194 protein-coding genes, 2 tRNA genes, 2 other RNA genes and 2 pseudogenes (1 of these 200 cut by a window edge) are annotated in these 230,686 nt (G+C 59.5%); 119 read left to right on the forward strand and 81 right to left on the reverse strand.

Translation table 11 applies throughout. From position 1 onward, the window contains the following. Window positions 1–56: 56 nt before the first annotated feature. The 5 genes from BW686_RS01935 to BW686_RS01955 form a co-directional block, all read right to left on the reverse strand. Window positions 57–1,763 carry a LeoA/HP0731 family dynamin-like GTPase gene (locus BW686_RS01935; protein ID WP_084913977.1) on the reverse strand — a complete coding sequence of 569 codons (1,707 nt, stop codon included), beginning with the start codon at window positions 1,761–1,763 and terminating at the stop codon, window positions 57–59. A gap of 11 nt (window positions 1,764–1,774) precedes the next feature. After that, window positions 1,775–3,964 carry a hypothetical protein gene (locus BW686_RS01940; protein WP_084913978.1) on the reverse strand — a complete coding sequence of 730 codons (2,190 nt, stop codon included), beginning with the start codon at window positions 3,962–3,964 and terminating at the stop codon, window positions 1,775–1,777. Window positions 3,965–4,600: 636 nt separating this feature from the next. Continuing rightward, window positions 4,601–5,050: a DUF1493 family protein gene (locus BW686_RS01945; RefSeq protein ID WP_179149143.1), complete on the reverse strand. Its 450-nt coding sequence runs from the start codon at window positions 5,048–5,050 to the stop codon at window positions 4,601–4,603. Next, window positions 5,028–5,459 carry an STM2901 family protein gene (locus BW686_RS01950; RefSeq protein ID WP_084913980.1) on the reverse strand — a complete coding sequence of 144 codons (432 nt, stop codon included), beginning with the start codon at window positions 5,457–5,459 and terminating at the stop codon, window positions 5,028–5,030. The genes BW686_RS01945 and BW686_RS01950 overlap by 23 nt, the downstream gene beginning before the upstream one ends. Before the next feature lie 11 nt (window positions 5,460–5,470). Then, window positions 5,471–5,974 carry an Hcp family type VI secretion system effector gene (locus BW686_RS01955; protein WP_084913981.1) on the reverse strand — a complete coding sequence of 168 codons (504 nt, stop codon included), beginning with the start codon at window positions 5,972–5,974 and terminating at the stop codon, window positions 5,471–5,473. 476 nt (window positions 5,975–6,450) lie between these two features. Between BW686_RS01955 and BW686_RS01960 the strand changes: the two genes are divergently transcribed. Then, entirely contained in the window at window positions 6,451–7,518 is a 1,068-nt protein-coding gene (locus BW686_RS01960) for a PIN domain-containing protein (protein ID WP_084913982.1), read from the forward strand. Here the strand turns inward: BW686_RS01960 and BW686_RS01965 are convergent. After that, window positions 7,519–8,586 (reverse strand): annotated as a pseudogene (locus BW686_RS01965) (site-specific integrase); the annotation flags it as partial. 155 nt (window positions 8,587–8,741) lie between these two features. Here BW686_RS01965 and BW686_RS01970 point away from each other — a divergent pair. Continuing rightward, the gene (locus BW686_RS01970) at window positions 8,742–8,954 is read left to right on the forward strand and encodes a hypothetical protein (RefSeq protein WP_084913984.1); all 213 of its coding nucleotides are present in this window, start codon (window positions 8,742–8,744) and stop codon (window positions 8,952–8,954) included. Between the two features lie 395 nt (window positions 8,955–9,349). Beyond that, complete coding sequence (locus tag BW686_RS01975; RefSeq protein ID WP_060409817.1) at window positions 9,350–9,562, forward strand: hypothetical protein; 213 nt, start codon at window positions 9,350–9,352, stop codon at window positions 9,560–9,562. A gap of 71 nt (window positions 9,563–9,633) precedes the next feature. On the opposite strand, the gene BW686_RS01980 is transcribed toward BW686_RS01975, so the two are convergent. After that, complete coding sequence (locus BW686_RS01980; RefSeq protein WP_084913985.1) at window positions 9,634–9,891, reverse strand: hypothetical protein; 258 nt, start codon at window positions 9,889–9,891, stop codon at window positions 9,634–9,636. Between the two features lie 8 nt (window positions 9,892–9,899). On the opposite strand from BW686_RS01980, the pseudogene BW686_RS01985 reads away from it, so the two are divergent. Next, window positions 9,900–10,253, forward strand: a pseudogene (locus tag BW686_RS01985) (SGNH/GDSL hydrolase family protein); the annotation flags it as partial. A 14-nt stretch (window positions 10,254–10,267) separates the two neighbouring features. On the opposite strand, the gene BW686_RS26745 reads toward BW686_RS01985, so the two are convergent. From BW686_RS26745 to smpB, 5 genes are all read right to left on the reverse strand, one after another. Beyond that, window positions 10,268–10,612: a hypothetical protein gene (locus tag BW686_RS26745; RefSeq protein ID WP_179149144.1), complete on the reverse strand. Its 345-nt coding sequence runs from the start codon at window positions 10,610–10,612 to the stop codon at window positions 10,268–10,270. A gap of 196 nt (window positions 10,613–10,808) precedes the next feature. Continuing rightward, complete coding sequence (locus BW686_RS01995) at window positions 10,809–11,555, reverse strand: hypothetical protein (RefSeq protein WP_084913986.1); 747 nt, start codon at window positions 11,553–11,555, stop codon at window positions 10,809–10,811. Between the two features lie 114 nt (window positions 11,556–11,669). Next, window positions 11,670–12,061, reverse strand: a transfer-messenger RNA (tmRNA) gene (ssrA, locus tag BW686_RS02000). A 110-nt stretch (window positions 12,062–12,171) separates the two neighbouring features. After that, complete coding sequence (locus BW686_RS02005; RefSeq protein ID WP_084913987.1) at window positions 12,172–12,456, reverse strand: hypothetical protein; 285 nt, start codon at window positions 12,454–12,456, stop codon at window positions 12,172–12,174. A 291-nt stretch (window positions 12,457–12,747) separates the two neighbouring features. Then, window positions 12,748–13,230 (reverse strand): SsrA-binding protein SmpB, encoded by a 483-nt coding sequence (gene smpB, locus BW686_RS02010; protein WP_007249043.1) that lies wholly within the window; start codon window positions 13,228–13,230, stop codon window positions 12,748–12,750. Window positions 13,231–13,343: 113 nt separating this feature from the next. Here smpB and BW686_RS02015 point away from each other — a divergent pair, with 113 nt between their 5' ends. The 3 genes from BW686_RS02015 to BW686_RS02025 are packed head-to-tail and all read left to right on the forward strand — an operon-like array spanning window position 13,344 to window position 15,496. Beyond that, the gene (locus BW686_RS02015) at window positions 13,344–14,747 is read left to right on the forward strand and encodes a sodium-dependent transporter (protein ID WP_084913988.1); all 1,404 of its coding nucleotides are present in this window, start codon (window positions 13,344–13,346) and stop codon (window positions 14,745–14,747) included. 7 nt (window positions 14,748–14,754) lie between these two features. Next, entirely contained in the window at window positions 14,755–15,189 is a 435-nt protein-coding gene (locus tag BW686_RS02020) for a type II toxin-antitoxin system RatA family toxin (RefSeq protein WP_084913989.1), read from the forward strand. Next, window positions 15,182–15,496, forward strand: a complete 315-nt coding sequence (locus tag BW686_RS02025; protein ID WP_084913990.1) for an RnfH family protein — start codon at window positions 15,182–15,184, stop codon at window positions 15,494–15,496. The genes BW686_RS02020 and BW686_RS02025 overlap by 8 nt, the downstream gene beginning before the upstream one ends. A 64-nt stretch (window positions 15,497–15,560) precedes the next feature. On the opposite strand, the gene BW686_RS02030 is transcribed toward BW686_RS02025, so the two are convergent. Next, window positions 15,561–16,082, reverse strand: coding sequence for an outer membrane protein assembly factor BamE (locus tag BW686_RS02030; RefSeq protein WP_084913991.1), 522 nt, complete (start codon window positions 16,080–16,082; stop codon window positions 15,561–15,563). 98 nt (window positions 16,083–16,180) lie between these two features. Between BW686_RS02030 and fur the strand changes: the two genes are divergently transcribed. Continuing rightward, window positions 16,181–16,588, forward strand: a complete 408-nt coding sequence (gene fur, locus BW686_RS02035) for a ferric iron uptake transcriptional regulator (RefSeq protein WP_007249039.1) — start codon at window positions 16,181–16,183, stop codon at window positions 16,586–16,588. A 48-nt stretch (window positions 16,589–16,636) separates the two neighbouring features. Here the strand turns inward: fur and recN are convergent, their stop codons facing one another. Beyond that, a complete protein-coding gene (gene recN, locus BW686_RS02040; RefSeq protein ID WP_084913992.1) occupies window positions 16,637–18,310 on the reverse strand; it encodes a DNA repair protein RecN in 1,674 nt (557 codons plus the stop codon). A 269-nt stretch (window positions 18,311–18,579) separates the two neighbouring features. Here recN and grpE point away from each other — a divergent pair, with 269 nt between their 5' ends. The 7 genes from grpE (at window position 18,580) to greA (ending at window position 28,646) form a co-directional block, all read left to right on the forward strand. Next, complete coding sequence (gene grpE / locus BW686_RS02045) at window positions 18,580–19,143, forward strand: nucleotide exchange factor GrpE (protein WP_084913993.1); 564 nt, start codon at window positions 18,580–18,582, stop codon at window positions 19,141–19,143. A 111-nt stretch (window positions 19,144–19,254) separates the two neighbouring features. Then, a complete protein-coding gene (gene dnaK / locus BW686_RS02050; protein ID WP_084913994.1) occupies window positions 19,255–21,171 on the forward strand; it encodes a molecular chaperone DnaK in 1,917 nt (638 codons plus the stop codon). A gap of 326 nt (window positions 21,172–21,497) precedes the next feature. Next, window positions 21,498–22,637, forward strand: a complete 1,140-nt coding sequence (gene dnaJ / locus BW686_RS02055) for a molecular chaperone DnaJ (protein WP_084913995.1) — start codon at window positions 21,498–21,500, stop codon at window positions 22,635–22,637. 21 nt (window positions 22,638–22,658) lie between these two features. Then, window positions 22,659–23,462 carry a 4-hydroxy-tetrahydrodipicolinate reductase gene (dapB, locus tag BW686_RS02060; RefSeq protein ID WP_084913996.1) on the forward strand — a complete coding sequence of 268 codons (804 nt, stop codon included), beginning with the start codon at window positions 22,659–22,661 and terminating at the stop codon, window positions 23,460–23,462. 216 nt (window positions 23,463–23,678) lie between these two features. Then, the gene (gene carA, locus BW686_RS02065; protein WP_084913997.1) at window positions 23,679–24,815 is read left to right on the forward strand and encodes a glutamine-hydrolyzing carbamoyl-phosphate synthase small subunit; all 1,137 of its coding nucleotides are present in this window, start codon (window positions 23,679–23,681) and stop codon (window positions 24,813–24,815) included. A gap of 136 nt (window positions 24,816–24,951) precedes the next feature. Beyond that, entirely contained in the window at window positions 24,952–28,173 is a 3,222-nt protein-coding gene (carB, locus tag BW686_RS02070) for a carbamoyl-phosphate synthase large subunit (RefSeq protein ID WP_084913998.1), read from the forward strand. Beyond that, window positions 28,170–28,646 carry a transcription elongation factor GreA gene (gene greA / locus BW686_RS02075; protein WP_084913999.1) on the forward strand — a complete coding sequence of 159 codons (477 nt, stop codon included), beginning with the start codon at window positions 28,170–28,172 and terminating at the stop codon, window positions 28,644–28,646. The genes carB and greA overlap by 4 nt, the downstream gene beginning before the upstream one ends. An 80-nt stretch (window positions 28,647–28,726) precedes the next feature. Here the strand turns inward: greA and BW686_RS02080 are convergent, their stop codons facing one another. Beyond that, window positions 28,727–29,038, reverse strand: a complete 312-nt coding sequence (locus tag BW686_RS02080) for a YhbY family RNA-binding protein (RefSeq protein WP_002555133.1) — start codon at window positions 29,036–29,038, stop codon at window positions 28,727–28,729. A gap of 104 nt (window positions 29,039–29,142) precedes the next feature. On the opposite strand from BW686_RS02080, the gene rlmE reads away from it, so the two are divergent. The 16 genes from rlmE to BW686_RS02160 all read left to right on the forward strand — a co-directional run bounded on the left by rlmE (window position 29,143) and on the right by BW686_RS02160 (window position 45,166). Further along, window positions 29,143–29,793, forward strand: a complete 651-nt coding sequence (gene rlmE / locus BW686_RS02085; RefSeq protein WP_005888982.1) for a 23S rRNA (uridine(2552)-2'-O)-methyltransferase RlmE — start codon at window positions 29,143–29,145, stop codon at window positions 29,791–29,793. A gap of 193 nt (window positions 29,794–29,986) precedes the next feature. Continuing rightward, window positions 29,987–31,891, forward strand: a complete 1,905-nt coding sequence (gene ftsH / locus BW686_RS02090) for an ATP-dependent zinc metalloprotease FtsH (RefSeq protein WP_007249029.1) — start codon at window positions 29,987–29,989, stop codon at window positions 31,889–31,891. Window positions 31,892–31,899: 8 nt separating this feature from the next. Beyond that, window positions 31,900–32,751, forward strand: coding sequence for a dihydropteroate synthase (gene folP, locus BW686_RS02095; RefSeq protein WP_084914000.1), 852 nt, complete (start codon window positions 31,900–31,902; stop codon window positions 32,749–32,751). Window positions 32,752–32,767: 16 nt separating this feature from the next. Next, a complete protein-coding gene (glmM, locus tag BW686_RS02100; protein ID WP_084914001.1) occupies window positions 32,768–34,111 on the forward strand; it encodes a phosphoglucosamine mutase in 1,344 nt (447 codons plus the stop codon). 66 nt (window positions 34,112–34,177) lie between these two features. Beyond that, window positions 34,178–34,933 carry a triose-phosphate isomerase gene (tpiA, locus tag BW686_RS02105; RefSeq protein ID WP_084914002.1) on the forward strand — a complete coding sequence of 252 codons (756 nt, stop codon included), beginning with the start codon at window positions 34,178–34,180 and terminating at the stop codon, window positions 34,931–34,933. A 4-nt stretch (window positions 34,934–34,937) separates the two neighbouring features. Continuing rightward, on the forward strand, window positions 34,938–35,318 hold the full coding sequence (gene secG, locus BW686_RS02110; protein WP_084914003.1) for a preprotein translocase subunit SecG: 381 nt from the start codon (window positions 34,938–34,940) through the stop codon (window positions 35,316–35,318). Window positions 35,319–35,364: 46 nt separating this feature from the next. Further along, window positions 35,365–35,450, forward strand: a tRNA-Leu gene (locus BW686_RS02115). Between the two features lie 95 nt (window positions 35,451–35,545). Then, a tRNA-Met gene (locus BW686_RS02120) sits at window positions 35,546–35,622 on the forward strand. Between the two features lie 130 nt (window positions 35,623–35,752). Next, window positions 35,753–36,211: a ribosome maturation factor RimP gene (gene rimP, locus BW686_RS02125; protein WP_055010967.1), complete on the forward strand. Its 459-nt coding sequence runs from the start codon at window positions 35,753–35,755 to the stop codon at window positions 36,209–36,211. A 59-nt stretch (window positions 36,212–36,270) separates the two neighbouring features. Further along, window positions 36,271–37,752, forward strand: coding sequence for a transcription termination factor NusA (gene nusA, locus BW686_RS02130; RefSeq protein WP_084914004.1), 1,482 nt, complete (start codon window positions 36,271–36,273; stop codon window positions 37,750–37,752). A gap of 27 nt (window positions 37,753–37,779) precedes the next feature. After that, a complete protein-coding gene (gene infB, locus BW686_RS02135; protein ID WP_084914005.1) occupies window positions 37,780–40,317 on the forward strand; it encodes a translation initiation factor IF-2 in 2,538 nt (845 codons plus the stop codon). 159 nt (window positions 40,318–40,476) lie between these two features. Beyond that, entirely contained in the window at window positions 40,477–40,893 is a 417-nt protein-coding gene (gene rbfA / locus BW686_RS02140; protein ID WP_084914006.1) for a 30S ribosome-binding factor RbfA, read from the forward strand. A 3-nt stretch (window positions 40,894–40,896) separates the two neighbouring features. Continuing rightward, window positions 40,897–41,814, forward strand: a complete 918-nt coding sequence (gene truB, locus BW686_RS02145) for a tRNA pseudouridine(55) synthase TruB (protein WP_084914007.1) — start codon at window positions 40,897–40,899, stop codon at window positions 41,812–41,814. Between the two features lie 158 nt (window positions 41,815–41,972). Beyond that, entirely contained in the window at window positions 41,973–42,242 is a 270-nt protein-coding gene (gene rpsO, locus BW686_RS02150) for a 30S ribosomal protein S15 (protein ID WP_002555121.1), read from the forward strand. Between the two features lie 175 nt (window positions 42,243–42,417). After that, the gene (gene pnp, locus BW686_RS02155; protein WP_084914008.1) at window positions 42,418–44,523 is read left to right on the forward strand and encodes a polyribonucleotide nucleotidyltransferase; all 2,106 of its coding nucleotides are present in this window, start codon (window positions 42,418–42,420) and stop codon (window positions 44,521–44,523) included. A gap of 289 nt (window positions 44,524–44,812) precedes the next feature. Continuing rightward, on the forward strand, window positions 44,813–45,166 hold the full coding sequence (locus BW686_RS02160; protein WP_002555119.1) for a BON domain-containing protein: 354 nt from the start codon (window positions 44,813–44,815) through the stop codon (window positions 45,164–45,166). 147 nt (window positions 45,167–45,313) lie between these two features. On the opposite strand, the gene BW686_RS02165 is transcribed toward BW686_RS02160, so the two are convergent. The 3 genes from BW686_RS02165 to BW686_RS02175 form a co-directional block, all read right to left on the reverse strand. After that, window positions 45,314–45,622: a DUF2845 domain-containing protein gene (locus BW686_RS02165; protein ID WP_084914009.1), complete on the reverse strand. Its 309-nt coding sequence runs from the start codon at window positions 45,620–45,622 to the stop codon at window positions 45,314–45,316. A gap of 26 nt (window positions 45,623–45,648) precedes the next feature. Beyond that, a complete protein-coding gene (locus BW686_RS02170) occupies window positions 45,649–48,606 on the reverse strand; it encodes a DUF748 domain-containing protein (RefSeq protein ID WP_179149145.1) in 2,958 nt (985 codons plus the stop codon). Between the two features lie 136 nt (window positions 48,607–48,742). Beyond that, the gene (locus BW686_RS02175; RefSeq protein ID WP_084914011.1) at window positions 48,743–49,759 is read right to left on the reverse strand and encodes a class I SAM-dependent rRNA methyltransferase; all 1,017 of its coding nucleotides are present in this window, start codon (window positions 49,757–49,759) and stop codon (window positions 48,743–48,745) included. 159 nt (window positions 49,760–49,918) lie between these two features. On the opposite strand from BW686_RS02175, the gene BW686_RS02180 reads away from it, so the two are divergent. Further along, window positions 49,919–51,502, forward strand: coding sequence for an alkaline phosphatase D family protein (locus BW686_RS02180; RefSeq protein ID WP_084914012.1), 1,584 nt, complete (start codon window positions 49,919–49,921; stop codon window positions 51,500–51,502). Window positions 51,503–51,607: 105 nt separating this feature from the next. Then, window positions 51,608–52,558 (forward strand): AEC family transporter, encoded by a 951-nt coding sequence (locus BW686_RS02185; RefSeq protein ID WP_084914013.1) that lies wholly within the window; start codon window positions 51,608–51,610, stop codon window positions 52,556–52,558. Here the strand turns inward: BW686_RS02185 and BW686_RS02190 are convergent. The 6 genes from BW686_RS02190 to gatC all read right to left on the reverse strand — a co-directional run bounded on the left by BW686_RS02190 (window position 52,545) and on the right by gatC (window position 57,899). Continuing rightward, window positions 52,545–52,928: a carboxymuconolactone decarboxylase family protein gene (locus BW686_RS02190; RefSeq protein WP_084914014.1), complete on the reverse strand. Its 384-nt coding sequence runs from the start codon at window positions 52,926–52,928 to the stop codon at window positions 52,545–52,547. The genes BW686_RS02185 and BW686_RS02190 overlap by 14 nt on opposite strands. 31 nt (window positions 52,929–52,959) lie before the next feature. Beyond that, entirely contained in the window at window positions 52,960–53,991 is a 1,032-nt protein-coding gene (locus BW686_RS02195) for a calcium/sodium antiporter (RefSeq protein WP_084914015.1), read from the reverse strand. Window positions 53,992–54,054: 63 nt separating this feature from the next. Next, window positions 54,055–54,423 carry a septal ring lytic transglycosylase RlpA family protein gene (locus BW686_RS02200; RefSeq protein ID WP_084914016.1) on the reverse strand — a complete coding sequence of 123 codons (369 nt, stop codon included), beginning with the start codon at window positions 54,421–54,423 and terminating at the stop codon, window positions 54,055–54,057. 266 nt (window positions 54,424–54,689) lie between these two features. Then, window positions 54,690–56,135 (reverse strand): Asp-tRNA(Asn)/Glu-tRNA(Gln) amidotransferase subunit GatB, encoded by a 1,446-nt coding sequence (gene gatB, locus BW686_RS02205; protein WP_084914302.1) that lies wholly within the window; start codon window positions 56,133–56,135, stop codon window positions 54,690–54,692. A gap of 10 nt (window positions 56,136–56,145) precedes the next feature. Then, complete coding sequence (gatA, locus tag BW686_RS02210) at window positions 56,146–57,597, reverse strand: Asp-tRNA(Asn)/Glu-tRNA(Gln) amidotransferase subunit GatA (protein ID WP_084914017.1); 1,452 nt, start codon at window positions 57,595–57,597, stop codon at window positions 56,146–56,148. A 14-nt stretch (window positions 57,598–57,611) separates the two neighbouring features. Then, window positions 57,612–57,899: an Asp-tRNA(Asn)/Glu-tRNA(Gln) amidotransferase subunit GatC gene (gene gatC, locus BW686_RS02215; protein WP_032699716.1), complete on the reverse strand. Its 288-nt coding sequence runs from the start codon at window positions 57,897–57,899 to the stop codon at window positions 57,612–57,614. Between the two features lie 205 nt (window positions 57,900–58,104). On the opposite strand from gatC, the gene mreB reads away from it, so the two are divergent. The 8 genes from mreB to tldD all read left to right on the forward strand — a co-directional run bounded on the left by mreB (window position 58,105) and on the right by tldD (window position 69,388). Next, window positions 58,105–59,142, forward strand: coding sequence for a rod shape-determining protein MreB (mreB, locus tag BW686_RS02220; protein ID WP_002555108.1), 1,038 nt, complete (start codon window positions 58,105–58,107; stop codon window positions 59,140–59,142). Window positions 59,143–59,325: 183 nt separating this feature from the next. Beyond that, on the forward strand, window positions 59,326–60,441 hold the full coding sequence (mreC, locus tag BW686_RS02225) for a rod shape-determining protein MreC (protein ID WP_084914018.1): 1,116 nt from the start codon (window positions 59,326–59,328) through the stop codon (window positions 60,439–60,441). Continuing rightward, window positions 60,434–60,925 carry a rod shape-determining protein MreD gene (mreD, locus tag BW686_RS02230; RefSeq protein WP_003364106.1) on the forward strand — a complete coding sequence of 164 codons (492 nt, stop codon included), beginning with the start codon at window positions 60,434–60,436 and terminating at the stop codon, window positions 60,923–60,925. The genes mreC and mreD overlap by 8 nt, the downstream gene beginning before the upstream one ends. A gap of 70 nt (window positions 60,926–60,995) precedes the next feature. After that, the gene (locus tag BW686_RS02235; protein ID WP_084914019.1) at window positions 60,996–61,598 is read left to right on the forward strand and encodes a Maf family protein; all 603 of its coding nucleotides are present in this window, start codon (window positions 60,996–60,998) and stop codon (window positions 61,596–61,598) included. Next, window positions 61,595–63,052: a ribonuclease G gene (gene rng, locus BW686_RS02240; RefSeq protein ID WP_084914020.1), complete on the forward strand. Its 1,458-nt coding sequence runs from the start codon at window positions 61,595–61,597 to the stop codon at window positions 63,050–63,052. Before BW686_RS02235 ends, rng begins: the two co-directional genes overlap by 4 nt. 181 nt (window positions 63,053–63,233) lie before the next feature. Continuing rightward, entirely contained in the window at window positions 63,234–67,049 is a 3,816-nt protein-coding gene (locus BW686_RS02245) for a YhdP family protein (protein WP_084914021.1), read from the forward strand. Window positions 67,050–67,097: 48 nt separating this feature from the next. Continuing rightward, entirely contained in the window at window positions 67,098–67,943 is an 846-nt protein-coding gene (locus tag BW686_RS02250; protein ID WP_084914022.1) for a carbon-nitrogen hydrolase family protein, read from the forward strand. Between the two features lie 2 nt (window positions 67,944–67,945). Further along, a complete protein-coding gene (gene tldD, locus BW686_RS02255) occupies window positions 67,946–69,388 on the forward strand; it encodes a metalloprotease TldD (RefSeq protein ID WP_084914023.1) in 1,443 nt (480 codons plus the stop codon). A gap of 48 nt (window positions 69,389–69,436) precedes the next feature. Here the strand turns inward: tldD and yjgA are convergent, their stop codons facing one another. After that, entirely contained in the window at window positions 69,437–69,958 is a 522-nt protein-coding gene (gene yjgA / locus BW686_RS02260; RefSeq protein WP_003377535.1) for a ribosome biogenesis factor YjgA, read from the reverse strand. Window positions 69,959–70,065: 107 nt separating this feature from the next. Between yjgA and pmbA the strand changes: the two genes are divergently transcribed. The 4 genes from pmbA to BW686_RS27030 all read left to right on the forward strand — a co-directional run bounded on the left by pmbA (window position 70,066) and on the right by BW686_RS27030 (window position 72,907). Further along, window positions 70,066–71,412, forward strand: coding sequence for a metalloprotease PmbA (pmbA, locus tag BW686_RS02265; protein ID WP_084914306.1), 1,347 nt, complete (start codon window positions 70,066–70,068; stop codon window positions 71,410–71,412). A 283-nt stretch (window positions 71,413–71,695) separates the two neighbouring features. Next, the gene (locus BW686_RS02270; protein ID WP_084914024.1) at window positions 71,696–72,157 is read left to right on the forward strand and encodes a tetratricopeptide repeat protein; all 462 of its coding nucleotides are present in this window, start codon (window positions 71,696–71,698) and stop codon (window positions 72,155–72,157) included. Window position 72,158: 1 nt separating this feature from the next. After that, a complete protein-coding gene (locus BW686_RS02275) occupies window positions 72,159–72,770 on the forward strand; it encodes a superoxide dismutase (RefSeq protein ID WP_084914025.1) in 612 nt (203 codons plus the stop codon). Between the two features lie 11 nt (window positions 72,771–72,781). Beyond that, window positions 72,782–72,907: a hypothetical protein gene (locus BW686_RS27030; RefSeq protein ID WP_256898031.1), complete on the forward strand. Its 126-nt coding sequence runs from the start codon at window positions 72,782–72,784 to the stop codon at window positions 72,905–72,907. Window positions 72,908–72,949: 42 nt separating this feature from the next. On the opposite strand, the gene BW686_RS02280 is transcribed toward BW686_RS27030, so the two are convergent. The 10 genes from BW686_RS02280 to BW686_RS02325 form a co-directional block, all read right to left on the reverse strand. Beyond that, on the reverse strand, window positions 72,950–73,222 hold the full coding sequence (locus tag BW686_RS02280; RefSeq protein ID WP_084914026.1) for an HPr family phosphocarrier protein: 273 nt from the start codon (window positions 73,220–73,222) through the stop codon (window positions 72,950–72,952). A gap of 16 nt (window positions 73,223–73,238) precedes the next feature. Continuing rightward, window positions 73,239–74,096, reverse strand: coding sequence for an RNase adapter RapZ (gene rapZ / locus BW686_RS02285; protein WP_084914027.1), 858 nt, complete (start codon window positions 74,094–74,096; stop codon window positions 73,239–73,241). Between the two features lie 2 nt (window positions 74,097–74,098). Further along, complete coding sequence (ptsN, locus tag BW686_RS02290; protein WP_084914028.1) at window positions 74,099–74,566, reverse strand: PTS IIA-like nitrogen regulatory protein PtsN; 468 nt, start codon at window positions 74,564–74,566, stop codon at window positions 74,099–74,101. Between the two features lie 11 nt (window positions 74,567–74,577). After that, window positions 74,578–74,886 (reverse strand): ribosome hibernation-promoting factor, HPF/YfiA family, encoded by a 309-nt coding sequence (hpf, locus tag BW686_RS02295; RefSeq protein ID WP_084914029.1) that lies wholly within the window; start codon window positions 74,884–74,886, stop codon window positions 74,578–74,580. Window positions 74,887–74,960: 74 nt separating this feature from the next. Further along, a complete protein-coding gene (locus BW686_RS02300; RefSeq protein WP_084914030.1) occupies window positions 74,961–76,454 on the reverse strand; it encodes an RNA polymerase factor sigma-54 in 1,494 nt (497 codons plus the stop codon). Between the two features lie 182 nt (window positions 76,455–76,636). Next, the gene (gene lptB / locus BW686_RS02305) at window positions 76,637–77,362 is read right to left on the reverse strand and encodes an LPS export ABC transporter ATP-binding protein (protein WP_084914031.1); all 726 of its coding nucleotides are present in this window, start codon (window positions 77,360–77,362) and stop codon (window positions 76,637–76,639) included. Further along, complete coding sequence (gene lptA, locus BW686_RS02310; protein ID WP_084914032.1) at window positions 77,363–77,911, reverse strand: lipopolysaccharide transport periplasmic protein LptA; 549 nt, start codon at window positions 77,909–77,911, stop codon at window positions 77,363–77,365. After that, a complete protein-coding gene (lptC, locus tag BW686_RS02315) occupies window positions 77,898–78,470 on the reverse strand; it encodes an LPS export ABC transporter periplasmic protein LptC (protein ID WP_084914033.1) in 573 nt (190 codons plus the stop codon). Before lptC ends, lptA begins: the two co-directional genes overlap by 14 nt. An 8-nt stretch (window positions 78,471–78,478) precedes the next feature. Continuing rightward, window positions 78,479–79,003, reverse strand: coding sequence for a KdsC family phosphatase (locus BW686_RS02320; RefSeq protein ID WP_179149158.1), 525 nt, complete (start codon window positions 79,001–79,003; stop codon window positions 78,479–78,481). A 14-nt stretch (window positions 79,004–79,017) separates the two neighbouring features. After that, window positions 79,018–79,992: a KpsF/GutQ family sugar-phosphate isomerase gene (locus tag BW686_RS02325; RefSeq protein ID WP_084914035.1), complete on the reverse strand. Its 975-nt coding sequence runs from the start codon at window positions 79,990–79,992 to the stop codon at window positions 79,018–79,020. A 304-nt stretch (window positions 79,993–80,296) separates the two neighbouring features. On the opposite strand from BW686_RS02325, the gene BW686_RS02330 reads away from it, so the two are divergent. The 10 genes from BW686_RS02330 (at window position 80,297) to hisC (ending at window position 88,288) form a co-directional block, all read left to right on the forward strand. Next, window positions 80,297–81,106, forward strand: coding sequence for an ATP-binding cassette domain-containing protein (locus BW686_RS02330; protein ID WP_084914036.1), 810 nt, complete (start codon window positions 80,297–80,299; stop codon window positions 81,104–81,106). Continuing rightward, window positions 81,106–81,903, forward strand: a complete 798-nt coding sequence (gene mlaE, locus BW686_RS02335; protein ID WP_084914037.1) for a lipid asymmetry maintenance ABC transporter permease subunit MlaE — start codon at window positions 81,106–81,108, stop codon at window positions 81,901–81,903. Before BW686_RS02330 ends, mlaE begins: the two co-directional genes overlap by 1 nt. Continuing rightward, window positions 81,903–82,370 (forward strand): outer membrane lipid asymmetry maintenance protein MlaD, encoded by a 468-nt coding sequence (gene mlaD / locus BW686_RS02340; protein WP_084914038.1) that lies wholly within the window; start codon window positions 81,903–81,905, stop codon window positions 82,368–82,370. The genes mlaE and mlaD overlap by 1 nt, the downstream gene beginning before the upstream one ends. Before the next feature lie 10 nt (window positions 82,371–82,380). Then, window positions 82,381–83,031: an MlaC/ttg2D family ABC transporter substrate-binding protein gene (locus tag BW686_RS02345; protein WP_084914039.1), complete on the forward strand. Its 651-nt coding sequence runs from the start codon at window positions 82,381–82,383 to the stop codon at window positions 83,029–83,031. Further along, a complete protein-coding gene (locus tag BW686_RS02350) occupies window positions 83,028–83,333 on the forward strand; it encodes an STAS domain-containing protein (RefSeq protein WP_084914040.1) in 306 nt (101 codons plus the stop codon). Before BW686_RS02345 ends, BW686_RS02350 begins: the two co-directional genes overlap by 4 nt. Window positions 83,334–83,447: 114 nt before the next feature. Further along, window positions 83,448–83,687, forward strand: coding sequence for a BolA family protein (locus BW686_RS02355; RefSeq protein WP_005889065.1), 240 nt, complete (start codon window positions 83,448–83,450; stop codon window positions 83,685–83,687). A gap of 23 nt (window positions 83,688–83,710) precedes the next feature. Continuing rightward, window positions 83,711–84,976, forward strand: a complete 1,266-nt coding sequence (murA, locus tag BW686_RS02360) for a UDP-N-acetylglucosamine 1-carboxyvinyltransferase (protein ID WP_057403084.1) — start codon at window positions 83,711–83,713, stop codon at window positions 84,974–84,976. 154 nt (window positions 84,977–85,130) lie between these two features. Further along, window positions 85,131–85,766, forward strand: coding sequence for an ATP phosphoribosyltransferase (gene hisG, locus BW686_RS02370; RefSeq protein ID WP_084914042.1), 636 nt, complete (start codon window positions 85,131–85,133; stop codon window positions 85,764–85,766). A 123-nt stretch (window positions 85,767–85,889) separates the two neighbouring features. Next, window positions 85,890–87,236 (forward strand): histidinol dehydrogenase, encoded by a 1,347-nt coding sequence (hisD, locus tag BW686_RS02375; protein ID WP_084914043.1) that lies wholly within the window; start codon window positions 85,890–85,892, stop codon window positions 87,234–87,236. Next, window positions 87,236–88,288 carry a histidinol-phosphate transaminase gene (hisC, locus tag BW686_RS02380; RefSeq protein WP_084914044.1) on the forward strand — a complete coding sequence of 351 codons (1,053 nt, stop codon included), beginning with the start codon at window positions 87,236–87,238 and terminating at the stop codon, window positions 88,286–88,288. The genes hisD and hisC overlap by 1 nt, the downstream gene beginning before the upstream one ends. A gap of 198 nt (window positions 88,289–88,486) precedes the next feature. Here hisC and algW read toward each other — a convergent pair whose 3' ends face one another. Continuing rightward, complete coding sequence (algW, locus tag BW686_RS02385) at window positions 88,487–89,647, reverse strand: Do family serine endopeptidase AlgW (protein ID WP_084914045.1); 1,161 nt, start codon at window positions 89,645–89,647, stop codon at window positions 88,487–88,489. A 111-nt stretch (window positions 89,648–89,758) separates the two neighbouring features. Here algW and BW686_RS02390 point away from each other — a divergent pair, with 111 nt between their 5' ends. The 3 genes from BW686_RS02390 to cysN all read left to right on the forward strand — a co-directional run bounded on the left by BW686_RS02390 (window position 89,759) and on the right by cysN (window position 93,492). Then, the gene (locus BW686_RS02390) at window positions 89,759–90,517 is read left to right on the forward strand and encodes a Nif3-like dinuclear metal center hexameric protein (protein ID WP_084914046.1); all 759 of its coding nucleotides are present in this window, start codon (window positions 89,759–89,761) and stop codon (window positions 90,515–90,517) included. 146 nt (window positions 90,518–90,663) lie between these two features. After that, window positions 90,664–91,581 carry a sulfate adenylyltransferase subunit CysD gene (gene cysD / locus BW686_RS02395; protein ID WP_005889074.1) on the forward strand — a complete coding sequence of 306 codons (918 nt, stop codon included), beginning with the start codon at window positions 90,664–90,666 and terminating at the stop codon, window positions 91,579–91,581. A 12-nt stretch (window positions 91,582–91,593) separates the two neighbouring features. Continuing rightward, a complete protein-coding gene (gene cysN, locus BW686_RS02400) occupies window positions 91,594–93,492 on the forward strand; it encodes a sulfate adenylyltransferase subunit CysN (RefSeq protein WP_084914047.1) in 1,899 nt (632 codons plus the stop codon). 204 nt (window positions 93,493–93,696) lie between these two features. On the opposite strand, the gene BW686_RS02405 is transcribed toward cysN, so the two are convergent. Beyond that, the gene (locus BW686_RS02405; RefSeq protein WP_005890140.1) at window positions 93,697–94,140 is read right to left on the reverse strand and encodes a YhcB family protein; all 444 of its coding nucleotides are present in this window, start codon (window positions 94,138–94,140) and stop codon (window positions 93,697–93,699) included. Window positions 94,141–94,285: 145 nt separating this feature from the next. Here BW686_RS02405 and BW686_RS02410 point away from each other — a divergent pair, with 145 nt between their 5' ends. The 3 genes from BW686_RS02410 to zapE all read left to right on the forward strand — a co-directional run bounded on the left by BW686_RS02410 (window position 94,286) and on the right by zapE (window position 97,460). Then, complete coding sequence (locus tag BW686_RS02410) at window positions 94,286–94,915, forward strand: alpha/beta hydrolase (protein WP_084914048.1); 630 nt, start codon at window positions 94,286–94,288, stop codon at window positions 94,913–94,915. Between the two features lie 39 nt (window positions 94,916–94,954). Beyond that, window positions 94,955–96,304, forward strand: a complete 1,350-nt coding sequence (locus BW686_RS02415; RefSeq protein WP_084914049.1) for a tryptophan--tRNA ligase — start codon at window positions 94,955–94,957, stop codon at window positions 96,302–96,304. 61 nt (window positions 96,305–96,365) lie between these two features. Beyond that, window positions 96,366–97,460 (forward strand): cell division protein ZapE, encoded by a 1,095-nt coding sequence (gene zapE / locus BW686_RS02420; RefSeq protein ID WP_084914050.1) that lies wholly within the window; start codon window positions 96,366–96,368, stop codon window positions 97,458–97,460. Between the two features lie 40 nt (window positions 97,461–97,500). On the opposite strand, the gene BW686_RS02425 is transcribed toward zapE, so the two are convergent. Next, complete coding sequence (locus BW686_RS02425; protein WP_179149159.1) at window positions 97,501–98,400, reverse strand: GlxA family transcriptional regulator; 900 nt, start codon at window positions 98,398–98,400, stop codon at window positions 97,501–97,503. 493 nt (window positions 98,401–98,893) lie between these two features. Here BW686_RS02425 and rplM point away from each other — a divergent pair, with 493 nt between their 5' ends. From rplM to BW686_RS02445, 4 genes are all read left to right on the forward strand, one after another. Further along, on the forward strand, window positions 98,894–99,322 hold the full coding sequence (gene rplM, locus BW686_RS02430) for a 50S ribosomal protein L13 (RefSeq protein WP_002555065.1): 429 nt from the start codon (window positions 98,894–98,896) through the stop codon (window positions 99,320–99,322). A gap of 14 nt (window positions 99,323–99,336) precedes the next feature. Beyond that, window positions 99,337–99,729, forward strand: a complete 393-nt coding sequence (gene rpsI / locus BW686_RS02435; RefSeq protein WP_002555064.1) for a 30S ribosomal protein S9 — start codon at window positions 99,337–99,339, stop codon at window positions 99,727–99,729. A gap of 322 nt (window positions 99,730–100,051) precedes the next feature. After that, window positions 100,052–100,669, forward strand: coding sequence for a glutathione S-transferase N-terminal domain-containing protein (locus BW686_RS02440; RefSeq protein WP_084914052.1), 618 nt, complete (start codon window positions 100,052–100,054; stop codon window positions 100,667–100,669). A 17-nt stretch (window positions 100,670–100,686) separates the two neighbouring features. Continuing rightward, entirely contained in the window at window positions 100,687–101,097 is a 411-nt protein-coding gene (locus BW686_RS02445) for a ClpXP protease specificity-enhancing factor (protein ID WP_084914053.1), read from the forward strand. Window positions 101,098–101,143: 46 nt separating this feature from the next. Here BW686_RS02445 and BW686_RS02450 read toward each other — a convergent pair whose 3' ends face one another. From BW686_RS02450 to BW686_RS02465, 4 genes are all read right to left on the reverse strand, one after another. Then, window positions 101,144–101,722, reverse strand: coding sequence for a BON domain-containing protein (locus BW686_RS02450; protein ID WP_084914054.1), 579 nt, complete (start codon window positions 101,720–101,722; stop codon window positions 101,144–101,146). Continuing rightward, a complete protein-coding gene (locus BW686_RS02455; RefSeq protein ID WP_003418801.1) occupies window positions 101,719–102,312 on the reverse strand; it encodes a phosphoheptose isomerase in 594 nt (197 codons plus the stop codon). The genes BW686_RS02450 and BW686_RS02455 overlap by 4 nt, the downstream gene beginning before the upstream one ends. A 168-nt stretch (window positions 102,313–102,480) precedes the next feature. Continuing rightward, entirely contained in the window at window positions 102,481–102,855 is a 375-nt protein-coding gene (locus tag BW686_RS02460) for a YraN family protein (protein ID WP_179149146.1), read from the reverse strand. Further along, on the reverse strand, window positions 102,852–104,666 hold the full coding sequence (locus BW686_RS02465) for a penicillin-binding protein activator (RefSeq protein ID WP_084914056.1): 1,815 nt from the start codon (window positions 104,664–104,666) through the stop codon (window positions 102,852–102,854). Before BW686_RS02465 ends, BW686_RS02460 begins: the two co-directional genes overlap by 4 nt. Window positions 104,667–104,947: 281 nt before the next feature. Between BW686_RS02465 and rsmI the strand changes: the two genes are divergently transcribed. The 18 genes from rsmI (at window position 104,948) to lpxC (ending at window position 124,370) form a co-directional block, all read left to right on the forward strand. Then, complete coding sequence (gene rsmI, locus BW686_RS02470; protein ID WP_086934791.1) at window positions 104,948–105,817, forward strand: 16S rRNA (cytidine(1402)-2'-O)-methyltransferase; 870 nt, start codon at window positions 104,948–104,950, stop codon at window positions 105,815–105,817. 86 nt (window positions 105,818–105,903) lie between these two features. Beyond that, window positions 105,904–106,261, forward strand: an RNA gene (gene rnpB / locus BW686_RS02475) — RNase P RNA component class A. A 306-nt stretch (window positions 106,262–106,567) separates the two neighbouring features. Beyond that, complete coding sequence (gene mraZ, locus BW686_RS02480) at window positions 106,568–107,023, forward strand: division/cell wall cluster transcriptional repressor MraZ (RefSeq protein ID WP_007248958.1); 456 nt, start codon at window positions 106,568–106,570, stop codon at window positions 107,021–107,023. 2 nt (window positions 107,024–107,025) lie between these two features. Next, window positions 107,026–107,967 carry a 16S rRNA (cytosine(1402)-N(4))-methyltransferase RsmH gene (gene rsmH / locus BW686_RS02485; protein ID WP_084914058.1) on the forward strand — a complete coding sequence of 314 codons (942 nt, stop codon included), beginning with the start codon at window positions 107,026–107,028 and terminating at the stop codon, window positions 107,965–107,967. Further along, the gene (gene ftsL / locus BW686_RS02490) at window positions 107,964–108,257 is read left to right on the forward strand and encodes a cell division protein FtsL (RefSeq protein WP_003340690.1); all 294 of its coding nucleotides are present in this window, start codon (window positions 107,964–107,966) and stop codon (window positions 108,255–108,257) included. The genes rsmH and ftsL overlap by 4 nt, the downstream gene beginning before the upstream one ends. Beyond that, on the forward strand, window positions 108,257–109,984 hold the full coding sequence (locus tag BW686_RS02495; protein WP_373270978.1) for a peptidoglycan D,D-transpeptidase FtsI family protein: 1,728 nt from the start codon (window positions 108,257–108,259) through the stop codon (window positions 109,982–109,984). Before ftsL ends, BW686_RS02495 begins: the two co-directional genes overlap by 1 nt. Then, a complete protein-coding gene (locus BW686_RS02500) occupies window positions 109,984–111,447 on the forward strand; it encodes a UDP-N-acetylmuramoyl-L-alanyl-D-glutamate--2,6-diaminopimelate ligase (protein ID WP_084914060.1) in 1,464 nt (487 codons plus the stop codon). The genes BW686_RS02495 and BW686_RS02500 overlap by 1 nt, the downstream gene beginning before the upstream one ends. After that, window positions 111,440–112,810: a UDP-N-acetylmuramoyl-tripeptide--D-alanyl-D-alanine ligase gene (locus BW686_RS02505; RefSeq protein WP_084914061.1), complete on the forward strand. Its 1,371-nt coding sequence runs from the start codon at window positions 111,440–111,442 to the stop codon at window positions 112,808–112,810. Before BW686_RS02500 ends, BW686_RS02505 begins: the two co-directional genes overlap by 8 nt. Continuing rightward, the gene (gene mraY / locus BW686_RS02510; RefSeq protein ID WP_003313553.1) at window positions 112,810–113,892 is read left to right on the forward strand and encodes a phospho-N-acetylmuramoyl-pentapeptide-transferase; all 1,083 of its coding nucleotides are present in this window, start codon (window positions 112,810–112,812) and stop codon (window positions 113,890–113,892) included. The genes BW686_RS02505 and mraY overlap by 1 nt, the downstream gene beginning before the upstream one ends. Window positions 113,893–113,897: 5 nt before the next feature. Continuing rightward, complete coding sequence (gene murD, locus BW686_RS02515) at window positions 113,898–115,244, forward strand: UDP-N-acetylmuramoyl-L-alanine--D-glutamate ligase (RefSeq protein WP_084914062.1); 1,347 nt, start codon at window positions 113,898–113,900, stop codon at window positions 115,242–115,244. Further along, a complete protein-coding gene (gene ftsW / locus BW686_RS02520; protein ID WP_084914063.1) occupies window positions 115,241–116,455 on the forward strand; it encodes a putative lipid II flippase FtsW in 1,215 nt (404 codons plus the stop codon). Before murD ends, ftsW begins: the two co-directional genes overlap by 4 nt. After that, window positions 116,445–117,515, forward strand: a complete 1,071-nt coding sequence (gene murG, locus BW686_RS02525; RefSeq protein WP_084914064.1) for an undecaprenyldiphospho-muramoylpentapeptide beta-N-acetylglucosaminyltransferase — start codon at window positions 116,445–116,447, stop codon at window positions 117,513–117,515. The genes ftsW and murG overlap by 11 nt, the downstream gene beginning before the upstream one ends. Window positions 117,516–117,528: 13 nt before the next feature. Further along, window positions 117,529–118,968 carry a UDP-N-acetylmuramate--L-alanine ligase gene (gene murC, locus BW686_RS02530; RefSeq protein ID WP_179149160.1) on the forward strand — a complete coding sequence of 480 codons (1,440 nt, stop codon included), beginning with the start codon at window positions 117,529–117,531 and terminating at the stop codon, window positions 118,966–118,968. Continuing rightward, window positions 118,965–119,924 (forward strand): D-alanine--D-alanine ligase, encoded by a 960-nt coding sequence (locus BW686_RS02535; protein WP_084914066.1) that lies wholly within the window; start codon window positions 118,965–118,967, stop codon window positions 119,922–119,924. The genes murC and BW686_RS02535 overlap by 4 nt, the downstream gene beginning before the upstream one ends. A gap of 3 nt (window positions 119,925–119,927) precedes the next feature. Further along, window positions 119,928–120,797: a cell division protein FtsQ/DivIB gene (locus BW686_RS02540; protein ID WP_084914067.1), complete on the forward strand. Its 870-nt coding sequence runs from the start codon at window positions 119,928–119,930 to the stop codon at window positions 120,795–120,797. A gap of 14 nt (window positions 120,798–120,811) precedes the next feature. Then, window positions 120,812–122,068, forward strand: a complete 1,257-nt coding sequence (gene ftsA / locus BW686_RS02545; RefSeq protein WP_003364017.1) for a cell division protein FtsA — start codon at window positions 120,812–120,814, stop codon at window positions 122,066–122,068. A 90-nt stretch (window positions 122,069–122,158) separates the two neighbouring features. Beyond that, window positions 122,159–123,346 (forward strand): cell division protein FtsZ, encoded by a 1,188-nt coding sequence (gene ftsZ / locus BW686_RS02550; RefSeq protein WP_084914068.1) that lies wholly within the window; start codon window positions 122,159–122,161, stop codon window positions 123,344–123,346. 112 nt (window positions 123,347–123,458) lie between these two features. Next, the gene (gene lpxC, locus BW686_RS02555) at window positions 123,459–124,370 is read left to right on the forward strand and encodes a UDP-3-O-acyl-N-acetylglucosamine deacetylase (RefSeq protein WP_002555040.1); all 912 of its coding nucleotides are present in this window, start codon (window positions 123,459–123,461) and stop codon (window positions 124,368–124,370) included. A 114-nt stretch (window positions 124,371–124,484) separates the two neighbouring features. Here the strand turns inward: lpxC and BW686_RS02560 are convergent, their stop codons facing one another. After that, a complete protein-coding gene (locus BW686_RS02560) occupies window positions 124,485–124,940 on the reverse strand; it encodes a DUF721 domain-containing protein (protein WP_179149147.1) in 456 nt (151 codons plus the stop codon). A gap of 305 nt (window positions 124,941–125,245) precedes the next feature. On the opposite strand from BW686_RS02560, the gene secA reads away from it, so the two are divergent. From secA to BW686_RS02580, 4 genes are all read left to right on the forward strand, one after another. Further along, window positions 125,246–127,987 carry a preprotein translocase subunit SecA gene (gene secA / locus BW686_RS02565; protein WP_084914070.1) on the forward strand — a complete coding sequence of 914 codons (2,742 nt, stop codon included), beginning with the start codon at window positions 125,246–125,248 and terminating at the stop codon, window positions 127,985–127,987. Between the two features lie 113 nt (window positions 127,988–128,100). Then, on the forward strand, window positions 128,101–129,318 hold the full coding sequence (gene argJ / locus BW686_RS02570; RefSeq protein ID WP_084914071.1) for a bifunctional glutamate N-acetyltransferase/amino-acid acetyltransferase ArgJ: 1,218 nt from the start codon (window positions 128,101–128,103) through the stop codon (window positions 129,316–129,318). 70 nt (window positions 129,319–129,388) lie between these two features. Then, entirely contained in the window at window positions 129,389–130,015 is a 627-nt protein-coding gene (locus BW686_RS02575) for a glutathione S-transferase family protein (RefSeq protein ID WP_084914072.1), read from the forward strand. A gap of 2 nt (window positions 130,016–130,017) precedes the next feature. Beyond that, window positions 130,018–130,968, forward strand: a complete 951-nt coding sequence (locus BW686_RS02580) for a Nudix family hydrolase (RefSeq protein WP_084914073.1) — start codon at window positions 130,018–130,020, stop codon at window positions 130,966–130,968. Window positions 130,969–131,232: 264 nt separating this feature from the next. Here BW686_RS02580 and otnI read toward each other — a convergent pair whose 3' ends face one another. The 7 genes from otnI to alaC all read right to left on the reverse strand — a co-directional run bounded on the left by otnI (window position 131,233) and on the right by alaC (window position 138,554). Next, a complete protein-coding gene (otnI, locus tag BW686_RS02585; protein WP_084914074.1) occupies window positions 131,233–132,024 on the reverse strand; it encodes a 2-oxo-tetronate isomerase in 792 nt (263 codons plus the stop codon). A gap of 22 nt (window positions 132,025–132,046) precedes the next feature. Continuing rightward, on the reverse strand, window positions 132,047–133,504 hold the full coding sequence (locus tag BW686_RS02590; protein ID WP_084914075.1) for a GntT/GntP/DsdX family permease: 1,458 nt from the start codon (window positions 133,502–133,504) through the stop codon (window positions 132,047–132,049). Between the two features lie 144 nt (window positions 133,505–133,648). Further along, on the reverse strand, window positions 133,649–134,287 hold the full coding sequence (otnC, locus tag BW686_RS02595; protein ID WP_084914076.1) for a 3-oxo-tetronate 4-phosphate decarboxylase: 639 nt from the start codon (window positions 134,285–134,287) through the stop codon (window positions 133,649–133,651). Next, a complete protein-coding gene (gene otnK, locus BW686_RS02600; protein WP_084914077.1) occupies window positions 134,287–135,576 on the reverse strand; it encodes a 3-oxo-tetronate kinase in 1,290 nt (429 codons plus the stop codon). Before otnK ends, otnC begins: the two co-directional genes overlap by 1 nt. Window positions 135,577–135,586: 10 nt before the next feature. Beyond that, window positions 135,587–136,492: an L-threonate dehydrogenase gene (gene ltnD, locus BW686_RS02605; RefSeq protein WP_084914078.1), complete on the reverse strand. Its 906-nt coding sequence runs from the start codon at window positions 136,490–136,492 to the stop codon at window positions 135,587–135,589. Between the two features lie 225 nt (window positions 136,493–136,717). Then, complete coding sequence (locus tag BW686_RS02610; RefSeq protein WP_084914079.1) at window positions 136,718–137,173, reverse strand: YkgJ family cysteine cluster protein; 456 nt, start codon at window positions 137,171–137,173, stop codon at window positions 136,718–136,720. A gap of 172 nt (window positions 137,174–137,345) precedes the next feature. Further along, window positions 137,346–138,554 carry an alanine transaminase gene (gene alaC / locus BW686_RS02615; RefSeq protein ID WP_084914080.1) on the reverse strand — a complete coding sequence of 403 codons (1,209 nt, stop codon included), beginning with the start codon at window positions 138,552–138,554 and terminating at the stop codon, window positions 137,346–137,348. 339 nt (window positions 138,555–138,893) lie between these two features. Here alaC and ilvD point away from each other — a divergent pair, with 339 nt between their 5' ends. Beyond that, the gene (gene ilvD, locus BW686_RS02620; RefSeq protein ID WP_084914081.1) at window positions 138,894–140,741 is read left to right on the forward strand and encodes a dihydroxy-acid dehydratase; all 1,848 of its coding nucleotides are present in this window, start codon (window positions 138,894–138,896) and stop codon (window positions 140,739–140,741) included. Window positions 140,742–140,828: 87 nt separating this feature from the next. On the opposite strand, the gene BW686_RS02625 is transcribed toward ilvD, so the two are convergent. The 8 genes from BW686_RS02625 to BW686_RS02665 form a co-directional block, all read right to left on the reverse strand. Next, window positions 140,829–141,152, reverse strand: coding sequence for a DUF3392 domain-containing protein (locus tag BW686_RS02625; RefSeq protein WP_084914082.1), 324 nt, complete (start codon window positions 141,150–141,152; stop codon window positions 140,829–140,831). Between the two features lie 9 nt (window positions 141,153–141,161). After that, the gene (hemW, locus tag BW686_RS02630; protein WP_084914083.1) at window positions 141,162–142,376 is read right to left on the reverse strand and encodes a radical SAM family heme chaperone HemW; all 1,215 of its coding nucleotides are present in this window, start codon (window positions 142,374–142,376) and stop codon (window positions 141,162–141,164) included. After that, window positions 142,373–142,969 carry an RdgB/HAM1 family non-canonical purine NTP pyrophosphatase gene (rdgB, locus tag BW686_RS02635; RefSeq protein WP_032632841.1) on the reverse strand — a complete coding sequence of 199 codons (597 nt, stop codon included), beginning with the start codon at window positions 142,967–142,969 and terminating at the stop codon, window positions 142,373–142,375. Before rdgB ends, hemW begins: the two co-directional genes overlap by 4 nt. Before the next feature lie 30 nt (window positions 142,970–142,999). Next, window positions 143,000–143,620, reverse strand: coding sequence for a methionine biosynthesis protein MetW (metW, locus tag BW686_RS02640; protein WP_084914084.1), 621 nt, complete (start codon window positions 143,618–143,620; stop codon window positions 143,000–143,002). Between the two features lie 7 nt (window positions 143,621–143,627). Continuing rightward, window positions 143,628–144,767, reverse strand: a complete 1,140-nt coding sequence (gene metX, locus BW686_RS02645; RefSeq protein WP_084914085.1) for a homoserine O-succinyltransferase MetX — start codon at window positions 144,765–144,767, stop codon at window positions 143,628–143,630. 658 nt (window positions 144,768–145,425) lie between these two features. Then, a complete protein-coding gene (locus tag BW686_RS02655; protein ID WP_084914086.1) occupies window positions 145,426–146,016 on the reverse strand; it encodes a YggT family protein in 591 nt (196 codons plus the stop codon). Between the two features lie 25 nt (window positions 146,017–146,041). Further along, window positions 146,042–146,860 (reverse strand): pyrroline-5-carboxylate reductase, encoded by an 819-nt coding sequence (gene proC / locus BW686_RS02660; RefSeq protein WP_084914087.1) that lies wholly within the window; start codon window positions 146,858–146,860, stop codon window positions 146,042–146,044. Window positions 146,861–146,882: 22 nt separating this feature from the next. Then, a complete protein-coding gene (locus BW686_RS02665; protein ID WP_084914088.1) occupies window positions 146,883–147,569 on the reverse strand; it encodes a YggS family pyridoxal phosphate-dependent enzyme in 687 nt (228 codons plus the stop codon). A gap of 55 nt (window positions 147,570–147,624) precedes the next feature. Here BW686_RS02665 and BW686_RS02670 point away from each other — a divergent pair, with 55 nt between their 5' ends. Next, window positions 147,625–148,659, forward strand: coding sequence for a type IV pilus twitching motility protein PilT (locus BW686_RS02670; protein WP_084914089.1), 1,035 nt, complete (start codon window positions 147,625–147,627; stop codon window positions 148,657–148,659). A gap of 90 nt (window positions 148,660–148,749) precedes the next feature. Here BW686_RS02670 and BW686_RS02675 read toward each other — a convergent pair whose 3' ends face one another. Next, window positions 148,750–149,421 carry a C40 family peptidase gene (locus tag BW686_RS02675; protein ID WP_084914090.1) on the reverse strand — a complete coding sequence of 224 codons (672 nt, stop codon included), beginning with the start codon at window positions 149,419–149,421 and terminating at the stop codon, window positions 148,750–148,752. A 250-nt stretch (window positions 149,422–149,671) separates the two neighbouring features. Here BW686_RS02675 and BW686_RS02680 point away from each other — a divergent pair, with 250 nt between their 5' ends. Next, window positions 149,672–150,076, forward strand: coding sequence for an NINE protein (locus tag BW686_RS02680; protein ID WP_084914091.1), 405 nt, complete (start codon window positions 149,672–149,674; stop codon window positions 150,074–150,076). 81 nt (window positions 150,077–150,157) lie between these two features. Here the strand turns inward: BW686_RS02680 and BW686_RS02685 are convergent, their stop codons facing one another. From BW686_RS02685 to gshB, 7 genes are all read right to left on the reverse strand, one after another. After that, complete coding sequence (locus tag BW686_RS02685; RefSeq protein WP_084914092.1) at window positions 150,158–151,429, reverse strand: dihydroorotase; 1,272 nt, start codon at window positions 151,427–151,429, stop codon at window positions 150,158–150,160. Continuing rightward, window positions 151,426–152,430 carry an aspartate carbamoyltransferase catalytic subunit gene (locus BW686_RS02690; protein WP_084914093.1) on the reverse strand — a complete coding sequence of 335 codons (1,005 nt, stop codon included), beginning with the start codon at window positions 152,428–152,430 and terminating at the stop codon, window positions 151,426–151,428. The genes BW686_RS02685 and BW686_RS02690 overlap by 4 nt, the downstream gene beginning before the upstream one ends. Window positions 152,431–152,443: 13 nt before the next feature. Beyond that, complete coding sequence (pyrR, locus tag BW686_RS02695) at window positions 152,444–152,956, reverse strand: bifunctional pyr operon transcriptional regulator/uracil phosphoribosyltransferase PyrR (RefSeq protein ID WP_084914094.1); 513 nt, start codon at window positions 152,954–152,956, stop codon at window positions 152,444–152,446. Window positions 152,957–153,211: 255 nt separating this feature from the next. Continuing rightward, the gene (ruvX, locus tag BW686_RS02700; protein WP_084914095.1) at window positions 153,212–153,652 is read right to left on the reverse strand and encodes a Holliday junction resolvase RuvX; all 441 of its coding nucleotides are present in this window, start codon (window positions 153,650–153,652) and stop codon (window positions 153,212–153,214) included. Continuing rightward, window positions 153,652–154,224 carry a YqgE/AlgH family protein gene (locus tag BW686_RS02705; protein WP_084914096.1) on the reverse strand — a complete coding sequence of 191 codons (573 nt, stop codon included), beginning with the start codon at window positions 154,222–154,224 and terminating at the stop codon, window positions 153,652–153,654. Before BW686_RS02705 ends, ruvX begins: the two co-directional genes overlap by 1 nt. A 75-nt stretch (window positions 154,225–154,299) precedes the next feature. Continuing rightward, window positions 154,300–155,202 (reverse strand): energy transducer TonB, encoded by a 903-nt coding sequence (locus BW686_RS02710; RefSeq protein ID WP_084914097.1) that lies wholly within the window; start codon window positions 155,200–155,202, stop codon window positions 154,300–154,302. Window positions 155,203–155,398: 196 nt separating this feature from the next. After that, window positions 155,399–156,358, reverse strand: a complete 960-nt coding sequence (gene gshB, locus BW686_RS02715) for a glutathione synthase (protein WP_084914098.1) — start codon at window positions 156,356–156,358, stop codon at window positions 155,399–155,401. Window positions 156,359–156,603: 245 nt separating this feature from the next. Here gshB and pilG point away from each other — a divergent pair, with 245 nt between their 5' ends. The 6 genes from pilG to BW686_RS02745 all read left to right on the forward strand — a co-directional run bounded on the left by pilG (window position 156,604) and on the right by BW686_RS02745 (window position 166,595). Further along, window positions 156,604–157,014 (forward strand): twitching motility response regulator PilG, encoded by a 411-nt coding sequence (gene pilG, locus BW686_RS02720; RefSeq protein ID WP_084914309.1) that lies wholly within the window; start codon window positions 156,604–156,606, stop codon window positions 157,012–157,014. Window positions 157,015–157,060: 46 nt separating this feature from the next. Beyond that, a complete protein-coding gene (pilH, locus tag BW686_RS02725) occupies window positions 157,061–157,426 on the forward strand; it encodes a twitching motility response regulator PilH (protein ID WP_005888349.1) in 366 nt (121 codons plus the stop codon). A 14-nt stretch (window positions 157,427–157,440) separates the two neighbouring features. Then, window positions 157,441–157,980, forward strand: coding sequence for a chemotaxis protein CheW (locus tag BW686_RS02730; protein WP_084914099.1), 540 nt, complete (start codon window positions 157,441–157,443; stop codon window positions 157,978–157,980). A 98-nt stretch (window positions 157,981–158,078) separates the two neighbouring features. Then, window positions 158,079–160,121: a methyl-accepting chemotaxis protein gene (locus BW686_RS02735; RefSeq protein WP_084914100.1), complete on the forward strand. Its 2,043-nt coding sequence runs from the start codon at window positions 158,079–158,081 to the stop codon at window positions 160,119–160,121. Between the two features lie 47 nt (window positions 160,122–160,168). Then, the gene (locus BW686_RS02740; protein WP_084914101.1) at window positions 160,169–166,129 is read left to right on the forward strand and encodes an Hpt domain-containing protein; all 5,961 of its coding nucleotides are present in this window, start codon (window positions 160,169–160,171) and stop codon (window positions 166,127–166,129) included. Further along, complete coding sequence (locus BW686_RS02745) at window positions 166,122–166,595, forward strand: chemotaxis protein CheW (RefSeq protein WP_084914102.1); 474 nt, start codon at window positions 166,122–166,124, stop codon at window positions 166,593–166,595. Before BW686_RS02740 ends, BW686_RS02745 begins: the two co-directional genes overlap by 8 nt. A gap of 265 nt (window positions 166,596–166,860) precedes the next feature. On the opposite strand, the gene selO is transcribed toward BW686_RS02745, so the two are convergent. Together selO and BW686_RS02760 are read right to left on the reverse strand one after the other, a co-directional pair. Continuing rightward, on the reverse strand, window positions 166,861–168,324 hold the full coding sequence (gene selO / locus BW686_RS02755; RefSeq protein ID WP_084914103.1) for a protein adenylyltransferase SelO: 1,464 nt from the start codon (window positions 168,322–168,324) through the stop codon (window positions 166,861–166,863). A gap of 137 nt (window positions 168,325–168,461) precedes the next feature. Then, the gene (locus BW686_RS02760) at window positions 168,462–169,127 is read right to left on the reverse strand and encodes a GntR family transcriptional regulator (RefSeq protein WP_084914104.1); all 666 of its coding nucleotides are present in this window, start codon (window positions 169,125–169,127) and stop codon (window positions 168,462–168,464) included. A gap of 253 nt (window positions 169,128–169,380) precedes the next feature. Here BW686_RS02760 and BW686_RS02765 point away from each other — a divergent pair, with 253 nt between their 5' ends. Genes BW686_RS02765 through BW686_RS02785 form a run of 5 tightly spaced genes read left to right on the forward strand, consistent with a single transcriptional unit; the run spans window position 169,381 to window position 175,541 of the window. Continuing rightward, window positions 169,381–170,613 (forward strand): NRAMP family divalent metal transporter, encoded by a 1,233-nt coding sequence (locus BW686_RS02765; protein ID WP_084914105.1) that lies wholly within the window; start codon window positions 169,381–169,383, stop codon window positions 170,611–170,613. A gap of 16 nt (window positions 170,614–170,629) precedes the next feature. Further along, a complete protein-coding gene (locus BW686_RS02770; protein ID WP_084914311.1) occupies window positions 170,630–171,394 on the forward strand; it encodes a LamB/YcsF family protein in 765 nt (254 codons plus the stop codon). Window positions 171,395–171,396: 2 nt separating this feature from the next. Beyond that, window positions 171,397–172,191: a putative hydro-lyase gene (locus BW686_RS02775; RefSeq protein ID WP_084914106.1), complete on the forward strand. Its 795-nt coding sequence runs from the start codon at window positions 171,397–171,399 to the stop codon at window positions 172,189–172,191. 9 nt (window positions 172,192–172,200) lie between these two features. Next, window positions 172,201–173,805 (forward strand): 5-oxoprolinase/urea amidolyase family protein, encoded by a 1,605-nt coding sequence (locus tag BW686_RS02780; protein ID WP_084914107.1) that lies wholly within the window; start codon window positions 172,201–172,203, stop codon window positions 173,803–173,805. Beyond that, window positions 173,802–175,541, forward strand: coding sequence for an acetyl/propionyl/methylcrotonyl-CoA carboxylase subunit alpha (locus BW686_RS02785; RefSeq protein ID WP_084914108.1), 1,740 nt, complete (start codon window positions 173,802–173,804; stop codon window positions 175,539–175,541). The genes BW686_RS02780 and BW686_RS02785 overlap by 4 nt, the downstream gene beginning before the upstream one ends. A gap of 62 nt (window positions 175,542–175,603) precedes the next feature. Here the strand turns inward: BW686_RS02785 and mscK are convergent, their stop codons facing one another. Further along, the gene (gene mscK / locus BW686_RS02790; RefSeq protein WP_179149163.1) at window positions 175,604–178,993 is read right to left on the reverse strand and encodes a mechanosensitive channel MscK; all 3,390 of its coding nucleotides are present in this window, start codon (window positions 178,991–178,993) and stop codon (window positions 175,604–175,606) included. A 38-nt stretch (window positions 178,994–179,031) separates the two neighbouring features. Then, window positions 179,032–180,774: a potassium/proton antiporter gene (locus tag BW686_RS02795; protein WP_084914110.1), complete on the reverse strand. Its 1,743-nt coding sequence runs from the start codon at window positions 180,772–180,774 to the stop codon at window positions 179,032–179,034. A gap of 255 nt (window positions 180,775–181,029) precedes the next feature. On the opposite strand from BW686_RS02795, the gene BW686_RS02800 reads away from it, so the two are divergent. Further along, the gene (locus tag BW686_RS02800; RefSeq protein WP_373270979.1) at window positions 181,030–184,158 is read left to right on the forward strand and encodes a dermonecrotic toxin domain-containing protein; all 3,129 of its coding nucleotides are present in this window, start codon (window positions 181,030–181,032) and stop codon (window positions 184,156–184,158) included. Window positions 184,159–184,163: 5 nt separating this feature from the next. Here the strand turns inward: BW686_RS02800 and BW686_RS02805 are convergent, their stop codons facing one another. Together BW686_RS02805 and putA are read right to left on the reverse strand one after the other, a co-directional pair. Continuing rightward, window positions 184,164–185,966 (reverse strand): acyl-CoA dehydrogenase, encoded by a 1,803-nt coding sequence (locus BW686_RS02805; protein ID WP_084914112.1) that lies wholly within the window; start codon window positions 185,964–185,966, stop codon window positions 184,164–184,166. A gap of 359 nt (window positions 185,967–186,325) precedes the next feature. Then, window positions 186,326–190,279, reverse strand: a complete 3,954-nt coding sequence (gene putA, locus BW686_RS02810) for a trifunctional transcriptional regulator/proline dehydrogenase/L-glutamate gamma-semialdehyde dehydrogenase (protein ID WP_084914113.1) — start codon at window positions 190,277–190,279, stop codon at window positions 186,326–186,328. Window positions 190,280–190,707: 428 nt separating this feature from the next. Here putA and putP point away from each other — a divergent pair, with 428 nt between their 5' ends. Further along, on the forward strand, window positions 190,708–192,195 hold the full coding sequence (putP, locus tag BW686_RS02815; protein WP_084914114.1) for a sodium/proline symporter PutP: 1,488 nt from the start codon (window positions 190,708–190,710) through the stop codon (window positions 192,193–192,195). A gap of 81 nt (window positions 192,196–192,276) precedes the next feature. Here the strand turns inward: putP and BW686_RS02820 are convergent, their stop codons facing one another. After that, complete coding sequence (locus tag BW686_RS02820) at window positions 192,277–192,948, reverse strand: polysaccharide lyase family 7 protein (RefSeq protein ID WP_084914115.1); 672 nt, start codon at window positions 192,946–192,948, stop codon at window positions 192,277–192,279. 321 nt (window positions 192,949–193,269) lie between these two features. Between BW686_RS02820 and BW686_RS02825 the strand changes: the two genes are divergently transcribed. Then, a complete protein-coding gene (locus BW686_RS02825; RefSeq protein ID WP_179149148.1) occupies window positions 193,270–195,408 on the forward strand; it encodes an EAL domain-containing protein in 2,139 nt (712 codons plus the stop codon). 32 nt (window positions 195,409–195,440) lie between these two features. Further along, entirely contained in the window at window positions 195,441–195,965 is a 525-nt protein-coding gene (locus BW686_RS02830; RefSeq protein WP_084914117.1) for a M48 metallopeptidase family protein, read from the forward strand. Here the strand turns inward: BW686_RS02830 and BW686_RS02835 are convergent. Both BW686_RS02835 and BW686_RS02840 read right to left on the reverse strand, forming a co-directional pair. Continuing rightward, a complete protein-coding gene (locus BW686_RS02835; protein ID WP_084914118.1) occupies window positions 195,956–196,252 on the reverse strand; it encodes a winged helix-turn-helix domain-containing protein in 297 nt (98 codons plus the stop codon). The genes BW686_RS02830 and BW686_RS02835 overlap by 10 nt on opposite strands. Before the next feature lie 25 nt (window positions 196,253–196,277). Continuing rightward, on the reverse strand, window positions 196,278–196,736 hold the full coding sequence (locus tag BW686_RS02840) for a GNAT family N-acetyltransferase (RefSeq protein ID WP_084914119.1): 459 nt from the start codon (window positions 196,734–196,736) through the stop codon (window positions 196,278–196,280). A 224-nt stretch (window positions 196,737–196,960) separates the two neighbouring features. Between BW686_RS02840 and BW686_RS02845 the strand changes: the two genes are divergently transcribed. Beyond that, on the forward strand, window positions 196,961–197,716 hold the full coding sequence (locus BW686_RS02845; protein ID WP_084914120.1) for a substrate-binding periplasmic protein: 756 nt from the start codon (window positions 196,961–196,963) through the stop codon (window positions 197,714–197,716). On the opposite strand, the gene yccS is transcribed toward BW686_RS02845, so the two are convergent. The 5 genes from yccS to aceE form a co-directional block, all read right to left on the reverse strand. After that, window positions 197,679–199,877: a YccS family putative transporter gene (gene yccS, locus BW686_RS02850; RefSeq protein WP_084914121.1), complete on the reverse strand. Its 2,199-nt coding sequence runs from the start codon at window positions 199,875–199,877 to the stop codon at window positions 197,679–197,681. The genes BW686_RS02845 and yccS overlap by 38 nt on opposite strands. Window positions 199,878–200,012: 135 nt before the next feature. Continuing rightward, window positions 200,013–201,191 (reverse strand): NAD(P)/FAD-dependent oxidoreductase, encoded by a 1,179-nt coding sequence (locus BW686_RS02855; RefSeq protein WP_084914122.1) that lies wholly within the window; start codon window positions 201,189–201,191, stop codon window positions 200,013–200,015. 289 nt (window positions 201,192–201,480) lie between these two features. Next, the gene (dbpA, locus tag BW686_RS02860; RefSeq protein WP_084914123.1) at window positions 201,481–202,860 is read right to left on the reverse strand and encodes an ATP-dependent RNA helicase DbpA; all 1,380 of its coding nucleotides are present in this window, start codon (window positions 202,858–202,860) and stop codon (window positions 201,481–201,483) included. A 646-nt stretch (window positions 202,861–203,506) separates the two neighbouring features. After that, the gene (aceF, locus tag BW686_RS02865) at window positions 203,507–205,147 is read right to left on the reverse strand and encodes a dihydrolipoyllysine-residue acetyltransferase (RefSeq protein WP_084914124.1); all 1,641 of its coding nucleotides are present in this window, start codon (window positions 205,145–205,147) and stop codon (window positions 203,507–203,509) included. 142 nt (window positions 205,148–205,289) lie between these two features. Further along, window positions 205,290–207,935, reverse strand: coding sequence for a pyruvate dehydrogenase (acetyl-transferring), homodimeric type (gene aceE, locus BW686_RS02870; RefSeq protein ID WP_084914125.1), 2,646 nt, complete (start codon window positions 207,933–207,935; stop codon window positions 205,290–205,292). 384 nt (window positions 207,936–208,319) lie between these two features. Here aceE and glnE point away from each other — a divergent pair, with 384 nt between their 5' ends. The 8 genes from glnE (at window position 208,320) to BW686_RS02910 (ending at window position 218,389) form a co-directional block, all read left to right on the forward strand. Then, complete coding sequence (gene glnE, locus BW686_RS02875) at window positions 208,320–211,277, forward strand: bifunctional [glutamate--ammonia ligase]-adenylyl-L-tyrosine phosphorylase/[glutamate--ammonia-ligase] adenylyltransferase (RefSeq protein WP_084914126.1); 2,958 nt, start codon at window positions 208,320–208,322, stop codon at window positions 211,275–211,277. Between the two features lie 128 nt (window positions 211,278–211,405). Beyond that, window positions 211,406–212,440, forward strand: coding sequence for a lipopolysaccharide heptosyltransferase II (waaF, locus tag BW686_RS02880; protein ID WP_084914127.1), 1,035 nt, complete (start codon window positions 211,406–211,408; stop codon window positions 212,438–212,440). 2 nt (window positions 212,441–212,442) lie between these two features. Then, window positions 212,443–213,507 (forward strand): lipopolysaccharide heptosyltransferase I, encoded by a 1,065-nt coding sequence (gene waaC, locus BW686_RS02885; RefSeq protein WP_084914128.1) that lies wholly within the window; start codon window positions 212,443–212,445, stop codon window positions 213,505–213,507. Beyond that, window positions 213,507–214,628 (forward strand): glycosyltransferase family 4 protein, encoded by a 1,122-nt coding sequence (locus BW686_RS02890; RefSeq protein ID WP_084914129.1) that lies wholly within the window; start codon window positions 213,507–213,509, stop codon window positions 214,626–214,628. The genes waaC and BW686_RS02890 overlap by 1 nt, the downstream gene beginning before the upstream one ends. Continuing rightward, entirely contained in the window at window positions 214,628–215,434 is an 807-nt protein-coding gene (gene rfaP / locus BW686_RS02895) for a lipopolysaccharide core heptose(I) kinase RfaP (RefSeq protein WP_084914130.1), read from the forward strand. The genes BW686_RS02890 and rfaP overlap by 1 nt, the downstream gene beginning before the upstream one ends. Beyond that, window positions 215,434–216,168 carry a lipopolysaccharide kinase InaA family protein gene (locus BW686_RS02900; protein WP_084914131.1) on the forward strand — a complete coding sequence of 245 codons (735 nt, stop codon included), beginning with the start codon at window positions 215,434–215,436 and terminating at the stop codon, window positions 216,166–216,168. Before rfaP ends, BW686_RS02900 begins: the two co-directional genes overlap by 1 nt. Further along, the gene (locus tag BW686_RS02905) at window positions 216,165–216,944 is read left to right on the forward strand and encodes a lipopolysaccharide kinase InaA family protein (RefSeq protein WP_084914132.1); all 780 of its coding nucleotides are present in this window, start codon (window positions 216,165–216,167) and stop codon (window positions 216,942–216,944) included. The genes BW686_RS02900 and BW686_RS02905 overlap by 4 nt, the downstream gene beginning before the upstream one ends. Next, window positions 216,944–218,389, forward strand: a complete 1,446-nt coding sequence (locus BW686_RS02910; RefSeq protein WP_084914133.1) for a lipopolysaccharide kinase InaA family protein — start codon at window positions 216,944–216,946, stop codon at window positions 218,387–218,389. Before BW686_RS02905 ends, BW686_RS02910 begins: the two co-directional genes overlap by 1 nt. Before the next feature lie 27 nt (window positions 218,390–218,416). Here the strand turns inward: BW686_RS02910 and BW686_RS02915 are convergent, their stop codons facing one another. Beyond that, the gene (locus BW686_RS02915) at window positions 218,417–224,545 is read right to left on the reverse strand and encodes a membrane-targeted effector domain-containing toxin (RefSeq protein ID WP_084914134.1); all 6,129 of its coding nucleotides are present in this window, start codon (window positions 224,543–224,545) and stop codon (window positions 218,417–218,419) included. 303 nt (window positions 224,546–224,848) lie between these two features. On the opposite strand from BW686_RS02915, the gene BW686_RS02920 reads away from it, so the two are divergent. The 5 genes in view from BW686_RS02920 to BW686_RS02940 are tightly spaced (at most 30 nt apart) and all read left to right on the forward strand, a layout consistent with a single transcriptional unit that may run on beyond the window. Further along, window positions 224,849–226,606, forward strand: coding sequence for a carbamoyltransferase family protein (locus tag BW686_RS02920; RefSeq protein WP_084914135.1), 1,758 nt, complete (start codon window positions 224,849–224,851; stop codon window positions 226,604–226,606). Beyond that, window positions 226,590–227,720: a glycosyltransferase gene (locus BW686_RS02925; RefSeq protein WP_084914136.1), complete on the forward strand. Its 1,131-nt coding sequence runs from the start codon at window positions 226,590–226,592 to the stop codon at window positions 227,718–227,720. The genes BW686_RS02920 and BW686_RS02925 overlap by 17 nt, the downstream gene beginning before the upstream one ends. Further along, a complete protein-coding gene (locus BW686_RS02930; protein WP_084914137.1) occupies window positions 227,720–228,616 on the forward strand; it encodes an antimicrobial resistance protein Mig-14 in 897 nt (298 codons plus the stop codon). The genes BW686_RS02925 and BW686_RS02930 overlap by 1 nt, the downstream gene beginning before the upstream one ends. After that, a complete protein-coding gene (locus BW686_RS02935; protein ID WP_179149164.1) occupies window positions 228,613–230,022 on the forward strand; it encodes a PIG-L family deacetylase in 1,410 nt (469 codons plus the stop codon). The genes BW686_RS02930 and BW686_RS02935 overlap by 4 nt, the downstream gene beginning before the upstream one ends. 30 nt (window positions 230,023–230,052) lie before the next feature. After that, window positions 230,053–230,686: the 5' portion of a glycosyltransferase family protein gene (locus BW686_RS02940; RefSeq protein ID WP_084914138.1), read on the forward strand. Its footprint extends 323 nt past the window's final position; 634 of the gene's 957 nt are visible here — the first part of the coding sequence; the start codon lies at window positions 230,053–230,055; its stop codon lies beyond the right edge, outside the window.

Raw genomic sequence — 230,686 nt, forward strand, 5'->3', positions numbered from 1 at the left:
CAAACTTGCGACGCGCATGGGCCCAGCACCCTAAACGCTCAACTCCAGCTTGGGCTCTATCCTTCGATCCGTGTGAACTCGGCTTCGATCAGCTCTCCGCTTTCGCGCCATTCACGGAATTGCTCACGCAGTTTATTTTGGGTATCGATGGCCACCTGAACGTCAGCGGCATTTGCGCCGAGCAAGGCAAAGTCCGGGAAGAAGTTTTTTTCGAATGAGGCATCCTGAATCATTGCCAGCAGTTCTTCACGTTGAGTGTTGAAGTTGTCGACCATCTCGGTGATGGCCTTTCTGAACTGTTCTTCACGTTTCTTACGTTCGTAGCTATCCCAGGCTTCAAGCGCCAGGCCAGCCACCGACAAGATCCCGTTGAGGTTCTTCGCCAGATTGACCGCCCCCCAAGGCTTGAACTTGAGAGCCTTGCCCAAATCTACTCCGAGAGTTTTTGCCACGCTGACGATGCCGTCACGAGCCGCCAGGATACTGCCGTTGTTGATCAAGTTGCCCTTGATGACGTAGTTAACGCCCTGCTTGCCCAGGTTGATCACGTTCGTGTTGAAGTGATCGATTTCGGAGTCGAAGCTCAGACGCATACGGCTCAACTCTTGGCTGACCCCGTTGAGTTGACGATCGAATTCATTCTGCAAACGAGTGGTCACCATCACGCCATCGCGGCCTATTTCGCGCTCGAAAAACTCCTTGAAGGTCTCTTGGGTCAAGCCTTCTGCGCGCATGATCAGCCCGGAAAAATAGCGGGTCACAAACTCGCGCAAGCCGATGCGCACCTCTCCAATCTGTCCTTTGGCACCATCGAGCTGTCGGGTGAGCGTGCGGCTCACGCCGGTCAGGCGCTCTACTTCGTCGCCCAGGCGTTGGTCGTTTTCCACCGCCACGGGTAGTTCCTTGTGTAGTACATTGAGGATCACGCTCTTGCGTGCCTGCTCCACAATTGCAGCTGGCCCTCCACTGGATTGAATTTTTCCGGCAGTGGCTTGCTGTAAGGTGCCAATGTGCGACAGCGTCTTGAACTGGCCCAGACGTTCGAGCCAGTAATCCGTACCCATGTCGAACGGATTCGCTGCTACCGCAACGATACTCAGTGCAGCTACCTCCGCATCATTGGCACCGATGGATTCGCGCAGACGGTTTTCAACGTTGTGGCGCTTGACCTGCAGATGCTGCGCGTAGCTGGACTCATCCTCCACGTCTGCCACTTCATCGAAGCGGCTCAACACGAAGACCGTACGCGGCAGCAGGTCAAGCGTTCGGAAAAGCCAGTTCAAGTCGTCTTTGTGGCTGTCCTTGATCGGGTTGGTGGAGTTCATCACATAGAGCACCAAGTGCGCTTCGCTCACGTATTTGCGCGTGATGTCCTTGTACTTTTCCACCGCATCGATATCGGCGTTGTATTGTTCCTTGAAGCCGAACAGACCAGGGGTGTCGATCAACACAAAGTTGTCATCCACTTCGTAGACTTTTACTTCGTTCGACGACTCCTGCTGACTGATATTCATGCTGGATTTGTCGAGACGTTCCATCCACGCAGCAGCGATGGACGTCTTCCCCTCAGAGAAGCCACCAATCAACGCAATCTTAAGTTTTTCATCGGCCAGGTTTTGGCTGGCATGCTCGAGTTTGCTCAACAGCGTTGGGTCTATGTTGACCCCTAGCGCCAATCCCTGCTCAAGAAACACTTGCAGTTTCCCCAGCAGCGCCAAGGCCTTGTTGTTCTGGTTCAGGAAGAGTTCCAAGGTCGAATTCATTGTGCAGTTCCTTATGCTTTGAGATCGTTGGCGATTTTTTTCAAGCCTAGATGGGCGGCGTCGAGTTTCTGATTGATGTGTTTGGCTTGCAGGGCGGGCTGCTGCAGGACGGAACAGATCTGTTCTATTTTCTCTTTGAGTGGCGGCAGCGCGTCTGCGAGGGTTTCGCGGAAGCTGTCGCGAATCGCCTCACAGGCGCTGTCCAGATTGGTATCGGTGGCCTTGCGCTGCTGACCTTTCTTGTAGTCGTCGTCAAAAAAGCTCCACAAGGCTTTTGCGAGGCTGATGAGTAACGTCACTGCGCCAAGCGTCATCAGCACCCAACCCACAGGGTTCCAGATCAGGGCAGCTCCACCTGCCAAAGTGGCCAGCAACCCTACCGCGTTGATACCGTTATCGATATTCACGTTCAGGCTGAAGTCTCCCGCCAGACGTGCCTTACCGATCTGCGAATAGCCGGCCAGCAAGTCCTTTGCGTGCGATTCAAAACGCTCAACGATTTCACTGACATTCTTCTCAAACAGATCGAGTTGCTTATCCAAGGCTCCAGGTAATTTGTCTTGAAGTGCGGACTGCTCGCTCTCGAATACGCTTTCTAGTACCGTTTTGAAGTCATCATTACTGATGTTGTCATCAATTCGGTCGTAGACGCGGTTTCGCACGATGTCTTCAAATTCTCCGATGGCTTGTTCGCCCGCATTGCTCAGCCGGCTATTGAGGGACTTGAACGCAATCCGCAATTGGTGGCTAGCGTTCTCGGCTTCTTCATTCAGTTTTTTTGTCAGCGGCGCAAACTGCGTTGTCTGGATGGTTTTTACTTCTGAGCAAACGTCCGTTATCGCGAGTTGAACCTTGTTCATGTTCGAACGGCGTATTTTGGCTTTTACATCAGTAACCAGGTCTTGGGTGAGGTGCTTGTAGAACGGCTTGACCCCTGATTTTTCCAGCAGCACATCTGGTGTCATTGCATCCAGGAATTTTTTGCGACTGCTGGCAGTGGTGGAGCGAGGCACTAGGCAGTCGGCTGCGGCATAAAACGCAGGTAGCGCGCAAAGTGTCATGCTGCGTTGGTAATGATCTCCCAGTTGTCTGCGCATGATCTGGTCTAGGTCATTTAGACTGGCCTGCTCGTCAGAGCTGATCAGGGTCGGTTTTTTTAACGCCATCGGGTTGGTGATGCGCTTGTTGTAGAGCGCCCATACTTCCGTCTGCGCACCTAGTTGCGCCTGGATTTTCTCAAGCGTACCGGGGCGTCCCGCATCGCCGGTCTGTGGTGGCGCCGCTTTAGACGTTACATAGAACACAGCATGGGCACGCTTGAGCGCCTTATTGATCTGTTCACTGACTTTGGTTTCATTGCCTTCGATGCCTGGCACATCGAGCAACTGGAAGTGTTGCCCCTGCGATTCGAATACGTATGCCTGGGTCTCTCTAGTGAAGTCAGCACGGCCATCACCGATGATGCTGCCATCTTCAAATGCCGCCAGTTGCTGCAAACTGTCCAGTGCCGTTGAATGGCGTTGACGGGTTTGGCTCAGTTGGGATTCTAGGGTCTCGCCCTGCTGACGCAGCTTTGTCAGTTCGGTCTCCCGCTGCAAAGGCAAAACGCTGCTCCCGGCCTGTAACTGCGCCAGAGCGATCTCTCCGGGTAGTTTACGTACCAGATTGAGTATGCGCTGGATGAGACCAGCACTACGTTTCTGCTCTTCGATACTCAGACGTAGAGTCTCTTCCTGAAGTTGCTGCTCGACCTTGCGCTGTTCATGCCGGGTATCGGCTGCGACTGTTTCGTTCTTTGTCTCAGCCAACCGGTGCCCCAGCGTCTCGATTTCAGATTCCAGTGCCTGCAACGCTTCCTCACTCAGGCCTGACTGTTGCTGAAGAGCTATAAAACGCTGGCGTTGTTCGCGCTTGGTGGTTTCCTTTAGCAAGATGCGTAGCGTTTCGATCAGCGTCGATTTGCCAGCATTTGTTTCGCCATAGAACGCAACGGTGAAGGTCTTGTGTTCAGCATTGTCCTTCAGCTCTTTGATTGCCTTGGTCAGCGCCTGTTCGATAATCTGCAGTTTGCTTTGCGCCTCTGCCTGAGCCGACGCCAGGGCGGGATCGTCTACCTCTCGAGCTAAGGCTTTGAGCAAATTACTGACGTGATCGACAAGTTTGAGATAGAGGCCCTCAGAGATATCTTCAGCTGCAGTCATGGTGTCTTCCTGTCTGACTAAAATGTGTTCAACTGATCGCCGAGATCTGTTGATGACTGAAATTCAAGGTGGTGCAGGTGATTCAAGCTGTGCGTGCAAGCCCCCACGAAAACTTGATCTTGATAGGGCGTATACGCAGCTGTGCATGGGATATAGAGCACTCCAACCGTCCTTGCTGGCTCAAGTGGGGGGCCTGCAAGTGCGACATAGTGCTGGCCTCTGGCTATCGGCATTGCGAGCCCAGACTTTAGAGCGCGCGGATGCAGGCAGGCCCCTACAAAAGGCTGGCTGATCGCGCGGGATACAGTCTTAAGAGGCTGAGCTGACCATCACCAAGCCGGCCAGCGGTACGGTCACCGCGATTTGATATCGTCGCACGGACAAGTATCCGTAAACGTTCACTCTGCCTGCCAGCTTCTCGGGCCAACTGGAAAGTGCAGCGCGGACTATTGACCTTAGTTAAACTGCAATCACTTCGCGCATGGGTCCATACTTGAATAATGGTGTGGTGCAGACTCGACGGTAAGGTTGCTCAGTTTGGGATTCCTGATTTTTAAATTTTTACGCGGAGCATGAGTTGATCCCTCAAATAAAATAACTCACTCGAATATCCGCCCAGCCATCCCTAAGTATAAATTACCGTGTTCTTATACTAAACCCTTCAACAGGAATTTCTTCGCTTCTATTGTAAATTGGCAACAAGCTAAAGTCGATGTTTTCAAGGGTTTCGCAGTTCCATACCTTCATTTGGGCTGCTTCATACAGCATGCCTAAAGTCATTGCCGTCTTTGCACGCCGATCTTTAGATCTGAAAAGTACGAAGATGTCAGTTCCTTCTGGCTTGAAATAACGATAGCGGTCGTAGTCGCCAGGATCAACGCCAAAGTGTTCGAAAAAATCTTCCATGAAGTCACTGGCATCGTCACCGTCAAGCCCTAGATCCCAACTGACTCTAGTGGCGAGGCTGAGAGTTTCAAATGCTTTTTTGCTGAATCCAACATAAAAGTAGATTCTCTCTATGAGGTAGTTAAGTATGTCATGGTTCAGATCGTTTCTATCCATCTTAAAAAACCTGATCTTGTTCATCCACGATGGAGTTGTAGGTGTTCACCGTTACGTATCCTATCTTGCCTAGCTCGTATGCAGTATAGGACCATCCAATAACGGGTGTTGCCCGTGCGATGAAGCCACCAATGCTTCGTGTCCATCGGAGGTGTGGCGGAAACCATCCTGTAAGAGAGGGTGCTCTGAAGCTTCCAGGAAACTTGCGGTTGTTTAAAGTGCGCCGCATGACTATAGACATGATGGAGGTATTGTTAATCGCTCCGCCAGGCTTTGTTCTAGTGGGTATTATGTTGGCACCCAAGACGATGGCTAGTGCGGCGCCTACATCGTCCAGTCCAAATTCATCCATTGCCACCTCTGTGGCAATAACAAATAGTAGTTCATTTGCAGTTAGTCCGCAGTCACCGTCATAGCAATATATTCTAGCCACTTAAACTATCCTTATGCGTAAGTGCTATTTCGTATTTGATCCCAGCCACCGGAGATCTGCCCAATTATCAAACCGGTGCTTCGGCTTTGCTGTGAGTACTGCATGCTGACCTTGGCATAGTTGAATCTAACTACCTCCTCGGGAAAGTTTGAGGGTGATCGCTCGAATAGATTGCCGGAAAAGACACCGCTTATGATGACTTCGTCGAACACATATTCTAAATATTTTTGCTTATCACTGCCTGCACGGCGTACGCATAGCTTCATTTGCTTGATATGTCTGCCTGCGCAGCATGCTTCGAGGATTTTTGGAGTCGCACTGTCAGCGAGTTTTACAATACTGAAGTCGCTTAAATAGACCCTGGATACGGTGGCCCCGCCTGCAGAGCTTGCAGTCCTTGACACTGATTGAGAAGCTGATAGGCAAAACGTATTAATCTCAATCCAGTTTTTGCAGTGTGAGTCCGTAGACTCTCCGCTAATGCCATCAATCCAAAGATATGCATCAATACTCATTCCTGCTCCTTGGAATATCTCTTAATGTAATTCATTGACGTCGTACGATAGCACAACTCATACATTTGAGACTCGTCGTTAGGCACCTTTCGCCAGTGCGGGTTGACGTCACGTAGGTGCTCACCTGAACTCGCAAAGCCAGGCACCTTAAGGTGCGCGAGCTATGCTCCTTACGAAAAGTAGCTGCGCATCGGTGATGCTGCATTGAAGGAAGGCTTGTGTGTGAGTCCACTGAATCCCACCCACAAAAAAAGACGCCCTAGGGCGTCTTCATTTGCAATTTGGTGGAGCCGGGGGGATTTGAACCCGCATCCAGCCCTTTGGCAGCAAGGCCTTCAGGCTCAAGGCTGGCATAAAGCTGTCATTCATAGCATATTGTCACATGCGCCTCGAACTCGTCGTGTTAAGTGGATGAAGTTTAGGGCCGTTGATGGGTAATCCCCATACAACCAATCTGACCAGAGTGATGGAACGCCATGGGACTAGCTACCAGGAATGTTTTTATTGATACGGAATGGTACGTAAGGTCAGGCTTGGATTTCTCCAGCAAAACCATAAAAAGCTTTGTCGATATTTGTTCGGCAGGCCAAATATCACACATCACAACCAGTATCGTCGCCAAGGAAGTAGAGGGAAAAATAGTTGATCATGTCAAAGACACGGTTGACGGGATTACAAAGCTTCAGCGAAAGGTTCGTTCTGTTTCCGGAGTGGAAGGGCTTCCGTTAGCCGGATATTTAGTAAAAATTGACGAGGCGGAACTTCGCGATAAAGCCGTAGGCCTGTTTCGTAATTTTTTACTGCGCAGCGAAGCTACTTTACTGGGGCTGGATAAGGTTAATTCGAATGCGGTATTTAATGATTACTTTAATCAGCAGCCACCGTTTGGCGCAGGCAAGAAGAAAAGTGAATTTCCTGATGCTTTTAATATGGCCTGTCTGTCTAGCTTTGTAGGAGCTGATGCAGGGTTGTACGTGATTTCTCAAGATCAGGACCTGATAAGCTACTGCGAAAAAAATTCACGATACATTTTGGTTAGCAGTCTTGAGAAGTTTCTTGATATATACTACGAACACATGGATACCGTCAGTGTTGCGATAAAGGCCCATGCACTGATAGAGGCTCCCAGTATAAAGCAGTTAGTGAAAGGTTCGTTGGAGGCCGAAGGTGCGTTTAATGGTGCAGCTTGGGAAGACTCTGAGGTGCAAGACTTTGTTGTGACAAAAGTAGAGCTTTCCGAGCCTTCTGTAGTTTCTCTATTTGAAGATAGCTGTACTCTTACTTTTGAAGCTAATGTAGAGTATTCAGTTAGCGTCTCTGGTCCTGATTACTCTAACGGTTTGTATGATAGAGAGGATGATGTAATACACACCTTTGGTAACACTGTTCGACAAGATTATGGTGAGGCCTCTTTTGAAGTCGAGGTGGACGCTTATTATATGGCATTGGAATCTGGCATAGTCTTTCACAATATTGAAGTAACTTTAGGTGTTCATGGTCCCTTAGAGGTTTATGTGGAAGAGACCGCTACGGACTACGATTGACTAAGGCAACTCACTCGCTGAGGGTTCAGTAATGCGGCCTGGGCTAAACATACTTTCCGCTTTGTTTCCTGCATCCGTATTGGCTGCAGGCATCCACCTACCATAAACCCTAGCGATCATGGTCCAGTCACTGTGTCCCATTTGCTTTGCCACCCACATAGGGTGCTCCCCTGCCGTCAACATCATTGATGCGTAGGTATGCCGGGTCTGATAAGGACGGCGGTACCTAACGCCGGCCTTTTTCATCGCAGGCACCCACATTGTCTTCCGGATCGGCCCGTCGCCGGTCCAACGTTCAAGCGTGCGGGGGTTCTGGAACACTTCAGCATCAGCCAGGAAAGTGTGTGCCTTCTGCGCTTTTAACGCCTCCATCGCTGGCCTCAGAAGTTTTACGGATCTGCGTCCAGCTGCAGTCTTCGTCACCTCGGCCTGACCCTTTGCTGCTTGCGTCATGGCCCGGCTCACCATCACCTCCTCGCGCAGCCAGTCCATATCCCCCCAATCCAGTGCAACCAGTTCGCTGGTGCGCAAGCCTGTCCATAGTGCGAATTGCATCATGTTTCGTGCCTGTCCGTTGAGCGCCGCCAGCACAGCCTGCTGCTCCTCTGGGCTGAACGGATCTACGTCATCGTCCTTGGCCGGTGCTTCCTTCCGGGAATACGTCCATCCAGCCAACGGGTTCATCTCGATCAGCTCTTCCTCTGCTGCATCAGTCAGGGCCGATCTGAGACAGCTCTGGATGTTGCTCAGCGTCTTGTTGCTGACTTCCAAGGTGCTCAGCCAGTCCCGCACGTCTTTCCGTTTTAGCTCGACCACCATGTGCTCGCCCAGAGCCGGCGCCAGGCGCAACTCCACGATCTTGCGGTAGCCGTCAAACGTACTACTTGATACGTGCCGCTTCTTACCGTCCAGCCAGCGAGTCAGGAAACCTGCCACTGTTTCCCGGTTCGCCTCGGGCGCAAACTTCGCGGCCCTGGGCGAACCGGGAAACGTTACCGAATAATCGAACCCACCAATCGATATCGCATGCTCGATCGCCGCCTTGTGCTGCTCGGCCTGCTGCCTGCCACGATTGTTGGCTTTCGCAAAATCAGGTTGTGGTTATGCATCCAACGTATTTAACGACGCTTGGGTGCAATTCGATTTCATAAGCGTCCGCCGTTGCTATTCACTGCTATGTTCAAAGCAGCCAGCAGGAGCTGGGGCAGCACCAAGGAGAGGTCATGGAATGCACCACAACAGCGGATGAGGTTTACGGCCCGCGCAATGCCAAGCTCGGCAAGCGAGCGGTGGACGGTAATATCTGGTCGGGCACAACGATGATTTTCAGAATCATCGATGACCGGGTCTACTCAATGCACGAGCAGTACCTGGGCAGGCTCAAGTACGGCATGGCGATGACTGACAGGGGAGAGCTGATTTTCATGGTGCGGTAGGGCTGGGGCTATTGTTAGGCCAGCCGAGCGGCATGCCGTCATCGCGCATCAAGTGAGGGGGAAGGTCTTCACGCAGACACATGGGCATGGTTCCTGGCACGCCACATGAGTGGCATCCGCTGGGCATGCCTCGACATATGGAATGCAGCACAGGAAAGCCGCTTCTGCAGCGATCTTTCGTTACGTCGTACTCCGAGCAAGGAATTCTTTCGGGCATGACTTCGTCCTTGCCGCACACGCGGCTAATCTAAGGTAAATGAAAAGATTGGTCTAGAACGCAGGTTTCCAACCATTGGTCAGACCGAACCGGTCGTTTCGCTGCTTAGGTTGTCTATCCTCTTAGATGGGAAATAGACCCGTGTTTTCTGGTCAGGCCATCTAAAGGGATATTTAAAGTGCCAAATGATGAATTTCGCTTCAGGGCTCATGAGCTCTTGGTGGAGCTGGACGCATCAATCGCTAAAATGATGATGATGGTTGCTGCGAAGGAAATTGAAGGCGCTTTTTGGGCAGAGGCAACTAACCGCCATTATCAAGCGTTTTTAGCGTGGCATGACTTCATCGCGGCTTCCGACGACGCTACAGAATCTATACCCGCTATTCATTGAGCCTTCCCGCGGAGCCTCGAAGCAGCTAAGTGCGTTCAGCTGCGTAATTTCTGACCATTCCCATATCTCGCTCACGGCGTAATGCACCTGAACTCGACGACCCAGACCCACGGGTTTGAGTTCCAAGATTCAGCACCGTTGATAGATGACCAGAGCCCGCCAAAAACAGAGGTGCCTATCTTCTGTGCTTCCTCTTGATTTGCACCAAAGAGCCAGAACTGGCGAACTTCGCAGCCTTCCCGCTGGACCTGGGCGAGGCTGATTTCCTGCAGTCGTTCAACCCGAATGGCGGTGATCTCCAGCAGGATGCGGCTGACCCAGCGCGGCATGTGAATGGATGCAGCCCACGGCCAACGTGGTACAGAGCAACCTGGCAGCCGGCGACGTTATCGAAATGGTGTCGGCGGTGGAAATCATGGGTTCGTCGCGCGGCATTTTGGCTTGGGAGGCTGAGTTGACCATCACCAAGACGGTCAACGGTGCATCGTCCACGTTCTACTATCGGTCGATGGACAAGTACCAAGAGCCGTTCACCATGCCGGCCAGCTTTTCCGGGGCGCTGGAAACGCAGCGCGGCACGATTGACCTGAGTGAAACCGTGATCACATCACGCATGGGCCTGTACCTGGCAGCAGGCGTTCCGCAGGACTCGACGGTCAAGGCCGCGCAGTTCGGGATACGAAAGGTGTAAGCCCGCTTAGAGCGCTAAACCTTTTCACCCCATCTTTCCGGGCTGATTCCAGCACCTCTCATAACCTCGCGATGCTGCCCGATGACGTACTTCTGTGAGTTGATTGTCGCCCAGGAATCGCAAGCGTCGCGCAGCAGATCAGATATCCGGCTGTCCGCGTCTCTCAGCTTTACCCTGAGCTTGTCACGCTCGAGCGCCGCATCGTTGTGCATGTCTATGAGCTTCGTGACGTGCTTGCGATATCGGTCGACCTCGTCGCGCAGCAGTCTGTTTTCTTCCGCCACCAAGTGAGCGTGCTGTTTAAGCATCTGTTCCTCGGTGGGGCAAAACGGCCAGTCTTCGGCGTAGTCGATGTTCATGGTGGATGACTCTCGATAGCTGTATGTGCATACAGTATTTGAGTCTTTCAGCTTTGGGGAGTGGTATTCGTCGGCAGGACGCCGGAGATTGGTGAGTTCTGGAATTGGCGACTGAGCACCCAAAAAGGGCTTACTGAGTAGATTGTCCGTAAGCCCTGACTTCTAAATTGGTGCCCGTGAGCTGATATTATCGATGTTAGCCTTGAAGAAAGGGAAGCAATGCTAAAGCTGTAGGCCCTGAGACGAGTATCAGGCTCTGGGAGAACGTCACGAGCTCATTGGCTTTCCCTATTGCGTCTACCATTCGCTTGACCACGCTCATCCCTTTTTCGGAGGATTTCCCGATTAAGTCGCTGTGCCTGTGAATAGACGCGATTGCCTCATCGACAGTACCTTCTAGATCTGCGGTGCCGCCGGTCATGTAGTCCAAAAGAGACTTTCTGATAGCCTCAAGGTGCTTAACAAAAAGCTTTTTAACGTCAGAATTTAAGTCGGATTTGAGGCATTCACTCAGCAAAGTACTGAGCTTCTCGACGAGTTCAGCAATTTTTGCAGCGTTTTCCGGCTGCGCTGCGGGAAATTCTAACCTCAATGCCAAGTCGCCAAATTTGAGGGCGGACATAGTTTCAACGTTTAGTAGCGATTTGTACTGCTGCCACGGAGTGTCCAAGGAGCAGGTAGAGAGAAGCTTGTCGATATTTTTAAATGGAGACAGGTAAGGACTCTTGTCGCCTTTAACATACGTCTCAATTGCATTCCTTGCAGTCACGGAAAGCTCCATCAGCATCCCTAAGCCCTGTACCAAAAGTCGAGGCTCGTTGGGCTTGCATCCTAGTACCGTGGCCCAAGCGTATAGGGAGGAGATGTTCCCAGACAAATCTGCAGCTTTAGTCATGTACCCCAGAAGCTTGCCCACCGGGTTGTTAGTGTTTTCCGTTGTCATTTATCACCTTCTCCGTGCTGTCATTAAGTGGGCATTACCAAGCCAAAACGGCCCCTAAAGGCACAAAAAAGGCACTTGCGATAAACGCTAAGTGCCTGATTTGTATAGCTTGTTTGGTGGAGCCGGGGGGATTTGAACCCCCGTCCGCCAGTACTCCGCTGTCGGTACTACATGCTTAGCCGTGTCTATTAAGTTAACCCTCAGCGACCCGACGGGCAGGGTGCTTTGGGCGAGTTGCGTAAGTTTTAGTCGCTTCGTCCGCAACGTACTAGGCGACGATCCTGTTCTATATGACAATCATTTCGGGTTTACAGGCATCCCCTGATGATTGCTGGAGCCGAAGCTACCAGAAGGAAGGCTAGCACCGCTTACGCGGCGAGAGCGTATTCCCCGTAGGTTTCGTCATTGGCAACTATAGAAAGTTGCAACAGTGGATTTACGAGTTCTGTTACCAACTCGGCATGCACCTAAAGTTTCATCACCGGCGTCGAATCCAAATCGGCCCCGAGATTGCTTTCGCAATCGCTGGGACGGAGTGTACGCCGATTGGCGTGCCACGTCGACCCGTTTGCTGCAATCGGTCAGGCCAGCCTGGTAGCGGGCCTGACCGAGGGGGTTACTTGGTGCCTTCGCTGCCCGAGCCAGTGTTCTTCAGCGAGGTGATCACTTTGGTCGTGATCTGAACGCATTTTTCCTCGTCGTTGGCAGCTTGAGCTTCCTTAGCGCTTTTCTCGGTCTTTTCAAGCATGGTCTTGTTTTCCGGGCTCAGGTTGGTGCCGGAAGACGCTTGAGCATTTTCGATGGTCTTGATGTTTGCAGCACACAAATCATCGGCGGCAAAAACCGGTGAAGCCAACAGGGCGGCGCTGAGGAACAATCCAGTGAGGGCGGTACGCTTCATGTGTCTCTCCTTATAACCTGTGGACTCGGTATGGCCGGTCGTTGACGCCGTCGCCCGAGGGTTTTGAAAGCCCGTTGAGTGTTGGGCCTAAAGGATTGACTGTGCTGTAACGCAGGCGTTCTATTTTATTTTCAGGCAGGTGCGAAAAAGCCACATCAGACGGTTGAGGCACCAGAGTGGGGCGATCTTCGCGCTGAGGTTGCGATTAGGCGGGGGCGATAAAAGAGAAGAATGGAGTGAAGTTGTGGTGCGCCAGATGCCCGACTCCAGGCATTTGGCGCTGGCAAGGGGCTAGTCGTCCTTGCCTTTGGAGCGCACGGCACGCTGCAGCTCACGGTCCGAGTCACGTTCGCGCTCTGTGTGGCGCTTGTCGTATTCCTTTTTACCTTTACCCAAAGCAATTTCGCACTTGATCAGGTGCTGCTTCCAGTAGAGGGAAAGGGCGACGCAGGCGTAGCCTTTTTGCTGAACCGATGAGGTGAGCTTTTCAAGCTCGCGCTGGTTCAGCAGCAATTTGCGGGTGCGTGTCGGGTCAGCGATGACGTGCGTGCTGGCAGTCTTGAGCGGTGTGATGTGGCAGCCCATCAACCAGGCCTCACCGTCCTTGAGCAGCACGTAACTGTCGACCAGCTGTACCTTGGTGGCACGCAGGCTTTTTACTTCCCAGCCAGACAGGACCAGACCGGCCTCGAACTTGTGTTCGATGAAGTAATCGTGACGCGCTTTCTTGTTCTGCGCGATGGTCCCTGTAGGGTGTTTCTTGAGCTTAGCCATAGGGGGCGCATTATAGGGAGTTGCATCAATGTCGGCTACGGGAAAGCGTGTGCTTGAGCACAAAGGTTGAATCCCGGACAATGCGCGATCTTTTTTGGCTGGGCGTTTCAATAATGTCGACGGACAAGGTTTCGGTCCACGGTAGCTGGGCAAGCCGCTGGGTGTTCATCCTGGCCGCCACTGGCTCCGCCGTGGGGCTGGGCAGTATCTGGAAATTCCCGTACATGGTCGGTGCCTATGGCGGCGGCGCCTTTGTGCTGGTGTTTCTGGCGTGCATCGCGCTGATCGGCATTCCGGTCATGATCGCCGAGACGCTGATCGGGCGTCGTTCGCGGCTCAGTCCTGCCAACGCGCTCAAGACGCTGGCGGTGGAGGCGGGGCATTCGGCGCGCTGGTCCTGGGGCGCCTTTGCCGGAATGATCACTGCGCTGCTGATCCTCTCCTTTTATAGTGTGGTGGGCGGCTGGTCGCTGGATTACATCATTGACATGGGGCGCGGCGATTTTCAGGGTGTGTCGCCGGATCAGGTGGGGGCGTATTTCGGCGCAGTGATTGCCGACCCTTGGCGTCTGATTCTGTGGCACACCGTCTTCATGCTGCTTTCTGCTGTGGTGATCGGCAAAGGCGTCGAGGCGGGCCTGGAAAAAAGCCTGCGCATCATGATGCCGATGCTGTTCCTGCTGATGCTGGCGCTGTTGGGCTATAGCCTGACCACCGGGCACTTCATGGAAGGCGTGCATTTCATGTTCGACTTCAACCCGGACAAGGTGCTGGATGGTTTGCTGCCGGCAATGGGGCATGCGTTCTTTTCCTTGAGCGTCGGTGTCGGCTCGATCATGGTCTACGGCGCGTACATGACCAAAGGCGCCTCGATCAGCACCACCGTGGTTGGCATTGCGTTGCTCGACACGTTTGTTTCGTTGCTGGCCGGGCTGGCGCTGTTTCCGATTGTGTTTGCCGCAGGTCTGAACCCGAGTGAAGGCCCCGGCCTGATGTTCGTCACCTTGCCTTACGCGTTCGGCAACGTCGCGTTTGGTCAGCTGATGGGCGTCGTGTTCTTCGTACTGGTGGCCGTCGCGGCCTGGAGTTCGGCGATTTCACTGCTTGAGCCGATGGTGGCTTATCTGGTCGAACGCACGCGTGTTCGCCGGGGCTGGGTCACGTTCTGGCTGGCATTTACCTGCTGGTTTGTCGGCCTCGGCACGGTGTTTTCTTTCAATATCTGGCAAAAAGCGAAGTTTTTCGTGAACGATGGGGGTGTATTCCACCTCTACCAATGGGGCGCATCGACTGGCCTGGACTTCTTTGGAGTCATTGATTTCTTCACTTCGCGGATCATGCTGCCGCTGGGTGGTTTGTGTTTCGTGGTATTCGCTGGCTGGGTGATGAACCGTGAGGCGGTGCGCGACGAATTGTCGATTCGCAGCCCATTGCTCTTCAACCTGACCTTCTTTTTGATGCGCTACGTGGCGCCGCTCGGCATTCTTGTGGTGTTTGCCGCTCAGCTCTGGAAATGACGCTCACATGACTACGCACATACAACGCTCTGCCTTACTGCCTTACCCGGCCAGGTTTCTTTACGACCTGGTCAACGACGTGGCTCGTTATCCCGAGTTTTTGCCGTGGTGTTCGTCGGCCACCGTGCTTGAATCCAGCGAAGCGCAGATGCGCGCGAGCCTGGAAATCGCTAAAAGCGGCCTGAGTCAGAAATTCATGACGCGCAATACGCTCATTCCTGGCGAGTCGATCGTGATGGATCTGGTCGAAGGGCCGTTCGAACAGTTTCACGGGGTCTGGACGTTCAAGCCGCTGGGTGAGAAGGCCTGCAAGATCAGCCTCGACCTGTCTTTTGATTACGCCGGGACCATCGTTCGCGCAACGCTGGGGCCGCTGTTCAATCAGGCGGCCAATACGCTGGTGGACGCGTTCTGTCAGCGAGCGAAAGAGCTGCATGGCTGAGGCATCGATTCAGATTGAAGTGGTGTATGCCACGGTGCAGCGGCAAGTGCTGATGACGGTTGATGTTCCGGCTGGCTCGTCAGTGCGTCAGGCGTTGGCGGTGTGTGGCATGGATCGGGAGTTTCCCGAGCTGGACTTGGCTCATTGCGCGGTAGGTATTTTCGGCAAAGTGGTCGCCAATCCTGCTGAGCGCTTGCTGGAAGCGGGGGAGCGGATCGAGATTTATCGTCCCCTGTTGGCCGACCCGATGGAGATCAGGCGCCTGCGTGCTGCCAAAGCGCGTGAAAAAAGAGGGTTGCCTGGCTGAACATTCGCTGAAGAAACCCACAAAAAAGCCCGGCATGCCGGGCTTTTTGCTGAGCGCCTGAAGACTAACGAGAGTTAGTGTCCAGCGGTTCCTGAGTCGGGACCGGTACGGTCTCGACGCTGTCCACATCCTTCTGGATGGTGTCCAGCAGCGAGCCTGGTTTGGCTGGCTCTTCTGGTTTTTGCTCAGGCTGAGTCTCTGCCTGCGTGGCGGTATCGCTGCCTTTGCCGAGGATGGCCTCATCGCGGCTGACGCCGGGCATGAAGTCACCGGACAGACTGACAAGCTGGTCGCTGTCGTTGAATACCAGACTGACACGCTCCTGCTGGCGTTCACCGCCACCTGGCTGCAGGCTGTAAAGGTAATCCCACCGGTTGGAGTGGAAAGTGTCGGTCAACAGGGGGTTGCCCATGATAAACCGTACTTGCCGCCGGGTCATTCCGGGGCGCAACTGGTCTATCATGTCCTGCGTGACGACATTACCCTGCTGGATGTCGATTTTGTAAACCCCGGGGAATGAACAACCGGCGAGTGCGAGCAGTCCCACGAAGGTGAAACTGGTTAGCAAGAGCTTGGTGTTTTGCATCGGTGGGCGACTTCCACTATCTTGGCTGGGACAACGTAAACCCCGATCATACCTGCATTAAGAGAAGCTGCGAAGCAGCGTCTGCGAGAAAGCTGACCATGGTTGAAAATAGCGAACTACGTAAAGCAGGACTCAAGGTAACATTGCCGAGGGTTAAAATACTCCAAATGCTCGATTCTGCCGAGCAGCGCCACATGAGCGCCGAGGATGTCTACAAGGCCCTCATGGAGGCAAGCGAGGACGTCGGCCTGGCCACGGTTTACCGTGTCCTGACCCAGTTTGAGGCAGCGGGATTGGTGGTTCGCCACAATTTCGACGGTGGTCATGCTGTGTTCGAGCTGGCTGATGGCGGCCACCATGACCACATGGTCAATGTGGAATCCGGCGAAGTGATCGAGTTCTTCGACGAAGAAATCGAGAAGCTTCAAAAGGCTATTGTCGAAAGACACGGCTTTGATCTGGTGGATCACAATCTGGTGCTCTACGTCCGTAACAAAAGGGCGTAACACCTGGCGACAAAGGCGACCTCGGGTCGCCTTTGTGCTTTCTGTTGCTCAGCTTTTAGCCGTGACGACCATTTTTTTGGCGTGAGCCAGAGATTCCTTGGTCAGGTCAATGCCGCCCAGCATCCGTGCCACTTCTTCTATACGTTCGGTCTTGGTGAGTTTCGACACGGCAGTGCGCGTGGCGTCGTTGTCTCTGACCTTGTGTACGAACAAATGCTGATGGCCCTGCGCAGCCACCTGTGGCAAGTGGGTAACCGTCATCACTTGCCCGCGCTCGCCCAGGCGGCGCAAGAGTTGGCCCACGATTTCGGCGGTGGGGCCGCCGATACCGACGTCAACCTCGTCAAACACCAGCGTTGGCACGCGCGAGGTCTGCGCAGTAATCACCTGGATGGCGAGGCTGATCCGTGACAACTCACCCCCCGAGGCGACTTTTGCCAATGCCTTGAGCGGTTGTCCCGGGTTGGCGCTGACCAGCAGTTCGACCTGCTCCAGGCCGTGTGGAAGCGGTTCTGACTGGGCGTTGGGCTTGAGGTCGATCTGGAAGCGACCGCCCGGCATGCCCAGGCGATGAATTTCCTGCTCCACCGCGTTCGCCAGTTTCGTCGACGAAGTGTGGCGCAGATCGCTCAGCTCGCGGGCTTTTTCCTGATAGTGACGGGCGAAGGCCTGGACTTCGTGCTCCAGGCGCTCGATGGATTCGTCGTTGGCGTTCAGCGTTTCTATTTCATCCAGCAGCTTCTGTTGCAGCGTCGCGACTTCGCCGGGCTGGATGCGATGTTTGCGCGCCAGTGTATAGATAGCATCGAGGCGCTCTTCAAGCTGTTGCAGTCGGGCCGGATCGGCGTCGAAGTGATCCAGAAAGCGATTCAGTTCGCCCACGGCTTCTTCTACCTGAATCTGGGCGCTGGACAGCAAGCCTGTTGCCTCGCTCAATGCTGTCGGCGAATGGTCCACGCTGCCGAGTCTGTGCAGGCTCGCGGTCAGGGCATTCAGTACATTTCCGGAATCGCTTTCACTGCATTGCTCGACGACCTGTCGGCAGATGCTCAGCAGGCTTTCGGCGTTGGTCAGGTCTTTGTGTTCCTGCTCAAGCTGTTCAAGCTCGTTCTCGCCGAGGCTCAGGCTTTCCAGCTCTTCAAGCTGATAGCTAAGCAACTGATGGCGCGCGCGCTGCTCGTCGCCGGAGTTTGAAAGACGCTCCAGTTCTTGCCGCGTCTGGCGCCAGCGCTGGGCCGCAAGGTGGACCTGGCGGGCGAGGTCGGTTGCGCCGGCGTACTCGTCCAGCAGGCGACGGTGGGTGTCGGTCTTGAGCAGCGACTGATGCTCATGCTGGCTGTGAATGTCGATCAGCAATTCGCCCAGCGCTTTCAGGTCGCCCTGCGGGCAGGGCGACCCGTTGATATAAGAGCGCGAACGACCTTCGGCGGTAATCACGCGGCGCAGGATGCAGGGGCCGTCGTTGTCCAGGTCACGCTCTTTCAGCCAGGCCTCGGCCTCGGGAATATCGCCCAGGTCGAACGTGGCAAGGATGTCGGCCTTGTCGGCACCTGGCCTGACCACGCCGCTGTCGGCCCGGTCGCCCAGTGTCAGCCCCAGAGCGTCGAGCATGATCGACTTGCCAGCGCCGGTTTCGCCGGTGATGACGCTCATGCCCCGATCCAGTTCAAGATCAAGGTGTTCGACGATGGCGTAGTTGTGTACGGAAAGATGCACCAGCATTGAGCGGCTCCCGGGCTGTTTGTCTGGTTATTTATACAGTGTTTTATTTGCTGCTGACAATGCTCTTGCTTAGCTCGATTTGATCGGTTTCAACAGGTTTTTAGTCCCTGTTGCTCGCCGGGGCCATTTTCTGCGCGGCCGGAAGGCGGATTTTTTGTCAGGGAATACGTATCTCGATCACTTGGCACCCTTGAAGCCGAAAAATCCGGTCCCATATAGAGGGCAGAAGCGCGAATCGGGATCGCGGACGTTTTTAGAGGAGAACATTTATGGCTGACGAACAGAATCTGGATGCGCAGGCTCAGGATCAGGCTGCCGAGGCAGGCGCGGGTGAAGATCTGACAACTCGCGTGCAAGTGCTCGAAGAGCAACTTGTTGCCGCGCAGGATCAATCCCTCCGGGTGGCTGCGGATCTGCAGAACGTCCGCCGCCGTGCCGAACAGGATGTTGAAAAGGCGCATAAGTTTGCGCTGGAAAAATTTGCCGGTGATCTGTTGCCGATCATCGACAGCCTGGAGCGAGGCCTTGATCTGTCCAGCCCGGACGATGAAAGCATTCGCCCTATGCGCGAAGGCATCGAACTGACCTTGAAGATGTTTCAGGACACTCTCAAGCGCTATCAGTTGGAAGCCATTGATCCGCACGGTCAGCCATTCAGTGCCGAACAGCACCAGGCAATGGCCATGCAGGAAAGTGCCGATGTAGAGCCCAATACGGTGCTCAAAGTGTTTCAGAAGGGTTATCAGCTTAACGGTCGTCTGCTGCGCCCGGCCATGGTCGTGGTCAGCAAGGCACCGTCGCCTGCAACGCCGTCAATCAACGAGCAGGCTTGAAATCAGCTGTAAGGCCCCCATTTAAAGGTCAAGCGTTTAAGAGCTACCGCACGGTGTCAATGCACTTGCGGCAATCACATTCAAAATTTTGCAAGTTTCGGGAGAGTCAAGATGGGCAGAATTATCGGTATCGACCTGGGGACTACCAACTCCTGCGTCTCCATTCTGGAAAACGGTAACGTCAAGGTTATCGAGAACGCCGAAGGTACTCGCACCACGCCTTCGATCGTTGCTTATGCCAACGACGGTGAAATTCTGGTCGGTCAGTCCGCCAAGCGTCAGGCTGTGACCAATCCGCACAACACACTGTATGCGGTAAAGCGTCTGATCGGTCGTAAGTTCGACGAAGAAGTCGTTCAGAAAGACATCCAGATGGTCCCTTACAAGATCGTCAAGGCTGACAACAACGACGCCTGGGTTGAAGTGAATGGCCAGAAAATGGCGCCTCCTCAGATTTCGGCTGAAATTCTGAAAAAGATGAAAAAGACTGCCGAAGATTACCTCGGTGAAGCGGTTACCGAAGCGGTCATCACCGTTCCGGCCTACTTCAACGACAGTCAGCGTCAGGCAACCAAGGATGCTGGCCGTATTGCTGGTCTGGACGTCAAGCGCATCATCAACGAGCCTACCGCAGCCGCTCTGGCGTACGGTATGGACAAGGCCAAGGGCGATCACACTGTAATCGTTTATGACCTGGGTGGCGGTACGTTCGACGTGTCGGTTATCGAGATTGCCGAAGTGGATGGCGAGCATCAGTTCGAAGTACTGGCAACCAACGGTGATACGTTCCTTGGTGGTGAAGACTTCGATATTCGTCTGATCGATTACTTCGTTGACGAATTCAAGAAAGAAAGCGGCATGAGCCTCAAGGGCGACCCGCTGGCGATGCAGCGCCTGAAAGAAGCTGCTGAAAAAGCCAAGATCGAGCTGTCTTCCAGCACCCAGACCGAAGTGAATCTGCCGTACATCACCGCAGATGCTACCGGTCCTAAGCACTTGGTTGTGAAGATCTCGCGCTCCAAGCTGGAATCGCTGGTTGAAGACCTGGTTCGCCGCACCATCGCACCTTGCGAAATGGCACTTAAAGATGCCGGCATCGACAAGAGCAAGATCAACGACGTGATTCTGGTCGGTGGTCAGACCCGTATGCCGCTGGTTCAGAAGCTGGTGACCGATTTCTTCGGTAAAGAAGCGCGCAAAGACGTCAACCCGGACGAAGCTGTTGCAATGGGTGCTGCCATCCAGGGCGCGGTGCTGGCCGGTGATGTGAAAGACGTTCTGCTGCTGGACGTCAGCCCGCTGACCCTGGGTATTGAAACCATGGGTGGCGTGATGACTGCGCTAATCGAGAAAAACACCACGATTCCTACCAAGAAATCTCAGGTGTTCTCGACTGCCGACGACAACCAAAACGCCGTGACCATTCACGTGCTGCAGGGTGAGCGTAAGCAAGCGTCGCAGAACAAGTCGCTGGGCAAGTTCGATCTGGCCGAGATTCCACCTGCTCCACGTGGCGTGCCGCAGATCGAAGTGACCTTCGACATCGACGCAAACGGCATTCTGCACGTTGGCGCGAAAGACAAGGCGACCGGCAAGCAGCAGTCCATCGTGATCAAGGCCAACTCCGGTCTGTCCGAGGAAGAGATTCAGCAGATGGTTCGTGATGCAGAAGCCAACTCTGAAGAAGATCGCAAGTTCGAAGAGCTGGCCTCTGCCCGTAACCAGGGTGATGCGCTGGTCCACTCGACTCGCAAGATGATCGCTGACGCAGGTGACAAGGTCACTGCTGAAGAGAAGACGGCTGTTGAGGCGGCTCTGGTTGCTCTGGAAGCGGCCATCAAAGGCGATGACAAGGCAGCCATCGAAGCCAAGGTCGAAGAGCTGTCGAAGGTTTCCGCGCCAATCGCTCAGAAGATGTACGCCGAGCAGGCCGAGAATCCGGAAGCGGCTGCCAAGCCTGCTGAAGAAACTGCCAAGGCTGACGATGTTGTCGACGCCGAGTTTGAAGAAGTGAAAGACCACAAGTAAGCGCAGGCTCACTTGAACGCCGGTTGACCTCTTTCGAGCGGTGGCTGGTAGGATGTCGCCGCGCGGGAGCTTGCTCCCGCGTTGGCGTGTCTGGAATACCCAAAATTCAGACGTGCGGAATTGCTCCGCACGTCATGTGGCAAGGTCGCAGCGCTCCTGCGCTGCGGCTCATTCTGCCGCTTTACCGGTCAGTTATATCTGGCTTTTGAATGAAGACCAGGATCGTTGAATTGACGTGAGTTGGGTCCGGGGCCTGAGTTGGGCTCAACGAGTTTGGTAAAGCCCAGGAGGGTTTTGCCGAACGTCCTCAAGAGTACGGAAGAACTATGGCAAAGCGTGATTATTACGAAGTGTTGGGCGTTGAGCGAGGCTCCAGCGAGGCAGACCTGAAAAAGGCCTACCGTCGTCTGGCGATGAAGCATCACCCTGACCGTAACCCTGATGACAAAGCGTCTGAAGAGCTGTTCAAAGAAGCCAACGAGGCCTATGAAGTTCTTTCCGATGCCAGCAAGCGCGCTGCCTACGACCAGTATGGTCATGCCGGTGTAGACCCGAGCATGGGTGGCGGCGGTTTCGGTGGTGGTGCCGGTGGTGCCAACTTCTCCGATATCTTCGGTGACGTGTTCAGTGACTTCTTCGGCGGCGGCCGTGCGGGTGGCGGCGGTGGTCGCGGCGGTGCCCAGCGTGGCAGCGATCTGCGCTACACGCTCGAGCTGAACCTCGAGGAAGCGGTTCGCGGCACGACCGTGAATATCCGTGTCCCGACACTGGTCAATTGCAAGCCCTGCGACGGCAGCGGTGCCAAGAAAGGCTCGTCTCCCGTGACGTGTCCTACCTGTGGCGGCATCGGTCAGGTGCGTATGCAGCAGGGGTTCTTCTCTGTGCAGCAAACCTGCCCGCGTTGCCATGGCCAGGGCAAGATCATTTCCGACCCGTGCGACTCGTGTCATGGCGAAGGTCGTGTCGAAGAGTACAAGACGCTTTCCGTCAAAGTGCCACCTGGGGTTGATACCGGTGACCGCATTCGCCTGTCCGGCGAGGGCGAGGCGGGTGTGCAGGGTGGTCCGACCGGCGACCTGTATGTCGTGATCAATGTGCGCGAACACGCGATCTTCCAGCGTGACGGCAAGCATCTTTTCTGCGAAGTGCCGATCAGCTTTACCGACGCTGCGCTGGGTGGCGAGCTTGAAGTGCCGACGCTTGATGGTCGCGTCAAGCTCAAGATTCCTGAGGGCACTCAGACCGGCAAGCAGTTCCGCTTGCGTGGCAAGGGCGTGGCTCCGGTGCGTGGCGGTGGTGCAGGTGACTTGATGTGCCGCGTGGCGGTCGAGACGCCGGTCAACCTGAGCAAGCGTCAGCGTGAATTGCTTGAAGAGTTCCGCACATCGCTCGAAAACGACGAATCCCACTCTCCCAAAGCCAGTGGCTGGTTTGAGGGTGTAAAGCGTTTCTTCGGCGATCTGTAACGCTATCAACAGGAGCAAAGCATGCGACGTATTGCTGTAGTAGGTGCCGCAGGGCGCATGGGCAAGACTTTGATCGAGGCGGTTCAGCAGGCGCCAGGCGCCGGGCTGACCGCTGCTGTGGATCGCCCCGACAGCACGCTGGTAGGGGCTGATGCCGGCGAGCTGGCAGCGTTGGGCCGTATCGGTGTGCCGCTGTCGGGTGATCTGGCAAAAGTGGCAGATGAGTTTGACGTGCTGATCGACTTCACGCACCCATCGGTGACGCTGAAGAATCTGGCGTTCTGTCGCAAGGCAGGCAAGGCCATGATCATCGGCACCACTGGTTTCAGCGCTGAAGAGAAGCAGCGTCTGGTGGAGGCGGGCAAAGACATTCCAATTGTGTTCGCTGCCAATTTCAGCGTCGGTGTGAACCTTTGCCTTAAACTGCTCGACACGGCGGCGCGGGTCCTGGGGGATGAAGTCGATATCGAAATCACCGAGGCGCACCATCGGCACAAGGTCGATGCACCATCTGGCACAGCGCTGCGCATGGGTGAAGTGGTGGCCAATGCGCTGGGTCGTGACCTGGAAAAGGTCGCTGTTTATGGTCGCGAAGGTCAGACCAGCGCGCGTGATCGTCAGACCATCGGGTTTGCGACGATTCGTGCCGGTGATGTGGTCGGTGACCATACCGTGCTGTTCGCAGCGGACGGTGAGCGGGTCGAGATCACCCACAAGGCATCCAGCCGAATGACCTTCGCCAAAGGCGCGGTCAGGGCTGCAATGTGGCTGGACGGCAAGGCTCCCGGGCTTTACGACATGCAGGACGTATTGGGTCTGCATTGATTTCATGCAGGGCCGATCAAGGCCCTGTCGCATTTTCCCGCTTTTCAGGCTCATTGGTGGTAGACCAAAATGGGCCTTTTCTGTAAGCTACAGCTTTAGTGTGTCCACTAAAAGCGCGCAGATGATTCCATAAGAAAGCGGGGTGACGTTACTACGTCATTCCGCTTTTTTGCAGCCTGCGATCGCCCTTTCAGGCTTTATTTACGGGAGGTCTTCTTGACTAAGCCAGCCATACTCGCCCTTGCTGATGGCAGCATTTTTCGCGGCGAAGCCATTGGAGCCGACGGTCAGACCGTTGGTGAGGTGGTGTTCAACACCGCAATGACAGGCTATCAGGAAATTCTTACCGATCCTTCCTACGCCCAGCAGATCGTTACCCTGACTTACCCGCATATCGGCAACACCGGTACCACACCTGAAGACGCCGAGTCGGATCGTGTCTGGTCCGCAGGCCTGGTCATCCGTGACCTGCCGCTGGTAGCCAGCAACTGGCGTAACAAGCTGTCCCTCGGTGATTACCTGAAAGCCAACAATGTCGTTGCCATCGCCGGCATCGATACGCGTCGCCTGACCCGCATCCTGCGTGAGAAAGGCGCCCAGAACGGCTGCATCATGGCGGGCGACAATATCTCGGAAGAGGCTGCCATCGCCGCCGCTCGCGGCTTTCCGGGTCTCAAGGGCATGGACCTGGCGAAGGAAGTCAGCACCAAAGACACGTACGAGTGGCGTCACAGTGTTTGGAATCTGCAGACCGACAGCCATCCTGAAATCGCTGCCTCCGAGCTGCCATATCACGTTGTCGCCTACGACTACGGCGTCAAGGTCAACATCCTGCGCATGCTGGTCGAGCGCGGCTGCCGGGTGACTGTCGTGCCTGCGCAAACGCCTGCCAGCGAAGTGCTTGCCTATAAGCCGGACGGTGTTTTCCTGTCCAACGGCCCTGGCGACCCCGAGCCGTGCGACTACGCCATCAAGGCGATCAGGGAAGTGCTGGAAACCGACGTGCCGGTATTCGGCATCTGCCTCGGCCATCAGCTCCTGGCGCTGGCTGCGGGTGCCAAGACCGTGAAAATGGGCCATGGTCACCACGGCGCAAACCACCCGGTTCAGGACCTGGACACCGGTGTCGTCATGATCACCAGCCAGAACCACGGTTTTGCGGTTGACGAAGCCACCTTGCCGGGCAATGTGCGCGCCATCCACAAGTCGCTGTTCGACGGCACCCTTCAGGGTATCGAGCTGACCGACAAGAGCGCGTTCAGCTTCCAGGGCCACCCTGAGGCGAGCCCTGGCCCGAATGACGTCGCGCCACTGTTTGATCGCTTTATCGAAGCCATGGCCAAGCGACGCTGACCGGTTGCCTTGAGACTGTAATACGCAGGTGCCCAGGGCGGCCCCGGACCCGGTGTCCGGTTGCTGCCGCCCAGGCCACCTCAGACAAATGTTCAAGACGGCTTGCCGACTGACCTGCGGATTTGAGTGACAACCCATGCCAAAACGTACAGATATTAAAAGCATCCTGATTCTCGGCGCCGGCCCCATCGTGATCGGCCAGGCCTGTGAATTCGACTACTCTGGCGCCCAGGCCTGCAAGGCCCTGCGCGAAGAGGGCTACCGCGTCATCCTGGTGAACTCCAACCCGGCCACCATCATGACCGACCCGGCCATGGCCGACGCCACCTACATCGAGCCGATCAAGTGGCAGACCGTTGCCAAGATCATCGAGAAAGAGCGTCCGGACGCACTGCTGCCGACGATGGGTGGCCAGACCGCTCTGAACTGCGCGCTGGACCTGGAGCGCGAAGGCGTTCTGGAGAAGTTCGGCGTCGAGATGATCGGTGCCAATGCCGACACCATCGACAAGGCTGAAGACCGCTCGCGTTTCGACAAGGCCATGAAATCCATCGGCCTGGCGTGCCCGCGCTCCGGCATCGCGCACAGCATGGAAGAGGCCAACGCTGTTCTCGAAAAGCTTGGTTTCCCGTGCATCATTCGCCCGTCGTTCACCATGGGTGGCACGGGTGGCGGTATTGCTTACAACCGTGAAGAGTTCGAAGAAATCTGTGCCCGGGGTCTGGACCTGTCGCCGACCAAGGAACTGCTGATCGACGAATCGCTGATCGGCTGGAAAGAATATGAAATGGAAGTTGTCCGCGACAAAAAGGACAACTGCATCATCGTTTGCTCCATCGAAAACTTCGATCCGATGGGTGTGCATACCGGTGACTCCATCACCGTTGCTCCGGCACAGACCCTGACCGACAAGGAATACCAGATTCTGCGTAACGCCTCGCTGGCGGTACTGCGCGAAATCGGTGTTGAAACCGGCGGCTCCAACGTCCAGTTCGGCATCTGCCCGGACACCGGCCGTATGGTCGTGATCGAGATGAACCCTCGCGTGTCGCGCTCTTCGGCGCTGGCTTCCAAGGCGACCGGCTTTCCGATTGCCCGCGTTGCCGCCAAGCTGGCCGTGGGTTACACCCTTGACGAGCTGTCCAACGAGATCACGGGCGGCAAGACTCCAGCGTCTTTCGAACCGTCGATTGACTACGTCGTCACCAAGCTGCCGCGCTTCGCGTTCGAGAAGTTCGCCAAAGCTGATGCACGCCTGACCACACAGATGAAGTCGGTTGGCGAAGTCATGGCCATCGGTCGTACGTTCCAGGAATCCTTGCAGAAAGCTCTGCGCGGCCTGGAAGTCGGCGTTTGCGGCCTTGATCCGAAGCTGGACCTGAGCCATCCGGAAAGCATGAGCACACTGAAGCGCGAACTGACCGTGCCGGGTGCCGAGCGTATCTGGTACGTCGCCGATGCCTTCCGGGCGGGCATGTCGGTTGAAGACATCTTCGCCATGAACATGATCGACCCGTGGTTCCTGGTTCAGATCGAAGACCTGGTCAAGGACGAGGAAAAGGTCAAGACGCTGGGCCTGTCGGCCATCGATCGCGACCTGATGTTCCGCCTCAAGCGCAAGGGTTTCTCCGATGCGCGTCTGGCCAAGCTGCTGGGCGTTACCGAGAAAAACCTGCGTACGCACCGTCACAAGCTGGACGTGTTCCCGGTCTACAAGCGCGTCGACACGTGCGCAGCCGAGTTCGCCACCGATACCGCGTACCTGTACTCGACGTACGAAGAAGAGTGTGAAGCCAACCCTTCGACGCGCGACAAGATCATGATCCTGGGCGGTGGCCCTAACCGTATCGGTCAAGGTATCGAGTTCGACTACTGCTGCGTACATGCCGCATTGGCGCTGCGTGAAGATGGGTACGAGACCATTATGGTCAACTGCAACCCGGAAACCGTCTCCACCGACTACGACACCTCCGACCGCCTGTACTTCGAGCCTGTGACGCTGGAAGACGTGCTGGAAATCGTCCGCGTCGAGAAGCCGAAAGGCGTGATCGTCCAGTACGGTGGCCAGACGCCGCTGAAACTGGCCCGCGCCCTGGAAGCCGCTGGCGTGCCGATTATCGGCACCAGCCCGGATGCCATCGACCGTGCAGAAGACCGCGAGCGGTTCCAGCACATGGTCGAGCGCCTCAACCTGCGCCAGCCGCCAAACGCGACCGTGCGCAGCGAAGACGAAGCCATTCGTGCCGCTGCGAAAATCGGCTACCCGCTGGTGGTGCGCCCGTCCTACGTACTGGGCGGCCGTGCGATGGAAATCGTCTACCAGGAAGACGAACTCAAGCGTTACCTGCGTGAAGCGGTTCAGGTCTCCAATGACAGCCCTGTGTTGCTTGATCACTTCCTGAACTGTGCCATCGAGATGGACGTCGATGCGGTCTGCGACGGTACTGATGTGGTCATCGGCGCAATCATGCAGCACATCGAGCAGGCCGGTGTTCACTCTGGTGACTCCGCCTGTTCGCTGCCGCCGTATTCGCTGCCTGCGCACATCCAGGACGAGATGCGTGAGCAGGTCAAGAAGATGGCTCTGGAGCTGGGCGTTGTCGGTCTGATGAACGTACAGCTGGCACTTCAGGGTGAAGACATCTATGTCATCGAAGTGAACCCGCGTGCATCGCGTACCGTGCCGTTCGTTTCCAAGTGCATCGGTGTTTCCCTGGCCATGATCGCTGCACGCGTGATGGCAGGTAAAACCCTGAAAGAGCTGAATTTCACCAAGGAAATCATTCCTAACTTCTACAGTGTGAAAGAGGCGGTGTTCCCATTCGCCAAATTCCCTGGCGTTGACCCGATCCTCGGCCCGGAAATGAAGTCGACCGGTGAAGTGATGGGCGTGGGCGACACCTTCGGTGAAGCCTTTGCCAAAGCCCAGATGGGCGCCAGCGAAGTGCTGCCGACTGGCGGGACTGCGTTTATCAGTGTGCGCGATGACGACAAGCCGCTGGTTGAAGCGGTCGCCCGTGACCTGATCAACCTTGGTTTCGAAATCGTCGCAACGGCGGGAACTGCCAAGCTGATCGAGGCGGCGGGCCTGAAAGTGCGTCGCGTCAACAAGGTCACCGAAGGTCGTCCGCACGTGGTCGACATGATCAAGAATGACGAAGTCACGCTGATTATCAACACCACCGAAGGTCGTCAGTCGATCGCCGATTCCTACTCCATCCGTCGCAACGCCTTGCAGCACAAGATCTACTGCACCACTACCATTGCAGCAGGTGAAGCGATCTGTGAAGCGCTCAAGTTCGGTCCCGAGAAGACCGTGCGTCGCTTGCAGGATCTCCATGCAGGACTGAAAGCATGATCAAATACCCGATGACAGTCGAGGGCGCTCGCGCCCTGGAAGAAGAGCTGACACACCTGACCAAGGTGGTTCGCCCCAAGCTGAGCCAGGACATCGGCACGGCACGCGAATTGGGCGATCTCAAGGAAAACGCTGAATACCATGCCGCTCGCGAGCAGCAAGGTATGGTTGAAGCGCGAATCCGGGATATTGAAGGCCGTATGCAAAATGCCGTGGTCATCGATGTCAAAACCATCCCGCATACCGGAAAGGTGATTTTCGGCACGACGGTCGAGATTGCCAACGTCGAAAACGACGAGCGCGTGACCTACAAAATCGTGGGTGAGGACGAGGCGGATATCAAGAAGGGCAAGATTTCAGTGGGCTCGCCCATTGCTCGCGCCTTGATTGCCAAGGAGGAAGGTGACGTGGTGGTCGTGAAAACGCCAAGTGGCGTGATCGAGTACGAAATCATCGAAGTGCGTCACGACTGATGCCTTGCGCCCGCTTTGGCGGGCGCAATCAGCGGTAAAAAAGAGTCAGGGCACGCTTTTCGCGGCCCTGACTTCTGTTTTTATCCGTGTGCGCGGTGGACGTTGGACAGTTGCTTGTTTACCTTTGGGTTCTTGCGGTAGATCAACGCCATTTTGCCGATGACCTGCACCAGATCGGCTGAGCCGGCCTTGCACAATTCGGCGACGGCTCCCAGACGGCTTTCGCGGTCAAGGATGTTGAGTTTGATCTTGATCAGCTCGTGATCGCTCAATGCGCGCTCAAGTTCTGCAAGTACACCTTCAGTCAAACCATTGTCTGCCACGATCAATACCGGTTTCAGATGGTGGCCAATGGATTTGTATTGTTTCTTCTGCTCTGGAGTGAGCGGCATAATCTGACCTCTGCGTCTGATCTTTTAAAAAGCGGCGGCCAGTTTACCCGAGCGAGTCCGGGACCGCCCAGTTAATCACGACTCGTTTATTTTTGAGGTGCCCTGTGGCCCGTTCCAAGACAAGCCATAACTGGCTCAAAGAACACTTCGACGACAAATACGTCAAAATGGCGCAAAAGGACGGTTACCGTTCGCGTGCCAGCTACAAGCTTCTCGAGATTCAGGAAAAGGACAAGATCATTCGTCCGGGCATGACCGTCATCGACCTTGGCGCCGCACCGGGAGGCTGGTCGCAAGTGACCAGTCGTCTGATTGGCGGGCAAGGGCGTCTGATTGCTTCCGACATTCTCGAGATGGACAGCATCCCGGACGTGACCTTCATTCAGGGTGACTTCACCGAAGATGCCATTCTGGAACAGATTCTCGAGGCGGTCGGTAATACGCAGGTAGACCTTGTGATTTCCGATATGGCCCCCAATATGAGTGGATTGAGCGCTGTAGATATGCCGCGCGCAATGTTTCTCTGTGAATTGGCGCTCGATCTCGCGGGCCGGGTGCTACGTCCCGGTGGCGATTTTCTGATCAAGGTCTTCCAGGGTGAAGGCTTCGATGTCTACCACAAGGATATTCGCAAGCTGTTCGACAAGGTGCAGATGCGCAAGCCTTCGTCGTCGCGTGACAGGTCGCGCGAGCAGTATTTGCTCGCTCGGGGCTTCCGCGGAATCGATGGCGCAGCCAGCATCGAGCGTTTTTGACAAGGAGCGATAGCTTTTTTCAAATGGCGTTATCGATGCAGCATGACTGAACATCGCGTTGTCAAAGTTTCACAAAGGGTTACAGACGGTGTCTGCCGTATCTGCAGGTTCTGTAGTAAGTTAGGCCGGTGAATATCATGCGAGGCACGCTTGCTGCGTGGAGCTTGCTTCAGAGGGTAGCTAATTGAACGATATGGCAAAGAATTTGATCCTGTGGTTGATCATCGCGGCTGTCCTCGTGACGGTGATGAACAACTTCTCCAGCCCGAACGAGCCGCAGAACCTCAACTATTCCGAGTTCATCCAGCAGGTCAAGGATGGCAAGGTCGAGAAGGTTTCTGTCGACGGCTACGTCATCACGGGCAAGCGCAGCGATGGTGATACCTTCAAGACCATCCGCCCGAACATCCCGGATAACGGTCTGATCGGCGATCTGGTCAGCAATAACGTCGTGATCGAAGGCAAGCAGCCTGAGCAGCAAAGTATCTGGACCCAGTTGCTGGTGGCCAGCTTCCCGATACTGGTGATCATCGCGGTGTTCATGTTCTTCATGCGCCAGATGCAGGGCGGGGCGGGCGGCAAAGGCGGCCCGATGAGCTTCGGCAAGAGCAAGGCGCGTCTGTTATCCGAAGATCAGGTCAAAACGACGCTGGCTGACGTTGCAGGTTGTGACGAAGCCAAGGAAGAGGTCGGCGAACTGGTCGAGTTTCTTCGTGATCCGGGCAAATTTCAGCGCTTGGGCGGCCGGATTCCGCGCGGTGTGCTGATGGTCGGTCCTCCGGGTACCGGTAAAACGCTGATCGCCAAGGCCATTGCCGGCGAAGCGAAGGTACCGTTCTTCACCATCTCCGGTTCCGACTTTGTCGAAATGTTCGTGGGTGTGGGTGCAAGCCGTGTTCGTGACATGTTCGAACAGGCCAAAAAGCATGCCCCTTGCATTATCTTTATCGACGAGATCGATGCGGTCGGTCGTCACCGTGGTGCCGGTATGGGCGGCGGTCACGACGAGCGCGAGCAGACGCTCAACCAGTTGCTGGTCGAGATGGATGGCTTCGAGATGAATGACGGCATCATCGTCATTGCAGCAACCAACCGTCCTGACGTACTGGACCCTGCATTGTTGCGTCCAGGCCGCTTTGACCGTCAGGTTGTCGTCGGTTTGCCGGATATCCGTGGTCGTGAGCAGATTCTCAAGGTTCACATGCGCAAAGTGCCGATGGGCGAAGACGTCAATCCGGGCGTTATTGCTCGCGGTACTCCAGGCTTCTCCGGTGCCGATCTGGCCAACCTGGTCAACGAAGCGTCCCTGTTCGCAGCGCGCTCCGGCAAGCGCGTCGTAGAGATGAAGGAATTCGAACTGGCCAAGGACAAGATCATGATGGGCGCCGAGCGCAAATCGATGGTCATGTCCGACAAGGAGAAGCGCAACACGGCTTACCACGAAGCGGGCCACGCCATTGTGGGTCGTCTGGTGCCTGAGCATGATCCTGTTTACAAGGTATCGATCATTCCGCGCGGCCGTGCCTTGGGCGTGACCATGTTCCTGCCGGAAGAAGATCGTTACAGCCTGTCCAAGCGTGCGCTGATCAGTCAGATTTGCTCGCTGTACGGCGGTCGTATCGCTGAAGAGATGACCCTGGGTTTCGATGGCGTTACGACGGGTGCGTCCAACGACATCATGCGTGCCAGCCAGATCGCCCGTAACATGGTGACCAAGTGGGGCTTGTCTGAAAAGCTCGGTCCGTTGATGTATTCCGAAGATGAAGATGCAGGCTACCTGGGTCGCGGCGGCAGCCAGAACTCCAGCGTATCCGGCGACACTGCCAAGCTTATCGATTCGGAAGTACGCAGCATCATTGATCACTGCTACGGCACTGCCAAGCAACTGTTGACGGATAATCGCGACAAGCTGGAAGCGATGGCCGATGCCTTGATGAAGTACGAAACCATTGATGCCGATCAGATCGACGACATCATGACCGGTCGCCCGCCGCGTGAGCCGCGTGACTGGGGTGGTGGTTCAGGTACCAATGGTACTCCGATCACACCGGACCCTCGTCCGGAAACGCCAATCGGCGGTCCTGCTGCCGAGCATTAAGGTCTGACATGACATCTGCGCTGTACCCGACCCGGTTGCCTTGCGGCAACCGGGTTCTTGATTTGGCCCGCACGCACGTGATGGGCATCCTGAATGCAACCCCAGACTCGTTCTCCGACGGCGGCCGTTACAGTCAGCTGGATGCCGCGTTGCGTCATGCCGAGGCAATGATGCTGGCGGGTGCCACGCTGATCGATGTCGGGGGCGAGTCTACGCGTCCGGGCGCTCGACCTGTGTCTCCAGCAGAGGAGGTAGAGCGCGTGGCGCCTGTGGTCGAGATCATTGCACGTGAGCTCGACGTGATCATCTCGGTGGATACATCTACGCCTGAGGTGATGCAGGAGGCGGCGCGTTTGGGAGCAGGCCTCATCAATGATGTGCGTTCCTTGCGGCGTCCTGGCGCGCTTGAGGCGGCGGCAGGCACCGGTTTGCCGGTCTGTCTCATGCACATGTTGGGTGAGCCGGGAACCATGCAGGATGATCCGCACTATCAGGACCTTGTGGGTGAGGTCAGTGCTTTCTTGCTTGAGCGCATGAATCAGTGCGTTGCTGCTGGAATCCATCGGCATCAGATCATTCTTGATCCGGGTTTTGGCTTTGCCAAGACGCTGCAGCACAACCTCAGCCTGTTCAGGCATATGGAGTCGCTGCATGCGCTGGGTCAACCTCTGTTGGTCGGCGTTTCGCGCAAGAGTATGATTGGCGCGGTATTAGGGCGTCCGGTAGATCAGCGTTTGTCCGGAGGGCTGGCCCTCGCTGCTTTGGCGATAACCAAAGGAGCAAAAATTCTACGTGTGCATGATGTCGCCGAAACGGCTGACGTGGTGCGCATGATCGCAGCTGTCGAAGCAGCTGAATAACAACAGTGGGGCATCCATGGCTACCAGAAAATATTTCGGAACCGACGGCATTCGTGGTCGCGTAGGGCAGTTTCCGATCACGCCTGAATTCATGCTGAAGCTGGGTTGGGCGGCAGGCATGGCGTTTCGCAAGATGGGCGCGTGCCGGATCCTCGTCGGCAAAGACACCCGTATCTCCGGTTACATGTTTGAATCCGCCCTTGAGGCCGGACTTTCTGCGGCGGGTGCCGACGTACTGTTGCTGGGGCCGATGCCGACGCCTGCCATTGCCTACCTGACGCGCACCTTCCATGCGGAAGCGGGCATCGTCATCAGTGCTTCGCACAATCCGCACTACGACAACGGCATCAAGTTCTTCTCCGGTCAGGGCACCAAGCTGCCTGACGAGATCGAAATGATGATCGAGGAACTGCTCGATGCGCCAATGACCGTGGCCGAGTCCGAAAACCTCGGCAAGGTCTCGCGGATCAACGATGCCGCCGGGCGTTACATCGAGTTCTGCAAGAGCAGCGTGCCGACCAGTACCGATTTCGCCGGTCTCAAAGTGGTCATCGATTGCGCACACGGCGCCACCTACAAGGTAGCGCCCAATGTATTTCGTGAGCTGGGTGCCCAGGTTGTGGTGCTGTCTGCGCAGCCTGACGGGCTCAACATCAACAAGGATTGCGGCTCTACGCACATGGAGGCCTTGCAGGCCGCTGTGGTCGCGGAGCACGCCGACATGGGGATCGGTTTCGACGGTGACGGCGACCGCGTGCTGATGGTTGACCACACCGGCACCGTCGTTGACGGTGACGAACTGCTCTACATCATCGCACGGGACCTGCACGAGCGTGGCCGTTTGCAGGGCGGTGTCGTTGGCACCCTGATGAGCAACCTCGGCCTTGAGCTGGCCCTGGCAGAACAGAATATTCCGTTCGTGCGCGCAAATGTCGGCGACCGCTATGTGATTGCCGAGCTCCTTGAGCGCAATTGGCAGATCGGTGGTGAAAACTCGGGGCACATTGTGTGTTTTCAGCACGCCACCACCGGTGATGCGATTATCGCCTCGCTGCAGGTGATACTCGCGCTGCGTCGCAGTGGTATCAGCCTTGCGGAGGCGCGCCTGAAATTGCGCAAATGCCCGCAGATCCTGATCAATGTGCGTTTCGAAGGCTCAAGTGTCGATCCGGTTTCCCATCCGTCGGTGCAGGAAGCCTGTGCGCGTGTGACCGAGCAGATGGCAGGCCGTGGCCGGGTGTTGCTGCGCAAGTCGGGCACCGAGCCGCTCGTGCGCGTAATGGTCGAAGGTGAGGACGAAGCGCAGGTCAAGGCCTACGCCGAAGAGCTCGCAAAACTGGTTGCTGAAGTTTGCGCCTGATTTCGGCTTGCCAGTGTCGGAAGTGTTGGGTAACATCTGCGCCCACTTTGACCCACGAGGTGTAGCATGCGTCGCCCAATGGTAGCTGGTAACTGGAAAATGCACGGTACCCGCGCCAGCGTCGCTGAGCTGATCGAGGGGCTGGGCAAGCAGGTGTTGCCAGGCAGCGTCGATATCGCCGTGATGCCTGCGAGCTTGTTCACTTTTCAAGTGATCGAGGGGCTTAAGTCCACCTCTATCACCGTAGGCGCCCAGGATGCAGCGATACAGGCTGAGCAGGGCGCATTGACGGGTGAAATCGCATCGAGCCAGCTGGCTGATGCCGGTTGCAAGCTGGTGCTTGTCGGGCACTCCGAGCGTCGTCAGTTGATTGGCGAGCAGGACAATGTGCTCAACAAGAAGTTTGCGGCTATCCAGGCAAGCGGCCTGACACCTGTGCTGTGCATAGGTGAAACGCTGGAAGAGCGCAAGGCAGGGCAGACACTTGAAGTGGTCGGGCGTCAGCTTGACAGCGTGATTGCCGAGTTTGGCGTCAATGCACTGATCAATGCGGTCATTGCCTACGAGCCAGTCTGGGCCATTGGTACCGGATTGACCGCTTCGCCTCAAGAGGCGCAGGAAGTACATGCTGCCATTCGTGCGCAGCTGGCAAAAGAGAATGCCGAAGTCGCACAAGGTGTGCGGCTTCTCTATGGCGGCAGCGTGAAGGCGGCCAATGCGGTCGAGCTTTTCAGTATGCCGGATATCGATGGGGGGCTCATTGGTGGAGCGTCCCTGAATGCAGATGAGTTCGGTGCGATCTGTCGCGCCGCGGGAAACTGAAAAAATGCTGGAAACAGTCGTAATTGTTTTTCACCTGTTGGGCGCTCTTGGCGTTGTTGCTCTCGTATTGCTGCAGCAGGGTAAAGGTGCGGACGCAGGTGCGTCTTTTGGAGCCGGTGCATCAAATACTGTCTTCGGAGGGCAAGGAACCTCTACCTTTCTCAGTAAGTTTACTGCTATACTTGCGGCATGTTTTTTCATAACCAGCTTGGGGTTAGGTTACTTTGCTAAAGAGAAAGCTCAACAGCTGACTCAAGCAGGTTTGCCAGACCCGGCAGTACTGGAAGTGAAGCAAAAGCCGGCAGCAGATGATGTTCCGGTTCTCGAAGGGCAAAAGCCAGCCGTTGTTCCAGCTGACGTACCTCAAGCCCCAGAGAAGAAGTAAAAAAGAATTCGGCGGTGTTTTTGCGAGATCGCCAGATAGTTGTAATGCCGAGGTGGTGGAATTGGTAGACACGCAACCTTGAGGTGGTTGTGCCCAATGGGTGTAGGGGTTCGAGTCCCCTTCTCGGTACCAATTAACAGGGAAGCCCGCATTAGCGGGCTTTCTTGTAGGTGGATGTTGGATTGACCCAGCAATGGATCGGTCGTATACTTCCGCCCCAGCTTTGTCGCGGGGTGGAGCAGTTTGGTAGCTCGTCGGGCTCATAACCCGAAGGTCGTTGGTTCAAATCCAGCCCCCGCAACCAGTTTTAGCGGAGCCCCTTTTAAGGGGCTTTTTGTTAGCTGGACAGTACATGACGTCGATGTTCAGCGGCGTTTTCAGGGATGGGCTTTTGCCCATTTTTTTATTTTTAAAGCATGCACGAGGGGGTTCAGGTGTCGAGCAAGCTAGAACAGTTGCAGGACTTGTTGGCCCCGGTGGTCGTGGCCCTTGGCTATCAATGCTGGGGGATCGATTTCAGTTCCCAGGGCAAGCATTCGGTGCTGCGCATTTATATCGACAAGGAAGGTGGTGTTCTGGTGGACGACTGCGCAATCGTCAGTCGCCAGGTCAGCGGTGTGTTGGACGTAGAAGATCCAATCAGCACCGAATACACCCTGGAAGTGTCTTCTCCTGGCATGGAGCGCCCGCTGTTCACTATTGAGCAGTTTGCTTCGTACGCCGGGGAACAAGTGAAAATAAAGCTGCGCTCGCCTTTCGAAGGTCGACGCAACTTTCAAGGCCTTCTCCGCGGGGTGGAGGAGCAGGATGTCGTGGTGCAGGTTGAAGACCATGAATTCCTGTTGCCGATCGACATGATCGACAAGGCCAACATTATTCCCACGTTTGACTGAGACGTGCCGGTTATTGCGGATCCCGCGGATCCAATGGCTTGCGAAAGGCGAGGCGTACGATGAGCAAAGAAGTACTGCTGGTTGTTGAGTCGGTGTCCAATGAAAAGGGCGTTCCGGCTGGTGTGATTTTTGAAGCGCTTGAGCTGGCTCTGGCCACTGCTACCAAGAAACGTTTTGAAGACGAAGTTGAGCTCCGTGTAGAGATCAACCGCCAAACAGGTAACTATGAGACTTTCCGTCGCTGGACAGTTGTCGAGGACGAAGACCTGGACGATCCGGCTTATGAGCTGGCCGTTGATCAGGCCCAGGCTAAAAGGCCGGGCGCCGTTGCGGGTGAGCTGATCGAAGAAAAGATCGATTCCATCGAATTCGGTCGTATTGCTGCACAGACTGCGAAGCAGGTCATTGTGCAGAAAGTTCGCGAAGCCGAGCGTGCGCAGGTGGTCGATGCCTACCGCGAACGTTTGGGTGAAATCATTTCAGGTACTGTTAAAAAGGTAACGCGTGACAATGTCATCGTTGACCTGGGTAACAATGCCGAAGCATTGCTGGCGCGTGAAGACATCATTTCCCGGGAAACTTTCCGGGTCGGTGTTCGCGTCCGTGCTCTGCTCAAGGAAATTCGCACCGAAAACCGTGGCCCTCAGCTGATTCTGTCGCGTACTGCGCCAGAGATGCTGATCGAGCTTTTCCGCATTGAAGTGCCGGAAATTGCCGAAGGTCTCATCGAGGTGATGGCTGCCTCCCGTGACCCGGGTTCGCGTGCAAAAATCGCTGTTCGCTCCAAGGACAAACGAATCGACCCGCAAGGCGCCTGTATCGGCATGCGCGGCTCTCGAGTTCAGGCTGTTTCCGGCGAGCTGGGTGGCGAACGTGTGGATATCGTGCTCTGGGACGATAACCCGGCGCAGTTCGTGATCAATGCAATGTCTCCTGCAGAAGTAGCGGCAATCATCGTAGATGAAGATGCGCATGCAATGGACATCGCAGTGGGAGCGGACAACCTGGCCCAGGCTATTGGTCGTGGCGGTCAGAACGTGCGTCTGGCAAGCCAGTTGACCGGCTGGACCCTGAACGTAATGACCGAATCGGACATCCAGGCCAAGCAGCAAGCTGAAACCGGTGACATCCTGCGCAATTTCATCGAAGAACTCGAAGTCGATGAAGAACTGGCTCAGGTGCTGGTTGATGAAGGCTTCACCAGCCTGGAAGAGATTGCCTACGTACCGTTGGAAGAAATGCTCAACATCGACGGCTTTGACGAAGACATCGTCAACGAGCTTCGCGCTCGTGCCAAGGATCGTTTGTTGACTAAAGCCATCGCTACAGAGGAAAAGCTGGCAGACGCCCATCCGGCCGAAGACCTGCTCTCGCTTGAGGGTATGGACAAGGATTTGGCGATGGAACTGGCGGTGCGCGGCGTAATTACCCGCGAAGACCTGGCCGAGCAGTCTATAGACGATCTGCTCGACATCGACGGCATTGACGATGATCGTGCCGGCAAGTTGATCATGGCCGCCCGAGCCCATTGGTTCGAGTAAGTAGGCGCGGCCTGAGGAGAGAAGTGCATGACGCAAGTCACGGTGAAAGAACTGGCCAAAGTGGTCGACACACCGGTAGAGCGCCTGTTACAGCAGATGCGTGAGGCAGGTCTGCCACACACCGCCGCCGAGCAAGTTGTGACCGATAACGAAAAACAGGCCTTGTTGACGCACCTGAAAAGTGGTCACAAGGCCAAGGTGGAAGAGCCTCGCAAGATTACCTTGCAGCGCAAGACCACCAGCACCCTGCGCGTTGCTGGCAGCAAGAGCATCAGCGTTGAAGTGCGCAAGAAGAAAGTCTTTGTGCAGCGTAGCCCGGAAGAGATCGAAGCCGAGCGCAAGCGCGAGATGGACGAACGCCGTGCGGTAGAAAATGCCGCTCGTCAAAAGGCTGAAGAAGAAGCCAAGCGCCGCGCTGAAGAAGATGCGCGGAGCCAGCCTGCCGGCACCCAGACTACCGAACAGGCTGCTTCGGCACCTGCTCAGCCTGTTGCTGCGGCCGAGCCTGTTCGCGAAGCACCTTCGGCTGCCGCTCCGGCACCCGCCAATGCTGCGCCTTCAGCCGATGCTCGCAAGCGTGACGAACAGCGTCGCCCTGACAAGCCGCGTGCTGACGACCGCAATGCCCGTGGTGGCGACGGCGAGCGTAAAAACGCTCCGCATCGCGCCTCGGTAAAAGAGAAGGCTCCGGCCCCTCGCGTTGCGCCGCGTACTACTGACGAAGAAAGCGATAGCTTCCGTCGTGGTGGTCGTGGAAAAGGCAAGCTGAAGAAGCGTAACGCTCACGGTTTCCAGAGCCCTACCGGCCCTGTGATCCGCGACGTTGCCATTGGCGAGACCATCACTGTCGGCGAATTGTCGGCACAGATGTCGGTCAAGGCTGCTGAAGTCATCAAGTTCATGTTCAAGATGGGCACCCCTGTGACCATCAACCAGGTACTGGATCAGGAAACTGCCCAGTTGATCGCCGAAGAGCTGGGCCACAAGGTCACGCTGGTCAGCGACAACGCCCTGGAAGATTCCCTGGCCGAATCGCTGAAGTTCGAAGGTGAGTCGTTCTCCCGTGCGCCGGTTGTGACCGTAATGGGCCACGTTGACCACGGTAAGACCTCGCTGCTCGACTACATCCGTCGTGCCAAGGTAGCAGCTGGCGAAGCCGGCGGCATCACCCAGCATATCGGTGCCTACCACGTTGAAACCGAACGCGGCATGGTCACCTTCCTCGACACCCCGGGTCACGCCGCGTTTACCGCGATGCGTGCCCGTGGTGCCAAGGCGACCGATATCGTGATCCTGGTGGTTGCTGCCGACGACGGCGTGATGCCTCAGACCATCGAAGCCGTTCAGCACGCTGTTGCTGCTGGCGTGCCGCTGGTCGTAGCCGTGAACAAGATCGACAAGCCGGGTGCTGACCTCGATCGCATTCGCAGCGAGTTGTCAGTCCATGGCGTGACTTCCGAAGAGTGGGGCGGTGATACGCCTTTCGTTTCGGTCTCCGCGAAAATGGGTACTGGCGTCGACGAGCTGCTGGAAGCTGTTCTGCTTCAAGCCGAAGTTCTGGAACTCAAGGCAACGCCTTCGGCTCCTGGCCGCGGTGTTGTTGTCGAGTCCCGCCTGGACAAGGGCCGTGGTCCGGTTGCGACAGTTCTGGTTCAGGACGGTACGCTGCGTCAGGGCGACATGGTTCTGGTCGGTTCGAACTTCGGTCGCATCCGCGCCATGCTTGACGAAAACGGCAAGCCGGTCAAAGAAGCAGGTCCTTCGATTCCGGTCGAAATCCTGGGTCTGGACGGTACTCCGGATGCTGGCGACGAAATGTCCGTGCTGGCTGACGAGAAGAAAGCCCGTGAAGTTGCCCTGTTCCGTCAAGGCAAGTTCCGCGAAGTCAAACTGGCTCGTGCTCACGCCGGCAAGCTGGAAAACATCTTCGAGAACATGGGCCAGGCAGAGAAGAAGACGCTCAACATCGTCCTCAAATCTGACGTTCGTGGTTCCCTCGAAGCGTTGAACGGCGCCTTGAATGGCCTGGGTAACGACGAAGTGCAAGTGCGCGTAGTCGGTGGCGGTGTCGGTGGTATCACCGAGAGCGACGCCAACCTGGCACTGGCCTCCAACGCTGTACTGTTCGGCTTCAACGTGCGTGCCGATGCTGGCGCTCGCAAGATCGTCGAGCAGGAAGGTCTGGATATGCGTTACTACAACGTGATCTACGACATCATCGAAGACGTCAAGAAAGCCCTCACCGGTATGCTTGGCAGTGACGTTCGGGAGAATATCCTGGGCATCGCCGAAGTCCGCGATGTGTTCCGTTCGCCGAAATTCGGCGCGATCGCTGGTTGTATGGTTCTGGAAGGCACTGTCTACCGTAACCGTCCGATTCGTGTTCTGCGTGAAGACATCGTTATCTTCGAAGGCGAGCTGGAATCCCTGCGCCGCTTCAAGGATGACGCTGCCGAAGTACGTGCCGGCATGGAATGCGGTATCGGCGTCAAGAGCTACAACGACGTCAAGGTTGGTGACAAGATCGAAGTCTTCGAGAAGGTCCAAGTGGCTCGCAGCCTCTAAATCGCGAGTCTCAGGAGTCACGGTGGAAGCGTCGCATGCAAATGCCCTGTTTTCCCCGTGGACTCTAAACGCAACGCCCGGTCTGGCATTTGTCAGGCCGGGCGTTTGCCGCTTTCAGACGGTCAGGGTTTGGTCCCGGATCAGTAACAGGTAACAAACATGGCAAAAGAATACAGCCGTACCCAGCGTATCGGCGATCAGATGCAGCGCGAACTGGCGCAACTGATTCGTCGCGAAATCAAGGACCCACGTGTGGGCCTGGTCACTATCACTGCCGTAGACGTCAGCCGTGATGTCGGTCATGCAAAGATTTTCATGACGGTCATGGGGCAGGACAACGCAGAAGATATCGCGCAGACCATCAAGGTGCTCAACTCTGCCGCAGGTTTCCTGCGCATGCAGCTGGCGCGTGAAATGAAATTGCGCAGCGTGCCCCAACTGCATTTCCATTATGACGAAAGCGTTGTACGGGGTGCGCACCTCTCGGCCCTGATCGAACGCGCCGTGGCAGAAGACGGCCAGCATCAGGAAGGCCCGGTGTCGTCAGACGCCAAGCCTGAAAGTACCGAGGAATAAAGGGTGGCTCAGGTCAAGCGTATACGTCGCAATGTCAGCGGGATCATCCTGCTCGACAAGCCACTGGGCTTCACTTCCAATGCCGCGCTGCAAAAGGTCCGCTGGCTGCTCAACGCCGAGAAAGCCGGGCACACGGGCAGTCTTGATCCCCTGGCAACCGGTGTTCTGCCGTTGTGCTTCGGCGAGGCGACCAAGTTCTCTCAGTACTTGCTCGATTCGGACAAGTCCTACGAGACGCTGGCGCAGCTGGGCAAGACCACGACCACGGCCGACTCCGAGGGCGATGTTTTGCTCACGCGTCCGGTGACCGTTGGTCGCGACGATATTGAAGCCGTTCTGCCGGAATTTCGCGGGCAAATCAGCCAGATACCTCCCATGTACTCGGCCCTCAAGCGTGACGGGCAGCCACTTTACAAGCTGGCGCGTGCAGGGGAAGTAGTGGAGCGCGAGCCTCGTTCTGTTACTATTGCGCGCCTGGAATTACTTGATTGCGAAGGCGAGACAGCACGTCTGTCGGTGGATTGCAGCAAAGGCACTTATATCCGCACGCTGGTCGAGGATATTGGTGAAAAACTCGGTTGTGGGGCCTACGTCGCAGAGCTGCGTCGTACCCAGGCCGGGCCTTTCACACTGGCTCAGACCGTCACGCTGGAAGAGCTTGAGCAAGTGCATGCCGATGGCGGCAATGAAGCGGTAGACCGCTTTTTGATGCCTTCGGACAGTGGCCTGCTCGACTGGCCCTTGCTGAAGTTTTCCGAGCACAGTTCGTTCTACTGGTTGCATGGTCAGCCAGTACGCGCTCCGGACGCGCCGAAGTTCGGCATGGTACGGGTGCAGGATCATGAAGGTCGCTTCATCGGTATCGGTGAAGTCAGCGAAGACGGGCGCATTGCGCCGCGTCGTTTGATTCGGTCAGAGTGACCGAAACCAGTCCATTGGCAGGCTAGCCTGCCAATGGGGTGGAACGAGGATGGCTGTTAACAGGCACGGTCATATCTCATTTTTTAATACGAGGTTTCGTCCTCGGCCTGTTGGAAACGTTTCTCCGGAAGCGCTTCCCTGAAATAAGGATTGCCCACATGGCACTCAGCGTTGAAGAAAAAGCTCAGATCGTAACCGACTACCAGCAAGCTGTTGGTGATACAGGTTCGCCAGAAGTGCAAGTTGCACTGCTGACCGCCAACATCAACAAACTGCAAGGCCACTTCAAGGCCAACGGTAAAGACCACCACTCGCGTCGTGGCCTGATCCGTATGGTAAACCAGCGTCGCAAGCTGCTGGATTACCTGAAAGGTAAGGACGTTAGCCGTTACAGCGCCCTGATCGGTCGTCTGGGTCTGCGTCGCTAATAACGACGTTGCTAGAGGTTGGTTGTCTGTCATGATCCGTCGGGTTTGCCCGGTGGTGATGGCAGGCTCCCAGCCTCAAGTTTTATCTGGACTGTGGAAGGGGCCGATTCCCCACATTGCCCAAGAATTCGCAAGAAACCAGTTCCCCAAGAGCCACAAAGAAAGGTAGGAAACCGTGAACCCGGTAATCAAAAAGTTTCAGTTCGGTCAATCGACCGTAACCCTCGAGACAGGCCGTATCGCCCGTCAAGCCTCTGGCGCAGTATTGGTCACCGTTGACGACGACGTCAGCGTACTTGTGACTGTGGTCGGCGCCAAACAGGCTGACGCTGGCAAAGGCTTCTTTCCTCTGTCCGTTCACTATCAGGAAAAAACCTACGCAGCCGGCAAGATCCCCGGTGGTTTTTTCAAGCGTGAAGGCCGTCCTTCCGAGAAAGAAACCCTGACCTCGCGCCTGATCGACCGTCCGATCCGTCCGCTGTTTCCCGAAGGCTTCATGAACGAAGTGCAGGTTGTCTGCACCGTCGTGTCCACCAGCAAGAAAATCGATCCGGACATCGCTGCGATGATCGGTACGTCGGCTGCCCTGGCCATCTCCGGCATCCCGTTCGACGGTCCGGTCGGTGCTGCGCGCGTTGCTTTCCACGAAAGCACCGGCTACCTGCTGAACCCGACTTACGAGCAACTGCAGGCTTCGAGCCTGGACATGGTCGTAGCCGGTACTTCCGAAGCTGTTCTGATGGTCGAATCGGAAGCCAAAGAGCTGACTGAAGACCAGATGCTGGGCGCCGTGCTGTTCGCCCACGACGAATTCCAGGTCGTCATCAACGCCATCAAGGAACTGGCTGCCGAAGCCGCCAAGCCTACATGGGACTGGCAGCCCAAGCCTGAAGCGACCGCACTGTTGGGCGCTATCCGTGCCGAGTTCGGCGACGCGATCTCCCAGGCTTACACCATCACCGTCAAGGCCGACCGTTATGCGCGTCTGGGCGAGCTGAAAGATCAGGTCGTTGCCAAGCTCGCTGTTGAAGAAGGCAGCCCGTCTGCCAGCGAAGTCAAAGCCGCTTTCGGCGAAATCGAATACCGCACCGTTCGCGAAAACATCGTCAACGGCAAGCCGCGTATCGATGGTCGCGACACTCGCACTGTCCGCCCTCTGAACATCGAAGTCGGCGTTCTGCCAAAGACTCACGGTTCGGCACTGTTCACCCGCGGCGAAACTCAGGCGCTGGTCGTTGCCACGCTGGGTACTGCGCGTGACGCACAGTTGCTCGACACCCTTGAAGGCGAGAAAAAAGACCCGTTCATGCTGCACTACAACTTCCCTCCGTTCTCGGTGGGCGAGTGTGGTCGTATGGGCGGTGCGGGCCGTCGCGAGATCGGTCACGGCCGTCTGGCGCGTCGCAGTGTGCAGGCCATGCTGCCGGGCGCTGACGTGTTCCCGTACACCATCCGTGTGGTTTCGGAAATCACCGAATCCAACGGTTCCAGCTCGATGGCTTCGGTCTGCGGTGCTTCCCTGGCGCTGATGGACGCTGGTGTTCCGATGAAGGCACCGGTTGCCGGTATCGCCATGGGGCTGGTCAAGGAAGGCGAGAAGTTCGCGATTCTGACCGACATCCTGGGTGACGAAGATCACTTGGGCGACATGGACTTCAAGGTAGCCGGTACCTCCAAAGGTGTTACCGCGCTGCAGATGGACATCAAGATCAAGGGCATCACCGAAGAAATCATGGAGATCGCTCTGGGCCAGGCCCTGGAAGCTCGCCTGAACATTCTCGGTCAGATGAACCAGATCATCGGTCAGTCGCGTAACGAGCTTTCGGCCAACGCTCCTACCATGATCGCGATGAAGATCGACACCGACAAGATCCGTGACGTCATCGGCAAGGGTGGCGCAACCATCCGTGCAATCTGCGAAGAGACCAAGGCTTCGATCGATATCGAAGACGACGGCTCGATCAAGATCTTCGGCGAGTCCAAGGAAGCGGCTGAAGCTGCACGTCAGCGCGTTCTGGGCATCACCGCAGAAGCAGAGATCGGCAAGATCTACCTCGGCAAAGTTGAGCGCATCGTCGATTTCGGCGCATTCGTCAACATCCTGCCTGGCAAGGACGGTCTGGTTCACATCTCCATGTTGAGCGATGCTCGCGTCGAGAAAGTGACCGATATCCTGAAAGAAGGCGAGGAAGTCGAAGTATTGGTACTGGACGTGGACAACCGCGGTCGTATCAAGCTGTCGATCAAAGACGTAGCGGCTGCGAAAGCATCGGGCGTCTGATCGTCTAGCACTGCGTTTTGAAAAGGACTCTTCGGAGTCCTTTTTTTATGAGCGCAATTAAAGGGTTACGCCACAACCGCGCAAAATGCTTGATTCAAACATGCATCTTGCAAGCCCTGGAGGCCTCCAACGGGCAATCTGCACGATTCGATAAAACGAATAAAAATATAACTGCATGATTTAAAAGGGTTTTTTGTGATCATCTGATTTGGCACAGCGCTTGCGATATAACCATTAACCCTGCAGCCACAACGCTGGCGCAGTTTTCGAGAAAAACAGGAGTTATCGTATGAAGAAGTTCGCTATCGCTGCCGCTACCGCAACTGCCCTGACTCTGACCATGGCTAACGCTGCTTTCGCACAGACCTCGGCTCAAGCGCCAATGGTTCTGGCAGCCAACACCACCACTCAAGAAGTCAAAGAAGATACCTCTGACACCTGGATCACCACCAAAGTCAAAGCTGACCTGCTGACTGAAAAAGGCATTCCTGGTTCGGACATCAAGGTTGAGACCAACAAAGGCGTGGTTTCCCTGTCCTCCATGGTAAAAGTGACTGAGGCGCAGAAAAACACCGCTGTTGCCATCACCAAGAAAATCAAAGGCGTCAAAGACGTATCGGCTGCTGGCCTGAAAGCCGAGTAATCGAACACTGCCCATGAACACCCGCAGTCATTGATTATTGATTGATGGAAGGTTCATGCGAGGCGACAAGGATGTTGCCATTACAGGCCCCGACTGAAGAGTCGGGGCCTGTTCTATTGTGGGCGGTAAAAAGGTGCAGCGGGCTGATTAACGACGGCGCTGGCTATCAATCCTGACCAGACGCCCACCTTCAAAGTGCAGGTATTGATACATGCCATTGTCGGGGCCATAGACCCACTCCTCAATCCTGACAGTTTCCGACCTGCGATAGTTGGCGCTGAAGGTTTCCTTCGTGCCGATGACGTCCTGACTGATGGGCTCGCCGCACTTTTGCTGAACCTCGAACGTCCTGTCCCCGGTACTGACCAATTGACTGCCGCAGCGCAAGGTCGACGCTGCATGTACAGGCAAAGCGGCTACTCCCGCTGCCAGGGCCAGCGTCAGGTTGATCAGCATGTTGCTTCGAATGTGTGGCAACGAATTTACTCACTGTCCAGGTGCAGCGGGCTGATGACTTTACCGTCCGGCTGGGCCTGACCAAGCCGTGCGTCTACAAAGTAGACCCGCGCGTCTTCCAGTTTGCCCTTGTCCACAAGGTAATCCTTGATGCTGCTGGCTCGGCTTTGGCCCAATTCGCGCAGCAGCACTTCATTGCTGCTCCAGAATTTGAGTACGGCAGCGCGCATCTGGCCTGCACGTTGTTCCTTGCCCAGGTTGGCCCACTCGGCGGGTGGTTGCTGCTTCAGGCGGGTTCGGTAGATACCTTCGAGCATCGGCGCTTTTTCAGCGTCCGGAACGTCTATCAGGCCGGCTTTGGCCGGGACCTTGTCACCCCGGCGCTGGAGAATCTTGTAATACGTGTACTGGTATTCCCGCTCCAGCCGTTGCTGAGCAATCAACGGGCCGTCGCTGCTGGCAGCGCTGGTGCCTTCGATCTCCAGCTTGAGGTCCGGACGCTCCTTGAGCGCCACGGAGAGCTTGTCCAGCGCGTTTTGCGCCTCTGCCGACAAGTCACTGGAGCCTGGAGCGAAACTGACGCTGCCGAGGTCCTCGGAGCTGCCGCCCGAGACGAGGCTGCCAAGCATCTTGAACGGGGCCTGTGCCGCGCGCAGCACCAGATTGCGCAGGGTTTGCCAGACGATTGGCATCACGCTGAACTGAGGGTTGTTGAGGTCGCCTTCAATCGGCAGCTCAAGCGAAATTTGCCCCTTGGTGTCCTTGAGCAGCGCGACAGCCAGACGAATCGGCAGGTCCAGCGCATCCGGGCTTTCGACCCGCTCACCCAGTTGCAGCTGCTCGATCAGCACTTTGTTCTGGGCCTTGAGCTGGCCTTTGGTGATCAGGTAATGCAGATCCAGGTTGAGCCGGCCCTTGCGAATCCTGAAGCCCGCGAACTTGCCGGAGTACGGTGTCAGGTTGGTCAGCTCGACACGCTTGAAGCTGGTGGTGATATCCAGGCTGGCCATCGGGTCGAACGGGTTGAGGCTGCCTTTGATGGTTACCGGCGCATAACGATCCACCTTGCCTTCGATGTTGACCGGGGCAGGGGTGGCCTTTCGGTTGTCGATGGTGCCGACGCGACCGTTGAGCTGCTGCACCGCCGTGGCGAAGTTGGGGGTCAGGGTCATGTCGGCAAAGTTTGCCGAACCGTCCTTGATGTTCACTTCGCCGACGTAGATCGCCAGTGGGTTTTCCTTGCTTGCCTTGGGTTGCGGTCTGGCCTTTTCACGCGGTGATGCGGCCTTGTCATCCGGCTGTGGAATCAGCAGGTCATCGACGTTGGTGGTGCGGTCTTCGTTGATCATGAAGCGCGCATAAGGTTGACTCATGTTCACCCTGGCAATCGAAAGCCCTGTGCCGTGCTGGTAATCCAGCCCTTCAAGCTCCAGTTGCTGCCACTTCAGGAAGTCGCGCTGTTTGAGTGTGTCCAGCGTGTGAAGCTGGTTGACCTGGGCTTTCCCCGTCACGCTGAACGCCAGCGGCTCGGTACTTTTCAGGTTCACTGCCAGGTCACTGCCCAGCATGCCGCTGCGCAGTTCAAGAAGAATGAAGGGGCTGATGTAGGCCTGAGCCACCCGCAGGTCGATATCACGCGTGGTCACATTCAGCCGCGCACTCACAGGATTCAGGTTCACATCGCCGGACGCGGTGAGGTTGCCTTGTTTGCCCAGGCCCGTGTCGAGCTTGAGGGTGAAGGGCGAACCGTTGAGGCTGTCGAAATTCTGGATATCCACATTCAGCGGGCCGACATCCAGCGCCACCGGCTCTTTAGGTGCGCGATCCGCCAGATGGACCATGTAGTTGCGCAGTTGCACGTCGCGTAACAGCACTTGCCAAGGCTTGCTGTGCGTTGCCGGTTGAGCGCTGGCAGTGGCAGATGCCGGTTCGGCGGCCTTTTCATCCACCGCCGGTTTTTGAGGCGACGCAGACGTGCCCGGCTGACTGGCGAACAGTTTCTGCCAGTCCAGTTGGCCGTCGGCTTCCCGCGCTGCCCAGGTTTCCAGTTTCTGGCTGCGAATCTTGCCGACATTCACTTTCTGTCTGGCCAGGTCGACCGATGTTTCGCTTACATCCAGGCGTTGCATGCGCACCAGAGGGCGACCATCAGGCGTATTCAGCGCGAAGGGGGCGACGCTGGCCGACAAAGCAGTCAGTTGAAGCTCGGTTTTTTCAGCAAGGTCGAGTTTGTAAGCGGTGCTGAAATTCAGCACGCCATCCTCAAGTGCCAGCGGCAGCGCATCACGCACATAAGGCCACCACAGCTTCATCTTGCCGTCAGTGACTTTCAGGGTGCCCTCTGAAGTGATCGGCACCAGACTGATACGGCCCACCCAGTCGATCTGTCCGCCGTCCGGGCCTGCCGCGACCAATGTCATGTCGGCGTTGTCTTCAGGCAGGGTGCTGAGGTTCTTGAGTTCGAAATTCAGTGCGTCGTAGAGGAATTCGATGGGCTTGCCGGGGCGCATGTCCTGGAAATGCACGTAGCCGTCGGCCAGCTTGATTTCACCAATGCGCAGCGGGAACGGTTTGCTCGGCGGTTCATCCTTTACCGGCTCACTGGCGGGCAGCTTGAACAGTTGCGCCAGGTTGAATGCGCCTTGCTTGTCGAACAGCAACTCGGTTTTGGCTTTGGTCAGCTCGACGCGTTGCAGATGCAGGGCGCGGGTCCAGAGGCTGTCGATTTGCAGATTGGCGTACAGCTTTTCAAAGGCGACCTGTTCTTTACCGGGTGTCCCGATGTTCAGGCCCCACAGCGTCAATTCCAGGGTGTAGGGATTGAATTCCAGACGCTCCAGCTTTGCCGGTGCGGTCGAGTAGTTGGCCAGTTGCTGGTTCGCGATCTGCAGAGCGACACCGGGAAGGATGAAAAACCCCAACAAGCTGTAGAGCACAAACAAGGCCAGCAAGGAGCCAAGTGTGCGTTTCAATCCTCTGGACATGGGCAACGGCGTCTCTCTCTTTCGGAGGTGCTTGGAGTATGGCACGCCTGGTCGGTTCCCAAGGCACTGCCGCTCAGGCTTGTAGGATATTTCCTGATTAAGCGGCTGGTTTCAGCAACCGAGTGTCAGCGCCGGATCAGAGTTGCAGAATCAGCGTCTTCAGCGGTGGCTGCCCGTCCTTCGACGGGAAGTCTTCGGCAGGTTGTATCACCTGACAGTCGCGCACCGGGCGGCCTGCTTTGGTAGCGCAACGCAGCACTTGCTCGCGCCAGTCCTGCAGGCTGACTTTCGCCATATTGTTACAGCAGATCAGCACGCCATCTTCTGCGGTGGCCAGCAGGGCGGGTTTGAGCAGGCTTTGATAATCGCGCAGCAGGTCGACGGTCCCGAACGCACTTTTGGCCCAAGCGGGTGGATCGAGCAAAACCAGATCGTATTGGCGCTGATCGAGTTTTACATGGCTTGGCAGCTTCTGGCTGCGTCGGGCGGCGACCGGCAGGCCCGCAAGTTGACGGATGGCCGGAAAGTAATCCGACTGGATAAATTGCATGGCCGGCAATTGCGGATTGAGCGCGCCGTTCTCGCGGCCCACAGCCAGATTGCCCTCGGCAAAATCCAGATTGCACACTTCGCTCGCGCCACCGGCAGCGGCACTCAGGCCAACGCCGCAGGTGTAGGCGAACAGGTTCAGCACGCTCTTGCCCGCACTGTGCCGCTTCACCCAGCCACGTGTGTTGCGCAGGTCGAGAAACAGCAGCGGATCCTGGCCGGCATGCCGACCGCGAACCCGGTAATTGAGCCCCCATTCATGACCGACATGGTCGGCCAGCGCTGCGTCGTCGGCTTTGTAGACAGCGTCCTGGCGATCCACCCGGGAGTTGCCTTGCGAGCGGTCGTTGTAAACCAGCAGGGTTTCCATGCCCAGATGAACATTGACCTGTTCATGCAGCCCGAGCAGCGCATCGCGCTCCAGACGGGTATGAAAGCTCTGCACCAGCAATTGCGGGCCATAGCGGTCGATGGTCAGGCCGCTGGCGCCTTCCTGGCTGCCATGAAACAGTCGATAGCAATCGGTGCCTTGCTGGTGCAGTTCGGCAAGCAGCGGCTGGCGATGTTCGAAGGCTGCGCTGAGCGCCTGATTCAGGGAAGACATGCTGAGCGCCTCAGGCTGGAATTAGGCGCGGGAGTTTACCAGTTACCGGGCGCCAGAGGTTTTTGCTGTCCACGGTGTGCTTTGTTCGTGAGGGGCTGTCACACAGCGCCAACATTCCCCTGCTACGTTGCTTTTTTGCCTGTCAGCGAGGGGATAACCGTGAGCCAGTTCGATCTCAAGCGTCGTCGTGTCATCCAGGCCGTCGGGGCCGTTGGGGCGGGTTTGCTGCTGCCGGGGGTGGCGCCGGCCGTCATCGCGTCAGTTCAGGACCGGCCGAAAATGATGGACGGTGTTCAGTCCGGTGACGTGTTCGGCGACAAGGCAATCATCTGGAGCCGCAGCGACCGGCCCTCGCGCATGGTGGTCGAGTGGGACACGCGAAGTATGTTTACCCAGCCACGACGTGTGGTGTCGGCGCTCGCCGATCAGCGCACCGACTTCACGGCGCGCGTCGAGTTGAGCGGGCTGCCGGTCGATCAGGCGATTTTTTACCGTGTTTCGTTTGAAGATGCACAGAGCGGCGTGGCCAGCGAACCCTGGTTCGGTCATTTACGCAGCATGCCTCAGGAGCGTCGTGACATCCGGTTCGTCTGGAGTGGCGACACAGTGGGGCAAGGCTTTGGCATCAACCCTGATATTGGCGGGATGCGGATCTACGAAGCCATGCGCCTGCGCTTGCCTGACTTTTTTATCCACAGTGGCGACACCATCTACGCCGACGGTCCGGTGCCGGCGCAGATCACCGCCGAAGACGGGCGTATCTGGCGCAACATCACCACCGAAGCGAAAAGCAAGGTGGCAGAGACCCTCGACGAATACCGTGGCAATTATCGCTATAACCTGATGGATGAAAACCTGCGCCGCTTCAATGCCGAGGTGCCGCAGGTCTGGCAGTGGGACGACCACGAAGTCACCAACAACTGGTCGCCCAGCAAACAGCTGGATGACCGTTACACGGTCAAGGATATTCAGTTGCTGTCCTCGCGTGCCCGCCAGGCATATCTGGAATACGCGCCGCTGCGCCTGCAAGAGGCGGACAAGGGCGGACGCATCTACCGCAAGATTCCTTATGGCCCGATGCTCGACGTGTTTGTCCTCGACATGCGCAGCTACCGCGACGGCAACGACGCCAACCTCGCCGACAAGCCTGGCCCGACCACCGCCTTTCTCGGCCGCGAGCAGCTCGACTGGCTCAAGCGCGAACTCAATGCCTCACGTGCGCAGTGGAAAGTGATTGCCGCTGACATGCCCATCGGCCTGGGTGTGCCGGATGGCGAGGTCAGCCCCGGCGTGCCACGTTGGGAAGCCATCGCCAATGGCAATAATGGCCCGGCGCTGGGGCGCGAGCTGGAGGTTGCCGAGCTGCTGGCTTACCTGCGCGCGCAGAAGATTCGCGACTGTGTCTGGCTGACCGCTGACGTTCATTATTGCGCCGCGCATCACTATCAACCGGACCTGGCGGTGTTCCAGGATTTCGATCCCTTCTGGGAGTTCGTGGCCGGGCCTTTGAATGCGGGCAGCTTCGGGCCTAACGCGCTGGACAAGACATTCGGGCCGGAACTGGTGTTCCAGAAAGCGCCGCCCGCGCAGAACACCTCGCCTTTCGCGGGTTATCAGTTCTTTGGCGAAGTGAATATCGACGGACAAACCGGCGAGATGTCTGTCGCCCTGCGCGATCTGGACGGCGTCTCGGTGTTCGAGCGTAAATTGCAGCCTGCCAAGGAGATCAGTCGAATCGTCTGACGGCAGGCAGTGGCGGGGTGCGCAGGCCGTCAGGAAATTCCTTGCAACACGCCCGTCATGGGTGGCTTATCATAAGCTACCTAACGACGGGACCGGGTGCGTGGCATGCTGGCTATTTTTCTCGAAACCCTGAACATCACCGCCCCGGTGTTTGCCATGTTGTTCCTGGGCGTATTCCTCAGGCGCATCGGTGCCATCAACGACGGGTTCATTGTCGCTGCCTCGGGGCTGGTGTTTAACGTCACCATGCCTGCGTTGCTGTTTCTCGGCATCATCCATGCCGACCTGCGCACCGCACTCAAACCCAGCCTGCTGATTTTTTTCAGCGCGGCAACACTGCTGAGTTTCGCTTTTGCCTGGGGCTGGGCGATCTGGCGTTGCCCGTATGAAGAACGAGGCATCTACGTTCAGGGCGCGTTTCGCGGCAACAACGGTGTGATCGGGCTGGCGCTGGCGGCGAGCATGTATGGGCCGGTGGGGATTTCCCTGGGGGCGATTCTCGCGGCGCTGGTCATCGTGTTCTACAACACGCTGTCGACCGTGGTTCTGGCCGTCTACAGCCCGGTGATCAAGTCCGACCCCTGGAGCATCTTCAAGAGTGTGCTGGCCAACCCGCTGATCATCAGCGTGCTCATCGCGTCGCCGTTCGCCTATTTCAGCATCGGTCTGCCCAAATGGCTGGAGACGTCGGGCAGCTATCTGGCGCAGATGACGTTGCCTTTGGCGCTGATCTGCATCGGCGGCACGCTGTCGCTGACATCCTTGCGCAAAAGCGGCAAGCTGGCCGTCAGCGCCAGCGTCATGAAGATGATCACCTTGCCATTGCTTTGCACACTGGCCGCCTGGCTGTTGGGCTTCCGAGGCCCGGAACTGGGCATTCTGTTTCTTTATTTCGGCAGCCCGACTGCCGCCGCCAGTTACATCATGGCGCGCACCGCCAACGGTAACTACGAACTGGCCGCAGCGATCATCGTCATCACCACGCTCGCCGCAGCGGTCACCACTAACGTGGGGATTTTCATTCTGCAATGGGGCGGCTGGATCAATCCGGCTTGACGTAGCTGTCGATCACTTCCTGCGCGGCCCGAAACGCATCGATGGCCGCTGGCACACCGGCGTACACCGCGCAGTGCAGCAGCGCTTCACAAATTTCCTCGACCGTGCAGCCGTTGTTCAGCGCGCCACGCACATGGCCCTTCAATTCTTGCGGGCATTTGAGGGCGGTGAGGGTGGCCAGGGTGATCAGGCTGCGGGTTTTCAGCGGTAAGCCTTCCCGGCTCCAGACGCTGCCCCAGGCGTGTTCGTTGACGAAGTCCTGCAGCGGCTGACTGAAATCGGTGGCGTTGCCCAGGGCACGGTCGACGTAGACATCGCCCATGACCTGGCGACGGATCTGTTCGCCGTCGCTGATTTTTTTGTCTGTCATGGCGTTTTCCTCTGATCAGTGTGGGTTTGCATCAATGCTGGCGACGCCAGGCGCGGACGGTTCGCCAGGCAACGATAAGGCCCAGCACCGGCAACACGAAAGTGAGCATTCCGCTTTCAAGCCGGCTGGCCAGCGCCATGCCGGTGCTGATCGCCAGAATATGCAGGCCGTAGGTCAGGTACAGCGCCAACAGCAGCAGGCCCTCGATCCGGTCGATCCGGTAGCCGGAATAAAACAGCGGCACGCACAGCAGCGAAACGCCCAGCATGACGGGCAGGTCGAATACCAGCGCGTTCGGCGAAATGGTCAGCGGCACCGGGGCGACCAGCGCGGTGACGCCCAGCACCCCCAGCAGATTGAACAGATTGCTGCCGATCACATTGCCCACCGCGATGTCGCGTTCGCCACGCAGCGCGGCAATCAACGACGTCATCAGCGCGGGCAGGGAAGTGCCGATGGCGATAACCGTCAGGCCGACAATGCGCTCGGAAAGCCCCAGGTGGATTGCCATGACCACCGAGGCACTGACCAGCAGGTGTCCGCCGGCAGTCAGCATCAGCAACCCCACGACAAGCATGGCGATGCGTGTGAAGGTGCGGGGTTTTTCCGTCGTCGCGGCGTTGCCATGACGTGGGGTATGGCCACCTTGGCGGATGATGATGATCAGGCAGACCAACAGGCCGGTCAGCAGCAGTGCGCCGTCGAACTGGCTGAATTCCCCGCTCCACGAAAGACCGATAGCCAGCAGGCACGCGCCGATCATCAGCGGGATATCCACACGCACCACCTGGCGTGCCACTCGCAGCGGAATGATCAGCGAGCACAGGCCAAGGATGACCAGCACATTGAAGATATTGCCGCCAATGACGCTGCCAACGGCGATGTCTGTGTTATCCGAAAAAGCGGCTTGCAGGCTGACCGCCATTTGCGGCGCACTGGTGCCCATCGCCACGACGGTGAGGCCGATGATCAATGGCCTGACCTTGAAAATGGCCGCCAGATGCACCGCTGATCGCACCGAAAGCTCTGCTCCGATCAGCAGCAACAGCAAGCCGCTGAGCATTTGAATCAGCGCGGGGGCGGGCAGGGCCGATAGCTGGAGAATAGGGGGTGTCCTTGACTGAGGTTAATCGAGGGCCTGGACGCGAACAGGTGCGGTGCCGCTGCGCAGCATACCCAGTTGTTCGGCGGCTTCGCGAGAGACATCGATCAGCCGACCGCGCGTATGGGGGCCGCGGTCATTGATGCGGACGACCACCGACCGGTCATTGTCCAGGTTGGTGACCTTCACTCGCGTCCCGAACGGCAGTTGTCGATGGGCTGCGGTCAGGGCATTTTGATTGAAGGGTTCGCCGCTGGCCGTGCGGTTGCCATGATGGCGAGCACCATAATAAGCGGCAGTGCCGGTTTCGTCATAACCGTGAGGGTCGATGATGTGATTGGCACAGCCAGCCAGCAAGGTCAGCAGGCTGCTGGCAAGAAGAAGTCGGCGCATGGAGAGGGTCCTGGGTGCCAGTGGGGTTGAGTTCTGCAAGATCTACCTGACGCTCGTGCCAATGTTCTGCGTGATATACAAAACTGGTGCGAGCTTGCCCGCGAATAGGTCGGTATAGCCCCAAGAGACAGGGCGCCTGGACATCGTCTTCGCGAGCAAGCTCACTCCCCACAGGGATCTGCAGTCCGCCTGGTGCTACGGTTTCAGACCCGTTTTCCCGGCTCATCGAGACTTATGCATGACGATGAGCCCGGAGCGTGGGGCAATCAACCCTCCAGTTTGGCCTTCAGCAGTTCGTTGACCTGCTGCGGGTTGGCTTTGCCTTTGGAGGCTTTCATCGCCTGACCGACGAAGAAGCCGAACATCTTGCCGCGCTTGGCTTCGTCAGCCGCACGGTACTGTTCGACCTGTTCCGCGTTGGCGGCCAGTACTTCGTCGAGCATCGATTCGATGGCACCGCTGTCGGTGACCTGCTTCAGGCCGCGCTTCTCGATGACTTCATCGGCGCTGCCTTCACCATTGGCCATCGCTTCGAAGACCATTTTCGCGATCTTGCCCGAGATAGTGTTATCGGTGATGCGCTGGAGCATGCCACCCAGTTGCTCGGCGCTGACCGGCGACTGGTCGATTTCGACACCCTGCTTGTTCAACAGGCTGCCCAGTTCGACCATGACCCAGTTGGCCGCCAGCTTGGCATCGCCGCCGATGCTGACCACTTTTTCGAAATAATCGGCCTGCTCGCGGCTGGAAGCCAGCACGCTGGCGTCATACGTCGACAGACCGAACTGGCTCTGGAAGCGCTCGCGTTTCTGCGGTGGCAATTCGGGCAGTGTGGCGCGGGTTTCTTCGAGGAACGAATCTTCGATGATCACCGGCAACAGGTCCGGGTCGGGGAAGTAACGGTAGTCGTTGGCTTCCTCCTTGCTGCGCATGGCGCGGGTTTCGTTGGTGTTCGGGTCGTACAGACGCGTCTGCTGAATGACCTTGCCACCGTCCTCGATCAGATCGATCTGGCGCTGTATCTCGCTGTTGATCGCCTTTTCGATGAAACGGAACGAGTTGACGTTCTTGATCTCGCAACGGGTGCCGAACTCGACCTGGCCCTTGGGGCGAATCGAGACGTTGCAGTCGCAACGCAGCGAACCTTCGGCCATGTTGCCATCACAGATGCCCAGATAGCGGACAATCGCGTGGATCGCCTTGACGTAGGCCACGGCTTCCTTGGCGCTGCGCATGTCCGGCTCGGAAACGATCTCGAGCAGCGGTGTGCCGGCGCGGTTCAGGTCGATGCCGGTCATGCCCTGGAAGTCTTCGTGCAGGCTTTTGCCAGCGTCTTCTTCAAGGTGCGCGCGGGTGATGCCAATGCGCTTGACCGTGCCGTCTTCCAGCGGGATATCCAGGTGGCCCTTGCCGACGATCGGCAATTCCATCTGGCTGATCTGATAGCCCTTGGGCAGGTCAGGGTAGAAGTAGTTCTTGCGGGCGAACACGTTGTGCTGGCCGATCTCGGCGTCCACCGCCAGGCCGAACTTGACGGCCATGCGCACGGCTTCCTTGTTCAGCACCGGCAATACGCCCGGCATGCCCAGATCCACAAGGCTGGCCTGCGTGTTGGGCTCGGAGCCAAACGTGGTGGCGCTACCGGAAAAAATCTTTGATTGGGTCGAAAGCTGGGTATGAATCTCCAGCCCGATGACGACTTCCCATTGCATGTGTTTCTCCTCAGAAGCCTTCAGGTGCGCGAGTGTGCCAGTCAGTGACTTGCTGATACTGATGCGCCACATTCAAGAGACGGCCTTCCTGGAAATACGGGGCGAGCAGTTGCACGCCGACCGGCAGACCTTCGACAAACCCTGCTGGCATGGACAAGCCGGGCAGGCCCGCCAGGTTGGCGGTGATGGTGTAGAAGTCTTCCAGGTATTCGGCAATCGGGTCGTGGGTCTTGGCGCCGATTTTCCAGGCCGGGTTGGGCGTGGTCGGGCCGAGGATCACGTCCACTTCGGCGAATGCGCTCATGAAGTCATTCTTGATCAGGCGACGGATTTTCTGCGCCTGCAGGTAATAAGCGTCGTAGTAACCGGCCGACAGCGCGTAAGCGCCCACCATGATGCGACGCTGGACTTCCGGGCCAAAGCCTTCGGCGCGCGAGCGCTTGTACAGGTCGGTCAGGTCTTTCGGGTCTTCGCAGCGGTAGCCGAAGCGCACGCCGTCGAAGCGCGACAGGTTGGACGAGGCCTCTGCCGGGGCGATGACGTAGTAGGCCGGGATGGCATGCTGCAGATTCGGCAGGCTGACTTCTTTGACGATGGCGCCGAGTTTTTCCAGCTCCTTGACGCTTTCATGCACCAATTGCGCGATGCGTGGGTCCAGGCCCGCGCTGAAATATTCTTTCGGCACACCGATACGCAAGCCTTTGAGCGAGGTATTGAGGCTGGCGGAATAGTCCGGGACCGGCTCGTCGATGCTGGTGGAGTCCTGTGGGTCGAAACCGGCCATGCCCTGCAGCAGCAGCGCGCAGTCTTCGGCAGTGCGCGCCATCGGACCGGCCTGATCGAGGCTCGATGCGTAGGCAATCATGCCCCAGCGCGACACACGACCATAAGTCGGTTTGAGGCCGGTGAGGTTGGTCAGCGCAGCGGGCTGGCGAATCGAACCGCCGGTGTCGGTGCCGGTCGCGGCGGGCAGCAGGCGAGCCGCGACCGCAGCCGCCGAACCGCCGGAGGAGCCGCCAGGCACGCATTCCAGATTCCACGGGTTTTTCACCGCGCCGTAGTGGCTGGACTCGTTGGCCGAACCCATGGCGAATTCGTCCATGTTGGTCTTGCCCAGCGTCACGGTGCCGGCCGATGCAAGGCGCGACACGACGGTCGCGTCGTACGGGGCCTTGAAATTGTCGAGCATCAGCGAGCCGCAACTGGTGCGGATGCCCTGGGTGCAGAACAGGTCCTTGTGCGCCAGCGGGGCACCGAGCAGCGGGCCGTTTTCACCGGCAGCGCGACGGGCGTCCGCCGCCTGGGCCTGAGTGATGGCCAGGTCTTCGGTGAGGCTGATGAAACTGTTGAGCTGCGGGTCGAGCTGTGCGATACGCGCCAGCAGAACCTGGGTCAGCTCTTCAGAAGAAAACTTTTTTTCGGCGAGTCCGCGAGCGATCTCGGCCAGAGTCATTTGATGCATGCAGGCGCTTTCCCTTACTCGATGACTTTCGGAACCAGATACAGACCGTCCTGGACCGCTGGTGCGATGGCTTGGTAAGTGTCGCGGCGATTTCGCTCGGTGACCGCGTCTTCGCGCAGACGCTGGGTGGCTTCCAGCGGATGAGCCAGTGGTTCGATGCCGCTGGTGTCGACCGCCTGCATCTGATCGACCAGGCCGAGAATGCTGTTAAGTGCTTCGGTAGTACGCGGGATATCGGCGTCATTGAGGCCCAGTCGGGCCAGATGAGCGATTTTTTCCACGTCGGAGCGTTCAAGCGCCATGGGGTATCTCCAGTGGAAGGCTGACGGATTTGCTTTGTTGCCAATTGCGGAACACTATCGCGTTATGACTGTCTCAAGCCGCTAACGTCGAGGGTAGTGTTCGGAAAACCGCCAATTTAGCATATTGGCTCCTTGCCCAAAATCCCTGTCGTTGTTAGAGTTTGCCGCACTTTTTTTACCACGCGTTCCCTAGGGTCCCTTTCCCATGTTCAAGAAACTGCGTGGCATGTTTTCCAGTGATCTATCCATCGACCTGGGCACTGCCAACACCCTTATCTACGTGCGTGAGCGCGGTATCGTTCTGAATGAACCCTCTGTCGTTGCCATTCGTACTCACGGCAACCAGAAGAGCGTCGTCGCTGTCGGTACCGAAGCCAAGCGCATGCTGGGCCGTACGCCAGGCAACATTGCAGCCATTCGTCCCATGAAAGACGGCGTCATTGCCGATTTCAGCGTCTGCGAAAAAATGTTGCAGTATTTCATCAACAAGGTTCACGAAAACAGTTTTCTGCAGCCTAGCCCTCGTGTGCTGATCTGCGTTCCGTGCAAATCCACACAGGTCGAGCGTCGCGCCATTCGCGAATCGGCCCTGGGTGCAGGCGCACGTGAAGTATTCCTGATCGAAGAGCCGATGGCTGCTGCGATCGGCGCCGGTCTGCCGGTGGAGGAAGCTCGCGGTTCGATGGTGGTCGACATCGGCGGCGGCACCACCGAGATCGCCCTGATCTCCCTCAACGGTGTGGTGTATGCCGAATCCGTACGTGTGGGCGGCGACCGCTTCGACGAGGCGATCATCACTTACGTGCGTCGGAATTACGGCAGCCTGATCGGCGAATCCACAGCCGAGCGCATCAAGCAGGAAATCGGTACTGCCTATCCGGGCGGTGAAGTGCGTGAAGTCGACGTTCGTGGCCGTAACCTGGCTGAAGGCGTACCTCGTGCATTCACCCTCAACTCCAACGAAGTGCTCGAAGCACTGCAGGAGTCGCTGGCGACCATCGTTCAGGCAGTCAAGAGCGCGCTGGAGCAATCGCCTCCGGAACTCGCTTCGGACATCGCCGAGCGCGGCCTGGTGTTGACCGGTGGCGGCGCGTTGCTGCGTGATCTGGACAAACTGCTGGCTCAGGAAACAGGCCTTCCGGTGATCGTCGCCGAAGACCCGCTGACCTGTGTAGCCCGCGGCGGTGGCCGTGCGCTGGAAATGATGGATAAGCACACCATGGATCTGCTCTCCAGCGAATAATTCGCCGGGGTGCCTTCCACGGAGTCTTTTGTATGCAGGTGGCGTATGTGCTACCTGTATGCATCAGGCTGACGCCGAAACAGGGTGCCTATCCCTCTCATTTGTCCGGGCCGGTTACATACCGCATGAATAATTGCCAATTGAAGTTCGATCCAACGATCGCATGCCTGGGAGGAGCGGCCTATTAAACCGCTTTTCACAAAAGGCCCGTCGCTGGGTGTTCGTCTGCTGGTGCTGGCCGTTCTGTCGGTGGCGTTGATGGTTGTCGACGCCCGCTTTACGATCCTCAAGCCCGTGCGCAGCCAGATGTCGATGGTACTCATGCAGTCCTACTGGATTGTCGATCTGCCGCAACGGTTGTATCAAGGCGTTGCCAGTCAGTTTGGCAGTCGCACCGAACTCATCGCTGAAAACGAAAAACTCAAGACCGAAGCCCTGCTCCTGCAAGGCCGCCTGCAAAAGCTGGCGGCACTGACCGAGCAGAACGTTCGTTTGCGCGAGTTGCTGAACTCTTCAGCGCTGGTCAATGAGAAGGTCGAGGTCGCCGAATTGATCGGCATGGACCCGAACCCCTTCACTCATCGCATCATCATCAACAAAGGCGAGCGCGACGGCGTTGTGCTTGGCCAGCCGGTGCTCGATGCGCGTGGCCTCATGGGGCAGGTTGTCGAGCTGATGCCCTATACCTCGCGGGTTCTGTTGCTGACCGACACGACCCACAGCATTCCGGTGCAGGTCAACCGCAACGGCCTGCGCGCCATCGCCAGCGGCACCGGTAACCCGGAGCGTCTCGAGCTTCGACACGTGGCGGACACGGCAGACATCAAGGAAGGCGATCTGCTGGTCAGTTCCGGTCTCGGTCAGCGGTTCCCGGCGGGTTACCCGGTGGCCACGGTCAAGGAAGTCATTCACGACTCCGGCCAGCCCTTCGCGATTGTTCGCGCCGTGCCCACGGCTGCCTTGAACCGTAGCCGTTATCTGTTGCTGGTGTTCTCTGACGGTCGTTCGCCCGAAGAGCGGGCTGCCGATGCCGCACAGGCTCAGGAATCTATCGACAAGGGAATCGAACCCACAGTGATGGCGACCTTGCCGCCGCCTGCGCCGGCGCTCCCGATGTGGCCGCAAGCGACCATCCCGGTATTCCCTGGCAGCGCAGCCGCCCATAAAACCGCAGCTCATCCGACGACGCCTGCACCTGTTGCCGTGCCAGCGACCCCGGCGAAGCCCGCTTCGCGGCCTGCTTCGTCCCGGCCGCCTGCCACAACGCCTTCCACCGGTCGGGAGCCTATCGATGGTTAGTCATGTTTCCGGACGCAATGGCTGGGTGGTCTGGCTGACGTTCGCGATCGGCCTGCTGCTGAGCGTTTCGCCGCTGCCGCAGTTCATGGAAATCTTTCGGCCCTTGTGGCTGGCCTTGCTGCTGACCTTCTGGGTTCTGGCGCTGCCGCACAAATACGGCATGACCACCGCGTGGATACTCGGGCTGATGGAGGATGTGCTGTACGGCACATTGCTTGGCCAGAATGCGCTGATCCTCAGCCTGATTACGTTCCTTGTGATGTCCTTGCAGCAGCGCCTGCGCATGTTTCCCATGTGGCAGCAGTGTCTGGTGCTGTTGGTGGTGTTCGGCCTGGCGCAGCTTGCGCAGCTCTGGCTGAGTGCATTGACCGGTAACCGGCAGCCTACGTTGGCGCTGGTGCTTCCCGCGCTGGTCAGTGCGCTGTTGTGGCCCTGGATTAGTTATGGCCTGCGTGGATTGCGCAAACGTTTGAAAATCAATTAAGCGCAAGGTGAGCGTGACGCCCCGCAGCGTCGTCCTTCGCGCTCACCCGCACAGACACGGAGATGTCCTTATGCCCTCGCTTTATCTGGCTTCTGGCTCGCCGCGCCGCCGCGAACTTCTGACTCAGATCGGTGTGCCCTTTACCGTTCTGAGCGCTCGGATTGACGAAACTCCTCTTGATCACGAAACCCCTGCGGCCTATGTCGAGCGTCTTGCGCGCGGCAAGGCTGAGGCCGGATTGGCGTTGCTGCCGGTTGATCAGCACGCTTGCGTGATGGGCGCTGACACAGCAGTGGTGCTTGATGGGCGCATTCTTGGCAAGCCGGTCGATGAAGCAGATGCCCTGGCCATGTTGATTGCTTTGTCCGGACGCGAACACCAGGTGATGACGGCCGTCGCGCTCTGTGATCGGCAACGCAGTGAAACCCGTAGGGTGACCAGCCTCGTGCGTTTTCGCCCGATTCAGGCCCATGAGGCGCAGACCTATTGGGCCAGTGGCGAACCGGCCGACAAGGCCGGCGGCTACGCCATTCAAGGATTGGCAGCGATTTTCGTCGAAGGCCTGCAAGGCAGCTATTCTGGGGTGGTTGGTCTGCCTCTGTGCGAAACCGCAGAACTGCTCGGCCGTTTCGGCATACCCTGCTGGCAATGCCTGGAAGGTGACAAGTCATGAGTGAAGAGATCCTGATCAACATCACCCCGATGGAATCGCGGGTGGCCGTGGTAGAAAACGGTGTGCTGCAAGAGGTGCATGTCGAGCGCACCCAGCGGCGGGGCATCGTCGGCAATATCTACAAAGGCAAGGTCGTGCGGGTGCTGCCCGGCATGCAGGCAGCGTTCATCGACATCGGTCTTGATCGTGCGGCGTTCATTCATGCATCGGAAATTTCCATGCGCGAAGGCCCTGCCGTCGAGAGCATTGCGTCGCTGGTGCATGACGGCCAGAGCCTGGTCGTGCAAGTCACCAAAGACCCTATCGGCAGCAAGGGCGCACGCCTGACCACGCAATTGTCGATCCCCTCGCGCTATCTGGTGTACATGCCGCGGACCGCCCATGTCGGCATTTCTCTGAAAATCGAGGACGAGGCCGAGCGCGAGCGGCTCAAGAAAGTGGTCAGTGATTGCGTCGCCCTTGAAGGCATCAAGGAGGCTGGCGGCTTTATCCTGCGCACCGCTGCCGAAGGGGCGGGTGCCGACGAAATCCTCATGGACATTCGTTACCTGCGCAGGCTCTGGGATCAGATTGCCGAGCAGATCAAGACCGTCAGTCCGCCCACCGTGATTTACGAAGACCTCGGTCTGGCGTTGCGTACCCTGCGCGATCTGGTCAGCCCGCGCATCGAGAAAATCCGTATCGACTCCCGGGAAACCTTTCAGAAGACCACGCAATTCGTGGCTGAACTGATGCCTGAAATTGCCGACCGTCTCGAGCATTATCCCGGCGAACGGCCGATCTTCGATCTGTACGGTGTCGAGGACGAAATCCAGAAAGCCCTTGAACGCAAGGTGCCGCTCAAGTCGGGCGGGTATCTGGTGGTCGATCCGGCCGAGGCGATGAGCACCATCGATGTCAACACCGGGGCGTTCGTGGGGCATCGCAACCTGGAAGAAACCATCTTCAAGACCAACCTGGAAGCGGCAACCGCCATTGCCCGCCAACTGCGCCTGCGCAACCTAGGCGGCATTATCATCATCGACTTCATCGACATGGAAGACGGTGAACACCAGCGTCAGGTGCTGCGCACGCTCGAGAAGCAACTGGAGCGCGACCACGCCAAGACCAACATCATCGGCATCACCGAGCTGGGTCTGGTGCAGATGACCCGCAAGCGTACCCGTGAGAGCCTTGAGCAGGTGCTGTGCGAACCCTGTCATTGCTGCGCAGGGCGCGGCAAGCTGAAAACACCCGAGACCATCTGTTACGAGATATTCCGTGAAATTCTGCGAGAAGCCCGGGCCTATCAGGCTGTGGGTTATCGCGTTCTGGCCAACCAGCGCGTGGTGGACCGATTGCTGGACGAAGAATCGGGCAATGTGGCTGAACTGGAGAGCTTTATTGGCCGGACCATCCGTTTTCAGGTAGAAACCATGTACTCGCAGGAACAATACGACGTGGTGCTGCTCTGAGGGTGCTGACCGTGTGAAAAGTGACAACGAGCGCCCGAAGGGTTTCTGGCAGGTATGCCGTTTTATCGAGAATGATGTGTGGCAAACGAGCAAAACCTGTACTTGACCGCACCTGCACAGTTGGGCCGGAATCAATTCGCCGATTCGAGTTTTTGCATCCCGCAACGGAGGGCATCCTGAGATGGGACGTCTTCCTCGCATCGTTGCCACGCTGACTCGCTGGGGCCTCAGCCTGTGCGCATTGCTGCTGGTGCTCGCGGCGTTGTATGTCAGCCTTGGACGCCAGCTCACGCCGCTGGTCGCCGAATACCGTGTCGATGTAGAAACCAGAGCCGGCAGTGCGCTGGGCATGCCGCTGAGCATCGGCCGCCTGGAGGGTAGCTGGAGCCGATTTGCCCCGGTCTTGCTGGCCCACGATGTGATGATCGGTGAGGGCTCGAAGGCCTTGCGCCTGGACCGCGTGCGGGTGGTTCCCGACCTTTGGAAAAGCCTGCTGGCCCGCGACGTGCGAATCGCCCACCTTGAAGTAGACGGTCTGCAGTTCATTCTCAAGCAGGATCAGGACGGCCACTGGGCAGTGCAGGGCTTGCCGGTACGTGACGACAGCCCGTTCGACCCCGAGCAGGTATTCAATCAGATGCAGACGGTCGAGCACCTGTCGCTGCTCGACAGCCAGGTGACGGTGCAACCGTTTGACGCTGCGCCTCTGACCTTGACCTACGTAGACCTGAGCCTGACCACAGGCCGCTACCATCAGCGTCTCTACGCACGCCTGACCCTGCCGGACGGTCAGCCGTTGGCGCTGAACGTGCGCTCGCGCATCCAGGCCAGTCAGTGGAAAGACGGCGAAGCCGATGTCTACGCCAGCGTCCCGCAAAGCGACTGGGCCAAGTGGCTGCCGAAAAGCCTGACGCGTGAATGGACCTTGTCGACGCTGAAAGCCGGCGGCGAGTTGTGGATGAGCTGGGGCAAGGGCACCGTGCAAAGCGCCACTGCACGCCTCAATGCGCCGCAGATCAAAGGCGTTTACGCCGGTCGAAAGCCATCGACCGTTGATAATCTGGCACTCAACGCCTGGTTCGCCCGCACAGACGCAGGTTTCGACCTCAATCTCGATTCACTGGCAATGAGCCTGGGCAGCAACCGTTGGGAAAGCCGTTTGCAGCTGACGCAAACCGCCGCCACGCCGGACAGCGAAGAGCTGTGGCATGTGCAGGCTGATCGCCTGGACCTTACGCCGCTCACGCCGCTGATCGACTCCCTCGCACCTTTGCCGGAAAAAGCGATGGCCGTGGTCGACGGTCTCAACGTCAAGGGTGGGCTGCGTAACGTTTTGCTGGATTACCGTCCTCAAGCCACGGGTGACAAACGCCTCGGTTTCGCGGCCAATCTGGACAATGTCGGTTTCAATGCGTATCGCGGTGCGCCCGCCGCTGGAAACGTCAGCGGTGCGATCAGCGGTGATCTGGGGCAGGGCGAACTGCGGCTCGACACCAATGACTTCATGCTGCACCTGGACCCGATCTTCGCCAAGCCGTGGTTTTACAATAAAGCCAACGCGCGCCTCACCTGGAAGCTGGATGATCAGGCCTTCACCCTGATCGCCCCGTACATCAAAGTGCTGGGGGACGAGGGCAAGATCGCTGCGGACTTCCTGATCAAGATCCACCTCAGCCATGAACAGGAAGATTACATGGACCTACGCGTCGGCATGGTCGACGGCGACGGTCGCTATACCAGCAAGTACCTGCCGACCGAACTCAGCCCGGAACTCGATCACTGGCTGCGGACAGCGGTGGTGAGCGGGGCGGTCAAGCAAGGTTTTTTCCAGTACCAGGGGTCGCTGAACAAGAGTTCACCCGACACCGCGCGGGTCATCAGTCTGTTTTTTGATGTCAGCAACGCAACGCTGGCGTTCCAGCCGGGCTGGCCTTCACTGACCGGTGTCGATGGCAAGGTGTACGTTGAAAACAGCGGCGTGCGCGTGAAGGCGAGCAAGGGGCAGTTGCTGGACACCAGAATCAGCAACGTGCTGGTCAATATTCCCCACGTCCCGTCAGGGCAGGACAGTCACCTGTTGGTGGATGGCAATTTCTCCGGCAGCCTGGGCGACGGCCTGAAAATTCTTCAGCAAGCGCCGATTGGCACGGGCAGTACGTTTGCCGGATGGCAAGGCGAAGGGCCGCTGGACGGTAAGCTGAAGCTGGACATCCCGCTGGCCAAGGGCGTCGAGCCTAAAGTCCTGGTGGATTTCAGCACGGACAATGCGCGCTTGAAACTGGCCGATCCGGTGCTGGAGCTGACTCGACTCAAAGGCGACTTCCGGTTCGACAGCAATAGCGGGCTGAGCGGCAAGGGCATCAAGGCGCAGGCATTTGATCGCCCGGTGACCGCAGACATCGCCGCCGAGGGCAAGCCGGGCGCCAATGTGACGCGCATTGTGGCAAACGGCCAGATCACCGTGAAGAAACTGACTGACTGGCTGAGCGTCACTCAGCCGTTGCCGGTTTCCGGCGACCTGCCTTATCAGTTGCAGTTGACGCTGGACACCAAAGACAGCCCGATGTTGATCAACTCCACGCTCAAGGGCGTAGCGATTGACCTGCCTGCGCCGTTTGGCAAGACGGCCGATGAAGAGCGTCCGAGCGAATTTCGCATGACGTTGCAAGGCGCCGAGCGTCGACTGGGTGCCGCCTACGATAACCTCGCCAACTTTGCCTTCGCGGCGCCTGGCGGCAAGTTCGCCGACGGACGTGGCGAACTGTACCTGGGCCGGGGCGGGGCGATAGTGCCTGATGCCAAAGGCGTGCGGATCCGTGGCGAATTGTCTGAGCTGGACGTCGCGCCTTGGCAGGAGCTGGCAGCACGTTATGCCGGTGGTGATCCGGGTGGCAGCGCCAAGCAATTGCTCAGCAGCGTGGACTTGCAGATCGGCAAGCTGACGGCGATGGGCACGACGTTGAATGATGTGCGTGTTCAGTTGCAGCGCAACGCTGCAGCCTGGGCCTTGTCGCTGGACAGTGCGCTGGCCAAGGGCACTGCGCTGCTTCCGGACGCCAAGTCTGCGCCCATCGGCATCAACATGCTGTATGTGCGCCTGCCGGCTTCCGACCCGAAGGCAGCAGTGGTCGAAAACGCGCCCGACCCGCTGGCGAATATCGACCCGCGCAATATTCCGGCGCTGGACGTCAAGATCGCCCAGCTGTTTCAGGGCGACCAGTTGTTGGGTGCCTGGGCGCTGAAGATTCGCCCAACGCCTACCGGCATGCGTATGTCGGACCTGAGCCTGGGCCTCAAAGGCATTCTGCTGGAAGGTGACGGTGCGTGGGAAGGCGCACCGGGCGCCAGCAGCAGCTGGTTCAAGGGGCATCTGGCGGGCAAGAACCTGGCGGACGTGCTCAAGGCCTGGAACTTTGCGCCGACCGTGACCAGTGAAAGTTTCGAATTGAATGTTGACGGACGCTGGCCGGGGTCGCCTGCCTGGGTCGGTCTCAAACGCTATTCCGGCAGCCTGGATGCTACGTTGAACAGAGGGCAGTTTGTCGAGGTCGAGGGCGGTGCCCAGGCGTTGCGTGTATTCGGCCTGTTGAACTTCAACTCCATCGGTCGCCGTCTGCGGCTGGACTTCTCCGACCTGCTTGGTAAAGGTTTGAGCTATGACCGGGTCAAAGGGCTGTTGGTGGCCAGCGATGGCGTGTACGTCACGCGCAATCCGATCACCCTGACCGGGCCGTCCAGCAATCTGGAACTCAACGGTACGCTGGACATGGTTCGCGACCGGGTTGACGCCAAACTGCTGGTGACGTTGCCGGTGACCAACAACCTGCCCATCGCCGCGCTGATTGTCGGCGCGCCTGCCATCGGCGGGGCGCTGTTTCTGGTCGACAAGCTGCTGGGCGACCGGGTTGCCCGTTTTGCCAGCGTGCAGTACAAGGTCGAAGGGCCGTGGAAAGAACCGAAGATCACATTCGACAAGCCATTTGAGAAACCTCAGTAGCGCCGCATGGCGTACAGTGGTGGCCATGTCATCAAGGAGCGGGGCGCGATGTCTTTTGCCGTGATTCAGATGGTCAGCCAGAGCGACGTCGAAGCCAACCTGAGCCGCGCACGTGCGTTGCTGGAACAGGCTGCCGAAGGGGGCGCCAGGCTGGCAGTGCTGCCTGAAAACTTCGTGGCGATGGGTCGCCGCGACGTGGCTGATATCGGTCGTGCCGAGGCATTGGGGCAAGGCCCGATCCTGCCGTGGTTGAAACTGGCCGCTCGCGACCTCAAGTTATGGATTGTTGCCGGAACCTTGCCGCTGCCGCCGACTGACCGGCCCGATGGCAAGGTGACGGCGTGTTCATTGCTGATCGACGAACACGGCGAACAGGTCGCACGGTATGACAAGCTGCACCTGTTCGATGTGGACGTTGCCGACCGTCGAGGCCGTTACCGGGAATCAGACGACTATGCTCATGGCAACAAGGTTGTGGTGGCTGACACACCTGTCGGTCGTCTGGGGTTGACGGTCTGTTACGACCTGCGTTTTCCCGAGCTGTACACCGCGCTGCGCGAAGCGGGCGCTGAACTGATTACCGCGCCGTCGGCATTTACGGCGGTCACGGGGGCTGCGCACTGGGACATTCTGATCCGGGCGCGGGCCATCGAAACCCAGTGTTACCTGCTGGCGTCGGCACAAGGCGGGGTCCATCCGGGGCCTCGCGAGACTTACGGGCACGCGGCCATTATCGATCCATGGGGCCGTGTGCTGGCTCAGCAAGCGCAGGGTGAAGCCGTGCTGCTGGCCACACGTGACAGTGAAGAACAAGCGTCCATACGGACGCGGATGCCGGTGTCCAGTCACCGGCGCTTTTTTTCGCAGGACGCCATGCGTCCTGCTTCGGAGTAAATATGAGTGAACTGTCCTCAGTCAGCGAACACCTTCTGGCACCTGGCGGCCTGACCCTCGACAGCCTGCAATCGGTGTTGGGTGAGCTTGCCGGGCCTGGCATCGACGCGGCTGATCTGTATTTTCAGGGGATGATCTCCGAGTCATGGTCGCTCGAAGACGGCATCGTCAAGGAAGGCAGTTTCAATCTCGATCAAGGCGTGGGTGTGCGCGCTCAGTCGGGTGAGAAGACCGGCTTCGCGTACAGCAACGCCATCACTGCCGATGCATTGAGCGCGGCGGCCCGTGCTGCCCGCTCTATTTCCCGCGCCGGCCAGAATGGTCAGGTGCAGGCCTTCAAGTCACAGGAAGTGGCCCATTTATTATATGCCCCGGATAACCCCCTGGAAGTGCTGAGCCGTGCCGAGAAAGTCGACCTGCTCAAGCGCATCGATGTCGCCACGCGCGCGCTGGATTCGCGCATTCAGCAGGTCTCGGTGAGCATGGCCGGCGTCTGGGAACGCATTCTGGTGGCTGCCGCCGATGGCAGTCTGGCCGCCGACGTGCGCCCGCTGGTGCGCTTCAATGTGAGCGTCATTGTCGAGCAGAACGGCCGTCGCGAACGGGGCGGGCACGGCGGTGGCGGACGCACCGACTATCGTTATTTTCTGAATGATGACCGTGCGATGGGCTATGCCCGTGAAGCGTTGCGTCAGGCACTGGTCAATCTGGAAGCGATTCCTGCACCAGCGGGCACGTTGCCGGTCGTGCTGGGTTCCGGCTGGTCCGGCGTTCTGCTGCACGAGGCGGTAGGCCACGGCCTGGAAGGCGATTTCAACCGCAAGGGCAGTTCGGCCTACAGCGGGCGAATGGGCGAGATGGTCGCGTCGAAACTCTGCACCATCGTGGATGACGGCACCCTGGCCGGACGTCGTGGGTCGCTGGGCGTCGATGACGAAGGGACGCCGACCGAATGCACCACGCTGATCGAGAATGGCGTGCTCAAGGGCTACATGCAGGACAAGCTCAACGCCCGACTGATGGACGTGGCACGAACCGGCAACGGTCGTCGCGAGTCCTACGCCCATCTGCCGATGCCGCGCATGACCAACACTTACATGCTGGGCGGGCAGAGCGATCCGCAGGAAATCATCGCGTCGGTGAAGCGCGGCATCTACTGCGCCAACCTCGGCGGCGGGCAGGTGGACATCACCAGCGGCAAGTTCGTGTTTTCGACCAGTGAGGCTTACCTGATCGAAGACGGCAAGATCACGGCGCCCGTGAAAGGTGCGACCTTGATCGGCAACGGGCCTGAAGCGATGAGCCGAGTGTCGATGGTCGGTAATGATCTGTCGCTGGACAGCGGCGTGGGTACGTGCGGGAAGGATGGTCAGTCAGTGCCGGTCGGTGTGGGCCAGCCTACCTTGAAGATCGATGCGATCACGGTCGGCGGCACAGGCAACTGAAGGTGAGTCGGGGCCAGCAACCAGCCGTTGCCTGCCCCGAGATCGATATCAACGCAGACCGCGTTGAAGTTCGTCCAGCTCACGGATGTATTTGAAGATTTTGCGGCTTGTGGCCGGCGGTTTGTTACGCGCCACTTCGTGTTGCGCCTGACGGATCAGCGAACGCAATTGCTGACGGTCGGCGTCGGGGTATTCGATAACGAACTTCTCGAGGTCGGCGTCATCACCCGCGATCAGGCGGTCTCGCCAGCGCTCCAGATTGTGAAAACGTTCGTTGTATTGGCGAGTGGAGGCATCGAGTTGGTCCAGCAGCACAAGAATGGCTTCCTGGTCCTGATCGCGCATCAGCTTGCCGATGAACAGAATATGCCGTTTTCGGGCGATGTTGGCCGTGTGCTTGGGCGCTTCGGCCAGAGCCTTGCGCAAGGCGTCGGTCAGCGGCAGCTTGGCCAGTACATCGGCTTTGAGTGTTGTCAGTCGCTCGCCAAGGTCAACCAGAGCATGCAGCTCTCGTTTGACCTGGGTTTTGCTTTTCTCCCCGTCGAGGGAGTCGTCGTAAGAATCAACCATGGGGGCCGTCCGCAAATAAACGCCGCCATGATAACCAGTCGAGGGCCGCTTGTCCGGCCCGGTCGGTATTCGGCCTGTGCTGAAAGAAGAATTTGATGGAGAAAGTCATGAGTGCAACCCAAAGCGTCGGCCCACAGGCCTTGCCCGAGCTGCAGGAACAGGTCGAGCAGATCATCGCTGAAGCCAGGCGTCAGGGCGCCAGCGCCTGCGAAGTTGCCGTGTCAGTGGACCAGGGGCTGTCGACATCGGTCCGTCAGCGTGAAGTCGAAACCGTCGAATTCAACCGTGACCAAGGCTTCGGTATCACCCTGTATGTAGGGCAGCGCAAAGGTTCGGCCAGCACCTCGGCCACAGGCGCCGATGCGATTCGTGAAACGGTGGCTGCTGCACTGGCGATTGCCGAGCACACCTCCGAGGACGAAAGCTCCGGGCTGGCCGATGCTGCGCTGATGGCCAGGGAAGTCATGGACTTCGATCTGTATCACGCCTGGGACATCACGCCCGAACAAGCCATCGAGAAAGCGCTGATCTGCGAAGCGGCAGCCTTTGATGCCGACAGCCGGATCAAGAACGCTGACGGCACCACCCTTAACACTCACCAGGGTTGCCGCGTGTACGGCAACAGCAATGGTTTCATCGGGGGCTATGCGTCGACTCGCCATAGCCTGAGTTGCGTGATGATCGCTGAAGGCGAAGGCCAGATGCAGCGTGACTACTGGTACGACGTCAACCGTAAAGGCTCGTTGCTGGCCGATGCCCAAAGCATTGGTCGCAAGGCAGCGTTACGCGCAGCGAGCCGTCTGGGCGCGCGCCCTGTGCCGACCTGTGAGGTGCCCGTGCTGTTTGCCGCCGAGCTGGCGGGTGGGCTGTTCGGCAGCTTTCTCGGTGCGATCTCGGGCGGCAGCCTGTATCGCAAGTCGTCGTTCCTCGAAGGCTCGCTTGGCCAACGGTTGTTTCCGGAGTGGATGACCATTGATGAGCGTCCGCACCTGATGCACGCGATGGGCAGTTCGGCGTTCGACAGCGATGGTCTGGCGACCTACGCCAAACCGTTCGTGGAAAACGGCGATCTGGTGTCTTACGTGCTGAGCACTTATTCCGGTCGCAAACTGGGCATGCCAAGCACTGCCAATGCGGGCGGCGTACATAACCTGTTCGTGACTCACGGTTCCGAGGATCAGGACGCGCTGATCCGACGCATGGGCCGTGGTTTGCTGGTCACTGAGTTGATGGGCAGCGGCCTGAACATGGTGACGGGTGACTATTCCCGGGGCGCCGCAGGTTTCTGGGTCGAGAACGGCGAGATTCAGTTCCCGGTTCAGGAAGTGACCATTGCCGGTAACATGCGCGACATGTTCAAGCAAATCGTCGCGGTCGGCAGCGATCTTGAATTGCGCAGCAACATCCGCACCGGCTCGGTCCTGATCGAACGCATGATGGTCGCGGGAAGCTGAGTCCCTTACCCGCCTGACCAGATCCCATGCCAATGCTCTGCATTGGCATGCCGTCCACGACACTCCGCTTCACACATCTTTGCCGCGTTACGCCCTCCAGATCAAAAAAGTCATGAGCCTTCGACAGCTCCTGGCGCCTCGCCTTATCCTCTTTTCAAGAATCAATCTCATCAACGGGCTTGTGTTGAGTCAAAATCTCATTTAATAATGAATATCATTTGAAGGTGTGTTGTGGTCGCTGGTATCACGTGATCCGGCCAGCCAGCGCCTCAGGAGGTAAGTCATGCAGCATTGGAAACGCACCATTGAACAGGCCAATCGCTGTTTCAGTCTCGGTGAATGGGTCGAGGCCCGAGAGCTGTACCTCCAGGCGCTGGCGCTGGCGCAGGTGCTGTTCGAGCGCTGGGCGGATGTCGATGAGGCCGTCGCTGCCTGCGTGATTTCCCATCACAACCTGGCGGACCTGCACCTCAGCCTCGGTCAGCCGGAGGAAAGTGCGGAGTACCTGTGTGCGATCCATCAGCACCTGCTGCAGACCATGCAGAGCCAGCGCCTGCCGCCGTCCTTGCGTCAGGCGGCGTTGCGCCACAGCAGTAAAACCTACGCCGAGCTGCTGAGTTTTATCAGCGAGCACGGCGAGTACCCGCGCACCCACCGGCTGCTGAGCAGCAACAGCGAGCACCTTCGCTCTTCGTTACAGCACGACAGGGCTGTCTCGTCCGGCTTTTTTCACGGAGCACATTGATATGTCCTACACCTTGCCCGCACTGCCTTACGCCTACGATGCGCTTGAGCCGCATATCGACGCGCAAACCATGGAAATTCACTACACCCGGCACCATCAGACGTACATCAACAACTTGAATGCGGCAGTCGAAGGGACTGAGTTTGCCGACTGGTCCGTCGAAAAACTGGTGGCCAGTGTCAGTCAGTTACCCGAGAGCCTGCGTCCGGCAGTCATCAATCAGGGGGGCGGTCACGCCAATCATTCGCTGTTCTGGGAGGTCATGGTGCCCAATGGCGGCGGATCACCTCACGGTCCTGTTGCAGACGCCATAGATCAGCAACTGGGCGGCTTCGAGCGTTTCAAGGACGCCTTCACCAAGGCTGCGTTGACCCGTTTCGGCAGTGGCTGGGCCTGGCTGAGCGTTACACCGGACAAAAAGCTCATCGTTGAAAGCAGTGGCAACCAGGACAGCCCGTTGATGAACGGCAACACACCGATTCTGGGTCTGGATGTATGGGAACACGCCTACTACTTGCGGTATCAGAACCGTCGCCCTGAATACATCAATGCGTTTTACAACGTGATCAACTGGAACGAGGTCGCCCGACGCTATGCAGCCGCACTGGCCTGACAAGGTTGCCTATGCGTCCTGAACGCCTCGCCATCCGCCCCGTGAGGCGGTTGCGTCTGATCGTCGGGACGGTTTTGTTTCTGGCGGGAATGGCGTTGCTGGCAGGGCAGGGCCTGAGTGCGTTGCGCGGCGGATAAAGCGCTGGCGTGAGGGTTTGCAGGTGGGGCTGGCGCGAGGGCTTACTCGCCCTCGTCGAACTTGTTATTGATCAGCTCGATCAGTCCGTCCAGCGCTTCCTTTTCGAATTCGCCCTCGGTGTGCAGATGGATATCGGTGCCCTTGCCCGCAGCCAGCATCATCACGGCCATGATGCTTTTGCCATCGACCATGGCTTCCGGCGTGCGACCGACCCTGATCTTGCAGGGAAACTTGCCTGCTACACCGACGAATTTGGCCGCGGCGCGGGCGTGCAGCCCCAGTTTGTTGATGATGGTGATTTCGCAAGCGGGCATCGCAGAAAAAATCCTTTCAGCTGAGGTCGCGGTGGCGAACCTGAACATTTTTGAGTGATTGTTGCAAGACCTGACCGAGCCGTTCGGTCAGGTAGACGGAGCGGTGATGCCCGCCAGTGCAGCCGATGGCAATGGTAACGTATGAACGATTGCTGGCTGCGAAGCGTGGCAGCCATTTATTGAGGTAGGAGAAGATGTCCTGAAACATCTCTTCTACGTCAGGCTGCACCGACAGGTAGTCGATGACCGGCTGCTCAAGGCCCGAATGGTCACGCAGTTCAGGCTTCCAGTAGGGGTTTGGCAGGCAGCGCACATCGAACACCAGGTCTGCATCGACGGGCATGCCACGCTTGAAGCCGAAAGACTCGATAAGGAACGCAGTACCTGGCTCGGGCTTGTTCAGCAAGCGCAGTTTGAGCGCATCGCGCAGCTGGTAGAGGTTCAGGTGAGTGGTGTTGATCTTGAGGTCGGCCAGATCGATGATCGGGCCGAGCAGCGTGGTCTCGTCCCGTATTGCCTCGGCCAGTGAGCGGTCGACCGTACTCAACGGGTGGCGACGTCGGGTCTCCGAAAAGCGCTTGAGCAGGGTTGATTCGTCTGCATCGAGGTACAGCACGTCGCACTGGATATTGCGCGAGCGCACTTCATCCAGCATTTGCGGAAATCGGGTCAGGTGGCTTGGCAGATTGCGCGCATCAATCGAAACCGCCAGTAATGGCTCGGCCAGTTCGGTGTTGATCAATGCGCGCTCGGCCAGTTCGGGCAGCAGGCCGGCCGGGAGGTTATCGACACAGTAGAAGCCGCTGTCTTCCAATACATCCAGCGCGGTGCTTTTGCCCGAGCCGGAGCGGCCACTGACGATAATCATGCGCATGGTCAGGGTTTTCCGCTCTGTGCGTCGAGCACGACTTGATAAAGCGCTTCACTGCTTTTAGCACCGCGCAGGCGTTCACGCATATCACTGCGGTCGAGCATGCTGGCGATCTGGCGCAGCAATTCCAGGTGCTCATCGGTAGCGGCTTGCGGAACCAGCAGTACAAACAGCAGGTCGACCGGCGCACCGTCGATGGCATCGAAGTCAACCGGGGTGGCGAGATGCATGACTGCGCTGACAGGCTGCGCACAGGCGGCCAGACGGCAGTGAGGAATGGCGATACCGTTGCCGAAACCGGTCGATCCCAGTTTTTCGCGGGCAACAAGGCTTGCAAATACCGTCTCCGAATCCATGCCCGGTACTTCACGACCGATCAGGTTGGCGATTTCTTCGAGTACACGTTTTTTGCTGCCGCCCGGCGCGTTCACTATCGAACGGCCGGGGGTCAGGATATTTTCAATTCGTATCATTTGAATGGGCGTTAGCGAGCGGCCGCACCTTTAAGGATGCTTTGCTGCTTTTCCTTATGCTTGAGCAATTGTCTGTCGAGCTTGTCAGTGAGCAGATCGATAGCCGCATACATGTCGTCATGTTGCGCATTGGCAACCACCTCCCCACCGTGGATGTGCAGGGTGGCTTCGATCTTCTGTTGAAGCTTCTCGACCGCCATCGTGACCTGCACGTTCGTAATCTTGTCAAAATGCCCTTCGAGCTTCTTGAGCTTGAGCTCAATGTATTCACGAAGGGGCTTGGTCACTTCCAGTTGGTGTCCACTGATGTTGACTTGCATACAGTTTCTCCTTTGCCAGTGCATAAAGCGGCAGGCGTAGTGCCTGTCACCGGGACGCTGTGGCTCTGCCTGCATCACATCAATCGCTTACGCTCACTGGAAGGCGCTATCCCGAGTGATTCGCGGTATTTGGCGACTGTGCGACGGGCTACTTGAATGCCTTGTGCCTCCAGTAGACCAGCGATCTTGCTATCACTCAACGGCTTTTTCTGATTTTCCGCAGCGACCAGTTTTTTGATGATTGCGCGGATCGCCGTAGACGAGCATTCGCCGCCTTCGGAGGTGCTCACATGGCTCGAGAAGAAGTATTTCAGCTCGTAAATGCCGCGTGGGGTGTGCATGAACTTCTGGGTGGTCACGCGAGAGATGGTCGACTCGTGCATGCCCACGGCTTCGGCAATGTCATGCAGGACGAGGGGCTTCATGGCCTCGTCGCCGTATTCGAGAAAGCCTCGCTGGTGTTCAACGATCTGGGTGGCCACTTTCATCAGAGTTTCGTTGCGGCTCTGCAGGCTCTTGATGAACCAGCGGGCTTCCTGCAACTGATTGCGCATGAATGTGTTGTCTGCGCTGGTATCGGCGCGACGCACGAAACCGGCGTATTGCGGATTGACGCGCAGACGCGGCACGGACTCCTGATTGAGTTCGACCAGCCAGCGCTCATTGTCTTTGCGCACGATCACGTCAGGAATGACGTATTCGGCTTCCGTGGACTCGATTTGCGACCCCGGGCGTGGGTTGAGGCTCTGGACCAGCTCGATGACCTGGCACAGCTCGTCTTCCTTGAGCTTCATGCGCCGCATCAACTGGCCGTAGTCACGGCTCCCCAACAGGTCGATGTAGTCGTTGACCAGACGTTGTGCTTCTGACAGCCACGGCGTCTTGGCCGGTAACTGGCGCAGTTGCAGCAGCAGGCATTCGCTCAGGTTGCGGGCGCCGATACCGGTCGGTTCGAATTGCTGAATGCGATGCAGGACGGCTTCTACTTCGTCGAGCTCGATGTCCAGTTCTGGGTCGAACGACTCGAGGATTTCTTCGAGCGTCTCGTCCAGATAACCCTGATTGTTGATGCAGTCGATCAGTGTGACGGCAACCAGGCGGTCCTTGTCGGACATCGGCGCAACATTCAGTTGCCACAGCAGGTGGCTTTGCAGGCTTTCGCCGACCGAAGTGCGGGTGGTGAAGTCCCACTCGTCGTCATCGTTGCTCGGCAGGCTGCTGGCGCTGGTCTGGTAAACGTCTTCCCACGCGGTATCAACCGGCAGCTCGTTCGGGATGCGCTCGCTCCATTCGCCGTCCTCCAGGTTGTCCACGGTAGGGGCGGATTCCTGATAAGTCGGTTCCTGAACGTCTGGATTGGGCTTTTGTTCGATGTTGTCGGCAAGCGGATCGGAGTTGTCGAAGTCGTCGCCTTCTTCCTGCCGCTCCAGCATAGGGTTTGACTCCAGCGCCTCCTGAATCTCCTGCTGGAGGTCCAGAGTGGAAAGCTGAAGTAAGCGGATTGCCTGTTGCAGCTGCGGTGTCATCGTCAGCTGCTGGCCCATTCTCAAGACTAGCGATGGTTTCATGGCAGGGGCTAAACACCTTATTCGCCGGCGCACACGCGCCATCTACTACAGGCGCCGGAGCGCCATCATTAAGCAAATTATATGCCTGAAACCTGTACCTTTGCCTAGAGCGTTATGACAAATAAAATAATGTCAATACGCTGCTCAGGCTTCGAGCGCCGCGATGTGTTGGCGGCAGTCGATCAAAGGCGGAATTCGTGACCGAGATAGACTTCCTTCACGAGCTGATTCGCAAGAATGGTCTCTGAATCACCTTCTGCAATCAGCTGTCCATCATTGACGATGTAGGCCGTTTCGCAGATGTCCAGCGTTTCACGAACGTTGTGGTCAGTGATCAGTACACCGATGCCTTTGGCTTTCAGGTGGTGAATGATCTGCTTGATGTCGCCCACCGAGATCGGGTCCACGCCTGCAAACGGTTCATCCAGCAGGATGAATTTCGGCGCGGTGGCCAAGGCACGGGCGATTTCGACGCGGCGACGCTCGCCACCCGACAGGCTCATGCCCAGGTTGTCGCGGATGTGGGTGATGTGAAACTCCTGCAGGAGGCTTTCCAGCTCCTTGCGGCGCCCGGCGGCGTCGAGTTCCTTGCGGGTCTCGAGGATCGCCATGATGTTGTCGGACACGGACAGCTTGCGGAAGATCGAGGCTTCCTGCGGCAAGTACCCGATGCCTGCGCGTGCGCGACCGTGCATCGGCTGGTGGCTGACGTCCAGGTCGTCGATCAGCACTCGGCCCTGATCGGCACGAACCAGGCCGACGATCATGTAGAAGCAGGTGGTCTTGCCAGCACCGTTAGGGCCGAGCAAGCCGACGATCTGGCCGCTGTCGATGGAAATGCTCACATCGCGCACGACCTGTCGGCCCTTATAGCTTTTAGCCAGATGCTGGGCTTTGAGCGTCGCCATTTACTGGGCCTTCTGCGGTTGATCGGTTTTCTTTTTAGGCTGGATGACCATGTCGATACGCGGACGTGGTGTGGTCAACTTGGTGCCACCATTGGCCCGTCCTGCGCTGACGACCTGTCTGACCGTGTCGTAGACGATTTTCTCGCCTTCGGACGTGTTGCCGTCATTGATGACCTTGGCCTTGTCGATCAGGACAATGCGGTCCTGCCCGGCGTAATACTGAATCGTGACGGCGTAGGCCTGCACGATCGGTTTGTCCGGCGCAGGCTTTTGCTCGTAATAGGCCAGATTGCCGACGGACGTGAACACGTCGACTTCGCCTTGGGCATTACGCGTGATGGTCACGGTGTTGCCGGTGACCTTCATCGAACCCTGGGTGATGATGACGTTGCCCTTGTACGTTGCAACGCCTTTCTTGTCATCGAGCTGAGCGTCGTCAGACTGGATGTGGATCGGCTGATCGCGGTCGGTTGGCAGGGACCAGGCGCTCGCGCTTCCCAGTGCTGCGCCCAGGCCGAGCAATAAAGGAAGAGTTTTAACGAGACTCATACTGTCCTCTTACGTTGGAGAGCAGGTCCATCCTGCTGTCTTTCAAATACGCTTTCATTCCCTTGGCTGTAGTGACACCGCCCGCGCCGTCGATTCTAACGTCTTGGTCGGTCTCCGCATATTGCTTCTGAGGGAATACGGTCATGCGACTACTGGTGATAATAGTCGTACGTTGTTTTTCATCGGTGCGCTCGACACGGACGGCATCGATCAACTCGACCTGATCGCCAGCAGACGACACTTCGCCCCGTTTGCTCTGCACGTGCCAGGGGAATTCACCGCCACGGTACATGTGCAGGTTGGGTGTCGTCAGCAGGCTCACGTCGGTGGCCTTTACATGCTCTACCTTATCGGCAGTCATGTCGTACTGAAGTTTGCCGTCGGGCAAGTACTGCACGCTGCGGGTATTGATTGCATAGTAGTCGATGACGGTGTCGTCAACGGCCCCCACAGGTTGATCCATAAAGCTTTCCGGGCTGATATTCCAGTAGCCGACCGCTGCCAGCAGCACTGCCAGCACCCCGAAAAGCAGGAACTTCCGAATTTTTTTAGTGAACATAATGGCTTCTATAAATAGGCGGAGTGAGCCGCTTCAAGGTTGCCTTGCGCACTCAGAATCAGTTCGCAGAATTCGCGTGCCGCCCCTTCGCCGCCTCGCGCCGTGGTTATTCCGTGTGCATGTTCGCGTACAAAGCTTGCCGCATTCGCAACGGCCATGCCCAGACCGACGCGTCGAATGACTGGCAAGTCTGGCAGATCATCGCCCAGATAGGCGACTTGTTCGTAATCAAGTTTCAACTCGGCGAGCAATTGATCCAGGACGACCAGTTTGTCTTCGCGTCCCTGAAACAGATGCGCAATGCCCAGGCTCTTCGCCCGGCGCTCGACAATCGCAGTCTTGCGGCCACTGATAATGGCCGTGGTCACGCCTGAGGCTATCAGCATTTTTATGCCTTGGCCGTCCAGCGTGTTGAATGTCTTGATCTCGCTGCCATCTTCCAGAAAATAAAGACGACCGTCAGTCAGTACGCCGTCGACATCGAAAACGGCCAGCTTGATAGGCTTGCCGCGCTGCATGAGGTTCTGGGTCATCGCTTCGGTTTCCATTACATGACGCCTGCGCGCAAGAGATCCTGCAGGTTGAATGCGCCCACAGGCCGGTCGTTCTGGTCTACGACCACCAGTGCGCCGATCTTGTGGTCTTCCATGATTTTCAGTGCTTCAGCGGCGAGCATCTCTGCATGGACCGTCTTGCCATGCACCGTCATGACTTCGTCGATGGTGGTTTGACGAATATCGACAGGGCGGTCCAGCGTTCTGCGCAGGTCGCCGTCCGTGAATATGCCGGCAAGTGTGCCATCGGTTTCCAGAATGGCCGTCATGCCCAGGCCCTTGCGGGTCATTTCCAGCAGCGCGTCCCTTAACAGGGTGCCGCGTTGCACGCTGGGCAGTGCGTCACCGGAATGCATGACGTTTTCGACCTTGAGCAGCAGGCGACGACCCAGTGCGCCACCCGGATGGGAGAAGGCGAAGTCTTCGGCAGTGAAACCCCGTGCGTCGAGCAGCGCCACGGCCAGGGCGTCGCCCATGACCAGCGCGGCGGTGGTCGAAGAGGTCGGTGCCAGGTTGAGCGGGCAGGCTTCGTGCGCCACGCGGGCATTCAGGTTGACGTCCGCAGCCTTGGCCAGAATCGAATCGGGGTCGCCGGTCAGGCTGATCATCTTGATGCCCAGGCGCTTGATCAGCGGCAGCAACGTCACGATCTCGTGGGTGCTGCCGGAATTGGACAGCGCGAGAATGATGTCATCGCGAGTGATCATGCCCATGTCACCGTGACTGGCCTCGGCCGGATGCACGAAGAACGACGTGGTGCCGGTGCTCGCCAGTGTGGCTGCGATCTTGTTGCCGATGTGTCCGGACTTGCCCATGCCGACCACGACAACCCGCCCCTTGCTGGCCAGGATCATTTCACACGCGCGCACAAAATCCCCGTCCAGGCGTTCAAGCAAGCCTTGTATGGCTTCTATCTCGAGACGAATGGTGCGTTGCGCCGAATGGATCAGGTCACTGGATTGGTTCATGTCTGGAAGAGGTCAGCCTGCTGAAAGGCGGCGATTATAGCGGTAATGAACGATTCCCTCACGTCTGATCGTCGTTGTGTTGTTTTTAAACGAATTTCCTACGCAACTGCGGGTCTGTATCCCTGCCTCTGGCCATAACATTGTGGTACAGAATATTTTAACGAATACCTGAACCGGTCGGTTCTCTTCTTGGGGGCGGTTGGCGGCGGTGATATAGTTCGCGGCTTGTTCGGCCTGCCTGGACAGCTTTTCTGCCTCCACTGTCCGGTGGCCGAGGGCGGTGGCTGTATCGCAAGGAGTTTAGATGAGTCCTGATGACGCCTATGCGGTCGAGTTGAAAGGTGTGTCTTTCAAACGCGGTACGCGCAGCATTTTCAATAACGTTGATATTCGTATTCCGCGGGGCAAGGTCACCGGGATCATGGGGCCGTCGGGTTGTGGCAAGACTACCTTGCTGCGCCTGATGGGCGCCCAGTTGCGCCCGAGCGCAGGTCAGGTGTGGGTCAACGGCCAGAACCTGCCGGAGCTGTCGCGCAGCGACCTGTTCGATGCACGCAAGCAGATGGGCGTGCTGTTTCAGAGCGGCGCACTGTTTACCGATCTGGACGTTTTCGAAAACGTCGCCTTTCCGCTGCGTGTGCATACCGAGCGGCCGGAAGAAATGATCGGCGACATCGTGCTGCTCAAGCTCCAGGCTGTCGGCCTGCGTGGCGCGGTAGAACTGATGCCGGACGAACTGTCGGGCGGCATGAAGCGCCGTGTGGCACTGGCCCGGGCGATTGCGCTCGATCCGCAGATTCTCATGTATGACGAACCCTTCGTCGGGCAGGATCCGATTGCGATGGGGGTGCTGGTGCGCCTTATCCGCTTGCTCAACGATGCGCTGGGCATCACCAGTATCGTGGTGTCTCACGACCTCAGCGAGACGGCGAGCATTGCCGACTATCTATACGTCGTGGGTGACGGGCAGGTGCTGGGGCAGGGTACGCCTCAGGAACTGATGTCTTCGGACAATCCGCGCATTCGTCAATTCATGACCGGCGAGCCCGATGGCCCTGTGCCGTTTCACTATCCGGCGCCGGATTTTCGCGAAGATCTATTGGGGAAGCGCTGATGCGCAATAAGTCACTGATGGACCGGGTCCGCCTGCTGGGGCGTTCGGCCATCGATATCGTTGCTGTTCTGGGCCGTTCCGGTCTGTTTCTGGTGCATGCCTTGCTGGGGCGCGGCGGTGCGGGCAGCAGTTTTCAGTTGCTGATCAAACAGCTGTATTCCGTCGGTGTCATGTCGCTGGTCATCATTGTGGTGTCCGGCGTGTTCATCGGGATGGTGCTGGCGCTGCAGGGCTTCAGCATTCTGGCCAAATACGGTTCCGAGCAGGCCGTCGGGCAGATGGTTGCCCTGACGCTGTTGCGCGAGCTGGGGCCGGTGGTCACCGCCTTGCTTTTTGCCGGTCGTGCGGGGTCTGCGCTGACTGCCGAGATCGGCAACATGAAGTCCACCGAGCAATTGTCGAGCCTTGAGATGATCGGTGTCGATCCGCTCAAGTACATCGTTGCGCCCCGTTTGTGGGCCGGGTTTATCTCGTTGCCGATTCTGGCGATGATTTTCAGCGTGGTGGGTATCTGGGGCGCTTCCTGGGTAGCGATCGACTGGCTGGGAGTCTATGACGGTTCTTTCTGGTCGAACATGCAGAACAGCGTTTCTTTCACGAACGATGTGCTCAATGGGGTGATCAAAAGCGTCGTATTTGCCTTCGTGGTGACATGGATTGCCGTTTTCCAGGGTTATGACTGCGATCCCACTTCCGAGGGGATCAGCCGCGCGACAACCAAGACCGTCGTATACGCCTCGTTGGCCGTGCTGGGACTGGACTTTATTTTGACCGCCTTGATGTTTGGAGATTTCTGATGCAAAACCGTGCCATCGAAACCGGGGTCGGCCTGTTCCTGCTGGCCGGGATACTGGCTCTGCTCCTGCTGGCCCTGCGAGTCAGTGGTCTGAGCACAAGTGCGAGTACTGACACTTATAAACTTTATGCCTATTTCGACAATCTGGCCGGTTTGACTGTCAGAGCCAAGGTCAGCATGGCGGGTGTGACCATCGGCAAGGTGACGGCGATCGATCTGGATCGCGATACCTTCACAGGTCGCGTCACGCTGGAGATCCAGAAGAAGGTCGACAACCTGCCTTCGGACTCGACCGCCTCGATTCTGACTGCGGGCCTGCTGGGTGAAAAATACATAGGTATCAGCGTCGGCGGCGATGACAAGCTTCTCAAGGATGGCGGGACCATCCATGACACGCAGTCTTCTCTAGTGCTTGAAGACCTGATCGGAAAATTCCTGCTCAATACAGTAAGTAAAGACGCCAAGTGAGGAGCTTCAAATGATCTCTATTCTGCGCCGTGGTCTGCTGGTATTGCTGGCCGCTCTGCCGATGCTGGCCAATGCTGCGGCGACCCCCTCCGCCCATGATCTGGTGGAACGCACCACCAAGGAATTGCTGAGTGACCTCGCGACCAATCGCGAAGCGTACAAGTCCAACCCTCAAGCGTTCTACAACGCGTTGAACCGCATCGTCGGGCCGGTCGTGGATGCCGATGGCATTTCCAAAAGCATCATGACCGTCAAGTACTCCCGCCAGGCTACGCCTAAGCAGGTGAAGCGCTTCGAAGAAAACTTCAAGCGCAGCCTGATGCAGTTCTACGGCAATGCGCTGCTTGAGTTCAATAACCAGGGCATCACCGTTGCACCGGCCAAGGACGAAGGCGATGACCGAACCACTGTAGACATGCAGGTCAAGGGCGGCAACGGCGCTGTCTATCCGGTTTCCTACACGCTGGTGAAGCTGAACGGCGAGTGGAAAGTTCGTAACGTTGTCATTAATGGCATCAACATCGGCAAGCTGTTCCGCGACCAGTTCTCCGATGCCATGCAGCGCAATGGTAACGACCTGGACCAGACGATCGATGGTTGGGCCGGCGAGGTTGCCAAGACCAAGTCCACCGTAGACGCTTCGCAGAAGCCGGCACAATGAGCGAGTCCGCTGTCCGTCTGGTCGGGCCGGGCGAGCTGATGCTGGTCGGGGTGCTGGATTACCGCACCGGGCCGCAACTGCGCAAGCAGGGTGCGGCGCTGATCAAATCCGGCGACCTGGCCGAACTGACGCTTGATTGTTCCGGTGTCGAGAAGTCCAGCAGTGTAGGATTGGCGTTGCTGCTGGCGTTCATGCGCGATGCGCGGGACGCAGGCAAGTCGATGACCGTTCGTTCGCTGCCTGAAGACATGCGCCAGATAGCCCGTGTTTCAGGCCTGACCGAGCTGCTGGGCACCCACTGACAGGCGTTATCGAGAAAGCCCTTTATCCGGGACCCGCTCGTCGGGCTTCGCATAACATGGGCTTTTTTGTATGATGGCCGACCCGCGCGCGTACAGCGCCGATCGAGGTTAAGCATGCAGGCTGTAGAAGTTAAAAGCTTCCTTGAAGGAAAGCTGCCGGAAATCAAGGTGGAAGTCGAAGGCGAAGGCTGCAACTTCCAGCTGAATATCATCAGTGACGAGTTGGCCGGCCTGAGCCCGGTCAAGCGTCAGCAACAGATTTACACCCATCTGAACCCCTGGATTGCCGATGGCAGCATCCACGCGGTGACCATGAAATTTTTCAGCCGCGCTGCATGGGCCGAGCGTACCTGAGCCAATTTGGTGTCGAGACTCTAATGGATAAATTGATTATTACCGGCGGCGTTCGTCTTGATGGCGAAATTCGCATTTCCGGGGCAAAGAACTCTGCCTTGCCGATTCTGGCTGCTACGTTGCTGGCCGATGGGCCGGTCACCGTTCAGAACCTGCCTCACCTGCACGACATCACCACCATGATCGAGCTGTTCGGTCGCATGGGCATCGAGCCTGTGATCGACGAGAAGCTCAGCGTCGAGATCGATCCGCGCACCATCAAAACCCTGGTCGCCCCGTACGAACTGGTGAAAACCATGCGTGCGTCGATTCTGGTGCTGGGCCCGATGGTTGCCCGCTTTGGCGAGGCCGAAGTTGCGCTGCCGGGTGGCTGTGCCATCGGTTCGCGTCCGGTTGACCTGCACATCCGCGGCCTTGAAGCCATGGGCGCAATCATTGATGTCGAAGGCGGTTACATCAAGGCCAAGGCGCCTGAGGGCGGCTTGCGCGGTGCGCACTTCTTCTTCGATACCGTGAGCGTGACCGGTACTGAAAACATCATGATGGCGGCCAGCCTCGCCAACGGCCGCAGCGTGCTGCAGAACGCCGCGCGTGAGCCTGAGGTTGTCGACCTGGCGAACTTCCTGATTGCCATGGGTGCAAAAATCCACGGCGCGGGCACCGACACCATCACCATTGATGGCGTCAAGCGTCTGGGGCCGGCCACCTACAAGGTCATGCCTGACCGTATCGAAACCGGCACCTATCTGGTGGCTGCTGCCGTTACCGGTGGCCGCGTCAAGGTCAAGGACACCGATCCGACCATCCTCGAAGCGGTGTTGCTCAAGCTTCAGGAAGCCGGTGCCGAAGTCACGACTGGTGAAGACTGGATCGAGCTGAACATGCACGGCAAGCGTCCGAAGGCCGTCAACGTGCGCACTGCGCCGTACCCGGCGTTCCCGACCGACATGCAGGCGCAGTTCATCTCGCTCAACGCGATTGCCGAAGGCACGGGCGCGGTTATCGAGACCATCTTTGAAAACCGCTTCATGCACGTGTATGAAATGCACCGCATGGGCGCTCAGATCCAGGTCGAAGGCAACACCGCCATCGTCACGGGCACCGAGGTACTCAAAGGCGCGCCTGTCATGGCGACCGACCTGCGAGCATCGGCCAGTCTGGTGATCTCTGCGCTGGTGGCTCAGGGTGACACACTGATCGATCGCATTTACCACATAGACCGTGGTTACGAGTGCATCGAAGAGAAGCTGCAAATGCTGGGCGCCAAGATCCGCCGCGTGCCGGGCTAGTAGCGAGTGGTCCTGGTGCCGCTGGCATCAGGATCGCCTGTTCCGTCACGGGTGTGATTTCTGATTCGTTTCACTTCAGGTCGACCGGGCCTGAAGGTTGTCACGCGCCGCTTGCGTCGTGACAAAAGTTTCCTGATAAGGACTGACGTTTCCCATGTTGACCATCGCACTGTCCAAGGGCCGCATTCTTGACGACACTCTGCCGCTTCTCGCTGAAGCCGGCATTGTGCCGACCGAGAATCCGGACAAGAGCCGCAAGCTCATCATCCCCACGACTCAGGCCGACGTGCGTCTGCTGATCGTGCGTGCCACCGATGTGCCGACCTACGTCGAGCATGGTGCCGCCGATCTGGGCGTCGCAGGCAAGGATGTGTTGATGGAATACACCGGCCAGGGCCTGTACGAGCCGCTGGACTTGCAGATTGCCAAGTGCAAGCTCATGACCGCCGGTGCCATCGGCGCCGTGGAGCCCAAAGGGCGTCTGCGTGTGGCCACCAAGTTCGTCAATGTTGCCAAGCGTTACTACGCCGAGCAGGGCCGTCAGGTCGATATCATCAAGCTGTACGGCTCTATGGAGCTGGCGCCGCTGATCGGCCTGGCAGACAAGATCATCGACGTGGTCGACACCGGCAACACCTTGCGTGCCAATGGTCTCGAACCGCAGGAACTGATTGCCCACATCAGTTCGCGACTGGTGGTCAACAAGGCTTCCATGAAGATGCAGCATGCCCGCATCCAGGCCCTCATCGACACCCTGCGCAAGGCAGTCGAGTCGCGACACCGCAGCTGATCCCCCCACGCAACGTCGAGTTGCGTCCAGCTATCCGTGTCATAGCCAAATTTCTCAGGTGCCTGCGCGGATAGCTTGGTAGCTTTAGGCTCCTGAGCATCCGCCAATTATTGAGGCCCTGTTATGACCACTCCCACTGCCATTCGCCGACTTGATGCTGCTGACCCGGATTTCGCACGACATCTGGATCATCTGCTGAGCTGGGAAAGTGTGTCTGACGACTCGGTCAACCAGCGCGTGCTCGATATCATCAAGGCCGTGCGTGAGCGTGGCGATGCCGCACTGGTCGAATTCACTCAGAAGTTCGACGGTCTGCAGGTCGCGTCGATGGCCGACCTGATTCTGCCTCGCGAACGTCTGGAACTGGCATTGACCCGGATCACACCGGTTCAGCGCGAAGCCCTGGAAAAAGCGGCGGAGCGGGTGCGCAGCTACCACGAAAAGCAGAAGCAGGATTCCTGGAGCTACACCGAGGCCGACGGCACGGTGCTGGGCCAGAAAGTCACACCGCTGGACCGCGCAGGCCTGTATGTGCCGGGTGGCAAGGCGTCCTACCCATCGTCGGTGTTGATGAATGCCATTCCGGCGAAGGTGGCGGGCGTGACCGAAGTGGTCATGGTTGTGCCGACGCCGCGTGGTGAAATCAACGAGCTGGTGTTGGCGGCGGCGTGCATCGCCGGTGTTGATCGCGTGTTCACCATTGGTGGCGCTCAGGCCGTCGCGGCCCTGGCTTACGGCACTGAAAGCGTGCCGAAGGTCGACAAAGTGGTCGGCCCTGGCAATATTTATGTCGCCACGGCCAAGCGCCATGTGTTCGGGCAAGTCGGCATCGACATGATCGCCGGTCCTTCCGAGATTCTGGTGGTGTGCGACGGTCAGACCGATCCTGACTGGATCGCGATGGACCTGTTCTCACAGGCCGAGCACGATGAGGATGCCCAGGCGATTCTGGTCAGCCCGGATGCCGGTTTCCTCGACAAGGTGGCGGCCAGCATCACCCGTTTGTTGCCGACAATGGCGCGAGCAGCCATTGTCGAAACATCGATCAATGGCCGTGGCGCGCTGATCAAGGTGGCGGACATGGCGCAAGCCATCGAAGTAGCCAACCGCATCGCGCCCGAACACCTTGAGCTGTCCGTCGCCGATCCCGAAGCGTGGCTGCCGCACATTCGTCACGCAGGGGCGATCTTCATGGGGCGCCATACCTCCGAAGCGCTGGGTGACTACTGTGCCGGTCCCAACCATGTCTTGCCGACGTCGGGTACGGCGCGCTTCTCTTCGCCCTTGGGCGTCTACGATTTTCAAAAGCGTTCGTCGATCATCTACTGCTCGCCAGAGGGGGCGTCCGAGCTGGGCAAGACGGCGTCCGTGCTGGCGCGTGGTGAGTCATTGAGCGGACATGCCCGCAGTGCCGAATACCGCATCACTGATCTCGACTGGAAAGCTGGCAACCTTGAGGACGGCAAATAATGAGCAAATTCTGGAGCCCTTTCGTCAGTGGTCTGGTGCCTTACGTGCCGGGCGAGCAGCCGAAGCTGACCAAACTGGTGAAACTCAACACCAATGAAAACCCTTATGGCCCGTCGCCCAAGGCTGTCGAGGCGATGCGCGCCGCGCTGACCGACGACTTGCGTCTGTACCCCGACCCCAACAGCGACCTGCTCAAGCACGCCGTGGCCGATTATTACAATGTGCAGCCCAACCAGGTCTTTCTCGGCAACGGTTCCGATGAAGTGCTGGCGCACATCTTTCACGCGTTGTTTCAACACGATGCGCCGCTGTTGTTTCCGGACATCAGTTACAGCTTTTACCCGGTCTATTGCGGCTTGTACGGCATCGACTACGAAATGGTCGCGCTGGACGAGCAGTTTCAGATTCGCGCCGAAGACTACGCCAGGCCGAATGCCGGAATCATCTTCCCCAACCCGAATGCGCCGACGGGCTGCCTGCTGGGGCTGGACGCGGTCGAGCGGATCATCAAGGCCAGCCCGGACTCGGTGGTCGTGGTTGACGAAGCGTACATCGACTTTGGTGGCGAAACCGCGATCACGCTGGTGGATCGCTACCCGAACCTGCTGGTCACACAAACCTTGTCCAAGTCGCGTTCGCTGGCCGGTCTGCGTGTCGGCCTTGCTGTCGGGCACCCGGATTTGATCGAGGCGCTGGAGCGGGTCAAGAACAGCTTCAACTCTTACCCGCTGGATCGCATGGCCAACGTGGGCGGTGCGGCGGCTTTCGAGGATCGCGAGCATTTCGAGTCGACGCGCAACAAGGTCATCGAAAGTCGCGAGGCGCTGGTGGGGCAGTTGCAGAGCAAGGGTTTTGAAGTGCTGCCCTCGGCCGCCAACTTCATTTTCGCTCGCCACCCGCAACACGACGCGGCCGGTCTGGCTGCAAAGCTGCGCGAACAGGGCGTCATCGTCCGTCACTTCACGCAGCAACGCATCGCCCAGTTCCTGCGCATCAGCATCGGCACGCCGGAGCAGCATCAGGCGTTGCTGGAAGGGTTGAGCGATATCTGAGACGCGGATCGGTCAGCCCGAAAACGGGCTGGCCATGCGCTGCCACTCAAGATCGGACGCAGGGCGTCCAGAACGGTATGCCCACGCGGAGCATGGGCACGATAGTGTGTTGAAGACGCCTGTCGTTACGCACGCTCCGGCGTGGGATTGCCTTTCGTGACGCTCTGCGTCACAGGTCTGTTTTCAGGTACTGGCGCGTCACTCCGGCGCGGCTGCCGGTGTCGGTGCAGGCGGCGGGCGCAGGCCTACTTCGGCGCTCAGGCGCATTTCCTTGCCGTTGCGCATCACGTCGATGGCTATCTTGTCCTTGGGCTTGGTGCGCGCCACCTGGTTCATCGAGCGACGACCGTCGCCAGCGGGTTCGCCGTTGATGCTCAGGATCACGTCACCCAGTTGCAACCCGGCTTTCTGCGCCGGTCCGTCGCGGAAGATGCCCGCCACGACAATGCCTGGACGATCTTTCAGCCCGAACGACTCGGCCAGCTCAGGCGTCAGCGGTTGAACTTCGATACCCAGCCAGCCACGAATGACCTGACCGTGTTCGATGATCGATTTCATGACGTCCATCGCCAGCTTGGTCGGGATCGCAAAGCCGATACCCTGAGAGCCGCCCGACTTGGAAAAGATTGCGGTGTTGATTCCGATCAGATTGCCGCTGGCATCCACCAGCGCGCCGCCCGAGTTACCAGGGTTGATGGCGGCGTCGGTCTGAATGAAGTCTTCGTACGTGTTGAGGCCCAGCTGATTGCGTCCGGTGGCACTGATGATGCCCATGGTCACGGTCTGGCCGACGCCGAACGGGTTGCCGATGGCCAGTGCCACATCGCCGATGCGGATGCCGTCGGAGCGTGCGATGGTGATCGCCGGCAGGTTTTTCAGATCGATCTTCAGCACCGCCAGATCGGTTTCCGGGTCGTTGCCGATTACCCTGGCGACGGTTTCGCGGCCATCCTTGAGCGCCACCACAATCTGGTCAGCGCCTGTGGTCACGTGGTTGTTGGTCAGGATGTAGCCTTCGGGGCTCATCATCACGCCGGAGCCGAGGCTGGACTCCATACGCTTCTGCTTGGGCGTGTTGTCGCCAAAGAAGCGCCGGAACTGGGGGTCTTCAAAAAGCGGGTTGTTGCCTTTGTTGACCATCTTGGTGGTATAGAGGTTGACCACCGCGGGCGCCGCGGCAATGACCGCGTCTGCATAAGAAGTCGGACCCTGGATGACCGTCGTCGTTTGTGGGGCCTGTTGCAGATTGACATCCAGGGTCGGCAGTCCGACCCATTGCGGATAGCGCTGAATAATCAGCAGGGCGATAAGCACGCCAGCCAGCAATGGCCAGCCGAAAAAGCGCAGTGCCTTGAACATTGAACACGTCCTGATGGTTGCGGGCGCAGAAAGTTTAGCCACGGGTGCGCCATAATGGCGGGCATTATACGAGTACAACGCAGCTCTGAACTGCATATTTAGGAGTCTTTTATGGCTGTTGCTCTGAGCACTCTGGTCGAAGAAGCCGACCGTTATCTGAACAGCGCCCGGATTCAGGATTACTGCCCCAATGGCCTTCAGGTCGAAGGGCGGCCGCAGGTCATGCGTATCGTCAGTGGTGTGACGGCCAGTCAGGCATTGCTGGACGCCGCTGTCGATGCTCAGGCGGATCTGATCCTGGTCCATCACGGTTATTTCTGGAAGGGCGAAAACCCCTGTGTGGTCGGCATGAAGCAGCGGCGTCTGAAGACCTTGCTCAAACATGCCATCAGCCTGCTTGCCTATCACTTGCCGCTGGATGTGCATCCCGAGGTGGGCAATAACGTGCAACTCGCGCGTCAGCTGGATATCACGGTCGAAGGGCCGCTGGACCCTGAAAACTCAAAAATCGTCGGGCTGGTCGGCTCCCTGTCCGAACCGATGACGCCGCGTGACTTTGCCCGTCGCGTACAGGACGCACTGGGTCGCGAGCCGTTGCTTATCGAAGGCAGCCCGATGATTCGGCGTGTCGGCTGGTGTACCGGAGGCGGGCAGGGTTACATCGATCAGGCGGTGCTGGAAGGCGTTGATCTTTTCCTGAGCGGTGAAGCATCGGAGCAGACCTTTCACAGCGCCCGGGAAAACGACATCAGCTTTATCGCGGCCGGTCACCACGCCACCGAACGATACGGCGTGCAGGCGCTGGGGGATTATCTGGCGCGGCGTTTTGCGCTTGAGCATATTTTCATCGACTGCCCGAACCCGATCTGATTCATCAAGCTGCGGGGCATATGCATAGATCGTTTCGATCTAGACGCATCGCTGATTAGCGATATCACGCATGTTAAAGTGCCCGGCTCGAATACGGCCCGCAGGCCGCCCCGGGTTTTTCCGGTCCATAACGAACGTGAGTAGCCATGGTTGACAAACTGACGCATCTGAAACAGCTGGAGGCGGAAAGCATCCACATCATCCGCGAGGTCGCCGCCGAGTTCGATAACCCGGTGATGCTGTACTCGATCGGCAAGGATTCGGCCGTGATGCTGCACCTGGCACGCAAGGCCTTCTTCCCCGGCAAATTGCCGTTTCCGGTCATGCACGTCGATACACGCTGGAAATTCCAGGAGATGTATCGCTTTCGTGACCAGATGGTCGAAGAAATGGGCCTGGACCTGATCACCCATATCAACCCCGATGGCGTGGCGCAGGGTATCAACCCGTTCACCCACGGCAGCGCCAAACACACCGACATCATGAAGACCGAAGGCCTGAAGCAGGCGCTCGACAAGCATGGTTTCGACGCCGCGTTCGGCGGCGCCCGACGCGACGAGGAAAAGTCCCGGGCCAAAGAACGCGTTTACTCGTTCCGTGACAGCAAACACCGCTGGGACCCGAAAAACCAGCGTCCCGAGCTGTGGAATGTCTACAACGGCAACGTCAACAAGGGCGAGTCGATCCGCGTGTTCCCGCTGTCCAACTGGACCGAGCTGGACATCTGGCAGTACATCTACCTCGAAGGCATCCCGATCGTACCGCTGTATTTCGCCGCCGAGCGCGACGTGATCGAGAAGAACGGTACGCTGATCATGATCGACGATGATCGTATCCTCGAGCATCTGACCGATGAAGAGAAGTCGCGCATCGTCAAGAAAAAGGTCCGTTTCCGTACGCTGGGTTGCTACCCGCTGACCGGTGCAGTCGAGTCCGACGCGACCAGCCTGACCGATATCATCCAGGAAATGCTGCTGACACGAACTTCCGAACGCCAGGGCCGGGTCATTGACCACGATGGTGCTGGCTCGATGGAAGAAAAGAAACGTCAGGGTTATTTCTAAGGAGGATGTCACATGTCGCATCAATCTGATTTGATCAGCGAGGACATCCTCGCCTACCTGGGCCAGCACGAACGCAAGGAAATGCTGCGCTTTCTTACCTGTGGCAACGTCGATGACGGCAAGAGCACGCTGATCGGGCGCCTGCTGCACGATTCCAAGATGATCTACGAAGACCACCTGGAAGCCATCACCCGCGATTCCAAGAAGTCCGGCACCACGGGCGACGACGTCGACCTCGCGCTGCTGGTAGACGGTCTGCAGGCCGAGCGTGAGCAGGGCATCACCATCGATGTCGCCTACCGCTATTTCTCGACCGCCAAGCGCAAGTTCATCATTGCCGACACGCCCGGCCACGAGCAGTACACCCGCAACATGGCGACCGGCGCCTCGACCTGTGACCTGGCGATCATTCTGGTGGATGCGCGCTACGGCGTGCAGACCCAGACCCGTCGCCACAGCTATATCGCGTCGCTGTTGGGCATCAAGCACATCGTTGTGGCCATCAACAAGATGGACCTCAACGGCTTCGATGAAAACGTTTTCGAGTCGATCAAGGCCGATTACCTGAAGTTTGCCGAAGGCATCGCGTTCAAGCCGACGACCATGACGTTTGTCCCGATGTCGGCGCTCAAGGGCGACAACGTGGTGAACAAGAGCGAGCGCTCGCCGTGGTACACCGGCCAGTCCTTGATGGAGATTCTCGAGACTGTAGAAATCGCCAGCGACCGCAACTACACGGACCTGCGGTTCCCGGTGCAGTACGTCAACCGTCCGAACCTCAACTTCCGCGGTTTTGCCGGTACGCTGGCCAGTGGCATCGTGCATAAAGGCGACGAGATTGTCGTTCTGCCGTCGGGCAAGAGCAGCCGTGTGAAGTCCATCGTCACGTTCGAAGGCGAGCTGGAGCAGGCCGGGCCGGGTCAGGCCGTGACACTGACGATGGAAGACGAGATCGACATTTCTCGTGGCGATCTGCTGGTGCATGCCGACAATGTCCCGCAGGTCAGCGATGCGTTCGACGCCATGCTGGTGTGGATGGCCGAAGAGCCGATGCTGCCGGGCAAGAAGTACGACATCAAGCGCGCGACCAGCTACGTGCCGGGCTCGATTGCCAGCATCACCCGTCGGGTCGATGTGAACACGCTGGAAGAAGGCCCTGCCAGCGCGTTGCAGTTGAACGAGATCGGCCGCGTCAAGGTCAGTCTCGATGCGCCCATCGCGCTGGATGGTTACAGCAGCAACCGCACCACGGGCTCGTTCATCGTCATTGATCGATTGACCAATGGCACCGTCGCGGCAGGCATGATCATTGCCAAACCGGTTTCGGGCGGTGGCTCGCAGCATCATGGCGATCAGGCTCATGTTTCCACGCAAGAGCGTGCGCAGCGTTTCGGCCAGCAGCCGGCCACCGTGCTGTTCAGCGGCCTGTCCGGCGCTGGCAAGAGCACTCTGGCGTATGCGGTGGAGCGCAAGCTGTTCGACATGGGGCGTGCGGTCTTTGTGCTGGACGGCCAGAACCTGCGTCATGACCTGAACAAGGGCTTGCCGCAGGACCGTGCCGGTCGTACCGAAAACTGGAGTCGGGCTGCCCATGTGGCGCGTCAGTTCAACGAAGCCGGGCTGCTGACGCTGGCCGCTTTCGTCGCACCTGACGCCGAAGGGCGTGAACGTGCCAAGGCGCTGATCGGCAAGGATCGTCTGATCACCGTCTACGTTCAGGCATCCCCGACCGTGTGCCGCGAACGTGATCCGCAGGGCCTGTATGCCGCCGATGGCGACAATATTCCGGGCGAGTCCTTCCCGTATGACGTGCCACTGAATGCCGATCTGGTGATCGACACCCAGACACTCAGCGTGGAAGAAAGCGTCAAGCAGGTGCTGGACTTGCTGCGCAGCCGCGGCGCGATCTGATACGAATGCAGGCGTGAGAGACCAATGGTCTTCAGCGCCCTGCATTGGCCTCTTCGCGAGCAAGCTCGCTCCCACAATGGTGCGCACGCACGATCTTGTGGGTGCGACCGGGGCGGCGATCCGCATTGCTCGCGAAGGGGGCGGACCCACAAAAAAGCCCGCCGCAGAGGCTCTCTGCGGCGGGCTTTTGTGTGGCGGCAAAGCTTACTTTTTCAAACCGTAGTGCTCGTCCAGCATGCCTGGGGAATTAGGCGACTTGGGAGCGTAGTCCTTCGGCGTTTCGGTATCGCGTGGAGGGGTCAGGCGGTCGCGATGATCACGGTGCGCATGGTTGGCCTCCGGGTGCAGTGCGGCGAGCAGGCGCTGGCGGGTCAGCTCATCGAGCGCCAGGCGGTTGGCGCCTTCTGCAAGGTGTTCCTGAACATCCTGATAGCTCTGCGACAGCTTTTGCACCAGGTTGGCCGTGCTGTTGAAATGCGTGACTACCTCGTTCTGATAGGTATCGAAGCGTTCCTGAATGTTGTCCAGCTGGCGCTGGGTGCTGTTCGGAACGGTGTTGGGCAGCAGGCGTGCCACCAGGAAACCAATGACGACACCCGCCACCAGGGCAAGCGTCGGCAACAACCAGACTAAGAGCGAGTGTTCCACGAGTCCTTCCTCTATAAACGGCTTTGCTTTACGTTAACGGCTCGAACCTGCGCTGTATACCCGCGACGTGTCGTTGATATGCAAGCCGCAGACAATCAGCTAGACGAGTCGACCCATTTCGAGGTCACGGAGTTCTGTTTTGCTCATGCGTGAAACCCCATTATTTATCGATGGCCCAGAAGGCCAGCTCGAAGCGTTGTATCAGGATGTGCCCGACGCCCGAGGCATCGCGCTCATCTGTCATCCTAACCCGATCCAGGGCGGAACGATGCTCAATAAAGTCGTATCGACGCTGCAGCGTACCGCACGGGACCAGGGTTTGATCACACTGCGCTTCAATTATCGCGGCGTCGGGGCCAGTGCCGGCACATCGGTTGCCGGGCCGGGCGAGATCGATGATGCTCAGGCCGCCGCGCAATGGCTGAGGGCGCAACACCCTGATCTGCCCATGACCCTGTTCGGCTTTTCCTTCGGCGGCTATGTTGCCGCAAACCTGGGTGGAAGGCTCGAAGCGCAGGGCGAAAAACTGACGCATCTGTTTCTGATTGCTGCGGCGGCCTCCCGCCTTCAGGATCAAAGCGTACTGCCGCCAACCTGTCCACTGACGATCATTCAGCCAGAGGCGGATGAGGTCATTGATCCGGAAACGGTTTATGCGTGGTCTGCCGCGTTGCAGCGTCCCCATGAGCTGCTGAAAGTGGCAGAATGCGGACACTTTTTTCACGGCAAGCTGACGGACCTCAAAGATCTGCTGCTGCCGCGACTTCCCAACTGATTGCAGCCCGTATTGCATCCTTTAGATAAGCGACCTGCCATGACCACTCGTATCCTGACCGGTATCACGACCACCGGCACTCCCCATCTGGGCAACTACGCGGGCGCGATTCGCCCGGCCATCGTTGCCAGTCGTCAGAGTGATTTCGATTCGTTCTATTTCCTGGCCGATTACCACGCGCTGATCAAGTGCGATGACCCGCTGCGCATTCAGCGCTCGCGTCTGGAAATCGCAGCGACCTGGCTGGCAGCCGGCCTCGACGTTGATCGTGTGACTTTTTACCGTCAGTCGGACATTCCAGAAATTCCGGAGCTGACCTGGCTGCTCACGTGTGTGGCAGCCAAGGGCCTGCTCAACCGTGCCCATGCCTACAAGGCATCAGTGGACAAGAACGTGGAAGGTGGCGAAGACCCGGATGCGGGCATCACCATGGGCCTGTACAGCTACCCGGTGCTGATGGCGGCCGACATTCTGATGTTCAATGCCCATCAGGTGCCCGTGGGTCGCGACCAGATCCAGCACGTCGAAATGGCCCGTGACATCGGCCAGCGCTTCAATCACCTGTTTGGCAACGGCAAAGAATTTTTTGTCATGCCGGAGGCGTTGATCGAGGAAAGCGTCGCCACGTTGCCGGGCCTGGACGGGCGCAAGATGTCCAAGAGCTACGACAACACCATTCCGTTGTTCAGCAGCGCCAAAGAGATGAAAAGCGCCATCTCGCGCATTGTCACCGACTCCCGTGCGCCCGGCGAAGCGAAGGACCCGGACAACTCGCACCTGTTCACGCTGTATGAAGCGTTCTCGACGCCCGAGCAGTGCGCTGAATTCCGTTCCGACCTGTTGCAGGGACTGGGCTGGGGCGAGGCGAAAAATCGTCTGTTCACATTGCTGGACGCGCAGTTGAGTGAGGCACGTGAGAACTATCTGGGGCTGATCGAGCGGCCGGCTGATCTGGAAGACATCCTGCTCGCTGGCGCTCAGAAGGCCCGTCGCGTCGCCACGCCGTTCCTCGAGCAACTGCGTGAAGCCGTTGGCCTGCGCTCATTCCGTACCGTGGTGCAGAACGCCGACACCGGCAAGAAAAAAACCACCAAAGGCGCGCGTTTTGTCAGCTTCCGGGAAGACGACGGCAGCTTCCGTTTTCGTCTGTTGGCGGCTGATGGCGAGCAACTGCTGTTGTCGCGCAACTTTGCCGACGGCAAGGCTGCCGGCATCGTCAGCAAGCAATTGCAGCAGGGCGGCGAGCTGGACCTGCGCAGTGAGGAAGATCGCTTCACGCTGTGGCTGGACGGCGAGTGCGTGGCGGACAGTCCGGTATTTGCCGACGCGGTTTCGCGTGACGCAGCCATCGAGACGCTCAAGCTGGCGCTTGCTCCTCAACAGGACTGATTGCCAATCCCCGGGGTCGTCGCTACAGTGACGACCCGTTTTTGTTGCCTTGCTAACGAATATGACGCCCTTAGAACGATATCAAGCTGATCTGAAACGCCCGGACTTCTTCCATGATGCCGCGCAGGAAAACGCTGTGCGTCATTTGCAGCGCCTGTACGACGATCTGGTTGCCGCTCACGACAGCAAGCCCGGCCTGTTCGGCAAGCTGTTCGGCAAGAAGGAGCCGACTCTGGTCAAGGGCCTGTATTTTTGGGGCGGGGTGGGGCGCGGCAAGACGTATCTGGTTGATACGTTCTTCGAAGCGCTGCCCTTCAAGGAGAAGGTCCGTACGCACTTCCACCGCTTCATGAAGCGCGTGCATGAAGAGATGAAGACCCTCAAGGGTGAGAAAAACCCGCTGACGATCATCGCCAAGCGCTTTTCCGACGAGGCGCGGGTCATCTGCTTCGACGAATTCTTTGTTTCCGACATCACCGACGCCATGATTCTCGGCACCTTGATGGAAGAGCTGTTCAAGAATGGCGTGACGCTGGTGGCAACGTCCAACATCGTGCCTGACGGCCTCTACAAAGACGGTCTGCAACGGGCGCGTTTTCTGCCGGCCATTGCGCTGATCAAGCAGAACACCGACATCGTCAACGTCGACAGCGGCGTCGATTACCGTCTGCGTCACCTCGAGCAGGCTGAACTGTTCCACTTCCCGCTCAACGAAGCCGCGCAGGAAAGCATGCGCAAAAGCTTCAAGGCACTGACGCCGGATTGCGCCGAGACCATCGAAAACGACGTGCTGATGATCGAGAACCGCGAGATCCGCGCCTTGCGCACCTGCGACGATGTGGCGTGGTTCGATTTTCGCGAACTGTGCGACGGCCCGCGCAGCCAGAACGATTACATCGAACTGGGCAAGATTTTTCACGCGGTACTGCTCAGCGGAGTCGAGCAGATGGACGTCTCCACCGACGACATCGCCCGACGCTTCATCAACATGGTCGACGAGTTCTACGATCGCAACGTCAAGCTGATCATTTCGGCCGAGGTTGAGCTGAAGGACCTGTACACCGGTGGCCGGCTGATGTTCGAATTCCAGCGCACGCTCAGCCGTTTGCTGGAAATGCAGTCCCACGAGTTCCTGTCGCGGGCGCACAGAGCCTAAACAGCAGCGGCAAGCCTGCAGCGTACACGGGCTTGCCGACTCACAGCTTTGAACCTTCGAACTGTTGCCGATACTGATTGGGTGACAGTTCGGTGTGCTGACGAAACAGCCGGGCGAAAAAACTGGCGTCGTCGTAGCCCACTTCGTAGCTGATGGTCTTGATGCTCTTGCGAGTGCCTGACAACAATCCTTTTGCCGTTTCTATTCTCAACCGTTGCAGGTAATGCAGCGGTTTGTCGCCGGTTGCGGTCTGGAAGCGGCGCATGAAGTTGCGAATGCTCATGCCATGCTCGCGGGCCACGTCTTCAAAGCGGAATTTGTCAGCGAAGTGCTCCTCCAGCCAATGCTGAATCTGCAGAATCACCACATCCTGATGCAGCTTCTGCCCGCCAAAGCCGATCCGGCCCGGCGAGTAGGTGCGACGCACTTCGTAAAGAATGTCGCGGGCCACCGCCTGGGCGACATTGGCCCCGCAGAAGCGCTCGATCAGGTAGATATAAAGATCGCAGGCTGACGTGGTGCCGCCCGCGCAGTAGACATTGTCCGCATCCGTCAGGTGCTTTTCCTGGTTGAGCAGCACGTTGGGGTAGCGCTCGGCGAATGCACTGAAAAAACGCCAGTAGGTCGTGGCTTCCTTGCCATCCAGCAGGCCTGCCTCGGCGAGCCAATAGACGCCAGTGGCCTCGCCGCATATCACCGCACCATTGGCGTGCTGCTCGCGCAGCCAAGGCAGGATTTGCGGGTAACGTTGGCAGAGCGTGTCGAAATCGTCCCAGAACGCCGGGATGACGATGATGTCGCTCTGGCAGAGGGCACCGTCGACCGGCAGCGTGACCTCGCTGAAGCTGTTGACGGGATGCCCGTCCGGGCTGATCAGGCGTGTTTCAAAGGCGGGTATCAGGCCGTGGCCCAATTGCTTGCTGTAGCGCAGGCTGGCCAGGTGAAAAAAATCCTTGGCCTGCATGACGGTCGACGCAAACATCTTGTCGGTGGTCAGAATGCTGACGCGGCGCAGAAGGGTGGCGTGTTGGATCGGCATAATCGTTATTCTTATATGGGTAAATGGTCAAGCAACGGCTGGATCGTCTTATTTTTTATCAGGCGTGTCCAGCATCCCCACCGGCCGGCTTGTCAGGGTCGGGCATGATGGCGTTGTGCTAAGCGGGCGAATATCCGCCAATACCTGCCTTGCAGGCAATAAACAGAGTGTGAACAAAAAATCCGGTTGAGGTTATTTTTGCAGTCTGTATAATCCGCCAGCTCTTTGCAGTGGAAGTGATGCGCCGTCTGCCGAAGAATCTTGCCGTATAACGGACGCGCTGACCCGAGCCCCCGATAGCGTCTGTTTCCGGCTGCCTTTGACTTGTCAAAGTACGCACTATTCAGTAAGATCCGCCGTCTAATTTTCAGGGCGGCCCCTGAGGCTATAAAGAATGAAAACTTTTACTGCTAAACCGGAAACAGTTAAGCGCGACTGGTTCGTCGTCGACGCTGCTGGTCAGACCCTGGGTCGTCTGGCCACCGAAATCGCGAGCCGTCTGCGTGGCAAGCACAAACCGGAATACACTCCGCACGTTGATACCGGCGACTACATCGTCGTGATCAATGCCGAGCAGATCCGCGTTACTGGTGCCAAGACCACCGACAAGATCTACTACTCACACTCCGGTTTTCCGGGCGGGATCAAGTCGATCAACTTCGAAAAGCTGATCGCCAAAGCTCCTGAGCGCGTGATCGAGACCGCGGTCAAAGGCATGCTGCCTAAAAACCCGCTGGGTCGCGACATGTATCGTAAGCTGAAAGTCTATGCGGGCGCTGTACACCCTCATACTGCTCAGCAGCCCCAAGAACTGAAGTTTTAACGGAATAGTTCATTATGTCGGCGACTCAAAATTACGGCACTGGCCGTCGCAAGACCGCAACCGCTCGCGTTTTCCTGCGTCCGGGTACTGGTAACATCTCGATCAACAACCGCTCCCTGGACAACTTCTTCGGCCGCGAAACTGCCCGCATGGTAGTTCGTCAGCCGCTGGAACTGACCGAGACTGTTGAAAAGTTCGACATCTACGTCACCGTTATCGGTGGCGGCGTAAGTGGCCAGGCTGGCGCAATCCGCCACGGTATCACTCGCGCTCTGATGCAGTACGACGAGACGCTGCGCGGCGCTCTGCGTAAAGCAGGCTTCGTGACTCGCGATGCTCGTGAAGTTGAACGTAAGAAAGTCGGTCTGCGTAAAGCGCGTAAGCGTCCGCAGTACTCGAAGCGTTAATTCGCTGTTCGTTCAAGGGGCTTTGTCCGAAACTGTTCGTGCAAAGCCCCTTGTTCGAAAAAAAGCGTCCATCTCCTTGCGGGGTTGGGCGTTTTTTTATGGGTGCGATTTTAGGGGCTGGTGGGGGGCTAAGGCGCTCGTATAGCGCTGATATCGCGAGGTTCATGGCCTGTCTGTGCAAGATTACAGAATTTACATCGCGTAAATGAGCTATCTTGTCGCCCGCGACGAACACCTGTCCTGTTGCGTTCATTATCGGAGGCGCCCTTGAGGCGCGTTCGTTCGTCTGTCCGATAAATTTTAACAAGCGAGGAGGATCGCCATGGGCGTGACCAACCGGTTGGCCTGTTACTCCGACCCCGCCGACCACTATTCCCATCGCGTGCGCATCGTGCTCGCGGAGAAAGGTGTCAGCGCCGAGATCATTGAAGTGGTGGCGGGCCGTCATCCGCCGCAGCTCATTGAAGTCAATCCGTACGGCAGCGTACCGACCCTGGTTGATCGTGACCTGGCGTTGTACGAGTCGACGGTGGTGATGGAATATCTGGATGAGCGTTATCCGCATCCACCTTTGTTGCCTGTCTATCCAGTGGCTCGTGCCAACAGCCGTCTGTTGATCCATCGGATTCAGCGTGACTGGTGTGGTCTTGTGGACCTGATCCTGGATACGCGCAGTAAAGAACCTGCCCGCGTTCAGGCGCGCAAGGAGCTGCGTGAAAGTCTGGCCGGGGTTTCCCCGCTGTTTGCCGAAAAAGCTTTTTTCATGAGTGACGAGCTAAGTCTTGTTGACTGCTGTCTACTCCCCATACTCTGGCGTTTGCCGGTTTTGGGTATCGAATTGCCGCGGCCCGCCAAGCCGTTGCTTGATTACATGGAGCGCCAATTTGCGCGTGAGGCTTTTCAGGCGAGTCTGTCTGCTGCCGAACGTGAAATGCGCTAAGGCTTAAGGAGCCGTTAATGAACTCCAGTCGCCCTTATCTTGTTCGCGCTCTCTATGAGTGGATCGTCGATAACGATTGCACCCCGCATGTGCTGGTCAATGCGGAGTATCCATCCGTGCAGGTCCCGCAAGGGTTTGCCAACGATGGTCAGATTGTCCTGAACGTTTCGCCCAGTGCAGTGCGTCATCTGCACATGGATAACGACGCGGTCAGCTTTGAAGGCCGCTTCGGCGGTGTGCCACACACGCTGTACGTGCCTGTTGCTGCCATTCTGGGTATTTATGCCCGTGAGAACGGGCAGGGCATGGTGTTCGATCTGGAGCCTTCCATAGAGGAGGCTGACGATGTCGAGATCGAAGAAGACACGCCGCCGGACAGCGAGCCGCCGCGCCCGAGTGGCAGGCCAAGTCTGAAAGTGGTGAAATAAAAAAGGCGATCCTCGGATCGCCTTTTTCACATCTGCCCGTCGGGCGTCAGTCGATGTATTCGAACAGTTTGACGATCTTCTGCACGCCAGAAACACCCTGTACGAGGTTGGTCGCACGATTGGCTTCATCCTGAGTCACCAGGCCCAGCAGGAACACGATGCCGTTCTCGGTGACGACCTTGATGCGCGAACCGGGGATCGAAGCATCGGCGATCATTTCGGTTTTGATCTTGGTGGTCAGCCAGGCATCGTTGTTGCGTGCCAGCAACGACGAAGGTGCCATGATCTGAAGTTCGTTATTGACCTTCTTGACGCGCTGGACCGAGCTGGCGGCCTGTTCGGCTATGGCCTTGAGGTCGGCGCGCGGTGTCTGGCCAGCCAGCAGCACGATGCCGTTGAAGCTGGTCACGACGATGTGCGAGCCTTCTGCGAGGTCAGGGTTGGCCTTGGAGATGTTGACGGCTGCCTTGGTCTCGATCAGCGAGTCATCGATCTTGCTGCCGAAGGTGCGCGTGCCGCGATCATCTTCGATCGGTTTGTCGCGAGCGGCCGTCAGCACAGAACTGCATCCGGTGACGCTCAGGCACAGTGTCAGAACCAATAGGCTGAGACGATTAGGGGTCATTCTTCACTCCCGAACAGTTGGCTGTCGATCAAATCGCAAAGGCAATGGATCGCCAGCAGATGGACTTCTTGTATGCGCGCCGTGACGTTGGCCGGTACGCGGATTTCCACGTCCTCAGGCAATAGCAGTGAAGCCATGCCGCCACCGTCGCGTCCCGTCAATGCTACGACAATCATTTCGCGATCATGTGCGGCCTGGATGGCTTGAATAATATTCGCCGAGTTGCCGCTGGTGGAAATCGCCAGCAGCACATCGCCCGGCTGGCCCAGGGCGCGGATCTGTTTGGAAAAGATTTCGTTGTAACTGTAGTCGTTGGCGATCGAGGTGATCGTCGAACTGTCGGTGGTCAGTGCGATGGCTGGCAAGCTGGGCCGCTCGCGCTCGAAGCGGTTGAGCAGTTCCGAAGAAAAATGCTGGGCATCGCCCGCCGAGCCGCCGTTACCGCACGCGAGCATTTTGCCTTCGTTGAGCAGGGCATTGACCATGACCTGACTGGCTTGCTCGATAAAGGGTGCAAGGACTTCCATCGCCTGTTGCTTGGTTTCGATGCTGGCCTGAAACAGCCGGCGAATTCGGGATTGCATGTCCATCAATGTGACCTTAATTAGGGCGTACGGCGGCGGGGCGGAGGCGCCAGGGTCTCCCGGGCGCTATCCGGCACACAAGGTGTGCAGCCGGCAAAACAGATAGCGAAATCAATGAAGGCAAAAGCCTGTTGCAGGTCGACGGTACGGTCGGCATGACTGCCGTCGCGTGCATCAGCTGTCAAACGCGCTTTTGATCCAGTTCAACGGTGCATCACTGCCAGGGTCGCCTTCAATGGCGATCACGTCGAAACGACAGGGATGGCTGGCCCAGCGTGGTGTCTGCTGCAGAAAAAGCTGTGCGGCGACGACGAGTTTCCCTTGCTTGCGAAAATCGACGCTTTCCGTCGCTCCGCCCCATCCTGAATGGCGACGGTAGCGAACTTCGACGAATACTACTGTATCGCCATCAAGCATGACCAGATCAAGCTCGCCGCGTTTGCATAACCAGTTTTGTTCGATGAGGCGCAGCCCTTGCTGTTGCAGATACTGCAGGGCGAAGGCTTCTGCCTCGCGCCCTGCCTGCTGCCGGGTGCTGCGTTGCATCAAGGGGCGGTGTCCGGCAGGCGCTGGATCTTGCCATCCACGAACTCTGCCCAAGGCAGTTGGCGTTCGATCCGACGATCCGGGTTCATGCTCAGGCTGCCGGACAGGCCGTCAATGCGGCTGTCGGGCATGGCTTTCAACTGGCCCAGGCGTGGTGCGAGGCGATAGGCATCAATGCCCATTGCGTAAAGGCGCCCGAGGCTGCCTGCTGCTTGTGGCCATTGCGCGGTGACCTGCTGGCGCAACGGATCATCAGCATTGAGCAACCAGGGTGTTTCGCAGAAGCGCACACCGTTGAGGTCCATGTACTGCGCGTGATCATTGCTGTTGGTAAACAGGTGCGAGGTGGCATAGACCGGGACATCGCCAGCGTACTGGAAGACCATGGTCGGCTTGATCTGCTGCGCTTGCTGAGGTGTTGCCGCAAGGAACATGAAGTCGATGTCCTGGCGACGGCTAGGCTGTGCGGCGACCTGAGTGCCGGCCGTGCTTTGCAGGCGCTGGGCGCGACCTTCGCTGTTGCGCAACTGGAACAGATCGGCAACCTGTTGGGCCAGTTCCACGGGCTGGTCGACGTGCTCGGCGGCGATCAGTGTGCCGCCCTTGGCCTGCCAGCTCTTGCGGAAGGCATCCAGAACGCGGTCGCCCCATTCACCCTTCGGCACCATCGCCACGGCGCTGCGCTTGCCGTCAGCCCAGGCACGACGGGCCACTTCGCGGGCTTCGTCTTCTGCGGCGAGGCCGAACTGATACAGCTGCGCAGGGCCTTCGGTGCTGGTGTCACTGTAATTGAGCGCCAGGGTGGTGATGGGTAGTTGCTGACGGCTGTTCAGTTGTTTGACGAGGTTCTTTTCCAGCGGGCCAACGACCAGTTGGGCGCCAGCAGCCTGGGCCTGGCGGTAGAACTCGTCCATCGAGGTCACGCGCGAGCTGTCAAAGACCTGGATGGCAGGAGGATTCTCTCCCGCTTGCTGAGCCTGAAAGTGAGCCGCCATGAAGCCGTCACGAAGTGCCTTGGCGACCGAGGCCAGTTGACCTTCCTGTGGCAGCAGCAATGCAATTTTGGTAATCGGTTCGCTGGTCAGGGCGCGCAGTTGCGCAAGGGCGGTAGGCAATTGCAGCGCGGCAGGGTGTTTCGGGTTCTGCGCTTTCCAGTTATCGATGGCTGCCTGTTGTTGCTCCAGCGTGCCGGCACCTTTGATCGAACGTGCCAGGCTCAGCCAGCCGCCCAGATCATCGGTTGCCGAGCTTTGCAGTTGGTCGGCCGGAAGGGCGGAGACCAGCGTCCAGATGGCATCGTTGTTGGCACTTGCGTCGGCGCCCTGCAACAGAGGGCCTGCATAGACGCGCTCATGGACAGCCGCCAGCATCTGGCCATCGGCTTCGAGTGCGCGGGCCTTGACCTTGTGGGTGCGAACCTGTTGTTCGACCGACAGCTCGCCCAGACGCTGCATGCTCGGGTGATTAAGGGCTGTCAGTGCGGCCTTGGGCTGGTTGCGGCCCATCGCCAGTTCGGCGGACAGTGTGCTGGCATACACCTGAAGGCCGGGTTTGAGTTGATCGAGTTGCACCTGTCCGAGGATCTGCGCAGCGCGCCCCGCGTCATTCTGGCGGTTGGCCAGGTCGGCGGCACTCAGGCGCAGCGTTGCGGCCTGCTCGGGTGTTTTGGCACTGGCGGCCTGATCAAGCAATTGCTCGATGCTGGCGTCAGGGGTACGAGGCAGCTCGCCAAGGCTGGACGAGGGCGAGCTGGCACACGCTGCAAGAAGGGCAGCGAGGCAGAGGGCAGAGAGCAGCCGCAGACAAGCGATCATTGGTATGTTCCTGAGACTCGAGCGAATTAACGGAGAATTGTACCCAAGCGCTGGCCGGGGTGCGACGTCGAAGGTGTTTAAAGCCATGATATTGGCCGCGTTAAGGTCATCTGTCGGCCAAATCGTTCAATTCGAGAGGGTCGCCGTGTTTCACGGTCGGACGTAATCATGTTTTTATTCCCTTTTTATCGGCATCCCTGATGCGCGAACCGTTGGCCCGGGCCGCAGCCTGTACAATGCGTTCTTCCCAGCATCAAGCTCTAACATATGAGGTTTGCGTTTTGACTGTTCCGGTTGTTTCGAATTCCACTCCGGGTTCGCTTTATGTCGTGGCGACCCCTATCGGCAATCTGGACGATATGAGCGTGCGAGCGCTGAAAGTATTGCGTGAGGTCGCACTGATCGCGGCGGAAGACACGCGTCACTCTGCACGCCTGATGCAGCACTTCGGGATATCAACGCCATTGGCCGCCTGCCATGAGCACAACGAGCGGGATGAGGGTAGCCGCTTCATTACTCGTTTGCTGGCAGGTGATGACGTCGCACTTATTTCCGATGCCGGGACGCCGCTGATCTCCGACCCTGGCTATCACCTGGTGCGCCAGGCGCGCGCTGCCGGAGTGCCAGTGGTGCCGGTGCCCGGTGCTTGCGCCTTGATCGCGGCACTTTCTGCAGCGGGACTGCCTTCGGATCGATTCATTTTCGAGGGGTTTCTTCCGGCGAAGGCGGTTGGTCGCAAAGCCAAACTTGAAAAGGTCAAGGAAGAGCCGCGTACGCTCATCTATTACGAAGCTCCGCACCGGATCCTGGAATGCCTGCAGGACATGGAGTCGGTGTTCGGTGCCGATCGCCACGCGCTGCTGGCCCGTGAAATAACCAAAACGTTCGAGACGCTCAAGGGTCTACCTCTGGGTGAGCTCCGCGCGTTTGTCGAATCCGACAGTAATCAGCAGCGTGGCGAGTGTGTTGTGCTGGTGGCGGGATGGACGCCGCCCGAGGATGAGGACGTCATCGGCACCGAGGCTCGTCGGGTGCTGGATTTGCTGCTCGAAGAGATGCCGCTCAAGCGGGCCGCTGCGTTGGCTGCCGACATTACGGGTGTGCGCAAGAACCTGCTTTATCAAGTGGCGCTGGAGAAGCAGAAGGGCTGAAACGCTGTAAATTCAAAGAGGTCTGCCGGGCGGGTGCGCTATTAAAGCTTGTTCTTGGCGGCGTGTGCCGCTAACCTTGTCGGCGGAGAGTCGATTGGACAGTCGCTGCCTCTTGTTGTTCCGCAACAGGGGGGGGAGGAAAGTCCGGGCTCCATAGGGCGGAGTGCCAGGTAACACCTGGGAGGCGCGAGCCTACGGAAAGTGCCACAGAAAATAACCGCCTAAGCACTTCGGTGCCGGTAAGGGTGAAAAGGTGCGGTAAGAGCGCACCGCACGTCTGGCAACAGTTCGTGGCAAGGTAAACCCCACTCGGAGCAAGACCAAATAGGGTTCCTAGGCGTGGCCCGCGCTGGAACCGGGTAGGTTGCTAAAGACGTCCAGTGATGGCCGTCGTAGAGGAATGACTGTCCTCGACAGAACCCGGCTTACAGATCGACTCTCCACCTTTTTCATCCCCTCGCTTTTCAGCAGCAAACCCCCTTCGTAATACCAAAAAAATCTTACAGTTCATAAATCACATTAACTTCGAGCCGCAATGGTTTGAGCTGTGTGGGATTAATCCGTCAGAACCTTCGTAAAATTACCCTTTCGTGTCCAATACCGCTCCTAAATCTCCGAAATGTAAGGGTTTTCCTTAAGACCGTGCCTTGACGGTGTGGCAGGCGGGTTCCTATAGTGTGCGCAAGTGGCAGAAAGTGGCACGAAGTGGGTTTTTTCAGCGCAAAAAGCTAATATTCGGAGAATGCGCCTGTGTTCCGTGGTGCCAACGCGATCAATCTCGATGCTAAAGGCCGTCTCGCTATGCCGAGCCGGTATCGCGACGAGCTGGATTCGCGTAGCGCCGGGCAAATGATCGTGACCATTGACGCTGTCGACCCCTGCCTGTGTCTTTACCCATTGTCCGAGTGGGAATTGATAGAAGCAAAACTTCGTGATCTGGCGACGTTTCGTGAAGAGAACCGTCGGCTGCAAAGACTGTTGATTGGTAATGCCGTCGATCTGGAACTGGACGGCAGCGGGCGTTTTCTTGTGCCTCCACGCCTGCGCGAGTACGCGAAGCTGGATAAGCGCGTGATGTTGGTAGGCCAACTCAACAAGTTTCAACTGTGGGACGAGGACGCCTGGAACGCTCTTGCTGATGCTGACCTGGCTGCCATTCAACAACCTGGCGCGATGCCCGACGAATTACGTGACTTGATCCTGTGACTATGAATAGCGGCTTTACCCACATCACCGTGCTGCTCGAAGAAGCCGTGGAAGCTCTCGCGGTGCGCGCTGATGGCTGCTATCTGGACGGCACGTTCGGACGTGGCGGGCACAGTCGTCTCATTCTGAATCATCTGGGGCCGGATGGCCGGCTGCTGGGATTCGACAAGGACCCTCAAGCGATTGCCACCGGGCAAGCGCTAGCGGCCGAAGACGGCCGCTTTGTCATTGTGCAGCGCAGCTTTGCCGAGCTCGGCTCGGAAGCTCAAGAGCGTGGATTGGCGGGCAAAGTCAGCGGCATTCTGCTGGATCTGGGTGTGTCGTCCCCGCAGCTGGATGACCCCGAGCGCGGCTTCAGCTTCATGAATGACGGTCCGCTGGACATGCGCATGGACCCGACCCGTGGTGTCAGCGCTGCGGAGTTCATTGCCACTGCTCCAGCTGAAGAGATTGCCCGCGTTTTCAAGGAATACGGCGAAGAGCGATTTGCCAAACGCATGGCCAATGCCGTGGTGCAGCGCCGTGAAATCCAGCCTTTCGAGCGCACTGCCGATCTGGCAGAAGTCCTCAAAGTAGCCAACCCTGCCTGGGAAAAAGGCAAGAATCCTGCGACGCGAGCCTTCCAGGGTTTGCGCATTCACGTCAACAACGAACTGGGTGATCTGGAAGCCGGTCTTGAAGCGGCGATGGACGCCCTGGAAGTGGGCGGGCGCCTGGTGGTCATCAGTTTTCATTCGCTGGAAGACCGCATCGTCAAGCTGTTCATGCGCAAGCTCGCCAAAGGCGAAGCCGACAACATGCCGCGCAACCTGCCGATCCAGTTCAAGCCCTTCGAGCCGAAAATCAAGATTCACGGCAAGGCTCAATTTGCCTCGGACACCGAAACCAAGGCCAATCCGCGCTCGCGCAGTGCTGTCATGCGTGTAGCGGAGAAGCTCAGGTGAGCCGCCTGTTCCTCAAGCCTCTGCCCGGCGGCAGCTTCATTATGCTGCTGCTGTTCATTGCTGTCCTGATTTCGGCGATTGGCGTTTCCTATAGCGCCCATTGGAATCGTCAACTGCTCAACTCGCTGTACTCGGAAATGAGTGTGCGCGACAAGGCGCAGGCAGAGTGGGGGCGGCTGATTCTCGAGCAGAGTACCTGGACGGCGCACAGCCGTATCGAAACGCTGGCTACCGAACAACTGAAGATGCGCATTCCAAGCGCTGCTGAAGTGCGGATGGTGGCGCCATGATGAAACTCGAGGGCGCACTCTATCCCTGGCGTTTTCGTGTGGTCGTCGGGCTGCTGGTTTCGCTGGTGCTTGCCATTTGCTGGCGCATTGTGGACTTGCAGGTTATCGACCACACCTTCCTTAAAGAGCAGGGCGACGCGCGCAGCCTTCGGCATATCCCGATTCCGGCCCACCGTGGTCTGATCACCGACCGCAATGGCGAGCCGCTCGCCGTCAGTACGCCGGTTACGACCCTGTGGGCCAACCCGCGCGAAATGCAGCAGGACAAATCCAAGTGGCCAATGCTTGCAGCCGCCACAGGCCAGGATCTGAAAGCCCTGACCGAGCGCCTTGAGTCGCAGGCCAACAAGGAATTCATCTACCTGGTTCGCGGTATGACGCCAGAACAGGGCCAGGCTGCACTGGATCTGAAAGTGCCGGGTGTCTATGGCATCGAGGAATTTCGCCGTTTCTACCCGGCGGGTGACGTGACCGCACACATGGTTGGCTTTACCGACCTCGACGACCACGGTCGTGAAGGTGTCGAGTTGGCATACGACGACTGGCTTGCCGGAGTGCCCGGCAAGCGTCAGGTCATCAAGGACCGGCGCGGACGACTGATCAAGGATGTTCAGGTCACCAAGAATGCCAAGGCCGGAAAGACCTTGGCTTTGTCCATTGACCTGCGTCTTCAATATTTGGCCACGCGTGAACTGCGCAACGCCATTGTAGAAAACGAGGCCAAGGCCGGCAGCATGGTGATCATGGACGTCAAGACCGGTGAAGTCCTTGCGATGGTCAACCAGCCGACCTACAACCCGAACAACCGCCGCACGATGGTGCCTGCCGCCATGCGCAACCGAGCGATCATCGACGTGTTCGAGCCAGGTTCGACCATGAAGCCGATTTCCATGACCGCCGCGCTGGACAGCGGTCGCTGGAAGCCGACCGACAAGGTCGAGGTCTACCCGGGCACCTTGCAGATCGGCAAGTACACCATCCGTGACGTCACCAAGACCGAAGGTCCGGTTCTCGATCTGACCGGCATTCTGATCAACTCCAGTAACGTCGGCATGAGTAAAGTCGCGTTCGATGTGGGCGGTGAAGCGATCTTCCGCGCCATGCAACGTGTCGGTTTCGGCCAATACACCGGTCTGGGCTTTCCGGGCGAGCGCGTCGGCAACCTGCCTAACTACCGTGAATGGCGCAAGGCAGAAACGGCCACGCTGTCCTACGGCTATGGCCTTTCGGTGACCGCTCTGCAACTGGTGCATGCCTATGGCGCGCTGGCCAACAATGGCCGGATCGTACCGCTGACCATTCTGAAAACGGATAAAGAACCGGAGTCGACTCAGGCCATTCCGGAGAAAACCGCCAAGACCCTGCAAGGCATGCTGCAGCAGGTGATCGAAGACCCGCGCGGCGTGTATCGCGCCCGTGTGCCGTCCTATCACGTGGCTGGCAAGAGCGGTACCGCGCGTAAGACGTCCATCGGCACCAAGGGCTACGCGGAAAACTCCTACCGTTCGCTGTTCGCAGGTTTCGGGCCAATGAGTAACCCGCGTTACGCCATCGTGGTGGTGATCGATGAACCGAGCAAGGGCGGCTACTACGGCGGTCTGGTATCGGCTCCGGTCTTCAGCAAGGTCATGTCCGGCACGTTGCGTCTGATGAACGTGACTCCTGACAACCTCGCGCCACCGGAACAAGTCAACGCAGCACCCGCAGCCAAAGGAGGGCGTGGTTGATGGCCTTTAATCTGAGCAAGATATTCGCCCACACCGACCGCGATCCACTGATCCGTGAGTTGACCCTGGACAGCCGTAATGTTCGTCCGGGCGATCTGTTTCTGGCTGTGCCGGGCATCAAGGTCGATGGTCGCGCGCACATCGCCGACGCGCTCAAGCGTGGCGCAGCGGCGGTGGCTTACGAAGTGGAAGGCTCGACCGTTTTGCCGATCACCGACGTGCCGCTGATCCCGGTCAAGGGGCTTGCCGCGCAACTGTCCGACATCGCCGGTCGCTTTTACGGCGATCCGAGTCGCAGCCTGAATCTGGTCGGTGTCACCGGCACCAACGGCAAGACCAGCGTGACCCAACTGATTGCCCAGGCGCTTGACGCACTGGGTCAGCGTTGCGGCATCGTGGGCACGCTGGGCACCGGTTTCTATGGTTCGCTGCAGAGCGGTCGCCACACGACGCCGGACCCTATTGCCGTTCAGGCGACGCTGACCGATCTGAGAAAGGCCGGTGCCCGTGCGGTGGCGATGGAAGTTTCGTCCCACGGCCTGGATCAAGGCCGGGCTACCGCACTGGCGTTCGACGTGGCCGTGCTGACCAACCTGTCCCGTGATCATCTGGATTATCACGGCACGATGGAAGCTTACGGCGCTGCCAAGGCCAAACTGTTCGCGTGGCCCAATCTGAACTGCCGGGTGATCAACCTGGATGACGATTTCGGTCGCCAGATGGCCGGCCTCAAGCAAGAGTCGCGCTTGATCACCTACAGCCAGCTGGACAGCTCGGCTTACCTCTACTGCCGCGACGCGAAATTCGATGACGATGGCGTACGTGCCACGCTGGTCACGCCGCAAGGCGAGCATTTCTTGCGCAGCAGCCTGTTGGGCCGCTTCAACCTGAGCAACGTACTGGCGGCGGTCGGCGCTTTGTTGGGGCTGGATTACGCGCTGGACGAAATTCTCAAGGTGCTGCCGAAACTCGAAGGCCCGGTCGGACGCATGCAGCGTCTGGGCGGGGCCGACAAGCCGCTTGTCGTCGTTGATTACGCACACACCCCGGATGCGCTGGAAAAAGTACTCGAAGCCCTGCGCCCGCATGCCAAAGGTCGTCTGCTGTGCCTGTTCGGTTGCGGTGGTGATCGTGATCGCGGCAAGCGTCCGCTGATGGCGGAAGTGGTCGAGCGGCTGGCGGACGGTGTCTGGGTCACTGATGACAACCCGCGCAACGAATCCTCTTCACAGATATTTGATGACATTCGCCCAGGGTTTGCGGCAGCCGACAAGGTGCGCTTCATCGAAGGGCGCGGTCAGGCCATTGCCGAGTTGATCGCCAGTGCCTGCGCGGATGATGTGGTGGTGCTTGCCGGCAAAGGGCACGAGGACTACCAGGAAGTCAGCGGTCAGCGTCACCCGTTCTCTGACCTCGAAGAAGCTGCTCGAGCGCTTGCTGCATGGGGGTCTGCCAATGCTTAAGCCAATGACATTCGGTGAATTGGTCGTGCCACTTGATGCGCGCATGGTCGGTGGCGACTGCAGCTTCGACGGTGTGAGCACCGACAGCCGGGGTATCGAAGCAGGGCAATTGTTCGTAGCCCTGACCGGTCCGCGTTTCGACGGTCACGAGTACCTCGATCAAGTGGCTGCCAAGGGCGCGGTCGGTGCGTTGGTCGAGCGCGAAGTGGAAGGCGCGTCGCTGCCGCAACTGGTTGTGCTCGACACCCGCAAGGCACTCGCTCAACTGGGCGCGATGAACCGTAACGCGTTTGTCGACAGGCCGGTTGCCGCCGTTACCGGCTCCAGCGGCAAGACCACGGTCAAGGAAATGCTCGCAAGCATCCTGCGCACGCGCGGCCCGGTGCTGGCCACCCGTGGCAACCTGAACAACGAACTGGGCGTGCCGCTTACGCTGTTGGAACTGGCACCCGAATACACCTCGGCCGTCATTGAACTGGGCGCGTCGCGCGTCGGCGAAATTGCTTACACGGTCAGCCTCACCAAGCCGCACGTGGCCATGATTACCAATGCCGGAACCGCCCATGTCGGCGAGTTCGGCGGCCCGGACAAAATCGTCGAAGCCAAGGGCGAAATCCTGGAAGGTCTCGATGCCACCGGCACGGCGGTACTGAACCTGGAAGACAAGGCATTCCCGATCTGGCGCCAGCGTGCGGGCAGTCGCGCCATCCTGACGTTCGCGCTGGGTGACACTGCCGCTGACCTGTACGCCAGCAACCTCAGCCGCGATGCCCGCGGTTGCCCGGGTTTCACCATTAATAGCCCGCTCGGTACCGCACAGGTGCAACTCAACCTGCTGGGGGCGCACAACGTCACCAACGCTCTGGCCGCAGCGGCGGCTGCGTGCGCACTGGGTGTGTCGCTGGAAGGCATCGTGACCGGTCTGAATAACGTGCAGCCGGTCAAAGGCCGGGCTGTCGCGCAACTTGCCAGCAACGGCATGTGCGTCATCGACGACACCTACAACGCCAACCCTGCATCGATCAATGCTGCGGTCGATGTGCTGACCGGTTTTCCCGGCCGTACCGTTTTGGTACTGGGTGATATCGGCGAGCTGGGCGACTGGGCCGAGCAGGGCCATCGCGATGTGGGTGCCTATGCCGCTGGCAAGGTGTCGGCGCTGTATGCCGTCGGCCCGCTGATGACCCATGCCGTCAGCGCTTTTGGCGAACATGCCTATCACTTTGCCAGTCAGGCAGAGCTGATCGCAGCGCTGGGCGCCGAGCAGGATCCTAATACCACTTTACTGATCAAGGGCTCGCGTAGCGCTGCGATGGAAAACGTCGTGGCTGCCTTGTGCGGTTCTAGCCTGGAGAAACATTAATGCTGCTGCTGTTGGCCGAGTTCTTACAACAGTTCTACAAAGGCTTCGCGGTCTTTCAGTACCTGTCTCTGCGCGGGATCCTTGGCGTGCTTACCGCACTGACGCTGTCGCTGTGCCTGGGGCCGTGGATGATCCGCACGTTGCAGATGCGTCAGATCGGCCAGTCGGTCCGCAACGACGGTCCGCAGTCGCACCTGTCCAAATCCGGTACGCCGACCATGGGCGGGGCGTTGATCCTGTCCTCCATCGGTATCAGCACATTGTTATGGGCTGACCTGAGCAACCGCTACGTATGGGTGGTGTTGCTGGTGACCTTTCTGTTCGGCGCCATCGGCTGGGTCGATGACTACCGCAAGGTCATTGAAAAGAACTCGCGTGGCCTGCCGAGCCGCTGGAAGTATTTCTGGCAGTCCGTGTTTGGCCTGTGCGCCGCCATCTTCCTCTACACGACAGCGCCTTCGGCCACGGAAACCACGCTGATCGTGCCGATGCTCAAGGATGTGCGCATCCCGCTGGGCATTGGCTTTATCGTCCTGACCTATTTCGTGATCGTCGGCTCCAGCAACGCGGTCAACCTGACGGACGGCCTCGACGGCCTGGCGATCATGCCGACCGTGATGGTCGGTGGTGCGTTGGGCATCTTCTGCTACCTGTCGGGTAACGTGAAATTCGCCGAATACCTGTTGATCCCCTATGTACCGGGGGCGGGTGAGCTGATTGTGTTCTCCGGTGCGCTGATTGGCGCGGGGCTCGGGTTTCTCTGGTTCAACACCTACCCGGCGCAAGTCTTCATGGGCGACGTCGGTGCGCTGGCACTGGGCGCAGCACTGGGCACGATGGCTGTGATCGTCCGTCAGGAAATGGTCCTGTTCATCATGGGTGGCGTGTTCGTGATGGAAACGCTTTCAGTGGTCATTCAGGTTGCGTCTTTCAAACTCACCGGTCGCCGGGTGTTCCGCATGGCGCCGATTCACCACCACTTTGAACTCAAAGGCTGGCCCGAGCCACGCGTGATCGTCCGTTTCTGGATCATCACCGTGATTCTGGTGCTCATCGGCCTTGCCACACTGAAACTGAGGTAGAACGAGTGTCCCTGATCGTTTCCGACCGCTTCCGCATTGTTGTGGGGCTTGGCAAAAGTGGCATGTCCCTGGTTCGCTTCCTGGCGAACCGGGGCGTGTCCTTTGCCGTGGCCGACACGCGGGCGAATCCTCCTGAGCTGGCGACCCTGCGTCGCGAGTATCCGCAGGTGGAAGTGCGTTGTGGCGAACTGGACGTCGATTTCCTCTGCCGTGCCGACGAGCTTTACGTCAGCCCAGGTCTGGCGCTGGCCACCCCGGCGCTGCAACAGGCGCATGCGCGCGGTGTGAAGCTGTCCGGCGATATCGAGCTGTTCGCGCGTTACGCGAAGGCTCCGGTGATCGCCATTACCGGCTCCAATGCAAAAAGCACCGTCACCACGCTGGTGGGCGACATGGCCAAGGCTGCAGGCAAGCGCGTCGCGGTCGGCGGCAACCTCGGCACGCCGGCGCTGGATCTGCTCAGCGACGACATCGAACTGTATGTAATGGAACTGTCCAGCTTTCAGCTCGAAACCACCGATCAGCTCAATGCTGAAGTGGCGACCGTGCTGAACATCAGCGAAGACCACATGGACCGTTATGCCGGTCTGCCGGCTTACCATCAGGCCAAGCACCGGATTTTCCGGGGCGCGCGGCAAGTGGTGGTCAATCGTCAGGACGCACTGTCCCGTCCGTTGATCGGCGAAGGTCTGCCTTGCTGGACGTTCGGCCTCAACAAGCCTGACTTCCACGGCTTTGGTCTGCGTGAAGAGAACGGCGAAAAATACCTCGCCTTCCAGTTTGAAAACCTGATGCCGGTGCGCGAGCTGAAAGTGCGTGGTGCGCACAATCAGGCCAATGCACTGGCCGCACTGGCGCTGGGGCATGCCGTGGGCCTGCCCTTCGATGCCATGCTTGCCAGTCTGCGTGAATTCACCGGTCTTGAGCATCGCTGCCAATGGCTGCGTGAGCACGACGGTGTGCATTACTACAACGATTCCAAAGCCACCAACGTGGGTGCCGCACTGGCTGCCATCAAAGGCCTGGGGTCGGACATCGACGGCAAACTGGTGCTGATTGCCGGTGGCGATGGCAAAGGCGCCGACTTCAGCGGTCTGCGTGCGCCTGTGGCCGAACACTGCCGCGCGGTTGTCTTGCTGGGTCGCGACGCCGAACTGATTGCTCAGGTGCTGGGTGACGACGTTCCGCTGATCCGTGTTGACACGGTCCAGGCCGCCGTCGAGCGAAGCGCAGAACTGGCCCACAGCGGCGACGCTGTATTGCTTTCCCCTGCGTGCGCCAGCCTGGACATGTTCAAGAATTATGAAGAGCGCGGACGTGTGTTCGCGCAGGCAGTGGAGTGCTTGTCATGATCTTCGGTGTGATCAAGCCTTATCCATCGCCGCTGATCAGCGGGCGGGGCATAGACCTCGACTTCCCGATGCTGGTCGGCTGTCTGGCGTTGCTGGGCCTGGGCCTGGTGATGATCACTTCTGCCTCGTCGGAAGTGGCGGCCGTGCAGTCGGGCAACACGCTGTACATGATGACCCGCCATCTGGTGTATCTGCTGATCGGCCTGGGTGCGTGCGGCGTGACCATGATGATTCCGGTCGCCACCTGGCAACGTCTGGGCTGGCTGATGCTGCTCGGTGCTTTCGGCCTGTTGCTGCTGGTGCTGGTGCCGGGGATCGGACGCGAGGTGAACGGTTCGATGCGCTGGATCGGCTTCGGCGCGTTCAACGTCCAGCCATCGGAAATTGCCAAGGTGTTCGTGGTGATCTTCCTGGCCGGCTACCTGATTCGTCAGCAGCAGGAAGTTCGCGAAAGCTGGATGGGCTTCTTCAAGCCGTTCATCGTGCTGCTGCCAATGGCCGGTCTGTTGTTGATGGAGCCTGACTTCGGCGCGACCGTCGTGATGATGGGTGCGGCAGCCGCCATGCTGTTTCTCGGTGGCGTCGGCCTGTTCCGGTTCTCGCTGATGGTGGTTCTGGCGGTTGCTTCGGTCGTCGTTCTGGTTCAGGCCCAGCCTTACCGGATGGCGCGTTTGACCAACTTCACCGACCCGTGGGCCGACCAGTTCGGCTCCGGCTATCAATTGACCCAGGCGCTGATTGCCTTCGGTCGCGGCGAGTGGATCGGTGTCGGTCTGGGCAACAGCGTACAGAAGCAGTTCTACCTGCCGGAAGCGCACACCGATTTCGTGTTCTCCGTGCTGGCAGAAGAGCTGGGCGTGGTCGGCTCGCTGATCACCGTTGCGCTGTTTCTGTTCGTCAGTATTCGTGGCATGTACATCGGCATGTGGGCCGAGCGTGCCAAGCAGTTCTTCGGCGCCTACGTGGCGTACGGCCTGTCGTTCCTGTGGATCGGTCAGTTCCTGATCAACATCGGTGTGAACGTCGGGCTGCTGCCGACCAAGGGTTTGACGCTGCCGTTCCTCAGTTATGGCGGCAGCTCGCTGGTGATCTGCTGCGCGAGCCTTGGCCTGCTGCTGCGCATCGAATGGGAATCGCGCAACAACATGGGCAGCGAAGAAGCCGAGTTCAAGGAAAGCGACTTTGCCGAGGACACGCCCAATGGACGCTAACGTGCTGATCATGGCAGGCGGGACCGGCGGGCATGTGTTCCCGGCGCTGGCCTGCGCACGCGAGTTCCAGGCACGTGGCTATAAGGTCCATTGGCTGGGCACGCCGCGCGGCATCGAAAACGAGCTGGTGCCACAGGCCGGGCTGACGCTGCACCTGATCAACGTCACCGGTCTGCGTGGCAAGGGTCGGCTGTCGTTGCTCAAGGCACCGTTCATGCTGCTCAAGGCTCTGATGCAGGCACGCAAGGTCGTGCGCCAGGTCAAACCGGTCTGCGTGGTCGGTTTTGGCGGCTACGTCACAGGCCCTGGCGGTCTGGCGGCGAAGCTGGCGGGCGTGCCGTTGATCATTCACGAGCAGAACGCCGTTGCCGGTACGGCCAACCGCAGCCTGGCGTCGTTTGCCAGCCGCGTGTGCGAGGCGTTCCCGAACACCTTTGCGGCCTCCGCCAAGCGCCGTACCACCGGTAACCCGGTGCGTGTCGAGCTGTTTCTCGAAACTCCGCGTCAGGCCCTGGCCGGACGCAAGGCGCGTCTCCTGGTACTGGGCGGCAGCCTGGGCGCGGAGCCTTTGAATAAATTATTGCCCGAGGCGCTGGCTCAGTTGCCTCAGGACGTCCAGCCCGAAGTGTTTCATCAGTCGGGCAAGAATCACGACGCCGTGACTGCCGAGCGCTATCGCAACGTAGGCGTCGAGGCGCAAGTCGCGCCGTTCATTCAAAACATGGCCCAAGCCTATGGCTGGGCCGATCTGGTGGTCTGCCGCGCAGGCGCATTGACCATCAGCGAACTGGCCGCCGCCGGTCTGCCTTCGTTGCTGATACCACTGCCCCACGCGATTGATGACCATCAGTCACGTAACGCTGACTATCTGGCCCGAGAAGGCGCAGCCTTCGTCATGCCGCAAGCGACAACTGGCGCCGCCGAGATGGCCGCACGCCTGAAAGAGGTTTTGATGCAACCCGAACAATTGAACAGCATGGCCCGCACTGCACGTCGCCTGGCCAAGCCTGATGCAACCAACACCGTCGTGGATGTCTGTGTGGAGGTGGCCCGTGGTTGAGAATCAACGCGCCATGCCACAACCTGAAATGCGTCGTATCCGTCGCATTCATTTCGTCGGTATCGGCGGTGTCGGCATGTGCGGCATTGCCGAAGTGCTGTTGAACCTGGGTTATGAAGTGTCCGGCTCCGACCTCAAGAGCTCGGCTGTGACCGATCGTCTGGAATCGTTCGGTGCGCAGATTTTTGTCGGCCATCGCGCAGAAAACACCGTGGGTGCCGACGTACTGGTGGTCTCCAGCGCCGTAAACACCTCCAACCCGGAAGTGGCCACTGCTCTGGAACGTCGTATTCCGGTCGTGCCGCGTGCCGAGATGCTTGCCGAACTGATGCGCTATCGCCACGGTATCGCCGTCGCCGGTACGCACGGCAAAACCACCACCACCAGCCTGATCGCTTCAGTGTTTGCTGCCGGTGGCCTGGACCCGACGTTCGTGATTGGCGGCCGTCTGAATGCGGCCGGCACCAACGCGCAGTTGGGCACCAGCCGTTACCTGATTGCCGAAGCCGACGAAAGCGATGCCAGCTTCCTGCACCTGCAGCCACTGGTCGCGGTCGTGACCAACATCGACGCCGACCACATGGCGACTTACGAAGGCGACTTCAACAAGCTGAAGAAGACCTTTGTCGAGTTTCTGCACAACCTGCCTTTCTATGGTCTGGCAGTGATGTGCATCGATGATCCGGTGGTGCGTGAAATTCTGCCACTGGTCAAGCGCCCGACGCTGACCTACGGCTTCAGCGAATCTGCCGACATACGTGCGATCAACGTGCGTCAGGACGGCATGCTGACGTTCTTTACGGTGCTGCGTCGCGACCGCGAGCCGCTGGATGTGTCGGTGAACATGCCCGGCAACCACAACGTGCTCAACTCGCTGGCCACCATCGCCATTGCGACCGACGAAGGCGTCAGTGATGAAGCCATCGTCCAGGGCCTGTCTGGCTTCCAGGGCGTCGGTCGCCGCTTTCAGGTCTACGGCGAATTGCCAGTCGAAGGCGGCAACGTGATGCTGGTCGATGACTACGGTCACCACCCGCGTGAAGTGGCCGCCGTGATCAACGCTGTGCGTGGCGGCTGGCCGGATCGTCGTCTGGTCATGGTTTACCAGCCGCACCGTTTCAGTCGCACACGGGACCTGTATGACGACTTCGTGCAGGTGTTGGCCGACGCCAACGTGCTGCTGCTGATGGAAGTCTACCCGGCCGGCGAAGAGCCGATTCCCGGTGCGGACAGCCGCAACCTGTGCCACAGCATTCGTCAGCGTGGTCAGCTGGACCCGATCTACATCGAGCGCGGCGTCGAGCTGGCACCGCTGGTCAAGCCGCTGCTGCGCGCTGGCGACATTCTGTTGTGTCAGGGTGCCGGCGACATTGGCGGTCTGGCACCACAACTGCTCAAGAGCCCGTTGTTCGTCGGCGCCAAAGTGGCTTCAACCGAAGGTAAGTTGAAATGACAGCCGTCGCCCGGTCTTCCCTGCGCTCGACACTGGAGCCGAAAAGCTTCGGCCGTGTCGCCGTGCTGTTCGGTGGCAAAAGCGCCGAACGGGAAGTCTCCCTGAATTCAGGCCATGCAGTGCTCAACGCGCTGCGCGATGCGGGCGTTGATGCGTTCGGCATCGATGTGGGCGACGATTTCCTGCAGCGCCTGGTCAGCGAAAAGATCGACCGTGCCTTTATCGTTCTGCACGGTCGAGGCGGCGAAGACGGCACCATGCAAGGGCTGCTGGAGTGCCTGGAAATCCCGTACACCGGCAGCGGCGTACTGGCTTCGGCACTGGCTATGGACAAGTTGCGCACCAAGCAGGTCTGGCAGAGTCTGGGCCTCCCGACGCCACGGCACGCCGTGCTGCAAAACGAGAACGATTGTATTTGCGCCGCGACGGAACTGGGCTTCCCTTTGATCGTCAAACCGGCCCATGAAGGCTCAAGTATCGGTATGGCCAAGGTGAACAGCGTCGACGAATTGATCGCCGCCTGGAAAGCCGCTAGTACCTACGATTCGCAAGTATTAGTCGAACAGTGGATTCAGGGTCCTGAGTTCACTGTGGCCTCTCTGCGTGGCCAGGTGCTGCCTCCTATCGGCCTGGGCACTCCTCACAGTTTTTACGATTACGACGCCAAGTACCTGGCCTCCGATACTCAGTACCGGATCCCGTGCGGGCTTGACGATGCGCAGGAACAGCAACTCAAAGAACTTGCAGCACGTGCTTGCGACGCCATCGGCATTGCCGGGTGGGCGCGCACGGATGTCATGCAGGACGAAGAGGGTAAGTTCTGGTTGCTGGAAGTGAACACCGTGCCCGGCATGACCGATCACAGTCTGGTCCCGATGGCGGCACGTGCTGCCGGTCTGGATTTTCAACAACTGGTGTTGGCGATTCTGGCCGACAGCGTTCAGGCGAGAGGGTAAGGCATGTACGGCCCGTCGGCACGTCCTCAGCCACCCGCTCCCGGCCGCAACAAGCCGGTGCCACGCGGCGCCAGCCGGATGGTGGCCAAGGAGCCTCTGTCGGCGCGCTTGCCCAAGGCCAACTTCAGCTTTCTGAAGCGTCTGATGTGGCCGGTGCTGTTGGTGGTTCTGGGCTTTGGTACTTATGAGGCCGCACAGCGTCTGCTGCCGTACGCCGACCGCCCGATCACCCGCATCAACGTGCAGGGCGATCTGAGTTACATCAGCCAGCAGGCTGTGCAGCAGCGAATTGCGCCGTATGTGGCGTCGAGCTTTTTCAAGATCGACCTGACGGCCATGCGCACCGAGCTGGAGCAGATGCCGTGGATTGCGCACGCCGAGGTCCGTCGCGTCTGGCCGGATCAGGTGGTGATTCGTCTCGAAGAGCAACTGCCGGTTGCCCGGTGGGGCGACGAGGCATTGTTGAATAACCAGGGGCAGGCTTTCACGCCGCGTGAACTGTCCAACTATGAACATCTTCCCCAGTTGTTCGGCCCGCAGCGGGCTCAACAGCAGGTGATGCAGCAGTACCAGGTGTTGAGTCAGATGTTGCGCCCTCTGGGCTTCTCCATCGTGCGCCTTGAACTGCGCGAGCGCGGCAGCTGGTTCCTGACAACAGGCGCCGGTAGTGCTGGCCCGGGTATCGAATTGTTGCTTGGACGCGACCATCTCGTCGAAAAAATGCGCCGTTTTATCGCCATTTACGACAAAACGCTGAAAGAACAAATCACGAATATCGCGCGCGTCGACTTGCGCTACTCCAATGGCCTGGCGGTCGGTTGGCGTGAGCAGGCAGCGCCGACGACGGAAAAACCCGCCGTCGCGAAGAATTGATAAGAGGCAAGACCATGGCAAACGTGCAAAGCGGCAAAATGATCGTCGGGCTGGATATCGGTACCTCCAAGGTGGTGGCACTGGTAGGCGAAGTCGCGGCCGATGGTTCGCTGGAAATCGTGGGTATCGGCACCCATCCCTCCCGCGGCCTGAAGAAGGGCGTGGTGGTGAACATCGAGTCGACCGTGCAATCGATTCAGCGCGCGATCGAAGAAGCCCAGTTGATGGCCGGTTGCCGTATTCACTCGGCGTTCGTAGGCGTTGCAGGCAGCCACATTCGCAGCCTGAACTCCCACGGCATCGTGGCGATTCGTGATCGTGAAGTCAGCTCTGCGGACCTTGAGCGTGTGCTTGATGCCGCTCAGGCCGTGGCCATTCCTGCTGACCAGCGCGTACTGCACACCTTGCCTCAGGATTACGTGATCGATAACCAGGAAGGCGTTCGTGAGCCACTGGGCATGTCCGGCGTGCGTCTGGAAGCCAAGGTTCACGTGGTGACCTGTGCAGTGAATGCCGCGCAGAACATCGAGAAGTGCGTGCGTCGCTGCGGCCTTGAAGTTGACGACATCATTCTCGAGCAACTGGCATCGGCCTATTCGGTACTGACCGACGACGAGAAAGAGCTGGGCGTCTGCCTGGTGGACATCGGTGGCGGCACCACCGACATCGCGATCTTCACCGAAGGCGCGATTCGCCACACCGCGGTCATCCCGATTGCCGGCGACCAGGTCACCAATGACATCGCGATGGCGCTGCGTACCCCGACCCAGTACGCCGAAGAAATCAAGATTCGTTACGCCTGCGCCCTGGCCAAACTGGCCGGTGCCGGTGAAACCATCAAAGTACCGAGCGTGGGCGACCGTCCACCTCGCGAGCTGTCCCGCCAGGCCTTGGCCGAAGTGGTCGAACCTCGTTACGACGAGCTGTTCACCCTGATCCAGGCCGAGCTGCGTCGCAGCGGCTACGAAGACCTGATCCCGGCCGGCATCGTGCTGACCGGTGGTACGGCAAAAATGGAAGGTGCGGTCGAGCTGGCTGAGGAGATCTTCCACATGCCAGTACGCCTCGGCGTACCGCACAGCGTCAAAGGGCTCGCGGATGTCGTGCGCAACCCGATCTATTCGACGGGCGTAGGCCTGTTGATGTACGGGCTGCAAAAGCAATCGGACGGCATTTCGCTGTCCGGGATTGTCGGCAACAGCAGCTACAGCGACGAAACCAAGGCCCCGGTGCTTGAGCGGATCAAGCGTTGGGTGCAGGGAAATTTCTGAGTTTCAACGATTTCAAAGATTCAGGGCGACAAAAAAGCAGTATCGGCAGGCAGTAGGCAAAACTAACTAGAAAGCGGAAGGAGAGAGAAAATGTTCGAACTCGTAGACAACGTCCCGCAAAGCCCGGTCATTAAAGTTATCGGTGTAGGCGGTGGTGGCGGAAACGCTGTCAATCACATGGTCAAGAGCAACATCGAAGGCGTGGAATTCATCTGCGCCAACACGGATGCTCAGGCGCTGAAAAACATTGGCGCGCGGACCATTCTGCAACTCGGTACAGGCGTGACCAAAGGTCTTGGCGCTGGCGCCAACCCTGAAGTCGGTCGTCAGGCCGCTATGGAAGACCGTGAGCGCATTGCAGAAGTCCTGCAAGGCACCAACATGGTGTTCATCACCACAGGCATGGGCGGCGGTACCGGTACCGGTGCAGCTCCGATCATTGCCGAAGTGGCCAAGGAAATGGGCATTCTGACGGTCGCCGTCGTGACCCGTCCGTTCCCGTTCGAAGGTCGCAAGCGTATGCAGATCGCCGATGAAGGCATCCGCATGCTGTCCGAAAGCGTCGACTCGTTGATCACCATTCCTAACGAGAAGCTGCTGACCATCCTCGGTAAGGACGCCAGCCTGCTGTCGGCTTTCGCCAAGGCTGACGATGTACTGGCCGGTGCCGTTCGCGGTATCTCCGACATCATCAAGCGTCCTGGCATGATCAACGTCGACTTCGCCGACGTTCGTACCGTGATGAGCGAAATGGGCATGGCAATGATGGGCACTGGTTGCGCCAGCGGTCCTAACCGTGCGCGTGAAGCCACTGAAGCAGCCATTCGCAACCCGCTGCTTGAAGACGTCAACCTGCAGGGCGCTCGCGGCATCCTGGTCAACATCACTGCTGGTCCTGACCTGTCTCTGGGTGAGTACTCGGACGTGGGCAGCATCATCGAAGCGTTCGCTTCCGAGCATGCGATGGTCAAGGTCGGTACGGTTATCGATCCGGACATGCGTGACGAGTTGCACGTGACGGTGGTTGCTACCGGCCTGGGCGCGAAAATCGAGAAACCTGTCAAGGTCATCGACAACACGCTGCAGACCTCCCAGCAGGCGCCTGCTCAGCAAGCGGCCCGTCAGGAAGCACCTTCGGTCAACTACCGTGATCTGGACCGTCCTACCGTGATGCGCAATCAGGCACACGCAGGCGCCACCGCGGCCGCGAAGATGAACCCTAACGACGATCTTGATTACCTGGACATCCCGGCTTTCCTGCGTCGTCAGGCCGATTGATGAAATGTATCAGGGGTATTAGGGTGATTGGTGTTCAGCAAAGGCATGGTCTGCTATCATCGCCAGCCTTTGTTGATACCAGTTCGCAACTTGCGCTGAAGCGGCCCATGCCATGATTAAACAACGCACCCTGAAAAATATTATCCGTGCCACAGGTGTAGGCCTGCACTCCGGGGAGAAGGTTTACCTGACCCTCAAGCCCGCACCTGTGAATACCGGCATTGTGTTTTGCCGAGCTGACCTTGACCCCGTCGTGCAGATCCCTGCGCGTGCGGAAAATGTCGGCGACACTACGCTGTCGACCACGCTGGTCAATGGTGATGTCAAAGTTGACACGGTAGAACACTTGCTCTCGGCCATGGCTGGCCTTGGCATCGATAACGCCTACGTCGAGCTCTCTGCCTCCGAAGTCCCGATCATGGACGGCAGCGCAGGCCCTTTCGTATTCCTGATTCAATCGGCAGGCCTGGAAGAACAGGACGCGCCGAAGAAATTCATCCGGATCCTGCGTGAAGTCACAGTGGAGGAGGGCGGTAAACGCGCTACCTTCGTGCCTTTCGAAGGGTTCAAGGTCAGTTTCGAGATCGATTTCGATCACCCCGTCTTCCGTGACCGCACTCAAAGTGCAAGCGTGGACTTTTCCAGCACTTCCTTCGTGAAGGAAGTCAGCCGTGCCCGAACCTTCGGGTTCATGAGTGATATCGAGTACCTGCGCAAGCACAATCTCGCACTCGGCGGCAGTGTGGAAAACGCCATTGTGGTCGACAAGGACGGCGTATTGAACGAAGACGGCCTGCGTTACGAGGACGAATTCGTCAAACACAAAATCCTGGACGCCATCGGTGACCTCTACCTGCTGGGCAATAGCCTGATCGGGGAGTTCCGGGGCTTCAAGTCGGGGCATGCACTGAACAATCGTCTCTTGCGCACGTTGATCGAGCAAAAAGACGCCTGGGAAGTGGTGACCTTCGAGGATGCCAGTACTGCTCCTATTTCTTACATGCGTCCTGTCGCGGCCGTGTAAGGAAGCTTTACTCTCTTTCCTTTTGTATTTTAAAGGCTGCCTTCGGGTGGCCTTTTTTTATGGCCTTTTGCAGGCGCTGCACCGGTGGGCCGTTACGCTCGATGCATTCAGGCGCTACTTCTTGTCCTTGGCATGGCTGGCCAGCCGCTCGAGTGCGGCCCGCAGCTTGGGGTCGGTGATGCCGTCGGCGGTGGCTTGAATGTTCTCGGCGGCGACCGTCGACAGGTCGATGGTATGCGTGGCTGCGCCGCGTGGCGCCTCGGGCGGCTGAACCTTGAAGAGAATGCGCGTCAGGTTGATGAACTCGTCAAAGGCGATCAGTTGCCGATGCAGGCGCTTCTGCTGATAGCGCAGGCGCGTGGCCCAGTGACCGTCCGTCACGATCAGCAACAAGGTGCCTTCCCGCCATGAAGCCACATGACAATGCTCGCGCGCCGCCGGCTGAAGCTGGCTTTCGAGCAGACGCTGCAGATGGCTGAGGCGCTCTGCATGGCGAAAAATGGCCTTCAAAGGCTTGGCTTCGCGCAGCAAAACGGCAGGTGGGCGGGCATTCAGCGGACGAAAGGCCATGAGGGATTGCCTGGGTAACAAGATGAACATGTTAACAGAAAGCATTCTGGCGGCTGCTTTTCAGGGCATTTCCGTGCTTTCATATGCAAATCAATGAGTAACTTCCCCGGATGACGGGTTGAAGTGCTTGAAAATGGCCCCATTGTAAAACTGCCCCGTCACAGCGCTGTGCCAGCATCGTGGAATAACGCCACTTTCCTCACCATCGTTTCCGGGTAGAATGCTCGTTCGCATGCGGCCATCTGGGCTGCACGGGCGACTCACGGGGCCGCCCTCCATTCCTATGTGTGGAAGATCCTGTCGATATGTTTGCGCCTTTGTTGAAAAAACTTTTTGGAAGCAAGAACGAGCGTGAAGTCAAACGCATGCTCAAGACGGTACAGATCGTCAATGCCTTCGAAGAGCAAATGGTGGCCCTTTCGGACGAGCAACTGCGCGCCAAGACCGAAGAGTTCAAGGCCCGCATAGCCAAAGGCGAGACCCTCGATCAATTGCTGCCTGAAGCCTTCGCTGTGGCCCGTGAAGCGGGCAAGCGTGTCATGGGCATGCGCCACTTCGACGTTCAGTTGATCGGCGGCATGACCCTGCACGAAGGTCAGATCGCGGAAATGCGTACCGGTGAAGGTAAAACCCTCGTCGGCACCTTGGCCGTGTACCTCAACGCCTTGTCCGGCAAGGGCGTTCACGTGGTTACCGTGAACGACTACCTCGCTCGCCGCGATGCCAACTGGATGCGTCCGCTGTACGAATTCCTCGGTCTGACCGTAGGGATCGTCACGCCATTCCAGCCACCGGAAGAGAAGCGCGCCGCCTACGCTGCCGACATCACTTACGGCACCAACAACGAATACGGCTTCGATTACTTGCGCGACAACATGGCGTTCAGCATGGACGACAAGTTCCAGCGTGAACTCAATTTCGCCGTGATCGACGAAGTCGACTCGATTCTGATCGACGAAGCGCGTACGCCGCTGATCATTTCCGGTCAGGCCGAAGACAGCTCCAAGCTGTACACCGAAATCAACCGCCTGATCCCCAAGCTCGAGCAGCACATCGAGGAAGTGGAAGGCGAAGTCACCAAGCCGGGCCATTTCACCGTTGACGAGAAAACCCGTCAGGTCGAGCTGAATGAAGCCGGTCACCAGTTCATCGAAGAAATGCTCACCGAAGTCGGCCTGCTGGCCGAAGGCGAGAGCCTGTATTCGGCGCACAACCTCGGCCTGCTGACTCACGTCTATGCCGGCCTGCGTGCTCACAAGCTGTTCAACCGCAACGTCGAGTACATCGTCTCGGACGGTCAGGTTCTGCTGGTTGACGAACACACCGGCCGTACCATGCCGGGCCGTCGTTTGTCCGAGGGCCTGCACCAGGCCATCGAAGCCAAGGAAGGCCTGAACATTCAGGCCGAAAGCCAGACCCTGGCCTCGACCACGTTCCAGAACTACTTCCGTCTGTACAACAAACTGTCCGGCATGACCGGTACAGCCGACACCGAAGCGTTCGAATTCCACCAGATCTACAACCTGGCCGTGATGGTCATCCCGCCGAACAAGCCTTTGGCGCGCAAGGACTTCAACGACCTCGTCTACCTGACCGCAGAAGAGAAGTACGCGGCCATCGTGACCGATATCAAGGCCTGCCTGGCGGAAAACCGTCCGGTGCTGGTGGGTACGGCGACCATCGAAACCTCCGAGCACATGTCCAGTCTGCTCAACAAGGAAGGTATCGAGCACAAGGTTCTGAACGCCAAGTTCCACGAAAAAGAAGCAGAAATCATTGCGCAGGCCGGTCGTCCGGGTGCGCTGACCATCGCCACCAACATGGCCGGTCGCGGTACCGACATCCTGTTGGGCGGTAACTGGGAAGTCGAAGTCGCCAATCTGGAAGACCCGACCCCCGAGCAGATCGCACAGATCAAGGCTGACTGGCAGAAGCGTCACCAGCAGGTGATTGAGGCGGGCGGTCTGCACGTGATTGCTTCCGAACGTCACGAATCACGTCGTATCGACAACCAGCTTCGCGGTCGTGCCGGTCGTCAGGGCGACACCGGTTCCAGCCGTTTCTACCTGTCGCTTGAAGACAGCCTGATGCGCATCTTTGCCTCTGACCGGGTGAAGAACTTCATGAAGGCACTGGGCATGCAGTCTGGCGAGGCCATCGAGCATCGCATGGTGACCAACGCCATCGAGAAAGCGCAGCGCAAGGTGGAAGGTCGCAACTTCGACATCCGCAAACAACTGCTTGAATTCGATGACGTGGCCAACGAGCAGCGCAAAGTGATCTATCACATGCGTAACACGCTGCTGGCCGCTGAAAACATCGGTGAGACCATTGCCGACTTCCGTGAAGAAGTCCTCAACAACCTCATCAGCCAGCATATTCCGCCACAGTCCCTGCCAGAGCAGTGGAACGTTGCCGGTCTGGAAGCTTCTCTGAACACCGACTTCGCCGTACAACTGCCGATTCAGCAATGGCTGGACGAAGACGACAACCTGCACGAAGACAGCCTGCGCGAGAAGATCATGGCGCAGTTGCTGGTGGCTTATAACGAGAAGGAAGATCAGGCCAGCGCCGAAGCGCTGCGCTCCTTCGAGAAGCAGATCCTCCTGCGCGTGCTGGACGATCTGTGGAAAGACCACCTGTCCACCATGGACCACCTGCGTCACGGCATCCACCTGCGCGGCTACGCTCAGAAGAACCCGAAGCAGGAATACAAGCGCGAGTCTTTCACCCTGTTCCAAGAACTGTTGGATTCGATCAAGCGCGACACCATCCGCGTGCTCTCGCACGTTCAGGTCCGTCGCGAAGATCCAGAGGAAGAAGAGGCACGTCTGCGTCGGGAAGCCGAAGAACTGGCCAGTCGCATGCAGTTCGAACACGCGCCTGCGCCGGGTATCGACCAGCCTCTCCTCGATGAAGAAGGCGGCGACGCGCCAGTGGCCGTTGCTTCCGAGCCCGTGCGTAACGACCAGAAACTGGGTCGCAACGAGCTGTGCTGGTGCGGTTCGGGCAAGAAATTCAAACACTGTCACGGCCAGATCAACTGAGCCTTCGACTGACTGTGTAATACCTGCGCCGCGACCGGCTTGCCCGTCGCGGCGTTTTTTCATTGATAGCCGTACCGCTGTGGACGGCGCCACACTCCTTGAGGAGCACCCCGATGGCTGTTGGTCTTGGTCCTTTGCCTGCGTTGCACCCGGTTCCCGGTTTTGAACTCGGCATTTCTTCTGCCGGCATCAAGCGTCCGGGGCGCAAGGACGTCGTGGTCATGCGCTGTGCCGAAGGCTCCAGCGTGGCCGGCGTCTTCACATTGAATGCGTTCTGCGCCGCGCCGGTCATTCTGGCCAAACAGCGTGTGCAGGGCACGGTACGTTATCTGCTCACCAATACCGGCAATGCCAATGCGGGTACAGGCGAGCCGGGGCTGGCGGCAGCGCGTCGCACTTGCGAAGCGCTGGCACAATTGACTGGCGTGGACGCGTCGGCGGTGCTGCCGTATTCGACCGGTGTGATCGGTGAGCCGTTGCCAGTGGAAAAGATCGAAGGCGCTCTGCAAGCGGCGCTGGATGATCTGTCTGTGGACAACTGGGCCGCTGCGGCGACCGGCATCATGACCACCGACACCCTGCCAAAAGGTGCCAGCCGTCAGTTCACCCATGACGGCGTGACCGTCACCGTGACCGGCATCAGCAAGGGCGCAGGCATGATTCGTCCGAACATGGCGACCATGCTCGGTTACATCGCCACTGACGCCCATGTGGCGCAGAGCGTGTTGCAGGACCTGATTCGCGACGGTGCCAACAAGTCCTTCAACCGGATCACCATTGATGGCGACACCTCGACCAACGATTGCTGCATGCTGATCGCCACCGGTCAGGCTGATCTGCCGCAGATCACCGAAGCCAAAGGCCCGCTGTTCGAAGCCTTGAAGAAAGCCGTTTTCGACGTGTGCATGGACGTTGCTCAGGCCATCGTGCGCGATGGCGAAGGCGCGACCAAATTTGTGACAGTCGAAGTCAACGGCGGTGGCAATCATCAGGAATGCCTGGACGTCGGTTACGCGGTCGCTCATTCGCCGCTGATCAAGACCGCACTGTTTGCCTCGGACCCTAACTGGGGCCGTATCCTGGCCGCGGTAGGCCGCGCTGGCGTGCCGGACCTCGACGTGAGCAAGATCGATGTATTTCTGGGTGGCGTCTGCATCGCCAGCCAGGGCTGCCGCGCGACCACTTACACAGAAGAGCAGGGCTCTGCGGTCATGGCCGAGGAAGAAATCACCATCCGTATCGAGCTGGGCCGCGGCGACTGCAGCGAGACCATCTGGACCACTGACCTTTCTCACGAATACGTGAAGATCAACGCGGAATATCGCACCTGATCCGACGTCCGGCGCGCAGGCACCTCGCCGTCGCGCCGGGCTTACGCGCTGAACTCAAAGGAGCTTAACCATGAGCCTGCATCTGATTATCGGCGACAAACGCTATTCCTCCTGGTCACTGCGTCCCTGGCTGGTGCTGGAGATGACCGGTGCGGCGTTCACCGATCAGGTTATTCGCCTGAACCAGCCTGATACCCGCGATAACATTCTCAAGTATTCACCCACCGGTAAAGTGCCTGCGTTGCAGTGCGAGCACGGTACGATCATTGATTCGCTGGCGATTTGCGAATACCTGGTCGAGCGCTTTCCGGACGTCGACTTGTGGCCGCGAGATATCGCCGCTCGCGCCCAGGCCCGTTCCGCCTGTGCGCAGATGCACAGCGGTTTCGTCAGCCTGCGTTCGAACATGCCGATGGACCTGCGTCAGGATCAGGCACTGGACGTGATTCCGGCCGAGACCCGGCAGGACATAGATCGCATTGTTGCGCTGTGGGCCGAGTGCCGCGCTGCTGCTGCCGAAGACGGTCCGTTTCTGTTCGGTAAACCAAGCATTGCCGATGCGTTCTTCGCGCCGGTGGCGATTCGTCTGCGCGGCTACCGTGTCGAGTTGCCGGCAGAAGCGCTGGCCTATATCGACACCGTCTACCAATGGCCTGCTTTCAAACGCTGGCAGCAGGCTGGTCTGGAGGAGTCCTGATCGTGAAACGTGTTCATGTAGCCGCCGCCGTCATTCGTGGCGCTGACGGCAAAATACTGATTGCCCGGCGCGCCGACAGTCAGCATCAAGGCGGTCTCTGGGAGTTTCCTGGAGGCAAGGTCGAGGCAGGTGAGACGGTCGAGTCTGCACTTGCACGTGAACTGCAGGAAGAACTGGGCATCGTGGTAATGGCGGCGCGCCCGTTGATCAAGGTCAGTCATGATTATCCCGACAAGCAGGTGCTGCTGGATGTGTGGGAAGTTTCCGCATTCACGGGCGAGCCGCAAGGTGTCGAAGGGCAGCCACTGGTCTGGGTAACCTCCCGTGAATTGCCTGACTACGAGTTTCCGGCAGCGAACCAGCCGATCGTGGCCGCAGCCTGTTTGCCCGGTGAGTACCTGATCACGCCTGACGGGCTGGACAACATCGAATTGTTGCGTGGCATGCAGAAGGCCATCGCGGGCGGCATCAAGCTGGTCCAGTTGCGCGCGCCGGGTGGGTATGACCCGAAGTATCGTGACCTGGCGGTTGACGCGGCAGGGTTGTGTGCGGGCAAGGCGCAACTCATGCTCAAAGGCCCTCTGGAGTGGCTGGGCGACTTTCCGTCGGCTGGCTGGCACCTGACCTCCGAGCAACTGCGCAAATACGCCAGCCGCGGGCGTCCGTTCCCTGAGAATCGCTGGTTGGCAGCGTCCTGTCATGACGCCGAGGAACTGGCGCTGGCAGAGCAGATGGGCGTGGATTTCGTCACCCTGTCACCGGTTCAGCCAACCCTGACGCACCCTGATGCACAGCCACTGGGCTGGGAGCGGGCAACCCAGTTGATCGCAGGCTTCAACAAGCCGGTCTTTCTGTTGGGCGGCGTAGGCCCTGCCGAGCGTCAACGAGCCTGGGAAAGCGGCGCACAGGGCGTGGCCGGAATCCGCGCATTCTGGCCTGACGAGATCGTCTGAGTCGCAACAGAGGACGCAAAGCGTCGGCGCGACAGTGACGGATTCTTGTGGGAGTGAGCTTGCTCACGAAGGCGTCGATCCAGGTGCCTTATTTTGATGGCTGCACCGGGCCCTTCGCGAGCAAGCTCGAACACTCGATTTTCGCGTTGGCACGACAGTTACAGATTACTGTGGTAGTGAGTGTGATCACGCAGACGCCGATATTGGAGCCTTATTCTGCTGGCTGGATCGGAGCCTTCGCGAGCAAGCACACTCCCACAATGTTCATAAACAGCTTTTCGACTGCAACGCCCGCAGCCACGCGAGGCCTTCGCTGGTGTCGCCTTTCGGGCGGTATTCGCAGCCGATCCAGCCGGTGTAGCCCAGTTCGTCGATGACGTTGAACAGGTGCTCGTAATTCAGCTCGCCGAGGTTCGGCTCGTTGCGATCCGGAACGCCCGCGATCTGGATGTGGCCGATGCCTGCAAAGTCGCGGCGCAGTTTACTGGTCAGGTCGCCTTCGACGATCTGGCAGTGGTAGCAATCGAACTGAACCTTCAGGTTATCGGCACCCACCAGCTTGCAAATGTCCTGCGCCTGATCCTGACGATTGAGAAAGAAGCCCGGCATGTCACGGGTGTTGATCGGTTCGATCAGGATCGTGACGCCAACAGCTTTGGCCTGCTCTGCCGCGAACGCCAGGTTTTCCAGGTAGACCGCCTGATGGCGCTCACGCAAATCCTCGTTGGGCAGCAGCCCGGCCATTACATGCACGCGGTCATTGCCCAGCACCTGCGCATATTCCAGCGCGCGTTCGAGGCCGCTGCGAAATTCCGCCTCGCGGCCCGGCAGTGTCGCAATGCCTCGCTCGCAAGCATCCCAGTCGCCCGGCGGGGCGTTGAACAGCGCCTGCACCAGGCCGTTGTCGCTCAGGCGCTGTTTGAGTTCCTGCGGCGTGTAGGCATAAGGAAACAGATACTCGACCGCGCCGAAACCATCGGCGGCGGCTGCGGCAAAGCGCTCAAGAAAATCATGCTGCGGGTACAGCATGCTGAGGTTGGCGGCAAAACGAGGCATGTTAACTCCAGTCTTCAAAGGGTCAGACGAATGGCCAAAGCAGCAGGGTGATCACGAAGCCCAGTGTGCCGAGCAGCGTGACCAGCACGGTCCAGGTGCGCAAGCCGTCGGCGACGTTGAGGCCCGCCAGCTTGGTGAACATCCAGTAACCGGCGTCGTTGATGTGCGACATGGCCAGACCGCCACCGCCCATCGCCAGGCACAACAGGGCCAGATGGTTGGCGCTCAGGTCCAGGGTGGCGATCAGCGGGCTGAGAATACCGGCGGTGGTGACCAGCGCGACGGTGGTCGAACCCTGAACCGCACGCAGCAACAGCGTCAGCAGGAAGCCCAGCGCCAGTACCGGCAGACCGGTATTGCGCAGCGCCTCGGAGACCACCGCACCGATGCCGGTATCGACCAGCACCTTGCCGAACACGCCACCGGCACCCGCGATCAGAATCACCATGGCCACACCGGGCAGGGCCGAACCGATTACGTCTGACACCTGAGAACGGCTCCAGCCACGACGCGAACCCAGCAGCCAGGCGCAGAGCAACGTGTCGATCAACAGCGCAACCAGCGGTGCCCCGAGCACTGTCAGCACTGCGCGCAGCGTGGACGTTGCCGGCAGCAGGGTCGTCGCCAGCGTGCCCATTAGAATCAATACGATCGGCAACAGAATCAGCGCAATGATCAGCCCGAAGCCCGGTGCAGGCGCTGGCGGCAGTTTGCTCGCCAGGCTGCTGGCGCTTTCTTCGGCGCCCAGGGTTCTGGTTTCGGTCGCTTCCCGCACGCCGGAATAGTCATTGCGTGCCCAGGCTTCCAGGTCTTCGTTGGTGACGTGTGAACCGTAGACCTCGGCACGAATGTCGTCGGTCATCGGGTAGGTTTTGCGGGTCATGCGGCCTGCCACGAAGTAACCGATCATGCACAGTACCGCGACAATCGGGATACCCAGCATCAGCACGCGACCCAGGTCCGCGCCCAACTGACTGGCCGCAGCGACGGCTCCGGGGTGCGGGGGCAGAAACGCATGCACCGCCAGCAGCGCAGCACACATCGGCAGCGCAAAAATCAGCAACGGCTTGCGCGCCGCCCGTGCCACGCCATAGGCCAGTGGCATGAGGATGATCACGCCGACCTCGAAGAAGACCGGAATGCCGACCATGAAGCCGGCGATGGTCAGCGCCAGCGGCGTGCGCTTGTTGCCGAAACGATTGATCAGGGTTTTGGCCAGTGCTTCAGCCCCGCCCGACAGCTCGATAATGCGCCCGATCATCGCGCCCAGCGCGATGATGATCGCAATGTGGCCGAGGGTCTTGCCCATGCCGCCTTCAATGGTGGCGACCAGATCGGCCGGCTTAACACCCGCGACCAGCGCCACGATGATGCTGACCAGCATCAAGGCAACGAAGGGCTGGAATTTGTACTTGAGCACCAGGAACAGCAGCAGTGCGATGCCCGCACCGGCCACGACCATCAACATGAGCGGCGTCATGCCTGTGTACTCCGGTCATTGAGGGTAAAGACTGACAGCGAAACAGCGGGGTAGAGGTGAGTCATGCTCTCGATTCCTGTTGTTATTTTGTTATTGTTTTTCGGTCGGGAGGCGCGAGGCGCCTCTCGATCAGTGGGTGCCCGTTTACCACTTCGCGCCGAACACCTGACGCAATTCCTCCAGCGCTGTCGGGTCCAGCGGTGCAGGTTTGGGGTTGCTCATCAGCCACAGGCGCGCGGTTTCTTCCAGCTCTTCCAGGGCATAGCAGGCCTTGGCCACCGAGCTTTCCCAGACCACCGGGCCGAGACGTTCGAGCATCACGCCGCGCACACTGTTGGCCAGTTGCGCCACGCGCTCGGCGACTTTTGGCGAGCCGGGGCGTTCGTAAGCGATCAGCGGGATGTGCCCGACTTTCATCACCTGATAAGGCGTCAGCGGCGGCAGAATGTCGTCCTCGCGCCACACGCCTGCCAGGGTCAGCGCCACAAGATGCGTCGAGTGGGTATGCACCACGCCGCCGACTTCAGGGTTGCGGTCGTAGACTTCGCGGTGCAGCGCCAGGGTCTTGGATGGCTTGCTGCCCGACACCCATTCACCGACCAGATTGACCTTGGCGATGTCTGCCGGGTCCATGCGGCCCAGGCAGGCGTCAGTCGGTGTGATCAGCCAGCCATCATCAAGGCGCGCGCTGATGTTGCCCGCGCTGCCGACCGTATAGCCGCGGCCGTAGAGCAGCCGGCCGACGTCGCAGATTTCCTGGCGCAGTGCGTTTTCATCGATCATCAGGCTTCCCCCGCCAGTTGCTTGAGGGCCTTGGCGAAGAAGTCGCGTGCGCCGAAGTTGCCGGATTTCAGCGCCAGAGCCAGCGGTTGCGCGCCGCTGCTGACGGTGGCAGGAACGCCCGGATCGATCTGTGCGCCGATCTGCAGCAATTGCACGCCCAGCGCCTGCACCACTGCGCCGGAGGTCTCGCCTCCGGCCACCACGAAGCGGCGCACGCCAGCGTCCATCAAACCTTTGGCGATCTCGCCCAAAGCGGCTTCGACCATCGCGCCGGAGCGCTCTACACCCAACTCGTTCTGCACGGCTTTGACTTCATCCGGCGTGCTGGTGGCGTAGATCAGCACGGTTTGCCCGGCGTCTCTGGCAAACGCCAGCGCCTGTTCGACCACCGGTTTGCCTGCGGCCAGCTCCAGCGGGTTGAGGCGCAACGCAGGGCGACCGGCTTCCACCCACGCGGCGACCTGGCCGTTGGTGGCCACCGAAGCGCTGCCCGCCAGCACCACGTCGCCGCCGCTGATAGCAATCTGTTTGGCCGCATCGATATCACGCAGCTTGCCGGCCTTGCGGAAGTTGCCTGGCAAGCCCAGCGCCAGCCCCGAACCGCCGGTCAGCAGTGGCAGGTCGGCACAGGCTTCGCCCAGCGTGTACAGGTCGGCGTCCGACAGGGCATCGGCAATCGCCATGCTCACACCGTCGGCGCGCAGCTCGGCCATTTTGCTGCGTACGCTGTCCACGCCTTTGGCAATCGTGTCGTAGCGCAGCAAGCCGACTTTATGAGTGGTCTGCGCTTGCAGCACGCGCACCAGATTGGCATCGGTCATCGGTGTCAGCGGATGGTTCTGCATGCCCGATTCGCTGAGCAACTGGTCCTGAACGAACAGGTGACCCCGGAAAATCGTACGGCCGTTTTCCGGGAACGCCGGGCAGGCCAGGGTGAAATCACTGCCCAGTTGTTCCAGCAGCGCTTCGCTGACCTGGCCGATGTTGCCTGCGGCGGTCGAATCGAAGGTCGAGCAATACTTGAAGAAGATCTGCTCGCAGCCGCGCTCGCGCAGCCATTCCAGTGCTGCGAGGGATTCGGCGACCGCGTCGGCAGTCGGCGTGGTGCGCGACTTGAGGGCGATGACGATCGCGTCGGCGTCCAGGCCCGCAGCCATTTCGGCGCTGGGGATGCCGATGCTCTGCACGGTGCGCATACCGCCCCGCACCAGCATGTTGGCAAGGTCGGTCGCGCCAGTGAAATCGTCGGCAATGCAGCCCAGCAGCGGGCGAGCGTTATTCAGGCTCATCGTTCGCTCCTCAGGCTTTTTCCGGCTTGGCTTTAGGCAGTTCGATGCCCGGGAAAATCTTGATCACCGCCGAGTCGTCTTCGCGACCGAAACCGGCGCTGGACGCCTGCATGAACATCTGGTGCGCCGTGGCCGACAGCGGCAGCGGGAATTTGCTGCTGCGTGCGGTATCCAGCACCAGGCCCAGGTCCTTGACGAAGATGTCCACAGCCGACAGGGGTGTGTAATCGGCATTGAGGATGTGCGGCACGCGGTTTTCAAACATCCACGAGTTACCGGCACTGTTGGTGATCACTTCGTACAGCGCATCGGCGTCGACGCCTTCACGCAGGCCGAGCGCCATCGCTTCGGCACTGGCAGCGATATGCACGCCGGCCAGTAACTGGTTGATGATTTTGACTTTCGAGCCTAGCCCGTGAACGTCGCCCAGACGATAGACCTTGCCGGCCATGCCGTTGAGGACGGCTTCAGCTTTGGCGTAGGACTCGGCCGGGCCGGAAGTCATCATGGTCATCTGGCCAGCGGCAGCTTTGGCTGCGCCGCCGGAAATCGGGGCATCGAGGTACAGCAGGTTCTGTGCTGCAAGGCGTTCGCCGAGTTCGACTGCGAAGGTCGGCGCGACGGTGGCGCAGCCGATCACCAGGCTGCCCGGACGCAAGGCCGCGATGGCACCGTTTTCACCGAACAGGACGGTTTCAGTCTGCTCGGCATTGACCACCACGGTGATGATCACGTCGCAGGCCGCGGCCATGCTGGCCGGGGATGGGCAGGCAACACCGCCTTCCTGGGCGAACGCCTCGGTCACGCTGGTGCGCACGTCGCACGCATGCACATTGAAGCCGCTGCGCAGCAACGAGCGGGCAATGCCCAGGCCCATCGCGCCAAGGCCGATAACGCCCACATTCTTGGTGTTCATGCAGTAATCCTCAACGTCAGTGCCGATGCCTGTGACGCCGGCATTCGAGCGTTATTGTTCTGATCTGTGAATACGATAGTGAATCAATAGGTAAATAATGTGAAGTATTTTTATTTCTAACAAAATTTAACATCGATAGGCTTTTTCCATCGCCCACAAAAAAGCCCCTGACCGGGGCTTGATTGGAAGTGCCTGATATCGACGCGTCGCATCGTGGGTGACGAATCAGAATTTCGGCACTGGCGCGCTGGTGGCGTTCTTCAGCGAACCGCTTTCCTGACGCACGACCTCTTTGGGCTTGTACGCGCAATAACCGGGGCGCGGCCCGATTTTCGGGTGGTTGCGGCAGGTGTCCGGGCGCTTGTCGTAGATGGTACACAGACGGCTTTTGCGGTCCAGGTACAGGCAGTCGTTGTTGCTCATGCGTTGCAACGTGAAGATTTCCGACTTCTGGTTGTAGCGCTCGACGATGCCTTCTTTCTGCAGCCGCTTGGCGATGTTCTTCGCCGGGTCGCCGCGCTCGAACTCATCGACGATGCCGATGCGGATCAGGTCCTTGATCTTCACTTCTACCGGCAATGTGCAGCAGCTGGAGATGCAGCCTCCGCACATATGGCTGGAGTACTTGGCCCAGGTGTCGATGCGGTCGAGTTCTGCGGCGGCGATCAAGGTGGGTTTCATTTTATTTCAGAATTCCGGGTGTATCGGGGCGCGCGATCATACCGGTCCGCGGCCCTTTGCAGTAAGTAAAAATTGCCGAGGCGACTGTCGGTATCGTGGCGGTCACCCGAGACGACCGCCACGCCTGCCGAAGGTGTCCAGTCAGCAGGCGTGAACGGTGCGTGCGTCTGACTCAGGGCTTGAGCTTGTTGTCGGCCCTGAACATGCTGCGGATGCCGCGCACGGCCTGGCGGATGCGGTCCTGATTCTCGATCAGTGCAAAGCGCACATGGTCGTCGCCGTACTCGCCGAAACCGATGCCCGGCGAGACACAGACCTTGGCTTCGGCCAGCAGCTTCTTGGCGAACTCCAGCGAGCCGAGGTGCGCGTACGCTTCAGGAATCTTCGCCCAGACATACATCGACGCTTTGGGGTTTTCGACCATCCAGCCGAGTTCGTGCAGCCCTTTGACCAGCACGTTGCGGCGTTGGCGATACTGCTCGGCAATGTCGAGCACGCATTGCTGATCACCCTCCAGCGCCGCAATGGCTGCGACCTGCAGCGGCGTGAATGTGCCGTAGTCGTGATAGCTCTTGATACGGCCCAGCGCGTTGACCAGCTCCGGGTTACCGACCATGAAACCGATCCGCCAGCCCGCCATGTTGTAGCTCTTGGACAGGGTGAAGAACTCCACGGCGATGTCCTTGGCGCCGGGCACCTGCATGATCGACGGGGCTTTCCAGCCGTCGTAGACGATGTCGGCGTAGGCCAGATCATGCACCACCAGCACGTCGTACTGTTTGGCCAATGCCACCACCCGTTCGAAAAAGTCCAGTTCCACGCACTGCGCGGTCGGGTTGGACGGGAAACCGAGAATCATCATCTTCGGTTTGGGAATCGAGCCGCGAATGGCCTTTTCCAGCTCGGCGAAGAAATCCACACCCGGCACCAGCGGCACCGACCTCACCTGGGCGCCGGCAATCACTGCACCGTAGATGTGGATCGGGTAGCTGGGGTTGGGCACCAGCACCGTATCGCCCTGATCCAGCGTGGCGAGCATCAGGTGCGCCAGGCCTTCCTTGGAACCGATGGTCACAATGGCTTCGCTTTCGGGGTCGATATCGACCTCGTAGCGTTTCTTGTACCAGTTGGAAATGGCGCGGCGCAGGCGTGGAATGCCGCGTGAGGTGGAGTAGCCGTGGGTGTCTTCGCGCTGGGCGACAGTGACCAGTTTTTCGACAATGTGCGGCGGTGTGGCCCCGTCGGGGTTGCCCATGCTCAAGTCGATAATGTCTTCACCACGACGGCGCGCTGCCATTTTCAGCTCGGCGGTGATGTTGAACACGTAAGGGGGGAGTCGATCAATGCGCGCAAAGCGGCGCGGCGAACCTTGGTCAGCCATGAGTATCTCGCAAACGTAAGCGCCCGGAACCGTCCGAGCGACGCGGCCACATGAGGCGGCCTGGCGACGAAGATAAATGCGCTGATGACGTTTTGTCTACAGAGATTTCGAACGAGCCACCGGCAACGACATTCGGCCCCCACCAAACGGTATCGGCGGTGTAGAATCGCGCTATTCATCGCCAGTCATCCCCCGGCGGGTTTATGAGCTCAGGCCGAGTACACGGTGATCCCGTGGTGTTCGGTTTCTTCGCTGCCTGCGGTCACTGCCGCACGCCCGCGACGTCAATAGAAGCTCACTCCCTTCCCTGATCAGCCCTATTTTTGCCGGAGTGTTCCAATGCCTGATTACCGCTCGAAAACGTCCACCCACGGCCGCAACATGGCCGGCGCCCGTGCCCTGTGGCGCGCTACGGGCATGAAGGACGAAGACTTCAAGAAACCGATCATCGCCATTGCCAACTCCTTCACCCAGTTCGTACCGGGCCACGTCCACCTCAAGGACATGGGCCAACTGGTCGCTCGTGAAGTCGAACGCGCCGGTGGCGTGGCCAAGGAATTCAACACCATTGCGGTCGATGACGGCATCGCAATGGGTCACGACGGCATGCTTTATTCGCTGCCGAGCCGCGAGATCATTGCCGACTCGGTCGAGTACATGGTCAATGCGCACTGCGCCGACGCCATCGTGTGCATTTCCAACTGTGACAAAATCACCCCCGGCATGCTGATGGCGGCACTGCGCCTCAATATCCCGGTGGTCTTCGTGTCTGGCGGGCCAATGGAAGCGGGCAAGACCAAGCTGGCCAGCCACGGCCTGGACCTGGTCGACGCGATGGTCATCGCTGCCGACTCGACCGCCAGCGACGAAAAAGTCGCCGAGTACGAGCGCAGCGCCTGCCCGACGTGCGGTTCCTGCTCGGGCATGTTCACCGCCAACTCGATGAACTGCCTGACCGAAGCGCTGGGCCTGGCGTTGCCGGGCAACGGGTCTGCACTCGCCACCCACAGCGACCGCGAGCAACTGTTCCTGCAGGCTGGCCGCACCATCGTTGACCTGTGCCGGCAGTACTACAAGGAAAACGACGAGTCGGTGTTGCCGCGCAACATCGCCAACTTCAAGGCGTTCGAAAACGCCATGACGCTGGACATCGCGATGGGTGGCTCGACCAACACCATCCTGCACTTGCTGGCGGCGGCTCAGGAAGCCGAGATCGACTTCGACCTGCGCCACATCGACCGTCTGTCACGCAAGGTTCCGCAACTGTGCAAGGTTGCGCCGAACATCCAGAAGTACCACATGGAAGACGTACACCGCGCAGGCGGGATCTTCAGCATTCTCGGCGAGCTGGCGCGCGGTGGCTTGCTGCACACCGACCTGCCGACCGTACACAGCAAGACGCTGGCTGAAGGCATCGCCAAATGGGACATCACCCAGACTGACGATGAAGCCGTGCATACCTTCTTCAAGGCAGGCCCTGCGGGCATCCCGACGCAGACCGCGTTCAGCCAGTCGACCCGTTGGGAGAGCCTGGATGACGACCGTGAAAACGGCTGTATCCGCAGCGTCGAGCATGCCTATTCGCAAGAAGGTGGCTTGGCCGTGCTGTACGGCAACATCGCGCTGGATGGTTGCGTGGTGAAAACCGCGGGCGTTGATGAGTCGATCCACGTCTTCGAGGGCAACGCCAAGATTTTCGAAAGCCAGGACAGCGCCGTGCGCGGGATTCTCGCTGACGAAGTGAAGGCCGGTGACATCGTCATCATTCGTTACGAAGGCCCGAAAGGCGGCCCGGGCATGCAGGAAATGCTCTACCCGACCTCGTACCTGAAATCCAAAGGCCTGGGCAAGGACTGCGCGCTGCTCACCGATGGCCGTTTCTCGGGCGGTACGTCTGGCCTGTCCATCGGTCACGCCTCGCCGGAAGCGGCGGCGGGCGGTGCGATCGGTCTGGTCCGCGATGGCGACAAAGTGCTGATCGACATCCCGAATCGCTCGATCAACCTGATGATCGACGACGCTGAGATGGCCGAACGTCGTGCCGAACAGGACAAAAAAGGCTGGAAGCCGGTCGAGTCGCGTCCACGTAAAGTGACCACCGCGCTCAAGGCTTACGCCCTGCTGGCGACCAGTGCCGACAAGGGCGCGGTGCGTGACAAGGCTCTGCTGGACAAGCTGGTGCCTTGATCTGCATCGGTAAACGCAAAAGCCCGGCAGAGATGCCGGGCTTTTTGTTGACAGGGGTTTCACGTCGACGCGATTGAAACGGGCCTTTTACTTGCGGTCGGCAATCACCCCGATCAACACCAGCACCACCAACAGCACCGGTGCCAGGCTGTAATTGTTGAACTGGCTGAGGCCGCGCACTACCCACGGTGTGGCGTAGATCAGTGCCGCGCCGCTGCCGACTGCGCACAGCAGGGCAATGAGCGGGATGCGTATGGCGCCGGTCATGCTGCTGATGCGTTGTTCGATCCAGCCTTTGATGTCTGCGCCGAATAGCACCAGCAGGCAGCCCACCAATGCGAGGGCGATTTCCGAAAGATTGCTGCGACTCCAGCGCGAAACGGTGGCGAGCAAATCGAGTACGAAATCCATGCAGGGTCCTTAGATCAGAAAGTATTGCAGCAGGTCATTGAGGAACAACTGGCCTTGTGGCGTGGCGATCAGACGTGTCGGGTCCTTGTGCAGCAGACCCTTTTGTTCGGCCTGTCGGCGTGCCTCGGCGAGCGAATCGAGGCTTAGACCCGTTCTTTCACGAAATAACGCAGCGTCCACACCATTTGTCAGTCGCAACGCATTCATCAGGAATTCAAACGGCAATTCGTCCAGCGGCAACAGCTTGGCACCGGCCTGAAACGGCTTGCCCGGGTTCAGGTAATCCTTCGGCAGCCGGGTCTTCCAGGTCCGCATGATGCGCCCGTCCGGGTGGCTCAACTTGCCGTGCGCACCCGCGCCGATGCCGATGAAATCGCCGAACGCCCAGTAGTTGAGGTTGTGCCGCGCCGGTTTGCCGGGCTGTGCATAAGCCGACACTTCGTACTGTGCGTAACCGTGAGTGGCCAGCAACTGCTGCCCGGTTTCCTGAATATCCCAAAGAATGTCGTCTTCGGGCAAAACCGGGGGCTGATTCCAGAACACCGTGTTGGGCTCCAGGGTCAGCTGATACCAGGACAGGTGAGTCGGCGCGAGGGCGATGGCCTGGCGCAAATCGTCCAGCGCTTCGTCCTGAGACTGGTCTGGCAGGCCGTGCATCAGGTCCAGATTGAAGTTGTCGAAACCGGCCTGCCGCGCCATGTCGGCGGCGCGAATTGCTTCGTCGCCGTTGTGAATCCGGCCCAGCGCCTTGAGTTTGGACTCCTGAAAGCTTTGAATGCCGATGGACAGCCGATTGATGCCCAACCCGCGATAGGCGCTGAATTTGGCCTGCTCGAAGGTGCCGGGGTTGGCTTCGAGCGTTATTTCGATGTCGCTGGCAAAGCGAATGCGCTGTTCCACGCCCTTGAGCAGACGCCCCAGCGCGTCGGCGCTGAACAGGCTCGGCGTGCCGCCGCCGAAGAAAATCGATTGCAGCTCGCGGCCATAGACGTGCGGCAGGTCAAGGTCCAGGTCGGCGAGCAGGGCGTCGACGTATTCCTGTTCCGGCAAGACCGGGCTGGCGGTGTGCGAGTTGAAATCGCAATACGGGCATTTGCGCACGCACCACGGGATGTGGATGTACAGCGACAACGGTGGCAGGTGCGGCAGCGCAGGGCGCGGGCTCTCTGACGAGAAGCCACTCTCGCCGAGAAACAGCGGCTGCGCTGGCGAATCGTGGGTCATTGCAGGCCCAGGCGTTGCCGCAACAGGACCATCGCGCGGGCGCGATGGCTGAGCTGGTTTTTCTCGCTCGGGCCGAGTTCGGCGCTGGAGCAGTTGCGCTCCGGCACCCAGAACAGCGGGTCGTAACCAAACCCGTGTTCGCCGCTGGCGGCGTGCAGAATGCGCCCGTGCCACAGCCCTTCACAGAGAATCGGCAACGGATCGTCGGCGTGACGCACCAGCGCCAATACGCAGACGAACTGCGCGCCGCGCTGCTCGTCCGGCACGTCTTTCAGCGCCTCCAGCAGCTTGGCGTTGTTCGCCGCGTCACCTTGGCCATCGGCATAGCGAGCGGAATAGATACCCGGTGCGCCGCCGAGAAAGTCGACCGCCAGCCCGGAGTCATCGGCCAGCGCGGGCAGCCCCGACAGACGCGAAGCATTGCGCGCCTTGAGGATCGCGTTCTCGACGAACGACAGGCCGGTCTCCTCCGGCTCCACGAGGCTGAACTCGCTGACCGAGCGCAACGTCACGCTGCCACCAAGCATGGCCTGAAGTTCTTTGAGTTTGCCGCCGTTGTGGCTGGCCAGTACGAGTTGGGTGAGGTTCATCATTGGCCTGTCGTGGTGCTTGAAAACGATCGGTTAAATGGCAATCTTGTGGTCCGTCAGCCCAGGGCTGGTGACCCGGTAGATGCCGATTTCGCCCAGCAGGTTGGGCCACAGTTTGCTGGCCCAGCCGTGACGATGTTGCTGATCGACCGCCAGCCTGTCGAGCACTTGCGCATCCCGCTCGCGGCACAGTTCTTCGAAGTCGCCGAAGGTGCAGAAGTGGATGTTCGGCGTGTTGTACCAGGTGTAGGGCAGGAACTCGGACACCGGCATGCGCCCCTTGCTGGCCAGATACCAGCGGCAGCGCCAGTGACCGAAGTTCGGGAACGTGATGATGCACTGGCGACCGACACGCAGCATCTCGTCGAGGATTCTGTCCGGGTAATGCACAGCTTGCAGGGCCTGGGTCATGACCACCACGTCGAAGCTGTTGCTGGCAAAGTTGCCCAGGCCTTTGTCGAGATCCTGCTCAATGACGTTGATGCCCTTGGCGACACACTCGGCAATGTTGGCTGCGTCGTTTTCCAGGCCGTAGCCGGTCACTTGCTTGTGGTCGCGCAGCCAGGTCAGCAATTCGCCGTCGCCGCAGCCCAGGTCGAGCACGCGGCTGCCTGCGGGGATCCATTCCTGGATGATTTCCAGATCGGCTCTCATGGCGTCCTCACAACGAAATTCGGTTCATGTAATTACTGAAAGCCTGCAGGTAGCGCGGAATCGGGATCAGGAAAGCGTCATGCCCTTGGGGGGCGTCGATTTCCAGGTAGCAAACGTCCTTGCGGGCCGCCATCAAGGCATCCACCAGTTCCCGCGAGCGGGCCGGCGAGAAACGCCAGTCGGTGGTGAACGACATCACGCAGAACTTCGCGGTGGCGTTGGCGAACGTTTTTGCCAGATCGTCATCGAAGTTGGCGGCGGGGTCGAAGTAATCCAGTGCTTTGGTCATCAACAGGTAGGTATTGGCGTCGAAACGCCCGGAAAACTCTTCACCTTGATAACGCAGGTAGCTTTCAACCTGAAACTCGACGCTGTGGAAGTCGTAGTTGAGTTTTTCGCTTTTCAGACCACGGCCGAATTTCTCGCCCATCGAGTCATCGGACAGGTAAGTGATGTGCCCGACCATTCGCGCCAGCATCAGCCCGCGCTTGGGGATCACACCCTGTTCCTGGAACGAGCCGCCGTGGAATTCCGGGTCGGTCAGAATCGCCTGCCGCGCCACTTCGTTGAAGGCAATGTTCTGCGCCGACAATTTGGGAGCCGAGGCGATGGCCAGACAATGACGCACCCGATCCGGGTAGCTGATGGTCCATTGCAGCGCCTGCATCCCGCCCAGACTGCCGCCGATCACCGCTGCCCATTGCGCGATGCCCAGCAGATCGGCCAACCGTGCCTGGCTGTTGACCCAGTCTTCCACGGTCAACACCGGGAAGTTGGCGCCGAAAGGCTTGCCGGTTTCCGGGTCGATGCTGCTGGGTCCGGTCGAACCATTGCAGCCGCCCAGGTTATTGAGGCTGACGACGAAGAACTTGTCGGTGTCGATAGGCTTGCCGGGACCGATGCAACTGTCCCACCAGCCGGGCTTGCGGTCGTCGGCGCTGTGAAAGCCTGCCGCGTGATGATGCCCGGACAGCGCATGACAGATCAGCACGGCATTGCTGCGTGCAGCATTGAGCTGACCGTAGGTTTCGTAAATCAGGTCATAGGCTGGCAACGAACGGCCACAGGCCAGCGGCAGAGGCTCGCTGAAATGTGCCATTTGCGGTGTGACCAGTCCGACAGAATCGTGAGGGAATACCGTGGGCATCGACCCTGCTCTCGCGTGAATGAGGCGTAAGTCTAAAGACCGCGGGGGGCAGCGGCAATAAGGGATGTTGTCGGCGCGCCAATCAGAATCGGACGCAGAGCGTCCAGAACTGCATGCCCACGCGGAGCATGGGCACGATAGGTGTTCTTGCGGACGCCTATTGTTCCTCACGCTCCAGCGTGGGAATGACGCTCCGCGTCACAGATCTGCGCCGCGCCACCTGTCCGGGGCAGGACGCAGAGCGTCCAGAACTGCATGCCCACGCGGAGCATGGGCACGATAGGTGTTCTTGCGGACGCCTCTCGTTCCTCACGCTCCAGTGCTCAGCGTTACAAAAGCCCGCTTTGATTCTGGCCGAAGGCCGTGGGAGCGGACTTGTCCGCGAAGGCGGTGGTTCAGGCGACCCATTTTTGGGAATGCCTTGGGTGACGCTCCGCGTCACAGATCTGCGCCGCGCCACCTGTCCGGGGCAGGACGCGGAGCGTCCAGAACTGCATGCCCACGCGGAGCATGGGCACGATAGGTGTTCTTGCGGACGCCTCTCGTTCCTCACGCTCCAGTGCTCAGCGTTACAAAAGCCCGCTTTTGATTCTGGCCGAAGGCCGTGGGAGCGGACCGGGCGACGCTCCCACAAATATCCGGACGATTCAGGGCATGTTTACATCAACAACCGCAGCACATCCGGCATGGCGCTCATGGCCGCGAGGTTGTTGATGACCAGCATGTCCAGCAGTTTGAGCACCAGAAACGCCAGGATCGGCGATATGTCCAGGCCGCCCAGGTTCGGGACGATCTTGCGGAACGGCGCCAGGGCGGGTTCGCAGATCTGGTTGACCAGTTCAGCGGCAGGGTTGCTGCTGGCCGGTGCCACCCAGGACAGAATCACGCTGATGATCAGGGCGAAGAAGAAAATCTTCAGGAACAGCGCCGTCACACCAATGATCGACCAGAGCAGCAGGTGCAGCGGGTCGCCGGTGGTGCCGAACACCAGCAGCAGGGTCAGCGCCATCAGGATCATCTGCACGATGATCGCCAGCACCAGCGACGACATGTCCAGCCCGAACAGGCTGGGAATGATGCGTCGCAGCGGTTTTAGCAGCGGTTGTGTGGCGCGCACGATGAACTGGCACAGCGGGTTATAGAAATTGGCCCGCACCAGTTGCAGCACGAAGCGCATCAGAACGATCAGCAGGTACAGACTGCCGAGCGTTTGCAGGACGTAAATTGCAGCGGTGTTCAATCCGATCATCAATCTGCTCCAGAAAAGCCGAAAATTATTTGCCCAGTTGTTCAGCCAGCTCGGCTGCACGGTGATCTGCGGCGGTCAGCGCCGTTTCGACCAGCGCTTCGAAGCCGCCAGCCTGGAATGCCTTGATGGCGGCTTCGGTGGTCCCGCCTGGCGAGGCGACGCGACGACGCAGCTCGCCCGCGTCCACATCACTGCCTGTCGCGATCAGCGCCGAGCCCAGTGCGGTTTGCAGGGTCAGCTTTTTCGCGATGTCTTCCGGCAGGCCCAGTTTCACACCTGCCGCCGTCATGGCTTCCATCATCAAAAAGAAGTACGCAGGGCCACTGCCTGAGACGGCCGTTACCGCGTCCATGTGTTTTTCCTGCTCGACCCAGACCGCCACACCGACGGCCGACAACAGTTGCTCGGCCTGCCCGCGTTGTTTGGCAGTGACCTTGTCGGTCGCATACAGCCCGCTGGCACCCTGACGTAGCAGTGACGGGGTGTTGGGCATGCAGCGCACCACCGGCTGATCGCCAAGCCATTGAGTCAGGCTGGCGCAGGTAATGCCAGCCGCAACCGAGACAATCAACTGATGGGGTTCGAGGCTGGACTTCAACGCCTGGCAGACGTTTTTCATCATCTGCGGCTTGACCGCCAGCACCACGACGTCCGCGCCTTTGACGGCTTCGGCGTTGTCCGCAAACACCTTGATGCCGTGTTCGGTGGAAATACGTTCGCGGGTTTCAGCGCCCGGCGCACTGGCGCAGACCAGTGCCGCTTCCACGCCTTGGGCGCGCAGGCCGCCGATCAGGCTGGCGGCCATGTTTCCGGCACCGACGAAGGCAATACGGGTCTTGCTCATGAAAGGGTCCTTGTGAGGAGGGTTATGGCTGGCCATAGTCGCGGGCGCCAAAAAGGGCTGTGCCGATACGCACCCAGGTTGCGCCTTGTGCAATGGCGGCTTCCAGGTCGTGGCTCATGCCCATCGAAAGTGTGTCGAGCGACAGGTTCAACTGTTCCTGCAAGGTGCGCACGGCAGCGAACGAAGCTGCCTGAGTTACAGGGTCGTCTGTCGGTTCAGGAATCGCCATCAGGCCGCGCAGCTTCAGGCGCGGCAATGCGACGATGGCCGCGGCCAGTGCCGGCAGATCCTGAGGTGTGCAGCCCGATTTGCTGGCTTCGCCACTGACGTTCACCTGAATGCAGATGTTCAGTGGCTCAAGCGCCTCGGGGCGTTGCTCGGACAGGCGTTGCGCGATTTTCAGGCGATCCACGGAATGTACCCAGGCGAAGTTCTCGGCGATAGCGCGCGTCTTGTTCGATTGAATGGGGCCGATGAAGTGCCAGCACAAGGGCAGGTCGGCCAATTCGAGCTGTTTGCTCAAGGCTTCCTGTAAATAATTTTCGCCAAAGTCACGCAAGCCTGCGGTGTAAGCTTCGCGCAAGTCGCTGGCCGGTTTGGTTTTACTCACCGCCAGCAGGCCGACAGACGCCGGATCGCGGTTGGCCGCGTGGGCTGCGTCGCGAATTCGCTGTTCGAGCGTTGAAATGTTCGCTGCTATCGTGGACATTGATTTGCGCCAGCAGGGCTAAGGTCTGCGGCATTCTATGTGATTGAGGAGCTGTATGGATATTACCGAGCTGCTGGCCTTCAGTGCCAAACAGGGCGCGTCGGACTTGCACCTCTCTGCAGGTCTGCCCCCGATGATCCGTGTCGATGGCGATGTGCGGCGCATCAACCTGCCCCCGCTGGACGCGAAGGAGGTCAAGGCGCTGATCTACGACATCATGAACGACAAGCAACGCCAGGATTTCGAGGAGCGTCTGGAGACCGACTTTTCCTTCGAGGTGCCGGGTGTTGCGCGGTTTCGTGTCAACGCATTCAACCAGAATCGCGGCGCAGGCGCAGTCTTCCGGACCATTCCGTCGAAAATCCTGAGCATGGAAGACTTGGGCATGGGCAGTGTGTTTCGGAAGATTACCGATGTGGCGCGAGGCCTGATTCTGGTCACCGGGCCGACCGGTTCAGGTAAATCAACGACCCTGGCGGCGATGATCGACTACCTCAACTGCAACAAGCATCACCATATCCTGACCATCGAGGACCCGATTGAATTCGTCCACGAGTCCAAGAAGTGCCTGATCAACCAGCGTGAGGTTCATCGGGACACGCTGGGCTTCTCGGAAGCGCTGCGCTCGGCGCTGCGTGAAGACCCGGATGTGATTCTGGTCGGCGAGATGCGCGACCTGGAGACCATTCGTCTGGCGCTGACCGCCGCTGAAACCGGCCATCTGGTGTTCGGCACGCTGCACACCACCTCGGCGGCGAAGACCATTGACCGGATCGTGGACGTGTTTCCGGCTCAGGAAAAGTCGATGATCCGTTCCATGTTGTCCGAATCGTTGCATGCGGTGGTTTCGCAGGCGCTGCTCAAGAAGGTCGGCGGCGGACGCGTGGCGGCTCACGAAATCATGATGGGCACCCCGGCGATCCGTAACCTGATTCGCGAGGACAAAGTGGCGCAGATGTATTCGTCCATCCAGACCGGTGGATCGGTGGGCATGCAGACGCTGGACATGTGCCTGGCCGACCTGGTCAAGAAGGGCCTGATTACCCGCGAAAGCGCACGCGAGCGGGCCAAGGTGCCGGACAACTTCTGACGGTCACCTGACACGACGGGGATGTGTCGAGGGAGAAACGAAAAGGGGCCTTGAATGAATTCAAGGCCCCTTTTTCAAGCAGGGATCAGATCAGCGCTGGACGATGCGCATCTGTCCTGGCTGCTTGGGCAGCACGCGCTTGGCGATCTTGTAGTGACTGTTCCAGTACGGTTTGTTCAGCGTATCGACAGTAACCGCCTTGCCACGGCGCGGCGCATGAACGAACTTGTTGTCGCCCAGGTAAATGGCCACGTGGTTGATGTTGCGGCTCTTGATGTTGAAGAACAGCAGATCACCGGGTTTCAGGTCCTTGCGGTCCACCGTCTGGCCATGACCCTGGGCCATCGCGTTGGAGGTGCGCGGCAGGTCGACTTCACGGACGTCCGTGTAGGCGTATTTGACCAGCCCGCTGCAATCAAGCCCTTTGCCGGGCGTGGTGCCGCCCCAGCGATAGGGCGTCCCGACGGCCTGCAAGGCGCGTTTCACAACGGCATTACCCTGCTTGGCAGGGGCCGATGCCTGCAAGGCCGCCTTTTGGGCGTTCTTGCGCGACAGCGGCTTGCTGGCGCGAGCATTTTTGGGCTGGACGGAGACTGGGGTGGCTTCCTTGGGTGCATTGCGAGTCACGAGTGCCGGTGAAGAATGATTTTTGGCGGTGTAGCCCGTGAAGCTCGCAGGAAGTTGTTGCTCACGATTGGTGGCGTGGGCGGCCAGTGGCATAAATAGGCAAATGGTTAGCCATGTCTTGAAAAAAGGACGCATTCGGCAGGGCTCGTAGTGGTCAGCGCGCAACTTTATAACAGCTTTTTCGGAAAATCTGACCCCATTTGTCGAGTGCATCACACTGGTATCGTTGCGTTTTATGCGACAGACTCTTTCCTTTTCATCCCTAATCCCTTTAGCGACAAGGGGTTGGCGGCGTAAAACCGGCTCGAGTGCCATACGTCGGAAGGGCGAAACCAAGTCACAAATTTGTTATGTATTTTTTTCTATCAGCGCAAAGAGGTTAAAAATGAACGGCTATCGTTCTGACACGCACAGCAAGGTCATGGGTTACCTGATGTGGATTTTCGGGTTTCTCGGCGCGCATCGTTTCTATTACGGCAAGCCCGTCACCGGGACCCTTTGGTTCTTTACGTTCGGTCTGTTTGGAATCGGCTGGCTGATTGACCTGTTTCTGATCCCGTCAATGGACCGCGAGGCGGACCTGCGTTTCACCCCTGGCTCCACCGATTACAGCGTGGCGTGGGTTCTGCTGACCTTCCTGGGTCTGTTCGGCCTGCACCGCATGTATCAGGGCAAGTGGATAACGGGCGTTATCTACCTGCTGACCGGTGGGTTGTTCCTGGTGGGCATTCTGTATGACTTCTGGACGCTGAATGACCAGATCTCGATAAAGAACGCCCGGCGCGGGTGATGCTCACCCCAGACCGGACGCAGAGCGTCCAGAAGGGCGTTACCACGCAGAGCGCGGTAACGAGAGCCCGAGGCTTTAAGCTCAACGGCTGTAGCTGATCCGTCCATCCACCAGCGTGTAGCGCACCGAACCTGGCAGGCAGTGGCCGATGAAAGGGCAGTTATCGCCTTTTGACAGCCAGGTCTCACCGGCGACGGTCGAGGCCGCCGGGTCGAACAGCACGATGTCCGCAGGCGCACCTGCGCTGAGCTTGCCGGCTGGCAAGCGCAAAGCCTCTGCCGGGCCGCTGCTCAGGCGGGCGAGCAGGGTCGGCAGGTCCAGCAAGCCGTCGTCGACCAGTGTCATTGCCAGCGGCAACAGCAATTCCACGCTGCTGATGCCCGGCTCGGTAGCGCCGAACGGTGCCAGCTTGGCGTCGCGCTCGTGGGGCTGGTGATGGCTCGATATTGCCTGGATAACCCCGGACTTCACGGCCTCGCGCAGGCCATCGCGGTCAGCGCGGGTTCGCAGCGGTGGCTGGACGTGATACAGGCTGGAGAAGTCGATCAGCGCTTCATCGGTCAGGATCAACTGGTACAGCGCGACGTCCGCCGTCACCGGCAGCCCGCGCGCCTGGGCCTGAGCGATCAGGGCTGCGCCGCGTGCGCTGGTCAACTGGCTGAAATGCGCACGTACCCCGCTTTGCTCGACCAGTAACAGGTCGCGAGCCAGTGCCACTGTTTCGGCCGTTTCAGGAATGCCTGCCAGCCCCAGAAAGGCGGCAGTCGGGCCGTCATGCGCCAGGCCACCCTCGGCCAGGTCCCGGTCCTGCGAATTGAAAATCACCGTCAGGTCGAAGGTGGCCGCGTATTCCAGCGCCCGGCACAGCGTGCGGGTGTTGCTGAAGCTGCTCAGGCCATTGCCGAACGCCACACAGCCTGCGTCGCGTAGGGCAATCAGTTCTGCCAGCTGTTCGCCTTCCAGGCCCTTGCTCAAGGCCCCGATGGGGAACACTTTACTGAAACCGGCTTCGCGGGCGCGGTCCAGGATCAACTCGGCCACCGCCGAGGTGTCGAGCACCGGTTTGGTCTGCGGCGGGCAGCATACGCTGGTCACGCCGCCGGCGACGGCTGCGCGGGTTTCACTGGCGATGCTGCCTTTACGGCTATAGCCGGGCTCACGCAGGGCAACGTTGAGGTCGACCAGGCCCGGTGCGGCGATCAGCCCGGTGGCGTCAATGGTCTGGGTCGGTTCGAATCCGGCCGGTGCGGCGCCGATGGCGCAGAGCTTGCCTGCTTCGATGTGCAGGTCGGTAATCTGATCCAGCCCGCTGACCGGATCGATGACGCGAGCGCCGAGTATGCTGAGCTTCACTGGGCGTGCTCCTGTTCGAATTGGCGTTGTGCGTTTTGTCCGCTCATGGCCATGGACAGCACTGCCATGCGGATTGCGATGCCGTAGGTCACTTGATTGAGAATCACCGAATGCGCGCCGTCGGCCACCGCCGACTCGATTTCCACGCCCCGGTTGATCGGGCCGGGGTGCATGACAATCGCATCCGGCTTCGCGGCTGCGAGGCGAGCGGTGGCCAGGCCGAACAGGCGATAGAACTCACCTTCGCTGGGCAGCAGGCCGCCGGTCATGCGTTCGCGTTGCAGGCGCAGCATGATGACCACGTCCACATCCTTCAAACCTTCGTTGAGGTCGGTATAGACCTTGACGCCGTACTGCTCGACGCCGACCGGCAGCAGGGTTTTCGGCCCGATCACGCGGATGTCCGGGCAACCCAGCGCCTTGAGCGCAATCATGTTGGAGCGCGCCACGCGCGAATGCAGGATATCGCCGACGATGGCCACCGAAAGGTTCTCGAAACCGCCCTTGTGACGGCGGATCGTCAGCATGTCGAGCATGCCTTGGGTCGGGTGAGCATGCCGGCCGTCACCGCCGTTGATGATTGCGACATCAGGGCATACGTGTTCGGCAATGAAGTGCGCCGCGCCCGAGTCGGCGTGGCGCACCACGAACATGTCGGCGGCCATCGCTTCGAGGTTGCGCAGGGTGTCGAACAGCGTTTCGCCCTTGCTGGTGGACGAGGTCGAAACGTTCAGGGTGATCACGTCGGCCGACAGCCGCTGGGCCGCCAGTTCGAAGGTGGTCCGGGTGCGCGTCGAGTTTTCGAAGAATACGTTGCACACCGTCTTGCCGCGCAACAACGGGACCTTTTTCACCGCCCGTGCGCCCACCTCTAGAAACGAGTCGGCGGTGTCGAGGATTTCGGTAAGCAGCTCGCGAGGCAAGCCGTCCAGAGACAGAAAATGGCGCAGCTGGCCCTGATGGTTGAGCTGCAGCGGGCGCTTGGCGTCGAGAGGCGTCATCGCAATGGACTCTTTAAAGGGCGGTGGAGAGGTCTTGAAGTTCAAGCGCCAGCGGCTCGGGGCCGGACAGCTTGATGCGTTCGTGCGGTGCCAGCGACAGGGTCGCGCCGACCACGTTCGGGCGGATCGGCAGTTCGCCAGCGTCCAGGTCCAGCAGGCAGACCAGCGTGACGCTGGCCGGTCGGCCGTAATCGAACAGCTCGTTGAGCGCAGCGCGAATGGTACGGCCACTCATCAGCACGTCATCGATCAGCACCAGGTGCTGCCCTTCGATCTCGAACGGCAATTCCGAAGGACGCACCTGAGGGTGCAGGCCGTTCTGGCTGAAATCATCGCGATAGAACGAGACGTCTAGGGTGCCAAGGGGCGACGGATTGTCCAGCGCCTCGAGCAGCGCCTGAGCGACCCACACGCCGCCAGTGCGAATGCCGATGAAACGAGGATCGCTGATGCCGCGTTTGCTCAGATGAGCGTTCAGGTCAGTGGCCATCTGACGAATCAGCTCGGCGGGATTTGGCAGGCTCATGGTTGCTCCTTTGAGGCTCGGGCAGCGCCCTTCCCTGACTGTGTAAAAACTACCGCGCTTGGCAATACTGCGTTAAAAAACAGGCGAAAAATGCTCATTTAGAACACCTGGAGTCGGTCGCGACCCCGGCCGTTTTTCGCCTGTTTTTGCTTTGTCTTGCCTTCGCTCGTGACGTTTTTACAGTCTGGTCCGTGGCGCATTGCTCAAGCGGTAACGTGGAATCCGGTTATCTCGAAGCGGTATGGGCTTTAAAAGTCACACATTCAGCAGTTCGGGGTGCTCGTCCAGCCAGCCTTGCAGCAGCAGTGCGGCGGCGATGGCATCCACCGGGTTGTCGCGATAGCTGCCTTTCTGGCCGCCGCGCGCCATGCGCTCGCCCTTGGCCTCGAAGGTCGTCAGGCGTTCGTCGTGGGTGTAGACCGTCACGCCAAAGCGACCGTTGAGTTTGCGCGAAAACTTCTCGGCGCGGGCGCTCATGTCGCTGGGCGTACCGTCCATGTTCAATGGCAGGCCGACCACAATGGCGTCAGGTTTCCATTCGGTGATGAGCGCCTGAACCTTGTCCCAGTCCGGTACGCCGTTCTGTGCCTTGAGCGTACACAGCTCACGCGCCTGGCCGGTGATGGCCTGGCCGACGGCAACGCCGATTTGTTTGGTGCCGTAATCGATGCCCAGCAGCAGCCGTAAAGCGGCCATCAAGCGTGTCCTGCCTGAGTCGAGATAAGGCTGAGGTTCACGCCCAGGCGTCTGGCTGCGGCGTCGAGGCGCTGATCACTCTCGACATCGAACAGAATGGCCGGGTCGAACGAGCAGGTCAGCCAGGCATTGTCAGCCATCTCGGCATCCAGTTGGCCGGCGTCCCATCCCGCATAGCCCAGGGTGATCACATTTTGATCAGGCCCATAGCCGTCGGCGATGGAAAACAGCACATCCTGCGAAGTGGACAACGAGATTCCGCCCGGCAGCGCGACCGTGGCCTGAAACATCTGGCCACTGGGGTGCAGGACAAAGCCACGGTCGGTCTGCACCGGGCCACCGGAATGTATGGCTATTTCCTGGCAGTGCCTGGGCGCAGGAAGCTCCGGTCGCAATTGCTCAAGCACATCCGCCAGCGACAGGCTTTGCGGGCGGTTGATCACCAGCCCCATTGCGCCATTGGCGTTATGCTCGACAACGTAGGTCAAGGTCTGAGCAAAGTTCTCGTCGTGCATGTGGGGCATGGCGATCAGGAACTGATGCTTGAGATAACTCGGAGAGACTTTTTTCATGAGTCCTAGTGTGGCGTTGTGTTACTGGCCTGACAACTGGCACTTATACGTGTCGGGTGTCCGTTGGCAAAAATGTCAGTTGCTCGACAGTTTGTCGCCGCGTGCAAATTTCCAGGTGCGAATGATCTCGAGTCGGTCGATGTCTGCCAGATCGCCGGTGAACGGCGCAAAAGGCGCGGCCAGACGCACGATTCGCTGAGCGGCCTGGTCAAGCAACGGTTGCCCCGATGATTCCAGCACCAGCACTTCGTACAACGAACCGTCCCGATTGATCGACACAAGAAGTCGCAAATTGCCGTATATCTGCTTGCGGCGTGCTTCTTCAGGGTAGTTCAGGTTTCCGACCCGTTCGACCTTTTTGCGCCAGTCGTCCTTGTACCAGGCACCTTTGTCGCGCATGGTCGAGGCTGCGTTGAGGCGATGGATTTTAGGGCGCTTGGCGTATGCCTGCTGCTCGGTCGACAGTTCGGCTTCCAGGCTGGCAATCTCGTTGCTCAGTTCCGCACTGTCAAAGGTCGGCGCGGCCTTGGTGGTCGGTTCGGGCTTGACCTCTTCGCGCTTGGCAACGGTTTTCTGCTGGCTGGGCGCGGTGGTTGCCACGGCCGTCTTGGGCGCCTCCTGCCTGACCACCGGTTTGCTGGCCGGAGGCGGAGTGACCTTGTTGACCTTGGTGTCCTGATAAGGCGCCAGTTCAGTGGTCTTGAGCGTCTCGGCCTTGTCGAGGGTGCCGCTGCCTTGCTGATCGTCCTGCGCCAGAAAATCCGCCTGTTTGGGCTTTTCTTCGCTCTTGAAGGTGGCGAGGGTGATTTCCAGCGTCTGCGAGATCTGCTCCGGCTTGACGTAGGTGAAGCCCACGCCAAGGATCACCGCAAGGTGGATCAGCGCGGCGATCATCAGGGTGAAACCCAGACGATCGGCAGGGCGCACACCCACAGTGGAGAGTTCGAGGGGGAGGTCGTTTCGGGCCATGGATGTCATCGGCGGTTCAGCATCTCGTCAGCCTGCATGTCAAAATCCGTGTCGTGTCACAGGTGGCGCATGATAACGCAATGTGCGGTGTAACTTTGCTGCGGATCAGACGAAGGGACCACGTGGCGTAGGGCTTGACCCGCGGCCAGTGGCGCTCGTCGTTATGTAACAGTCCGCTCCCACAAAATGCCCAGCTCCGGGTGTCTCAGGCCTTGCGTGCTTCCAGTTTCTTCTCGATGGCATCCATTAACAGGCCACCGATATTGGTGCCGTAGGCGTTGTCGATTTCGCGGATGCAGGTCGGGCTGGTGACGTTGATCTCGGTCAGGTGCTCACCGATCACGTCGAGGCCGACGAACAACAGGCCTTTTTCACGCAGGGTCGGGCCGATCTGTTCGGCGATCCAGCGGTCCTTGTCGCTCAGCGGACGGGCTTCGCCACGGCCACCGGCTGCCAGATTGCCACGGGTTTCGCCTGCTGCGGGGATGCGTGCCAGGCAGTAAGGCACCGGCTCGCCATCGACCATCAGGATGCGCTTGTCGCCGTCCTTGATGGCTGGCAGGTAGCCCTGCGCCATGATCTGCTGGGTGCCGTGGGCCGTCAGGGTTTCGAGGATCACCGACAGGTTCGGATCACCCGCACGGTGACGGAAGATCGACGCGCCCCCCATGCCGTCCAGCGGCTTGAGGATCACGTCGCCCTGCTGCTCGGCAAACTCGCGAATGATGTCGGCGCGGCGGCTGACCAGCGTCGGCGGGGTACACTGCGGAAACAGCGTGGCAAACAGCTTTTCGTTGCAGTCACGCAGGCTCTGCGGCTTGTTGACCACCAGCACGCCAGCGCGCTCTGCCTGCTCCAGCAGGTAAGTGGCGTAGACGAATTCCATGTCGAAGGGCGGATCCTTGCGCATCAGGATCACGTCCAGATCGTCCAGGCCGGCGTCGACTTCAGCGTCGAATTCAAACCATTTGGCCGGGTCGGCAAACACCTTGAGCGGCTTCATGCGCGCCCGGGCCTGGCCTGCATTCTGGTACAGGTCTTTCTGTTCCATGTAGAACAGCGACCAGCCGCGATCCTGTGCGGCAAGGAGCATGGCCAGCGAGCTGTCCTTTTTATAGGAGATGCGCTCAATGGGGTCCATGACAATCCCTAGGCGAACGCTCATGGGCAATATCCTCTGATCGGTAAAGGCCGTGACGGCCATAAAATTGGCATCAGGGTGGCGTTCCGATTGCTCCCGGTCAAGGGGCAGGTCCGCCACGGCGCACTTTATGGATTGAGTCTGGAGAGTGTGCTAAAAAGACTGCGCATCCGGGCTTCAATCCTTTTGGATCGATGAAGCGATACCGTCAGGCTCTCAGTGCCTCGCAGAATGCGCAACAATTCGCTGCGGCGATGGAAGAGCAGCTTATGGAACAACACGCCTCCGCATTGAAAGTCATGGTCATCGATGACTCGAAGACCATCCGCCGCACCGCCGAAACGTTGCTTAAAAACGCAGGCTGTGAAGTCATCACCGCAATAGACGGTTTCGACGCACTGGCCAAGATTGCCGATAACCACCCGCGCATCATATTCGTCGATATCATGATGCCGCGTCTGGACGGTTATCAGACCTGCGCACTGATCAAGAACAACCGCGCATTCAAGTCAACGCCGGTCATCATGCTGTCCTCCAAGGACGGCCTGTTCGACAAGGCCAAAGGGCGGATCGTCGGTTCCGACCAGTTTCTGACAAAGCCTTTCAGCAAGGAAGAACTGCTCAACGCAATCAAGGCCCATGTGCCGGGCTTCGTTGCCGCAGAACAACATCTATCGTGATGCCCGCGCCTGATGTCGCGCGCTCGTAAACTGACGGGGAACACCCATGGCTCGAATATTGATCGTCGATGACTCGCCGACCGAAATGTACAAACTCACCGGCATGCTTGAAAAGTACGGTCATGAAGTGCTCAAGGCCGAAAACGGCGCTGATGGCGTGGCCCTGGCCCGCCAGGAAAAGCCCGACGCCGTGCTGATGGACATCGTCATGCCGGGGCTCAACGGTTTTCAGGCCACGCGTCAGCTGACCAAAGACCCCGACACCAGCATGATCCCGGTGATCATGATCACCACCAAGGATCAGGAAACCGACAAGGTCTGGGGCAAGCGCCAGGGCGCGCAGGATTACCTGACCAAGCCGGTGGATGAAGAAACCCTGATGAAAACCCTGAACGCGGTGCTGGCCGGCTGATTGCCGGAATCGTCATGGCCGAGCCACGTACCGCCTTTGAATTGTTGCTGGACATGGACCGACGCTGTCGTTCGCTGGCGGCGGGTCTGCCGTTGCAGGAAGCCCATCAGCAGGACTGGGTCGGAATCGGGTTCCGGATGGGCGAGCAGCGTTTTGTGGCGCCCATCGGCGAAATTGCCGAAATTCTTCATGAACCCCGTCATGCGGTGATGCCCGGCGTAAAGTCCTGGGTGGCGGGCGTTGCCAACTTGCGTGGCCGGTTGTTGCCGCTCATGGACCTGTGCGGATTCTTCGGCCTCGAACCGGCGACGGCGCGCAAGCAACGGCGGGTGCTGGTGGTCGAACACAACGACGTGTTTGCCGGTTTGCTGGTTGACGAGGTGTTCGGCATGCAACGTTTCAGTCAGTTGAGCCTCATACCTCAGACCCCGCAAGACGTCGACCAAGGCATCGTGCCATTCCTGCGTGGGCAATTTATTCGCGAGCAGGCGTGGCAGGTGTTCAGCCCTTGGGCGGTGGTGCAGTCTGCGGAGTTCATGGACCTGGCATCTTAGGCTCTGAACAAAAAGTGGCTACGCTCGCCGACTTTTCGTACAGAGCCTGGGCGCTGGTTTGTTTTGTTTCACACTTGATCCAGGCGGGGGCCTGATTAATGAGTAATACAGGCAGATCACTGGAGGGGGTACGAAGCCGGACGCAGATCATTCTGTTGTTCGTCGCGCTGATCGTTTTCATCATGTTGCTGTTCGCCAACTTCGCTTACCTCAACACTCAATCGAACTACGACAAACAATACATCGGGCATGCCGGTGAACTGCGCGTTCTGTCCCAGCGCATCGCGAAAAACGCCACCGAAGCGGCCGCCGGGAAAACCCAGGCGTTCAAGCTGCTGGCCGATGCGCGCAATGATTTCGATGTGCGCTGGGGTTATCTGAAGAAAGGCGACCCTGCCACCGGACTGCCTGCTGCCCCAGACCTGATTCGTGACGAGTTGCGCACGGTCCAGAAAGATTGGGAAGGGCTGCGCAAGAGCACCGACGTGATTCTGGCCAGTGAGCAGACGGTATTGTCGCTGCATCAGGTGGCGGCGACGCTGGCCGAAACCATTCCGCAATTGCAAGCCGAGTACGAAAAGGTCGTAGAGAACCTGCTGCAAAGCCGTGCGCCCGCTGCCCAGGTGGTCGTTGCACAGCGCCAGGCCCTGCTGGCCGAGCGTATTCTGGGTTCGGTCAATACGGTGCTGGCCGGTGACGAAACGGCGGTGCAGGCGGCCGATGCCTTCGGACGTGACGCCAGCCAGTTTGGCCGGGTGCTGAACGGCATGCTGGAAGGCAATGCGACGCTGCGCATCACCCAGGTCGAAGACCGCGATGCCCGGGCACGGCTGGCAGAGATTGCCGAACTGTTCGAATTCGTGTCCGGTTCGGTGGACGAGATTCTCGAGACCTCGCCCGAGCTGTATCAGGTGCGCGAAGCGTCCGGCAATATCTTCAACACCTCGCAGACTTTGCTGGATGAGACGTCAGTGCTCGCCAACAGCCTGGAAAACCTTGCCAAGCGCCGCACGATGAATACCGTCGGCGGCTACGTGCTGGGGCTGCTGGCGCTGATGTCGATCATTCTGATCGGGCTGGTCATGGTGCGGGAAACCAACCGCCAGTTGCGCGAAACCGCGCAAAAGAGCGAGCGCAACCAGACCGCGATCATGCGCCTGCTGGACGAGATCGAGAGCCTGGCCGACGGCGACCTGACCGTGACCGCCTCGGTCACCGAGGATTTCACCGGCGCGATTGCCGACTCCATCAATTACTCCATCGACCAGTTGCGCGAGCTGGTGGTGACCATCAACCTGACGGCTGAACAGGTGGCCTCCGCAGTCACCGAGACCCAGGCCACGGCCATGCAGCTGTCCGCCGCGTCCGAGCATCAGGCGTTGCAGATCAGTGCAGCGTCGACGGCAATCAATGACATGGCGGCGTCCATCGATCAGGTCTCAGCCAACGCGTCGGAGTCTTCGGCGGTGGCAGAGCGTTCGGTGGCGATTGCCAACAAGGGCAACGAGGTGGTTCACAACACCATCCACGGCATGGACAACATTCGCGAACAGATTCAGGACACCTCAAAGCGCATCAAGCGTCTGGGTGAGTCTTCGCAGGAAATTGGCGATATAGTCAGCCTGATCGACGACATTGCCGATCAGACCAATATTCTGGCACTCAATGCGGCCATCCAGGCGTCGATGGCCGGTGACGCCGGGCGAGGTTTTGCAGTGGTTGCCGATGAAGTGCAGCGGCTGGCCGAGCGTTCGTCTTCCGCCACCAAACAGATCGAGACGCTGGTGCGCGCCATCCAGAACGACACCAACGAGGCGGTCATCTCTATGGAGCAGACCACCAGCGAAGTGGTGCGCGGTGCGCGACTGGCGCAAGACGCCGGTGTGGCGCTCGGGGAAATCGAAGGGGTTTCCAGGGTTCTGGCCGAGTTGATCGAAAGTATCACCGACGCCGCCCATCAGCAGGCCGAGTCTGCCGGGCAGATTTCCCAGACCATGAACGTGATTCAACAGACCACGTCCCAGACCACCTCGGGCACGGCGGCCACCGCCGAGAGCATTGGCAATCTGGCGAAAATGGCCAGCGAAATGCGCCGCTCGGTGTCGGGTTTCACCTTGCCGCCCTCGAAGAAAATCGGATGATGTTCACGACATGAACACTCTTGGCGCAACAACAGGCGGGATGGGTCATGGCTGATCGTCACGATTACGTGGCCCTTGAATGGCTCAAGGGCGAGATTGCCGAGACGTTGCGGCAGGCCAGGCATGCGCTGGATGCGTTCATCGAAGAGTCCGACGGCGCGGCGATGGCCGAGTGCCTGAACCTGGTGCATCAGGTTCACGGCAGCCTGCAGATGATCGAGTTCTACGGTGCCGCGTTGCTGGCCGAGGAAATCGAGCAATTGGTGCTGGCCGTTCAACAGAACCGCGTCGCCCATCCGGTCGAGTCCGAGCAACTGCTGATCCAGGCCATGAGCCAGCTACCGCTTTATCTGGAGCGAATCCACTCGGCGCGCCGTGACCTGCCGCTGGTGGTGCTGCCGTTGCTCAATGACCTGCGCAGCGCGCGGGGCGAGAGCCTGTTGTCGGAGACCAGCCTGTTTGCCCCGCAACTGGTCAACGTCCCGCCCCTTGATGACGAAGAGCTGGCACGGCGTAACACGCCGGAGCTGCCCAACCTGCTGCGCAAGCTGCGCCAGACGTTGCAGGCTGCCTTGGCAGGCCTGATGCGTGAGCAGGGCGTGCGCACTCAGCTCGGCTACATGGCCAAGGTCTTTGCCCGGCTGGAGCAATTGTGCGAGGACGCGCCACTGGGGCCGCTGTGGCGGATTTCCACGGCACTGGTCGAAACCATGCTCAACGGCAATTTCACCAACAGCCCGGCCCTGCGCAGCCTGTTGAAAGACGCCGACAAGGAACTCAAGCGTCTGGCCGAGCAGGGCGTGACGGGCATCAACCAGCCTGCGCCCGAAGAGTTGCTGAAAAGCCTGCTGTTTTACATCGCCAAGTCCGACAGCCTGGCGCCGAAGATGCTCGACCTCAAGGACCAATACGCGCTGGCAGATGCCTTGCCTGGCAGCGATGTGGTCAACGAAGAACGCGCGCGCATGGCCGGACCGGACCGGGACGCCATGCGTTCGGTGATCGTGGCATTGTGCGAAGGGCTGGTGCGGGTCAAGGAGCGGCTGGATGTGTTCGTGCGCGGGGATCGCCAGCACGTCAGTGAACTCAACGCACTGCTGCCACCGCTGCGCCAGATCGCCGACACGCTGGCGGTGCTCGGCTTCGGTCAGCCGCGCAAGGTGATCATCGATCAGCTTTCCGTCGTTCTGGGTCTGGCGCAGGGGCAGCGCGAACCCACTGACGGCGCGCTGATGGATGTCGCGGGCGCATTGCTGTACGTCGAATCGACCCTGGCGGGCATGGCCGGGAGCAACGAACAGTCGAGCCGCGAAGAAAGCCGCCTGCCGACCACCGACCTGACGCAGATCCATCAACTGGTGATTCGCGAAGCCCGCAATGTGCTGCAGCAGGCCAAGGACGTCATTCTCGATTACATCGATGGCGAGTGGGACCGGCAACGGCTCGACCCGCTCTGTGCCTTGCTGGTGCAGGTGCGCGGAGCGCTGGCGATGATCCCGCTGGCCCGCGCGGCGAGCCTGCTGGCGGCCTGTAACGAATACATTCAGGAACACCTGCTGGTGGACGAAACCCGTCCGACTGCGGTACAGCTCGATTGCCTGGCCGATACCCTGACCGGCATCGAGTACTACCTGGAACGCATGCTCGAGGACCACGAGGCGCCAGGTGATCAGGTGCTCGACATGGCCCAGCAGAGTCTGGCCCGTCTGGGCTACACGCCCGCAACGGACACCCTTGAAGTGCCGCTGCTCGACGAGATCATCACTCAGGACGAGTTGCTGGAGCTTGATGATCGCAAGGCGCTGGTCAGCCCGACGCAAACCATCGCGCAAGTGCTCGCCAGCCCGGTGTCTGCGGTCAATCCGCCTGCGCGCAACGTCCCGACCAGCCTGCTGCCGCCTTCCGCTGAAGAAGAGGCGGTGGACGACGAACTGCGCGATGTCTTTCTGGAAGAGGCCGACGAGGTGCTCGACGCTCTGGGCGAGTACCTGCCGCGCTGGTTTACGTCATTGGGTAACGGCGTCCAGTGGGACAGTGCTGCGCTGACTGAAGTGCGTCGTGCGTTTCACACCCTCAAGGGCAGCGGCCGGATGGTGCGGGCGCTGATTCTCAGCGAGCTGGCCTGGTCCGTGGAAAACCTGCTCAACCGGGTGCTGGAAGGCGAGGTGCTGCCCGGGCTGGAAGTGCAGCACCTGATGAGCGAAGTGCTGACGCTGTTGCCGTCGGTCATCCGCGATTTCGCCGACGGCGCGCAGTGCCAGCGCAACGATGTCGATCTGATGGCGGCTCGTGCCCATGCGCTGGCCAACGGTCTGGAAGCACCGACACTGGCTGCGTCCGGTGGAACGGCCACGGACAAGGCGCTGGACCCGCAGTTGCTGGATATCTTTCGTCAGGAAGCGCTCGGGCATCTGAACACGCTTGGCCGCTTCCTCGACACCGCCGAACAATCGGTATCGCCTTCGATCAGCGACGCCGTATTGCGCGCCCTGCATACGCTCAAAGGCAGCGCGCACATGGCCGAGGTTCTGCCGATTGCCGAGCTGGCCAACCCGCTCGATCAACTGGTGCGTGAGTACAAGGCCAACCTGATTGATATCGGTCCGCCTGAACTCGCCCTGTTGCGTCGCGCCGAACCCTTGCTGCATAAAGGGCTCGAGCAACTGGATACGACCCCGCTGGCGGAAATCCCAGGCGCGGCAGAGCTGATCGAAGCGGCTTTTTCGAGGCTCGATGAACGCCTCGCTGCGGTGCTTCGTGAATCGGACAACGGCTTGCGGATCAAGCGTAACCCCACGCTGATCGCCAGCTTTCTGGCCGAAGGCATGGACATTGTGCTGGATGCCGAAAACCTGCTGCGGCGCTGGCGTCAGCACCCCGGTGAGCGACAGGAACTGAGCGCACTGCTCGACGAATTGACCACCTTGGGTCATGGCGCTCACCTGGCCGATCTGCCGCAGGTCGATGAATTGTGTGAAGCCTTGCTCGACCTGTACGGCTCGGTCGAGGAAAGCAGCCTGGCGGTCAGCGAGCGCTTCTTCGATGTGGCGGAGAACGCCCACGAAGCGCTGATCAACATGCTTGATCAAGTGGCTGCCGGCCAGGATGTCGAGCCTCGCCCTGAGTGCGTGCGTGCCCTGCATGAACTGCTGGATCAGGCGCTTGATCCGTCAGCGACCGGGCTGGTCAAAAGCGATGGGCGCCAGACGCTGAGCGTCACCGAACTCAATGCGGCGACCGAGCAACTGGCCAGCGAGGCCGAACCGTCGGAAGTAGCCGGTCCGGACGACGAAATTGTCGACATCTTTCTCGAAGAAGCCGTCGATATTCTCGACAGCGCCGGGCAAGCCTTGCAGCGCTGGCTGGCGGACCCGGAAAACCCGGCGCCGCTGGCCTCGCTGCAACGCGACCTGCACACCCTCAAAGGGGGCGCGCGGATGGCGGAAGTGGTCGAGGTCGGCGACCTTGCTCACGAACTCGAAAACCTCTACGAAGGCTTGATCGACCGGCGCTTCAATCATTCAGCGGCATTGGCCGATCTACTGCACAAAAGTCACGACCACTTGGCGATCCTGCTGGAACAACTGTATCGGCAGGAGACGCTCAGCGATCCCTCGGCCTTGATCGATGCATTGGGCCGCTGCCGCAATGCCGAGAGCACCGGGCCGGACCTGCAAGCGCCGCCTCAAGCCAGCGAAGACCTGCCGGAGCAGGACAACGAGCTGCGTGAAGTCTTTCTCGAAGAAGGCTTCGACATCATCGAAAGCTCTGGCGCGGCCCTGGCCCGCTGGCAGACCGACCCGCACAACCTGCTGGAAGTCGAAAACCTGCTGCGCGACCTGCACACCCTCAAAGGGGGCGCACGGATGGTCGAGATCGCCCCGATCGGCGACCTCGCCCACGAGCTGGAAACGCTTTACGAGGGGCTTTCCGCCGGCAGCCTGCAGCCCGCCCCGTTGATGATCAGCCTGGTGCAGAGCGGCCACGATGTGCTGGCCGACATGCTGGACGCAGTGCGAAACGACAAGCCGTTGCCTGATGCGACGTTGCTGATCGAAAGCATCCGCACGCTGGCCAGCCAGGCACCCTTAGACCCGCCAGTGGTTTCCCTGGCGTCGGCGGTCGGTCCGGAACCTGTCGTGGTCGTGGCGCCGGTGGCCGACGGTGAGGCTGAGCGCAGTGGCCCGGAAATGGTCAAGGTGCCTGCCGAGCAACTGGAAGACCTGGTTAATCTGGCCGGCGAAACGTCTATCTTTCGTGGGCGAATCGAGCAGCAGGTACTCGATTCGCAGGTCACGCTGGTCGAGCTGGAAACCACCATCGAGCGGATGCGCGATCAGTTGCGCCGTCTGGACATGGAAACCCAGGGCCGCATTCTCAGTCGCGAGCAGGTGCAGGCCGAGCGGCTGGGCTATGAAGAGTTCGACCCGCTGGAAATGGATCGCCATTCCCAGTTGCAACAGTTGTCCCGCGCGCTGTTCGAGTCGGCCTCCGACCTGATGGATATCAAGGAAACCCTCGGCGCGCGCAACCGCGATGCTGAAACGCTGCTGTCGCAGCAGGCCAGGGTCAACACCCAGTTGCAGGAAGGCTTGATGCGCACGCGCATGGTGCCGTTCGAGCGACTGGTGCCGCGTTTGCGTCGCGTGGTGCGCCAGGTGGCGTCCGAACTGCACAAGAAGGTGCGTTTCGAGGTCGGCAATGCCGAAGGCGAAATGGACCGCAATGTGCTGGAACGGATGGTCGCCCCGCTGGAGCACATGCTGCGCAACGCCGTCGATCACGGCCTCGAGAGCACAGAAAAACGCATCGCTGCCGGTAAGCCGGAAGAGGGCTGCATCACCCTGGAGCTGATGCATGAGGGCGGCGACATCGTGATCGAACTGAGCGACGACGGTTCCGGCGTCGATCTGGCTGCGGTGCGCCGCAAGGCCATCAAGCGCGGCATGATTCATCCGGACGCCGAGCTGTCCGATCACGAAGTGTTGCCGTTCATCCTGCAAGCCGGGTTTTCCACCAGCGAGATCATCACCCAGATTTCCGGGCGTGGCGTCGGTATGGATGTGGTGCATGCCGAGGTCAAGCAACTGGGCGGCTCGATGGTCATCGACTCGCTGCCTGGAAAGGGCACGCGCTTTCGCATTCGTCTGCCGATTTCAGTGTCGGTCAACCGGGCACTGATGGTGACCTGCGGCGAAGAGCAGTATGCCGTGCCGCTCAACACGGTCGATGGCATCGTGCGGGTAATGGCCAACGAGCTGGACGCTTATTACCAGACGGTTCCACCGCGCTATCAGTACGGCGGACGCAGCTACGAGCTGCGCTATCTGGGCGAGTTGCTGGGCAACAGTCCACCAAGACTGGTCGGGCAACTGCAGCCGCTGCCGGTGTTGCTGGTGCATTTGCAGGATCAGTGGGTGGCGGTGCAGGTCGATGCGTTGGCGGGTTCGCGGGAAATCGTGGTCAAGAGCCTGGGTACGCAGTTTTCCAGAGTGCAGGGGATTTCCGGCGCGACCATCCTGGGCGATGGCCGCGTGGTGCTGATTCTCGACCTGATGGCGCAGATTCGTACCTTGCAGCGCCTGCCGTTCAACGGCGGCGCGCCTGCGCCCTACACTGAAATCGAGCACGCCAGGCCGTTGCTGGTGATGGTGGTGGACGATTCGGTGACCGTGCGCAAGGTGACCGGCCGGTTGCTCGAACGCCACGGCATGCACGTGCTGACCGCCAAAGACGGGATCGATGCGATGAGCCTGTTGCAGGAACACACGCCCGACATCATGTTGCTGGATATCGAAATGCCGCGCATGGACGGCTTTGAAGTGGTCAGTCAGATACGCCAGGACGAACAACTGAAGGCACTGCCCATCATCATGATCACTTCCCGCTCCGGCCAGAAACACCGCGACCGGGCGATGGCGCTGGGCGTCAACGAGTACCTGAGCAAGCCTTATCAAGAGAACGTGCTGTTGGAAAGCATCGCTTACTGGAGTCAGGTCAATGTCTGAAGGTACGTTCCAGACCAGTCGGCTCACCAGCCTGACCGGCCTGCTGTTGCCATTGAGCGACCGCCATTTGCTGGTGCCCAATGTCGCGGTCGCCGAGCTGATCGACTATCAGGACAGCAGCGCTGAACCGGGCGCGCCCGAATGGTATCTGGGGTTGATCAGCTGGCGCGAACTGAGCTTGCCACTGCTCAGCTTCGAAGCGGCCTGCGGCGGGCGCACGCGGGTGGGCGGTCGCGCCCGGATCGTGGTGCTCAACGCGTTAGGGGGGCGCAACGACATCCGCTTCATCGCTCTGCTGACCCAAGGCATTCCGCGCTCGTGCAAGGTCGACAGCCAGCTGAGCTACGTCGACGTGCCCTTGACCGAACTGGAACTCGCCGCCGTGCAGATCGGCGAAACCGTCGCGCGCATTCCCGACCTGCAAGGGCTGGAACAGTGGTGGGTGGATTCGGGACTTGCGCCCTAGCCGACCTCTTGGAAGCGGACGCGGAGCGTCCAGAACGGCATGCCCACGCGGAGCATGGGTACGATCAGCTTTCTTGGCCGCCCCGCGTTCCGCACGCCCCAGCCGTACACCGCTCGTCCCGCATGCTCCAGCCTTACCCTGATCGTTCCGCACGCTCCAGCGTGGGAATGCCTTGGGTGACGCTCCGCGTCACAAATCTGCGCTGCACCGCACAGTCAGCGTCGGACCCAAGGCGTCCAGAGCGGCACGCTCACGCGGAAAAATTTCACGACGAACAGCTGATTTCCAGGTGCTTGCCCCAGTCCGGTGGACGTTGGGCGTAGCTTTCCATGCCTGCTTGCTCGGTGAACGGGTGGCAGAGTACGTCGTGCAGACGGCGGACTTCTTCGTAGTCGCCTTTTTCAGCGGCGATGATGGCGTTCTGGGCCAGGTAGTTGCGCAAGATATACAGCGGGTTAACAGCATGCATACGGGCCTGACGGTCTTGCTCGGTGCCGCTGTCTTCCCGGCCGATGCGTGCCAGATACGTCTCGGCCCAGGCGTCGAAGCCCTTGATGTCGACAAAGTCGTCGCGCAAGGTGCGCAGCGCTTCGGCGGCAGGCTGATCCCCCAAGCGGCGGAAGAACAGGGTGTAATCCACGCTGCTGCCCTGCATCAGTTGCAGTAACTGGCCGATCTGTTTTTCGTCCTGCTCCTCGGCAGCGGTCAGCCCCAGGCGACGGCGCATCAGGTCGAGGTAGTGCGCCTGATACAGCGGCAAAAACAGGCCGATTGTCTCGCGCAACGCTTCCACACTGATGAACGGCGTCAAGGCTTGCGCCAAGGCGCTGAGGTTCCATTGCGCGATGGGCACCTGATTGCTGAAGGAATAGCGGCCTTCATGATCGGAATGATTGCAGATGAAGTGCTCATCGAAATCATCCAGAAACGCGAACGGCCCGAAGTCGAAGGTAATGCCCAGAATCGACATGTTGTCGGTGTTCATCACGCCGTGGCAGAAACCGTACGCCTGCCACTTGGCAATCAGCTCGGCATTGCGCTCGACAATCTCCCGGAACATCGCCAGATAAGGTTCGGGCTGTTCCTGACAATGCGGGTAATGCATGGTCAGCACATGTTCGGCCAGCGTCTTCAACTGCTCCGGCTGCTTGGTGTAGAAAAAATATTCAAGGCTGCCAAAGCGCACATGACTCTGCGCCAGGCGCAGCACCATCGCGGCATGTTCCTGGGTTTCACGCCATACCGGCGTGCTGGAACTGACCACGCACCCCGCGCGGCTGCTGGGGATGCCCAGCGCGTGCAGCGCCTCGGAAGCCAGAAACTCCCGGATCGACGAACGCAGTACCGCGCGGCCATCGCCCATCCGCGAATACGGCGTGCGGCCGGCGCCCTTGAGGTGCAGGTCCCAATGCTCGCCCGCTTCGTTGTACACCTCGCCCAGCAACAGGCCCCGGCCATCGCCCAGGCGCGGGTTGTAGGAGCCGAATTGGTGGCCTGAATAAACCATCGCCCGCGGTTCAGCGTCTGCCCAGAGTTTATGGCCACTGAATATTTCCGCGAACAGCGGTAACTCCGCGTCTTCAGGGGCCAGGTCCAGCAGTGCCAAGGCTGATTGGCTGGCGACCACAAGACGTGGCGCGTCGATAGGCTCAGGCAACACATGGGTGGAAAACGCATCGCCCAGACGGGCAAAGCGGTTGTCGAAAGTGAGTTCGTCGAGTGCTTTCACAGCGTTTCGCCTCCAGAGGAGAATGTCAGGCTTGCAACGGGACGGCGGCCTGTCGGGCTCGTCGGGCGGTTTTCAACGATCAGAACCCGTAGACCCAGGCCGCCAGCGGTAGTTCTGGCGATAGTTATCGGGCCGGACTACCGGTTCCGGCTGCGTTCGTAAGCGGCCAGAATCGTGCGCTCCGATTGCACCAGATAGTCTTCGAGCATGCGGGTGGCTTCGTCGGGCTTGCCGGCGTCGAGGCGGCCAAGGACGGCGGCGTTCATGTCCAGATAGGGCGAATGGAGCAGTTCGGGGTTGTTGAGCAGCCCGAACGCCAGGCGCAATTCTGCCGAGATCTGTGCGTAAAAAGTCACCAGTCGCGGGCTGTCGGACAGCTCGACGATGGCCTTGTGAAACATCATGTTGGCCGTGCCCACGGCAATCCAGTCATTGGCTTCACGGGCGCGCACGCCAGCCTCGACCGCATTGCGCATGTGCTGCACGCCCGGGTGCTGGGGATACGCCTGAGCGATCGCCCTGCATTCGATAAAGCGCCGGATGCGATAAATGTCGATGATCGAGGCCATATCAGGTTTGGCCACGGTCACGCCGCGATTGGGTTCGTGGGTGAGTAACCCTTCGCGGGTCAGGATTCTGAACGCTTCTCTCAAGGTATTGCGGGAAATCTGCAGGCTTTCGGCCAGGGCCGCTTCCGAGAGGCGTTGACCGGGAACCAGTTCGCCCTCAACCAGCATTCTGCGAAGTTCTGTGGTGATGGATTCTCCAAGGGTACGGGGGAGGGCAGAAGCAGCGTCGTTCATAAAGGGTCCAGAGAGAGAAAAGCCGAGTCGATATTCCACGACAGCTCATTGGCTGGCAAGGACGAAGGTCACCCGATGCCTCATCAGGTAGCACTCATGAGTCTGTGCGTAACAACATGGTGCATATGGTTGACCTATGTCGGATGGATTGTTCAACAATATTATCGTTATGTATCTACAGCTTGGCGCACTTGAATGAGCGTTGGCATGCTCATTGCTCAGGCTGAATACCTCTCCTCTCAGGAATGCCGCCGTGACACAGACTGCCAATGAGTTCACCAAGGCGCGTCGCGCCTCATTGATCGCCGCGATCTTCATGATGGCCACCTCTGCCATCGGCCCAGGCTTTCTGACCCAGACCGCCACCTTCACCGCGACGCTGGGGGCGGCGTTTGCGTTCGGCATTCTGGCGTCGATCCTGATCGACTTCGTGGTGCAACTGAATGTCTGGCGGATCGTCACGCTGACCAAAATGCGTGCGGCTGATCTGGCCAACGCGGCGATTCCGGGCAGCGGCTATCTGCTGGCAGTGCTGGTGATCTTTGGCGGGCTGGTGTTCAGCCTGGGCAACATTGCCGGTGCGGGTCTGGGGCTGAATGCGCTGATCGGCCTTGATCCCAAATGGGGTGGCGCCTTGAGTGCGCTGATCGCCATCGCGATCTTTTCTTCCCATCGCGCAGGCATTGCGATGGACCGCATCATGATGGTGCTGGGCACCCTGAAAGTCGGTCTGATCCTGTTCGCCGCCTTTGCCTCGCACCCTCCGCTGGGCGAGGCGCTGCGCCAGACCGTCTTGCCGGATCTGGTCGATTTCGCGGCCATTACCACCATCGTAGGCGGTACGGTCGGTGGTTACATCACTTATGCCGGCGCGCACCGCTTGCTTGATCGCGGCACCGTCGGGGTAGAGAACATCGACGTGGTGTCCAAGGCAGCGCTGACCGGTATTCTGGTCACCGGCATCGTCCGTTACGTGTTGTTTCTGGCAATTCTTGGCGTGGTCGCCAGTGGCGTCGTCATCGACGTGTCCGGCAAGGGCGCAAACCCTGCGGCCCAGGCATTCACTGCGGCTGCCGGCAACTTCGGCCTGATCATGTTCGGTCTGGTGCTCTGGGCCGCCGGTATCAGCAGCGTGATCGGTGCCTCCTATACTTCGATGTCGTTCATCACGGTGTTCTCGAAACACATCACCGAACGGGGGCGTAATCTGGCCACGGTCGGTTTTATCCTGATCGCGGTGATCGTCTACCTGATGCTGGGCAAACCGCCAGCCGCGTTGCTGGTGTTTGCGGGCGGCTTCAACGGCTTGATCCTGCCGCTCGGGCTGAGCATTTTCATGTACGTCGGCTGGCGCCGTTCGGACATGATGGACGGCTATCACTACCCGCGCTGGTTATTGGTGCTGGGCGTGCTGACCTGTCTGTTGTCGTGGTACATGGCGTTCAAGTCGGCCGGTCCCATCTTTGCCTTTATCAATGCAGCCTGATTTCGGAGAACAAAAAATGCCTGCAATAGACCTGAACAGCGACCTCGGCGAAAGCTTCGGCGCCTGGCGTATGGGCGACGACGAGGCGATTCTCGACGTGGTCAGCAGTGCCAACGTGGCCTGCGGTTTTCATGCCGGCGACCCCGCCGGAATCCTGCGCACCCTTGAAGCCGCTGCGGCGCGGGGCGTTTCGATCGGTGCCCATGTCGCGTACCCGGACCTTGTCGGGTTTGGCCGTCGCAACATGGACATCCCGTCCGATCAGTTGATGGCCGACGTCATCTATCAGATCGGCGCACTGCAAGGCCTGGCCCGTAGCGCCGGGACATCCGTCAGTTACGTCAAACCTCATGGCGCGCTGTACAACACCATTGCCGGCGACTCGCGTCAGGCGGCGGCGGTCATTCAGGCGCTGTTGCGCGTCGACCCGGCCTTGAAACTGGTGTGCCTGGCCAACTCACCGCTGCTCGACCAGGCGCGCGAAGCCGGAGTGTCCTGCGTGGCTGAAGCCTTCGCCGACCGCGCCTACACCGCCGAAGGCACGCTGGTGTCCCGTTCCCGACCCGGTGCCGTGCTGCACGATGCCGAGTTGATCGCTGAACGCATGTTGCGCCTGGTGCGCGACGGCGTCATCGAGGCAGAGGACGGTCGCGAGATCAGCCTGCAAGCCGATTCGATCTGTGTGCATGGCGACAGCCCGGGCGCCGTGAACATCGCGCGACTCCTGAAAAGTCGTTTGCACGACGCAGGCGTGACCGTCCGCGCATTCGGTCGAGGCTGATCATGAATACATTGCAACAGGCGCGTCAGGCCGCTCTCGCCGCCCGAGCCCGTTACCGCGAAGGGTTTGTCTCGCCGACCGCTGGCCAGGCGCCTGGTCTGACCCAGTGCAACATGATCACCCTGCCGCGCGACTGGGCGTATGACTTTCTGCTGTTTGCGCAACGCAACCCGCAAGCCTGCCCGGTGCTGGACGTGACCGAGCCTGGCAGCTACACCACCTTGCTGGCCGAACAGGCTGACTTGCGTACCGACTTGCCGCTGTATCGGGTCTGGCGTGATGGCCAACTGGCCGAGGAAGTCAGCGACGCCCGTGACGTCTGGGCGCAGCACAACGATCTGGTCAGCTTTCTGATCGGGTGCAGCTTCACCTTCGAAACCGACCTGATGCACGCCGGGATCGACGTGCGACACATCAGCGAAGGCTGCAACGTGCCGATGTATCGCAGCAACCGTCTCTGTCGGCCTGCCGGTCGGTTACACGGCGAGATGGTCGTGTCGATGCGACCCATCGCGGCAGACCGGGTCGCCGAAGCGGCCCGCATCACCGGGCGCTATCCCGGTGTGCATGGCGCGCCCGTGCATGTCGGCGAGCCTGAACGGCTCGGCATCAAGGACCTTGCGCGTCCGGACTTCGGCGATGCGGTGACCATCAAACCCGGCGAGATCCCCGTGTTCTGGGCCTGCGGCGTGACGCCTCAAGCGGTGGTCATGGCGTCCCGTGTGCCGTTCGCAATTTCCCACGCACCGGGCCATATGTTCATCACCGATATCCCGGACAGCTACTACCACGTATAGGAGAGGCTCATGCGTTTCTACCCGGCCAACCTGGATGCACTTCTGGTTGAACTGTCGAATCTGGACGAGACCCTGGCCCTGTTCGAATCGTTGCAGCAAACGCCCATCGCGGGTGTGGAAGAGATCGTGCCGGCTGCCCGGACGTTGCTGGTGCATTTTCGCCCCGCAGCGATTGGCTTCGAAGCCTTGGCAACGCAGCTTGCGTCACGCGACATTCGCGGTCAGGCGCGTGAGCCTGGCAAGCTGATTGAAATTCCGGTGCATTACAACGGCGAGGACCTGGCCGATGTCGCCCGCGAGCTGGATATCAGCGTCGAAGAAGTGATAAAGCGCCACACCGGCAGCGATTACAACGTTGCCTTCTGCGGCTTCGCCCCCGGCTTTGCCTACCTCAGCGGTGGCGCTGGCTTCGTGGTGCCACGGCGCGCCACGCCCCGCACCCGTATTCCGGCCGGTGCGGTAGCGCTGGCCGGTGGCTTCAGCGGTATTTATCCACAGGCCAGCCCCGGCGGCTGGCAGATCATCGGCGTCACCGACTCAAAAATGTGGGATTTGCAGCGGGACGAGCCCGCCTTGCTTCAGCCCGGTTATCGCGTGCGCTTCCAGGATGCGGGGCCGCTGCCTGTAACCGGCGTGTCGGTGCCCGCACCGGTTCGTCAGCAGGCTTCGACGGTCACCGAGGACTACCTGGAGATCACCGCGCCAGGCCTGCAAACCCTGTTTCAGGACCTGGGTCGACCCGGTCAGGCCGGGCAGGGCGTTTCTGCTTCAGGCGCACTGGACCGTGGCGCATTGCGTGCAGCCAATCGCGCGGTCGGCAATGAGCCAGGCACTGCTTGCCTGGAAATCCTCATGGGTGGCCTGACGTTCACCTGTCAGGGCCAGACGGTGGTGGCGGTCACCGGGGCTCAGGTGCCTGTCGAGGTGCTGACGGCTGATGGCCAACGATTACAGCCCCCTGTTTATGCGCCCTTTTCCTTGCAGAGCGGCGATCAGGTGAGTATTGGATCGCCGACTGCCGGGTTGCGCAGCTACCTCGCGGTTCGCGGCGGTTTTGTTCAGGAACCCGTGCTGGGCAGCCTCTCCACCGACACGTTGGCGCAGGTTGGCCCCGCCGCGCTGGCGGCCGGTGACCGGCTGGGCTTCAAGCGCAGAACCGGCGGACACGCCGTGTCGACTGCCGAGCAACCAGCCTTCGACATGCCGCGTAACGATCAGGTCATCACGCTGGATGTGGTCATGGGGCCACGCAGCGACTGGTTCACCGCCGAGGCGCAGCAATTGCTGGCGCAACAGACCTGGCAGGTGACGCCGCAATCCAACCGGATCGGTATTCGCCTGGCGGGCGAGCAGTCACTGGAGCGCGCCGTCAGTGGCGAACTGCCCAGCGAGGGCACCACGGTCGGCGCGATTCAGGTGCCGCCAAGCGGCCAGCCGGTGCTGTTCCTGGCCGATCACCCGCTGACGGGTGGCTACCCGGTCATCGGCGCCGTTGCCACCTATCACCTGGACAAGGCCGGGCAGATCCCGGTCAACGCCCGCATTCGTTTCAACCCGCTGAGCACGTTCGAGCCAGTGCGCCCCGCCACTTCAGACGAGACCCACAACAGATGAAAAAGGTTCTGATTGCCAACCGTGGCGAAATTGCCGTACGTATTGCCCGTGCCTGCCGAGACTATGGTGTCGCTTCGGTGGCGGTGTATGCCGATGCTGACATCGATGCGCTGCACGTGCGCCACGCCGATGAAGCGTATGGCTTGCAGGGCGAGCGCCCGACCGACACGTACCTGAACATCGAGAAACTGCTGGCAATCGCGGCTCGCTCGGGTGCCGACGCGGTTCACCCCGGCTACGGTTTCCTTTCCGAGCGAGCCGAGTTCGCCCGTGCCGTGATCGACGCCGGCCTGACCTGGATCGGCCCCGATCCTGCGACCATCGACGCACTGGGCGACAAGGTTCAGGCCCGGCGCATCGCCCTCAACGTCGGTGCGCCTTTGGTGGCCGGTACTGCAAACCCGGTGAGCGATGCCTCCGAAGTGGTCGCATTCGCTGAACAGCATGGCCTGCCGATTGCCATCAAAGCCGCGTTCGGTGGTGGCGGTCGTGGCTTGAAGGTCGCCTGGAAGCTGGATGAAGTCGCCGAACTGTACGAGTCGGCCGTGCGCGAAGCGATTTCGGCGTTTGGCCGTGGCGAGTGCTTCGTCGAGCGCTTTCTGGACCGTCCACGCCACATCGAAGCGCAGATCATCGCTGACCGTCATGGTCGTGTTGTCGTCGTCGGCACCCGCGATTGTTCGTTGCAACGCCGTAATCAGAAGCTGATCGAAGAAGCACCAGCGCCTTACCTGAGCGATGAGCTGCGCCAGCGCATTCACGAATCGGCCCGCGCGGTCTGCGCCGAAGCCGGTTATGTCGGTGCCGGGACGGTGGAGTTCCTGCTCAGCGGCGATGGCACGCTGTCGTTTCTGGAGGTCAACACCCGCTTGCAGGTGGAGCACCCGGTCACCGAAGAAACCAGCGGCATCGACCTGGTCATCGAGCAACTGCGCGTGGCTGACGGCCTGCCACTGTCGTTCGACGGCACGCCTGTACCGCGCGGCCACAGCTTCGAATTCCGTATCAACGCCGAAGACGCAGGCAACGGCTTCCTGCCGACGCCGGGCACCATCGATGTGTTTCAGCCGCCGTCCGGGCCGGGCGTGCGCCTGGACACCGGCGTGACCGAAGGCTCGCGAGTGTCACCGAACTTCGATTCGATGATCGCCAAACTGATCGTCACCGGCGCAACCCGCGAACAGGCCATCAGACGTGCCCGTCGCGCCCTGGCCGAGTTCAAGGTAGAAGGCGTCGCCACCGTGCTGCCGTTCCATCGGGCGGTCATGGCCCATGCCGACTTCACCGCTGCCGACACCTTCGCCGTACACACCCGCTGGATCGAAACCGACTTCGCCGAACACGTCACCCTCGCCCCCCGCAATGCCACGCCGGTCGACCCGGGCGTGCTGCGCACCTTCGTCGAAATCGACGGTAAACGCCACGAACTGGGCCTGCCCGCTGCGCTGCTGCGAGGCATGAGCCTGAACCCGGCAGCACCGGCTGATACCCATCAGCCCGCTGCCGACGCCCCGGACCCACACGCAGTGCTGACCCCGGTAGCCGGCAATCTGCACGCCTGGGCGGTTGAGGACGGTGCGACGGTAGAAAAGGGGCAGGTGATCGCGATCATGGAAGCCATGAAGATGGAAACATCGATACTGGCACCGTGTGCCGGGCAGTTGAAGATGAGCAAAGAGCCTGGCGGGTATCTGGAGGCTAAGGTGGTGATTGGGCGGGTTGAGGCTGCTGACTGATCAGTTTGGTAAGTGCGCCGCACAACCGGCAGCCACCGCTGCCGGTTATTCCATACTCAACCTCAGTCCAGCCTCAACTCCGGCGGCTCTGGCGCGTCTTTGGTGGCCGGGGTGACTTGAGTGTTCACGGGCTGCAGCGTCGTCTGTCCGGTGGGTGCGCCGGATTTTTCGCTCGGCTCGGCGGGGACCAGTTTGTATTCCAGGCCCTGGGTGTTCTTGAGGTAGATCTCCATCTGGCGGAACGAGATGTTGATGTGCTGCTTCTTGAATTCGCGGTTGATGAAGCGGTTGATCTCGTCCAGCACCGGGTTGCGGTCGCCCAGGTCGCGCACGTGCATGCGCAGTTCGTGGTCGAGGGTGCTTTCGCCGAAGTTCAGGAAGTAGACGATGGGCTCCGGGTCTTTGAGGACGCGAGGGTTTTCCCGGGCCGCTTGCAGCAGCAACGAGCGCACCAGATCGAGGTCCGAGCCGTAATCCACGCCCAGCTTGAGGGTTACGCGGGTCACGGTGTCGGTCAGCGACCAGTTGATGAGCTGGCCGGTGATGAACGTCTTGTTCGGGACGATGATGTCCTTGCGGTCGAAGTCGGTGATGGTCGTGGCGCGGATGCGGATCTTGCTGACCGTCCCCGACAGGGCGCCGATGGTGATGGTGTCGCCGATCCGCACCGGGCGTTCGAAGAGGATCATGATGCCGGAGATGAAGTTGGCGAAGATCTCCTGCATGCCGAACCCCAGGCCTACCGACAGCGCTGCGACCAGCCACTGCAATTTGTCCCAGCTCACGCCCAGCGTCGACAGCGTGGTCACGAAGCCGATGCCGGCGATGGTGTAGGACAGCAGAGTGGTGGTGGCGTAGGCGCTGCCTTGTGCCAGGTTCATGCGTGACAGCACCAGCACCTCCAGCAGGCCGGGCAGGTTGCCCGCCAGCAGGAAGGTGGTGACGATGATCACGCCGGCACCCAGGAAGTCGCTCAGGCTGATCGGCACCATGCTCATGTTGGCGCCGGTGCCGCTGGTGTATTCGTAGAGGATGATGTTGTCCAGGTAGGCGAAGACTGTGATCAGCTCGGCCCAGACCAGGTACAGCGCGCCGACGAAACCGGCCAGCAAGGCCAGACGGATCAGGCGCAACGACTGCTGGTTGACCTGTTCGATGTCCAGTTTCGGCTCTTCGACGGGGATGTCGCTGTCGCCGTTTTCTCTCGCCGCCTGACGCTTGGCCAGTGCCCGTTGATAAGCCAGTCGCCGTGCCGCAACGCCCAGGCCACGCACGAAGGTCGCCTCGACCATCAACCAGATCATCATCAGGTACAGGGTGTCGATCAGGCGGTCGCTGAGCTTGAGTGCGGTGTAGTAATAACCGAAGCACACGGCCAGAAACAGTGCGACTGGCAGCGCCGTGAACGCCACACCAATCGCCTTGCGGAACAGCGAAGCGTTGTGGTGCGTAGGGCTTGAAATCAGCAATCGACCCAGCAACCACGCCATCAGTGCGTAGCAGGTCAGAACGACGCCGATGCCCAGCACGTCTTCGGACAGCGCGGCCGGCTGGTGTTCGGCCACGGCGACGACAGCCACCAGCGCCAGCACCACCAGCCCGAGGCGACGGACCCAGCCGCGGAGGAATTCGACCTGCGCGGTTTCCCAGCGGAAGTGCAGCTGCGCGACGCCTTGAGGGGCCAGGACGCGGTAGGCGGTGTAGAACACCAGCCACGCCAGAGCGATTTGCAGCAGGGCTTCGCCCAGGTTGGCGTTTTGCCCGCGGGCGTCGATTTGCAGGGCATAGCCGCACAGCGCCAGGCCCAGCGCAACCGGCATCGCCAGCAGGACGTTGATCAGCAGCGCCAGCGGGGTCTTCCACTGGCTGTCACGCTTGAAGTGGCCGATATCGGCATGCAGACGGTTGAGCTTCTGGTAAAGCGCCTTGCGTCTCCAGGTCAGCACGGCAATCAACAGCAGCAGCGGCAGGAACAGCAGAGGCCGCTGGGTCAGGCCATCCGACAGCTCGCTGAGGCTGGAGGTCCAGGGCAGGGTAGCGACCTGTTTTTCCAGGCGCGGCCAGATGTTCTGGAACCACTCCAGGTCCAGTGGCTTGTTGCTGGGAATCCAGAACATCTGTTCGTCCAGCGTGGAGCGCAGGCCCATCGCCGTGCTGGTCAGTTGCTTTTGGTTCAGTTGCAGCGTGATGGACTCATTGAGCAGCGCGCTCAGTTCACGGTTCAGGCGCTCCAGCAGATCGCTGCGGGTAATCGCCAGATCGAGCAGGGTTCTGCGCAGTTGTGGCGTGACGTTTTCAGGGGGTTGAGTGGCGAGCAGGCGATCGACGTAAGCGTTCGGGGTGCTCATCTGCTCGCGCTTCTGATTGATGTCGAACTGATACAGGCGAATGTTGGCGATTTCGTCAGCCAGGCCCTTGTCCAGCTCCAGGTGCGGCAGTGCCTGTTTCTGTTTGTAGAGAATCTTGGACAGCAGCAGGCTGCCGCTCAGCACGTTGATCTGTTCGCTGAGGGCCTGATCGGTCTGCGTCAGGTTGTCGAGCTGTTGCTTGGTCTTGAGGTTCTGCTGGGTCAGTTCGTTGAGGCGATCGGTGCCGCGCAACAGGTAGTCGGACAGCTTGAGGTTTTCAGCGCTCTCGGTCGCCAGCAGGCTGCTGCCTCCCGACTTCTGCGCTTCGAGAGACAGCTCGGCCACGGTTTTCTGCGACTGGGCACGACGTTTGTCGTTGATCAGGGTTTGCAGGTCCTGAATTTCCTGTTCTTGACGCGCGACTTTTTCAGTCAGCAAGTCATGCTGGCTGTTACCAAGATCCTGTAGCTGGCTGTTGCCGGCCAGTTCCTGGCGACGCAACAGGTTCAGGGCATTGATCGACGCCAGCTCGGCGTTGAGCAAATTGCGCTGGTCTGCATTGAGCGCCTTCCCGTTGTCCTTGCCGCTTTTGAGGATGGCATTGATCTGCTGAATGCGTGTCTGGTTGGCGCTGATTTCAGCCTGTGCGCGTTCTGGTCGCGTCTGTGCCGTGATGGCCAGGCTGTTGGCGTCGTTGAGTTCGCTCTGCAAGTCACTCTGCTGCGTGCTGCGCTGGCTGAGAAGCTGCTCCAGTTGCGGTACATCAAGGCCGCCATAGCGCTGTGCAACCGGCACGGCTTTGCTCTCTTTCAGGCGCGCCAGCTCACGCTGGTTGTCCGAGGTCTGTTTCGGGGCCTGAGCCAGTTGCTGCTTGAGCGCGGTCAGCTTCTGTTCGCTGTCCTGTTTGCTGGCCAGAAACGCCAGCGTCTGCTCAAGCACTTGCTGCAATGCCTTCTGATCGGCATCGGGCAGCTTGCGGTCGGCAATTTTGTCGAGGCTTTGCTGCACGGCTTCAGCGGTTGGCGGTTCGGCGGCCAGCGCCGGAAAGGTAGACAGGCAAAGTGCAAACAGTGCGGCAGCACAAATGGAACGCAGGGAAAACATAGACACCGGTCGCATGATGATACGTGTGGATTGGCAGTTTAAAGGAACAGTCCGGGGGCCGGGCGGGTTCCTTCGGGGAATTTGACGCCGACTTTCTGGATCTTGTTCCCGTCCATGACGGCAACGGTCCAAATAGTTCCATTCCATTCAATCTGGTCGCCGACCACCGGTTCGCCACGGTTCTTCTGCACGATGAACTGACTGAGCGGCATGCCGGGATCGATGCCGTCGAGTTTCAGGCCATACAGCGCTGCCACTTCGCCAAGACGCGCGTCGCCTTCAAGCACAAAGTCGCCGAAGAAACGCAGGTCCTGACCACGTTGCGGGGCCTGACTGAAGAGTTTGCCCAGCGCAGGAAGGTCATGTTCATGGCCGATGACGCACAGCAGGTCACCCACTTCCAGCGTCGTGCTGCCGGACGGGTGGAGCAGTTGCTGGCCGCGGAACAGCGCTGCGATACGGGTGCCTTCCGGCATTTTCAGTTCGCGCAGTGCGGCGCCGATGCACCACTTTTCGGCGCCCAGTCGGTAAACGAACAGCTCCCATTCGCTGGTGACATGAACCTCCAGCGCTGCACGGGAAACAGGGGCGGGTTCTGGTGGCACCGTGACCTTCAGCAGTTTGGCCATCCACGGCAGGCTGGTGCCCTGCAGCAACAGCGAAACCAGGACGATGAAGAACGCCAGGTTGAAATACAGTTGAGCATTCGGCAGCCCGGCCATCAGCGGGAACACGGCCAGAATGATCGGAACTGCGCCCCGCAGGCCGACCCACGCGATGAATGCCTTTTCGCGTCCATGAAATACCTTGAACGGCAGCAGGCCGACCATCACCGACAGCGGCCGCGCGACAAGGATCATCCACAGCGCCAGCCCCAGAGCCGGAATGGCGATCGGCAGCAGGTCATGCGGTGTGACCAGCAGACCCAGCACGAGAAACATGCCGATCTGCGCGAGCCACGCCATGCCGTCGAGCATGTGCAAAATGCCGTGACGGCTGCGGATCGGCCGGTTGCCGAGTACCAGGCCGCACAGGTACACCGCAAGGAAGCCGCTGCCGTGAATGGCATTGGTCAGCGCAAAGATCGCCAGACCGCCGGCAATGACCAGGATCGGGTACAGACCGGCCGCCAGATTGATGCGATTGACCAGTTGCAGCAGGATCCAGCCGCCCCCCAGACCAATGAAGCTGCCGATGCCGAATTCCTGAATCAGATGGCCCAGAAGCCCCCAGTGCAGGCCGGTCTGGCCACTGGCGATCATGCCGATCAGGGTGACGGTGAGAAACACTGCCATCGGGTCGTTGCTGCCCGATTCGATTTCCAGGCTGGCGGTTACCCGTTCATTCAGGCCTTTGCCACCGAGCAGGGAGAACACCGCTGCGGCGTCTGTCGAGCCGACGATGGCGCCGATCAGCAGGCCTTGAATGACGCTCAGGTTGAACAGCCAGGCGGCCATCATGCCGGTCAGCACGGTGGTGATGAGTACGCCGACGGTCGCCAGCGACAAGGCTGGCCAGAGCGCTACCCGGAAACTGGAAACCCGCGTGCGCAGACCGCCGTCGAGCAGGATGACCGCCAGGGCCAGGTTGCCGACCAGGTAAGCCGTAGCATAGTTGTCGAAGATGATCCCGCCGCCATCGACACCTGCCACCATGCCCACTGCCAGGATGATGACCAGAATCGGAATGCCGAGGCGCGAAGAAAGGGAGCTGACCAGGATGCTTGCGGCTACCAGCAACGCGCCGATCAGGAACAGGCTGTTGATGGTGGTGGCGTCCAAGGGCGGTACTCCATAGAAAACGAAACAAAAGCGGGAAGAGCGAAAACTGACCATGCAGTCCGCGTGCCAAGCGATTTAACCTGTTGAATTGCTTGGCTGTCAAAGTGCAATTTCAAGCAAGCGGGTACAGGAGGGTGGATCACGCGCTTCAGCGCACAGTATGCGCCACCGCCGAGCCGCTGCTGAATATCTATATACCGCGTGCGAGTCGTTCAGGCGTTTTATTGTCTGCGATCCAACTATCAGAGTGTTTTCATCATGGACGATGAATATGCAACAAACCTGGACGCTGTCCACCCGGTCAATGACGACGACCCTTACGCAGCGTTCTGGGAGCGTGTGCGGGAGGATTTTTCGGTCAGCGATTACTTTCGGTTGAAGAAAATCACGCTGCAATCACCCGCGACCCAGGCGTGCGATGACATCAGGCAGGAATGCCTGTCCAGGTGGGGCGTCGAGGTTGAGCCGGACGAAACACTGATCGCTACGGTGTACCTTGAAGACCCGAGGGTCTACCCCGTGCCGCTGCGCGCCAATGTCGCGCACTCGATGACGTTGACCCAGGCGTTGCTGTGCAACTGGCAACAGAAGGGCAATGGCGACTGGTTCGATCACCTTGGGCATTTGCAGGCTCACCGCGACCATGGGTTCAATTGCCGGGTGGTAGATGAAAAGCTGACGGCGTCAGAGTGTGTCGCCTATGAGGCTGTCTATCGAAAAACCAGCCCCCAGCGTTACGATTCGACCACGCATCTTTCCATCAGGGCCGATGCATTCAAGCACTACGTGTGGGATCACAATCTGCAGTCTCGTTACCTCACGTACCTGCAGCAGTTCTGGCAAGCGCATTCCAAGGACTACAACCTGATGCTCAAGGCAGGGCTGTTCAGGGCTGCCTGTCTGCAGGCCGATGAGCACACGCTGAAGGCCGAACACAAGGCGATGATTCTGGAAGCGCTGGGTGTGCCTGACAACCAGGGCTGGGATGAACTGAGCTTCGATGCTTTTCTCACTGCTCCGGTGTCGCGCCGCGTGACGATTTCAGAGTTGATCGTTTACGGCTACAGCGCTGTTGACCTTATGGTCATACGTAGCGCGGACTCTCCGACGGTTCTGCTGTATATCCCCGGCAACTCGTCGCCCATTCATGCTTTTATGAATGAACATGCGCTCAAGGACTGGATCGGCCAACTCTGTCGGGACCCGGTGAAGCGCCGCCTCTTCGAGGCGCATTTCAGCGCAGCGGATGATGACGACGGTTTTTTTTACAGCGGCGTTGCGACCGCCTTGCAAGGCTTTGCGGTGTACCCGAAGCTGCTGAATGCGGCGACCGGTGCGTGGAACCCCCGAAAGCTGGTGCAGTTCGGTGAACCTCTGCACCCCTGGCCGTTCTCGCACTTCAAGGACCGGATCAAGGCAAAGTCCGAATCCGATGCGCTGCAAAAGATCCGGGGTCACGGTGACTACTGGAAAGCAGAAGTCAGCAGTGGCCTGAGCGAATGCGTGTCTGTGCTGGGCGGCATTGCGATTGTTTTCCCCGAACTGATGCCTGTGTTCGCAGGGCTGTCTGTTGTGCTGGCCGGGCTGGGCGTCGATCAGGTGCGTAACGGTCGTACGCTAGAAGAGCGACAGGCCGGGCTGGGTCGGGTGGTCTTTGGCGTACTGAATGCGTTGCCAATCGTTGCCGAAGAAGCTGCGCCGATTGAAGCCGGACTCGACGCTGGCTTTATTGACGAAGCAGGCGGCGGCTATGAAATTTCAGGCCCCGTTATGCCTTTCGAACCGTCGATTGAAAACGGGCATGCTCCGGTTTTCAGGGCTCAACCTCCGGCGCTAAGCTCGCTTGACGCCAAAATGCGTCGTTTGTTGCGGGCACTTGAGGCGCCTTGTGAATGGCCGGAGATCGCTCAGGGCGAGTTTGCCGGTGTCTATCCTGTTCAAGGTAAACACTACATTGAACTGCATGACCGGGTATTCCGCGTGGAGTGGATCGCTCAGGAAAAACAGTTTCGTATCCGTTCGCCTTCGGACCCGCGCGTGTGGGGGCCGTACGTAAAGACCCTTGATACCGGTTACTGGGACCTTGACCTCAAGCCGGGGTTGCGAGGCGGGGAAAGTTTCGACGGCTCGCACCTGCCACCGATCAGTGAACCCATTGACGCGCCGGTATCGGTTACGCCGGACGAGCCGGAAATTCCATTGCAGCGCAGAGAGGCCAAGGTGCAGGTGGAGTTGCCGCTGGACGGTGTTTCAACTGAAGAAGTCCCCAGTGCCGAGACGGGGGCGATCAAGGAAAAATACTTTATTCGCCTTAACGGCGTGAATACGCGCATCTACTACGATGCAGACAACGGCTGCTGGAAAACCGATTCGGCATTGGCAAAACCGGTATGGCTCGACCCGAACGGACAGTGGAAAAGCGGTTCGCTGAAGATGTTCAGGAGCGTGGAAACCTCGTTTCCCCAGAGTAAACGTTACGAGATATACACCTTCCCTCGGCTGCCCGAATTACCGACAGAGGCTCAGCCTGTCAGTCGTGTCATTCATCACCTCTGGATGGGTGACAGCGTTCCTGGCGATGAATTGTTGAAGAACATCCAGCGCAACATGAGTGTCAGCCCTGGGGTCCGTTTTCATTTGCACATTGATATCGACGCTCCCCAGGCATACGACCAACTGTCCGATTACTTTCGTGAGCATCCCGAGATGCACATTTCACATCTGAAAGATGAACCGTTCTATGCGGATTTTCTGAACGGTGAGAATGGCGAGGCATTTCATTATTTTCGTCACTCTGAAAACCATAACTACGCGGCCGCATCCGACATCTTGCGGTATCGCCTGATCAACGAATATGGCGGTATCTATGTCGATTGTGACGATGAAATAGCGAGCTCGTTTGCAGGCGCTGAATTGCTGGCCGGACCGAACGATGTCCTTTTGGGCACACGTCTGGATGCGCCGTCGTTAAGCTACACCGGGCCAGGTAACAGTCATTTCGCCAGCCATCCTGATAACCCTGTCCTGCGCCGGGTGTTAAAGGAAATAACCCGGCGTTTCGAGCGCGAGCGGCAGGCGAACAAGGCTTTCTTTACGACGCCTCGCCCCGTGATGAATAACGCAACCGAGGCGCTGAGGCTGGCGTCGAAGGCGCGGATGAAACCGTACATGACCCGTATCTCGGAGCTGACCGGCCCCAGGCTGTTTTCCGATGTGCTGCGAGAGGCGCGCCCCGACTATTTTGACTTGCTGGACCGCTCCTACTCGCCGGTTGATGAGGTCTTGTCCGTGGCGTATATCGAGCGTCTTAATAACGCAGTCGATTTTTACTTCCCTTTCAAAGTAAAAGCGCAGATCAAGGCCGGCAGTTCGAACCAGTGGTAACGGAATCAGAACCACGCTTCTTGCATCGACAAACACGTGTCATCGCGGTTTTCCAGAATCGCCAGCTCGTGATGGCAGCCCGGCACTTCCCATGTCAGGAAGTAGCGGGCTGCTTGCAGTTTGCCCTTGTAGAAGTCGTTATCGGCCTGATTGCCTGTGCTCAAGCCTTCCTCTGAACGGATCGCCTGTTCCAGCCAGCGCCAGCCAATGATGGTGTGCCCGAATACCTTGAGGTACAGCGCCGAGTTGGCAAGGGTGCTGGTGATTCTGCCCTGAGCCATGTCGGTCAGCAGCCCCAGCGTGACGGCTTGCAGGCGTGCCACCAGGTGTTCGAGAGGCTGGCGCAGTTCATCAAGGGATTCGTGCGCCTGTGCGCGCTCGCAGGCACTGGAAATAAGACGCAGCAGTTGTTTGAGGCCGGTGCCACCGTTCTGGGCCAGCTTGCGGCCCAGCAGGTCCAGCGACTGAATGCCGTGCGTGCCTTCGTGAATCGGGTTGAGACGGTTGTCGCGGTAGTACTGCTCGACCGGGTACTCACGGGTGTAGCCATGACCGCCGAGCACCTGGATCGCCAGTTCGTTGGCCTTCAGGCAGAACTCCGATGGCCAGGATTTGACGACGGGGGTCAGCAGGTCCAGCAACTCGTGGGCGTGTTTGCGGGCGTCTTCGGTTTCGCCGGTCTGGGTGTCGTCGAACAGTCGCGAGGCGTACAGGCACAAGTCAAACGCGCCTTCCACGTAAGCCTTTTGAGTCAGCAACATGCGCCGTACATCCGCGTGTTGAATGATCGGAACGGGCGTGCTTTCGGGGCTCTTGCTGTCGGGCAACCGACCCTGAGGCCGCTCACGTGCGTAGTCCAGCGAATACAGATAACCCGAGTAACCGAGCATGACGGCACCCAGGCCTACACCGATGCGCGCTTCGTTCATCATCTGGAACATGTACGTCAGACCCTGATGCGGTTTGCCGACCAGATACCCGACGCACGCTCCCTGATCGCCGAAGTTGAGTGCAGTGGACGTTGTGCCTTTCCAGCCCATCTTGTGGAACAGCCCGGCCAGCAGCACATCGTTGCGCTTGCCAAGGCTGCCGTCATCGTTGACCAGAAACTTGGGCACGATGAACAGCGAGATCCCTTTGACCCCGCCTGGCGCATCCGGCAGCTTTGCCAGCACCAGGTGGACGATATTTTCCGACAGCGAATGATCGCCCCCGGAGATGAATATCTTGTTGCCGCGCAGTCGATACGTGCCGTCGGAAGCGGGTTCGGCGCGCGTGCGAATGTCCGACAGTGACGAGCCAGCGTGCGGTTCGGTCAACGCCATCGTGCCAAAGAAGCGGCCTTCTATCATCGGTTTAAGAAAGCGCTGTTTCTGTTCGTCACTGCCGAAACTTTCGATCAGATTGGCCGCCCCCATCGTCAGAAACGGGTATGACGTGGTCCCGACATTGGCGGCCTGGAAGTGGGCAAAACAGGCCTGCGATAACAGGGTAGGCAATTGCATGCCGCCTGCTTCGAAGTCGCGTGATGCATTGAGAAAGCCAGCCTCAAGGAACGCGTCTACGGCCGGCTTGACCTCAGGGATCAGAATGGCCTCGCCGTTTTCATAGCGCGGCTCGTTCTCGTCTGCCTTGCGATTGTGTGGCGCGAAGTACTTTTCCGCGAGGGTACGTGCCGTGCCCAGTGCTGCATCGAACGTTTCCCGCGAATGTTCGGCAAACCGTTCACGCCGGATCAGCCCTTCGGCGTCCAGCACCTCGTACAGCTCGAAAGCCAGATTGCGGGAACTGAGCAGCAACTCGGACATGATGGCGCACCTGTTCTTGGAATAGGCTCAGTCTAGGTCGCGTTGCAGGGGGAGGGTAGCAAGATTGATTCGGGTGATAGGCGGGCGTGGTGCCGCCGTATTGTGATACTGGAACGAAAGAGCGGAGGCAGAGCGTCCAGGCCTGCATGCCAGCGCGGAGCGCTCAGCGATACACAAAAGTCCGCTTTTTGAGTATCGCCGGAGGCCGTGGGGGTGAACCTGTTCACGAAAGTGCCGGTATGATCGCCGAAAAAAGCATCCTCTGAAACACCGTCTTCGCGAACAGGTTCGCTCCCACGCCCTGCGGGCAGAGGCCTTAAGGCTGAGCGCTTCGCGTCACCTGCTAAAGCGCTGTAGCCTCACCCGATCGTCATCAAGCTCGCATTGCCCCCGGCCGCTGCGGTGTTGACGCTCAGCGCGCGCTCGATCACCAGACGCTCCAGCGGGACATTGGTTTCGCCGTGGGAGAGACCGTTGACACCGACTATTGCACCATTGCGCCGGGCGATCTGCTGGCAGATGGCGCGCAACTGATCGGAATCGCCGTGGTGCAGGACGGCGTCTATGGCGACCTCGTCCTTGCTCCAGTCCGGGACCAGCTTGATACGTGCCTGCACATCTTTCGGCAGACGAGCGCGAAGCGGCTTGCTGACATCGGTTTCCGGCCAGATGGCCGAGCCACCGACAGCCAGAACGGCAGCCAGTTGAATCAGCAGGTCGCCTTCGTCATCGGCCAGGCACAGCACGTGTTCGCGCGGCAGGATGGCGTAGCTGTTGCGCTCGCCGGTCGGGCCAGCCAGCTGGCGAGTGATGCCGCTTTGTGACTGCTCGGCGTACAGGCTGCACAAGGCATCCAGTTCGGCATGTTGGTGGCTGGCCGCCCAGGCTTTCAAGGCTTGCAGCGGTTTGCTCAACACGTCACGCAAGCGGGTATCCGGCGCAGACAGCGCGTCGCCGCGTACGAATGATTGCTCGATGGCATCCTGCGGTCGCGTCGACAGCAGGCGATACAGGTACAGCGGGCCACCGGCTTTCGGGCCGGTGCCGGACAGGCCCTCGCCGCCAAACGGCTGAACACCCACCACGGCCCCGACGATGTTGCGGTTGACGTACACGTTACCGGCGTTGACGTTGTCGATCACCTTGGCGATGGTTTCGTCGATCCGGGTATGCACGCCGAGCGTCAGGCCATAACCGGACGCATTGATCTGAGCGATCAGCTGGTCCAGTTCCTTGCGCTTGTAGCGCACCACGTGCAACACAGGGCCGAAGATTTCGCGTTGCAGCTCATCGAAGCTTTCCAGCTCGATCAGGGTCGGCATCACGTAGGTGCCGCGCTTGAGTTCGGCACTGTCGGCGATGGCGACCTGATAAACCGTGCGTCCCTTGTCGCGCATGGCCTGGATGTGTTTCTCGATCCCGGCCTTGGCTTCAGCGTCGATAACCGGACCGATATCCACGGACAGACGCTCGGGGTTGCCCAGACGGCCTTCAGCCATTGCGCCCTTGAGCATTTCAATGACTCGGTCAGCCGAGTCTTCCTGCAGGCACAGCACGCGCAGTGCCGAGCAGCGTTGCCCCGCGCTGTCGAACGCCGAGGACACCACGTCGATCACCACCTGTTCGGTCAGTGCCGAAGAGTCGACGATCATCGCGTTCTGGCCACCGGTCTCAGCAATCAGCGGGATAGGGCGGCCCTGCGAATCCAGACGCCCGGCCACGTTGCGCTGCAGCAAGCGGGCGACTTCGGTGGAGCCGGTGAACATCACCCCTTTCACGCGCTCATCACCTACCAGCCCGGCACCGACGGTTTCGCCACGGCCTGGCAGCAATTGCAGCACGCCTTCCGGAATACCGGCTTCAAGCAGCAGGCGCACGGCCTGGGCGGCGATTAGCGGTGTCTGCTCGGCGGGTTTGGCCAGCACCGGGTTACCGGCAGCCAGCGCTGCGGCAACCTGCCCGCTGAAAATGGCCAGCGGGAAGTTCCACGGGCTGATGCAAACCACCGGCCCCAAGGGGCGGTGGCCGTCGTTGGTAAAGTCATTGCGCGCCTGCACGGCGTAGTAGCGCAGGAAGTCCACCGCTTCACGCACCTCTGCGATGGCGTTGGCGAACGTCTTGCCTGCTTCACGGACCAGCAAGCCCATCAGCGGCTGAATGTCGGCTTCCATCAGATCGGCCGCGCGCTCCAGAATGGCTGCACGCTCGGCAGGCGGCGTGGCCTGCCAGATTGGGCCAGCACTCAAGGCGCACTGGATGGCGTTATCGACATCCTGCAGCGAGGCTTCCTGCACATGCCCCACCACATCACGCAGGTCCGAAGGGTTCAGCGCTGCGGTCAGGCTGCCGGCACCGGTCGGGCAGCCGAGCATTGGCGCGGCCTTCCAGTCATTGTGCGCAGTGGCCAGCAGCGCCGAAGACAGCGAAGCCAGGCGATGCTCGTTGGCCATGTCGATGCCGCTGGAGTTGGCGCGCTCAGAACCGTACAGGTCACGCGGCAGCGGAATACGCGGATGCGGCAGGCCGAACCCCCCTTCCTGAGTCGCCATGCGCTCGATCTGGCTGACCGGGTCGGCCACCAGTTCCTGAATGGAGATCGAGTGGTCGGCAATGCGATTGACGAACGAGGTATTGGCGCCGTTTTCCAGCAGGCGACGGACCAGATACGCCAGCAGTGTTTCATGCGTGCCGACCGGCGCGTAAACGCGACAAGGACGGTTCAGCTTGCCATCGGCGACCTTGCCGACGACCTGTTCGTACAGCGGCTCGCCCATGCCATGCAGGCATTGGAATTCGTACTGGCCGGGGTAATAGTTCTGACCGGCAATCTGGTAGATGGCTGCCAGCGTATGGGCGTTGTGCGTGGCGAATTGCGGGTAGATGACTTCCGGCGCCGCCAGCAACTTGCGGGCGCACGCGATGTACGAAACATCGGTGTACACCTTGCGGGTATACACCGGGTAGCCTTCCAGGCCTTCGACCTGCGCGCGCTTGATTTCGCTGTCCCAGTAAGCACCCTTCACCAGACGGATCATCAGGCGATGGCGGCTGCGACGTGCCAGATCGATCACGTAATCGATCACATACGGGCAGCGCTTCTGATAAGCCTGAATCACGAAACCGATGCCGTTCCAGCCGGTCAGTTGCGGCTCGAAGCACAGGCGTTCCAGCAGATCCAGCGACAGCTCCAGGCGGTCGGCTTCCTCGGCGTCGATGTTCAGGCCGATATCATATTGTTTAGCCAGCAAGGTGAGCGACAGCAGGCGCGGATACAACTCCTCCATCACGCGTTCGTACTGAGCGCGGCTGTAGCGCGGGTGCAGTGCCGACAGCTTGATGGAAATGCCCGGTCCTTCGTAAATGCCCCGACCGTGCGAGGCTTTGCCGATGGAGTGAATGGCCTGCTCGTAGGACGCCAGGTACTTCTGCGCGTCGTGCTCGGTCAGTGCGGCTTCACCCAGCATGTCGTAGGAATAGCGGAAGCCCTTGGCTTCAAAACGGCTGGCATTGGCCAGGGCTTCGCCGATGGTTTCACCGGTGACGAACTGCTCGCCCATCAGGCGCATGGCCATGTCGACGCCCTTGCGGATCATCGGCTCACCGCTCCTGCCGATGATGCGGCTCAGCGAAGAGGTCAGGCCTGCTTCGTTGTGTGTGGCGACCAGCTTGCCGGTCAGCAGCAGCCCCCAGGTGGCCGCATTGACGAACAGCGAAGGGCTGTTGCCCAGGTGCGGCTGCCAGTTACCGTTACTGATCTTGTCGCGAATCAAGGCGTCGCGCGTGCCCTTGTCCGGAATACGCAGCAGCGCTTCGGCCAGGCACATGAGGGCAACGCCTTCGTGAGAAGACAGCGAAAACTCTTGCAGCAGGCCCTGAACGATACCGGCACGGCCACCGGCGCTTTTCTGGTTGCGCAGCTTTTCGGCAATCGAGGCGGCCAGCTTGTTGGTGGCTTCTGCCACAGGCGCTGTCAGGCGAGCCTGCTCCAGCAGCATGGGGACTACTTCGGGCTCCGGGCGACGGTAGGCAGAAGTGATCGCGGCGCGCAGCACGGATTGCGGTTGAATGCTTTCGGCAAAATCCAGAAAGCATTGCAGCCCGGTGTCTTCTGCCAGTTCGCCACGGTCATCATTGTCCTTGCCTGTCGAGCCGTTCAGCTCCAGCAGGGTTGCACCACTCTCCAGCTTTTCCAGGTAATTGAAGATCGCCTGCTTGATCAACCAGTGTGGCGTGCGGTCGATGGACTGGGCGGCGGCTTTCAATCGCTCGCGGGTCGGGTCGTCAAGTTTGACGCCCAGCGTGGTAGTGGCCATATGTTGTCCTCATTATAGCCACTCGAACGTGGCATCGGCTTTGGCGCAGATTAGCGCTGGAGTTCATGGGGTGCAACCGAGTGCAACCCTGTTTCGACAATATTTTGTGACATTCCTGCCGATTGGCTCAGGAAATGTCCGCTACGCTCATTACTAGTGCGTGTATTTTTGTGTGTTGCGCCAAAAGCGCCCTAAAATAGGGCGAAAAATCGCGTAAACCTGTTTTTTTGTAACAGGTGCAACTTGCGCGATGAAATGGGTTGCACCTTGTTCGGTTTGTTTCATAGGATTCGTTTCTCGGTGCAACCGTGACTGTCATTCCGCAGGGAATCAGTCAGCGCGGTGTCGGGTGCGAACGTGTGGATCACCATCAGGTGGCCCGCTGCCGCATCAGGTGCCAACATAAAAACAATGCCAAGGCAGAACTCATGAGTGTCAGCAACCCTACCTTGATCACGTTCGTGATCTACATCGCGGCAATGGTATTGATCGGCCTGATGGCCTATCGCTCGACCAACAACCTTTCGGATTACATTCTCGGCGGACGCAGCCTGGGCAGCGTGGTCACGGCTCTGTCGGCGGGCGCTTCGGACATGAGCGGCTGGCTGCTGATGGGGTTGCCGGGTGCCATTTACATGTCCGGCCTGTCGGAAAGCTGGATCGCAATCGGGCTTATCATCGGTGCCTACCTGAACTGGCTGTTCGTCGCCGGCCGTCTGCGTGTGCAGACCGAACACAACGGCGATGCACTGACCTTGCCCGACTATTTCAGCAGCCGTTTCGAGGACAATAGCGGGCTGCTGCGCATCATCTCGGCCATCGTGATTCTGGTGTTCTTCACCATCTATTGCGCCTCGGGCATCGTCGCCGGCGCGCGTCTGTTCGAAAGCACTTTCGGCATGCCGTACGAAACTGCCCTTTGGGCCGGTGCTGCAGCGACCATCGCCTACACGTTCGTCGGTGGCTTCCTGGCGGTCAGCTGGACCGATACCGTGCAGGCCACGCTGATGATCTTCGCGCTGATCCTGACGCCGATCATCGTCCTGTTGGCAACCGGGGGTATCGATACCACCTTCCTGGCGATCGAAGCGAAGGATCCGACCAGCTTCGATATGTTCAAGAACACTACCTTCATCGGCATCATTTCCCTGCTGGGCTGGGGGCTGGGTTATTTCGGTCAGCCGCATATCCTGGCGCGCTTCATGGCGGCAGATTCGGTCAAATCGATTGCCAGCGCCCGTCGCATATCCATGGCCTGGATGATCCTCTGTCTGGGTGGCACGGTCGCTGTAGGCTTTTTCGGTATAGCGTATTTCTCTGCTCATCCGGAGGTGGCCGGTCCGGTGACTGAAAACCCGGAGCGTGTGTTCATCGAACTGGCCAAGTTGCTGTTCAATCCGTGGATTGCCGGCGTGCTGCTTTCGGCGATTCTGGCGGCGGTCATGAGCACACTGAGCTGCCAGTTGCTGGTATGTTCCAGCGCACTCACCGAAGACTTCTACAAGGCTTATCTGCGCAAGAACGCGTCTCAGGTCGAGCTGGTCTGGGTCGGTCGTGCAATGGTGCTGCTGATCGCGATCATTGCCATTTTGCTGGCCGCCAACCCCGAGAACCGCGTGCTGGGCTTGGTGAGCTACGCCTGGGCAGGTTTCGGCGCCGCCTTCGGCCCTGTGGTACTGATTTCGGTGCTGTGGAAAGGCATGACGCGCAACGGCGCACTGGCCGGCGTGATTGTCGGTGCTGTGACCGTGGTGCTGTGGAAGCAATTCAGCACGATGGGGCTGTATGAAATCATCCCCGGCTTCATCCTGGCCAGCATCGCCATCGTGGCGTTCAGCCTGATCGGCAAGCCTGCATCGGCATCCATGCAGACGCGTTTCCTCGCGGCTGAGCAGGACTTCAAAGCCAACCGTTGATAGCGTACTGCTGAAACGAAAGCGGCCCGCCTTTCCAGTGAAAGTGCGGGCCGTTTTGCTTATGCCTGAACGCTGAGGGGCTCAGCTTTTATTGTGGTCGATGTCGAGGTTGTAGAACGTGGCCTTGCCGCCCTCCGAGGTGTATCCCGTGTTGTCCTGGGTGTAGACACCGGCCTTGAAGTACAGCGGTTTGTTGCTCCAGGTCTTGCTGATGCGTTTGCTCCAGTCGATGTCGTTGACGCTGACCGTCAGTTTGCCGCCTTTGCTCAGGTGGATGACGTACTTGAATGTTTCATTCAGCTTCACACCTTCGACTATCGTATAGACCTTGCTCTCGTCGTCATCGTAACGATTGCGAACCTTGGCAACGATGTCGCCTGTTTTGGTGTCTTCATCGTACTGGTATTCGACTTTCAGCAGAGGCTCGGTGCTTTCATACGCGTGGATCTGGCCGATCACGACCTTGCCGCTTGAAGGGACCTGGTCGACTTCCAGTTTGGCGTTCAGATAATTGTCTGCATCTGTGTAGACCCAGTTGTGCAGTGATCCGTCGGCCCAGGTTTCTCGTAGTTCGGTTCGCGAATATTTGGCGTTTTCGGTTTTGGTGCCCGTGACCGGCGACCAGAACACAATGGAGTCGGACTTCGATTCGAAGTACTTCCCGTCGTAACCCTTTACCAGTTGAGAGGTTTCGATGGTCTTGGGCGGTGTCTCCACCGGAATGCTGAGGTTCCACGATCCAAGATCTATCATTTTCTATCCGTCCATAAATACGTTTTGCCAGCGATGAAGGTCTCTGGTCTGTAGGGAAAGGTTGGGGGAGGGTTTTATACGGCTTGTAAGACAATTTGTTAATGGAAAATTGTCGAACGAATGACGTCAAAGTGCTGTCACTTTTTCTGCAGGGCAGGGTTTTCAAGGGCTGTAGAGAATGACCGTTAGTCGGTTAGATCGAACTTTGATGATTGGGAAGAGGTGCCTTGCTTCTGCTTTTGGCAAGACGGGGCTAGAGTTGGAACCAACGTATGACGGTCGTCCTGACGTACAGGCGTCATACCCACACAGAGAAGCAGCATGGAACGCGTGCCACCCCAGCCACATGATGGCTCTTCAGTATTGTTGGTTGTAGACGATTACCCGGAAAATCTGGTGACGATGTGCGCTGTTCTGCAAAGGACGGATTGGCACATCGTGACCGCCAGCTCAGGCATTGAAGCGCTGACGGTGCTTCTGGAGCAGGAAGTCGATCTGGTATTGCTGGACGTACAGATGCCGGGCATGGACGGTTTCGAGGTCGCGCGATTGATGCGTGGCAGCCAACGCACCCGGCTCACCCCCATTATTTTTCTGACAGCCAACGAGCAGACCCAGGACGCGGTGCAAAAAGGGTACGCAAACGGTGCGACGGATTACCTCTTCAAACCGTTCGACCCCAACGTTCTTAAGCCCAAGGTGCAGACCCTGCTGGAGCAGCAGCGCAATCGTCGGGCACTGCAGCAGCTTTCCCACGAACTGGAGTCGGCTCGGGCGTTTAACGCCTCGGTCCTGTCCAACGTGGCCGAAGGTATTCTGGTCGTGGACGAAGCCGGCTTGATCAGCTTTGCCAACCCTGCCATCTGCCAGCTGTTGAATGCATCGGTCGATCAGTTGCGCGGCACCCAGGTGCTCGATTATGTCGTCGAGCCACAAGTGGGCGGCTGGCTGGAGTCGGGCTTCTATCAGCACTATCGCAAAGCAGACACCTACCGGGTACACGATGCTGTTCTGCGCACGGTGCAGGGCACGCAGTTGCCGGTCGCCTTGTCCTGTGCCGCGCTGCCTGCCGAGCAGAAGGCGATGGTGCTGACGGTGCTGGACATGTCGGTGGTCCGTGACCTTTATCAGCAACTTGAAAAACAGGCCGTTACCGATGCCTTGACCGGTCTGCTCAATCGGCGCGGGCTGTATCAGGCCGTCGAAAGCATGCTGTTGCGCAATGAACAGGCGGATAAATACCTCGTTGTGCTGTTCATGGATCTGGACGGCTTCAAGCAGATCAACGATGCGCTCGGCCACGATGCCGGCGATCAGGTGTTGCTCTGGGTCGCTCAGCAATTCAAGGACTGCATGCGGCCTTATGACGTGCTGGCGCGGGTAGGTGGCGACGAGTTTACCGTGGTCATCGATGGCCTCGACTATCCCGAGCAGGCTGCAAAAATAGCGGAAAAGCTCATTGAGCGTGTATCGGGCAGGCGGCAGGTTGACGGTGTCGATATCACCCTTGGCGCGAGCGTCGGCATTGCGACCTTTCCGGATTGCGGCTCGAATCTGGACGGCTTGTTACGTGCGGCGGATATCGCCATGTACGAGGCCAAGCGCGCAGGGCGCCAGCAATACCGGTTCTATGACCAGAACATGAACGGGCGCGCTCGCTCACGGCTGATGCTGGAAGAGAGTGTGCGCACGGCCATCGACGGCAAGGACTTCTCGGTGGTCTATCAGCCCCAGATTCATGTCGCGGACGGTCGGCTGCGAGGGTTCGAGGCGCTGCTGCGCTGGCAGCATCCGGCGGTCGGCGAAGTGCCTCCTGCGCTGTTCATCCCGCTGCTGGAAGAAACACGGCTGATCAACCGGCTGGGCGGCTGGATCTTCGATCAAGGTGCCGAGCAGCGTCAGGTCTGGAGTCGGGTGTTTGCTTCTGAGGTGGTGGTGAGCGTCTGCGTGAGCCCCACGCAGTTCTGCATGCCCAACCTGGCGTCGGAGCTGAAACGTGCGATGGATCGTTTCGAGCTGAAGCCGGGCCAGCTGGAGGTGGAAATCACGGAAAGCTCGCTGGTCAACAACCTCACGCACAGCCACAAACAGTTGGGGTTGCTGCACGATATCGGTGTGCGCATTGCGCTGGACGACTTTGGCACGGGGGAGTGCTCACTGTCGCACCTGCGTAACCTGCAACTGGACACCCTGAAGCTCGACCGGCGGTTTGTGGCCAACATTATCGGGTCCAGGCGAGAGTCGGCGCTGGCAAGCAGCATTATCGATCTGAGTCGCAACCTGGATATGCTGGTGATTGCCGAGGGCGTCGAGACCCATGAGCAATACCAATGGCTGGCCGATAACGGCTGTCAGATTGTGCAGGGGTTTTTTATCTCGCACCCGATGGTGGCCGAAGAGGCTCTGCATTTCCCGGCGCACGTTGAGGTGTCAGCCTTGAAGCGCAATGGATTGCTGTAGAATGGCGCCTTTCTGACCATCGCCAGCGACCTATGACCGCGCTCAGCCCCGCCCCGCTCAAATACCTGCAAGCCTATCCGCAGGCCCTGCAGGATCAGGTTCAGCAGTTGATCGAGCAGGGCCGGCTGGCGGATTACCTGCAACAGCGCTACCCCGAGCGCCATCAGATTCAAAGCGACAAGGCCCTTTATGCCTTCGCGTTGGGCTTGAAGCAGGATCACCTGCGCAACGCGCCGGCCATCAAAAAAGTCCTGTTCGATAATCGCCTCGACCTGACTCATCGCGCGCTCGGGCTGCACACCAAGATATCCAGGGTGCAGGGCGGCAAGCTCAAGGCCAGCAACGAGATTCGTGTGGCGGCCCTGTTCAAGGAAGCACCGCCGGAATTTCTGAAAATGATCGTCGTCCATGAGCTGGCTCATTTCCGGGAGTCAGACCACAACAAGGCGTTTTACCAGTTGTGCGAACACATGCTGCCCGGCTACCACCAGCTGGAATTCGACTTGCGCGTTTACCTGACGTATCGCGATCTACAGGCTGGCACCCCTCAAGGGTAACCAAGCACCGCCTTGATGCCATTCAGGTTGCGGGCGATCCAGGCCTTGTCGATGGCGCCCCAGTCGCGAATGCAGTAACTGCCGGCGTGATGGCGAGCACCTTCCTGCTGTTCGAATTCGCACGCGATGTCCAGATCGGCGAGCGCGCTGATGGTGTCCTGCGCGGTGCGGCGTGGCATGCCGGTCACTGCCATCAATTCGGGTACGCTGCAGGCGAGCTTCGAATCAATCAGGTACGCCACATACAGGCGGCGATAAAAACTGCTTTTAGTCTTGCTGACCTCCATCGACGAATCCTTTTTCAATGTTGCCTTAGTCCAGATCGCGACGCATACCAATGTGGGGAATGTCGTCTTCCAGGTAGATTTCGCCGATAGGGTCGAAGCCGTAGCGGCTGTAATAGCCCTGCAAGTGAGCCTGAGCCGATAAGTAAATAGGCTGGTCTGGCCATTTGCGTTCGGCATTTTCGAGGGCCTGGACCATCAGTTCATGGCCAATCCCTCTGCTGCGAATCGACGGCGAGGTCACCACTCGGCCGATGGTCACGTCGCCGCCCTGCTGGATGGGGTCGAGCAGGCGAAGGTACGCCACCAGTTTGTCGCCTTGCCAGGCCATCAAGTGGCAGGTATCGCCTGTCAGGTCCTGCCCGTCCACGTCCAGATAAACGCATTGCTGCTCGACCACAAACACCTCCGCGCGCAGTTGCAGCACGGCGAAGAGCTGCTGGATGCTCAATTCGGTGTGATGTTTGCAGATCCATTCGATAGACATGTCGCAGACTCGCAGATAAACCAGAAGCGAAGTCTAAACGTATCCGGCGACATTCCCAATAAACGCTGTCATTCAAGTACGCGCAGCTTTGCAGAACATGTCCTCCCTGCGAGTTGTCTATTGACTGCTCAGGGTCTTGAATAATGTGCAGACACGCTAATGAACGACCGTTTTGCTGCCGATAGGAGTGAATCGGGCTCGCCGATCTTCTCAGGAACCTGGGCATGTCGAATTTGCTTCGCGCAGTTGGGTTGCTGGTCTTTTTGCTGATGGCACCTGCCAGCTCAGCGGAAAAACTGCGTCTGGTCGCGGACCCTTGGCCACCGTTCACCGACGCAATGCTGCTCAATGGCGGCCTCGCCACGGACATCGTCAATACGGCATTGCGCCGCGCGGGTTATTCCACGCTGTACGAGCAGGTGCCTTGGGCGCGGGCCATGCTGGGGTTGCGCGAAGGGCGTCATGATGTGCTGATCAACGCCTGGTTCAGCGAAGACCGTACCAAGGTGGGGCAGTTTTCAACGGAGTATCTGCTCAATCGGATTCGCTTCATCAAGCGCAAGGAATCGCCCATCGGTAACCTGACCCATGAGCAGCTTCATGAATACCGCATTGCCGTTGTAAGGGGGTACGCGTATTCACCTGCGTTCGATAACGACACGCTGCTCAAGAAGGTGCTGGTGCAGAACTTCTCCACGGCAGTGCGCATGCTGGCAGCCGGTCGAGTCGACCTCGCGCTGGAAGATGAATACGTCGCCCGCTACAACCTGGCACTGGAGTCTGATGAAGTGCGCAATCGGGTCGAGCTGGTGCCGGGCTCATTGAGCGAGAACAGCCTGCACATTCTGGTCAGTCTGAAAAACCCGAATCACGCGAAAATCGTTGCCGATTTTGACCGCGAGATTGCCGCCATGAAAGCTGACGGCACTTACGAAGAACTGCTCAGACTGCACGGTCTGCAACCGCCTCCGGAACTTTGATCAGGTGCGCTGCAAGGGTGCGCAACGGAGCCAGTTGACGGCAGATCAGGGCCAGTTGGGCTTGTACCAGACGCTGGCTTTCATCCATCTCTTCCGGAAGCTGCTCGAGTTGCGAAGCCAGCGCTTCCTCGGCATCACTTTGCACCGCGACAGGCTTCTTCTCGGCCAGCCCTGAGGCGATTTCATCAATGCTGGCGGCCAGCGTGGGGCCGACGTTATCGATCAGGTGCTCGCGGATGTCAGCCGGCAATTGCGTGTCCCGGTGCGCGCCCAGGCCTGACAGGTAGCTCAGCAACGTGTGCGACAGCACCAGAAAACGGAAACCGACGTCTGCTTCCTTGCGAAAGTGACCGGGCTCCATGAGCATGTTTGCCAGCGTGGTCGACAACGCGGCGTCAGCATTGTGGGCGTTGCGCCTGGCCAGTCGGTAGGCCAGGTCGTCGCTTTTGCCCTTGGCGTACTGCTGCATGATCTGGCGCAGGTAAATGCTGTTGCAGGTCAGGGTGTTGGCCAGCACTTTGTTCAGGCGTCGGCCCTGCCAGTCGGGCAGGAACAGAAACACGGCAAGACCGGCGATCAGGCTGCCCAGCAGGGTGTCGAACAGGCGCGGCAGAAACAGGCCGTAACCGTCACCCACCTGATTGAAGCAGAACAGCACCATGACCGTGATGGCGGCGGTCGACAGGGTGTAGCGCGTGGTGCGGTTGACGAAGAACACCACGCCGGCCAGCACCGCACACATCGATTGCAGAATAGGGCTGGTGACCAGGTCGAACAGCACCCAGCCGACCGTCAGGCCAATCGCCGTTCCGATGATCCTCTGCCCGAGCTTGCGCCGGGTGGCGCCGTAACTGGGCTGGCAGACAAACACGGTCGTCAGAATGATCCAGTAGCCTTGCGACGGGTGGATCAGATGCACCATCGCATAGCCGATGGTCAGCGCCAGTGGCAGGCGCAAGGCGTGGCGAAACAGCAGCGATGTCGGGGTCATCTGCAGGCGCAGGCGCGTCCAGACATCTTTGAGGTTGCGCGGCGAGCGGTCCAGCAGGCTGCTGTCGGTGGCGTCGGCAACGGCGTCCGGGTTGCTGGCGTCGCTGATCAGGCGGTCGAGCGTACCCAGGTTGGCAGCCAATGCACGCAGCGAACGCAGCAAGCCGCGCCACGCCGGGTTGCTCTGGATGCGCAGGTGCTCAAGCGACGCCTGCAGGTCTTCCATGGCTTCGGCGAAGCTTGGGTCATAAACGAACGGCTGACGCAGCTGGATGGACTCTGAGAGCGCCTGACAGGCCACACCTTGCTGACGCAAGAGGCGCTGGCAGCGGAACAGCACGTCACTGTGGAAAAACGCCTCGGCCAGTGAGTTGTAAGGGTAATGCGACGAACTGGCGCGTTCGTGAATGTCCTGTGCAATGAAGTACAGCTTCAGGTAGCGGCTGACCTTCGAGCCGGGGCGACCGCTGCCGACGCGGTGCAGGATGATTTCCTTGGTAGAGTTCAGCGCCGCAACCACCCGGCCGTTCTGCTGCGCCAGTTCCAGTCGCCGCGCTTCTACATCAAGTGTGCGAATCGGTTCGAACAGCGTCGATTTGAGTTTCAGGTATTGCCCCAGCTCACGAAACAGGCGTGCCAGCGCCTGCTGCACCGGCTGGTTGGAAAACAGCATCTGCCATAGCACTGACAGCAGGCCGTACCAGGCCGCGCCCGCCACCAGCAGCATCGGTTCATGCCAGAAGTCCAGCACTTCGCCGCCACGCTGATCGACGCCAATCATGGTGTAGACCGAGAGAATCAGCGTGCCGTAGGCGATGGCACCGTAACGTTCGCCCAGTGCGCCGAGCATGGTCAGGCAAAAGCTGGCCAGCGCCAGGGAGCAGACAAACAGCCACGGGTAAGGGAACAGCAGTTCGACGGCGAGGGCGGCGATGCTGAAACACACCAGGGTCACGGCCAACGCGTTGAGGCGGCCTTGCCAGCTGTCATCGGTTTCGGCGAGTGCGCAGGCGATGATTCCCAGAAACAGTGGGATCAGCAGGGCCATCTCGTTTTGATACCAGCACAGCGCCATGCTGCCGGTCAGGGCGATAAAGACTCGAACGCTATAGCTGAATTTATCCAGCGCCCACAATCGACGGAGTGTATGACGGAGAGATTTCGATGCCATGGATAAGCTGACGGCCCTGTGCGCTATTGATCGATCTTGCAGGAGGATATGTACAGACCAAATGGCTGGCTGTACATCCGATTCGCAAAATTTGTACCGGTTTGCAGTGGTGCGGTGTTATGTCAAAACGTTACGTCAAACATAGTGCGCCGCTGCATAAGCCGAGGCCCAGGCCCACTGGAAGTTGAAACCGCCCAGGTGGCCGCTCACGTCCAGCACTTCGCCAATGAAATAGAGGCCAGGGGACTTCAGCGACTCCATCGTCTTGGACGACACTTCGCGGGTGTCGATGCCACCCAGCGTCACTTCGGCAGTGCGATAGCCTTCAGTGCCGGCCGGGACCACTTTCCAGCTCGCGAGCTTTTCGGCGATGTCGGCCAGTTCGGCGTGGGTGTACTGCTTCATGGGTTTCGAGGCGAACCAGTGTTCGGCGATCAGGTTGGCCATCTTCTTGGTGAAGATTTCGCCCAGCAGGGTTTTCAGCTCACTGTTGGGGCGTTCGGCCTGTTGTCCGGTGAGCCACGCGGGTACGTCATGATCGGGCAGCAGGTTGATTTCCACGGTGTCACCGGGCTGCCAGAACGAAGAGATCTGCAAGATCGCCGGGCCACTGAGGCCGCGATGCGTGAACAGGATGTTTTCCCGGAAGCTGATGTCGTTGCAGCTCACCAGGCAGTCCACCGAGGTGCCGGACAGCTCGGTACACACTTCCTTGAGCTGGTCGGTGATGGTGAACGGCACCAGCCCGGCGCGGGTGGGCAGCAGCGTGTGGCCGAACTGCTTGCCGACCTGATAACCGAAACCGGTTGCGCCCAGCGTCGGGATCGACAGCCCGCCGGTGGCGATGACCAGTGATTCGCAGGTCAGCGTACCCAGCGTGGTTTGCAGGCTGTAACCGGCGTCGGTTTTGTCGATCTGTTGTACCGAGGTGTCCATGTGCAGGTCGACACCGGCCTGACGGCATTCTTCAAGAAGCATCTCCAGAATGTCGCTGGACTTGTTGTCGCAGAACAACTGCCCCAGTTTTTTCTCGTGATACGGCACGCCATGTTTGGCGACCATCGCGATGAAGTCCCATTGGGTGTAGCGGGCCAGCGCCGATTTGCAGAAGTGCGGGTTCTGCGACAAAAAATTGGCCGGCTCGGTGTACGTATTGGTGAAGTTGCAGCGCCCGCCACCGGACATGAGGATCTTCTTGCCGGGCTTGTTGGCGTGGTCGATCAACATGACCTTGCGTCCGCGAGCGGCAGCGGTAAACGCACACATCAGTCCTGCGGCGCCAGCGCCAATGATTACAACGTCAGTAACGGGCACAGCGTGTTTCCTCGGTTATGCAAATCGATCTGTGATGATCGTCCCCATGCTCCGCTCTAAGCTATACACAAGCCTGTTTTTGATTCTGGCCGAAGGCCGTGGGAGCGAACTTGTTCGCGAAAGGGCCGGTATGTTCTTCGAAAATTTATCGTCTGAACTACCGTCTTCGCGAACAAGTTCGCTCCCACGCCCTGCGGGCAGAAGCCTTAAAACCGCGTTTCGGGCCCTTCGGAGCCTGTATATGACGCTTGGCGTGGAGCGTAGGGACTGTCAGGGTCAACGATAAACTTTACAAAATCCGTACGCGCAGCGACTTGCCTTTGATCTTGCCGTTGTTCAGACGCTCCAGCGCCTGCTTGGCCATGCTGCGTTCGACGGCGACATAGGCCTGGAAGTCGAAAATGGCAATCTTGCCCACCTGAGTACCGGGAATGCCGGCTTCACCGGTCAGGGCGCCAAGGATATCGCCCGGACGCAGTTTGTCCTTGCGGCCCGAACCGATGCACAGGGTTGTCATGGCCGGCAGCAGCTTGCCGCCTTCCTTGATGCTCAACTGATCGTACTGCTGCCAGTTCAGCGGGGCTTTTTGCAGTTCTTCGATGGCGCGGGCTCGCTGGCTTTCCGACGGTGCCACGAGGCTGACCGCGATGCCTTTTTCGCCTGCGCGACCGGTACGACCAACGCGGTGAATGTGGATTTCCGAATCGCGCGCCAGTTCGACGTTGATCACCATGTCCAGCGCATCGATATCCAGACCGCGTGCCGCCACGTCGGTGGCGACCAGCACCGAGGTGCTGCGGTTGGCAAACATCGCCAGCACCTGATCACGGTCACGCTGCTCCAGATCGCCATGCAGGCCGACGGCAGACATGCCCTTGGCGGTCAGGTGATCGACCACTTCCTGAACCTGCTGCTTGGTGAAGCAGAACGCCACGCAGGACGTCGGGCGGAAATGACCGAGGACCTTGACCACCGCTTCCAGGCGCTGCTCGGGGGAGATCTCGTAGAAAATCTGTTCGATCTGACTGTCGGCGTGCAGCGCCTCGACTTTTACCGTCTGTGGGTCGCGCATGAACTTCGACGACAGCTGCTTGATGCCGACCGGGTAGGTGGCCGAGAACAGCAGGGTCTGGCGACGTTGCGGGGTCTGCTCGATGATGTCGGCAATGGCGTCGTAGAAACCCATGTCCAGCATGCGATCGGCTTCATCGAGAATCAGCGTGTTCAAGCCGTCCAGCACCAGCGAGCCTTTGCGCAAATGCTGCTGAATGCGGCCCGGCGTGCCGACGATGATGTGCGCGCCGTGTTCCAGCGAGCCGATCTGCGGGCCGAAAGACACGCCGCCGCAGAGGGTCAGCACCTTGATGTTGTCTTCCGAACGGGCCAGGCGACGGATTTCCTTGGCCACCTGATCGGCCAGTTCGCGGGTCGGGCACATGACCAGCGCCTGGCAGCCGAAGAAGCGCGTGTTGATCGGGTTAAGCAGGCCGATGCCGAACGCAGCGGTCTTGCCGCTGCCTGTCTTGGCCTGAGCGATCAGGTCCATGCCCTTGAGGATCACCGGCAGGCTCTGCGCCTGAATCGGCGTCATTTCGGCATAACCAAGCGACTCCAGGTTAGCCAGCATGGCAGCAGACAGGGGCAGAGAATTGAAAGCGGTGTTAGTCACGACGGTGAACCTGCAAAACAAAAATGTCGCGCAGTGTATCACCCGCCAGCCAGACCTGGCACCGACCGCGAGGCTTTTGTGGGAGCGGACCGGGCGACGCTTCGCTTGTCCGCGAAGACGGTGGTTCAGGCGACGCATTTTCGGTGAACATACCGCCCCTTTCGCGGACAAGTCCGCTCCCACAGAGAGTGAGTTTCAACTTTAGGTCGAGCGAATCTGTGTATGACGCTGGAAGGCTTTGCCGTCCCAGACGCAGAGTGGCCTGAACGGCGAGGCTTTTGTGGGAGCGGACTTGTCCGCTCCCACATAGAGTGAGTTTCAACTTCAGGTCGAGCGAATCTGTGTATGACGCTGGAAGGCTTTGCCGTCCCAGGCGCAGAGTGGCCTGAACGGCGAGACTTTTGTGGGAGCGGGCTTGTCCGCGAAGACGGTGGTTCGGACGACGCATTTTCGGTGAACATACCGCCCCTTTCGCGGACAAGTCCGCTCCCACAGAGAGTGAGTTTCAACTTCAGGTCGAGCGAATCTGTGTATGACGCAGGATAGCCAGACAAAAAAATCCCCGCTGGAGGGCGGGGTTGAGGTTCGAGCGTGGCAGCTCGCAAAGGTGTACGGCCAGGCCCGCCACGCGGCGGGCCTGGCTGGCTTACAGCAGGATTGTGCGGATGTCCGCCAGCAATTCGCTCAAGCGCTTGGTGAAGCGGGCAGCCGCTGCACCGTTGATCACGCGGTGATCGTAGGACAGAGACAATGGCAGCATCAGTTTAGGCTGGAAGGCTTTGCCGTCCCAGACAGGCTGGATGGTTGCCTTGGCAACACCAAGGAACGCCACTTCCGGCGCGTTGACGATCGGCGTGAAGCCGGTGCCGCCAATGTGGCCGAGGCTGGAAATGGTGAAGCACGCGCCCTGCATGTCGTTCGCGGTCAGCTTCTTGTTGCGCGCCTTTTCAGCCAGTGCGGCGGCTTCTGCTGCCAGTTGCAACAGGCTCTTCTGATCGACATCGCGGATAACCGGCACCAGCAAGCCGTCCGGGGTGTCCACGGCGAAGCCGATGTGTACGTACTTCTTGCGGATCACAGCCTTGCCGCTTGGCGCCAGCGAAGCGTTGAAGTCCGGCAGTTCCTTGAGCAGGTGTGCGCAGGATTTGAGCAGCAGCGGCAGAACGGTCAGCTTGACGCCGGCTTTCTCGGCAGCGCCTTTCTGCGCGACACGGAAAGCTTCCAGGTCGGTGATGTCGGCCTGATCGAATTGCGTAACGTGCGGAATGTTCAGCCAGCTGCGGTGCAGGCCCGAAGCGCCCAGTTGCATCAGGCGCGTCATAGGCACTTCTTCGATTTCGCCGAAACGGCTGAAATCGACTTCCGGGATCAGCGGGATGCCCGAGCCGCCGCTTGCGCCGCCGGCCGGAGCTTCCTTGGCTTTCTGCATCATGGTCTTGACGTAGGCCTGAACGTCTTCTTTCAGCACACGGCCATGCGGGCCGGTGGCGCTGACTGCGTTCAGCTCGACGCCGAACTCGCGTGCCAGCTGACGAACAGCCGGGCCTGCGTGAACCTTGGCGCCGTCTTTGGCCGGTGCGGCCGGAGCCGGTGCAGCCTCGGCTTTCGGCGCGGGAGCTGCGGCCGGGGCAGGGGCTTCAGCTTTGGCTGGCGCGGCAGCCGGTGCGCTGGCGGCAGGGGCCGGTGCAGCAGCAGGCGCAGCGCCTTCGACTTTCAGCTTCAGAATCAGGTCGCCGGTGCCGACTTCCTGATCCAGTTTGACTTCGATGCTTTCCACAACGCCTGCGGCAGGAGACGGAATCTCCATGCTGGCCTTGTCGGATTCCAGGGTGATCAACGACTGATCAGCCTGAATGGAGTCGCCGACCTTGACCATCAGTTCGATGATCTTGGCCTTGCCCGACGAACCGATGTCCGGGACATGAATGTCCTGAACGGTCGCGGCAGCCGCCGGAGCGGGCTCGGCGGCAGCGGGGGCGGCTTCAGCCGGTTTCTCGGCAGCGGCAGGGGCTGCTGCAGGTTCGGCAGCAGGTGCCGGCGCAGCAGAGGCTTCGCCTTCCACTTCAAGCTCGAACAGCTCGTCGCCTTCTTTCAGGCGGTCGCCCAGCTTGACCTTCATGGCCTTGATGACACCGGTCTTGGGGGCCGGAATTTCCATGCTCGCCTTGTCCGATTCAAGCGTCAGAACGCTCTGGTCGGCTTCGATGCGATCACCGACCTTGACCATCAATTCAATGACTTCGCCTTCACCGTTGCCGATGTCGGGTACACGAATTAACTCACTCACTATGTCTCTCCTTAGGAGAACCTGTTCACTCACGAATACGCTGGTTCAGTTACAACGAAACAGCGTTGGATGCTCATTTACAGTGGGTAAATTCCGCATCCTCGGCTGTTTACGCTCTGATCAGCGCTCTTGAAGCAGACTCTTAGCAGTCCAGTGGATTGCGTTTTTCAGGATCGATGCCGAACTTGACGATGGCTTCCGCCACAACCTTGGGTTCGATATCGCCACGGTCAGCCAAGGCTTCCAGGGCTGCCAGCACCACGAAGTGGCGATCGACTTCAAAGAAGTGACGCAGCTTCTTGCGGCTGTCGCTACGGCCGAAACCGTCGGTGCCCAGGACTTTGTATTCCTTGGTTGGAACCCACTGACGAATCTGGTCAGCGAACAGTTTCATGTAGTCAGTCGAGGCAATGACCGGACCCTTGCGACCGCCGAGGCACTGCTCGACGTAGCTCGATTCCGGCTTCTGGCCAGGGTGCAGGCGGTTGTTGCGCTCTACCGCCAGACCGTCGCGACGCAATTCGTTGAAGCTGGTAACGCTCCAGACGTCGGCGCCGATGTTGAACTCGTCACGGAGAATCTTCGCCGCTTCGCGCACTTCACGCAGGATGGTGCCCGAGCCCAGCAACTGGACGTGGTGCGCCGCTTCCCGGGTGTCTTCTTCGAGCAGGTACATGCCCTTGACGATCCCTTCCTCGACGCCGGCCGGCATGGCTGGCTGGGCGTAGGATTCGTTCATCACGGTCAGGTAGTAGAAAACGTCCTGCTGTTCTTCGAACATCCGGCGCATGCCATCCTGGATGATCACTGCCAGTTCGTAACCGTAAGTCGGGTCGAAGGTGCGGCAGTTCGGGATGGTCGATGCCAGGATGTGGCTGTGACCGTCTTCGTGTTGCAGACCTTCGCCGTTCAGCGTGGTACGGCCGGCGGTGCCGCCGATCAGGAAGCCACGGGTGCGGCTGTCGCCAGCGGCCCAGGCCAGGTCGCCAATGCGCTGGAAACCGAACATCGAGTAGAAGATGTAGAACGGAATCATCGGCTGGTTGTGGCTGGAATACGACGTGCCGGCAGCGATGAAGGAGGACATGGCGCCCGCTTCGTTGATGCCTTCTTCGAGGATCTGGCCTTTCTTGTCTTCGCGATAGAACATCACTTGTTCTTTATCGACTGGCTCGTAGAGCTGGCCGACCGACGAGTAGATGCCCAGTTGGCGGAACATGCCTTCCATACCGAAGGTACGGGCTTCGTCCGGAATGATCGGCACGATGCGCTGACCGATTTCCTTGTCCTTGACCAGTTGCGTCAGGATGCGCACGAAAGCCATCGTGGTGGAAATTTCGCGGTCGCCCGAGCCGTCAAGGATGGCCTTGAGGGTGTCGAGTGGCGGGGTCGGCAGGTTGAAGCTCTGTGCGCGACGCTGTGGCACGAAGCCACCCAGCGCAGCACGACGCTCGCTCAGGTAACGGGCCTCGGCGCTGCCTTCTTCCGGCTTGTAGAACGGCAGGGCTTCAAGCTCGGCGTCCTTGACCGGGATGTCGAAACGGTCACGGAAGTGACGCAGGCTGTCGACATCGACCTTCTTGGTGTTGTGCGCAGTGTTTTTCGCTTCGCCGGCACCGGTGCCATAACCTTTGATGGTCTTGGCCAGAACCACGGTCGGTTGACCCTTGTGGTTGACGGCTTCGTGATACGCCGCATAGACCTTGTACGGGTCGTGGCCGCCACGGTTGAGTTTCCAGATCTCGTCGTCGGACAGATCGGCAACCATCGCCTTGAGTTCAGGCGAGTTGAAGAAGTGCTCGCGAACGAACGCGCCGTCTTTGGCTTTGTAGTTCTGGTATTCGCCGTCGATGACTTCGTCCATACGACGTTGCAGGATACCGTCGACGTCCTTGGCCAGCAGCGGGTCCCAGAAACGGCCCCAGATGACTTTGGTGACGTTCCACTGAGCGCCACGGAACACGCCTTCCAGTTCCTGGATGATCTTGGCGTTGCCGCGAACCGGACCGTCGAGGCGCTGAAGGTTGCAGTTGACGACGAAGATCAGGTTGTCGAGCTTCTCGCGACCGGCCAGGGCGATGGCGCCCAGGGATTCCGGCTCGTCGGTCTCGCCGTCACCCAGGAAGCACCAGACTTTCTGCTTGCCTTCCGGAATGTAACCGCGGTGCTCCAGGTACTTCATGAAGCGGGCCTGGTAGATCGCCTGGATCGGGCCAAGGCCCATCGACACGGTCGGGAACTGCCAGAAATCCTTCATCAGCCACGGGTGCGGGTAAGAAGACAGGCCATTGCCGTCGACTTCCTGGCGGAAGTTGTTCATCTGGTCTTCAGTGATGCGGCCTTCCAGGAACGCACGGGCGTAGACGCCTGGCGATGCGTGACCCTGGAAGTAGATCAGGTCGCCGCCGTGTTCGTCGGTCGGGGCCTGGAAGAAGTAGTTGAAACCGATGTCATACAGCGTGGCGCTGGAGGCGAAGCTGGAGATGTGGCCGCCCAGATCCGGGTCGTTCAGGTTGGTTTTCACCACCATTGCCAATGCGTTCCAGCGCACCAGCGAGCGAATGCGGCGTTCCATGAACAGGTCGCCAGGCATGCGTGCTTCGTGGGTAACCGGAATCGTGTTGCGGTATGGCGTAGTGATGGCGTACGGCAGCTGCGAACCACTACGGGTGGCCAGCTCGCCCAAACGGGTCATCAGGTAGTGAGCGCGGTCTTCGCCTTCTTTGTCGAGAACCGATTCCAGGGCGTCCAGCCATTCCTGGGTTTCGACGGGATCGAGGTCTTGCATGGCTTGCTCCAGGGCGGAAAGGCTTCCAGAATCGGTTGCCTGAGTTTGCGACTGGCCTTGTGGGCAGACGACATAAATTCTTGGATTACCGGAGGGTGGGATCCGGCGGCGTGTAGTTTTACTACAAATCGACGGCGATTTCAGCCCTCCACTCTGTGGACCCAGTAGTAAAACTACAGAGAAGCGACGTAATCGCTTCTGTTGTGTTGTGACTTAAAACGTTACTGTTGATTGCTATTGAATATCTTGCCGGTAAAAAGCGGATTTTTATGCTTCTAATTTGATTTTTCCAGCAATTTATAACCTTTGTTCGACAAGCGGTGGTGGCAGACGCGTCTCGTACACATGACGGACGGGCGTTTGCACGCCGATCAAGGATAGACCATGAGCCTACCTTTACTCGCCGATTTTCCGGCCATTCTGCTGCCACTGATAAGCCGTGCCCGGCAGACCTTCCAGGCCGCACTGACTAATGTGTCGGACCAGGCGCTGGCTTCTTTCGAGGCATGGCCCGAAGCGCGCCGCCAGGCATTCGACCGGGTATGTGCGGCCAGCGATTTTGTAACCGAACAAGTCTGTCGCGATCCGCAGATGCTGCTGCAACTGGCCGATTCGGGCGAGCTGGAGCGTAGCTTTTCTGTCGGCCAATTGCGCGGTCAAATTGCCGAGGCGCTGCTGAACGCTGCCAGCGAGGACGAACTGGGGCGTAATCTACGTCGACAGCGCGCGCGTCAGCAAGTCCGGATTATCTGGCGCGACCTGACCCGCCAGGCAGACCTGATCGAAACCTGCCGCGACTTGTCGGAAATGGCCGATGCCTCGATCGACCTCGCTTACCACTGGCTTTACCAGCGTTTGTGTCAGCAATTCGGTACGCCGACCGGTCGTCACTCAGGGTCGCCACAGCACATGGTCATTCTGGGCATGGGCAAGCTCGGCGCGGTCGAGCTGAACCTGTCGTCGGACATCGACCTGATCTTCGGCTATCCGGAGGGCGGAGAAACGACCGGCACCAAGCGCCCGCTCGATAATCAGGAGTTTTTCATCCGGCTGGGGCAGCGACTGATTAAGGCGCTGGACCCGGTGACGGTCGACGGCTTCGTATTCCGCGTCGACATGCGTCTGCGGCCCTACGGTTCATCCGGGGCGCTGGTGCTCAGTTTCAATGCGCTGGAGCAGTACTATCAGGACCAGGGCCGTGACTGGGAACGTTACGCGATGATCAAAGCGCGAGTGGTCGGTGGCGATCAGGCCGCCGGCGCCGAATTGCTGGAGATGCTGCGCCCGTTCGTGTACCGCCGTTACCTGGACTTCTCGGCCATCGAAGCGCTGCGCACCATGAAGCAGCTGATTCAGCAGGAAGTGAAACGCAAAGGCATGGCCGAGAACATAAAGCTCGGTGCCGGCGGCATCCGTGAGGTCGAGTTTATCGCCCAGGCGTTCCAGTTGATACACGGTGGCCGCGACCTGAGCCTGCAGCAGCGTCCGCTGTTCAAGGTGCTCAAGACCCTTGAAGGGCAGGGCTATCTGCCTTCCGCCGTGACCGAGGAGTTGCGCGAGGGCTACGAGTTTCTGCGTTACACCGAGCATGCCATCCAGGCCATTGCCGACCGCCAGACGCAAATGCTGCCCGACAACGAGCAGGATCAGGCGCGTATCGCGTTGATCATGGGCTTTGCCGATTGGGCCGGTTTTCACGAGCGGCTGATGCATTGGCGCGGTCGCGTGTCCTGGCACTTCCGTCAGGTGATCGCCGACCCTGATTCCGATCCGGACGACGAGCAAGAGGACGACGGCGAAGTCGTGGTCGGCGGCGAGTGGCTGCCGTTGTGGGAAGAGTCCCAGGACGAAGAAGCTGCTGGCCGTCAGCTGTTGCAGGCCGGTTTTGTCGACGCCGACAGGGCGCTTAAACACCTGGCCAATCTGCGCAGCAGCCCGAACCTGCGTTCTATGCAGCGTCTGAGTCGCGAGCGTCTGGACGCCTTCATCCCCCGACTGCTGGCGCAGGCGGTGGAACATGAAAAGCCTGATCTGGTTCTTGAGCGTGTGTTGCCGCTGGTCGAGGCAGTCGCCCGGCGCTCGGCGTATCTGGTGCTGCTCACCGAGAACCCGGATGCATTGCGACAACTGCTGACCCTGTGCGCCGCCAGCCCGTGGATTGCGGAGCAGATCGCGCGCTTTCCGCTGCTGCTCGATGAGCTGCTCAACGAAGGTCGCCTGTTCAATCCGCCATTGGCGCCGGAACTGGCTGCCGAATTGCGTGAGCGACTGATCCGCATACCCGAGGACGACCTTGAACAGCAAATGGAAGCCCTGAGGCACTTCAAGCTGGCCCACAGCCTGCGGGTCGCGGCGTCAGAAATTTCCGGTAGCCTGCCGTTGATGAAAGTCAGTGATTACCTGACCTGGCTGGCTGAGGCGATTCTGGAGCAGGTGCTGGCGCTGGCCTGGCGTTACAGCGTGGCCCGCCACGGCACACCGTCGCGGCCTGACGGTTCGCTGTGCGATCCGGGGTTTGTGATTGTCGGTTATGGCAAGGTTGGCGGCATCGAGCTGGGCCACGGTTCCGATCTGGACCTGGTGTTCATTCATGACGGTGATCTGCAGGCCGAGACCGACGGCGCCAAGCCCATCGACAGTGCGCAATTCTTCACCCGGCTGGGGCAGCGGGTCATCCATTTGCTGACCACGCAGACCAACTCCGGCCAGCTGTATGACGTCGACATGCGCTTGCGACCGTCTGGTGCTTCCGGCCTGCTGGTCAGTTCGGTAGGTGCCTTTGCCCGCTATCAGGCCGGCGAAGCCTGGACCTGGGAGCATCAGGCGCTGGTGCGCGCCCGTGTGCTGACGGGCAGTCGCGATGTGGGCGAGCAGTTCGAGAAAGTCCGCGCCGAGGTGTTGGGGCGCGCGCGTGACCTGGACACGTTGCGAGCCGAAGTCAGCGAGATGCGTGCCAAGATGCGCGACAACCTCGGCACCCGGCTGACAGCGGCGGGCAGGGCAGCCAATGCGTTCGAAGCGGCGGTGCCATTCGACCTCAAGCAGGACGCCGGAGGTATCGTAGACATCGAATTTATGGTGCAATACGCCGCTTTGGCATGGTCCAGAGAGCATCCTGCCCTGCTGCTGTACACCGATAACATCCGTATTCTCGAAGGGCTGGAAGACGCCGGACTGTTGCCGGATGCGGACGCCAGCCTGTTGCGTGAAGCCTACAAGGCCTACCGTTCGGCGGCGCACCGTCAGGCCCTGCAGAAGCAGGCGGGCGTGGTCAGTGGTGATCAGTTTCATGCCCAGCGGCGTGAGGTGATGCGGATCTGGACGCAGATGGGGTTGAGCTGAGCCGCAAGGTTGCGCGAGGCCCCGGTGCCCACTATATAAAGCTATGACAGGGAGGCGACAGGTTGTGTGGGAATGTCACGCAGTCTGATCGGCCTCCCTGATCGTTTCCGGTCGTTTTTGGATAGAACATGAAAATTCTGATCGTTGGGCCTAGCTGGGTCGGTGACATGGTGATGGCGCAAACGCTGTTCCAGTGCCTGAAACAGCGTCACCCCGAGTGCGAAATCGACGTGCTGGCTCCGGAATGGAGCCGGCCGATACTGGAGCGCATGCCCGAGGTTCGTGCTGCGCTCAGCTTTCCGCTCGGCCACGGCGCCCTCGAACTGGCGACCCGTCGGCGAATCGGCAAGTCCCTCGCCGGCCAATACGATCAGACGATTCTGCTGCCCAATTCGCTGAAATCCGCGCTGGTGCCGTTTTTTGCCGGTATCCCGAAACGTACCGGCTGGCGTGGCGAGTTTCGCTATGGCCTGCTCAATGACGTGCGCACCCTCGACAAGCCGCGCTACCCGCTGATGATCGAGCGCTTCATGGCGCTGGCTTTCGACAAGGGCGCGGAGTTGCCCCGTCCTTATCCAAAACCCAGCCTGCGCATCGACCCCACGACTCGCGATGCTGCGCTGCTCAAGTTCGGTCTCGTTCTGGATCGCCCGGTGCTGGCGCTGTGCCCGGGTGCCGAGTTCGGCGAGTCCAAACGCTGGCCTGCCGAGCATTACGCACACGTTGCCGAAGCCAGTATCCGTGAAGGCTGGCAGGTCTGGCTGTTCGGCTCGAAGAAGGATCACCCGGTCGGCGAGAGCATTCGTCAGGAATTGATCCCCGGCCTGCGAGAAGAATCCGTCAACCTCAGTGGCGAGACCTCGCTCGCCGAAGCCATTGACCTGCTGTCGTGCGCCGATGCCGTGGTGTCCAACGATTCCGGCCTGATGCACGTGGCTGCGGCGCTGAACCGCCCGCTGGTGGCGGTGTACGGCTCGACCTCGCCGGGCTTCACACCACCGCTGGCCGACGAAGTCGAGGTGGTCCGGCTGGGCCTGGAGTGCAGTCCCTGTTTTGAGCGCACCTGCCGTTTTGGTCATTACAACTGCATGCGCCTGCTTGAGCCGGATGCCGTGATTCAGGCGCTCACCCGGCTGGGTAGCACGCCAGTGGAGGTGGCCTGATTTTGCGGGTACTGCTGATCAAGACTTCCTCGCTGGGCGATGTGATCCATGCCTTGCCCGCCTTGACCGACGCGGCCCGGGCGCTGCCGGGTATCCGCTTCGACTGGGTGGTCGAGGAAGGTTTTGCCGAGATTCCCGCCTGGCATCCTGCGGTCGATAAGGTCATTCCGGTGGCAATTCGTCGCTGGCGCAAGAACCTCTGGCAGACCTTCAGGTCAGGCGAATGGCGACGCTTCAAGCAGCGTGTGCGCGAGCAGCATTACGATCTGGTGATTGACGCGCAAGGCCTGTTCAAAAGCGCCTGGCTGACGCGTTACATCGATGCGCCGGTGGCCGGTCTGAACCGTGACTCGGCGCGCGAGCCGGTGGCCAGCCGTTTTTATGATCGGGCGTTTCCCGTGGCACGCGGACAGCATGCGGTCGAGCGACTGCGCCAGTTGTTTGCTCAGGCGCTGGGGTATCCGCTGCCGGACGGCATGGGTGACTATGGCCTCAACCCCCTGACTGGCGACGATGACCGGGTGCAGGCCCCGTTCGTGCTGTTTCTGCACGGCACGACCTGGGACACCAAGCACTGGCCCGAGGTGTACTGGCGGCAATTGGCCGAATTGATGGCCGCTCGCGGTCTGCACGTGCAGTTGCCGTGGGGCAACCCGGCAGAAAAAGCCCGCGCCGAGCGCATCGCCGAGGGGCTGGACAGCGCGCACGTGCTGCCGAAACTGAACCTGGCAGGTGTGGCGCGGGTATTGGCCAGCGCGCAGGCGTGTGTTGCGGTGGACACCGGTATCGGGCACCTGGCCGCAGCGCTGGATGTGCCGACCATTTCTTTGTTCGGCCCTACCAATCCCGGGCTGACCGGGGCCTACGGCAAATCGCAGGTGCATCTGGCCGCCGACTATCCGGGTTGTGCGCCTTGCCTGCAGAAGAAATGCACTTACCAACCGACCGCCGACGATCAGCGCCGGTTCGACCTGAAACGCGAGTGGCCGCTGTGCTTCACTCGTTTGAATCCCGAGCGAGTAGCGAGCCAACTGGGCGCGCTGTTGCTGGCAAAGGAACCTGGCTGATGCAACTGGCTTTCGTGCTCTACAAATATTTCCCGTTTGGCGGCCTGCAACGCGATTTCATGCGCATCGCGCTGGAATGCCAGCAGCGTGGTCATCAGATTCGTGTCTACACCCTGATCTGGGAAGGCGATGTGCCGCCAGGTTTTGAGGTGCTGGTTGCGCCGGTCAAAGCGTTTTTCAATCATCGGCGCAACGAGAAACTCAGTGCGTGGATGGACGCGGACCTCGCGAAACGTCCGGTGGACCGCCTGATCGGCTTCAACAAGATGCCGGGCCTGGATGTGTATTACGCCGCCGATGGCTGTTTCGAGGACAAGGCACAGAACCTGCGCAGCCCGCTGTATCGCAAGTGGGGGCGTTATCGCCACTTCGCCGATTACGAGCGTGCAGTGTTCGCCAAGGACTCGAAAACCCAGGTGCTGATGATTTCAGAAGTGCAGCAGCCACTGTTCATCAAGCATTACGACACGCCGTTGTCGCGTTTCCACCTGCTGCCGCCGGGTATTTCCCAGGATCGCCGCGCGCCGCCTGACGCGCCACAGATTCGTGCCGACTTTCGCAAAGAATTCGGTCTGGCCGACGATGACCGGTTATTGGTGCAGATCGGCTCCGGTTTCAAGACCAAGGGCGTGGATCGCAGCCTGAAAGCACTCGCGGCGCTGCCGGCGGACATGAAGAAACGCACGCGCCTGTTTGTAATCGGCCAGGATGACCCCAAAGTATTCCAGCTGCAGAGCGCTGCGCTGGGCTTGGGCGATCAGGTGACGTTCATGAAAGGGCGCAGTGATATTCCGCGCTTCCTGCTCGGCGCCGATCTGTTGATCCATCCGGCTTATAACGAGAACACCGGTACGGTGCTGCTCGAAGCGCTGGTGGCCGGTTTGCCGGTCCTGGTCAGTGCGGTGTGCGGTTACGCTCACTATATTGCCGAAGCCGATTGCGGGCGGGTTCTGGACGAGCCGTTCGATCAGGCGCAACTCAATCGCTATCTGGCGAGCATGCTCGAGGACGATGCCGCGCGCAGCGCCTGGAGCCGCAATGGCCTGACCTTTGCGGACACAGCAGACCTTTACAGCATGCCGCAACACGCTGCGGATGTGATTCTGGCGGAGCACTATTGATGAAGCTGTTCCTTGCTGAACCGTTCAAGAGCCTGTGGGCCGGGCGCGATGCATTCGCCGAGGTCGAGGGCCTGAGCGGTGAGGTCTATCGCGAGCTGGAAGGGCGTCGCACGCTGCGCACCGAAGTCGACGGGCGCGGCTACTTCGTCAAGATCCACCGCGGCATCGGCTGGGGCGAGATTGCCAAGAACCTGGCAACCGCCAAGCTGCCGGTGCTGGGCGCGGGCAAGGAATGGGATGCCATCGAGCGTCTGCATGAGGTCGGTGTACCGACCATGACCGCTGTGGCGTATGGCGAGCGGGGCAGCAATCCTGCCGCGCAGCATTCGTTCATCGTCACCGAGGAACTGGCACCCACCACCAGCCTGGAAGACGTCAGCCTCAATTGGCGTAACGAGCCACCCGAGCCGCGCTTGAAAAGGGCATTCATTGCCGAAGTCGCGCGGCTGGTCGGGATGATGCACCGCGCAGGCGTCAACCACCGCGACTGCTACATCTGTCATTTTCTGTTGCACACCGACAAACCGGTGACGGCCGACGATTTCAAACTGTCGGTCATCGACCTGCACCGTGCCCAGACGCGACGGGCGATTACCCCGCGCTGGCGCAACAAGGATTTGGCTGCGCTGTACTTTTCGGCGCTGGACATCGGCCTGACCCGACGCGACAAGCTGCGTTTTCTCAAAGACTATTTCCAGAAGCCGTTGCGCGACATTTTGCTCAAGGAAGCCGCACTGCTGGCCTGGCTGGATAAAAAAGCCGACAAGTTGTATCAGCGCAAAGTGCGTTACGGGGACGCGCTCTGATGGCGGGCTGGAACCTTGAACCCGAGTACGCCTCTCTGGCGCACGACTTCGGCAGTCTGGACGCCGTGTTTGCCCTGGAAGGGCATCGCCTGACCCGGGACCCGCTTTCCGAGGTTATCCGTGTCGAGCGTGGCGGGGTCAACTATTACGTCAAACGCTATGTGGGCGCGGGCAAAGGCCTGCGCCGTTACATGGGCAAGCCCAGGGTCAAGTCCGAATGGCAGAACCTCAAGCGGTTTGCCAAGTGGGGCATTCCCACCGCCGAAGTGGTGGCCTGGGGGCTGGAGCGCAATGGCGCTTCCTATGATCGCGGTGCGCTGATCACACGTGAATTACCGAACACCGAAGACCTGTCTGCGCTGGCGCAGCGCAAGGATTCGCGCTTGGCCGACAGGCAGTGGGTCGAGGGCATAAGCCAGCAGTTGGCGGCCTATACGCGGATCATGCACGACAACCATTTCACCCATAACGATTTGAAATGGCGCAATCTGCTGGTCGATGACGAGGGCAAGCTGTTCTTCATCGATTGCCCCAACGGTGCGTTCTGGTGGAGCTTCATGCTGCGCTACCGGATCACCAAGGACCTGGCGTGCCTGGACAAGGTCGCCAAGTATCATTTATCGGCCACCCAGCGCCTGCGTTTCTATCTGCTCTACCGTCAGCGCACGCGTTTGAACGCCTCCGACAAAAAACGTATTCGACATATCGTCAGCTTTTTCGAGGGCCGTGAATGAGCGTTTTTATTGCCAGTGCCGACCAGCCTTTACTGGCGCGTCATCACCTGGCTGATTTTGAATCGCTTTGGAACATCCGGCTCGATGCGGTCGATGAACCCAACACCGGGCGTGGCGGGTGGAGCAGTGTGTTTCGCCTCGATCTGGACGGCCAGGGGTTCTACCTCAAACGCCAGAGCAATTACCTGACGTATACCTTGCATCACCCGTTCGGCGAGCCGTCCTTCTCTCGCGAGTTTCGCAACATCAGCCGCTATCGCAAGCTGGGCATTCCGGCGCTGCAAGCGGTGTTCTATGGCGAGCAGAAGGTCGACGGCGAACACCGCGCGATCCTGATGACCCGGGCGCTGGACGGCTGGACCGATCTCGATGAGCTGTTGCAGCAATGGAGCAGCCTTGATGCGGGTCAGCGTCTGGCGATCCTTCAGGCCTGTGGCCGCCTGGCACACACGCTGCACGGCGCACGGCAGGTCCACGGCTGCTTCTACCCCAAGCATATTTTTCTCCGGCCCGGTGGCTCGGGGTATCTGGCGCAACTGATCGACCTGGAAAAAACCCGCCCGGTGATCTTCGGCAAGCGTGACCTTGCCCGGGATCTGGAGCCGCTGCTGCGTCGTGCGCAGGTATGGAGTGAAGGCGAGCGGCGCGAGTTGTTGGCGGCCTACCTGCAAGCCAGCCCCGACAGCGCTCTGGTCGATGCCTGGAGCGTACGACTGGGCAGGCGCAGTGACCATAAACGTGACCTTCAACACCGCAATGATAAAGAGACCCGTTGATGCGCTTGTCTGAACTCAAGAACGCCGGTCGTAACCCGGCGTTGCCGATGAGCCTGACGCTGGCCGATGCAGCCGGCCCGGCTGAACTGCAACTGCTGACCCTGCTGCGCGTCTTGCCGGGTCAGCGGTATGTGGGGGCGGGTGTATGGCGGGGGCGGACGGTGCTGGCAAAACTGCTGGTGGGCGACAAGGCCGCCCGGCACTTTCAGCGTGAACTGGCTGGCGTGCGTCTGCTTGCCGAGCAAGGGCTGACCACACCGCTGTTGCTGGCCGATGGCTTGCAGGAGGGCGAAGGTGGCTGGCTGCTGTTTGAATTTCTGGAGCAGGCGTCGAGTCTGGGTGACGCCTGGAACGCGGTCAGGGATCTGCCGCCGCTGGCCGACGAACAGCAAGCGGTGCTGGGTGAGGCGCTGACCGCCATTGCCTTGCAACATGCCAAAGGCTTGTGGCAGGAAGACCTGCACCTGGACAACCTGTTGCGCCACAAAGGACAGTTGTACCTGATCGATGGCGCGGGCATTCGCGCCGAACAGGCCGGGCAGCCGCTGTCCCGGCAGAAGGTGCTGGAAAACCTCGGCGTGTTCTTTGCCCAGTTGCCCCGCGCCTTTGCGCCATTTACCGAAGAACTGCTGGTGTATTACCTGCTCAGCAATGCCGAGCATGGCCTGCCGATGGAAGCGCTGCAAAAGCAGATCGACAAGGTCCGCAGTTGGCGCCTCAAGGATTTCATGGGCAAGACGGTGCGCGACTGCAGCCTGTTCAGTGTCAAGGACAGCGCCTCGGTGTTCCGCGCCATGCGCCGCGAGAAAGAAACCGCGATGCTGCCAGTGCTGGACCAGGCCGATGCGTTGCTCGACAAGGGCCATCTGTACAAAACCGGTGGCGCGGCGAGCGTTGGCCGTGTCGAGGCCAATGGTCGTGCGCTGGTCATCAAGCGTTACAACATCAAGAACTTCAGTCACTGGCTCAAGCGTTTCTGGCGTCCCAGCCGTGCCTGGCATTCGTGGCGTGAAGGCAACCGCCTGATGTTTCTCGGTATCGCCACGCCCAAGCCGCTGGCAGTGCAGGAGCAACGCTTCCTCGGTTTGCGCAGCAAAGCCTGGTTGGTCACCGAGTTTCTGGACGGGCCGGACATCATCGAGCGCTTCGCCCCCCATGTCGAAAGCGGTGATGCACCTGAGGCCGAGTTGCTGGCCCTGGATCAGCTGTTCGCGCAGCTCATTCAGGAGCGCATCAGTCATGGTGATTTCAAGGGGCACAACCTGTTCTGGCACAAGGATCGCTGGGCAATGATCGATCTGGATGCCATGCAGCAGCACGGTTCGCAATCGTCATTCGCGTCGGCCTATGCCCGCGACCGGGCGCGCTTCATGCGTAACTGGCCGGCGCACAGTGCGCTGCACCAGAGGCTGGAGCAGCGCTTGCCGAAAGTCGCGCAGGGCTGAGCCTGCGCGTGGGGTGGGGGACGCGCTTCAGCCGACTCGTGTGAGGTTCATCTCTTTCAGTGCCGCCACCAACGCGTCCATGTCGTCGTAGGGGATGAGATGCACGCGCGGCCAGCGGACACGTTCTACATACAGCTTGCCCTGGTCATTGACCAATATCGGTGTGCGGTAAATCCAGGTGTCTCGTGCGCGATGGACGATGGTCTGCAGGTCGCCTTCGCCCTGTTGCACCAGAAACATGCCCGGCCGGGGAAGCCGTTGTTCAATCGTCAGTGGCTGCTGCGGCCTAATGGTATTGGGCAGTTGCGGCACTTCCATCTCGACTCGATAGTCGCCTTTGATGTGGACCTGGGTCGTCGATATATTTCCGGAGACCAGTTCCCCCGGATCCGGCATCACGCCCCTTGATTGCCCCGGTGCCACATCGATGACCCGCAGACCGATCCCGCCTTCCAGTTCGGCAAGGCCGGGTACGACGCCTTGGTAGATATTGGAATGGCTGTTGCCGACCAGCGCGATCCACTTGTGTGAACCCATGACGTCCTGATGCTTGCGTATCGTGCGTGACGCAAAGTAATTCATCATCTGCTGGCGAGTGAGGGAATCTTCGCTGGCAATGTCACTGAGGTGGTAGCTGGCCGCGCAATCGATGGCCCTGACTTCCATGCCATGCTGGCGCGTTTTGATGACCAACTGCTCGAAGGTGTAGACCTTGTCCGGGTCGGTATGATGCCCCCGGTCCAGCACTTTCAAGTCATGCAGCAGGGTTTTGCTCATCTGGCCGGTTTCGAAGAAGCGGTCCAGGTCCGCCTGATGCAGGTCGGTCAGCAAGTGTTCCATGTACAGCGTCCTGACGTTTTGCTGTGACAGCAGCGGCAGGTTGTCGATGATCATTTTTTTGCTGGCGACCGAAAAGTGCGACTCGCCGATCACGAGACTGTCGGTGTGGCGGTACAGGGTCTCAAACAACTCCGGCACGCTTGTCTGAGGCTTGATGGCTGGCAAGGCAGGACGAGGCGGAAGTTGTGCGGCGCTGATCGTGGCGGCGTTTTTTTGCAGCGTCTTGCGGCGCAGGGCGAAAGCATCGCGCACTGCATCCAGTTCAGGGTCATCGAAAAAGTACTCCATATCGAGCCCTTTCTTTTCGAAGTTCGCCAGCCGGTGCAGGTTGGTCCGGGTCTCCAGGGGCATTTCGTAGGTTGTGTCAGCCAGTGATTGCTGGATCGCCGTCGCCGGACGCTCGGCATTCCAGTCTTCGGGCGCTACACGCAACCAGGCCCCTTTTTCGTCCTGAACGAATCCGTACTGGCCTGCCCAGCGCTCGCCATCCGGGAGCGCGGCCGGGCTTCTCAGTTCTCGCAGCAGCATGTCATCCAGAGGCGTAGGTGCCGGCAATGGCGCCATTGGCACAATAAGCGCCGGATCGGCGAACGCAACCGTGAAGTCACAGCGGGTCGGCAGGTGCTGACCGGGCAATCCGCTGCTGCCCTGAATGATGCGCGTCGGGCGACCGGCAGGGATGTCATGCACATGCACGCTGACCACGCCCTGCATCTCGGCAATGCCGGGAATCTGGTCATTTGCTGTGGCAAGCCTTTGGTCCAGCAAGGCAACCCAGCGTCGCGTGGGGGCTGATGCGATGTCACTGTTGATGAGCGTATGGCCGAAGAAGGTGCTCATTTTTTGAGCAGCAGCCGGGTCGTTGGCTGCGCTTGCTACCGGATGACTGCTGAACGGGTAGCTGATTGAAGAACTGAACGGGCGCACCTCGATGCCGTAGCGGTGCGCGGCCTTGATCACATGGTAGTAATCGTAATCAGTGCTCGAGTTGTTCAATGCACCCCGGTTGGTATCGTTCAGATAATGTTTGATTTCATGCGAGCCGGAGCGGCTCTTTTTGCCCAGCTGGCGATATCGGGCGAGTTTTGCCAGGTGTTTGTCGGTCAGCAGGTGTTCGATGTACAGCACTTCGACACGCTGTTCGGCCAACAGGGGCATGTTGAGCAGCAACAATCGCTTGCTGGCAACCGATTTGGGGGCCTCGCTGAAGATCAGACCGTTGCTGTGCGCAAAGACATGTTCGATCAGGTTGTCGACGGCAACAGGCGGTGTCAGTGGCGGCAGCGGCGGCTTGGGCGGTGGCGTGAATCCGGCGAGAAATGCCTGGGCGTCCTGGTAGAGTTTTTCCCGACGCGCCACGAAACTCTGCCGCAGGTCGGCGAAATAGCTTTCGAAGTAGGCTTCCATGCCGATCCCGGTCGGGTCGTAAGGCCTGTTGCTCAGTACCACCTCCAGCGCCGACTGCATGGCGGGCGGCATCTCGTATTCGCTTGGGATGGACCCCGTGCTGGTGCCCGGTGTTTCCGGCGCCAACGGGCCGTAAGGCTGTGAATCACCCACACCGCCACCACGCAGGCGTTGCTGGCCGACAAGCTGCCATTGCTGGTCGGCATCAAGGTGAACCGGCTGATTGCCGAAGAAGGCGAACGGGTTGGCGGGATCGACGATTTGCCAGCAGCGCAACTGCGCGTCGTACTGCACCTGAAAGGTTCTGCCGGACAGTTCGATGTAGCGTTGGCCGTTGACCAGGCACACGCCTCTGGCATGGCCGGCAGCGATGCGTGGCACGTCATGCAGAGAAAGATCGACCGCCCTGTCAATGCGCAACCCCGAAGGGGCGCGAGGTGCGGCATTGAACACCGGGGCAAGGGGTTGCCAGTTGCCGCCTGCTTCCCTGACGGCGTATTGGCCGGTTGCCCTTGGCGGGGCCGAGGACACCGGGGTCGCGTGAAACACCGGGGCGTGGCCGTTGGCATTTGGCCTGCCGACCAGAAAGACCTGCTCCTGCAGTTCCACCGGGTACAGGTGTTCGTAACGCGGCACGGAAGACTGCTGGCGGAACGAGCGCAGTACCGGGGTAGCCTCTTGGCTGTGTTCGAGCTGGTGCAAAACCCCGCCGAAGCCTTTCAGGCCTGTCAGCAGGTCGCCGCCCGCGCCGAGGCCGTTGAACAATGCGGCAAGCACGTAAACCCCGGCACGCTCCTGATCACCCTTGGTCAGGGCTTCAAGTGCTCGTCCGCTGTCATGCAGCACCAGCAGGCTGCCCACCGCAAAGCTGGCCGGGGGGAAGGGCAGGGTCAGCGCCGTGGCGATCAGCTCGACGCTGTTCCAGATCAGTCGCGACAACATGTCGTTACGGCCGGTGGTGGTTTCTTCTACGTCCCGCAACCTGCGCTCGATCGGCCGGTTGTAGCAGGTGTCGGCAAAGTCGGAAATGAATGCTTTGGGGATCACGGGCGGCTTGTCGGCGTTGTTCTGCTGCATGTCGCGCAGGAAGAATGACAAGGTACGGCGTGCGTCGATCCGGCAGCGGTCCTTGTAGTAGTCGATCATGCCCGCGGTATCCAGCGAGCGAACGAAATCGCTGAACAGGCGGAACTCGATGCCGTCGGGTGCCTGTGGTGTGTACAGCAGCGCGGAGTGCCGGATCTGCATCGGCAGGATGACCACGCAACCTTGCACGGTTTCGATCTGGCTCAGCGGCGTGGAGGGAGTGACCAGTTGGTCGACGCCGTTCAGCCCGGAAGCAATAAGGGCTTTATCCACATTTATGTGCAGCGGGTAAAGCAGGTATTGCTCGCGTGTGGTCGCATCGTCGAGGTGCGCGTTATCCAGTGACGGTTTCAGCCAGGCGTACTGCGCCGCATCGACATGGCCTTTGAGGAGGCTGCGCAGGGCCGCGGCCTGCATCTGCAACCGGGTGATCAGGACGCTGGCCCTGCGCCGATACTCATAGCCCTGATCGTCGGGGTTGAGCAGCGTGCGTCTGACCAGGGCAATGTAATCGTCTGCCAGCCACTTGCCGCGCACCGAACCGGCCACCGCTGCCGGCGACAAGGCGCTGAGGTCGACGCCCTCCGGACCGCTGAAGGTGGCCTGCGTGTCGGCGGAGGTGCGAACAGGGTCGATGCTGTCGTCATAGCCCTTGAGCAGCATGTCGGTGTAGGTCAGCGTTTCGCGCTCGCTGGTGATCACGATGAGGTCGGGGTCTACCGTGCCGGTGGGCACGCCCAGCAACTTGCCGATCTGCTGGGAGGCGCGCTGGTGAACGTAGTCCTTGAACGGCTGGACCCGAGCATGAGGCTGTGCCTGATAATTGCCGAGGGCGCCGCCGACAGCCTCTTCCAGGGCCAGCAGTTCCTGACGCTGTGAACGACTGGCACGCAGATACCAGTCCGGCGTGTGACGGGCCTGTTCGGAGAGCGTGACGCGTACTTGTTCATCGGTGAAGCCGCGCAAGGCCGCTTCGCAGTCCGGGTGGTCAATGAACTGGATGAAATCATCCTCGGGGTGGGGTTTCAGCCGGAGTGCCGTCAGGTGTTGCTCAAGTTCCGGGCGAGCGGCAACCTCCACCTGAGTGAGCAGGTAGTCGGTCATTGCCGGCGATGCGCTCCAGCCGACGATCTCATGCAGCAATCGGGTTTCATCTTCGAAAGCCTTGAACGGCTGTCCGGGGGCGTCCAGCGCAAGCATGACCAGTCGCTCCGTGTGACCCTCAGCGTCCTGCTTGCGGAACACCAGCAGCCTGGCCATCACGTTGCGGCCGTTCAGCTTTATCTGCTGCACGCGCAATGCCGGATCAGGCCTGCCCTGCGGCACACGCGCCAGCGCCTCGACAATGTTGAAATCTCCGGGCTGGATGTGGCCCTGCATCTTTGACGCCCAGGCCAGTGCGGTCAGCCGGGTGCGTGCCAGCATGGCCAGCAGTTTTCGGTTGTGTTCTTGCTGGTAGGCCGCCTTTTGAAAGTCGCCGAAGACTGCCCGCAGATCCAGTTCGGCAATCAGCCCGACGAGGTAGGACGGGGTCAGGGCGGCGCAGGCGATGTCCAGCGGCTCGCCATCAAGGCGGATGACGGTCTGCTCCAGAAAGTCCGAACCGGCGACCTCGTCATTCAGGTGCAGGCCATAAAGTGCCAGCTCGATCAGCGAGCGTGTCACGTGATAGGTCTCGCCCGTCAACGGCAGCGTGCGGCGCGTGTCGATGGTCAGTGCGCCAGGGGCCAGGTCAAGCCCCAGATCGTCGGCCAGCCGTGCGCGTAAACGAGCATCGGCGAACTGCTCCGGGGACGCGGCACTGCCCAGCACGCTGAGCATGGCGGCATGCGCTTCATCGTAGCGGCGCAGGTGCCCGGCGTAGGCTTGCAGGTCTGCCTTGCTGGCGATCTTCATCCAGTCCGGCATGTCCCGCTGATACTGACGTTGCCGGTTGGTCAGTTCTCGCAGTTCGAGCATGGACGCAGGGCCGAACAGGCCGCCCATGTCGATGGCTTCCTGAATCAGTGCCCGACGTTCGTGCCGGTCTTCGCTGCCAGGTCGTTCGCAGGCGTAACGAATGTCGTTGCGCTGCTTGTTCAGCAGACGGTCGAAGGCATACACGAACGGCGCCGTGGTCACCGGTTTGACGTGCAGGTCGGCGGCGCTGAACGGTTCGAGGTACAGGTCGGCGTCCTGGCTGATCGCAGCCAGTGGTTCTTGATGACGTCTTTCCATGCAGTTGAACAGTGCGCCGCGCAACCTCGGCGTGTTCAGCCAGCGTGCAAGGTTATGCGCCATCTGTGCCTGGCTGGCGAAGCCCATGATGCCGATCCCGGGGAGCATCAGCAGCGTGTGCTCCGTTTCCAGGGATATCGTCAGCACGCCGGCCAGTTCGACCTGCTCGTCATCGTGCAATTGCACCGACAGCGAAGAGTAGACCGGCGCAGGGTCGTGCGGCTGCTCTGCCGGGTCCGGCAGGCAGGCAAGATAGCCGCTCTCCAGGTCGCGCTCGTGAATCCTGACGCTCGCTTCGTCACGCACTGCACGCTGCAGCGCAGGCACCAGTCGTTCACGGCGGCTTTCGCCGGTTTCTCCGGGGACCAGCCAGTAGTCATCGACCTGTTGCAGCAGGCTGAAGATTTCCAGTTCTCGCTCGGAGACGTCGCTGCCGCCGAGGGCGGCCAACAGCGCATCGCCGGGGGCGGGCTGCGTCAGCAGTTCGCCGGCCAGCACGGTGCGCAGTTCGTCGAGGCGCTTCAAGGCTGCCGATGCGGCAGGCCAGGTATCGGCGGGCGTCAGTGAGACGGGGGTTAAAGCTGAGGCGGTCTGTGTTTGAGTCATGAGGGCTTCCCATTGCGCATTTCAGGCGCTGAGGTTTGATCGAAGGCCCTGAGGCCAGCGTTGATGGGCCTCAATTAATCAGACGCAACGGGGTGCAACGTCGTAGATAGTTATTGGGTGTGGCGAAAGAGACGTTTCTTACACCGTCTGGCGGGAGCCCGCAGCGACATTTCAGGCCGCCGAGCCAATCCTCGGTCATTACGTTATAATCCCGCCCTTTAGCTGCCCTCAGCCCGCTGTGCGGGGGCACACCTTTTCTCGGGCGCGATGCGCCTGTATGCAGACTAAAGAGGCTAGACCCTAGTGGCATTGACGATCCTTGGCCTGTCCGGCGCCCTTAGCCATGATCCTTCCGCAGCGCTTTACATCGACGGCAAGCTGGTAGCAGCGGCCGAAGAAGAGCGCTTCGTTCGTGACAAGCACGCAAAGAACCGCATGCCCTACGAGTCCGCGAAGTTCTGCCTCGAGCAGGCAGGCATCAAGCCTTCGGACGTCGATGTGGTCGCGATTCCATTCGCGCCGATCAGTCTGTTTGGCAAAGCGCGCTGGCACTACGCCAAGCGTTACTGGTACGCCCCGGACCGCGCACTTGATGCGCTGTTGATGGGTAATCGCCGTTACAAACGCTATCGCAACAAGATCGTGTGGTGCCTTGAGCAGTTGGGCTTCGATCCGAAAAAGATCAAGATCGAGCCGGTCGAGCACCACCTGGCCCACGCCTCCAGCGCTTACCACTGCTCCGGTTTTACCGAAAAAACCGCGATCATGGGCATCGACGGCAAAGGTGAGTACGCCACGACCTTTTTCGGCTATGGCGAAAACGGCAAGATCCACAAGATCAAGGAATTCTTCGATCCGGATTCGCTGGGCGGCCTGTATGGCGCGATCACCGAATTCCTCGGTTTCGAGATGCTCGATGGCGAATTCAAGGTCATGGGCATGGCGCCATATGGCGACGCCAGCAAGTATGATTTCTCGCGTCTGGCGACGTTCGAGAATGGCGAACTGGTCATCAATACCGAACTGGCCAATGTCATCGGTCTGCGTCGTTACAAAGAGAAAGGCAAGGGCTTCTATTTCTCGCCGAAGCTGATCGAATGGCTTGGCCCGAAGCGTGTCGGCGACGTCGCCGACGAGCCGTACATTCATTACGCCGCCAGCATGCAGGCGCTGTTTGAAAAGCTTGCGTTGCAGATGATGGACCACTACCTGGGCGACATCCTCAAGGAAACCGGCAAGATTGCCTTCGCCGGTGGCTGTGCGCTGAACGTCAAGCTCAACCAGCGCATCATTGCCCGCCCGGAAGTGAAAGAACTGTTCGTGCAGCCGGCTTCCGGCGACGCCGGTACGGCGGTGGGTGCTGCGGCTTATGTGTCCCACGCTCGCGGTGTGCCGGTCGAGAAGATGGAGCACGTCTACCTCGGCCCTTCGTACAGCAACGAAGACGTGATCGCGGCGTGTGCCCGTCACCCGAGCAAGCCGGTCTGGCGCCAGATCGACAATACGCCTGAGCGGATTGCCGAAATCATGGTCAAGGGCAATCCGGTGGCCTGGTTCCAGGGGCGCATGGAGTTCGGTCCGCGCGCGCTGGGCGGTCGTTCGATCATCGGTTGCCCGAGCGTGTCCGGCGTGGCCGACCGCATCAACCATCAGATCAAGTTCCGCGAGCGCTGGAGGCCTTTCTGCCCGTCGATGCTCGACACCGTTGCACCGCAGATGATCAAGATCGATCACCCGGCGCCGTTCATGACCTTCACCTTCGAAGTCGCCGAAGAGTGGAAGACCCGCGTGCCGGAAGTCGTCCATGAAGACGGCACGTCCCGCGCCCAGGTGCTCAAGCGTGAGTACAACCCGCGCTACTACGACATGATGAAAGCGCTGGAAGAACTGACCGGTAACGGCGTGTCGCTGAACACCTCGCTCAACCGCCGTGGCGAGCCGATGATCTGCTCGCCGACCGATGCCCTGAACATGTTCTTCGGCTCGGACCTCGAGTACCTGATCATGGAAGACATCCTGGTGGTCAAAGAGGGCGTCGAGGCTTATGACACGCTGGGCTGAACGTCACGTGCTGCAGTTCTGCCACGGCTATGACGGGCCGTTTCTGGACTGCGCGCGGCAATACGCCAGCCTGTTCGCCGGCAAGGGATACCGGGTAACGACGGTGTTTCTGACCGGTGCCGCCGACCCTGATGTGGTGGCCGACTGCGGTTCCGACGAAGTGCTGTTCATGGAGTACAGCTCCAGTGCCATTCGTGGCCTGAAGCTGGGCGCCATCCGGGACCTGCGCAAGATCGCCGCCACCCGCCGTTTCAGCTTTTGCATCGCGCACCGCTTCAAGCCGGTCTACATCGCGCTGCTGGCAACCAGACTGCCCGTCATTGGCGTGCATCATGCGTTCGGTGATTATCACCGGGGCAGTCGCAAGCTGTTCGCCCATCTGTTTCGCAAGCGCCTGAGCCTGCTGGGCGTGTCCGATGCGGTTCGTGACGACATGCGCAGCAGCCTGCCCAAGTGGCCGGCCGAGCGTATTCAGACCTTGTACAACCGTATTGATGTCGAGCAACTGCAGGGCAGCCAGTTTTCCCCTGAAGATGCGCGTGCAGAGCTGGGTTTGTCGCCGTCAGCATGGATCGTCGCCAACGTCGGCCGTCTGCACCCCGACAAGGATCAGGCCACGCTGCTGCGCGGTTTTGCCGAGGCGTTGCCCAATCTTCCCGAGAACAGCCAGTTGGTGATTCTCGGCAAGGGCCGTCTTGAGGACACGCTCAAGGCGCTTGCGCTGGAGCTGGGGATTGGCTCGCACGTGCTGTTTCTCGGGCAGGTGTCCGATGCTCGTCGCTACTTCAAGGCGTTTGATGTCTTTGCCTTGAGTTCGGATCACGAGCCGTTCGGCATGGTACTGCTGGAAGCCATGGTCGCCGGTGTGCCGCTGGTGGCGACGGCCTGCGGCGGCGCGAAGGAAGTGGTCGAAGACGTTGGCCTGCTGTTCCCGCTGGGGGATGCCCATAGCCTGGCGAACGGCCTGGTACACATGGCGGGGCTGGACGCGGAGCAGCGTCAGGATTGTGCTGAACGTATGCTGTTGCGGTTGCGCGAGCGTTTTTCCGATCATGCCGTGCGCGATGTGTTCTGGCGCTTGCCGCAAGTCTCCAGCCTGACGGCGGGGGTCTGATGCTTAACAGGTTCAAAGGCTGGCGTGAGCGTGGCTGGGTGCAGATCGATGCGCCCGCCTACGAGCAGGCATGGCACCGGTTTGGCGGCAGCGTGGCCACACACCCGCTGGTGGTCGCACGTTTGTCTGCGCTCGCCGGTATTCCCGTGCGTTATCTCGCTTGGGAGCAGAACGGCGAGGTGAAAGCTGCGATTGCCACCTGGGGTCGCTCGATGGCGCTGTCCAAGGACGAACTCAAACGTCATGGCAAGAAGGGGTTGTTCGACCTGGGCAACGCCGAGCTGATTCTGCCGATGGCCGATGATGTTCAGGTGCCGGTTCGTCACCGTGCCCGCTACGTGTCTGCGCTCAACGAAGGGCGCGTCAGCACCTTCAAGCCGCAGGCCGAATCACTGGCAATGGCGCGCACGCCTGAAGACCTGTCGAAAAAGTTTCGGTACAACCAGCGTCGCGAGCTGCGTCTGCTGGAAGAGGCGGGTGGAACGGTCCGGCCGGTCAGCGAGTTCAGCAGCGCCGAGCTGGCGAGCATGTACTGCGAATTGTTCCAGCGCCGCTGGGGCTTTGAGGCCACCGGTGCCCGGCACAAGGCTGAAGTCATCGAGTTGCTGCGCGAGCTGCTGATCGGCTCGGTGGTGTTTCTCAATGACGCGCCGGTGGCCATCCAGTTGGTGTACCGCGTCGAGGCGCCACAGTGGGTCAGCGTCGAGTACGTCAACGGCGGGGTCGACCCTGAAACCCGTGATTTCAGTCCGGGCAGCGTACTGAGTTTCGTCAACACCCAGTCCGCTTGGGAAGATGCCCGGGCGCTGGGCAAATCGCTGCGTTTTTCCTTTGGCCGTGCTGATCGCGAGTACAAGGACCGATGGTGCAACCCCGTTCCGGTGTTCCAGATTTGAGCCGCAAGCAGCAGTTGCTCAAGCGCCATCGCCGTCACAAGCGGCTGGTGTTGCTGGCTGGGCTGTTGCTGCTGATCGCGCTTGGCGTGATGGTGGCCTGGTGGCTGGTGCCGCTTCTGGCGCTTTGCGCGTGGGTCGCTCACGAAGCCTGGTTTGCCGATCATCTGTTCTATTCGCCAGCCGACGACTATCAATACAGCTTTCCCGTCGACAGCGAAGTGCCGGGCGTGCGTCTGGACGCTGGCAAACTGTTACTGGAGACGCCGCTGCAATTGGCCGGCGACGAGACGCTGATCCTGGCGCTGACGATCAACAGCACATGGCTGGGTCGTTTTCTCGACCCGTTCATCGAGCTTCACGGGCTGGATCTGCAGGACCGGCAGGCGTTCGAGCGCGGTGTCTCTGGCGTGCGTTACCTGAACCTGACCGGGCTGGGCGAGCCGCTGGCCGCGGGTGCGCTGCAATTGCGGGGACGGTTCTGCCGGCTGTCAGCCGCGCCACGGCTCTGGCTGTTTCGTCAGCCCGATCCACGAAAGCAACGTGTCATGGTGATCGCGCCGCACGCTGACGACGCTGAGCTGGCCGCGTTCGGGCTTTACAGTCAGGCCGAGGAAGCATGGATCGTCACGCTGACCGCTGGCGAGATTGAAGCCGAACACTATCAACAGATGGGCATGCAGCGCGCCGAAGCGGCGCGCATGAAGGGCCGCTTGCGTGCCTGGGACAGCATCGCCGTCGCGCGTTGGGGCGGTGTGCCGGAATCTCGTTGCGTGCAGCTGGGCTACTTCTGCCTGCAACTGCCCGCCATGCAGGCGGCGCCGGGCACGCCGGTCGGGTCGCGAGAAGCGGATTTGACCGATACCCGGTTATTTCGTCAGTTCAATGCGCTGGCCTTGCCCGGCGACGACGGCCAGCCGACCTGGAACAACCTGCTGGCCGACCTGCGTGCATTGATTTCAAACGCCAGGCCACAGGTTATTGTCATGCCGCACCCCGCCATCGACCCTCACCCCGATCATGTCTGCGCACAGGCTGCGGTGCGTGAAGCCTTGGTCGGGCTTGAATGGCAGCCAGACGTGATACTCGGTTACGCCAACCATTTGCATGACAATGACCGCTGGCCAATGGGTGATGCCTACACGGGGATCAGCCTGCCGCCGGTGTTCGATGGCGAACTGTCGCTGGTGCCTTACAGCCTTCAGTTGTCGGTTGCGACCCAGAGGGACAAGGCGATGGCGCTGGGCATGATGCATGACCTGCAGCCGCCAATGCCGTTCAAGCGCCGTCTGCGCCGTGCGTTGCAGCGTGTTCTGGCCGGGCGGCGCTGGCCGGCTGAAGGCGAAAACGAATTCTTCCGTAAAGCTGTGCGACGACACGAGTTGTTCTGGTGCAGCCGTGACATCTGATTCAGCAGGCGCAGTACTGCAAGGAAAACCATGAAAGTCCTACTTCTGGTCCAGAAAGAGCAGCGTGCCATTCTGGACCGTCTTTACGACGGCATCGCCGCACATTGCGAATGCGACGTGCGCTGGCTGAGTTCCGATGAGCAGCGCAACCTGCGGAGCTATTTTCGCCGCGAAGTGGATGTCAGTCGTTATGACCGGATCGTGTTCTTCCTGCGCTTCAAGCAGGAAGTGCGTCAGGTCGGTTTCATCCGCACAATTCCCAATCTGGTCATCCTTGAACACGATGCCTACCAGAACTACATTCCGTGCAAATACACCAGCAAGTTCAGTGCGCACTATCGCAAGCTGCCGTGGGCCAGGGTGATCTGTTCGGGGTTCATGGTCAGCGAGCGTCTGCGCCAGGAAGGCTTTGATGCCGTGTTTGTGCCCAAGGGGTATGACCAGAGCCTGTTGCAGTTGCAACGCCGCGAGCGCGACATCGAGCTGGCGTTTGTGGGCAGCACCAACAGCGTCGCCTACAGCGGGCGCAAGGCGTTGCTGGACGAGCTGGGGCAGGTCGAAAACCTGCTGGTCACGCGAACCAAGTCCGGCGAAGAATACTGCGACACGCTCAACCGGATTCGCTATTTCGTCAGTGCCGACGTCGGCATGGGCGAATACATGA

It is taken from the genome of Pseudomonas syringae, from assembly GCF_002157375.1.
Lineage (GTDB): Bacteria > Pseudomonadota > Gammaproteobacteria > Pseudomonadales > Pseudomonadaceae > Aquipseudomonas > Aquipseudomonas syringae_T.

What these genes read in the sequence shown, in the direction of transcription:
- BW686_RS01945 (WP_179149143.1), bottom strand. Translation starts at nt 5,050, where the DNA reads ATGAACAAGATCAGGTTTTTTAAGATGGATAGAAACGATCTGAACCAT.
- BW686_RS01935 (WP_084913977.1), bottom strand. Translation starts at nt 1,763, where the DNA reads ATGAATTCGACCTTGGAACTCTTCCTGAACCAGAACAACAAGGCCTTG.
- ftsA (WP_003364017.1), top strand. Translation starts at nt 120,812, where the DNA reads ATGGCAAACGTGCAAAGCGGCAAAATGATCGTCGGGCTGGATATCGGT.
- greA (WP_084913999.1), top strand. Translation starts at nt 28,170, where the DNA reads ATGATCAAATACCCGATGACAGTCGAGGGCGCTCGCGCCCTGGAAGAA.
- rsmH (WP_084914058.1), top strand. Translation starts at nt 107,026, where the DNA reads ATGAATAGCGGCTTTACCCACATCACCGTGCTGCTCGAAGAAGCCGTG.
- metX (WP_084914085.1), bottom strand. Translation starts at nt 144,767, where the DNA reads ATGCCCACGGTATTCCCTCACGATTCTGTCGGACTGGTCACACCGCAA.
- BW686_RS02250 (WP_084914022.1), top strand. Translation starts at nt 67,098, where the DNA reads ATGTCTTTTGCCGTGATTCAGATGGTCAGCCAGAGCGACGTCGAAGCC.
- proC (WP_084914087.1), bottom strand. Translation starts at nt 146,860, where the DNA reads ATGAGCAAGACCCGTATTGCCTTCGTCGGTGCCGGAAACATGGCCGCC.
- ftsH (WP_007249029.1), top strand. Translation starts at nt 29,987, where the DNA reads ATGGCAAAGAATTTGATCCTGTGGTTGATCATCGCGGCTGTCCTCGTG.
- rpsO (WP_002555121.1), top strand. Translation starts at nt 41,973, where the DNA reads ATGGCACTCAGCGTTGAAGAAAAAGCTCAGATCGTAACCGACTACCAG.
- BW686_RS02740 (WP_084914101.1), top strand. Translation starts at nt 160,169, where the DNA reads ATGGCTGATCGTCACGATTACGTGGCCCTTGAATGGCTCAAGGGCGAG.
- pmbA (WP_084914306.1), top strand. Translation starts at nt 70,066, where the DNA reads ATGAGTGCAACCCAAAGCGTCGGCCCACAGGCCTTGCCCGAGCTGCAG.
- rng (WP_084914020.1), top strand. Translation starts at nt 61,595, where the DNA reads ATGAGTGAAGAGATCCTGATCAACATCACCCCGATGGAATCGCGGGTG.
- BW686_RS02535 (WP_084914066.1), top strand. Translation starts at nt 118,965, where the DNA reads ATGACAGCCGTCGCCCGGTCTTCCCTGCGCTCGACACTGGAGCCGAAA.
- BW686_RS02575 (WP_084914072.1), top strand. Translation starts at nt 129,389, where the DNA reads ATGAGCCTGCATCTGATTATCGGCGACAAACGCTATTCCTCCTGGTCA.
- pilH (WP_005888349.1), top strand. Translation starts at nt 157,061, where the DNA reads ATGGCTCGAATATTGATCGTCGATGACTCGCCGACCGAAATGTACAAA.
- BW686_RS02330 (WP_084914036.1), top strand. Translation starts at nt 80,297, where the DNA reads ATGAGTCCTGATGACGCCTATGCGGTCGAGTTGAAAGGTGTGTCTTTC.
- rdgB (WP_032632841.1), bottom strand. Translation starts at nt 142,969, where the DNA reads ATGATGAACCTCACCCAACTCGTACTGGCCAGCCACAACGGCGGCAAA.
- BW686_RS02170 (WP_179149145.1), bottom strand. Translation starts at nt 48,606, where the DNA reads ATGTCCAGAGGATTGAAACGCACACTTGGCTCCTTGCTGGCCTTGTTT.
- BW686_RS02680 (WP_084914091.1), top strand. Translation starts at nt 149,672, where the DNA reads ATGAACGGCTATCGTTCTGACACGCACAGCAAGGTCATGGGTTACCTG.
- BW686_RS02820 (WP_084914115.1), bottom strand. Translation starts at nt 192,948, where the DNA reads ATGATAGATCTTGGATCGTGGAACCTCAGCATTCCGGTGGAGACACCG.
- secG (WP_084914003.1), top strand. Translation starts at nt 34,938, where the DNA reads ATGCTGGAAACAGTCGTAATTGTTTTTCACCTGTTGGGCGCTCTTGGC.
- grpE (WP_084913993.1), top strand. Translation starts at nt 18,580, where the DNA reads ATGGCTGACGAACAGAATCTGGATGCGCAGGCTCAGGATCAGGCTGCC.
- BW686_RS02905 (WP_084914132.1), top strand. Translation starts at nt 216,165, where the DNA reads ATGAGCGTTTTTATTGCCAGTGCCGACCAGCCTTTACTGGCGCGTCAT.
- BW686_RS02245 (WP_084914021.1), top strand. Translation starts at nt 63,234, where the DNA reads ATGGGACGTCTTCCTCGCATCGTTGCCACGCTGACTCGCTGGGGCCTC.
- ftsW (WP_084914063.1), top strand. Translation starts at nt 115,241, where the DNA reads ATGATCTTCGGTGTGATCAAGCCTTATCCATCGCCGCTGATCAGCGGG.
- BW686_RS02745 (WP_084914102.1), top strand. Translation starts at nt 166,122, where the DNA reads ATGTCTGAAGGTACGTTCCAGACCAGTCGGCTCACCAGCCTGACCGGC.
- BW686_RS02560 (WP_179149147.1), bottom strand. Translation starts at nt 124,940, where the DNA reads ATGGCCTTTCGTCCGCTGAATGCCCGCCCACCTGCCGTTTTGCTGCGC.
- BW686_RS02350 (WP_084914040.1), top strand. Translation starts at nt 83,028, where the DNA reads ATGAGCGAGTCCGCTGTCCGTCTGGTCGGGCCGGGCGAGCTGATGCTG.
- gatA (WP_084914017.1), bottom strand. Translation starts at nt 57,597, where the DNA reads ATGCATCAAATGACTCTGGCCGAGATCGCTCGCGGACTCGCCGAAAAA.
- BW686_RS02275 (WP_084914025.1), top strand. Translation starts at nt 72,159, where the DNA reads ATGTCCTACACCTTGCCCGCACTGCCTTACGCCTACGATGCGCTTGAG.
- secA (WP_084914070.1), top strand. Translation starts at nt 125,246, where the DNA reads ATGTTTGCGCCTTTGTTGAAAAAACTTTTTGGAAGCAAGAACGAGCGT.
- BW686_RS01960 (WP_084913982.1), top strand. Translation starts at nt 6,451, where the DNA reads ATGGGACTAGCTACCAGGAATGTTTTTATTGATACGGAATGGTACGTA.
- dnaJ (WP_084913995.1), top strand. Translation starts at nt 21,498, where the DNA reads ATGGCAAAGCGTGATTATTACGAAGTGTTGGGCGTTGAGCGAGGCTCC.
- BW686_RS02930 (WP_084914137.1), top strand. Translation starts at nt 227,720, where the DNA reads ATGCTTAACAGGTTCAAAGGCTGGCGTGAGCGTGGCTGGGTGCAGATC.
- BW686_RS01955 (WP_084913981.1), bottom strand. Translation starts at nt 5,974, where the DNA reads ATGAGTATTGATGCATATCTTTGGATTGATGGCATTAGCGGAGAGTCT.
- BW686_RS02080 (WP_002555133.1), bottom strand. Translation starts at nt 29,038, where the DNA reads ATGCCGCTCACTCCAGAGCAGAAGAAACAATACAAATCCATTGGCCAC.
- lptA (WP_084914032.1), bottom strand. Translation starts at nt 77,911, where the DNA reads ATGAGTCTCGTTAAAACTCTTCCTTTATTGCTCGGCCTGGGCGCAGCA.
- tldD (WP_084914023.1), top strand. Translation starts at nt 67,946, where the DNA reads ATGAGTGAACTGTCCTCAGTCAGCGAACACCTTCTGGCACCTGGCGGC.
- ilvD (WP_084914081.1), top strand. Translation starts at nt 138,894, where the DNA reads ATGCCTGATTACCGCTCGAAAACGTCCACCCACGGCCGCAACATGGCC.
- BW686_RS02910 (WP_084914133.1), top strand. Translation starts at nt 216,944, where the DNA reads ATGCGCTTGTCTGAACTCAAGAACGCCGGTCGTAACCCGGCGTTGCCG.
- mraY (WP_003313553.1), top strand. Translation starts at nt 112,810, where the DNA reads ATGCTGCTGCTGTTGGCCGAGTTCTTACAACAGTTCTACAAAGGCTTC.
- gatB (WP_084914302.1), bottom strand. Translation starts at nt 56,135, where the DNA reads ATGCAATGGGAAGTCGTCATCGGGCTGGAGATTCATACCCAGCTTTCG.
- rfaP (WP_084914130.1), top strand. Translation starts at nt 214,628, where the DNA reads ATGAAGCTGTTCCTTGCTGAACCGTTCAAGAGCCTGTGGGCCGGGCGC.
- metW (WP_084914084.1), bottom strand. Translation starts at nt 143,620, where the DNA reads ATGAGAGCCGATCTGGAAATCATCCAGGAATGGATCCCCGCAGGCAGC.
- otnC (WP_084914076.1), bottom strand. Translation starts at nt 134,287, where the DNA reads ATGATCGATGAAAACGCACTGCGCCAGGAAATCTGCGACGTCGGCCGG.
- BW686_RS02355 (WP_005889065.1), top strand. Translation starts at nt 83,448, where the DNA reads ATGCAGGCTGTAGAAGTTAAAAGCTTCCTTGAAGGAAAGCTGCCGGAA.
- BW686_RS02625 (WP_084914082.1), bottom strand. Translation starts at nt 141,152, where the DNA reads ATGGATTTCGTACTCGATTTGCTCGCCACCGTTTCGCGCTGGAGTCGC.
- mlaD (WP_084914038.1), top strand. Translation starts at nt 81,903, where the DNA reads ATGCAAAACCGTGCCATCGAAACCGGGGTCGGCCTGTTCCTGCTGGCC.
- BW686_RS02890 (WP_084914129.1), top strand. Translation starts at nt 213,507, where the DNA reads ATGCAACTGGCTTTCGTGCTCTACAAATATTTCCCGTTTGGCGGCCTG.
- BW686_RS02770 (WP_084914311.1), top strand. Translation starts at nt 170,630, where the DNA reads ATGCCTGCAATAGACCTGAACAGCGACCTCGGCGAAAGCTTCGGCGCC.
- BW686_RS02190 (WP_084914014.1), bottom strand. Translation starts at nt 52,928, where the DNA reads ATGACAGACAAAAAAATCAGCGACGGCGAACAGATCCGTCGCCAGGTC.
- BW686_RS01970 (WP_084913984.1), top strand. Translation starts at nt 8,742, where the DNA reads ATGGAATGCACCACAACAGCGGATGAGGTTTACGGCCCGCGCAATGCC.
- lptC (WP_084914033.1), bottom strand. Translation starts at nt 78,470, where the DNA reads ATGTTCACTAAAAAAATTCGGAAGTTCCTGCTTTTCGGGGTGCTGGCA.
- BW686_RS02500 (WP_084914060.1), top strand. Translation starts at nt 109,984, where the DNA reads ATGGCCTTTAATCTGAGCAAGATATTCGCCCACACCGACCGCGATCCA.
- BW686_RS02610 (WP_084914079.1), bottom strand. Translation starts at nt 137,173, where the DNA reads ATGAAACCCACCTTGATCGCCGCCGCAGAACTCGACCGCATCGACACC.
- murG (WP_084914064.1), top strand. Translation starts at nt 116,445, where the DNA reads ATGGACGCTAACGTGCTGATCATGGCAGGCGGGACCGGCGGGCATGTG.
- carB (WP_084913998.1), top strand. Translation starts at nt 24,952, where the DNA reads ATGCCAAAACGTACAGATATTAAAAGCATCCTGATTCTCGGCGCCGGC.
- BW686_RS02020 (WP_084913989.1), top strand. Translation starts at nt 14,755, where the DNA reads ATGACTACGCACATACAACGCTCTGCCTTACTGCCTTACCCGGCCAGG.
- glnE (WP_084914126.1), top strand. Translation starts at nt 208,320, where the DNA reads ATGAGCCTACCTTTACTCGCCGATTTTCCGGCCATTCTGCTGCCACTG.
- BW686_RS27030 (WP_256898031.1), top strand. Translation starts at nt 72,782, where the DNA reads ATGCGTCCTGAACGCCTCGCCATCCGCCCCGTGAGGCGGTTGCGTCTG.
- dnaK (WP_084913994.1), top strand. Translation starts at nt 19,255, where the DNA reads ATGGGCAGAATTATCGGTATCGACCTGGGGACTACCAACTCCTGCGTC.
- BW686_RS02655 (WP_084914086.1), bottom strand. Translation starts at nt 146,016, where the DNA reads ATGATCGGATTGAACACCGCTGCAATTTACGTCCTGCAAACGCTCGGC.
- BW686_RS01980 (WP_084913985.1), bottom strand. Translation starts at nt 9,891, where the DNA reads ATGCCGCGCTGGGTCAGCCGCATCCTGCTGGAGATCACCGCCATTCGG.
- BW686_RS02300 (WP_084914030.1), bottom strand. Translation starts at nt 76,454, where the DNA reads ATGAAACCATCGCTAGTCTTGAGAATGGGCCAGCAGCTGACGATGACA.
- otnI (WP_084914074.1), bottom strand. Translation starts at nt 132,024, where the DNA reads ATGCCTCGTTTTGCCGCCAACCTCAGCATGCTGTACCCGCAGCATGAT.
- mreB (WP_002555108.1), top strand. Translation starts at nt 58,105, where the DNA reads ATGTTCAAGAAACTGCGTGGCATGTTTTCCAGTGATCTATCCATCGAC.
- BW686_RS02785 (WP_084914108.1), top strand. Translation starts at nt 173,802, where the DNA reads ATGAAAAAGGTTCTGATTGCCAACCGTGGCGAAATTGCCGTACGTATT.
- BW686_RS02160 (WP_002555119.1), top strand. Translation starts at nt 44,813, where the DNA reads ATGAAGAAGTTCGCTATCGCTGCCGCTACCGCAACTGCCCTGACTCTG.
- BW686_RS26745 (WP_179149144.1), bottom strand. Translation starts at nt 10,612, where the DNA reads ATGAACATCGACTACGCCGAAGACTGGCCGTTTTGCCCCACCGAGGAA.
- BW686_RS02325 (WP_084914035.1), bottom strand. Translation starts at nt 79,992, where the DNA reads ATGAACCAATCCAGTGACCTGATCCATTCGGCGCAACGCACCATTCGT.
- gshB (WP_084914098.1), bottom strand. Translation starts at nt 156,358, where the DNA reads ATGAGCGTTCGCCTAGGGATTGTCATGGACCCCATTGAGCGCATCTCC.
- BW686_RS02440 (WP_084914052.1), top strand. Translation starts at nt 100,052, where the DNA reads ATGGGCGTGACCAACCGGTTGGCCTGTTACTCCGACCCCGCCGACCAC.
- lptB (WP_084914031.1), bottom strand. Translation starts at nt 77,362, where the DNA reads ATGGCGACGCTCAAAGCCCAGCATCTGGCTAAAAGCTATAAGGGCCGA.
- hemW (WP_084914083.1), bottom strand. Translation starts at nt 142,376, where the DNA reads ATGACCCACGATTCGCCAGCGCAGCCGCTGTTTCTCGGCGAGAGTGGC.
- hisG (WP_084914042.1), top strand. Translation starts at nt 85,131, where the DNA reads ATGTTGACCATCGCACTGTCCAAGGGCCGCATTCTTGACGACACTCTG.
- murA (WP_057403084.1), top strand. Translation starts at nt 83,711, where the DNA reads ATGGATAAATTGATTATTACCGGCGGCGTTCGTCTTGATGGCGAAATT.
- alaC (WP_084914080.1), bottom strand. Translation starts at nt 138,554, where the DNA reads ATGGCTGACCAAGGTTCGCCGCGCCGCTTTGCGCGCATTGATCGACTC.
- putA (WP_084914113.1), bottom strand. Translation starts at nt 190,279, where the DNA reads ATGGCCACTACCACGCTGGGCGTCAAACTTGACGACCCGACCCGCGAG.
- folP (WP_084914000.1), top strand. Translation starts at nt 31,900, where the DNA reads ATGACATCTGCGCTGTACCCGACCCGGTTGCCTTGCGGCAACCGGGTT.
- BW686_RS02030 (WP_084913991.1), bottom strand. Translation starts at nt 16,082, where the DNA reads ATGCAAAACACCAAGCTCTTGCTAACCAGTTTCACCTTCGTGGGACTG.
- gatC (WP_032699716.1), bottom strand. Translation starts at nt 57,899, where the DNA reads ATGGCGCTTGAACGCTCCGACGTGGAAAAAATCGCTCATCTGGCCCGA.
- waaF (WP_084914127.1), top strand. Translation starts at nt 211,406, where the DNA reads ATGAAAATTCTGATCGTTGGGCCTAGCTGGGTCGGTGACATGGTGATG.
- BW686_RS02450 (WP_084914054.1), bottom strand. Translation starts at nt 101,722, where the DNA reads ATGACCCCTAATCGTCTCAGCCTATTGGTTCTGACACTGTGCCTGAGC.
- BW686_RS02730 (WP_084914099.1), top strand. Translation starts at nt 157,441, where the DNA reads ATGGCCGAGCCACGTACCGCCTTTGAATTGTTGCTGGACATGGACCGA.
- BW686_RS02185 (WP_084914013.1), top strand. Translation starts at nt 51,608, where the DNA reads ATGCTGGCTATTTTTCTCGAAACCCTGAACATCACCGCCCCGGTGTTT.
- algW (WP_084914045.1), bottom strand. Translation starts at nt 89,647, where the DNA reads ATGTTCAAGGCACTGCGCTTTTTCGGCTGGCCATTGCTGGCTGGCGTG.
- BW686_RS02915 (WP_084914134.1), bottom strand. Translation starts at nt 224,545, where the DNA reads ATGACTCAAACACAGACCGCCTCAGCTTTAACCCCCGTCTCACTGACG.
- BW686_RS02780 (WP_084914107.1), top strand. Translation starts at nt 172,201, where the DNA reads ATGCGTTTCTACCCGGCCAACCTGGATGCACTTCTGGTTGAACTGTCG.
- cysD (WP_005889074.1), top strand. Translation starts at nt 90,664, where the DNA reads ATGGTTGACAAACTGACGCATCTGAAACAGCTGGAGGCGGAAAGCATC.
- BW686_RS02840 (WP_084914119.1), bottom strand. Translation starts at nt 196,736, where the DNA reads ATGTCTATCGAATGGATCTGCAAACATCACACCGAATTGAGCATCCAG.
- cysN (WP_084914047.1), top strand. Translation starts at nt 91,594, where the DNA reads ATGTCGCATCAATCTGATTTGATCAGCGAGGACATCCTCGCCTACCTG.
- BW686_RS02025 (WP_084913990.1), top strand. Translation starts at nt 15,182, where the DNA reads ATGGCTGAGGCATCGATTCAGATTGAAGTGGTGTATGCCACGGTGCAG.
- BW686_RS02925 (WP_084914136.1), top strand. Translation starts at nt 226,590, where the DNA reads ATGACACGCTGGGCTGAACGTCACGTGCTGCAGTTCTGCCACGGCTAT.
- glmM (WP_084914001.1), top strand. Translation starts at nt 32,768, where the DNA reads ATGGCTACCAGAAAATATTTCGGAACCGACGGCATTCGTGGTCGCGTA.
- BW686_RS02835 (WP_084914118.1), bottom strand. Translation starts at nt 196,252, where the DNA reads ATGGAGGTCAGCAAGACTAAAAGCAGTTTTTATCGCCGCCTGTATGTG.
- BW686_RS02830 (WP_084914117.1), top strand. Translation starts at nt 195,441, where the DNA reads ATGACCGCGCTCAGCCCCGCCCCGCTCAAATACCTGCAAGCCTATCCG.
- smpB (WP_007249043.1), bottom strand. Translation starts at nt 13,230, where the DNA reads ATGGCTAAGCTCAAGAAACACCCTACAGGGACCATCGCGCAGAACAAG.
- otnK (WP_084914077.1), bottom strand. Translation starts at nt 135,576, where the DNA reads ATGAGCCTGAATAACGCTCGCCCGCTGCTGGGCTGCATTGCCGACGAT.
- BW686_RS02165 (WP_084914009.1), bottom strand. Translation starts at nt 45,622, where the DNA reads ATGCTGATCAACCTGACGCTGGCCCTGGCAGCGGGAGTAGCCGCTTTG.
- BW686_RS02495 (WP_373270978.1), top strand. Translation starts at nt 108,257, where the DNA reads ATGAAACTCGAGGGCGCACTCTATCCCTGGCGTTTTCGTGTGGTCGTC.
- BW686_RS02445 (WP_084914053.1), top strand. Translation starts at nt 100,687, where the DNA reads ATGAACTCCAGTCGCCCTTATCTTGTTCGCGCTCTCTATGAGTGGATC.
- BW686_RS02665 (WP_084914088.1), bottom strand. Translation starts at nt 147,569, where the DNA reads ATGTCCACGATAGCAGCGAACATTTCAACGCTCGAACAGCGAATTCGC.
- ruvX (WP_084914095.1), bottom strand. Translation starts at nt 153,652, where the DNA reads ATGGCCGCTTTACGGCTGCTGCTGGGCATCGATTACGGCACCAAACAA.
- BW686_RS02235 (WP_084914019.1), top strand. Translation starts at nt 60,996, where the DNA reads ATGCCCTCGCTTTATCTGGCTTCTGGCTCGCCGCGCCGCCGCGAACTT.
- BW686_RS02320 (WP_179149158.1), bottom strand. Translation starts at nt 79,003, where the DNA reads ATGACCCAGAACCTCATGCAGCGCGGCAAGCCTATCAAGCTGGCCGTT.
- pilG (WP_084914309.1), top strand. Translation starts at nt 156,604, where the DNA reads ATGGAACAACACGCCTCCGCATTGAAAGTCATGGTCATCGATGACTCG.
- fur (WP_007249039.1), top strand. Translation starts at nt 16,181, where the DNA reads ATGGTTGAAAATAGCGAACTACGTAAAGCAGGACTCAAGGTAACATTG.
- BW686_RS02455 (WP_003418801.1), bottom strand. Translation starts at nt 102,312, where the DNA reads ATGGACATGCAATCCCGAATTCGCCGGCTGTTTCAGGCCAGCATCGAA.
- BW686_RS02670 (WP_084914089.1), top strand. Translation starts at nt 147,625, where the DNA reads ATGGATATTACCGAGCTGCTGGCCTTCAGTGCCAAACAGGGCGCGTCG.
- BW686_RS02465 (WP_084914056.1), bottom strand. Translation starts at nt 104,666, where the DNA reads ATGATCGCTTGTCTGCGGCTGCTCTCTGCCCTCTGCCTCGCTGCCCTT.
- ptsN (WP_084914028.1), bottom strand. Translation starts at nt 74,566, where the DNA reads ATGATACGAATTGAAAATATCCTGACCCCCGGCCGTTCGATAGTGAAC.
- BW686_RS02415 (WP_084914049.1), top strand. Translation starts at nt 94,955, where the DNA reads ATGACCACTCGTATCCTGACCGGTATCACGACCACCGGCACTCCCCAT.
- mlaE (WP_084914037.1), top strand. Translation starts at nt 81,106, where the DNA reads ATGCGCAATAAGTCACTGATGGACCGGGTCCGCCTGCTGGGGCGTTCG.
- BW686_RS02410 (WP_084914048.1), top strand. Translation starts at nt 94,286, where the DNA reads ATGCGTGAAACCCCATTATTTATCGATGGCCCAGAAGGCCAGCTCGAA.
- BW686_RS02280 (WP_084914026.1), bottom strand. Translation starts at nt 73,222, where the DNA reads ATGCCCGCTTGCGAAATCACCATCATCAACAAACTGGGGCTGCACGCC.
- BW686_RS02505 (WP_084914061.1), top strand. Translation starts at nt 111,440, where the DNA reads ATGCTTAAGCCAATGACATTCGGTGAATTGGTCGTGCCACTTGATGCG.
- BW686_RS02345 (WP_084914039.1), top strand. Translation starts at nt 82,381, where the DNA reads ATGATCTCTATTCTGCGCCGTGGTCTGCTGGTATTGCTGGCCGCTCTG.
- nusA (WP_084914004.1), top strand. Translation starts at nt 36,271, where the DNA reads ATGAGCAAAGAAGTACTGCTGGTTGTTGAGTCGGTGTCCAATGAAAAG.
- putP (WP_084914114.1), top strand. Translation starts at nt 190,708, where the DNA reads ATGAGTGTCAGCAACCCTACCTTGATCACGTTCGTGATCTACATCGCG.
- murC (WP_179149160.1), top strand. Translation starts at nt 117,529, where the DNA reads ATGCCACAACCTGAAATGCGTCGTATCCGTCGCATTCATTTCGTCGGT.
- BW686_RS02710 (WP_084914097.1), bottom strand. Translation starts at nt 155,202, where the DNA reads ATGACATCCATGGCCCGAAACGACCTCCCCCTCGAACTCTCCACTGTG.
- BW686_RS01995 (WP_084913986.1), bottom strand. Translation starts at nt 11,555, where the DNA reads ATGACAACGGAAAACACTAACAACCCGGTGGGCAAGCTTCTGGGGTAC.
- BW686_RS02270 (WP_084914024.1), top strand. Translation starts at nt 71,696, where the DNA reads ATGCAGCATTGGAAACGCACCATTGAACAGGCCAATCGCTGTTTCAGT.
- BW686_RS02735 (WP_084914100.1), top strand. Translation starts at nt 158,079, where the DNA reads ATGAGTAATACAGGCAGATCACTGGAGGGGGTACGAAGCCGGACGCAG.
- mreD (WP_003364106.1), top strand. Translation starts at nt 60,434, where the DNA reads ATGGTTAGTCATGTTTCCGGACGCAATGGCTGGGTGGTCTGGCTGACG.
- hisD (WP_084914043.1), top strand. Translation starts at nt 85,890, where the DNA reads ATGACCACTCCCACTGCCATTCGCCGACTTGATGCTGCTGACCCGGAT.
- zapE (WP_084914050.1), top strand. Translation starts at nt 96,366, where the DNA reads ATGACGCCCTTAGAACGATATCAAGCTGATCTGAAACGCCCGGACTTC.
- tpiA (WP_084914002.1), top strand. Translation starts at nt 34,178, where the DNA reads ATGCGTCGCCCAATGGTAGCTGGTAACTGGAAAATGCACGGTACCCGC.
- BW686_RS02690 (WP_084914093.1), bottom strand. Translation starts at nt 152,430, where the DNA reads ATGACGCCTCTCGACGCCAAGCGCCCGCTGCAGCTCAACCATCAGGGC.
- ltnD (WP_084914078.1), bottom strand. Translation starts at nt 136,492, where the DNA reads ATGAACACCAAGAATGTGGGCGTTATCGGCCTTGGCGCGATGGGCCTG.
- rplM (WP_002555065.1), top strand. Translation starts at nt 98,894, where the DNA reads ATGAAAACTTTTACTGCTAAACCGGAAACAGTTAAGCGCGACTGGTTC.
- yjgA (WP_003377535.1), bottom strand. Translation starts at nt 69,958, where the DNA reads ATGGTTGATTCTTACGACGACTCCCTCGACGGGGAGAAAAGCAAAACC.
- BW686_RS02005 (WP_084913987.1), bottom strand. Translation starts at nt 12,456, where the DNA reads ATGAAGCGTACCGCCCTCACTGGATTGTTCCTCAGCGCCGCCCTGTTG.
- BW686_RS02590 (WP_084914075.1), bottom strand. Translation starts at nt 133,504, where the DNA reads ATGACGCCGCTCATGTTGATGGTCGTGGCCGGTGCGGGCATCGCACTG.
- BW686_RS02675 (WP_084914090.1), bottom strand. Translation starts at nt 149,421, where the DNA reads ATGCGTCCTTTTTTCAAGACATGGCTAACCATTTGCCTATTTATGCCA.
- hpf (WP_084914029.1), bottom strand. Translation starts at nt 74,886, where the DNA reads ATGCAAGTCAACATCAGTGGACACCAACTGGAAGTGACCAAGCCCCTT.
- BW686_RS02760 (WP_084914104.1), bottom strand. Translation starts at nt 169,127, where the DNA reads ATGAACGACGCTGCTTCTGCCCTCCCCCGTACCCTTGGAGAATCCATC.
- dapB (WP_084913996.1), top strand. Translation starts at nt 22,659, where the DNA reads ATGCGACGTATTGCTGTAGTAGGTGCCGCAGGGCGCATGGGCAAGACT.
- BW686_RS02390 (WP_084914046.1), top strand. Translation starts at nt 89,759, where the DNA reads ATGGCTGTTGCTCTGAGCACTCTGGTCGAAGAAGCCGACCGTTATCTG.
- aceE (WP_084914125.1), bottom strand. Translation starts at nt 207,935, where the DNA reads ATGCAAGACCTCGATCCCGTCGAAACCCAGGAATGGCTGGACGCCCTG.
- rpsI (WP_002555064.1), top strand. Translation starts at nt 99,337, where the DNA reads ATGTCGGCGACTCAAAATTACGGCACTGGCCGTCGCAAGACCGCAACC.
- BW686_RS02200 (WP_084914016.1), bottom strand. Translation starts at nt 54,423, where the DNA reads ATGCGCCGACTTCTTCTTGCCAGCAGCCTGCTGACCTTGCTGGCTGGC.
- BW686_RS02195 (WP_084914015.1), bottom strand. Translation starts at nt 53,991, where the DNA reads ATGCTCAGCGGCTTGCTGTTGCTGCTGATCGGAGCAGAGCTTTCGGTG.
- pyrR (WP_084914094.1), bottom strand. Translation starts at nt 152,956, where the DNA reads ATGAGCCTGCCAAATCCCGCCGAGCTGATTCGTCAGATGGCCACTGAC.
- BW686_RS01940 (WP_084913978.1), bottom strand. Translation starts at nt 3,964, where the DNA reads ATGACTGCAGCTGAAGATATCTCTGAGGGCCTCTATCTCAAACTTGTC.
- recN (WP_084913992.1), bottom strand. Translation starts at nt 18,310, where the DNA reads ATGCTGGTGCATCTTTCCGTACACAACTACGCCATCGTCGAACACCTT.
- ftsZ (WP_084914068.1), top strand. Translation starts at nt 122,159, where the DNA reads ATGTTCGAACTCGTAGACAACGTCCCGCAAAGCCCGGTCATTAAAGTT.
- hisC (WP_084914044.1), top strand. Translation starts at nt 87,236, where the DNA reads ATGAGCAAATTCTGGAGCCCTTTCGTCAGTGGTCTGGTGCCTTACGTG.
- BW686_RS02015 (WP_084913988.1), top strand. Translation starts at nt 13,344, where the DNA reads ATGTCGACGGACAAGGTTTCGGTCCACGGTAGCTGGGCAAGCCGCTGG.
- BW686_RS02825 (WP_179149148.1), top strand. Translation starts at nt 193,270, where the DNA reads ATGGAACGCGTGCCACCCCAGCCACATGATGGCTCTTCAGTATTGTTG.
- mscK (WP_179149163.1), bottom strand. Translation starts at nt 178,993, where the DNA reads ATGTTTTCCCTGCGTTCCATTTGTGCTGCCGCACTGTTTGCACTTTGC.
- BW686_RS02845 (WP_084914120.1), top strand. Translation starts at nt 196,961, where the DNA reads ATGTCGAATTTGCTTCGCGCAGTTGGGTTGCTGGTCTTTTTGCTGATG.
- BW686_RS02900 (WP_084914131.1), top strand. Translation starts at nt 215,434, where the DNA reads ATGGCGGGCTGGAACCTTGAACCCGAGTACGCCTCTCTGGCGCACGAC.
- BW686_RS02705 (WP_084914096.1), bottom strand. Translation starts at nt 154,224, where the DNA reads ATGAAAAAAGTCTCTCCGAGTTATCTCAAGCATCAGTTCCTGATCGCC.
- rapZ (WP_084914027.1), bottom strand. Translation starts at nt 74,096, where the DNA reads ATGCGCATGATTATCGTCAGTGGCCGCTCCGGCTCGGGCAAAAGCACC.
- BW686_RS02805 (WP_084914112.1), bottom strand. Translation starts at nt 185,966, where the DNA reads ATGTCCGAGTTGCTGCTCAGTTCCCGCAATCTGGCTTTCGAGCTGTAC.
- rbfA (WP_084914006.1), top strand. Translation starts at nt 40,477, where the DNA reads ATGGCAAAAGAATACAGCCGTACCCAGCGTATCGGCGATCAGATGCAG.
- BW686_RS02540 (WP_084914067.1), top strand. Translation starts at nt 119,928, where the DNA reads ATGTACGGCCCGTCGGCACGTCCTCAGCCACCCGCTCCCGGCCGCAAC.
- yccS (WP_084914121.1), bottom strand. Translation starts at nt 199,877, where the DNA reads ATGGCATCGAAATCTCTCCGTCATACACTCCGTCGATTGTGGGCGCTG.
- lpxC (WP_002555040.1), top strand. Translation starts at nt 123,459, where the DNA reads ATGATTAAACAACGCACCCTGAAAAATATTATCCGTGCCACAGGTGTA.
- BW686_RS02775 (WP_084914106.1), top strand. Translation starts at nt 171,397, where the DNA reads ATGAATACATTGCAACAGGCGCGTCAGGCCGCTCTCGCCGCCCGAGCC.
- infB (WP_084914005.1), top strand. Translation starts at nt 37,780, where the DNA reads ATGACGCAAGTCACGGTGAAAGAACTGGCCAAAGTGGTCGACACACCG.
- BW686_RS02175 (WP_084914011.1), bottom strand. Translation starts at nt 49,759, where the DNA reads ATGTCTTCCCTGAATCAGGCGCTCAGCGCAGCCTTCGAACATCGCCAG.
- argJ (WP_084914071.1), top strand. Translation starts at nt 128,101, where the DNA reads ATGGCTGTTGGTCTTGGTCCTTTGCCTGCGTTGCACCCGGTTCCCGGT.